This window comes from Janthinobacterium sp. 1_2014MBL_MicDiv (assembly GCF_001865675.1).
Taxonomy (GTDB): Bacteria; Pseudomonadota; Gammaproteobacteria; order Burkholderiales; family Burkholderiaceae_D; genus Janthinobacterium.
Window position 1 is genome coordinate 4,159,574 of the sequence record NZ_CP011319.1, and the last position, 226,249, is coordinate 4,385,822.

The following is a 226,249-nucleotide window of genomic DNA, read 5'->3' on the forward strand; positions in this document are numbered from 1 at the left end:
CCGTCGATCTTGACCCATTTGCCTTTTTCCAGGTCTTTGTAATGCTCGAAGAAGTGCTGGATCTGGCGCAGGCGCAGTTCGTTCAGATCTTCCGGCTTTTGCCAGTGGCTGTAGATCGACAGCACTTTATCGACTGGCACGGCCAGCACTTTCGCGTCTTCGCCCGACTCGTCGGTCATTTTCAGCACGCCGATAGGACGGCAGCGCACGACCACGCCCGGGATCAGCGGGAATGGGGTGATGACCAGCACGTCGACCGGGTCGCCGTCCGGCGACAGGGTGTTCGGCACGTAGCCGTAGTTGCACGGGTAGTGCATGGCGGTACCCATGAAGCGATCGACGAAGATCGCGCCGCTTTCCTTGTCGACTTCGTACTTGATCGGATCGGCGTTCATCGGGATTTCGATGACGACGTTGAAATCGTTCGGCAGGTCGCGGCCGGAAGAGACGTTATTCAAACTCATGGATTTTCCTTATAGCGGATTGTGTTTTAACCGCGTAATTATAGCGAAGTACAGGCAGCTTGTGCGATGCAGCAGCGGCCCATCAGCGTTTTGCGCCTCCCGCAAGCAACAGCCGCGGGAGGCGCCCGCCGGTGCGCGCGGCCTGTCCCGTTCTTGCCATTCCTGTCCGCCGCAGCTGTTCAGCCAGCGAATAAACGGACTGCGGGAAATAATAAGTAAAAACACTTAAGTAATACTACCGCCGCCGATAATTAATACCAGAACCACTTTTTAAATTTTCATTTCAATATCACCATGCCGAACCAATGGTTATTATCATCGGCATTGCATTTCTTGCAGCCACTTATAACAACAGTTCCACCATCATCAGTCCCGCAATGCCTCCGCATTATTACACCGATGCTGCAATACCCCTTTAACTCCGCGGCCAGCCGGGCTTCCTGCCCAGCGCAGCTCCTCTTCCAGCATAATATTTGTTCTTATTTGAAGAGTTATTTGATTCAAATGACGACCCGCAAAAAAAATAGCGCCAGCAAAAGAAAATCATCAGTTCTGATAAACTGTCACATTCTGGTGATTCCAAACTTTGTATATTCTGCAATCGACGCCTTCCCTGAATCCACTATGGCGCCATCAGCGCGCCACCGATAAATCCTTGCAAAAAGGAATATGATGATTCCCTCTTCCCGGCCCGGGCCTTTATTAAAGGTCACCGGCGTTATTTTCATTCTGTTTGGCCTCGCCCTGCTGGGCGGCGGCATCTGGCTGGCCAGTCTCGGCGGCTCCTGGTACTACCTGCTGGCCGGCATCGGCATGCTGGTTGCGGGCGTGCTCGTCTTCAAGGGCAAGCGCAGCGCACAGCCCTTCCTCGCATTCTTGCTGACCGCCACCCTGATCTGGTCCCTGATTGAAGTGAAGTTCGACTGGTGGCAATTGCTGCCGCGCCTGGACATCTGGTTTGCCGCCGCCGTCTGGCTGCTGCTGCCCTTCGTCAGCCGCCGCCTGAACCCGCCCGCCGAGGGCGCGGCACAACAGGGACATGCCGGCAAGACCGCGCTCAGCGCCGCCGTGGCGCTGACCGTCATCGCCGGCGTCATCGCCCTGTTCCAGGATTACCACGACCTGCATGGCGAAGTGCCCGCCGACAGCATGGCAGCCAGCGCCGCCGGCGATTTCGCCCCCGGCGTCGCGCACAATGACTGGTCCGCGTATGGCCGTTCCGGCTATGGCGACCGCTATGCGCCGGCGGCACAGATCACGCCCGCCAATATTTCTGGCCTGAAAGAAGCCTGGACCTATCACACGGGCGACTTCAAGGGACCGAACGACCCGGGCGAGATCGCCAACGAAGTGACGCCGCTGAAGGTCAATGACATGCTGTACCTGTGCACGCCGCACAACATCGTCATCGCCTTGAACCCGGACACGGGCAAGGAGCTCTGGCGCCACGATCCGAAGATCAACCGCGATGCGGCCAGCTACCAGCACATGATCTGCCGCGGCGTCGCCTACTGGGACGTGAACGCGGGCCGCGCCAAAGACAATCCGGCGCCGCAGGCTTCCACCATGGAATGCCCACGCCGCATCCTGGCACCGACCATGGACGGCACCATGATCGCCGTGAATGCCGATACGGGCGAGTCGTGCAAGAGCTTTGGCGACAATGGCGTCATCAACCTGTACAAGAACATGGCCATGATCAAGCGGGGCTTCCTGATGCCGACCTCGCCGCCGGCCGTGGCGCAGAACGTGGCCGTCATCGCCGCCAGCGTGACGGACAACCATTCGACGGAAGAACCGTCGGGCGTGGTCCGCGGCTACGATCCCGTCACCGGCAAGCTGCTGTGGAACTGGGACCCGGCCACGCCGGAAGATACGCAACCCTTCCCTGAAGGCAAGAACTACACCAACAACTCGCCCAATTCGTGGGGCGTGGCCAGCATCGATGAAAAGCTGGGCATGGTGTACATCCCGATGGGCAACGAAACACCCGATACCTGGGGCGGCAACCGCAACAAGAACGGCGAGAAATACAACAGCGCCATCGTCGCGCTGGACCTGGCGACGGGCAAGGTGCGCTGGGCTTACCAGACCGTGCACCACGATATCTGGGACATGGATATCGGCGGCCAGCCGACCCTGGTCGACATCGACACGCCGAAAGGCAAGGTCCCTTCCGTCGTCGCCACGACGAAACGCGGCGACATCTATGTGATCGACCGCCGCGACGGCAGCCTGGTCGTGCCGGCGCCGGAAAAACCCGTGCCGACGAGCCATCCGGCCGCCGGCGACACCCTGTCGCCCACGCAGCCGTTCTCGGCCCTCACCTTCCTGCCTGAGCGCAACATCAGCGAAGCGGACATGTGGGGCACCACGCCGTTCGACCAGCTGGCGTGCCGCATCATCTTCAAGGAACGCCGCTATGAAGGCCCGTTCACGCCGCAAACGGCCGGCAAGGGCGCCGTCATTTCCCCTGGTCCCCTGGGCATCTTCGAATGGGGCGGCGCGGCCATCGACCCCGTGCGCCAGTTGTTGATCGTCAATCCCGACTACATGGGCTTCCTGGAAAAACTCGTGCCGCGCGCGGAAACGACGGCCAAGGGCGGCACCGGCGGCGAAATGGGCTTGCAGCCGCAGACGGGCGTGCCGTTCGCCGTGGAAATCAAGGCCTTCCTCTCGCCGCTGGGCTTCCCATGCCAGGCGCCACCATGGGGCTATGTGGCCGCCGTCGACCTGCGCACCATGAAGAAAGTATGGATGCACAAGAACGGCACCACGCGCGACAGCGGTCCCGTGCCGATCCCGCTGCCGCTGGGCGTGCCCAGCCTGGGCGGCATGGTCACCACCGGTGGCGGCGTGACCTTCCTCAGCAGCACGCTCGACTACTACATCCGCGGCTATGACGTGCGCAACGGCAAGGTCATCTGGAAAGCGCGCCTGCCGGCAGGCGGCCAGGCCACGCCGATGAGCTATGTGTCGAACAAGTCGGGACGCCAGTTCGTCGTCGTCATGGCCGGCGGCCACGGTTCGCTGGGCACAAAGATGAGCGACACCCTGATCGCCTATGCCTTGCCGGAAGGTACGGCCGCACCGGCAGCGGGACAGAAGAAGTAAGGTAGTAGCGCACTCCGCCATGGAGTGCGCATAAAAAAAGCCGTTCAGTCTGCACTGAACGGCTTTTTGACGTCTGACACCTGCGCTTACAGGATGGTGGCCAGCGCGCACTGGCGGTAATGGGCGGCGGCTTGCTCCGTCTGCTGCAAGGCGTCGTGCATCTGCGCCAGCTTCAGGTGGGCGTCGCGCACCATCTGCGGCTCGTTCGCATCCGACAGCGCCTGCTCCAGGTGGCGCTGGGCCTTGCCCCAGAGTTTTTGCTTGAGGCACAGGGAGCCGAGGGTCAGCGCCAGTTCCGCGTCCAGCGGACGCTGTTTCAGCCACTGTTCGCAATGCTCGATCTGCAGCAGCAGGGCCGGCGTGCCGGCCGGCGCGGCCGCTTCGCGGTAGGCGCGCACGACGCGGTCGTCCCAGTCGGCGGCCAGCGATTCTTCGCACACGAGGCGCGCTTCGTCGTGCAGGCCGCGCGCATTCAGGGCCGTGGCGGCGCGGCAGGCGATGTAGGGCTTGACGCGGTCCGCGTTCGGCACCGTGGACCAGACGCGCAGCAGCGACTCGGCGTCATGCGACGGGTCGGACAGCAAATGGTCGTAGGCCAGCTCGCGCAGGCGCGAGGACAGGGCCGGATGCAGGGCGCGGTGCTTGTCGAGCGAACGCACGAGGCGCAGCACTTCGGGCCAGTTCTTCGCCTGCTGCTCGGCCTTGAGCGACCATTGCAGCGCGTGGATATGGCGCGTGCCGCTGGCGTTCAGTTCGCGCACGGCGGCCAGCGCCGCTTCCGGCTGGTGGTCGTCGACCAGCAATTCCGTCACCGTCATCAGGCGCGCCGTCTTCAGGCTGGCATCGCCTTCGACGCGGGCCAGCCAGCTGTCGCGGCGTTCGGACTGGCGCATGCGGTGCGCGGCGCGCGCGCCGATCAGCGCGGCCAGGCCGGCGTTTTCATCGAGTTCGGCGGCGCGCAAGGCGGCTTTTTCCGCATGGCCGAAACGGCCTTCGAACAGGGCTTTCAAGGCTTCGCGCAAGCCCTTGTTGCCATCGCGTTCACGCTTGCGCTGGCGGTAGGCCGCCACTTGCGCCGGCATGCGCACGGTGGCGCGCACGGCGCGCACCAGCAGGTACAGCAGCACGAACAGCAGCACCTGCAGCAGCAGGAAGAAGTTCAGCGACAGGTCGATGCGGTACGGCGGATAGAACAGCACCACGTTGCCGGGGTTGAAACGGGCCGTCACGGCGATACCGATCGCCGCGGCCATCAGGGCGAGTAACCAGAGAAATAGACGCATGGGCTCAGGACTTCGCTTTGTAGTTGCGCACAGCCGTCAGGCTGTCGGACAAGGTCGGCATTTCGATGGCCAGGTTGCTGGCCTGCACCTGGCGCAGCAGGGCTTGCGCCGTCTGCGTGCTCTTGGCGCGCGTATCGAAATACTTGGCCAGCGCATCCTGGGCGGCGATCAAGTCGTTGCGGAAGGCCGTTTCATTGCGCGACAACAAGGCCATGCGCGCATTCAGCAGGCGCAGCTTGACGTTTTCGCGCAAGAAGTACGATTGCGTCGGCGACAGCATCAGCGCTTCCGGCGTATCGACTCTGCGGATGCGGATCAGCTGGCGCACGTCGTTCCACATGTCGCCGCTCCACGTATTCCAGCCGTCGCGCACTTTTTGCAGCAGCGGTTCCGGCGCCGGCGGTCCCACCAGCTTGCCGGCGGCATCGCGCACGGGCTTGGCCTTGCCCGGCTTTTCCGGCGCGGCCGGCAGGGCCGGCGTTTCGTCGGACAGCATCGGCAGGGAGTCGATCTGGGCGATCACGGCATCGAGGCGCAGGGCCACGCCCGTCGAATCGACGCTGGGCAGGGCCTTGAGTTTTTCCATGTCGCGGCCGATGGCGCGGCGGATGGTGATGAATTGCGGCTTGTCGGAACGCGACAGGCTGCGGTCCGCGTTCTGCAGGGCGATCAGCGCGCCCGGCACGTTGCCGGCCAGCTGCAGCTGCTGACTGGCCGTCGACAGCACTTGCTCGATTTCCGTCAGCGCCCACTCGTCGCGGTTCTTCGACAGGTCGTTATACAGTTGTTCCAGCGCCAGCTGCTGGCTCTGGGTTTCGCTCTGGCGGTTTTCCAGCGCGCCCACCTTGATTTGCAGCTCTTTATTACCTTCTTGCACGTTGCGCGCCAGCACGCCCGTTTCGGCATTGCTGACATCGCCCTTTTGCAGGCGCTTGGCCACTTCTTCGCGCAGGTTGCGGATCTGCTTGCTGGTCGACCAGCTTTGCGCAGCCAGCAGCACCGCCAGTACGATGACGGCGATGCTCATGGGCTTTTGCAGCTGCTCGATCAAGCTCGGCGCGCGGCCGGCAGGTTGGTCGGCCGCCTGCGGCGCCGTCTTCACGGTGCTGCCAGGCGTGGCATTTGGTTCGGAGAGTGTAGGCATTTCGTTCATGGTCGTGATTGTAACGCGGCGAGCACTCCTGCGTCGCCTGATCCTGTCAAGGTGACCCGGGCAAAACCCAGGGTGGCCGCCGTTTGTGCAATGCGGGCATGTGGCACGATCAGATGCTGTTGTTGCATTTTCACAACAGCCGTCTTTTCACCGCCCAATTCATCGAGCAGCGCCAGCAAGCCGCGCAGCGCTTCCGAGCTGGTGATGATCCAGTCGTTATTATGCTGCAACAAGTTTTCCAGGGTCGCCCGCAAGGCCGGCGTCAGCTTGGGCACCTTGCGGCGGTAGGCCGTGACGAACTCGACGGTGGCACCGGCCGCGCGCAAGCCGTCGGCCAGGTAATCGCGTCCGCCGTCGCCGCGCACGATCAGCACGCGCTTGCCGCGCAGGGCCGGCAAGTCCAGCGCCAGCAGCAGGTGCTCGGAATCGCTGCGCGCCGCGTCGAGCGGGCTGGTGATCGTGGCGTTGGCGTCCGTGACGCCATGCGCGGCCAGCGCCAGGCGGCTGCCCTCGCCCACCACGGCCAGCGGCAAGCCGGCCGGCCAGGCGCGCAAGTGCGCAAAGACGCAGTCGATGGCGTTCGGCGAGACGAATGCCACCAGGTCATAGTCGGCCAGGCGGGCCAGCACGGCCAGCAGGTGCGCGCATTCCCGCTCGCCATCGAGCGCATGGATTTCCAGCAGCGGCAATCGCGTCACCGGCAAGCCCAGCGCCGCGACCTTGGCGGCCAGCGGCCCCGCCTGCGCCGCGGGCCGCGTGATCACCACGCTGTCAGGCATGCGGCGCCAGGCCTTCATGGTTGTCGGGAGTGATGGCGCACGAAGCGAGGATGCCGGCGGCGTCCTGCCCGCGCAGCAGCTCGGCCACCTGCTCGCCCAGCAGTTCCGGCGCGGCAGCGGCGCCAGTCACGTCGGCGCTGGCCATGCGCGCGCCATCGGGCGTGGCGACCATGGCGCGCAGGCGCATGCTGTCGCCGTCGACGGTGGCAAACGCGGCCAGCGGAATCTGGCAGCTGCCGCCGAAAATCTTCGACACCTTGCGCTCGGCCGTGACGGCTTGCGCCGTGGCCGCGTGGTTCAGCGGCGCCAGCAGGGCCGCCAGGTCGACGCCGTCGGCGCGCTGGCCGCGGATCTCGATCGCCATGGCGCCCTGGCCGGCGGCCGGCAGGCTGTCTTCCGGCGCCAGCACGGCGCGGATGCGCGACGCCAGGCCCAGGCGCTTCAGGCCGGCGGCGGCCAGGATGATGGCCGCGTAATCGCCACGGTCGAGCTTGCCCAAACGCGTGTCGAGGTTGCCGCGCAGCGGCAGGATGGTCAGGTGCGGGTAGCGCGCGGCGATCAGCGACTGGCGGCGCAGGCTGCTCGTGCCCACGACGGCGCCGTGCGGCAGCTCGGCCAGGCTGGCGTAATCGTTGGAGACAAAGGCGTCGCGCGGATCTTCACGCTCGAGGATGGCGGCCAGCGCAAAGCCTTCGGGCAACTCCATCGGCACGTCTTTCAGCGAATGCACGGCCAGGTCGGCGCGCCCTTCCTCCATCGCCACTTCCAGTTCCTTGACGAACAGGCCCTTGCCGCCTACCTTGGACAAGGCGCGGTCGAGAATCTGGTCGCCGCGTGTGGTCATGCCGAGAATTTCGACGCTACACTGCGGATACAGTGCGGCCAGGCGCGCACGCACATGCTCGGCTTGCCACATGGCAAGACGGCTCTCGCGCGACGCGATCACCAGGCGGGCGGGAATGGTCGGCTTCAATTCGTTCGGGGTCAATTCGGATGCTTTCAAAACAAGTTCTTTCGCGGTCATTGTCATTGTCGTTGCGATTGTCGCTGCGATTGTCGTTGCCAGATATCAATTCGTATCGAAATGGGCTCTGGCGTCGCTATAATCGTTATCCCTTTGCCTAGAAGGCCAAGTCAGGCTAGCGTCCATGTTGAAGACCACAAATTTTATCATGCGCCCCCTCCCCCCTGCGGCTAAACGCCCGGTGCGATCCTCATTCCCTTGCTTTTACACCTACTTTGGTTCTTTATTATGCTCAATGACGCCGTAGCACCCGAAACCGCCGCCCCGGTCCCTGCCGACAAGGACGCGCCGCTGAAAGAAGATATCCGCCTGCTGGGCCGCCTGCTGGGCGACGTGCTGCGCGAACAGGAAGGCGACGCCGTCTTCAACGTGGTGGAAACCATCCGCCAGACCTCGGTGCGCTTCCGCCGCGAAGCGGACGCGGACGCGGCGCTGGAACTGGACGCCATGCTGAAGGAACTGAGCCGCGAACAGACGATTTCCGTCGTGCGCGCCTTTTCCTACTTTTCGCACCTGGCCAACATTGCGGAAGACCAGCACCACATCCGCCGCCGCCGCGCGCACCTGCTGGCCGGTTCGCCCGCGCAAAAGGGCAGCGTCAGCTTCGCGCTGAAAAAACTGCGCGCCGCCGGCGTGCCGCGCAAGACGGTCGACACCTTCTTCCAGGACGCGCTGATCGCGCCCGTGCTGACGGCCCACCCGACGGAAGTGCAGCGCAAGAGCATCCTCGACGCCGAGCACGACATCGCCCGCCTGCTGGCCGAGCGCGACCTGCCGCTGACGCCGAAGGAGCGGCACGCCAACATGCAGCTGCTGCGCTCGCGCGTATCCACGCTGTGGCAGACGCGCATGCTGCGCTATTCGAAGCTGACGGTGGCCGACGAGATCGAAAACGCCCTGTCCTATTACCGCATCACCTTCCTGCGCGAGCTGCCGGGCCTGTACGACGACATCGAGGACGACATCGCCGCCGAATATCCGAACGGCGACGGCACGATCGAGCCCATCAATGCCGCCTACGTGCAGATGGGCAGCTGGATCGGCGGCGACCGCGACGGCAATCCGAACGTCAACGCGGGCACCATGCAGCACGCGCTGGCGCGCCACGCCACCACCATCCTCGACTTTTACCTCGACGAAGTGCACACGCTGGGCGCGGAACTGTCCGTCTCGACCCTGATGGTGGGCGTCAGCGGCGAACTGCAGGCGCTGGCCGACCAGTCGCCGGACGCCTCGCCGCACCGCAGCGACGAACCGTACCGCCGCGCCCTGATCGGCATCTATGCGCGCCTGGCCGCCACCGCGCGCGCCCTGGGCGCCACCAACATCCTGCGCAAGGAAGTGGGGCCGGCCGCCGCCTACCCGGACGCGGCCGCGTTTGTCGCCGACCTGCGCACCATCGTCGCCTCGCTCGAAGCGCACCATGGCGCGGCCCTCGTGCGCCCGCGCCTGGCCACGCTGGCGCGCGCGGCCGACATCTTCGGCTTCCACCTGGCGTCGCTCGACATGCGCCAGACCTCCGACGTGCACGAGCGCGTGCTGGCCGACCTGTTCGCCAAGAGCGGCGTGGCGCCCGACTATGCGGCCCTGGCGGAAGACGCCAAGGAAGCGCTGCTGCTGAATGAACTGGCGCAGCCGCGCCTGCTGTATTCGCCCTACATCGCCTACGACGCGGAAACGGATTCCGAGCTGGCGATCCTGCGCGCGGCGCGCGACATCCGCCAGCGCTACGGCGCGCGGGCGATCCGCAACTACATCATCTCGCACACGGAAACCGTGTCCGACTTGCTGGAGGTGTTGCTGCTGCAAAAAGAAACGGGCTTGCTGCGCACCGACTGGCATGCTGGCGAGAGCACGTGCGAGCTGATGGTCATCCCCCTGTTCGAAACCATCCCCGACCTGCAGCGCGCGGCCGGCATCATGGGCCGCGTGATGGCCTTGCCCCTGGTCCGGCAATTGATCGCCAAACAGGGACAGTTGCAGGAAGTCATGCTCGGCTATTCCGATTCGAACAAGGATGGCGGCTTCCTCACGTCGAACTGGGAACTGTACAAGGCGGAACTGGCGCTGGTGGCCGACTTCCGGAAGGCTGGCGTCAAGCTGCGCCTGTTCCATGGCCGCGGCGGCACGGTGGGCCGTGGCGGCGGCCCCAGCTACGAAGCCATCCTGGCCCAGCCGCCGGGCACCGTCAACGGGCAGATCCGCCTGACGGAACAGGGCGAGATCATCGCCTCGAAGTTTTCCAACGCGGAAATCGGCCGGCGCAACCTGGAATTGCTGGTTGCCGCCACGCTGGAAGCGAGCCTGGCGCCGCAAGAGGTCAACCCGGCCCGCAACAACCAGCTGGCGCGCTTCGAGGGCGTGATGGCGGAACTGTCGAACCTGGCCTACAAGGCCTATCGCGACCTCGTGTATGAAACGCCGGGGTTTACCGAGTATTTCTTCTCGGCCACGCCAATCGCCGAAATTGCCGAGCTGAACCTTGGTTCGCGCCCCGCCTCGCGCAAGGCCAACCAGCGCATCGAAGACTTGCGCGCCATTCCCTGGGGCTTTTCCTGGGGTCAGTGCCGTTTACTGCTGCCGGGCTGGTTCGGCTTTGGCAGCGCCATCCACGCCTGGATCAATGACGGCGAGACAGCGTCGAAGGACGACAAGATCGCCACCCTGCGCACCATGTACGCGCAGTGGCCGTTCTTCGCCACCCTGCTGTCGAACATGGACATGGTGCTGGCCAAGACGGACCTGGCGATTGCCTCGCGCTACGCGGAACTGGTGGCCGACCAGGGCTTGCGCGAGCGCATCTACAAGCGCATCACGGACGAGCATGGCACTACCCTGCAATGCCTGGAGCTGATCACGGGCAACACGGAACGCCTGGCCGGCAACCCGCTGCTGGCCCGCTCCATCCAGAACCGCTTCGCCTACCTGGACCCGCTCAACCACTTGCAGGTGGAGTTAATCAAACGCAACCGCGCACTGTCGGCGGAAAGCAAGATCGATGAACGCGTGCACCGCGGCATCCAGCTGTCGATCAACGGCGTGGCGGCCGGCCTGCGCAACACGGGCTAGGACAGCCAGACGGGCAAGAAAATGGGGCCGGCGCAGCCAGGGCCGGCCCCTTGATTTCCTGTTGGAAAAATATTCTCAATAAAACAACAATTGGTATTACACTAGCGTCGAATACTTTTCCCACTCCGGCGCCACGCGCACCGCAGCGGCCAACCATGACGCCAGGAGCGCGGATGAGTAAATGGTCGATTGAAACGCTGAGTGCCGCATGTGCCGCGCTGATCCTCATCATGCTGGGCTGGCTTGCCGGCGCGGCCTGGCAAGCCCTCGACTTCTGGGAACACGTATGGCTGGCCTTGCTGCTGCTGGCCGCCGCCAGCATCGCCCTGTGGCTGCTGCGCCGGCTGCGCACCCATCTCGTCAGCACGCGCCAGCAGCTCGACGCCAGCGCCATGCGCTACCGCGACCTGGCCGAGACGGCCCAGGACGGCATGTGGCAAACGGATGCGCAAGGCCAGATCCTGCACGTCAACCAGCGCCTGGGCCACATGCTGGGCGTCCCCCTCGACCAACTGCTGGGCCACTCCATGGACGAGTTCTATGACGAGGCCACCTTGCAACGGCTGTGCCCGCTACGCCAGACGGCGGGGCAGAGTTGCATGGGAGAACTCCACTACTGGCATACGGACGGCACGGAGCGCTGGGCCATACTCAGCGGGCGCCGCCTGTACGACCGGCACGGCACCCTGACGGGCGCCCTCGTGCTGGCCAGCGACATCACCGAACAAAAACGCGCCGAACACGCGCTGAGCATCGCCCATGCGGAACTGGAAAGCCGCGTGGCCCTGCGCACGGCCCAGCTGCAGGACGTGAATGCCCGCCTGTCCGCCGAGATCGCCATGCGCGCGCAGACGGAAGCGGCGCTGGCGCGCAGCGAGGAACGGCTGCAGGACATCATCTCGATGATGCCGCTGTCGCTGTTCCTCAAGGATGCCGAGTCGCGCATCGTGCTGATGAACCAAGCCTGCGAACAGCAATGGGGCGTGTGCTTCCAGGACATCGCCGAAGGGCGCGACATACAGCACTTTCCCAGCGACCAGAGTGCGGGCTTCCACACGGCGGACCGGGAAGCGTTTGCCAGCCGTAGCGTGGTGATCCGCGAAGAGCTGGTGTGGAACGCCCAGCTGCAGGAAAACCGCCTGGTGCAGACGCACAAGAAACCCGTGTTCGACGCCGAAGGCCGGCCGCAGATGATCATCGCCATGGCCATCGACATCACCGACAGCAAGCGCAACGAGGAAAACCTGCAGCGCTCGCTGGCCCAGCTGCGCGAACTGTCCGACCACCAGCAGACCATCAAGGAAGAGGAGCGCCGGCGCATCGCGCTCGACATCCACGACGACCTGGGGCAGAACCTGATGGTGCTGCGCATCGACGTGTCGCTGCTGCATGCGCGCACGGCGGGCACCCATCCGCGCCTGCACAGCCATGCGCAGCGCGTGCTCGACACCATCGACGCCACCATCCGCTCCGTGCGCACCATCATCAACGACTTGCATCCGAGTACCCTGGAGCTGGGCCTGGGCCCGGCCGCCGAATGGCTGATACGCCAGATGGAAGGCCGCGGCGCCATCCGCTACCGGCTGCACATCGCCAGCGACGCGCCCCACCTGGGCCTGGACCAGCGCCAGACGTCGGCCATCTTCCGCGTCCTGCAGGAATCGCTGTCGAACATCGTGCGCCACGCGCAAGCGAGCGAAGTGGAAGTGGCGCTGGCGCAGGAACACGACGCGATTCTGCTGCGCATCAGCGACAACGGCATCGGCATGCAGCCGGGCGACGACGGCAAGCGGGCCGCCTTCGGCCTGAAAAGCATACGCGAACGCGTGCACGCGCTGGGCGGCGAGCTGCGCATCGACAGCCAGGCGGGCCAGGGCACGGCGCTGGCCATCCACCTGCCGCAAAGCAGGGAGCGCGTGGCGGACGTATCGTGATGAAACGCGAAATATTACCAAAAATAGTAGCAAATTAGGTATGCAATGGCGGCGTAAAAAAGTATAGTGAGTTTTTTCTTTGAGGAAACTATCATGCCGCCACGCCACTCCCGCGCTTGCGCCCCGCTCCTCGGCCTGTTCCTGCTGGCGGCCATTCCCGCCGCCAGCGCCGCCATCCATGCCGAACACGGCTTTGGCGAAAAAGACGGCAATGGCAGCATCGCGTCCGACTTGAACCCGGCGGGACTAGTGGCCGGCATCATCATGGAAGAAGCGGGACGGCGCCGCGCCGTCACCTACCAGCATGGCCAGATCCGCGAACTGGGCACCCTGGGCGGCGATGAAGGCTTTACCAAGGCCATCAATGCCCATGGCGTGGTGGTGGGGTCCTCGCAAACGGCCAGCGGCGCCTGGCACGCCTTCCGTTATGACGCGGCGGGTGGCATGCGCGACCTCGGCACCCTGGGCGGCAGCAGCAGTTACGCCACGGCCATCGCGCGCGACGGCACGGTGGCCGGCTATGCCGATACGAGCGGCGGCGATTTCCACGCCTATGTGACGAAAGCCGACCACAGCCTGCAAGACCTGGGCACCCTGGGCGGCGCCAGCAGCTATGCGAGCGGCCTGAACAATCATGGCGTGGTGGTGGGCACGGCGCAGCGCGGCGATGGCTACCGGCGCGCCTTCATCTACCGCCCCGGCACGGGCATGCAGGAAATCGGCACCCTGCCGGGCGGGCGTATCAGCTCGGCCACCGCCATCAATGACGCGGGCCTCGTCGTGGGCGCCGCGGAAACGGACAAGCGCCGCTGGCATGCGTTTGCCTGGGATGGCCGGCGCATGGTCGACCTCGGCGCCATGATCGGCCAGGGCGACAGCTACGCCACGGCCGTGAATGCGGCGGGACACGTCGTCGGCAGCGTCAGCATCAATGGCTTCGAACCGATGACCTTTGTGTACAAGGACGGCGTGATGACGGTGCGCCGCCGCGACGACGGCCTGTACCTGACCAACAAGATCACGGACGCCGGCCTGGTGGTGGGCGCCGTCTACACGGGACACAAATTCCAGGCCTTCGCCGTGCCATCGCAGGCGGCGCCGGCGCCGCCGCGCCGCAACCCGCTGGACTGGTTCTTCATGACCGTCCTCGCCGCCGCCAGCGGCGCGGTCCTGTACCGCGCACGGCGCCACTTCCGCGCCGGCCTGCTGGGTCAGCGCCGGCACCTGCTGTAACGCGGCATAGCTACAGACGAAAAAAAAGAGGCTTGCGCCTCTTTTTTTGTACCTGCTTAGTTTTGCGTCAAAAACGTTTTGAGCTTGTCCGAACGCGAAGGCTGGCGCAGCTTGCTCATGGCTTTCGCTTCGATCTGGCGGATACGCTCGCGCGTCACGTCGAACTGCTTGCCCACTTCTTCCAAGGTGTGGTCGTTCGACATTTCCACGCCATAACGCATGCGCAGCACTTTCGCTTCGCGCGGCGTCAGGGAGTCCAGCACTTCCTTGATCACGTTGCGCATCGACGCGTGCAGCGCGGCGTCCAGCGGCGCCAGGGTGGTGTTGTCTTCGATGAAGTCGCCCAGTTGCGAATCGCCATCTTCGCCCATCGGCGTTTCCATGGAAATCGGCTCTTTCGCGATCTTCATGATCTCGCGCACCTTGTTTTCCGGCATTTCCATCTTGACGGCCAGGGTCGCCAGGTCCGGCTCGCTGCCCGTTTCCTGCATGATCTGGCGCGAGATGCGGTTCATCTTGTTGATCGTTTCGATCATGTGCACTGGCACGCGGATGGTGCGGGCCATGTCGGCGATCGAACGCGTGATGGCCTGGCGGATCCACCATGTGGCGTAGGTCGAGAACTTGTAGCCGCGGCGGTATTCGAATTTATCGACCGCCTTCAGCAAGCCGATGTTGCCTTCCTGGATCAGGTCGAGGAATTGCAAGCCGCGGTTGATGTATTTCTTGGCAATCGAAATCACCAGGCGCAAGTTGGCCACCGTCATTTCGCGTTTCGCGTGACGGGCGCGCTTCTCGCCGGCCGCCATCTGCTTGTTGATCTTGCGCAAGTCAGCCAGCGGCAGGGCCACGCGCGCCTGCAGGTCGATCATCTTCTTTTGCAGTTCCTTGACGGCAGGCACGTTGCGGCTGAGGATGGCGCTGTACGGATACTTGCAGTCGACTTCGCGGTCGACCCATTCCAGGTCGCATTCGTTGCCCGGGAAGACCTTGATGAAGTGGGCGCGCGGCATGCCGCATTTGTTCACGCACAGCTCCAGCACGGCGCGCTCGATGTGGCGCACTTCTTCCATCTGGCCGCGCAGGGTGTCGCACAGCTTTTCCACGACCTTGGCCGTGAAGCGGATGCCCAGCAGTTCCTGCGAAATGGCTTCCTGCGCCTTGATGTAGGCTTTCGAGTTGTAACCCTCGGGCGCCTTGCGCATCTTGTCGTACTGCGTCGAAATGACGTTGAATTTCTCCAACGCATTCTTTTTCAGCTGGGCCAGCTGTTCGCTGGAGAAACCGGCCGCGCCGCCATTGGCGTCGCCGTCCTCTTCCTCGGCTTCTTCTTCCTCTTCCTCGTCGTCACCGCTGGCGGCGGCGGGCGCGGCGGCAGCGGCCGGCGCCGGGGCATTGCTTTCGTTCAGGTCGACAAAGCCGTCGACCACTTCATCGACCTTGATTTCGTCGCGCGCGATTTTTTGCGACAGCGCAACGATCTCGCCGATCGTCGTCGGGCAGGCGGAAATGGCCTGGATCATGTCCTTCAAGCCGCCTTCGATGCGCTTGGCGATCTCGATCTCGCCTTCGCGCGTCAGCAGCGCCACGGCGCCCATTTCACGCATGTACATGCGCACGGGGTCGGTGGTGCGGCCAAAGTCGGAATCGACCGTCGACAGCGCCGTGGCGGCAGCCGCTTCCACTTCATCGTCGCTGGTGACGGTGGCGACGTTGTCTGTCAGCAACAAGCTTTCCGCGTCAGGGGCGCGCTCGTAGACGGCGATGCCCATGTCGTTGAACGTGGCGATGATGCCTTCGATCGCTTCCGGATCGATGATGTTTTCCGGCAATTGGTCATTGATCTCGGCATAGGTGAGGAAACCGCGTTCCTTGCCCATGTTGATCAAGCCCGTGATCTGCTTGCGGCGGCGTTCCAGGTCCGCTGCCGAGGCTTCCGGATCGCCCAGCGCATCGGCCAGGCCACCCTTGGCCTTGCGGTCGCGCGCTTTCGACACGGCCTTCAGCTCGGCCCGTTCGACGGCGTTCAGTGCCGCCACTTCATCGTTTTCCGGCGTGAATTCGCTGGGTTTACGGCCACGGCGGCCCGGTACCTTGACGGTCGGCAGGAAGTAATTCGACGTGTCGATGGCGGCCAGGGCGTCGGCGTCCGTGGTCTTGCTGACCACTTGCGCGCCGGTGATGATGGTCACGGGCGCCGCTTCCGGCTTGGCGCGCACGACTTTCGAGCGGGCGGCCGTCACCACCTTGTTCGTGGCGGCGCTTTCGCTGACCTTGCGCGGCGCGGGCGCGGCCTTGGCGCTCGGGGCGACCTTCACGCTAGGCGCCTTGGCGGGCGCCGCTTCTACGGCCTCGGCAGCATCGGTAACGGGCGCGGCAGGCGGTGCTTCCGCAGCCGCGTCGGCCGGCGGCACGGCAGCCAGGCGCGAGCGGCTTTTCTTCACCACGGTGACGACGGTCGGCGCCGTCGTGACGGTAGCTTCCGGATTCGCTTGCGCATTATCGATGAAGTAAGATAAAGTCGTTTTCGGTACGGCAAGTGGCGCCGCGGCTGGGCGAGGCGCCTTGGCGGACAACGTTAAAGTTTTTGGCGTATTCTTCATGAGATATCTCTTAATGCGAGACCAGATGGTGTCGGCGCGAAGTGAATGATTCCACCTAAGCCTGCGAAACCGGACTCGATGGAGCGTGTTGTTGCGGCTGCCGTCAAAGGCAGCGGCGCCTGTCTATCGGAGCGTTCAAAGCCCGCGCATCCCGTAACGGGAGCGGCGGGGCCGAAGCCGGGTCAGATAAATAAGCGATGTACATTGCGGAATGAAAAAAAGCCCGTACCAGAACGGGCTTGAATCTATTGTTGTTCAGTGAAGACACAGCGGAGAGCAAGATTATGCACGAAGGCCAGTTATCTGGATAATTGATAAGCGAAATATCCGATATCAAAAATATCAATAATGATGGCCCTGCACCGCACTGCTCCTATCCCCTGCACACCTGAGCCAGACCGTTAAAACAGGGTCCAGTCATCAGCGCAAGCCGACATTATACACATTTCCCGTCTTTCGCGCTGTGTGCGAGCAGGCGTGCCCATGCATATCGCGGGGCAAGTTGCCAAAAAAGACAATGCACTTGCCTGTGGCGCGTGCTATGCTCCCCTTTTATAGCCCAACCAATGATGTCGATGACCAGCTCCACGCCAGACCAGCAAGCCACCACTCCTGACACGCCAGTCGATGCAGCCCCAGCGGCGGCACCGGCCGCCACGGCCACTGCGGCGCCCGCCGGTTTGACCGCGCGCGCCCTGCTGAAGCAGTTCCAGGAGCAATTCCCGCCTTTCCGCGATTGCCTGCCCTTGTCGATCGGTATCGACAAGCAGATCCTGGCGCGCCTGCCGGAGCTGGACCGCAAGCTGATGCGCACGGCGCTGGGCATCCACACGGGTTCGCTGCGCTACCTGCGCGTGATGGAAAAAGCCAAGGTACGCTACGACCTCGACGGCACCGCCGGCGCGGAAGTGACGCAAACCCACCGCGACCACGCCACGCAAGTGTTGCAGCAGCGCTTCAAGAAGGAAGCCGAGCGCAAGAAAGCCGAGCGCGACGCGGCCGCCGCCGAAGAGGCGAACCGTTTGCGCCTGGAAAAACTGAATCAGCTGACCGCGAAATTCTCGCGCAAAGGCTGATCCGGTTTCATGGACACAGCTGCCGCGCCGCCACTGCCGCCCTACCAGGGAATCGAACTCGACCATGTCAAGCTGGTACGCACCAGCGATGACGCACAGGCGGCCATGGCCGCCCTGCTGGCAGCCGATGCCATCGGCTTCGACACGGAATCGAAGCCGACCTTCGTCAAGGGCGAGTCGTCCACGGGGCCGCATCTGATCCAGCTGGCCACCGACGACATCGCCTACCTGTTCCAGGTGGGCAGCACGCCGGCACCAGCCCTGGCCGAACTGAAAGCCATCCTCGAATCGACCACGACCCTGAAGGTGGGCTTCGGCCTGTCCGACGACGTCAAGCGCCTGCGCACCAAGCTGGGCATTGCTCCGGCACAAGTGCTCGACCTGTCCGTCGCCCTGCGCGGCGGCCAGCGCAACGACCTGGGCGCGAAGACGGCCGTGGCCAAGTTCTTCGGCCTGCACCTGCAGAAATCGAAAAAAATCTCCACCACCAACTGGGCCACCTCGCGCCTGACGGAAAAGCAGATCCTGTACGCGGCCGACGATGCGCAAGTAGCCTTGCGCGTGTACCGCCGCTGGATCGCCGACGGCGGCAAGGTCGCGCCGCAAAAAGCGGCGCGCGCCAGCACGCCGCCATCCGCGCCGCCCGCACCGGCCTGAGCCAACCTCGCTGGCTGCTACAGCCGCACTGTATCATGCGCAAAAACACCTCCATCGGCACCACCCCGGCAGCGATCGCCGCCGCCGAACAGGCGCTGGGCCGGACGCTGCCCGCGTCCTACGTGCAATGGCTGCTGGCGAACAATGGCCGCGCGCTGGGCGCCTTGTGCGTGTTTCCCGTCTACGACGCGGCCAATGCGCGCAAGACGTGGGAATCGATCGAGCGCCATTACCGCGCGGACTGGCGGGAATGGCTGGAGATGGTGGGCGGGAATGCCAGCGATGCCGATAGCCTGCTGCCTTTCGCCCAGTTCGGCACCGGCGATTACTATTGCTTTGACTATGCGCAAACGGGTTCGGCAGGCGAACCCGTGGTCGTGCTGTGGTCGCACGAGACAGGCGCCGCCACGACGGTGGCGCCCGACTTCGCGGCATTCCTCGCGCTGCCCGGCCGCCCCGGCTGAAGCGGGGCGGCGCGGCACGGTTTTACTTGACCGGGCGCCAGGTCAGCGGATAGCGGTAGACGACGCCGTTGCTGGCCTTGACGGCGGCAATGATGGAAAACACCAGATTGCCCAGCGCCACCAGCCAGAACAGGAAGATGCCGATGATGACGAAGGTCAGGATGAAGCACAGGATGTACCAGAGGATCAGGGTGATCTGGAAATTCAGCGCTTCCTTGGCATTCTCGGCCGAGAACTTGTCCGCATCGTCCTTCTTGATCAGGTAAATGATCAGCGGCGCCACCCAGCTGGTGAACAGGCCGCCAATATGGGACAGGATGGCGATCGTCGTATCCTGCGTACGACCCACTTCCGGCTGCGAGTTATCCATTATCTTTCCCATCATTAGTTATAGATACATCAATATAACAGTAATATTTCTTTTTGGAATGAAACACGTGCTGACGGAAGGGATTTTTTATTCCCCGCCAGGCTGCGTCCGCGCCAGCCGTCCCAGGGTGGCGATGGCCTCTTCCAGCCGTGGCGTCCATGGGTGGCCGTAATTGAGGCGGATGCAGTGGCGAAATGCGCGCGTGGCGGAAAAGATGGGACCGGGCGCGATGCTGATGCCGGCCGCCAGCGCGCTGCGGTGCATGGCCAGCGCGTCGACGCTGGCCGGCATCTCGACCCAGACGAAATAGCCGCCCTGCGGGCGCGTGACGCGGGTGCCCGGCGGAAAATGCACGGCGATGGCTTGCAGCATGGTGTTTTGCTGCGCCGCCAGGGTCAGGCGCAGCTGGCGCAAATGGCGGTCGTAGCCGCCCTGCGCCAGGTAATCGGCCAGCGCCATCTGCAGCGGGATCGGCGCCGACAGGCTGGTGGTCAGCTTCAATCGCTCGACCCGGCGCGCATGGCGTCCCGCCACGGCCCAGCCCAGGCGGAAACCGGGCGCCAGGGTCTTGGAAAACGAGCTGCAATGCATGACCATGCCCGCGCTGTCGTAGCTTTTCGTCAAGCCCGGACGCTGCTTGCCGAAATACAGCTCGCCATACACATCATCCTCGATCAGCGGCACGCCGTGGCGCGCCAGCAACGCCACCAGTGCGCGCTTCTTTTCCGGCGGCATCAAACTGCCGAGGGGATTCTGGAAATTCGTCATCAGCCAGCACGCCTTGGGCTGGTGGCGCTGCAGCAACTCTTCCAGCGCCGCCAGGTCGACGCCGTCGCGCGGGCTGGTGGCGATCTCGACGGCCTTGAGTTCCAGCCGCTCCAGCGCCTGCAGGCAGGCATAGAAGCTGGGCGATTCGATCAGCACCGTGTCGCCAGGCCGCGTGACGGCTTGCAGGCACAGGTTCAGCGCTTCCAGCGCGCCATTCGTGATGACGATATCGTCGCTGGAAACGAGCACGCCGTCGAGCTGGTAGCGCAGCGCGATCTGGCGCCGCAGTTCCGCATTGCCCAGCGATAAATCCGTGACCGTGCTCCACGGGTCGAGGCGGCGCATGCTGGCCGAGACGGCCCGCGCCAACTTCTCCATTGGAAACAAATCGGGGCTGGGAAACGCCGAGCCGAACGGCACGATGTCGCGCGCGCCGACGGCGCCCAGCACTTCAAACACGAGGTCGCTGACATCGACCGTGGTGCTGGCGTCGAGCGGACGGGAACTGTCCGGCTCGGGCGCCAGCGCGGCGCGCTGCGGCGCCACGTAATAGCCGGAGCGGGGCCGCGAGACGATCATGCCGCGCGCTTCCAGTAAATAATATGCCTGGAACACGGTCGACGGGCTGACGCCGCGCCGCGCATGTTGCTGGCGCACGGATGGCAACTTGTCACCAGGCAGCAACAGCTGCGTGCTGATCATGGCGGCGACTTCCTCCGCCAACTCTTCATAGCGTTTCAACCGTGCTCCCTCAAACTGATCCGTAGTTTTATTGCAAAACTGATCCTGTCCCAATCACAGCGCCCAGTATATGCTAGGGTAACAACATCCGGGCAGCAACACCGGCACGCGCCATCGACCGACGAGACAGCTTATCTTCCCATGCCACTTTCCATGCGACTTTCCCTGCCACGGCACACCCTCTGCATGCTGGCCTTGGCCATCGCGCTGCCCACCCTGGCGCTGGCCGCGCCCGCCACCATTTCCGCCAGCCACGACAGCCTGGAACAGCGCATCAAGGCATGCACGGCTTGCCATGCGCAACAGGAAAAGCACGACGCCTTCTTTCCCCGCATCGCCGGCAAGCCGGCCGGCTACCTGTACAACCAGCTGCTCAATTTCCGCGAAGGACGGCGCCAGTATCCGATGATGAACTATATGGTGGAGCACTTGCCGGACGCCTACTTGCGCGAAATCGCCGACTACTTTGCGGCACACCACCCTGCCCCGCCGCCGGCCCAGCCCAGCAATGCCGGTGCGGCCGCCCTGGCGCGGGGCCGCCAGCTGGTGCTGCAAGGCGACAGCGGCAAGAAGATTCCCGCCTGCATCGCCTGCCATGGCGAAAAGCTGGCCGGCGTGGCGCCCGCCATCCCCGGCTTGCTGGGCTTGCCGCGCGACTATATCAACGCCCAGTTCGGCGCGTGGAAGAACGGCAAGCGCCGCGCCCACGCGCCCGACTGCATGGCGCAAGTCGCCGAACGCCTGTCGGACGCGGACGTGGGCGCCGTCTCGGCCTGGCTGGGCACGCAAGTGGCCAGCGCCGACGCCCGCCCCGCGGAAAACATCGCCGTGCCGCTGCCGCTGCACTGCGGCGGCGTGCCGGGCTCCGGCGCGCAGGTGGCGCCATGAAGAAATGGCTGATCGCGATTGCCGGCGTCGCCATCGTCGCGGCCGGCGCCAGATTCCTGCTGTGGCCTGCGGACGACGTCGGGCCGCCGGCCGCCGCCAGTACATTGGGAAAAGAGCAGCTGGTCGCGCGCGGCGCCTACCTGGCCAAGGCGGGCGACTGCATGGCTTGCCACACGACGCGCGGCGGCGTGCCGTACGCCGGCGGACGCGCCTTGCAAACGCCATTCGGCAAGGTGATGTCGCCCAACATCACGGCCGACAGGGAAACGGGCATCGGCAGCTGGACGGCCGACGACTTCTGGCGCGCCATCCATAACGGCAAATCGAAGGATGGCCGCCTGCTGTATCCGGCCTTTCCGTACACCAACTACACGAAGGTGCAGCGCGAAGACAGCGACGCCCTGTACGCGTATTTCCAGAGCGTGCCGCCGCACAGGCAGGCCAGCCTGCCGCACGAACTGCGCTTCCCCTACAACCAGCAGATCGCGCTGGCCGCCTGGCGCGCGCTGTACTTCAAGCCGGGCGTGTACCAGCCGCTCACGACGCACAGCATGGAGTGGAACCGCGGCGCCTACCTGGTGCAGGGCCTGGGCCACTGCAGCGCCTGCCATAGCAGCCGCACCACCTTGGGCGGCAGCGACGACGGCCTGTCGGGCGGCCTGATCCCCATGCTGGGCTGGTATGCGCCTTCGCTGACGTCGGATGCGGAAGCGGGCCTGGGCGACTGGGACACGGCGCATATCGTGGAATTGCTGCAAACGGGCGTCTCGCCGCGCGCCACCGTCTTCGGCCCCATGGCCGAAGTGGTGCGGCAAAGCCTGCAGCACATGAGCGGCGCCGACGTGCAGGCGATGGCCGTGTACCTGAAAAGCCTGCCCGGCCCGGCCCGGCCGGCGCCGCGCACGCCGCGCGACACGTCGGCGCAGGCGCGGGAACAGCTGGCGCTGGGCGCGAAACTGTATGAGGCGCAATGCGCGAGCTGCCACCAGGCCGACGGCAAGGGCGTGCCGCCCGGCTATCCGCCGCTGGCCGGCAACCGCGCGCTGACGACTATCTCGGCCGTGAACGCCATCCGCCTCGTGCTCAACGGCGGCTTCGCGCCTGGAACCAGCGGCAATCCGCGCCCCTACGGCATGCCGCCGTTCGGCCCCGTGATGGACGACCGCGAAGTGGCGGCCGTGGTGAGCTACCTGCGCGCCTCGTGGGGCAATGATGCGCCGGCGGTGTCGGCCCTGGAAGTCAATAAATACCGCAGCGTGCCGCTCGAGTAGCAGATGTCAAAAAAGCCGGCTCGCGCCGGCTTTTTTTGTCTACCGCCATTCTCAGCGGAACTTGCTCTTGTGTCCCGTCTTCAGGTCCAGCGCATAGCGCACGCCGTTGTCCGTCAGCATGACTTCATCGGGCGGTTCCTCGCCGGCCAGCGCGCCGTCGATCAGTGGCAAGCCTTCGCCCTTGCGCATCAGCTCGTCGCAACGCTCGTACACGTTCACGCAGCCCGTGGAAGCCATCAGCGATTGCACGATGGCCACTTTCCACGCATCGACGCCGCCGGCGTTGAATTCGCAGATCAGATAGCCCTGCACGCCGCCAAACAGCTGCACCACCAGGCCCGGCAAGCCCTCGTCCTCGCCCTTGATCAAGGTCAACAACTGGTTCTCGCCCGCCTTCTTGATGGCTGGCAGCTTTTTCTCGATGGCGGCCTTGACCCGGCGCTTGATCAGCGCGTGGTCGACGGGCTCGTCTTCCTTGAAGCTCCAGATGCGCGCGCGGATCTGCGACTTCGAATTGTAGGCGGCGCGGGCGATGAACTGCTTTGACGAGCTCTGCACGATGGCCGTCGAGCCAGGCTTCATTTTTTCCTGCGGCTTGCCTTCGACTTTTTCAATCGCGGATGCGTAAATCCACGATTGGCCCAGCAAGCTCTTTTCCTTGCCCTGTTTGATGGTGATGATCAGCATGTAATTCCAGTAGTGTGAGCGGCGCGTGCCGGTCGTCGTATGTCCAATACCGGCATGATACCTCATGCCATCCTGTCGCATCCTCCTGCATTCTGTGCCGCCAGCATTGCCGTCTGTCGCAGCGCGGTACGCAAACGCGGCGCGCTGGCATACCATGCACGCATACAAATTCTAAACAGGGAGCAAGAATGACACACGCAATTTTCCATCCCCGCCATGCCCGCACCGCAACCGCCCTGCTGCTGGCCGCCTGCGCCCTGGCGCTTCCCGCCGCGCCGGCGCTGGCGTCGCCGTTGGACTGGATCTCCGGCAGCAGCATCCAGGGCAGCGGCAAGCTGCAGAAACAGACGCGCGACGTGGGCAGTTTCCACGGCGTGGCGCTGAATGTGCCGGGTACGGTCGAACTGCGTATCGGCAACACGGACAGCGTCACCATCGAGGCCGACGACAATATCCTGCCGCTGATCGACACGGCCGTGGAAAACGGCACCCTGCGCATCCGTCCCGGCAAGCGCAACGCCAACTTCCGCCAGAGCAGCCTGACCATCGTCATCCAGGCGCGCCAGGTGGAGCGCATCAGCGTGGGCGGTTCGGGCAACATCACGGCAACGGGCTTGCGCGCCGAAAAGCTGCGCTTCGACGTGGGCGGCTCCGGCTCCATCAACGCGCGCGACCTCGACAGCCGCATGACCTCCATTTCCATCGGCGGCAGCGGCAGCTTCAAGGCCAGCGGCAAGACGGAGCAACTGACCGCATCGATCGGCGGCTCCGGCAATATCCAGGCGGGCCGCCTGGCCGCGAACGACGTGCAGGTGAGCATCGGCGGCTCGGGCGAGGCGGAAGTGTGGGCCAAGGATGACTTGACCATCAGCATCGGCGGTTCGGGCGAAGTCAGCTACTACGGCGACCCGCGCATCAGCCGCAGCATGCAGCGTTCGAGCAGCATCAAGCGCCTGGGCAGCAGCCCGAACTGAGCATGGTCAACGACAAAAGCCCGGAACGCTCCGGGCTTTTTCATGGGTAACGACCGAACATCAGCGCGCCGGCTTCACCGGTTCGCGGTCGATCTGCACCGTATTGACGCTATCGGTCAGCCAGATCTGGCCATCCTGGATCGTGCATTGCAGCTGCATGGTGCGCTGCGCCAGCTTGCTCATGTCTTGCGCCGCCTCGGATGGCAGGTTGATCACGGTCAAGTTCTTCGCCCGTTCCAGTTTATTGGCGATCTGCTTCCACCAGATGTGGCTGGTGGAGCCATAGCTGTAGACGATCACTTGCTCGGAACGTCCGCACGCCTTCAGGATGCGCTTTTCGTCGGGCTGGCCCACTTCGATCCACAGCTGGATGGCGCCCGTCAAGTCCTTCTGCCACAGGTCCGGCTCTTCCGTGTCGAACAGGCCCTTGGTGAAGGTGAGCGCCTCGTTGGCGTGGATGGCGAACGCCAGCAGGCGCACCATCATGCGTTCGTCCGTCTCGGACGGGTGGCGCGCCAGGGTCAGCGCGTGATCCTGGTAGTAATTGCGGTCCATGTCGGCGATCTGCAGATCGGCTTTGAAGATTGTTGCTTTAAGGGCCATCGTGTTTCTGTCTCGGTAATCAATAAGGTAAGTAAATGCTGCCCGCCAATTTAGCGGAAGACGACCGTCTTGTCGCCATTTTTCAGGATGCGGTGCTCGACGAACCATTTCACGGCGCGCGCCAGCACCACGCATTCGACGTCGCGGCCGATGGCCGTCAGCGTGTCGGCATCCATCGCGTGGTCGACCCGTTCGACATCCTGCTCGATGATCGGGCCTTCGTCCAGGTCGCCCGTGACGAAGTGCGCCGTTGCGCCGATCAGCTTGACGCCGCGGTGATGCGCCTGCGCATACGGCTTGGCGCCCTTGAAGCTGGGCAGGAAGGAATGGTGGATATTGATGGCGCGCCCGTCGAGCGCCTGGCACAGGCCCGGCGACAGGATCTGCATGTAGCGCGCCAGCACCACCAGGTCGATGCGGTGGGTCTCCATCAGCTCGATGATCTTCGCTTCCTGCGCCAGCTTGGCCGCCTCCGGCGCGCCGGTCGCCAGCGGCAGGTGGTGGAACGGAATATTGTAGCTGGCCGCCAGCTGGTAGAACTCCATGTGGTTCGAGACGATGGCGGGGATTTCCACGTTCAGCAGGCCGCTCTTGTAGCGGAACAGCAAATCGTTCAGGCAATGGCCGATCTTCGACACCATCAGCATGACGCGCGGCTTGACGCGCGCATCGTGCAACTGACCGTGGAATTGACCGTTGAGCTGCATGGTTTGCGACAGGGCGGCAAAGTCGGCGCGCAGCTGGGCGTCGCTGACGGCGCCGTCTTCCAGCGCGAAATGCACGCGCATGAAGAACAGCTGGGACTCCTGGTCGCCGAACTGGGCGGAATCGAGGATGTTGCAGCCGTGTTCGGCAAGGAAGCCGGACACGCGGTGCACGATGCCGCGCTGGTCCAGGCAGGACAGGGTCAGGATGTATTCGGGATGCGTCATGGTCGCGAAAGTAGGCAAAAAGTAGGGCAATGCTCGGCTCAGCCACGCGCGCCGGCCATCGGCTGCGCTGCCGCGAGCCGGCTATTGTCGCACGGCTGGGCTTATAAACCGGCATTTTCCGCGCAGCCGGCATGGGAGCGCCCGGCAGGCGTGCCATTTCACCGCCATTTGATCTAGCGCAAAGTCCCCGCATTTTTCTATCTGCCAGCGACCATCCCCCCCATAAACCGGCATCTGGCGTGGAACCTGGCGCGCCGTCCGGCGTCTATCCCTTTGCTTGTTGCAGCATACGTCGCATCCGGTGCACCGGGTGTTTCTCGGACCAGATTTTCATTGAGGTAGAACATGTTCACAGACAGTATCACTCCCAGTCTCAGCCCCGCCCTGAAGTCCCACCTGGAAGCTCAGCTCAACTTCGCCACCGAACTGTCGCGCAAGCTGTTCGACACGACGCAGAAAATGAGCGAGCTCAATCTGCGGCTGGCACATGACCTGCTCCAGGAATGGAGCCATGCCAGCCAGCAGCTGCTGTGCGCACGCGACACTGGCGAGTTCATGTCGGTGGTTTCCCGGCTGCAACCGGGCAGCGACAAGCTGCGCCAGTACCAGCAGCAATTGGGCAATCTCGTCGCCAACGCCAATGTCGAGATGAACCGCACGGCGGAAACCCACATACCCGAGGCCAGCCGCACGGCCGTGGCCTTCGCCGATGAACTGGTGCGCAAGACGGCCGAAGAAACGGAGAAAGCCACGCAGCGCCAGCGCGAATTGATCGAAAAAATGCAGGTCAGCGGTCACCGCGACGGCGCTGGCCACAGCCGCGACACCAGCAGGCAATCCGACCAGGCACATTGACTACCTGATTTCCACTCGATAGCAAGGAGAGCAACATGGCTAGCAATCAAGGTAATGAACAAGGCAAGGGGGCTGGCAGCAGCCAGAAGGCGGGCGAATCCGGCAAAGGCACGAGCAAGCGTGGCTTTGCCGCCATGAATGAAGAGCAGCAGCGCGAAATCGCCAGCAAGGGCGGCCAGGCGGCGCACCAGAAAGGCACCGCTCATGAGTTCGATTCGGAAGAAGCGCGGCGGGCCGGGCAAAAAGGCGGCGAAGCCGTCAGCCGCAACCGCGAACACATGGCGGAAATCGGCCGCAAAGGTGGCGAGAGCCGGCAATCGGCCCAGCGCGCCAATGAAAGCCGCGGCGGCACGGCGGCACGCGGCGGTAGCGCCGAGCAGCCATCCCGGGCGGGCAGGCCCGGCAGCAAGGACGAGGACGACAAGGGCTGAGTTGCCCCGAGGCTTGAGGCGTCCTTGCCGCACGGCTCGGTAATACGGGCCGTGCCGTACGCAGGTACGGGAGCGGGAATGGCGGCGGCGCGCAATGGTGTGTCAGCGTCGCCGCGCGCCGCCGTGCGCCCAGGAAGGCCGGGATGCCCACGGTAAGCCTTGACGGGATGCCGGGAACGTCTGGACGTTCCTTGACACGATGGAGTAGCGTGATTTCCTGGACATGACGGGGGAACATGAATGACGGGGGAGCATGACGGTGGCACAGTGGCACGCCTGGCGGGGGTGACATTCTGCGGATAAGGTTGCATCCAGGCAGAGTTATATTTCAGCAAGGTTGCAGATGGCTGCGGCGAAGGAAGACTGATACGGATGAGCTCGACCAAGAGGCCGGCCCGATGGGAGCAGGATGGGCAGGAGCGTGCCTAGCAGTAGCCAGGCCCAGCGCCAGGCGCCACGCTGTGGTACATTCTCGCCTCGACCGACCGACCCGCCCTTCCCCGCATGCAGCCATCCCTGAAATACCTGAGCGCCTATTCCGAGCAGACGCTATCGCAAGTGCAACAGCTGATCGCACAGGACAAGCTGGGTGAAGTGCTGCTGAAACGCTATCCGAGCGCGCATGACGTGCGCAACGACAAGGCGCTGTACCAGTACGTGCAGGATTTGAAAAATGAATTCCTGCGCAACGCCGAACCCATCAACAAAGTGGCGTTCGACAGCAAGATCCATGTGATCCAGCATGCGCTGGGCTTGCATACGTCCATTTCACGCGTGCAGGGCGGCAAGCTCAAGGCCAAGCATGAAATCCGCGTGGCCACCATGTTCAAGGAAGTGCCGCTGGAATTCCTGCGCATGATCGCCGTGCACGAACTGGCGCATGTGAAGGAAAAACAGCATGACAAGGCTTTCTACAAGCTGTGCACGTATATGGAGCCGCAATACCACCAGTACGAATTCGATGTGCGGCTGTATCTGACCCAGCTCGACCTGTCCGGCCAGCGCCTGTGGTCATGATGGCCGGCGCCTGTCCGCATAAAAAAAGCCGCCCGGTCAAACGGGCGGCTTTTTAATTGCTGTGCCGGCCTGGCCGGCACGGCGCTCAAGCTCAGGCAGCGTTCTTGCGGCGGCGCAGGAAAGCCAGCACGCCCAGGCCGCCCAGCAGCATGCCGTAGGTTGCCGGTTCCGGCACGGGGCTCACGGTAGCCGTGATATTGTCGACCTGGAAGGTGTGCAAGGCGCCTTCGCGCCACGTTGCCGACAGCAGATTGTTGAAACCGGTGAACGAATAGTCGCTGAAGCTGTGGCTGCCATCGAGGCTGAACGTCTGGGTCACCGTGCCGCCGCCCACTTGATGGCCGACAAAGGTCACGTCAAAGGAACCGGGCAAGCTGACGAAGTCGGCCAGGCTGATCGAGCTCAGCGAGAAGGCGGCGCCGTCGGCGCGGCTCAGCGTCGTCGTCGACAGGGCCGTCGCACCGAGGCCGGCCGAACCGGCATAGGCGAAGCTGCTCTGGTGTGCCGAGCTCAACAGACCCAGGAAGCTGCTGTCGAAATTGTAGCCGCCTTCGGAGTAGGAGTTGAAGACGGAACCGAAGATGCCAGGATGTTCCAGCGAATCGAAGCCGATGGTGGTCGTTTGTGCCTGGGCACCGCCGGCGGCGGCGAGAATGGCGGCGACAGCGGTCGCGCGCAAGAGGGTCATGGGTTTCAAAATAGCATCCTTTCGAGATGATGAAGTAGCGTGGCTGTGGCAACTTGAAACGGATCGGCACCTTTTTTTGGGAGTCTGTACAACGCTCGTCGGTGTCCGATATTCCTAACTTTTGAACAATACCAGTAGACCACACTCATGCTTAAAAAGCATCTTCATTTTCAAAAAAACATGCCACGAGAGAAATATTATGGACATATTTTTATTAATTAATTCATTGAGCCCGATCAATTTTCCCGTGCGGAAATAAAAAAGCCATGCACTGCGCAGTGCATGGCCTTTGTCAAATGGCAGGAAAAACAGTCAGCGACGGCGCCGCGCCGGGCACCAGACGGCGCCCGCACGGCCAGCCCGCAAGCTTTACGGCGCGCACTCCTTCAGCCGCTGCACCAGCGCGGCCGGATCGGCATCGCTGTTCAGGAAGGCCGCATGGTGCGGGCGGATGAAGCCCTGCTCCTTGCCGTTCTGCACGAAGGCGATCAAGCCATCGTAGAACCGGTCGACATTGAGCAGGCCGATCGGCTTGGCGTGCAGGCCGAGCTGGGCCCAGGTCAGCATCTCGAACAGCTCTTCCAGCGTGCCGTAGCCGCCAGGCATGGCGATGAAGGCGTCGGCCAGGCTGGCCATCATGGCCTTGCGTTCATGCATGTCTTTCACGATGAACTGGCGCGTCAAGCCCGTGTGGCCCACTTCGCGCTCGACCAGCTGGGTCGGGATCACGCCCGTCACCTCGCCGCCCAGACGCAACACTTCATCGGCGATGACGCCCATCAGGCCGACATTGCCACCGCCATATACGAGTGAAATATTTTCCGCCACCAGCACGCGCGCCAGTTCACGCGCCGCTACCGCATAGTCCGGGGTCACGCCCGCATTGGCGCCACAGTAGACACATAAAGCCTTGATCACAGCATTCCCTTACTCTTTCAGTTCATCAATCGCAGCCTCGACTTCGAGGCGCTCCTTGGCGTCGACCGCCACGCAGTCGGCCGCCAGTTCATACAGGGCCAGCGCTTCCGCCAGCTTTTTCTTTCCATCGAGCATATTCAAGGCGCGCGCATATTCGCTGTGGGCCAGCGCCGAATGGGGCGTCAGCGCCAGCGCCGTCTTGAAATGCTGGTAGCCGTCGTCCTTGTTGGCGCCGTACGTCAGGCTGCCGATCATGGCGCCGACCTTGTCGATAATTTCCGTATGATAAATCCCAAACGCGATATGCGCTTCGGCATGCATGGGCGCCAGGGTCATCGTGCGGTCCAGGCTGTTGCGCACGCGCGCGCCCATGCCCTGCGCCAGGGCCTTGACGACGGAGGTGCCCAGCGCATAGCGGCCCAGGCTGTAGGCATGCCAGTAATAGCCGGCCGGATTATCGGGCTGCTCGCTTTGCTGGCGCTCGCACCGCTCCGCCACCTCCTCGTACAAGTCCAGCTTGTGGCTGTCGCTCAACTCCAGATGCGTGGCGTAGATGCAGGTGGCCTTGTGCGCCACCGCATAGCCGGGCACGCCGATGGCCAGGCCCAGCTTCGCGGCCTTTTCGAAGTCGCCCGCATGGAAGGCCAGCCAGGCCTGCAGCAAGCCGGCGTGCCGGGGAAACGGCTCGACATCGCCCGCATGCAGGCGCGGCCAGGCCGCTTCCAGGCTGTGTTCCGTGTACACATAGGCTGCGTCAGGATAAGGGAATTGTTTCCAGGCCATACCATGTCTCCCGTGAATAACGTCCGGACCGCGCTACCGGCAACGCTGGCGCGCCGGCAACGCCCGTCAGTCGTTTTTAAGTTTGGTCACATACTCTTCCGACAACTTGCGAAACAACAGATGCGTTTCATTGCGCAGGTACGGCCCGATCAGCGACAGCACCTGGTAGCAGCCGCGCGCCAGCGCATCGGACATCGATTGCTGCTCGCTGTACTTGCGCGGGTTGCGCACGTATTCGTACGATAGCCAGTAGGTGGCGACGACCACCATATTCGTCGCCATCGCGCCGATTTCCATGTCCGACGCCTCGAGCGACTGTTCGCTGCGCAAGTCTTCGCACAGCTGCGTGGCCACCTTGATCTTGTGCGCCAGGATCAGCTTGAAATGCAGTTCCAGCTTGCGGTTGCGCGACAGCAAATCGTTGAGGTCGCGGTAGAAAAAGCGGTAGCGCCAGATCAGCTCGAACATCAGGTGCAGGTACAGCCAGACGTCCTCGATATTCGAGCGGCGCCCGTCGGGCACGGTCAGGATGCGTTCGATCTCCGCCTCGAACTGGACGAAGATCGAGTTGACGATATCGTCCTTGTTGCGAAAGTGGTAGTACAGGTTTCCCGGCGAAATATTCATCTCTTCCGCGATCACGGTGGTCGTGATATTCGGCTCACCAAACTCGTTGAACAGGCGCAGCGACAACTCCAGGATGCGTTCGCGGGTACGACGTGGTGCTTTTTGTAGCATGGCGGGCAATCTCTCTGTGTTCTGCCTCAAGCATACCACCTAAGATAGCCAGAATGAAACACTCGGCCCGCCGGCGCCGGTGTAAACGGAGCGGCAAAAAAAAAGCCTGCGCGAGCAGGCTGGACGGGATACGGCGCACGCTCAGGCCGGCGGCGCCTTTTTCTTCGCCGCCGGCCTGGCAGCGGCGCCCGCTGCGGCCTTGACCACAGGCTTGGCGGCGGGTTTCGCTGCCGCCCTGGCCGCCGGTTTCGCCGGCGCCTTGACGGCGGCCGCCGGCGCCACGGCCTTGGGCGCCGCCTTCACGACCGGTTTGGCGACCGGCTTGGCGGCCGGCCTGGATACCACTTTCACGGCCGGCTTCGCCACGGCCTTCGCCTTCGGCGCGGCCTTGGCCGCGGACCTGGCCGCCGCCTTCGCCGCTGGTGGCGCCTTGCCGGACAGCGCCAGCACCTGCTGGCTCAGGGCATCGATCTTCGCATGCAGCGCGGCGATGTCATGCTGCATGGGCACGCCGATGGTGGCCAGGGCGCGCGCGACGCGCTCCTCGAACACCTGCTCGAGCTTGTCCCAGGAACCGCTGGCCTGCTTGCCCACGCCATCGGCCAGCTTGCTCACGCTGTCGCTGACGCCGGAAACCTTGTCTTCGGCCCGTTTCTGGAATTGCGTGCCTTCCTGGACCAGCTTGGAAAAGACGCGGCCGCCCTCTTCCTGCGCCTTGGCGAAGGCGCCGAGGCCGGCTTGCCAGATCTGCTGCGCGGACGAGCGCACGGCGCTTGCCAGCTCCTTGTCTTCCGCCAGCTCCTTCAATTTCTTCACCATCGTCAGCTCCCGTCATAAAAGACCATGCCACTTCATCGATGCTTTTTATTCTAGTGAGCAAAACTAGAGACGGGAGTCTAATTCGATAGAGATGCACTTCTAAACGTGCGCCAGCGCACGCCGGTGCCCTGCCTCAGGCGGCCGCTTTCACGGAGCCGTGCAGCAAGCCATGCAGGCGGAAGCCTTCGCGGATATTCTCGCGCAGGACGGCGCCCTTCCACGGCTTGGTGTAGAAGCGGTCGACGGCGCCGCGGTTGATGGCCGCCATGATGGGAGTGAGGTCGGCAAACGCCGACAGCATGATGCGGAAGGTGTCGGGGCACAGGTGCTTGACGCGCTCCATGAATTCGGTGCCGCTCATGAGCGGCATGCACTGGTCGCACAGGATCACCTGCACCTTGTGGCGCGCCAGGATGTCGAAGCCCTCGGCCGCCGTCTGCGCCGTCAGGATGCGGTAGCCGTCCTGCGCCAGGAAGTCGCTGAGCACATCGAGCATGAAGACATCGTCGTCGACGATCAGCAGGGTTTGCTGCTCTTCGCTGCCGGCGTCCTGCGGCGCCTGCAACAGCTTGCCGCCCATCAGCATCTGTTCGAATTCTTCCTGCGGCACGGGGCGGCTGAAATAATAGCCCTGCATCTCGTCGCAGCCGTGGCGGCGCAGGTAGGCCAGCTGCGCATCGCTTTCCACGCCTTCGGCGATCACCTGCAGCTTCATGCTGTGCGCCATGCTGATGATGGCCAGCACGATGGCCGCGTCGTCCGGGTTGCTCGTCACTTCGCGCACGAAGGCGATGTCGATCTTCAGCTTGTCGATGGGGAAACGCTTCAGGTAGGCCAGGCTGGAATAGCCGGTGCCGAAATCGTCGATGGAAATCTGGATGCCCAGCGCCTTCAGGTTGCGCAGCACGGCGATGGTTTCCTCGGCATTCGACATCAGCGAGCTTTCCGTCAGCTCCAGTTCCAGCAGGTCGGGCGCGATGTCGTGCTTGCGGATCGCCTTGAGCACCTCTTCCTCCAGCCCGCCGACGAAGAACTGGATGCCCGACACGTTCACCGACAGGTGCACGGGGCCGATGCTGCTGGCGCCCCACTCGCTGATCTTCTTGCATGCCTCGTCGAGCACCCAGTTGCCGACCCGCACGATGAGGCCCGTCTCTTCCAGCAGGGGGATGAACAGGGCCGGCGAGACCATGCCGTGGCCCGGCCGGCGCCAGCGTATCAGCGCCTCGGCGCCGCTGATGCGGCCCGAGATGATATGCACCTTGGGCTGGAAGAAGAGCACGAATTCCTCGTTGTCGATGGCGCGCCGCAGGGCGTTTTCCATGTCCAGGCGGGCCATCGACTGCGCATTCATTTCCGCCGTGAAGAAGCGGAAGGCATTGCGCCCCGCTTCCTTGGCGCGGTACATGGCCGTGTCGGCATACTGGATCAGGGTGTCGGCGTCGACGCCATCGTCGGGATACACGGAAATGCCGATGCTGACCGTGACCGTCACCTCGTGGCCCTGCAAGTCGAAGGGCTTGCGCATCGCTTCGCGGATCTTGTCGACCACGCCCACGGAGTGTTGGGCGCCTTCGGGCAGCACCAGGATGGCGGCGAATTCATCGCCGCCGAAGCGCCCGATGGTGTCGCGCACGCGCAGGCAATCGACCAGGCGGCTGGAAAACTGGCGCAGCAGGTCGTCGCCGATGGTGTGGCCGAGGGTGTCGTTCACATTCTTGAAGCGGTCCACGTCCATGAACAGCACGGCCACGGCCCACTGGTGTTCGGCCGCCTGCACCAGCGAATGCGTGAGCGAGGCGTAGAACTGGCTGCGGTTCGGCAAGCCCGTCAGGGTATCGAAATGGGCCAGCTTCATCAGGCGCTGTTCGGCGTCCTTGCGCTCGGTGATGTCGCGCGCCACGGCCACCAGGATCCAGCTCTGGCCCGAGCGCAGGGTGCGCCGCTGCACTTCCACCGACAGCGGCGAGCCATCCTTGCGCTGCAGCTGCAGTTCCGTCATCGGGCCGCCCTGGTCGCCGGCCAGCAGCTTGTTGTACAGTTCTTCCAGCTGCGCCTCTCCCTCGTGTGCGCGGCCCGGTCCCACGCGCAGGAAATCCTCGCGCTCGAAGCCGAGCATGCGGCACGCCGTCTGGTTGACGTCGACAAAGCACATGCCGGCGCGGTCGACGAGGAAAATCGCGTCCGCCGTGGCATCCATCGCCAGGCGGAAGCGGCGCAGGTCTTCATCGAGGCGGATGCGCGCCGCCATGTCCAGGGTCAGCTGTTCATGGTGACGCTTGATTTCGTCATACAGCAGCAGGTTGTCGTAGGCGACGGCGATCTGCGCCGCCACCGTGGCGGCCACGCGCTCGTCGACTTCGGAAAATTCATTCGCGCCCAGCTTGTCGACCAGGTACAGCCAGCCGTGGCTGCGCTCGCGCGAGGCGATGGCCACGCCCAGGAAGGAGTGCACGGGCGGGTGCGTGTCGGGCAGGCCCAGCGCCGTGGGATCGCCCTTCAAGCCATTCACCCGGTAGGGCTGGCGCTGCTCCAGCAAGCGGTTCAGGATGCCCGTGCGCGGCGCGCTGGCGATGCGCTCGAGGTTTTTCTCCGTGCCGCACGAGGAAAAATAGCTGAGCTTCTCGGCGCCCGGCTCCAGCACGCCGATGCATGCGTATTTCGAGACGCAGATATTCTGCGCCACCTTGCAGCCCGCTTCGATCAGCGCGCGCGGATCGCGCTCGGCGCCCAGTTCGATACCCAGCTCGATCAGCGCCGTCAGGCGCAGGCTCACGGCTTGCAGGCTGGCCAGCGAGCGCGACAGGCGCTCCGTCATGATGGCCAGGTCTTCCGGCATGGCCGCCTGGCCTTCGCCCTGGCTGGCCAGCTGCGAAATCTGCTGGCTGCTCGATTCCAGCTCGTCGAGGTAGCCGCTGACCTGGTTGTCGATGCCGGCCAGCTTGCCCGCAGCGGCCGGCGCGCGGGCCAGCTGGCCGGCATCGGCGGCGGGCGGCGCGGTCGCGGCCGGCGCGACCAGTCCCAGCGCCTCGTTCACGGTGCGCACGATGACATCGGGATCGGACGGCTTGGGCAGCACCCAGCGCACGCCGCACGCCTGCGCCAGCAGTATCGCTTCCTGTTCGCGGTAGGTGGCCGTATAAAAGATGATGGGCACGTCGGCCAGCGCCGGGTCTTCATGCACGCGCGTGACGAATTCGTAGCCGTCCATGTTCGGCATGAGGATGTCGGAAATGATCAGGTCCGGCCGCTCGGTACGCATGATTTCCAGGCCTTCCGTGCCATTCCCCGCTTCCAGCAGGCGGTGGCCGCCATAGCCCAGCAATGCGGTGAGGAACTCGCGGTTCAGCACATGATCGTCAACGATCAGGATAGTGGCAATGTCGTTTTTAACTGGCGTCGACGGCGCCCCGGGTAAAAAAGATTCGAGTTCCGCAACGAACAGGTCGGGCTCGATCGGTTTGCCGATATAGCCATTGAAACCGGCTTCGAGCAGGCGCTCGCGGTCGCCCACCATGGCCAGCGCCGTCACGGCCAGGGCCGGAATCTTGCGCAGCAGCGGGTCTTTCTTCAGCTCGGCCACCACGCCATAGCCGTCGAGCTTGGGCAAATGCACGTCGCAGATGATCAAATCCGGCAACTCGCTGCGCGCCATGCGCACGCCCTCTTCGCCGTCATAGGCGGCCAGCGGCGTGTACCCGAAGGCGCGCAGCAGGTACACCATCAATTCCATGTTGGTGGCGTTATCTTCGATGATCAGGATACGTGCGGACAATTAGCACCCCCCATAAAAACTGCGTTGATCCATTTTTTGCTTGCGCCCATTTTCCGCTTGCGCGCGTAACATAACAATCCTACAACATCTTGCCATAGATTCCGGTAAAAATCTTGTCCGTGGATTTCAGCGGGACGGCGCAGGCAGACGCGACAATCAATTTCCCGGCGGCTACTTCCTGACGTTAGCTTAATACAGTACGTCTGTGGAAAACAGTAATTTCTGGCCCCGATATCGTTAAATACAGACAACAGCAGAGTTAAAAGCGACAGTCTTGCCATGCAGACAAAACGCCACGTTGCTCAGCCAAAATGGGGGGTACAAGGGGCCTTGACGACTTCGCACTTGATAGTGATTTCAGCCAGCACCCGGCGCAGCACGCGCGCGTCGCTGGCCAACGCCACGTGGCCGATGCCGCCCAGGGCGATATTGCGCGCACCAGGCAGGTGCGCGGACGATTGCGGCGCGACGATATTGTCGTGGTGCGAGTAGATCGACGTGAACAGCGCGCGCACCGCGGGCGGCTCGCCGGCGGCCAGCTGCGCCAGCCAGCTGTCCGGCTCATCGTTGATACGGCGCATCTGGCGCGCATTGGCGCCCGCCGCCAGGTTGGCCAGCCGCGTGCCGTGGTGCGGCGTGCCGATGGTGATGACGCGGGCCACGCGGGCCACGCCATGACGGCGCAGCCAGGCGCGCGCCACCAGGCCGCCCATGCTGTGCGCCACCACGACGACTTGCGCGCTGCCAGTGCGCGCGCACAGCGCCTCGACGGCCGCCTCCACCTGGGGCACGAAGGCCTCGATATCGGCGCCGATCGGTTCCAGGTCGACGGCGTCGTGCGCGATGCCGGCGCGCGCCAGCATGCCGCTCAGCCGCGTCCAGTAACCGCGGTTGCACACATAGCCGTGGATCAGCAGCACGGGCAAGCCCCCGGATGGCGCGGCGGCGTCCAGCACAGCCAGGCGCGGACGCAGCATGCCCCAGGACGACGTCCACAGGGTGGCGCGCAGCTCGCCGAAAAACAGGCGCGCCGCGCCCAGGGCGCCCAGCTGGTACTCCGGCGGCACGGGACTGCCGAAGCGCCGGCTTTGCCGGAAATTGCGCAGCACGATCAGCGCCCGCACGGCCAGCAGCAGGGCCAGCGCCAGCAGCACGGCCACGGCGGGCGACGCGACGCCCCAGGCCCGCATGGCTAGGCAGGCCACCCCCAGCACGGCCAGCACTTGCAGCAGCATCAGCCAGCGGAGGATGCGCGCGATCATGCGGCGGCGGATGCGGGCATGGGCACGGGCGCCGGCTTGCCCGTCAGTTCCTGCGCCAGGCCGCTGGCCAGGCGCGCCGCCAGCGCATAGATGGTCAGCTGCGGATTGGCGCCGATCGAGGTGGGAAACAGCGAGCCGTCGTGCACGGACAGGTTGCGCACGCCGTGATAGCGGCCATCGGCGCCCGTCACGCCCAGGCGCGCATCGTCGGACATGGCGCAGCCGCCCATCACGTGGGCCGACACGACGCGCGCCAGCAAGGCCTTGAGCGGCAAATCGCCGATGGCCTGCTTCGCCTGCGTCCAGCTGGTGTAATGGCTGGCCATTTCATGCACCGGATACACGCTCTGCGCGCCGGCAGCGAACTGGATTTCCGCCATCGACAGCAGCGCGCGCCGCACGCCATCCCAGAGGAAGGGCGTGAGCGGATAGTCGAGCACGGGCGCGCCGAAGCTGTCGACCGACACGCTGCCGCCGGCCGAGTCATGGTGAAAGCCGTCGCGCAGCAGCGCCAGCAAGGCATGCGCATGGGGGAATTCGCGCATGATGCGCGCGTGCTCGTCGCCGAAGCCGCCCATGGTGGTGGCCATCAGCAGCGGGTGCAGCGGCGGCGCCTCGAGCTTGTAGCCGATGGCGCCGTCGATGGGCGCCACATGCAGGAAATGGTCGGAATAAATCGTCTGCGGCGCACCCGCATAGGCGTCGACGCGCTGCGCGAACAGGCCCGCCGAAATCACCGTCGGATGCAGGAAGGTGCGCCGGCCCAGCAAACCGTGCGGGTCGGGCGCCTGCGAGCGCAGCAGCAGCGCCGGCGAATTGATGGCGCCGCCGGCCAGCACGAAGTGTTTGGCGCGCACCGTGATGCGCACGCCCGTCGGCGCCTGCCCGGCAACGTCGAGCGCCGTCACCTGCAGGCTGTCGATGCGCTCGCCCTTGAAGAGGAAGCGCTCGGCGCGCGCATGCACGAGCAGGGACGCCCCCAGCGCCAGCGCCGCGGGGATCGTCGTCACCAGCATCGACTGCTTGGCGTTCGTCGGACAGCCCATGCCGCAGTAGCCGAGGTTCCAGCAGCCGTTCACATTGCGCCGGATGGCGGCCGTGGGGATGCCCAGCGCCGTCGCGCCACGGCGCAATAAATCGTTGTTTTCATTCGGCGGCGCGGCCCAGTCGCTCACGTGCAGGCGCCGCTCCATCATGGCGAACCACGGCGCCATCGCGTCCACCGAATAGCCGGCCAGGCCGAAATGGCGCTGCCAGTATTCGAGCGTGCCGGGCGGCGTGCGGAAGCTCGAAGTCCAGTTGACGGTGGTCGAGCCGCCGACGGTGCGCCCCTGCAGGATATTGATCGCCTTGTCGCGCGTCTTGCGCGCGGCCGATTCCTGGTACAGCGCTGGATAGGCGTCGGCCTCGCGCATCTTGAAGTCTTGCGAGGATTTCAGGCCGCCCTCCTCCACGATCAGGACGCTCAAGCCGGCCAGCGCGAGGATTTCCGCCGTCACGCCGCCGCCGGCGCCGCTGCCGATGACGACCACGTCGGCTTCCAGCGTGCGGTCGGCGGCCACGGTGCTGGCGTCGATGACTTTCCAGCCGGCGGCAATGCCGGCGGCGACGGGATCGGGTATGGGGGATGTGCTCATGGTGGCCTTGTCAGCTCAGTTCGGGCAGCGGGCCCGGATAGCCGATGGCGGCCCAGTGGGCGGCATCGGCATACCAGGCGCCGAGGATCAGGTCATGCAGGGCCAGGTACGCCGTCTGCAGGGTGGCCAGGCGGTGCGTGCGCCACGACTGCAAAAAGGCGCTGACCTGGGCCGGGTCGGCTTCGCGCCAGCCGCCTTTCACGCCGGCGACGAAGCGCCGCGCCGGCGCCAGCGCCAGCAAGCCGAACAGGTCCTGCACTTCCTGCTGCGCCGCCAGCGGCAAGCCGAGGATGGCCGTGCGCACGCCGACGATGGCGCCGTCGAGCGCCGCGGCCCGCGCGCCAGCGTCCTGCGGCAGCGCGCCGCCCAGCATGGCCGGCACGATGGCGGCCAGCGCCGCGCGCGCCTCGCCGTCGAGCATGAAACGCCCGGGCGGCGCAGGCCCGCGCACCGCGCGGTACGCGGCGCCGCCGGCCGCCAGCGTACAGGCGCCGATGAGGCCCAGCTTCAGAAACGATCTGCGTCGCATGCCCATGTCTCCCCTTGTTTTATCCTGCCTTTTGCAAGCCAGTGTACGCCAAAGAACGCAGGCTTCCGCGCGCAAAAACTAGAGCGGCGCGTCTAGTTTCCGGCACTGCAGCCACAGCACCAGCATGGCCAGCAGCGCCGCCAGCGCGCCGCCCAGGGCGATGCTGGCCAGGCCGAAGGCGACGATCAGCATGCCGCCCAGCGCCCCGCCGGCGGCCGTGCCCAGGTTGAAGGCGGCGATGTTCAAGCCGGCCGCCACGGCGTCGCTGCCCGGGCAATGCTGCTGCGCCAGGCGCAGCAGGCGCATGGTGGACAGGGTCACGAGGGCGAAGAACAGCATGCCCAGGCTGCCGCACAGGACCAGCAAGGCGACGGGCTGGCCGCGCAGCAGATAGAAGAGCGATAAATTGAGCGCCAGCGCGGCCAGGGCCAGCACGGCGGAACGCTGCGCGTCGGCGCGATCCGCGCACCAGCCGCCCAGCAGGTTGCCGCCGATGGCGCACACGCCAAAGCACAGCATGGCGGCGCCCAGCCAGCCCGCACCGAGCCCGCCCAGCTGCAGCAGAAATGGCGAGACATACGTGAAAAAGCTGAAGGTGGCCACGCTGACCAGCGCCGCCACGCCGGCCGCCAGCAGCAGCGGCGGGCGCAGGATGGCGCGCAGACTGGCCAGGGCCGACACGGCCGGCGCCTGCTGGCGCGCGCGCGGCATGGCCCACAGCAGACCGGCGCCGCCGCACAGGGCCAGCGCGCCGATGGCGGCAAACACCGAACGCCACGACGACACGGCGCCCAGCCAGGTTCCCAGCGGCACGCCGCCGGCCAGCGCCAGGGTCAGGCCCAGCCAGACGATGGATAGCGCCCTTCCGGCGCGGCCCGGATCGACCAGGCTGGTGGCCGCGTGCGACGCGACGGCCATGAACACCCCGTGCGCGAGGCCGACGGCAAAGCGCACGCCCAGCAGCACGCCCAGGCCCGGCGCCATCGCCATGGCCACGCTGCCCAGCGCCAGCACGATCATCGTGGCCGCCAGCACCTGGCGGGTGGGCCGGCGCGCCAGCAAGGCCGTCAGGATGGGCGCGCCGATGGCCGCCCCCAGCGCATACGCGGCGATCGCGCCGCCGGCCGCCGCCACGCTGGCGTGCAGGTCGCGCGCCATGCCCGACAGCAGGCCGGCGGCGATGAATTCGGACAGGCCAAAGGCAAAGCTGCACAGGGACAGCAGGTAAATAGCGGGCGGCAGCGCCGCCGCGGCGCGCGCGGCGGCAGGCGCAGGAACAGGGGGGGAAGCAAGGGACATGGCGGTTCCAGTACAGACAAAGCGCCATGCTGACCCCTGGGCCATCATCTGTAAAATATCTTATTTATCTTGAAATGAGACTTCATGCGTCTCACTGGGTAACGGACCGCCGCAGCTGCGCCAGCAGCCGTTCGCGCACGGGAGAAATGCGCTGCGGGTCCCACGCCATGTACAGGTCGAGCTGGCGCAGCGCCTCGGGCGCGTCGCTCTCCAGCGGCAGCATGTTCACGCCGGCTGGCGCGCACGCGGCCAGGCTGGCCGGCAGCAGGGCCACGCCGAAGCCGGCCGCCACCAATCCCAGCACCGTTTGCAGGCGGCGCGCCTGCTGCACCACGCGGGGCACGAAACCCGCATGCAGGCACAGGCTGGCCAGCTGGTCGTGGAAACCCTGGCCCAGCTCGCGCGGCGAGGCGACGAAATCGTCGCCGGCCAGGTCGGCCAGATCCACGCGCGCCTGCCCCGCGCAGCGGTGCGCAGATGGCAGCGCAATCACGATCTCTTCGCCGGACAGGCGCTCGAAACGCAAGCCCGGCGTGCTGCGGCCGGGCGCGCGCAGCAGGGCGATATCCACGTCGCCCCGCTCCAGCCACTCGACCTGCTGCTGCGTCGACGCTTCGCGCAAGGTGAATTGCACGGCCGGCGAGGCGGCGCGGAAGGCGCGCAAGGCCTCGAGCACGCGGGCGTACGGCGTGATGTGGATAAAACTCAGGCGCAAGTGCCCCTCGATGCCCTGCGCCACGCGGCGCGTGGCGGCCACGCCCTCTTCCAGTGTCAGCAGCACCTGGCGCGCCGTGGCCAGGAAGGCCGTGCCGGCCGGCGTCAAACTGACCTTGCGGTTCGTGCGCTCGAACACGGGATAGCCGAGCGCCTCTTCCAGGCGCAGGATGGCCTGCGACAGGGGCGGCTGCGCCATGTGCAGCCGTTCGGCCGCGCGGCGGAAATTCAGTTCCTCGGCGACGGCGATGAACTGGCGCAGCAGCCGGGTTTCTATCATGGGCCTTTTTTCGCCATCGCCAGGATATGCCGCGCGATGCCGCGCAGGATATTGACTTCTTCCGTCTCCAGCCCCGTGCGCGAAAACAGGCGTTTCAACCTTGGCATGAGCTTTTTCGGATTCTCGGCGTCGAGGAAATCGATGGCGACCAGCGCCTCCTGCAAATGCGCGTACATGCCGTCGACCTGGGCCAGGCTGGCCGCGTCGCCATGGAAACCGACCGCGCTGGCCGCTGGCGCCTCGCCCGATGCATCGAGCGCCGCCACGCGGCACTCATAGGCGACGACCTGCGCCGCCTGCGACAGGTTCAGCGAGGAATACTCGGGATTGGCGGGAATGTTGATCAGCACGTTGCACTGCTCGACGATCTCGTTGGGCAAGCCGAAGCGCTCGTTGCCGAAGATGACGGCCGCGTGCAGGTCCGTGCCGGCCGCCAGCTGGGCCGCGATGGCGCGCGGCGCCGTGACGGGCGGCGAGAATTCGCGCAGGCGGGCCGAGACGGCCGCCGCGTAATTGCAGCCTTCGAGCGCCTCGGCGATGGAGCCGACGATGCGCGCGCCGGCCAGGATGTCCTGCGCGCCGCTGGCGAAAGCCACCGCTTCCGCATCCGTCAAGGCATCGGGAAAGCGCGGGTTGACCAGCACCAGATCGGAAAAACCCATCGTTTTCATGGCGCGCGCGACGCCGCCAATGTTGCCAGGACGACTAGTTTCGACAAGAATAAATCGCAGGCGTTTGAAAAGAGACGTGTTGATTTCGGGCAGATTCATTTAAAATAGCGCTATTGCGCGGTATCGATACAGGAAATTTCGGAAAACGGAGTCACAAAACGCTGACTCCAGGCCGGGATTTTAACCACTTCGGCACCGCTCCGCTCTTTAATTCATTCTTGCACTCCATCGTACCGGCGCCGAAAGGCGACGCTGGGCGGTCGCGTGCTTTTAACGGAAGCTCACATGCACCCAATGCTCAATACGGCGATCAAAGCCGCCCGCCGCGGCGCCGCCGTCATCAATCGCGCCTCTTTTGACCTCGACCGCGTCGTCGTCACGGAAAAACAACATAACGATTTCGTCACCGACGTCGACCAGGCGGCCGAACAAGCCATCATCGAGGTGCTGTCCAAAGCCTACCCGGATCACGCGATCCTGGGCGAGGAATCGGGCGCTTCCGCCAACACGCACGACGAGAATGAATATCAGTGGATCATCGATCCGCTGGACGGCACCACCAACTTTATCCACGGCTTCCCGCAATACTGCGTCTCGATCGCGCTCGCGCATCGCGGCGTCGTCACGCAAGCCGTCATCTACGACCCGGTACGCAACGACCTGTTCACGGCCACCAAGGGCGCCGGCGCCTACCTGAACGAAAAACGCATCCGCGTCACCAAGCTCGACCGCATCTCGAACGCCCTGCTGGGCACCGGCTACGTGGCCGGCAGCGCCCGCGCGCTCGACGAATACCTGAAGATGTACCAGATCATGGGCGAACGCAGCCAGGGCGTGCGCCGCGCCGGCTCGGCCGCGCTGGACCTGGCCTACGTCGCCTGCGGCCGCCTGGACGGTTTCTACGAAAAAGGCTTGAAGCCCTGGGATATCGCCGCTGGCGCCCTGATGATCACGGAATCGGGCGGCATCGTCGGTGAATTCAACGGCGAATCGGAATATCTGTACAAGGGCGACGTCATCGCCGCCAGCCCGAAGATCTTTGGCCAGATGATTACGCTGCTCACGCCTTTCGCCTGATACGCCTTTCGCCTGATAACACCCGACAAAACCTGCTGCGCGGCGCGCCTTGCGGCCGGCGATGCCCACTGTACTGAAGTACAGTTGCGCTGCCCGGCCACAATTCATCGCCGCTCGCGACAGTTTTGCAGCTGTGCTGTAACGCCTGTGCAGGCAGTCAGAAAAAAACCGGCCTTGGCCGGTTTTTTTGCATTCACAGGCTGATTTGCCCCGCCACGACAAAGCCCAGGGTCATGGCCACCACCATCGCCGCGCCCGTCGGCGTGGGCGGCGTGGGCGACGGCAGGTCGAACCAGCGGCACACGGCGCCCACCAGCAAGCCCAGTACCGATCCGGCCAGCATGACGTTCATGGCGCACCCCGCTGCTCTCGCTGCGCTTCTTCTGCGCGGCGCTGCAGGTACAAACCCGTCAGCCAGTAGCCGCAGCTGGTCAGGAACACCAGCAGCGCGGCGCCCAGCACTGGCGGCGCCGGCACGGGGATATGCGCCAGCTGGCAGACGAAACCCACGACAAAGGCCAGCAGCAGGCCCAGCATCACTTTCCGGTAGCGCATGTCACTCTCCTAGAAGGCGAAGCAGCTGCAGCCGAGCGTGCCCCAGAAGCCGGAAAAGTCGGAAATCGGCACGGCCGACTTGCGCGCCCGGTCGTGGGCATGCGCATGCACGCCGCAGGCGCCCGCGCACTGGTGCGGCATGGCGGCCTGCGCCGGCCTGGCCGCGGGCCGGTAATGGCCCGGCACCGTGCGCACGGGCGACCACTCGGGCAGCACGGGAATCGCCGGCGGCGCCAGGGACGTGAATTCCGCCTGGCCGTAGACGACCTTGCCGCCCACCATGGTCAGCACGGACTCGATGGACTTGATCGCTTCTTCCGGCACGGCGAAGTAATCGGCCGACAGCACGGACAGGTCGGCCAGCATGCCGACACGGATGCGCCCCTTCTTGCCTTGCTCGCTAGAGAACCAGGCGCTGCCCGCCGTCCACAGCTCCAGCGCCGTGTCGCGCGATAATCTCCCCGCCGCATCCGTCAGGGCCAGGCCGCCCACGGTGCGCCCGGACACCAGCCAGTACAGCGCCGTCCACGGGTTGTAGCTGGCGACCCGCGTGGCGTCCGTGCCGCCGCCGACGGGCACGCCGGCATCGAGCATGCGCTGCACGGGCGGCGTCGCCTTCGCCGCGTCGGCGCCATAGCGCTCGACGAAATACTCGCCCTGGAAAGCCATGCGGTGCTGGATGGCGAGGCCGCCGCCCAGCGCCTTGACGCGGTCGATATTCTTCGGGCTGATGGTTTCCGCATGGTCGAACAGCCAGTGCAGGCCGCCGAACGGCGTATCGCGGTTGACCTTTTCAAAGACGTCGAGCATGCGGCTGATCGATTCGTCGTAGGTGGCGTGCAGGCGGAACGGCCAGCGCTGCTCGACCAGATGGCGCACGACCTTTTCCAGCTCGTCTTCCATGCCGGCCGCCAGCTCGGGGCGCGGCTCGAGGAAATCCTCGAAATCGGCGGCGGAAAAGACCAGCATTTCGCCGGCGCCGTTGTGGCGGTAAAAATCCGTGCCGTCGCCGGGCTTGATCATGCCCGTCCACTTCTGGAAGTCCTGCAGTTCGGCGCCCTTGTTCTGCGTGAACAGGTTGTAGGCGATGCGGATGGTCAGCTGCTCTTTCTGCGCCAGTTCGTCGACGACGGCGTAGTCCTCGGGATAATTCTGGAAGCCGCCGCCCGCGTCGATGGCGCTGGTCAGCCCCAAGCGGTTCAATTCGCGCATGAACTGGCGCGTGGAATTGACTTGCAATTCGAGCGGCAGCTTCGGGCCTTTCGCCAGGGTCGCATACAGGATCATGGCGTTCGGGCGGGCGATCAGCAGGCCGGTGGGATTGCCGGCCGCATCGCGCACGATTTCGCCGCCCGGCGGATTCGGCGTATTTTTGTCGTAGCCGACGGCGCGCAGGGCGGCGCGGTTCAGCAGGGCGCGGTCGTACAGGTGCAGGATGAAGACGGGCGTGTCCGGCGCGGCCGCGTTGATTTCATCGAGCGTCGGCATGCGCTTTTCCGCGAACTGGAATTCCGTCCAGCCGCCCACCACGCGCACCCATTGCGGGTTCGGCGTGCGCAGCGCCTGCTCCTTGAGCATGCGCAAGGCGTCGGCCAGCGAGGGCACGCCTTCCCAGCGCAGCTCCAGGTTGTAGTTCAAGCCGCCGCGTATCAGGTGCAGGTGCGAGTCGTTCAGGCCGGGAATCACCGTGCGGCCATCGAGGTCGATCACCTGCGTGGCGGGACCGCGATGGCGCATCACCTCCTCTGCATCGCCGACGGCGAGGAATTTGCCATCGGCGATGGCGACGGCGGACGCCAGCGGCTGCGTCCTGTCGACCGTGTGGAAGCGGCCATTGAGTAAAATCGTGTTTGCGTGCATGGGAACTCCCGAATCAGGTGAAAGACACGGCCCCGCCCATGGGCGGCAGGCCGTTCGATATCAATGAAAGATCAATGGCCTTCGCTGGCGTTGAACATGGATTTGGCGTAGATCAGGCCCAGGCCATAGCCGCCGCCGTGCGCCACGGCCGTCGCCACCGTCTCGTTGTAGGTCTCGCCACGGGCCCAGTCGCGCTGCAGTTCCAGCAAGTATTGCACGGACGTCATCGGCTGCGCGCCCGCCTGTATCATGCGCTGCATGGCCATCGCATGCGCTTCGTCCGAGACGTCGCCGCTGGCGTCGGCGATCACGTAGACTTCGAAGCCCTGCTCCAGCGCCGACAGCGCGGGGCCGACGATGCAGACGGAAGTCCACAGGCCGGCCAGCACGATCTTGCCCTTGCCATAGCCGTTCACCTTGTCGGCGATGCGCGCATCTTCCCAGGTGTTCATGGTGGTGCGGTCGATCGGTGCCTGCGCGGGGAAGACGGACTGGATTTCATCGAAGATGGGGCCGGAGAACGATTTGGCCGCCACCGTCGTCAGGATCGTCGGCACCTTGAATTCGTCCGCCGCCTTGGCCACCAGCGCCGCATTGTTGCGCAGCAGGGCCAGGTCGATCGAGCGCGTGGCAAACGCCATCTGCGACTGGTGGTCGATCATGATCAGGGTGTGGTCGTCGGCGGTCAGCAGTTTTTGTGCGGCTTGGGCGGTAGCGATAGGCATGATGTTTTCCTCAGTGAAAATAATTGAACATGAAAAAAGAGTTGTCGTTGTACGGCGATCCTGCTCCTGCCCTTGCGTGAGGCTGTGTGTGCCGGGCCAGTGCTATGCAGTATGGACGAGATACTTTGAAAACAAAAACGGAAAGAATACCAAGCTATGTTCGATTTTTTCGATGATATAAAATAGCCGCAATACAAAGGGAAGAACATGGGATTTGAATTCAGGATCGCGGCCCGCCTGACACCGGGCCAGCGCCAGCACATCGCGCAGCTGCTCGACACGCTGCCGCAGGCGCGGCGCAGGCACGATGGCGGCCCGGCGTGGGAACTGCGCATGGCTGGCAATACGGGCGCCATGCCGAACGTCGATGTCGCGCTGGACGCCGGCGGCCTGTCTGTCTGCCAGTACGGCGCGGCGGACGCGTGGCATGGCCTGCCCGCCCTGCGCGGCTACCTCGATGCGCAGGACGTGGCATATGCCGTCGAAGAGGTGGACGACTAGGCCTACAACGCCCCTTCCAGCATCACGCGCAGGGTGCGGTAGCTGCCCGTGTCGACCGTGCGCAGCATGCTGCCCGCGCCATCGGCATACCAGCTGCGCGTGCGGTAGCGCTGCCCCAGCAAATTGGCGCCCGACAGGCGCAAGCGCAGCCTGTCGCTGAACCGCCACAGCGCGTACGCATCGAGTTCGCGCTTGGCGCCCTGGCAGGCCAGCAGCGCGCTGGACGTGCGCGAGCGCCCGCCTGCCTGGTAATGCAGGTTGCCGCCCACGGTCAGCGGCATGCCGGCCAGGCGGTAGTCCGCACCGAAATTGGCGCTCCACGGCAGCTGGCTGTCGAGACGGTTGTCCGGGCCGGCGATGGCGTCCACCCGCGACCAGTTGCGCGCCACATCAGCCCGCAGGTCGAGCGCGGGCGCGCCGGCAAGCAGCGCCGCCAGGGGCAGCTTCGCTTCGAGTTCGATGCCGCGCACCAGCGCCCTGCCATGGTTGACGGGCGTGGCCACCCAGCGCCCGTCGTTCCGGTACAGGCGGTCCAGCATCACGCCATCGATGCGCCGCACGCTGGCGCTGGCGCCCAGCATGGCGCCCTCGCCCAGGTAGTATTCGTAGGCGGCGTCGAGCCCCCATGCCAGCTCGGGGCGCAGGGCCGGATTGCCCTGGTTGTCGGGATTGGTGGCGCTGTTGCCACTGTCGACCGTGTAGCGGCGCGGCATCAGCTCGAAAATCTCGGGCGCCTTGTAGGTGCGCGTGACGGCCAGGCGCAGCTGGTCCTGGCCGCGCAGCTTCCACAGGCTTTGCAGCAAGGGGCTCCACACTTGCGAGCCCACGTCGACGGACGCGCCGCCGCCCGTGGCGCTGGCCGTGCGCAAGGCTTCCCAGCGCAAGCCCAGATACAGCGACCAGCGCGGCGAGAGTTCCCACTCGTCCTGCGCGAACAGGGCCAGGCGACGCACGCTGGATGTGTAATCCTCGTCCGAGAACTCGGGCGGCGCGCCGGGCGCGAACTGCTGCTCGCGGCGAAAATCCTGGCGCCGGCGCCAGCCCGTATCCCAGCCCGCCGCCAGCGTGTGTTGCGCACCCAGCGGCCGGCGATAGCTGCCGCTCGCCTGCAGGCCCACCTCATCGACGCCCGAATCGACCAGGTGCGTCGAACGCAGCGCGCCGTCAAGGCCGCGCCCCAGGAAGACGAAATCGTTGGCGCGGTGGTGGTAGCTGGCGCCCAGCTTGACGTCGAGGCTGGCGCCGCGCGCGAGCTTGCGCAGCCATTGCACGTCGCTGCGCGCGGTGCCGCTGTCCTGTGCGAAATCGTTGTCATTGTCCGGATACGCGCTGGGGCCGCCCAGGTACGCCACCTCGCCCGCATGGCGACGGCTGGACAGGCGCCTGATATTCAACAGGCTTTGCCAGGCCAGGCTGCCCTCGCCTTCCAGCGCCCACTGCAGGCGCGGCGCCAGTTCGATGCTGTCGACGCTGACGCGCTCCCGCTGCGGCGTGCGGCGCAGCACGCCGGGCGCGCCATCGGCGTCAAACTCGCCGCTCCACTCATCGATGGCCGCACGGCGTCCCGTGTGGCTGACGGTGCCGGCCAGCACGTACGACAGCTCCTCCGCCTTGTCCGCCAGCTGCATGGTGGCGCTGCCGGCCGGCATGCCGTGGCTGGCCGATGCGCCCAGCTTGAACGTGCGTTCGCGCCGCGCGGCCGCCTTCTTCAGCACGATGTTGATGGCCCCGGCGATCGCCTGCGTGGAAAACTCGGCCGTGGCGGCGCGCATGATTTCCACGCGCTCGACCAGCTCCGGGTCCAGCGCATCGAGCGAAAAGCCGGCCGGCACGGGCACGCCGTTGAGCATGATCAAGGTATAGCCCTGGCCCAGCCCGCGCATCTGGACTTGGCCGCCAGTGGCGCCTGCGGCGCCGCCGGGCGCGCCGCCGATGGACAGGCCGGGCAGGCGCTTCAACGCATCGGCCAGGCTGCGCTCGCCCTGGCGTATCAATTCATCGTGGCCGACGACGATGCGCGCCACCGTGTCGTCGCGGCGCTGGCCCGCCGCGTCGGCCTTGACGCTGACGGACGGCACGACGGGAAGGGCAACGCCATCATCGGCACGCGCGTGCGCCGTCAACGGCAGCGCGAGGCTGCACAGCAATATACTGAATCGCATGGGGGGTTCCGGAAAGGTGATGGGGTGCCGGGCGGCGCGCATGGCGCCGGCCCGGCGGGAGCATGCGGCCTGGCCGCGCCGGCTAGCGTCCGAACTGCTCCTTGCGCATGCGCAAGGCGCGCGCCGAGGCATTCGCGTCGAGACCGTCCAGCCACTGCTGCGGATCCTGCAAGCGCCCGTTGCGGGTGACCTGGAAATGCAGATGCGGCCCCGTCGCCAGGCCTGTAGCGCCCACCGTGCCGATGGCCTGCCCTGCCGTGACGGCCATGCCGGTCGTGAGCGCGACCCGGTCAAGATGGGCATACAGGGACTCGACGCCACCGCCATGGTCGATGCGGACGGCCTTGCCAAGGCGCGCATCTTCGCTGACGCTGGCGATGCCGTCGCTTGCCGCGTGCACGGGCGTGCCGCGCCTGGCGCCCAGATCGATGCCGCTATGGCCGTGTGGCGTCAGCTGGCGAACCACGCCAAAGAAGCCGGTCACGCGCATGACGTCCAGGGGATTGCGCCACGCCGTGGACGCCGTGGACGGCGCGGCAAGCATGGCTGCCGGCGTGGCGGCCACGGTCCACGCCAGCGCCGGTTGCAGCGCCAGGCTGGCCGCGCCGATAGCGCACAGCAGCAGCGCCGTCAGTGCCCGCAGGGCCGGAGGCAGGCGATCCTGCCCGTTACGCATCAGCACCAGGCGCTCGGCCATGCGGCCGCCGCCAAACGCCAGTCCCGGCAGCGGCTGCGTCTGCAGGCCCAGCTGCCTGACCAGCGCCGCCGCATATTGCTGGCGCTGATGCGGGGGCCGGCCGGCCAGTACCTGGCGGTCGCAACCGAGCTCCTGTGCCCAGGCCAGCTTGCCTGCCAGCCAGCGCGCGGCCGGATTGAACCACAGCAACGCCTGCAGCATGGTGGCCAGCAGCAGGAGCAAGGGGTCGTGGCGGCGTGCATGGGTCAGCTCATGGGCGATCACCAGCTGCTGCTGTTCCGGCGTAAATTGCGCCAGGTGCGCCGGCAACAGCAGACGGGGACGCCATACGCCCACCAGCATCGGCGAGATCGGCGCGTCCACTTCCAGCACGTCCATGCCATGCAGCCGGCGCCGCTGCGCCAGCTCGAGCAGCGTGCGCAACATGGCGCGGCCACGCTGCCAGCGCCAGGCCGTGCAGGCGACGCCCAGCAGATAGATCAGCCCCCAGGCGGCCGGCACCAGGGTCAGCCAGGCAGTGCCGGATGGCAGCCCGGCAGCTGGCGCATCCATGGCCAGCGCCACGCCGGGCGCCGCGCCAGCCAGGGAAACGGGCACACTCAGTTCGGGCACCACGCTCAGCTGCCGCGCGTCTGGCAGCAGCGGCAGCACAAACGCGGCGGCCAGCACCAGCTGGGCGCCCAGCCACACGCTGCGCTGCGCCGCCAGCACGGGCCAGCGCCGTTGCGCCAGGTGCAGCAAGCCTTGCAGCAGCCAGCCGGCGAGCAGGCTGGCGACCGTTGCCTGCAACACAGTCAGGGTAAACAAGCTCATCGCTTACTCCTTGGGGTCGGCCGGCCAGTCGTGCAGCATCTGTTCCAGCGCGGCCAGTTCCTGCTGGTCCACCAGCTTGCTGCCCGTAAACATACTCACCGGCAAAGGACTGTCGATCTCCATCACGCGGCGGCCAAAGTCGTGGGCAAAGGCGGCCAGCGTAGCCACCTTGTCCACGTTCGCTTCATACACGAGCACGCCATGCACGCTGCGCTGCACCAGCATGGCCTTTTCCAGCATGCGCTCGAGCGTCTTGCGCGTCGATGAAAACGACCAGCCCAGCGCTTCTTCCACCCGGGCATGCAGTTCGCGTGCCGACAAGGGCTGTTCCTTCCATAAAGCTTTTAATAACGACAGTTCGGTAACGGATGGCGTGGCCATGGAATTCCCCTCATGTGACGAATGAGACAATTATGCGACACACGTCGCATGCATGCAAGCGAAACTTGCGACACGTGTCGCACAAGCGGCCCGCCGCCACGTCAGCGACTTGCAAACTTGAAACAGTTGGAACGCTTTTTTGCAAGGCTGTTATACTTCGCGTGTGCGGCACATATGACCAGTCCCCTTGCCGCTGTCTTTCGACCCCTAATCTGATTGCCTGCGACTGGCGCCCCACGATGGCGACAGGCCGATCTCACAATAAAGTTACCATGTCCTTTTCCTCCCTCGGATTGTCCGACGCTATCGTACGTGCCGTTACCGAACACGGCTACACCGTGCCGACCCCGATCCAGTCGCAGGCGATTCCCGCCGTGCTCGCTGGCGGCGACTTGCTGGCCGGCGCACAGACCGGTACCGGCAAGACGGCCGGCTTTACCCTGCCCGTGCTGCACCGCCTGTCGACCGACGCCAATGGCGCTGCCATCACCAGCAACACCTCGACGCGCCCGATCCGCGCCCTGATCCTGGCCCCGACGCGCGAACTCGCCGCGCAGGTCGAGGAAAGCGTGCGCGCCTACAGCAAGTACACCAAGCTGAACTCGGCCGTGATCTTCGGCGGCGTCGGCATCAACCCGCAGATCAAGCAGCTCAAGCATGGCGTCGACATCCTCGTCGCCACGCCGGGCCGCCTGCTCGACCACATGGGCCAGGGCACCGTCGACCTGTCGAAAGTGGAAATCCTGATCCTCGACGAAGCCGACCGCATGCTCGACATGGGCTTCATCCGCGACATCAAGAAAGTGCTGGCCGTGCTGCCGCCGAAACGCCAGAACCTGCTGTTCTCGGCCACCTTCTCGGAAGAGATCAAGGCCCTGGCCGACGGCTTGCTGAACAAGCCAGCCATGATCGAAGTGGCGCGCCGCAATTCGACCGTGGAAGTGATCAAGCAAAAGATCCATCCGGTCGACCGCGACAAGAAACACCCGATGCTGTCCTACCTGATCAAGTCGAACAACTGGACGCAGGTGCTGGTGTTTACGCGCACCAAGCACGGCGCCAACAAACTGGTCGAGCAGCTGGGCGCGGACGGCATCGGCGCCCTGGCCATCCACGGCAACAAGAGCCAGTCGGCGCGCACGCGCGCGCTGTCCGAGTTCAAGGATGGCACCTTGCAAGTGCTGGTCGCCACCGACATCGCCGCGCGCGGCATCGACATCGACCAGTTGCCGCACGTCGTCAACTACGACTTGCCGAACATTCCGGAAGACTATGTGCACCGCATCGGTCGCACGGGCCGTGCCGGCGCCAAGGGCGAAGCCGTGTCGCTGGTCTGCGTGGATGAGCACGAAATGTTGAAAGACATCGAAAAGCTGATCAAGCAAACCCTGCCGCGCGAAGTCATCGCCGGTTTTGAACCGGACCCGACGGCACGTGCCCAGCCTGTGCAATTGCGCAGCGGCACCGGCGGTCACCGCAACAACAGCCGCGCCCCAGCGGGCGCCGTCGTGCGCGTGAAAACCGGTGGCGGCGGCGCCAAGCCACGCAGCGCCGGCCCATCGGGTGGCGGTGGCGGCGGCAACCGCAGCGGCAATGCGCCACGCTCGGCGGCCAATCACCGCTCCGGCGGCCGGGGCCGTTAAAACGCGGCCTGCAAGCCGCTGCGCGGGGCGCCATGGCGCTTGCGTTGCTTGCCGTACCTGAGTACGGCTGCGCGTCGCGACGCCATGTCACTCCCGCCCGCTACGCTTTCAGGCGGCGTCTGTCTTTCTCAAAAAGACGACAAAAGCCGTTCCAGGACTTGCTTCTGGAACGGTTTTTTCATGCACGCCACCATTTGGCGATTTGGGCTAGGATAGTGTTCATCGTCCTCTTCGCGCCCAGACCATGCCGAACTTCGCCGCCAACCTCAGCCTGCTGTTTACCGAACTGCCCTTCCTCGAGCGCTTTGCCGCCGCGCGCAAGGCGGGCTTCGATGCCGTGGAATTCCTGTTTCCGTATGCCGTCGAGGCGCGCCAGATCGCGGCGCGGCTGGAGCAGCACCGCCTGCAGCTGGCCCTGTTCAACCTGCCGCCCGGCGACTGGGAGCGGGGCGAACGGGGCGTCGCCTGCGATCCGCGCCGAGGCGAGGAATTCCGCGCCGGCGTGCAGCTGGCGCTCGAGTATGCGCTGGCGCTGGGGGCGAAGCAGTTGCACTGCATGTCCGGCATCGTGCCGGCCGGCATGAGCCTGGAACGGGCGCGGCAAAGCCTGATCGGCAACCTGCAATATGCGGCCGACGCCTGCCGCCCGCATGGCATCAATATTCTGATCGAGCCGATCAACCGCTACGACATGCCCGGCTACTTCCTCAACCATAGCCAGCAGGCGGCCGACATCATCGCCGACTGCCAGCGCGGCAACATCTTCCTGCAATATGACATTTATCACATGCAGCGCATGGAAGGCGAACTGAGCAACACCATCCGCGCCCTGCTGCCCCTGATCCGCCACATCCAGATCGCCGACACGCCGGGCCGCCACGAGCCTGGCACGGGCGAGATCAACTACCGCCACCTGTTCCGGCTGCTGGACCAGGTCGGCTACGCGGGCTGGGTCGGCTGCGAATACCGTCCCGGCGCCGATACCGTGGCCGGCCTGGGCTGGCGCGAGCAGTTGACGGCCGGCTGATCGCCGCGAGCTTGCGCCCGCACAAGGCGCGCGGGGCCGGCCCGAACCACAATACCTTTCCATACAGTATTCCCTGTCGAGAGGTGCCGTGTCCGCCCTGCCCGTCCGCCTTGGCGCCATCGCCATCCTGCCACTGCTGCTGATGTTGCTGTCCGGCTGCGCCACGCACACGCCACTGGCGCAGGTGCGCGCCCTGGCCGCCGGCGACGCCGCCCTGACGACCTTCAATGAACTGTCGCAGCGCCACGTGGACAGCTACCAGCGCGCCCGTCCCTACCTGTCGCCCGCCGAGGATGCGCGCGAGCGCCTGCTCGACGCCCAGCGCCGCGCCGCGCAAGCCGATGTGGCGCGCCTGGCGCAGGCCGTGCGGCTGTACCTGCAGGCGCTGGGCCGCCTGGCCCATGCCGATGCCTACGACGTGCAGCCCGAACTGGCTGGCGCCGGCGCCGCCATCCGCGCCTGGCCCGGCAGCGGCATCGACGACCGCCATGTCAGCGCCTACACCTTGCTGCTGCAGCAATTGTCCCGCCTGGGCGGCACGGCCAGCCAGCAGGCGCGCCTGGCGCAGGTGCTGCACGACGGCGATGCGCCGCTGCAAGCGCTGCTGGCGGCGCTCGACAGCCTGCTGGTGCTGTACGACAAGAGCGGCGACAACGAGCGCGACGTGGTGCTCGGCTTGCTGGACGTGGAAATCGCGTATGCGGACACGCCGCAGCAGCGCCTGCTCGCCGTGCTGGCGAAAAGCATGCAACAAAGCAAGAGCGAAGAATACCGGCAGGCCGGCCTGCGCCATACCGTGGCGCGCCGCCAACTGGCGGCACTGGCGCGCGAACATGCGCGCCTTGCCATGATGGCCACGACAGCCACGGAGACGACATGGATGGATCGGTAGGCAGCGAACGCCGCGAGGCGGCACTCAGCAGCGCCATGCGCGTCGAGCAGCTGGCCGACAGCCTGTCGCAGGCGGCCGTCACCCTGCATGGCGCCGTCATGCGCGCCATCCGCAAGCGCGCCAGCCAGGGAGACAAGGCCATCAGCCACAGCCAGGCGCAAGCCGTCTTCGCGCTGGAAGTGGCCTTGCGCCAGCAAGCCAACGAGCTGTATGCCGATGCCGCCGGACACACCGTCGCGGGCCTGGACACGGCGCAGCGCCAGCTCAGCGGCCTGCTCGATACGGTACGCCTGAGCATTGCCCGCAACGACGACGTGCGGCACTGGATCAGCCTGGCCACGAGTTTGTTGCACATGGGCAGCGCCGTCCTGGCCGGCAATCCCGAGCGCATCCTCGGCGCCTTGGTCAAGGTGCGTGAGCGGCTGCAAGAGATGGCGCCGGACTGATTGAAATCGGCCGGACAGCGCCTATACTGTGACGTCCCCGCATGGCAATCCTGTCAACGGGGCGACCAGAGGAGACCAACATGCGTATCGAACCGTATTTGCAATTCAATGGCAATTGCGCGCAAGCGCTGGACTACTACCGCCAGCACCTGGGCGGCGACAACCTGTGCCTGATGCCGTATCGCGGCTCGCCGGCCCAGGACCAGGTCAAGGAAGACTGGTACGACAAGATCATGCACGGCTCCGTGCAGCTGGGTTCCACCATGCTGATGGGCTCGGATGGCGGCTGTACCGAGGATGGCGCCAAGGGCATGCACGGCTGCTCGATCTGCCTGAGCGTGGACACGCCGGCGGAAGCGGAACGCGTCTTCTCCGCGCTGGCGCGTGACGGCACCATCCAGATGGCGCTGGAGGAAACCTTCTGGGCACAGCGCTTCGGCATGCTGAAAGACCAGTTCGGCGTCGCCTGGATGATCAACTGCGAAAAAAAACCAGCATAGAATGCGCCGCCGCCACCTGCGCCGCCTCAAACGCGGCGCGGGTGCTGGCGCAAGCAGACCGGCCAATCTTGGACTACCATAACAGGAGAGACTCCTACCGGGTGACGGTCATGAATGGATTGCCGCAAGACCAGCTACAGCGCCTGCGCGGCGCGCTGGAGCAGCGCAAGCTGGCGCTGCTGGAACAAATCGAGAACGAAACGGCGGAAGCGGACGCGCGCGCCTCGCTGCTCAATGAAATCGAAGCGTCGCCCGCCGACAATGCCAGCGTGCGCACCCTGAACGCCCTCGTCAGCGAGGCGGCCGAACACAATCTGGCGCAGCTGGCCATCATCAAGCACGCGCTGGCCAAGTTTGCCGACGGCAGCTATGGCCTGTGCGACAACTGCGGCGAAGCCATCGGCCTGTCGCGCCTGAACGCCCGCCCGGAAGCCCGCCTGTGCATCGATTGCCAGACGCGGCTGGAAAAAGCGCAGCGCTGAACCGCGCCCGCAGCGCGCCTTCATGTCTCCTGGCGTCACCTTGCAACAACGCAACAGGGCAAGGCATCGCTGCCCTGCCCCGTTGTTTTCCTGCCCAGAACCCCTTCCTGTGGAGAGCGTTTCCTGCCGACTTTCCTGCTGACATCAGCGGCCGATGTACTCCTCTACGGGAACAGGCTCTTGCTGCCATCGGCCACCCGCCAGCGTCTGCGCGCCGGCCTGGGCGGCCGCGTCTCCTCCACTGCCATTACCCTGCTGCAAGCATGTTGCCGATCAGCTCATGTGCTGGCCGCCATTGATGGCGATATTCGCGCCCGTCACGAACGCCGCCTCGTCCGACGCCAGATAGGCCACCAGCGCGGCCACCTCGTCCGGCTCGCCCAGGCGGCCCAGCGGGATCTGCGGCAGGATCTTCGTTTCCATGATGTCGGCGGGCACGGCCGTCACCATCTGCGTGCGCAGGTAGCCGGGCGAGACCGTATTGACGGTGATGCCGTGACGCGCCACTTCCAGCGCCAGCGCCTTGCTGAAACCATGCACGCCCGCCTTGGCGGCCGCATAATTGCACTGGCCAAACGCCCCCTTCTGGCCATTCACGGATGAAATGTTGATGATGCGGCCCCAGCGGTTGGCCAGCATCGGCTCGAGCACCTGCTTGCTCATGTTGAACAGGCTGTCGAGATTGGTGCGCATGACGTCGGCCCAGTGCGGCAATTCCATCTTGCGCATGCTCTGGTCGCGCGTGATGCCGGCATTGTTGACCAGCACATCCACTCGGCCGAACTGCGTCACGACCTGGCCGACGGCGTCGCTGCAGGCGGCGAAATCGGTGACGTCGACGGGCAGCGCCTGGAAATGATAGTGCTGCGCATGCTGCCCCGCCAGCCAGTCCTTCACGCGCGGGTTGTCCGGCGTATGCGCGGCCACGACGGCAAAACCCGCATCATGCAGGCGCCGGCACAGGGCCGTGCCCAGGCCACCCATGCCCCCCGTGACCAGCGCTACCTTTTGTTCTGTCATTGCTGTCTCTCCCCGCTTGTTATGGTTGTTCTGCGTGGGGTCAAGTGTAGGTGGCCCTTTTGAAAGCGGCATTGCGCCAGATCAAAGGCTCAGCCTGCATATTGCAGCGTTCGTCTGCGCTGTCTCCATACGCAGGAAATTGCCAAAATCATACTACACCGTGAGGTGATGGCACCTCGACAGGCGGGTCTTGCAGACCTTGCTTGACGGCAGGAATCACAGGGAGAACGCGATGGAAATCCAGGACGACACTGAAGCATTGAGGGACTTGTTCAACGACATCAATCCCGGCATGAGCGACGTGGAATCGGTGCATCAGGCAGAACTCGATCCGCAGCATGCGCTGGCCCTGATGGCCAACCCCAAGGCGGCGCTGAAGGCCATGGGCATCCCCGTCAGCGATGCCTCGCAAGTGCAGGTGACCATGAAGAACCGCGCCAGCCGCGCCATGCTCGAGGTGGCGCAAAAAGCGGCGCAACTGCGGCGCATCATCGTCATCGTGATTCATTACCGCAACTGCGACGCCGACATCATCATCATCGCCATGAGCTGAGCGCCACCGGCCGGCCGCAGTCGTGCGCGGCCGGTGCCCCGGACTGTGCCAGAATGGGTGTCACTCCACAGCGAGAGGCTACGTCATGACCTACAAAACCGTGCTGCTGCACATCGACGACAGTGCCGGGCGCGGCGCCCGCATCGAAGCGGCCGCCAGCATTGCCCAGGCTTGCGGCGGCCACCTGACGGGCGTGGCCCTGACGGGCGTGTCGCGCCTGCTGTACCAGAACCAGCCCGACCTCGACGCCGACCCGAACCTGGCGCTGCACTTGAATTTCCTGCGCGAACGGGCCACGCGCGCCCTCGACGGTTTCGAGCAACAGGTGCGCACGGCCGGCGTCGCCTCGTTCGAACAGCGCGTGGTCGACGACGAGGCGGCAGGCGGCATCAGCCTGCTGGCCCGCTATGCGGACCTGGTGGTGATCAGCCAATACAATGCCAAGGATAAATCGCCATCCGTGATGCGCGACTTTCCCGCCTACGTGCTGCTGCACTCGGGGCGGCCCGTGCTGATCGTGCCGTACGCGCCGCCACTGCCCCTGCTGGCGCCGCCGGCGGCCGCGCGCAATGTGCTCATTTCCTGGAATGCCAGCAAAGAAGCGAGCCGTGCCGTGAGCGCCGCCCTGCCCCTGCTGCAGCGCGCCGGCCAGGTCCACGTGGCCATCTTCGACGCCCAGGTGCATGCGGCCGAGCACGGCGAACGGCCGGGTGCGGAACTGACGCAGTACCTGGCGCGCCATGGCGTGGAAGCGCGCGTGCACCTGCTCGACGGGGGCGGCGTGCGGCGCGGCGATATCGGCGAAGCCCTGCTGTCGCAGGCGGCCGACCTGTCGGCCGATTTGCTGGTGATGGGGGCGTACGGGCATTCGCGCCTGCGCGAAACCATCCTCGGCGGCGTCACGCGCACGATATTGCACAGCATGACCATCCCCGTGCTGATGGCGCACTAGGGTCCGTTGCGAGGCAGGCGGCTAGCCACCTTGCCAGGGCAGGCTGCGGATCTTCGCCACCTGGCGCTGCGCCAGCCACTGCCACAGCTGCAGCGCGTCGCCCTGCGGCAGGGCCGACATGTGGCGCGGACTGGCCAGGGCGATCTCGCAATCGCGGTCCGACCATTCCTCGAAAGTGACTTCTCCTCCGCTAGCGACCTCGACTTGATACATCAAGCCATCGTCGTAGCCAAAGCGCAACAAGACGGCGGCCGGGCTGCCGTCCGGCGTGGCGGCGCCGCCACGGTAGACCTCGGCCAGCGCATCGGCCAGCTGTGCCGGCGAGGGCGCGCAGATGTCGCGCCCATCGGCCCGTGTCAGAATGAACCATGCCTGTGTCATGACGCGCCCTCCTATCCATACTCGTTAGCATGCGAGGCAAGTATTACGGGCAGTCACCCTGGTCCACGCCACGTCAGGCGCACGGAAACTATCCCTGTCGGCATTGATTACCAATACTAACAAGAATAATACCTAAAATTCGTGCAGCGCGGCATTTATGCATTTTCCGCGGCAGACACGCCGATTCACGCCACCAGCACGGGAATGCTGAGCGGATCGAAGTCGTGCCAGTCGCCATTCGCGATCGTGCCTTCGGCCTCCTCGATATGCTCGGCGCCGAGCCGGTGCAACGCCTCGAGCGCCCGCTCGCGTTCGTCCAGGCCGCCCAGCGCCACGGCGATCAGCATGCCCGGATGCCGGGGCTGGCGGCCATTCTCGCCATTGCCTTCCGGCTCGCCCGCCTCTTTCATCTTGTTAAAACTGTACAGCGAACCCACGTGGGCGCCCACCAGCGCGCCCACCACCGGACCCAGCGGTCCCGTCGCCAGGGTGGTGGCGGCGCCGATGCCGGCGCCCACGGCGGCACCCACGGCCACGCCTTCCACCACGCCTGCGGGCGTCTCCCTGGCGCCCGGCGAGATGTCGCGGTCGCCGCCGAGCGCATGCAGATCATGCTGGCCCGGCTGGTTGACAAAGAAGGCGCTGATGCGGCTGTCGGGAAAGCCCGCCTGGTTCAGGGCGGCGCGCGCGGCGTCGATCTGCTCCTGCAACTGAAAATGACCTGCGATGATGCGTGACATGATACGGCCCTCCTGGTCGGCTGCGGGCGCACCACGCGCCACCTGCCTAGCGTGCGCCTGCCGGCCGCGCAATACCGTTCGCTTACGCACACAGCCGCTCAATCATCCCGGCACGCCAAACGGCGTGCGGATATCGGACAGGAATTGCCGCGTACGCGCATGCTGCGGACGCGCAAAGAACTCCCCGGGCGCGCCCCGCTCCAGCACTTGCCCGTGATCCATGAACCAGACCCGGTCCGCCACCTCGCGCGCAAAACCCATCTCGTGCGTGACGCAGACCATGGTCATGCCATCGCGCGCCAGGTCGCGCATCACTTGCAGCACTTCGCCCACCATTTCCGGGTCCAGCGCGCTGGTCGGTTCGTCGAACAGCATCAGCGGCGGCTGCATGGCCAGCGCGCGGGCGATCGCCACCCGCTGCTGCTGGCCGCCGGACAGGGCGGCCGGCATGGCCTGCGCCTTGTGCGCCAGGCCCACCCTGTCGAGCAGGCCCAGCGCCCGCTCCTCCGCTTCCTTGCGCGTCAGGCCACGCAGGCGCTGCGGCGCCAGCGCGCAGTTGTCCAGCACGGATAAATGGGGAAACAGGTTGAATTGCTGGAAGACAAAGCCGATCTGCGCCCGCAAGGCATTCACGTCCAGGCCAGGCGCATGGATATCCTGGCCGGCCAGCGTGATGCGGCCCGAGGCGATGGCTTCGAGCCGGTTGATGGTGCGGATCAGCGTCGACTTGCCCGAGCCGGACGGGCCGCACACGACCAGCACCTCGCCCTTCGCCACATGCTCGCTGATGCCGTTCAGGGCGTGATAACTGCCATAGTATTTGTTGACATTGTCAAAGGTAATCATGCAGCCGCTTTCAAGACACGGGCCTGGCGCCGCTCGAGCCAGAAGGCGGCACGCGACAGGCTGAAACACAAAACAAAGTACGTCATGCCCAGCAGGAAATACACTTGCACGGGCTTCGTCAGCACCAGGCCATTGACTTGCGAGGCGATGAACGACACCTCGGCCAGGCCGATGATGTAGCCGAGCGAGGTTTCCTTGATGGTCGAGACGAACTGGTTCACCAGCGACGGCAGCATGTGGCGCAGCGCCTGCGGCAGCACCACCGTGCGCATGCTGTCGACGTAACCCAGGCCCAGCGAGCGCGCCGCTTCCACCTGGCCCGCGGGCACGGCTTGCACGCCGGCGCGCACGATTTCGGCCAGGTAGATGCCGTCGAAGATGACGAGGGCGGCCAGCATGGTGCCGAATTGCCCGCTTTCATGCCCCGTGATGCTGGGCAAGAAAAAGTACGCCCAGAAGATGACGAGCAGCAAGGGAATGCCGCGCACCACATGGATCAGCGCGGCCACGGGCCAGCGCAGCGCCCGCCACGGGCTGATGCGGGCCAGGCCCAGCAGCAAGCCCACGGGCAGGCTGAGCACCAGCGCCAGGCTGGCCAGCAGCACCGTCAGCGCCAGGCCGCCCAGCGGCCCCTCCGGATAGCGTCCGACGAGAAAATACAGCCAGTAATCATGCAGCAATTCCAGCATCAGGCCACCTTTTTCTGCAGCAGGGCCGCCACGCCGGCGAGCAGCAGCGAGACGGCCAGGTAGGCCGCGCTGGCAAAGACAAACGCTTCCACGCTGCGGAACGAGGCCGCTTCCACGCGCTGCGTCTGGTACATCAGTTCGGCCACGCCGATGACGGTGGCGATGCTGGTGTTTTGCCACAGGTTCAGGGTTTGCGACAGCAGCGGCGGCGCGGCCAGGCGCAGCGCCTGCGGCAGGATGCACAGGCGCATGGTGGCAAGGAAACTGAAACCCAGCGCCCGCCCCGCCTCGAATTGCTGGACGGGGATGGCGCGCAAGCCGCTGCGCAAGTCTTCCGCCATGTAGGCGGCCGTGTACAGGGTCAGCGCCGTGATGGCGCTGACGGCTTCGATATTGCCGGCATACAAGCGTTCCTTCCATGCATCGGGCAACAGCTCGGGCGCGCCGAAATACCAGAACAGCAGGTGCGCGAGCAGCGGCACATTACGCATCAGCTCGACATACGCGGCGCCCACGGCGTTCAGCAGCCGCGACGGCGCCAGCCGCAGCACGGCCACGCCGCAGGCCAGCGGCAGGGCCAGCAGCAAGGTAATGGCCATCAGTTGCAAGGACAGCAGCAAGCCGGACACCAGCCAGTCGCGGTAGTCGCCGGACAGCAAAAAATTCAGATCAAATTGGAGCATGATGGTGAAATATCATTGATGCCTGAGAAAACCGTAACGAGCGGCAGTGATTGGTGGCCGGGAAGCGCCACCGGGCCGCGGCACGGGGCACGGCGCGCCGCATGGCGAGTTTGCTCAGGCGTCGATCTTGTCCGAGTCAATCTTGAAGCTGCGTTTCTGGAACTTCACATTGCTCGTCGGCCCATACCATTTGAAAAACAGCTGCTCCGCCTCGCCCGACTTTTCCAGTCCGCGCAGCACCTTGTCGACGGCCGTCTTCAGGCCTGCCTCGCCCTTGCGTATGCCGAAGGCAAACACTTCCTGGCTGATGTTTTGCGGCAGCACCAGGTAATCCTTTTGCGCGGCGCCCAGCTTGGCGTAATTGTTGAGCAGGGACACTTCATCGTCGACATAGCCGACGCCCTTGCCCTGCTGCAAACCCAGGTAAGCCTGGCCCGCCGTCTCGAACGTCACCACGTCCACGCCGGGCACGGCCTTGCGCAGATTCGGTTCCTGCGTGCCGCCCTTGACGGTCAGCACTTTCTTGCCGGCCAGGCCCGCGATGGTCGTGATATTGCTGCTCTTTTTCACCAGCACGCGCTGGCCCGTGTAAAACGTCGACAGCGAAAAATCGATCAGCGCCTCGCGCTCCTTGTTGTGCGTCAACGATGCCGTCAGGATATCGATGCGGCCCTGCTGCAGTTCGGGGATGCGGGCGGCCACGGCCAGTTGCTTGATCACCGGCTTGACGCCCAGGCTCTTGGCGATGGCGCGGCACAGATCCACTTCATAGCCGACCAGCTGGCGCGACTTGGCGTCGATGAAGCTGTTCGGCTCGTCCGTGCCCAGGGTGCCGCAGACCAGCTCGCCCTTCGCCTTGATGGTGGCCAGCTGGTCCGCTTGCGCCACCTGCGTAAAGGCGATGCTGGTGAATAACAGGGCGGCGAAGTGAAGACGGGTCTGCATGGAATTCCTCTGGTGGCGTAATGAATGCCGCCATTAGACCGCAGCGCCCTTATTTCCAAAAAGGAATCTTTTCACCCTTGCTTATGAGTAAATCATCTAAGCGCCATCCATCAGGGTGCGGCCGCGGGCGGCGCTTCCAGGCGGGCGATGGCGGCCGTGGCGCCGACGGCGCCCGGATAACGGGGATCGAGCCGCAATGCCTGGCGGTATGCCTCGACGGCCTGCGCGCGCAGGCCTTGCTCGACATAAAACTCGCCCAGGCTGTCCTGCAGATTCGCGTCGCGCGGATGCAAGGTCGTCGCCGCCTGCAGCACGGCCATGCCCTGCGTGACGGCACCGCCGCTCTTCAGGCGGTAGGCTTCCAGGTTCAGCGCCGCGGGGCCGGCCGCGCCCAGCGGATCGCGGGCCAGCGCCACGCGCAGCGCGGCAAGGGCCGGTTCCGTGTTGCCGCTACGCAGCAAGGTCAAGCCCAGCAGCGCGTGCGCGCGGTCGCTGAGCGGATACAGGGCCACGGCCAGGCGGCTGGCCGCCAGCGCCGCCTGCGCTTCGCCGCGCGCGGCCGATGTTTGCGCCAGGTCAAGCAGCTCGGGCACGAAGTCGGGATAGGCGCGCTGGCCGCGGAAGGCCGTCTGCAGCTTGCCGTCCAGTTCGGCGATGGAAGCGGGCGCTGCCGGCCAGGCGATGGCGGCAGTGCGGTCCCAGCTGCCGGCCAGGCTGGCGATGGATTGCTCGAAGGCGGGCGCGAAGCGGGGCATGGCGCCGGCAGGCGCGCCCTGCGACAGCACGATGTAGTCGCGCACAAACGCCAGCGCGCCGCCGTGGGCGTACTTGTCCAGGTCAACACCGGACTGCCGCAGCGTTTCAGCCATGGCGGCGCCGGCCGCCAGGAACACGCGTCCCCCCGCGGGATGGCGGGCCGCGTCGATGAAGGCGCGCGCCGCCTGGGCGTCCGGCGCCAGGGCCTGGCCGTTGATTTGCATGAATGCCTCGCGCGTGGCGGCCGCATCCGCGTAAGGCTGGCGCGTGCGCTCGGCATGCGCCCGTCCCTCCTCGAACAGGCCCTGTGCCACCTGGTAATCGCGCTGCGCGCCGGCCTCGGCGATATACGTCTTCAGCTGCCACGGCTCGCCCGTGACCACCTCGAACAGGCGCTGCACGAACGCTTCCGGATTGATGCGCTCGAGATTGGCGGCGACGGCGATGGTCAGCTGGCGCGAAGGAAAGCTGAACAGGTAGGTGACGGTTTCCGGCTGCTGGCCGCCGTGCGCGATGGCGTAACGGCCGCCCGTGGGGAGCATTTCCCAGCCCATGCCATAGTGCGTCAAGCGGCCCGCGCGCGTGGCCATCGGCTGCAGCATGGTGGCCACGCTGGCCGCCGACAGGATCCTGCCTTCATGGATGCCCTTGCCGAAGGCCAGCATATCGGGCACGCTGGCGCGCGTGCCGCCGGCCGAAAAGCGGCTGCTGATGTCGACGAATTCCGAATTTTTCCACTCCTTGCCGGCCAGCCGGTAGCCGCGCACGCGGTGCGCGATCACGGCGTCGGGGTCGTCCATCACGGTGGCGTCCATGCCCAGCGGCCCCCACACGTGGCGCCGCATGTAGCCGCCATAGCTTTCGCCCGAGGCGCCCTCGATGACGGCGCCCAGCAGGTTGTAGCCATAGCTGGTGTAGCGGAAGCGCGTGCCCGGTTCGGCGATCAGGTCGAACTGCTCGAAGACGGCGATGGACTGGCGCGTATCCTTGTGCTCCTTGAAATGCTGCTCTACCCGGCTGTCGCGGTAGGCATCGATGCCGCCCAGGTGGCCCAGCAACTGGCGCACCGTCACGGGAAATGGCTTCACGGGGAAATACGGCACATAGGTTTGCACGGGCGCATCGAGGTCGACCTTGCCCTGTTCCACCAGCTGCAGGATGGCCACCGCCGTCATCGGCTTGGTGACGGACGCCAGGCGATAGCTGGACTGGGCCGTCGCCGGCACCCGGTTTTCCAGGTCGGCATAGCCATAGCCCTTCACCCATTCCACCTGGCCCTGGGTAAAACCGACGGTCACGCCGGGGATGCGCTCCACGTCCATGCGCTGGGCCACCCAGCCATCGAAGGCGGCCAGGCGCGCGGCCAGCGCGGGGGCGGGAGCGGAGGCGGCCTGGGCCACGCCGCACACCAGCGCCAGCGCGCCGGCGACACAGCTATATTTTTTGTTTTGCATAGTCATGCTTCCATGGTGAGGGCCGCGTCCATAGCGCGGCGCTGCTTCATGGTAAGTGCCTTTTACGCACCGTTCACCCAGCTTTTTCCGGGCCGTGCACGAAATGCACGTGGCCCGCATGAACGGCACCGGATTATCAAAAAACGTCGCGAAATAGTTGCAAATAAGCAGCTACAATGCCCGCCATGCTCCCTTTCCTACACGCCCTGCTGCGCTGCTGCCTCGCCTGCTGTCTGGCCCTGCCCTCCTGTGCCCTGGCCACGGAGCTGCTATCGCTCGACGGGGGCTGGCGCGCCTGCGGCACCAGTCCGGCGGCGCCCGCCGCCTCGCTGCAGCAGCTGGTCAAGCCGGGGCTGCTGCTGTGCGCGGAACGCGAGCTGGTTCTGGCCGCCACGCCGCCAGCGACGCAGCTGCTGGTGCTGTCGGCGCTGGCCGCCAGCGAGCTCTGGCTAGATGATATCCGGATCGGCCGCAATGGCCAGCCCGCGCGGCAGGCCGCCGGGGAAAGCGCGGGCGACATCGATTTCGCCATTCCCCTGAGACCACAGCAGCTGGCCGTGGGCAAGCACCATCTGCGCCTGCTGCTGTCGACGCAGCACGTGCCGGCGCGCCTGACGTCGCCCTTCTACGGGCTGTACCTGGTGGACCGGCAGGATTACCGCGCGGCCCAGACATGGTACAGGCTGCCGCCGCTGCTGCTGGCCGGCGCGCTGGGCGCCGCCGCCCTGCTTTTCCTCGCCTTGAGCGTGCTGTACCAGCGGCACCGGCACTGGGCCATGTTTGCCGCGCTGTGCCTGGTGGCGGCGCTGCTGCTGGTGGCGGAAATCTGGCGCAGCTTTGCCGGCTACGCCTATCCCCTGCACCTGCCGCGCCTGTATGCCGTCACCGGGCTGACCTGGCTGTTTTCCACCCTGCTGCCGCTGTATTTTCATGCGGCCTACCGCCTGCCGCACTGGCCGCTGGCCGCCGCCCTGCTGCTGGCGTGCGTCGCGCTGGCCGGCGCGCTGCCCGCCCATTTCGACAGCCGCTGCTGGCTGATGTTCCTCGTCGGCCTGGTCGCCAGCCTGGGATGTAACTTGGCCGCCCTGTGGCGCCGCCTGCCGGGCAGCCGCGGCGGCACGCTCATCGCGCTGGCCTCGTGCGGCCTGTTCGCCCTGACCGGCAGCCAATTCGCCGAAGGCGGCTTCGCCCTGGTCGTCTGCTTCCTGCTGCTTTCCCTGTGCGCCCAATTGCTGGCGCAGCTGCTGCGCGAACGCGACGCAGCCGCGCGCGCGCAGCAGCTGGAAAACCAGCTCTTGCGCAAGAGCATGCAGCCGCACTTCCTGATGAATTCCCTGAGCCTGATCAGCGAACTCAACGCGCAATCGCCGCAGGCGGCGGAAGCGTTCATCGAGGCGCTCGGCGCCGAGTTGCGCATGCTCAACGAGTACGCGCAACAGCCCAGCATCGCCCTGACGCAGGAACTGGCCCTGTGCCACAATTACCTGAACATCATGAGTACCCGCCTGCAGCAGCCGTGCAGCCTGCAGCTGGCAGGCGATCCGACTTCGATCACCGTGCCGCCCGCCACCTTGCTGACGGCGCTGGAAAATGCGTTCAGCCACAACCGCTACCGCCACGGCGCCATCTTCGAGCTGCACCTGGAAAACCGGGCGAAAGCGCACATCCTCACGCTGACCCTGCCTGCGGGCGAACCGCGCCAGCATGCGGGCGGCGGCATGGGCGAACAGTACATCCGCACCAGCCTGCATGCCGTGTTTGGCGACAGCGCCCGCTATGCCCGCGAGCAAGATCAACAGGGCTGGCGCCTCACGTTCACCGTGCCGGCGGCGCCATGAAGGTCTTGATACTGGAAGATGAACCGCTGATCGCGCAAGGCCTGGCACGCGAGGTACGCGCGCATTTCGGCGCCCGCCTGGCGGCGCTGGCGCTGCATGACACGGTGGAGCAGGCGCTGGCCGCCTTGCGGCACGGCGATTATGATTTGCTGCTGCTGGACTTGCACCTGCACGGCGCCGACGGCTATGACTTGCTGCGCCTGGCCGGCAGTGCCGCGTTCCAGACCATCGTCGTCTCGGCCCACGCGGAACGCTCGATCACGGCGTTCGACTTCGGCGTGCTCGACTTTGTTGCCAAGCCCTTCAGCCGCGAGCGCCTGCACAAGGCCTTGCAGCGCTACACGGACCGGGCCGATCCGGCGGCGCCGCGCCCCGCCTCGCTGGCGGTGAAGAAACGGGGAGGGCTGGAATGGATCGCCGTGGCCGAGATCGACCATGTGCAGGCCGATGGGCACTACAGCAACATCGTGCTGCGCAGCGGCGAACAGTGCTTCCACGATTTGGCGATCGACAAGCTGATGGCCCTGCTGCCGCCCCACTTCCTGCGCGTGCACCGCTCCTACATCGTCAACAGCCTGGGCTTCAAACGGCTGCAGATCGGAGCCGGCGGCAAATATGCGCTCGACACGCAAACGAGCACGGGCATTCCCGTCTCGCGCAGCAGCTATCCCCTGCTGAAGCGGCGGCTGCTGGGCTGACGCTCCGCGTCGCCCCTACCAGTGCGGCGCGTAGTTGGGAAATGGCGAGGCCATGTGCTCGGGCTCCACCGGCGGCGCCATCCAGTCGCGCGGGTCGACCTTGTAGTACTGGAGGAATTGCGCGTACAGCTCTTCATGGTGCTCAGCCATCTGGTATGGCTTTTCAAAGAAGGTTTCCGTGGCCACGGCAAAGAATTCGGCCGGATTCGTGGCGCCGTAATGGTCCATCACGCTTTGCTGCTGGTACATGGCGTCGTGGCGCAGGTTGTCGAAGTCGCGCGACAGCACCGTGGCCCAGCTGCGGTAGCTCGACACATTCGGCAGGTAGGGCGCGCCATTCGCGGCACCCGATTCGCTGTCGAGCTGATGCGCAAACTCATGCAGCACGACATTGTGGCCATCGGTCCAGTCCGCCGCGCCGCGCTGCACGTGATCCCAGGCCAGCACCACGCGGCCATCGCCCCACGATTCGCCCAGTAAACCATTGGCCGATGGCGTGACGACGCCACCCGGCCCCACTTCATTGCGCGTGACGATGAATTCGTTGGGATAGACGAGGATGGTGTCGAGTTCGGGATACACCTGGGTCTGGCGATTGAGCAGCAACAGACAGGCCTGGCCGGCGATGGTGTAGCGCATCTCGTCCGTGATATCCAGGCCGCCGCAACCGACGAATTTCTTCTGGTACAGGAACTGCACGACGAGACGGCGCAACTGCTCCTGCAGCGGGGCCGGCATGCGCGTATACACGGGAATATTCTGTTCCAGCACGGCCAGGCCTTCCGGCGGCAAGGGCTTCGCCAGCGCCCGCTTCAAGCGCCAGCGGGGAAACCACAGCGAAAAGACGATGGCGGCCGTGACGAGGGCAATCCACAGCAGCGGGTTCATGCGGACACCCGTTCCAGGCAGTGCACTGGGGAAATCAATAACAAGGCGGCGTAGGCAGACAAGGACAAGCTCCTTCGAATGAACCCCGCATCGGGACGGGCGGGTAGTCCAGCCCACATGGGGTTGATTAACATCTTTTCAATCCACCAAGATCAACGGGCCGGCTCCAACGCCAAAAGCCGGGTTGCAACCCGGCTTTCATTCTTTCATTATAACGTTCCAACGCCTGACAAAACCGTAGCGAGCGGCGATGATTTGTGGCTAAGAAGCGCAACCGTACTCTAGTACGGTGAGCATCGCAGGCCGCAAAGCGCGCCGCGCAGTAGGTTTGGTCAGGCCTTATTCTGCAGCTTTCTGCTGCGGCGCACCAAACAGGGCCGCCACCAGCGGATCGCGCGTCACGGGACCACGGTTGACGCGGATCGCGTAATGCGTGTCATCGGCCAGGATGTGGAAGTGACGGCCGCTGCCTGCCATGCTTTGCTCGCGCAGGCCGGGACGGTCCTTGCGCGGTGGCGCGCCTTCGCGTTTTGGCTGGACGATGGCGGCCAGGAAGGCGCGCACGCGCTCAGGGTCCGGCGTCAACTGGTACACTGCCTTGCCCAGATAGGTGGCCGTGCCTTCGATGTAGCGTGCCAGCTCGATCACGCCCGCTTCGCGCAGGTCGCGGATGTATTTGCGGGCGCCCGATGGCGAAAACTTGAGGAACCAGGCGATTTCATCAGCCAGCATCTCGTGCAGCGACAGTTCGCCGATCAGCTTTTGCATGTTTTCGATACGGCGCAGGGTGGCCGACGTCGAACGCACGCGTTCGATCGGTGCCATGGAAATGGGATTCATGCGCTCCGGGGGGATAGGGGCCGCACGTTCGACCATTTGCGAGCCTTTTTCGGGGCTACGAAGTTCCTGGTGCGCTGCCTTTAATTCGCTCTTCACGTGAGACTGAGTCATTGCATGCATTTGAATACTCCTTTTAAACGATTGCCGGTAGCCCGGATTGTTAAATTCTTGGCAATTTTTATGCCAGAAAGCCACAAATCCTGGGCGTCTGACCACAGAATGCCAGCCTGATCTCCCTCGGTCTGTGCGTTAACGAACATTAGAAGCAAGAAAGTGAAAAATATTTCCTCAGTGAATTATTTCTCTTGCGCATCTTCAATCCCGCGCTCTCGCCCGCCGCACCTGAATTCGGCGCAAAGGTGCGCTGAAGGTGAAGTGGCGAACAGAAGCGTCGGCACTCTTGCAATAAATTCAAGGCTCACGCATGGCGTCGCCATCTGGCTTGCCGCCTGCATCGCGATACTCTTGATACTTGCAAAGGAAACCATCATGAAAATAGCTGCTCTGCTGGCCGCCGCCGCCCTGCTCTCCCTGTCCGCGTGCAAGAAACCCGCCGAGGCGCCGCTGCCTGAAACGGCACCCATGCCCAGTTCCGCGCCACAAGTGCTGCCGGCCCCGCTTCCTGCCACGCCGGAAGCGGGGCCCGGCAACGTCACGCCGCCCGCGCCCCTGACCGACCCCGCCACAGCACCGGCGTTGCCGCCAGCCACGGCGCCGAAATAAGGGCCCTGGCGCCAGGGCGCCGGCACGGCTAGCCGCCGACAGGCTACCCGTGCCGCGCGCCCCCCCTACTCCACGGGGGAGTTACGCGTTGCCAGCTGGTTCTGCAACGCGTTTTTTTACGATTGGAGTCGGCCGCGCCATTTAGGTTCACCCGCATTTGCCCGCGTTTATCCCCTGCTTGCCGCCCCCCGTCCTCGCCCAAGCGCCCCGTCCCGCCCGGCCAGCCATGCGGAAATCCGCACGCCATTTCCCGCCACCGTGCGGAAAAGCGGAATCTGGATATTTCCTCATTTCAATAGATCCAAATTAAGCCTTTATAAACAATCACTTGCAATAAACGCCAAAATGCGCTCCACTGGCACGGAAGATGCTTCTATATTTTCATAACCGCCGCCAGAGCGGCAGCCTCATCGAATATAAAAACCATCTACCTTTTTTGGAGACAACAGCATGGCAAGCACCTTCCGCATCTCATCCTTCCTGAACACCAAGGCCCTGGCCGTCGCCGTCGCGCTGGCCGCGCAATTCCCGCTGGCCGTCCACGCGGCCGACGTCGTACGCCTGGGCAACCTGAAATTCGCCCATTACGGCGCCGTCGCCTATATGAAGGAAATCGCGCCGAAATACGACCTGAAAATCGAAGAGCGCATCTTCGCCAAGGGTCTCGATATCGTTCCCGCCATGATCGCCGGCGAAGTCGACGTCTCGGCCAGCGCGCTGGAAGCGGCCATCACGGGCCGCGCCACGGGCTTGCCCGTCTACCTGGTCGGCGGTTTCGCCAAGGGCGGCGTGCAGATCGTCGGCCGTCCCGACCTGAACATCAAGGGCATCGCCGACTTGAAAGGCAAGAAAGTCGGCGTCACGCGCGGCGGCCCGCAGGAAATCCTGCTGTTTGCCGAATTGTCGAAAGCCAAGCTGACCTGGTCCGACAAGCCGGGCAAGGATGTGCAGATCCTGTACATGGGCTATCCCGACCTGAACCAGGCCCTGCTGACCAAGGATATCGACGCCATGAGCCAGTCCGAGCCGTACTCGACGCAGGCCATCCACAAGAAATACGGTTCGGCCATCATGAAGCCGTATGACACCCCGCTGGGCGAGCCCGTGCGCGCCCTCGTGATGACGGAAAAAATGTACAAGGAAAAACCGGCCGTGGCGCAACGCTTCATGGATTGTTTCGTCGCCGCCACCCGTGCCTTCCTGGCCGACCCGAAACTGGCGGAAAAATACGTGCGCGAATCGATGTTCAAGAACCAGATCACGACCGAGGATTACCGCGACGCCATCGACAACGCCATCTTCACGGAAGACATCACGCAGAGCCACGTGCAGCTGACCACCGATTACATGGTGAAATTCGGCGTGGGCCGCATGGCCAAACCGCCTGCCGCCAAGGATTGGGTCAAGCTGGACCTGCTGGAAAAAGCCAAGAAATCCTACGCCCCACGCTGATCGGAAAGTCTCACCATGAATATGCAAATGATGAAACGCTTCGCGCACGGCGCCATCGTGCCCGTGGCCGTGCTGCTGCTGTGGCAGGCGCTGTCCACGTTCGGCTGGATCAATCCGCAAATCCTGCCCTCGCCCGTGGCCGTGCTCGTGAAGTGGTATGAATACCTGATCCCGATGGAAGCATACACGCCGGAAGCGGGCAATTACCTGGTGTGGATGTTCTCCGGCGAACTGCCGCACGACGCCTGGGCCAGCCTGTCGCGCGTGCTGGGCGGCTTCGCCATCGGCGCCGGCCTGGCCTTGCCGCTGGGCTTGCTGATGGGCACCAACAAGACCATCTATAAACTGTTCGACCCGCTGGTGCAGGTGCTGCGCCCGATTCCGCCGATCGCCTACATCCCGCTGGCCATCCTGTGGTTCGGCCTGGGCAATCCGCCAGCGTTCTTCCTGATCAGCATTGGTTCCTTCTTCCCCGTGCTGATGAATACCATCGCCGGCGTGCGCCAGGTCGACGGCATCTACATCCGCGCCGCGCGCAACCTGGGCGCCAGCCAGATGACCATGTTCCGCCGCGTCATCCTGCCGGCCGCCACGCCCTACATCCTGGCCGGCGCGCGCATCGGCATGGGCACGGCCTTCATCGTCGTGATCGTGGCAGAAATGATCGCCGTCAACAGCGGCCTCGGTTTCCGCATCCTCGAAGCGCGCGAATATTTCTGGTCTGACAAGATTATCGCCGGCATGTTTACCATCGGCCTGTTCGGCCTGGCCATCGATATCGCCATGAATGCCCTGAATAATCATTTGCTGCAGTGGCACCGCGGCCTGGAACACTGAGAGGAACGGCCATGACCACGATCAATATCAATGCAGTCAACAAGATCTTCACCACGGGCGGCAGCGACGTCATCGCGCTGAAAGACATCAATCTGGAAATCGCCAGCGGCGAGTTCATCTGCCTGCTGGGACCGTCCGGCTGCGGCAAGTCGACCCTGCTCAACGCCATCGCCGGCTTTTCGCAGCCGACCTCGGGCCAGATCCTGGCCGGCGGCAAGCTGATCACCGAGCCCGGCCCCGACCGCGGCATGGTATTCCAGGAATACGCGCTGTTCCCCTGGATGACCATCGAGAGCAATATCGCCTTCGGCCTGGAAATCGCCGGCAAGACGCCAGCCGAGATCAAGGAGCGGGTCGACATGCTGCTGAGCATGCTGGGCTTGACGGAATTCCGTGCCCGCTATCCGAAAGACTTGTCGGGCGGCATGCGCCAGCGCGTGGCGATTGCCCGCGTGCTGGCCCTCGATTCGCCCATCATGCTGATGGATGAACCGTTTGGCGCGCTGGACGCCTTGACGCGGCGCAACCTGCAAGATGAATTGCTGAAAATCTGGAAAGTCTTCGGCACCACCATCGTGTTTGTCACGCACTCGATCGAGGAATCGATCTACCTGGCCGACCGCACCATCGTCATGACCTACCGTCCCGGCACCATCAAGCGCGACGTGGCCATCGAACTGCCGCGTCCGCGCGATCCGAGCGACCCGGAGTTCAACCGCCTGAAGCGCATGCTGGGCGAGATGGTGATGGAAGAGCAGCAGCGCCATCACAATGCGGAAACCATGGCCAGCACCGCCGATTAGTGGCTGCTTGCGTCTGATCAAACCTGCTGCGCACCGGTCCAGGCGGCCTGCGATGCTCACCGTACTTGATTGGTACGGTTGCGCTTTTCGGCCGCCTCGCCCTTCTGCCCGCTACGGTCTGGTCGGACGCCGCAAGTTTGCATGTCAGTCATGCATCGGGATGCATCCATTCGGGCGAATCCCGCCGTACACTACAATACCGCCTTAGCCGCACCCCGCGCTTAACCCGACACACGGAGCACCATGGCATTCGGCAAATGGACCCTGAGACCAGCGCTCGGCCCCCTGCTGGCCGCAGGCTCGCTGGCCGTGCTGACGTGGGCGTCGTATGCCTGGGTCAAGCAGCGCCAGCTCGATGAATTGCACCGCACCCTCGATTCGCGCGCGGAACTGTATGCGGCGTCCATTGGCGGCGCCCTCAACAAATACGAATTCCTGCCCCTGGCCGTGGCGCAAAGCGATGCCGTGGCGCAACTGCTGGAGCAGCCCGACGCCGCCAGGGTGGCGCAGATCAATGCCTACCTGATCGACATGAACCGCCGCGCGGGTGCCTTTGCCGTCTACGTGCTGGACGGCAAGGGCACGACCCTGGCGTCGAGCAACTGGCAGGAAGCCAGCTCGTATGTGGGCGTCAACTACGGCTTCCGTCCCTATTTCAAGAACGCCATCGCGGGCGGCATCGGCCGCTTCTACGGCATCGGCGCCTCCACCTTCGAGGCCGGCTACTTCATTTCGCAGCCCGTGCAGCGCAACGGACGCATCCTCGGCATCGTCGCCGCCAAGGTCAACCTGGACTGGATCGAACAATCGTGGCGCACGCCGGGCGCGGGCGAGCAGATCTGGGTCAAGGATGCGAATGGCGTGATCATCCTGGCCACCACGCCCGCCTTCAAGTTCAAGACGCTGGCGCCGCTGGCGCCGGCCGCGAAGAACGATATCAGCGCACAGCGCCAATTCCTGCAGGAAAACCTGCCCATCCTGCCGCACCGGGTGCAGCGCCAGTTTGCCGATGGCGCCAGCGTCATGACGCTCGAGCGGCCACAGGCGGGCGATACGCCGGCCCTGTCCGGCAGCGCCGACTACCTGGCCGTCAACCGCGCGCTCGGTCCGCTGCAATGGCAGATCACCGTGCTGGCCGAACTCGACCAGGTCAACGCCGCGGCCCGCAATGCGGCCATCGCCGCCGCGCTGGGCTGGGCCCTGCTGCTGCTGGCCCTGATGTATGCGCGCCAGCGCCGGCGCCGCATCGCCGAGCGCCTGAACGCGCAGCAGACGCTGGCGCGCGCCTATGAACAGCTGGAAATCAAGGTCGAACAGCGCACGGCCGACCTCGTGCACGCGAATGGCCGCCTGCAAGCGGAGGTGAGCGAGCGTGAACGGGCTGAGCAGACCCTGCGCTACGCCCAGGCGGAACTGGTGCAAAGCGGCAAGCTGGCCGCCATCGGGCAGATGGCGGCCGGCGTCACGCATGAGCTGAACCAGCCGCTGGCCGCCCTGCAAACGTTTTCCGACAATGCCAAGGTGTTTCTGGCGCGGGGCCGCATCGACGATGCGCTCGACAACCTGTCGACCATTTCCGACCTCGTCAAGCGCCTCGGCTACGTGACGTCGCAGCTGAAGGGCTTTGCCCGGCGCAGCGACGATGCGCGCAAGCCCGTCAGCGTGCGCCAGGCGTTTGCGCAAACCATGCTGCAAATCCGCACGCGCAAGAATTCGCAGCGCCTGACCCTGCATGAAAGCTGGCTTGAGGACGACATCATCGTGCTGTGCAACGCCATCGGCCTGGAACAGGTGTTCAGCAACCTGATCACCAACGCCATGGATGCCGTACCGGAAAGCGCGCCCGTGCAGATCTGGTTCCAGGTGCGCCGCGAAGGCGCACTGGCCATCATCCATATCACCGATAATGGCCCCGGTATCCCGCTGGCGTCGCTGGACAAGATCTTCGACCCCTTCTATACCACCAAGGAACACGGCCTGGGACTGGGCCTGTCGATCAGCGCCGGCATCCTGCGCGCGGCCGGCAGCGCGCTGGCCGTGCGCAACCGCAGCGCCGCGGAAGGGGGCGGCGCGCAATTTACCATCACCCTGAGCTGCGACCCGGGGGAGAACAAGATAGAGACGAAGGAAACAGGGAATGCACGAGAATAATTTTGAGGGCATGCAAGTGCTGCTGGTGGAAGACGATGCCGTCGTGCGCAAGGGCGCCCGGCAATCGCTGGAACTGGCGGGACTGCAAGTGACGGCCGTCGCCACGGCCGAGGAAGCGCTGCCCTACCTGGTGCCCGAATTTGCCGGCATTTTATTGAGCGATATCAAGCTGCCCGGCATGGATGGCCTGAAACTGCTCGATATCGCCGTGGCGCAGGATGCCAGCCTGCCCGTCATCCTCGTCACGGGCCACGGCGACGTGTCAATGGCCGTGGGCGCCATGCGCCGTGGCGCGTATGACTTCATCGAAAAACCGTTTTCCGCCGACCTGCTGGTGGAAGTGTGCCGCCGCGCGCTCGATAAACGCCACCTGGTGCTGGAAAACATGAACCTGCGCCGCCAGCTCGAGCAGCGCGTCGGCATCGAGGCGCGCATCGTGGGGCGCAGCGCAGCCATGGCCAAGGTGCGCCAGCTGGTGCTGAACCTGGCGCCGAAATCGGCCGACATCATCATCCTCGGCGAAACGGGGACGGGAAAAGAGCTGATCGCGCGCTGCCTGCACGACTTCAGCGAGCGGCGCGACCACCCGTTCGTGGCGATTAACTGCGGCGCCCTGCCCGAATCGATCTTCGAATCGGAACTGTTCGGCCACGAGGAAGGGGCGTTCACGGGCGCCCAGCGCCAGCGCATCGGCAAGATCGAATACGCGAACGGCGGCACCCTGTTTCTCGATGAAATCGAAAGCATGCCGCTGGCCCTGCAAGTGAAGCTGCTGCGCGTGCTGCAGGAGCGCCAGGTCGAGCGCCTCGGTTCCAACAAATTAATTTCCGTCAATTTCCGCGTGATCGCCGCCGCCAAGGAAGACTTGAATGTGCTGGCCGAGCAGGGCAAGTTCCGCCCCGACCTGTATTACCGCCTGAACGTGGCCAGCCTGACCCTGCCCGCCCTGCGCAACCGGCGCGAGGATATCCCGCTGCTGTTCGAATTCTTCGTGCTGCAGGCGGCGCTGCGCTATGGCCAGCCGGCAGCCCTCGTCAGCGGCGAGCTGATCGCGTCCCTGATGGCGCAGCGCTGGGCCGGCAATGTACGCGAACTGCACAATGTGGCCGACCGTTTCGTGCTGGGCTTGCTCGACGATACCCTGAGTCCGGCCGGCTGCCGCGAAGCATCGCTGGCCGAACAGGTCGACACTTTCGAGATTTCCATCATCGAGGAAGCCTTGCGCCGCCACAATGGCAACGTCATCGACGCGGCCGCCAGCTTGAATATTCCGAAGAAAACCCTGTACGACAAGCTCAAGCGCTTCGATATCTCGACGGAGCAGTTCCGTTGAACTGAAGCTAATAGCCGACACCGGCATGAGGCGGCGTCCTACCCGTGCAGGCGGACAGATGTGTAAGAATGCAAGCTCATACTCTTATTTGCACAGGATACCGCCATGAAAACCGCCGCTCTCTTGCTGGCCGCCACCCTGATGACGGTCGGCGGCGCCTGGGTGCAAGCCCAGTCGACGACGAATCTGAACCAGACGGGCAACCACACCAACAACCGTAACGATCCGGGCCAGCAATCGGACGCATCCGACAAGCTCGACAACAAAGGCAAGCTGGTTCACGACGCCAAGCCCGGCAAAACGCGCACGGACAAGCGCAGCCGGCGCGGCAAGCCCGTGGCCACGCCGGACACTCCGGCAGCCAGCGGACCCGCCACCACGCCCCCAGCGACGCCGACCGTACCGGCCCGCTAAGCCCCGCCTCCAGCGCTGCGCCACATTGCTCCACGGCACGCTATCATCACGCCTTTTCAAGATAGCCAGGATGACAATGAAAGCAGCATGGTGTGGAATGGTGGCGGCCAGCGTATTCGCGGCCGCCAGCGTACAGGCGGCGCCCACGGTGGGCGAATGCATGGAACTGACGACGGGCGTCAAGTTCAGCAAGAACAATGGCGACGCGCAAGTCAACGTCGAAGAAATGTTCGAGGGCAAGAAACTCAAGGGCACGCAGCTGATCCTCGACGGCGGCGCCTTGCTGGCGACGTCCTACCAGGATATCCGCGATGGCCAGGTATTCCTGACGGGCACGATCCATTACAACGAAGACGGCACCGTGCGCAGCAAGAACGTCTACGCGCCGCAGTCCGCCATCCCCGCCAACATGCGTCGCGGACAGGAAGTGCGCGTGCAGTTCACGGACACGCAAACGAACACCCACTATCCGCTGGCCGGCCTGTCCGACAAGATCACGACCTCGACGCGCACGGATCAACGCGATTTCTCGATCACCTTCCTGGGCTGGGAACGCCTGGAACTGGGCGGGCGCCGCTTCCCCGACGCCTGCAAGTTCGAACTGCGCGACGTGGGCGGCAAGAGTAAGGGCAAGAGCGGCGAATACGTCTGGTATGCGCAGGGTTTCGGCGTCATCATGATGGACAAGCTGGACAAGGATGGCGACGTGCAGCCGGCCTACCGCATTGCATTGACGAACATCATCAGCGCGCCATAAGTATTTTTTGACAACACTTCGCCGGAATCGGCACATACCCTTCTAGTCAGGAAAGCATGTGCCGATGGAACGCGGTGGTGGTCCATGCGGCCCGTCATGGCGGTCGCCGCCGCTACCACCCTGTTTCTGCTCGACGGCGCACAAGTACCGCACACGAATCCGCGCGCGCGGCCGGTCGTTCTGCATCTGGATGGGCTTGTTATGGGGTGCCCGCCAGTGGCGGACAATAAACTGGCCAACAGCACAAGCCACGGTGCCTAATTCAGCTGCGCCAGCGCATTGCCCCGCACCTGGAACGCGACCTTCACCACCGTCTTGCCGTCGCCGTCGACAAGGGCCAGCGCATGCTTGCCCGGCACGGGGCGCCAGCTGACGCTGTCAAGAGCCGCACCCAAATCCTTGCCGTCAAGCACCCAGCGCAAGCCCTGGCTGCCCTGCGCCTGGAAGAACACGCGCTGCAAGGCGGGCGGGATGTCGGGGTCGATGGCGAGGATGCTGTCCTCGGCCGGATACACGATGGCGGGCGGTCTCAGCGTGTCGCCCACGACGGCGATGACGGCGCTTTCCGTTCCCGCGATAAACCATTCGCGGCGCGGCGCTTCCAGCGCGGGCTGGTAGGACACCATCTGCTGCAGCACGCCGGACGGCGCCTTCGGCGCATGGCTGGGCACGTTCTTGTGCAGATAATCCATGACGTCGCGCCACACGGGCGCGGCGCCCGTCACGCCGGACACGTCCCACATGGGCTTGCCATCAAAATTGCCCACCCAGACGCCCACCGTGTAGCGCTCCGAGTAACCCATGCACCAGTTGTCGCGCATGTCCTTGCTGGTGCCCGTCTTGACGGCGCTCCAGAAATTCGTCCCCAGCTCGTTGCGCAAGCCGAAGGTCATGCTGCGCGCGGCGCGGTCGGCGAGGATGTCGCTGACGATGAAGGCGGCGCCCGGCTCCATCACGCGGCGCCTGTCCCTGCCCGCCTGGCCCGGCTGCAGGCTGGCCGTGCTGTAGCTGCCGCCATTGGCCAGCGCGCGGTAGGCGTTGGCCAGTTCCAGCAGGGTCACCTCGGACGAGCCCAGCGCCAGCGAGGGACCATAGTATTCAGCCGGCTCCGTCAGGCTGGACAGGCCCACGTCCTTGAGGCGGTTGTAAAAGCCGTCCTGCCCCGTCAGCAGCACCGTGCGCACGGCGGGAATGTTCAGGGAACTGGCCAGGCTGGTGCGGGCGCTGACATGGCCCTTGAAATTGCGGTCGTAGTTTTGCGGCGCATACATGCCGGACGCCGTGGCGACGTCGAGCGGCGTGTCGTCCATGACGGACGCCGCCGTCATCAGGCGGCGTTCGATGGCCAGTTCATACAGGAACGGTTTCAGGGTGGAACCGGCCTGGCGCAGGGCCGTCACGCCATCGACGTGGCTGCCGCCCGCATTGCCCACATAGGCGAGGATCTCGCCGCTGCGGTTGTCCAGCACGACGATGGCGCCATCGTTGACATTGCGCTCGCGCAAAGATGCCAGCTGCTGGCGCAGATTATCCTGGGCAAAACGCTGCAGCGGACCGTCGAGCGTACTGCGCACGGAGACGCCCGACTGCTTGAGCAGCTGCTGCGCCACCTGCGGCGCCGGCGCCAGGTCGGCATACAGGGCCGTGCGCTGCAAGGCCGTCTGCACGCGCTGGCCGATCAGCTGGCAGCTGCTGTCCATGCGCGCTTCCTTGGCCAGCGCGCAGGCACGGCGCGTGACGGTGGCCAGCGGTGCGTTCGGCGCGCGCACGAGGCTGGCCAGGATGATGCCGTCCGTCTGGTTCAGGCCCGACGGCGCCTTGCCGAACAGGCTGTACGAAGCGGAGGCGATGCCCTGCAGCTCGCCGCGGAACGACACGAGGTTCAGATACGCCTCGAAAATCTGCGCCTTGCTCCAGCTATCCTCGATGGCTTGCGCCGCGCGCATCTGCTCCCATTTCTGGCGCAGGCTGCGCCCGCCCGCCTGCGCCTGCAGGTCCGCGTCGAGCTGGCCCGCCAGCTGCATGGTGATAGTCGAGGCGCCCCGGGGCTTTTTCGCAAACAGATTGTCCCAGGCGGCCGTGGCCAGCGCCGACAGATCCACGCCGCCATGGCGCATGAAGCGCTGGTCTTCGGCCAGCAGCACGGCCTGCTGCACGGCGGGAGAGATGTCGGCCAGCGGCACCCACGGCAGGCGGCGCGCCTTCATGTCCACGCGCAAGGATTGCAGCGGCGCGCCGCTGCGGTCGAGCAACTGCGCTTCCGAGCTGCGGTAGGCGGCCTGCACCTGGCCCGGCGTCAGCACCGCTTGCGCGAAGAGCGGACCGGACAGCATGCAGCCCATAACAAAAATCAACTTCTTCACTGCCCCACCTGCACATTCGCATTTGGCGACTCGCCAAACATCTCGGGCGAATACATGGCTTCGATGCGCGTGGCCGGCAGGCTGAAGTCGCCCGCATTGTTCAGGCGCACCGTGTATTCCACGCTCCAGTTGCCCTTCGGCACGAAGGCGTAGTACGCGCGGAAGGCGTCAAAAGCCCGTTCCTCGAACGTGGGCCAGACCCAGCCCGTGGATTTTTCGCCGGCCGTCAGCAGCTGCGAATCGCGGCCCAGGCCATTGCCCAGCACCGTGGCGCTGGCCGGGATCGGGTCGTCGACCACCACCCAGCTCATGTCCGCCTGCGCCGACAAGTCGAGGCGCACGCGGTAGACGTCGCCGCGCGACCATGCGCCCGCCGTCTTCTGTTCCACGGGCGTAATGGTTTTCCTGATCGTGTAGCCGCTGGAGACGGGCGCCTTGAGCGGGATGGCGGCCAGGCTTTGCACGGTGGCCCACGGTTTGCCCGTGCCGCTGTGCGCCAGGCCCAGGGTATCCATGCCTTTCGGCCACGCCTGCAGCACGGGGCCCACTTTCGCCGCGCCATTCCACACGAGCGCTTGCGTATCGCCGCCCAGCTTCACGGCGCTGGCGCCCGTCACGGGCGTCGCTTCGAACTTGGCGGAGAACTTGGCGATGGCCAGCGTGCCCCAGGCATTCGCCACCGTCGTATCCCAGCGGCCCTTCTTCTGGCGGCCCATGCTGCCGCGCACGAGGCGGCCGATGTCGTCCTTCCACGCCGGGTCGTCCAGCACGGCCAGCAGCAGGCGGTTGGCGTTGACGTCGCCGGACACCATCAGCCACCACCAGTTATCCTTGCGTTCGGTGGAAAAGCCCATGGTCGTGCCCTGGAAATTCAGGCGCGAGCGCAGGATCTGCTGCGCCTCGGCCAGTTGCGCATCGCGGCGCGCCAGGCCTGGCGTGCGTTGCAGCAGCAAGCTCCAGTCGATGACGGCAGACGTCGGCCACAGGTTCGGGTTGATGCTGATGCTTTCCAGCGCATCGGGCGGCACCTTGTTCGAACGCGACAGCGCTTCCAGCGCCGCCAGCTTGCGCACGGCCAGGTCGGTCGTGGCCAGCGCCGAACGGCGCACGATGCGGCCCTGCACGAAGGCCGTCAAGGCTTCTTCCATGCGGTTCTTCGTCTGTTCGGGAATCGCATAGCCGGCTTCCGCAGTTGCCGACAGCACATACGCCGTCAGGCTGTCGCTGCCCTGCTCCATGATGGGGAAGTATTTCAGCATGCCGTCGCCATCGAGGTAGGCGGGCAGACTGGCGGCCAGCCTGTTCCACGCCTCCTGGTCTTGCAGGGCGATGGCTTTCGACGTGTTTTGCTCGAAGCAGGTGTATGGATACGCGGCCATGTACTCGCGCACGCCGGGCAGCTCGCCGCCCAGCCTGGCCGCAAAGCTGGTCTGGATGCCGCCACGGCCCGGCAAGGCACCGGCCGGCATCTGCACGGACATATTGATGGGCTTCTCGATCTGCAGCAAGGTGGCCTGGTAGGTGCGCACGGGCGTGGCCTGGCCCACCTTTTGCGTGATTTTCAGCTTGTCCGTGTGCTTGCCCGCCTTGGCATTGATATCCCACACGACCGTTTGCGCGCCGAGCGGCACCTGGTAATCCCAGCCTGTCTCGCGCGCTTCGCCTGCCGCCAGGGTCAGGTTCTGGCGCGGCAGCGCCTTGCCCGCCGCCGTGGCATTCAATTCCACGCTCAGCGAGGCAGCCGAGGTGTTGCGGACCGTAAAGCCGGCACGCAGCTGGTCGCCTTCGCGCACGAGGGTCGGCAAGCCCGACATCAGGATCAGGTCTTGCGAACTGCGGATGTCCGTGCTGCCCGTGCCAAACAATTCCTTGCCGGCGCTGGCGACGGCGACGATGCGAAACGCCGTCAGCGAGTCGTTCAGCGGTACTTGCACGGTGGCTTCGCCCTTGGCGTCGAGCTTGACGGTACCCTTCCAGAACAGCAGGGTATCGAACAGTTCGCGGCTGGCGCCCTTGCCGCCGCCGCCGCCGGCCGGAAATGCCTTGCGGCCGAAGTGGCGCTTGCCGATCACCTGCATCTGCGCCGTCGCCGTTTCCACCTGCAGGCTGCGCTGCGCCATCATGGTATCGAGCAGCTTCCAGCTATCGTTGGGCATCAGTTCCAGCAAGCCCGTATCGACGGCCGCCAGCGCCACTTCGGCGCCGGCCGGCAACGGCTTGCCATCGGCGCGGCGCACGCGCACGGACACTTCCGCCTTGTCGCGCGTCTGGTAGACCTCCTTGTCGGATACCACCATCACGTTCAGTTCATGCGCCTGCCACCCCACGTTGAGCGGCGCGATACCCATCTTGTAGGCCGGCTTGCCCAGGTCGACCAGGGCCGTCGGCTGCACGCCATCGACACGCCCGCGCACGACAAACACGGACACGTATACATTCGGCGCGTAATTGGGTTTGACCGGGATAGCCACCACCGGTTCCCTGCCATTGAGCTGGCGCACATAGGTGTCGAGGATGCCTTCGCGCTCGACCGTGATCAGGGCCGTGCCCGAGCGGAACGGCATGCGCACCTGCAAGCTCGCTTCCTGGCCCGGCTCATAGCGTTTTTTTTCAGGCAAGACGTCGATGCGGTCATTGTCGCTGGCGTTGAACCACCAGTCGCCGCTGCCGGCCACCCAGGTTTCGCGGTTGGCGACGGCCGTGTTGCCGGCGCCATCCTGCGTGCTGGCGCGCAGAATCAGGTTGCCGCTGGCGGGCGCCCTGACGTCGCAGATCAGCAGACCCTTGCCATCCGTCCTGCCATTGCAGGCCGGGCCCAGCTTGACCACTTCACTGCTGTTTTCATACGCATAGAAGCCGCCGATCAAACGCCGGCGGTGCGAATAGCTATGGCGCTGGAAGAAATCGACGGCGACGGCCGCATTCGCCACGGGCTTGCCCGCGGTCGACAGCACGGCCACCGTGAACTTGAATTTGTCCTTGCTCAAGGCCCACGCGTCGGGCTTGATGCCGATCACATAGTTTGACGGCCACAGCGGCACGCGCGTGGCGACGGACGCCGTCTCGCCATTCGCATCCTGGAAAGCCATTTCCGCCACCAGGTCGCGCGGCGTGGACAGCTGCGGCAGCTGGTCGATGACGATGCGCGCGCCGCCCGCCTTGTCCAGGCTCAGGCTTTGCGTGCGCGCGGCGGCCGCACCGGCGCCGGCACGCCCGCCATTGCCTTCATCCTGCCATTCGCCTTCGTCGTCGTCATAACCGGTGCCCTGCTTGACGAGGCCTTCCTTCACGTCGCCATTGCTGAAGCTGTAGTCGGGATAGTCGGCAAAGGAAACGCTCTTGTCCTGCAGTACCGTGCGCAGCTTGACGGGCGCGTTGGTGGCGCCGCCGCCGGCCAGATACGTGATTTGCGCATCGAGGGCCAGCTGCTTCGCCTGCACGGCCGGCGCCTTCGGCCCCTGCAGCACGGCTTTCATGGTCGGCACGCGGAATGCCTCGACGCGGAAACTGCCGGAGGGCCGGCCCGCCATCGTCACGCTGTATTCGCCCTGCTTGGCGTCGGCGGGAATCACCCAGTCGCTTTCCGCCGTGCCGCTGGCGGACCAGCGCAACGGCAGCTGGTAGTTCTGGTCGCTGCCCTGGTGCGTGATGACGACGGAGGTGGCGCTGCCGGGACCGTTGTTCTTGTCGACCAGGCCGATGCCCTGGCCCGTGTGCTTGCGGATGAAATGCTTCATGTGAACGGTTTCGCCGGCACGCAGCAGGGTGCGGTCGAATACGGTTGCCAGCAGAGTGTTGTCGGCGCGCGTATCGTCCGTCGGCAAATTGAAACGCCAGGCTTCGATGCCGCCCACCCAGTCCGACAGGGTAAACGTCATGTCGCCGCCGCTGCGCGCACTGATAAAGTAGCGGCCATTATTCTTGCAGCTGGAATTGGCCAGCTCGCCGGCTATCTGCGCCACGCCGTCCGCCCCCGTGGCGCCTTGCCACAGCAGCTTGCCGGCGCAGTCGCGCACGGCCACTTGCGCCTTGGCAACGGGGGCGCCCTTGTCGAGCGACGTCACCCACACCAGCGACGATTGCGCGCCATGCTTGAAGTGGGCCGCCAGATTCGTCACCAGCGCGGCCGTGCGGATATACGCGGTGGTCGGCTTGCCCAGCAGCACTTTGCCGAGGATGGGGCTGGCCAGCTCGACCACGTAAAAACCGGGCTTCTGCAAGGGGATGCCGATCACTTCAAACGTCTTCTTGCCATCGGGACGCGGCAGGCTGAGGGGCCGCGTGCCGGCCGCGTCCGCCAGCACGGATTTGCTCATGTTGCCCGCATATTGCGCGTACGGCTGCCAGTATTCGCCCGCGTCGCCATTGCCGGCCAGGCGCTGCATCCACTCGATGATGAACTTGTCGTCATTGTCGGGCACGCGCAAGGTGGCGCCCGTGGCAGCCTGCGCCGATGCCGATTCCCTGGCGATTTCCTTGCCAGTGAGCACAGGCTCGATATTGCGCACCGTCACGGGCAGCAAGCCGTCGCCCTTGGCTTCGATGATGCCGAACGGGGCCGGGAATTTCAGCAGCGGCGGCTGTTCGCCCGTGCGCACCGTCATGGGAAAGCGCGCGCGGTTGAGCAAGGCTCGGCCGGCGTCATCCGTCAGCTTCGGCGGCAAGCTCAGGATGAAGCTCGCTTGCACGGGAAATGGCCCGTTGAAGGTGGCGCCGTTCAGGAATTCCGCCTTTTCTTCCTCTTTCGCGAGCGTCGGCGCATACGTCTTGCCGCCTCCCGTCAAGGTCATGGCGCGCACCAGCGACGCTTTCACGGGCGCGGAAAACTGCACGCGCATGGGCAGGAACGGGATGCACTGCTCCTTCGGGTTGCTGCGTTCGCAGCTGAACTTGGCCGTGAAGTCGGGCCGCGTGCGGAAGTTCAGGCTTTGCGCCTTCTCCGTGGCGATGCCGCTGGCGCTGGCGATGCCCTCGCCCCACACCAGCGACACCTTGGCGCTGGCGGGGAAGCTGCGCTTGCATTGCAGCACGGTGACGGGCAGCGGCGGCGCGCCCTTGCTGGCCACGGGCATGCCCACTTTCCACACCGTCCCCCGCTTCTTGAAATACACGGTCAGGTAGCGATCGAGGAAGCTTTTGCGCAGGGTCAATACCTGTTCCAGTTCCTTGCCCTTGAGCAGCCGCACGGGAATCTTTTCATTGATGCCATCGGCGCGGCAATATGCGTTCGCGGCGACGCTGGCCTCGTCCGGCGCGGCGTCCAGGCCCAGCACGAAGATCTGGTTTTCATCGATATACGGCTGGCCGTCATACGGTACGGCCTCGACGATGGCTGGCCCGCCCGTGGAAAAGCGGTAGGCCGCCGTTCCCTGCACGGGCTTGCCCTGCAAATCCTGCAGACCTGGTTTCAAGGTAAACCGGCAAGCCACGCCGGCTGGCAAGTCGCGCTCGAAATCGTAATTCCAGTTGCGCTCGTCAGCCCAGCGTCCCGCGCCCGCCACGACGGCAGGCTCGGCCTTGCCGCAATCGATGGCGAACGGCGCGGGCAAGCCCATGTCGCCGAACGGCACCATCGGCGTGGCGAACTGGGCCCGCACCTGGCGCACGGCCTTGACCGTGCCGCTCGGTGAAAACAGCGTCACGCCGCCATCGGCCCAGGCCGGCATAGGCGTGCCCAGCGAGAGCAACAGACAGAGGGCGGCGATATTGCCAGGCAAGCGGAACGAAAGCGGGGGAATGGCCTTAGGCACGAGTGACTCCTTGATGAAAAGTGGCGGAGCTGGCTGCGGCACGCAAAAGTTGCCCAAGAGAAGCCCAGGAAAACAACAGAACGCGGCAGGAATACAACATCAATGTAATATTAGTTATCAAGCTCATCATTGTTGCTAATATACAGTGGCATGCTGGTAACAAGTCGTACGATTGCCTCTTGTGCCAAGGTCAGGGATTGACGATTTGTTACGACAATCCCCCGAGGCAAATTAGTTTTTTTCAACATCAGAGTATTTGTCGTGAATCTGCAACACCATTGATATACAACAATGCTTTGTGCGCCAACGCACCGACCGCTTGAACCTGGAACCGTATTCTCTAGTCCAACAGCAGTGCATTTATCGCAAGAAGGACGCACCTGGAATTGTTGTCCGTTAGCAATAGCATGTCTAGCATGATGTCGTATTGATGCCGTAGAGAAAATCTCTTATCAACGTTGGGAGTTACTTGTGAATAATCTAAAAAAAATCGCCGTTGCCGCCGCAGTACTGTGCTCCGCCCTCGGCGCACAGGCCCAGGAAATCAATCCCTCCTGGTATATTCAACCTAGTCTCAACGCACTCAAGCCAGATTCCGACTTTGCCACCGACAAAACAGGTTATGGCGCAGGCTTGCGCTTTGGTAAGCCTGTTTCCCAGGACTGGGATATCCAGCTGGGCACCACGTATGCCCGTTCCAAGGATGGCAGCCAGCGCTACCAGCAAAACACGCTGGGCGTAGACGGCCTGTACCTGTTCTCGCGCAAGGCCTTCCGCCCCTTCCTGCTGGTCGGTGCCGGTATGCAACGCGACAAGGACACCAGCCTCGCCTTCGGTGAACGCACCAAGAGCTCGCCGTACGCCAGCGTGGGCCTGGGCTTCCAGTCCAGCATCACCGAGCAGCTGTCGCTCCAGGCTGACGTGCGCAATGTGCACGGTTTCCTGCGCGGCAATACCTTCGACCCGAGCAGCAAGTCCAACAACTACTACGTCACCGTGGGCCTGAACTACGCGTTCGACAAACCGCCTGCACCGCCAGCACCGCCGCCACCGCCGCCAGTGCGTGAAGAAGTCGTCGTCGTCGTGCCGCCACCACCGCCGCCACCGCCGCCACGCTTTGAAAAAGTGACGATGTCGGCCACGGAACTGTTCGCGTTCGACAGCGCCAAGCTCGGCCCGACACAGACCAAGCTCGACGAAATCGCCCGCGTGCTGAACGCGTCGCCGGACGTCAACAACGTCGTCATCAGTGGTTATGCCGACCGCATCGGTTCGCCCAAGTACAACCTGAAACTGTCGCAGCAACGTGCTGATGCAGTCAAAGAATACCTGGTCGCCCACGGCGTGGCCGCCAACCGCCTGACGGCCGAAGGCAAGGGCTCGACCAATCCGGTCGTCACGTGCGATAACAAGAAACGTGCCGACCTGATCAAGTGCCTGGAACCTAACCGCCGCGTTGAAGTGGAACAAATCACCATCGAACGCCGCGTACAGTAAGCATTACCAGTGGCACGCCACTAGTTACTAGTTAAAAAAAAGGGGCTGCGGCCCCTTTTTTTCATTGAAAGCCACCATGAATTTCACTACCCGCTATCCGAAACTGGCCAGCCTGGCGCCACTCAGCAAGCAGATGCGCAGCGTCATCGTCTGTTCCGTCACCGAATGGCTGGAACATCGCGCCTCGAGCAAGGGCGCCGCCCTCGCCTACTACACGCTGTTTTCCATCGCCCCCATCCTCGTGCTGGTGATCGCCATCGCCGGCTTCTTCTATGGCCCGGCCGCCGCGCGCGGCGAACTGATGGGACAATTGCAGGGCTTGCTGGGCACGCAGGGCGCCGAAGCCATCCAGCTGGTGCTGGCCGGCGCGAAGAACCATGAACAGGGCCGCATCGCCACCCTCATCGCCAGCGCCCTGCTGCTGTTTGGCGCCACCAGCGTGTTTGCCGAACTGAAGGCGAGCCTCGATGAAATCTGGCAAGTACCGCCTCTGAAGGAAGCGGGCGCCTGGGACATGGTGCGCACGCGCCTGCTGTCGTTCGGCCTCGTGCTGGTGCTGGCCTTCCTGCTGATGGTGTCGCTGGTGGTGAACGCCGCCATGGCCATCCTCGCCAATTTCTGGGAAGGCGTGTGGAAGGACACGGCCGTGCTGTTTACCATCCTGTCGAACCTGATCGGCTTTGCCGTCATCGCCAGCCTGTTTGCCGTCATCTACAAGATGCTGCCGCGCGTGCGCCTGTCCTGGCGCGACGTGCTGATCGGCGCCATCGGCACAGCTTTCATGTTTTCTTTGGGAAAATACGCGATCGGCGTGTATATCGGCAATAGCGGCGTGGCCAGCAGCTATGGCGCGGCCGGTTCGCTGGTGGCCCTGCTGCTGTGGGTATATTACTCGGCGCAAATCTTCTTCCTCGGCGCCGAATTCACGCGCCAGTTCGCCCTGCAGCTGGGCAGCATGAAGGACATGCCGAAGACGGCGGACGGCGATGTGCAAGTGAAGATATTGAAACGCCACCAGTCCTGAGCTCCTGCTCCGCATGCAACAACGGCGCCCGCGGGCGCCGTTTTCTTTGCGTTGCCGCAAGCTACTCGCCCAGCAGCTCGGCCACCACTTCCATGCCCTGCACGCGCTCGGCGACGACTTTCACGATGACAATGATGGGCACGCCCAGCAGCAAGCCCCAGACGCCCCACAGCCAGCCCCAGAACAGCAGGCTGATGAAGACGGCCGTGGGATTCATGCGCGCGATGCGGCCCGTCATCCAGGTGGTGACGAAGGTGCCGACGAGGGTGGCGATGGCCATGGAAGTGCCCGTCACCAGTAAGACCATTTCCAGCGATTCGAACTGCAGGAAAGCCACCAGTCCCGTGGCGATGGTGATCAGGAGCGGGCCGAAATACGGCATGATGTGCAGCAAGCCGGCCACGATGGCCCAGGCACCCGCGTTTTCCAGGCCGATCATGCGCAGGGCGATCCACATCAGCAGCGCCAGCAAGCCGTTGGTGACCAGCAACATGAACATATAGTTCTGGATCGAGGTATTGATGTCTTCCAGGATATGCACGGTGACCTTCTTGCGGCTCAGCGACGGCCCCGTCAGCTTGACGAGCTTGCGCTTGAAGGTATCGCCCGACAGCAGCAGGAAGAAGACGAGGAAGATGACCATGGTGGCCTGGCTGAGGAAACCCACGAGGCCCAGCGAACCGGCCCAGACCCAGTCCATGATCTTGAAGTTCGGTGCCTCGGCGGCGGCCGCGCGGCGGTTGTTGCGGCGCGTCTCGGCGCCGGCGGCCACCTGTTCGATTTCATTGGCCACGGCCTGCATCTTCTGGAAGGTGCTGTTCTTGCCGCCCGTACTGGCGGCGATCAGGCGCGACAGCTTGTGCGTGGCGGCGGGCAACTCTTCGACGATGGACTCGAATTCGCCCTGCACCCGCTCGACGACGACGAGCGAGCCGAACAGGATCAGGGCCGTCACGGCCGTGGCGCCGATGGCGCGCGGCACGCGCAGTTTTTCCAGCCAGGCGACGACGGGGTTGAGGGTATAGGCAATGAAGATGCCAAAAATGACGGGAATGAGGAATTTCTGCGCCCATTGCAGCGCATAGATGAAGCTGACGGTGGCGATGATGCCCAGCGCCAGGCCGCGCGCATTGACATGCAGCGGCAGGCGCAAGGTGGGATCCGCCTCCGCGGGCGCACTCGGTGAGGGCGCCACGGCGTCGCTCGATGCCAGCTCTACCGGCTCGGGCGGGATATCTGAAGGCTGGGTATGCATGAGAATCCCGCTACGGTCGGTGGAGGGCCACAGCGCCAGCCCATGGGCCGGACGCTGCGGCAGGTCGTGCCATTACTTGACGCGGATATCGTTTTTCACCGATTTCACGCCTTTGACGCCGCGGGCGACTTCGCCAGCCTTGGCGGCATCCGACGGCTGGGCCACGAAGCCGCTCAGCTGAACCACGCCCTTGAAGGTTTCAACGTTGATTTCCGTCGATTTCAGGGTCGGCTCATTGAAGATGCTGGCCTTGACTTTGGTGGTGATCGCAGCGTCGTCGATGTATTCGCCCGTGCCTTCTTTGGTCGGGGTCGAGGCGCAACCTGCCACAGCGAACAGGGAAGCGACGAAGAGGCCAGTAGCGATAGATTTAGTGAATTTCATGGTTTTTTCCTTAGGAGTGGTCAATCAACGTGCTCACAATGAGCTTCTTATACCAGTCTGGTGACAGCGCGCCGATGCGGCGTTCAGTAGCCAAACTGGGTTTTTGCAGCCTTGACACAGTCGTCTTTGGCTGCGCCGGCTAATGCATCGCATTTTTCTGCTGCGACCTTGTACTCGGCTTTTCTTTTTGCTTCACGCGCATCGCTGCGCGCTTCGATGACTTTCTTGTCCGCCTTGGCATCGGCCAGGGCCGCCACCTTGGTGGACTTGGCCAGCTTGACGCAGACATCCTTGTCGTTGCCCGTCAGCGCATTGCAGCGCGCCAGGTCGACGTCGTAGTTGGCATCGGCAATCTTGATGCGCGCCTTGGTGTAGGCACGCAGGGTATTCGTGTATTGCGCCTGGGCCACCGCTTCATCGTAGGCGCGCACGGCCTTCGCTTCGGCGATGCAGACATCCTTCGGGTTGCCCGTGATCTTGTCGCATTCGGCGTGCGCCTGCTTGTAGTTCAGAGCTGCCTGTTCATTGGCCGCCTTGTAGGCCGCCTTCGCTTCCGGGGTGGCCGCCATGGCCTGGCCGCCCCATGCCGCACAAGCCAGACCGATGACGATGGCGGCGTAGCGTTTATGGTTCTGCATCTTCTTGTTCATCTGCTGCTCCCTGGTGGTGACAAGCATGTCTGCTTGGCATGACTACCGTTTTACGTGGATAGTCGCCACTCTTCTGTACGCTGCCGTACACAAGCAATTTATTTTGAAACAAGCAGGCCAGTAAGGAGAAATAACAACGTTTCTGCGGAAATCGGGCGCCGGCGTGACCGTCCACACGCCAATAAGTGCGTGCGGCAGCGTACAGACCGGGCATGGGGCCGTGGCTAAGATGGCGCTACACCCTCACCACGTCAGGAGAATAAAATGAAAACCAACGCCACCTTGGCTGCACTGATGCTCGCCGCCACCGCTGTCCTCAGCGGTTGCGCCAACACCGGACCATCGCAGTCGCAGTATTACCCGGCCAATCAGCCTGAGTCCGCCAGTTACGGCACCGTCGATTCCATCCAGCTGGTGCAGGGCGGTGGACAAACCAGCGGCGCCGGCGCCGTGGTCGGCGGCATCGCCGGCGCCCTGCTGGGCAACACCATCGGTTCGGGCGGCGGCCGCACGGCCGCCACCGTGGCGGGCGCCGTTGCCGGCGGCGTCGTCGGCAACCAGGTGGAGGGGCGCCGCCAGCAAGCGCAGAACTACCAGATCAGCGTGCGCCTGGACAACGGCGAATACCGCACGGTAGTGCAGGACAGCGCCCAGGACTTGCGCCCAGGCAGCCGCGTGCGCGTCGTCGACGGCCGCGTCTACCGCTATTGATCATTCGGCGCGGCGGGTACGCCAGCCCGCGCCCCAGTTGCACCACATGCAAGACTACAAGGAGATACCATGGGCACCATCATTCTGGTCATTTTGATCCTGGCCCTGGTCGGCGTCCTGCCCACCTGGCCGCACAGCCGCAACTGGGGCTACGGCCCCAGCGGAATCGCCGGCCTCGTCGTTGTGATACTGATCCTGCTGCTACTCACGGGCAGGCTGTAAAAAGAGGCGCTACGGCGCCTTTTTTATTTCAAGGAGGAAATATCATGACTATCCACACCACATTCCTGGCCACCGTGCTGGCCTGCAGCCTGTCGCCATTCGCGCTGGCACAGACGGCCAGCCCGCAACCGGGCGACCCGGCCCGCTGGTACCAGGAAGACAGCACGGCCCAGGCCCAGCTGCGCACCTTGCGCAAGGAAATCGCCGCCGCCCTGGCCGAAGCCAAAAAAGCCTGTCGCCTGGAACCGTCCGCCACGCGCGCCGCCTGCCTGAAGGACGCACAGGACACTTACCGGCAAGACATGGCCAACGCGGAAAAACTGCGCGTAGCGGCCCATCCGCAGTGAGGGGCTGTTGCGACGCCGGACAAGATTGCAACGCCGGACAAAACCGTCGCGGGCGGAAGGTTGAGGTGGCCAAGTAGCACCTCTCCGTACTCAGTGCGGGCGCCGAGCCGGTGAGCATCGCAGGCCGCCCATACCGACGCGCGACAGGGGTGGACGGGTGTCGCTAGGCGACGTCGCGCTCGTAGGGCGGCAACTCGTGCACCACGAGCGGCGTGTCTTCCGTGACAAACGCCAGCCAGCCGGCCGCCTTGATCGCGCGCAAGGCATCCTGGTAGCCCTGTTCCCAGCGCCACTCGATGGAGCCCTTGGAGAAATTGATGTCCTTGGCGGCCATGTGCCAGTCGCGGCCCGCGTACGGCAGGCGCACGATGTGCATGGTGCTGTCGCAGCCGAGCGCCACCAGCTCTTCCGCCTGCCGGTGGCTGTGCGCGTCGTCGGGCAGCCGGGCATACAGCTCACGCAATTTATGCTGCAGGGTATGCGTGTTGACGTAGTCTTCGATATGGCGCTTCGAACGCGAGGCGAACGTGACGTCCTTTTGCCGCGTCTGCACTTCATCGAGCGTGGTCGGCTCCGGCCCTTCCGAGCTCCACAAATCGACCATGAAGACCAGCGTGTCGACGTGGGGAGTATCGTCGAGCACGGTTTCCAGCGGCGTATTCGAATACAGGCCGCCATCCCAGTACAGGTCGCCATCGACGCGCACGCCGGCAAAGCCGGGCGGCAAGGCGCCGCTGGCGCGGATGTGGTCGGCCGTCAGGCGCTGCTTCTGGCTGTCAAAGCTGGTCAGGCTGCCGCATTTCACGCGCAGGGCATTGACGGTCAGGCGCATGCCGCCGGGCTGGTTCAGGTAATCGAAGTCGACCAGGTCCTCGAGCGTCCCGGCCAGCTCGCTCGTGTCGTAGAAACTCGCTTCCTCCGGCTTGACGGCGATTCCGGCAGGAAACAGGCTGAACGCGCGTGGCTTGAAGAAGCCGGGCACGCCGCGCATGATGGTGTCGAGGGTGGCCAGCCAGATGTTCGAGCGGCGCTGCTGGTCGGACACGAGGTTCATGTCGATGCTGTCGCGGTGCGCGATGCGCTGCCAGAACTGTTTCAGGCGCACGAGGCGGTCTTCCTGTTTGTTGCCAGCCAGAATGGCCGCATTGATGGCGCCGATCGACGTGCCCACCACCCAGTCGGGCGCCAGCCCATGTTCGTGCAGCGCATGGTAGACGCCGGCCTGGTAGGCGCCCAGCGCGCCGCCGCCCTGCAGCACCAGCACGATGCGCAGGCGCGAAGGATTCAAGGAATTGACCGGTGTCTTCGAATGCATCATCAAGATAGCCCCTGTGTCCGCCGCGCGGAATGCGGCGTGAATCATTGTAAGGGATTGTGGCCCGCACTTGTGCGCGCGCTGGCGCCCGCGCGCGCAAGATGCCGGATGCTGGCGAAAAAAAAGGCTCTGTCCTCGGTAAATAGGGGAAATGATGGAATCATTCCCCGGCTGCGCTGTCTGACTCTGCAGACTCACCATGCAGGGAGCAGATCATGCAGCCAGCCGAATGGATCAGCTTTATCGCGCAGTTTGCTCATCTGAGCAGACGCCAGCGGCAGGCTGGAATCGCCTTGTTGCAGGGCAATACGCCCCACGACGCGACCGTGGCGCTGCTTGAAAAAGTCGCGCAGACGCGCTTGGCCTGTCCCGCCTGCCACTCGGCTCACCTGCACCGACATGGCCATGCGCACGGCCTGCAGCGCTACCGCTGCGTGCCCTGCGGCCGCACCTTCAATGCCTTGACGAGCACGCCGCTTGCCCGCTTGCGCCACAAGGCGCTATGGCTCGAGTATGCCGATTGCCTGCTCGACTCCGCCTCGGTGCGCCAGGCCGCTCTACAGCTGGGATTGCACCGCAACACGACGTTTCGCTGGCGCCACCGCTTTCTCAGCATAGCGAAGACGGACCGGCCGCATGGCTTGCATGGCATCGCCGAAGCTGACGAGCTCTACGTGCTGGAGTCGGAAAAAGGGGCGCGACAGATGACGCGTCCGGCCCGCCACCGGGGTGGCCGTGCGCACAAACGCGGCATATCCAATGAACAAGTCTGCATCCTGGTGGCGCGCGACCGCACCGGGCAAACCCTGGATTTCGTCACGGGCAAAGGGGCGTTGACGAAGGCACAGCTGCACCGCTGCCTATCGCCCGTGATCGACAAGGATATCCTGCTGGTCACCGATGAGCATGCGGCCTACCGGGCTTTTGCCAGCGAAGCGGGCATCAGCCACCAGACTGTCAACTTGCGCGCCGGCATCCGCGTGCAAGGCGCCGCCCACGTGCAGAACGTCAACGCCTATCACAGCCGCTTGCGGCAATGGCTACGGCCATTTCACGGCGTGGCGACGCGCTACCTGCCGAATTATCTGGGATGGCGCTGGATACTCGACGCCAGGCGCATCCGTTCACCCGAAACGTTATTGAAAGCAACGTTGGGAGCATTCCCACACTTGACAATGACATAGCCAAAAAAAACGCCGTCGATGACGGCGTTCCTGCGCAACGGAGGCTGGCGATCAGCGCTTGCGGCGCAGCCAGCCCGTGGCTATGGCGGCCACGGCCACCAGTATCAGGGCCGGCTTGACCAGCTTCTTGCGGCCGATGAAGGACAGCGCCGTCAGCACATACGGCATCGCGCCTTGCAGGCGCATGCCTCCCGGCGCCAGCAGGGATTCGACGCGGTGGCCGGCAAAGCCGACAGCCGTCTCGACCACGCCCTGCAACAGCGAATCGGGGCGCAGCGCGTAGCCCACATTGGCGCGCGCATGCACGATGCCCACGCGATACATCTCGCCCTGGGCAATGAGCAGGCGCTTGCGGGCGGCTTGCGCCGCCAGTTTGTCGTTATCCGACATGAATTCTCCTCGTAAGGCAGTGCGGAGCGGGCGGGCGCGGCGCCGGAACGCATCCGCGCGCTGCCCGCCAGCCGCCTACATCAGCATGTCGCGGTCAGCCTTCAATTCCGCCATGGTGGCCGGCATGGACAACTTTCCTTGACGCAGCATGGCGCGCGCATACATGACCAGACCGATGGCCAGCAGCACGAACACGACCGTCATGATCGCCAGGATCTTCCAGCCCAGGCTATCCCAGGCGAGGAAAACGACCAGCACGCTGCCGTAAGCGATGGCAAACAAGCCTGCCACCGTCGCCAGCGCGAAAATGACAATCAGCTGTAACACGTGATTGCGCACTTCCGACAGTTCGATGGTGGCCAGTTCCAGCCGCGACAACATCAGTCCGACGGCGTTTTTGGCCAGGCCGGTAACCGAGCCGATCAATCCCGGCCCCTGGTGAGACGTAGCAGACTTGTCCATATCGCTCCTGACAGTGGATTACTTGCGGCCCAGGATGAAGCCGACCAGCACGCCGACGCCAGCGGCGACGGCCACCGTGCGCCATGGGTTTTCCTTGACATAACCATCCGCCTGGGCAGCGATCTGCTTGGTGGCAACGATAGCCGATGCTTGCGCTTCATGCGCCTTGGCCAGCGCGGCATCCAGGGTCTTCATGCCCTTGACGCGGACTTCATCGGCTTTTTCGCCCGTCAGCGCGGCAGCGGCGCTGAACAGGGCTTGCGCATCCTTGACCAAGGTTTTGACATCGTTATTAACGGTGGTGATATTGTTTTCCAACATGGTTTAGCTCCTTAGCTGTGGATGAATGTGGTTACTATACCTACTTTACTCAAAAACACTATTCCATTAGATCGCGCATATCATCGGCGTGCTCTTCCTCGACAGCCATGATCTTGATCAACAAATGGCGTGTCGTCGGGTCGCTGTCGCCAATTTTCACGATCATCTGGCGGTATGACTCGATCGCCACTCGTTCCGCGATCAGGTTGGCACGCACCATGCTTTGCACGTCCTCGGAGTCATCATACTCGGCATGGCTACGCGCGAGCAATGTTGCCGGATTAAAATCTGGCTTGCCATTCAATTGCACGATGCGCTCGGCCAGCCAGTCCGCATGCTCCTGTTCCTGCTGCGCATGCTCGAGGAACTCGGCCTTGATGGTGCCATTGTCGCGTCCGCTCACGGTGTAGTAATGGCGTTTATAGCGCGCAATACACACGAGTTCCGTGGCCAGCGCCCCATTCAACAGGGTAATCAATTCCTGCCGGTTGCCCTGATAGCCGGCCGTCACGGCGCCGTCATCGAGGTTTTTGGCGGCGGCGCGGATGGCCGCCGTGTCGATGCCCGACGGAATCTCAACAGATGTTTGGGTCATGATGCTTCCTTTCAAGTCTTACGTGGGTATCCACCGGCCAGGAAGCGGCCGGTGCTGCCTTTCTATGCCGCGCCAGGCGGCGCAGCTCAACGGCGGGCGGGAATCGCCGTGTTATCTTCCGACAAGACGATTTCCACCCGGCGATTCAACTGGCGGTTGGCCGCGCTGTCATTACCGGCTGCCGGATACGCGGCGCCATAGCCCTTGGTGGCGATGCGGTCGCGGCTGATGCCCTGCTCCAGCAGCGCATTGCGCACGGATTCGGCGCGGCGTTGCGACAGTTCCAGGTTGTGCGCGGAGCCGCCCGTACTATCCGTGAAACCTTCGATCAGCACGGTACGCTGCGGATTGTTTTTCAGCACGTCGGCCAGCTTGCGCGCCGTGTTCGCGCCATCGGCCGTCAAGTTCGCCTTGTCCGTGCCAAACAGCACGTCGCCCAGCGTTATCACCATGCCGCGTTCGGTTTTCTTGGCGGCCAGGTCGGCCAGCTGCACTTCCAGCGCGGCGGCGCGCGCCTGCGCATCGCGGGCCGACGCTTCCGCCGTCTGCGCCTGGGCCTTGGCCGCTTCCGCATCCGCCTGCGCCGCCTGGGCCCGTGCCGTCGCCTGGTCAGCCTGCTGCGTGCGCGCATCGAGGCGCAGCTGGTCGCGCTGCTTGCCTGCATTGGCGATGTCCGCCTCGGCCGCCTTTTGCTTGGCTACCTCTTGTGCGGTCGCAATTTTTTGCTTGGCCAGGTAGGCCAGCTTGTCGACTTTCTCGCTATCGTCCTGGCGCGTGGCGGCCGCGTTGGCCGCATCGAGCGCGGCGCTCGCTTCGCGGAATTCGCGTGGCGCATAGGTCGACACCATCGGATTCGACTGCGCCGCCATGTAGTCGCCGCGCGTCTGGTCGAGCAGGCTGGTGGTGGTCGGCGCGGAGCTGCAGGCGGCAACGAGGGCGGCCATGGCCAGCAGGCCGGGGATGGTGGTGTAGGTAGCTTTTTTCATGATGGAATCCTGTTCTTATTGTTTCGGGGCTTGCTGGTTGGCACGGTCGAGCTCTTCGCGCATGACGCGGATGTTCTCGTTGATTTCATCGGCGGCCGTGGTGGCCTTGGCCGAATTGGCCTTGCTTTGCGCCAGCTTGGCATCCGCCTGCGCCTGGTCAGCCAGGTCGCGCGCCGTCTTGTAGTCGCGGTCCTTCAAGGCCTGGTTGGCCATGCGCATCTTTTCGCGGGCCGAACGCATTTCATCGGGTGCCAGGTCGGCGGCGCCGGCGCTGGCGGCATTGTCGACGGCGGCGCGCGAAACGGCCACATCGGCCGTGGCCGGCGTTTTCAGGCTGGAGCAGCCCGTCATGAAGACGAGGGCGGCGGCGCAGGCGGCCAGTGCGGCCAAGGGGGTTTTCAAGGAATCTCGGTTTGTCATTTTTCTTCTCCTGGAGAATGTATAAGCGGTGGGTACCATGTGCATCTGAAATCAGGAACTGCGTTTGATGTATGACGTTATAGGCCCCGCCTCTGCGCATATCCGTTCGGTGCCGCACATAGGGTAGGAAATCGACAATACTCTCCGCGGCAACGTGCGCCAGCGCACGTGCCCGCCAGCAATACATGAAACGAACCCGGCTTTGGAGCGATTCCTGTAGCATCGCAAATACTTGTCCAGAAAGAATCGCCCGATGCCACGCACTATCTCGCTCTCCCGCCGCCAGAAAATCGCCCTCGCCAGCGCCGCCGTACTTGTCGCCCTGCCCGTCGCTGCCGCCGTCACTCTCCTGAACATGGATTGGAACCGCGCCAAGCCGTGGCTCAATGCGCGCGCCAGCGAAGCGCTGGGTAGGCCGTTCGCCATCGCGGGCGACCTGTCGCTGACGTGGCGGCAGCCGGCCCGCAACGTGGCAGAACGCACGTGGCGCGATTCCCTGCCGTGGCCCCATCTGCAGGCACAGGATGTGCGCCTGGGTAACCCGAGCACCCTGGCGGACGCGGACGGCGGGGAGCCGCTGGCCAGCGTCGGCCAGCTGGCGTTCTCGCTCAATCCCCTGGCCCTGCTCGACAAGAAAATCGTCATTCCCGAATTACGCTTCGACACGCCGCAGGTGCGCTTGCTGCGCAGCAAGGACGGCAAGAACAACTGGACCTTCGACCCGCAGGACCAGCCGTCGCCATGGAAGCTCGACTTGCAAAGCGTGGTCTTCAGCAAGGGCACCGTGGTCCTGACGGATGGCCTCACGCACACGGCGATGCGCGCCGATGTCGATACGCTCGCGGACGACAAACGCTATGGCATCGCCTGGAAGCTGTCGGGCACCTACCGTAGTGAAACCGTCCAGGGCGGCGGCAAGGCGGGCGGCGTGCTGTCGCTGCAACAGCAAGGCACGCCCTTCCCCATCCAGGCCGACATGCGCGCGGGCGGCAGCAGCGTGGCCATCGAAGGCACGCTGACGCGCCCGGCCAGCCTGGCCGCGCTCGACGTGCGCCTGAAATTGTCCGGCCCCAGCATGGCGCGTTTGTATCCATTGACGGGCGTGCTGCTGCCGGAGACGCCGCGCTTCAGCACGGAAGGCCATCTGACGGGCACCCTGGCGCCCGGCGGCGGCGAATGGGTGTACGAGCAGTTCAGCGGCAAGGTCGGCTCGAGCGACATCAGCGGCAAGCTGGCCTTTTCCGCCAGCAAGCCGCGCAAGCGCCTGACGGGCGACGTCCACTCGCGCCTGCTGCAGTTTTCCGACCTGGGACCGCTCGTGGGCGCCGATTCCAGCGCCAGCAAGAAGGAGCGCGGCGTGCCCTCGACGCAGCCGGCCGGCCGCGTGCTGCCGGTGGAAACCTTCAAGACGGAGCGCTGGACCAGCCTGGACGCGGACGTGCGCTACACGGCCGACAAGATCACGCGCGACGCCGAATTGCCGATCAGCAAACTCGACACGCATGTGGTGCTGACGGACGGCGTGCTGTCGCTGACGCCGCTCAACTTCAATGTGGCGGGCGGCACCCTGACGTCGCAGATCAAGCTCGACGGCAGCGGCAAGGTCATCGCCAATGGCATCGCCGCCGAGCTCAAGGCCAGCGCGCGCCACCTGCACATCAAGCAGCTGTTCCCCCGCCTGCCGGCGCTGCAGGCCAGCGTGGGCGAGATCAATGGCGACGCCTCGCTGTCGGCCACGGGCAATTCCGTCGCCACCTTGCTGGGCACGTCGAATGGCGAAGTGCGCGCGCTGATCAACCGGGGCAGCATCAGCAAGCTGTTGCTCGAGGAAATGGGCTTGAATATCGGCAGCATCGTGCTCACCAAGCTGGCAGGCGACAAGCAGGTCAAGCTCAATTGCATGGCCGCCGATTTTGTCGTCAACAAGGGGCTGATGCGCACGCGCCAGTTCATCGTCGACACCGATGACGCCATCCTGCATGTCGACGGCACGGTGAACCTGGCCGATGAACGGCTGGACCTGACCTTGCAGCCGGACAGCAAGGGGCTGCGCATCTTTTCGCTGCGCTCGCCCCTGTATGTGCACGGCACCTTCAGCAAGCCGGACGTGAGCGTCGACAAGGGCGTGCTGGCCCTGCGCGCGGGCGGCGCGCTGGCCTTGGCCGTGGTGGCGCCCGTGGCGGCCCTGCTGCCGCTCGTCAATGCTGGCCCCGGCGAGGACAGCGAATGCGCGGCGCTGCTGGCGCAGGCGCGCGTCAAGCCGGTGGCGCCGAAGCCGGGCAAGAGCGTGCGCAAAGGCCGCCAATAAGCTGCGCCTGGGTGCATTTACAATTGTTACACACCTATGTGCGTTGCCGAACAGACCCTATCTTGTCGCAATCCTATCCTGTGATCGTGCCTGAAACACCCAAGACGTGGCGTCACGAACTACCTTCCGGCCCCTACCTTGCCGGCGCCACGAGGTCCGAATTCACAGGAGATTTATCATGCAAACCATCAAAAAACTCGCCGCTACCACTTCCGTCGCTGCTCTGCTGCTGAGCCTTACCGCCTGCGCCAACATGTCGGGCCAGGATAAAAACACAGCCATCGGCGCCGGTGTCGGCGCCGTCGCCGGTTCCGTGCTGACGGGCGGCAGCGCCGTCGGCGCCGTCGGCGGCGCCGCCGTCGGTGGCGTGATCGGCAATCAGGTCAAGCCGAAGTAATCGGCAGGCAAAAAGCGGGGTGGGTGCGCAGGCGCCCGCCCCGCTTTTTTGCGTCCAGGTCCTGTCGGGAAAGTTTCGAATGGCTTGCCGAAGGCAGCGATTAAACGAAGACGTTGGCCATGCCGATGGCGCCCGTATCCTTGACCAGCTCGTAGCAGCGGCAAGACACGGCTTCCAGGCCGGCCGAATCGAGGATCTCGATATTGCCGCGGCTGTAGGTGATCAGTTTTTGCTGTTGCAGCGCGCTGGCCGCCTTGGTCACGCCGACGCGCCGCACGCCCAGGGTATGGGCGAGGAATTCATGCGTCAGGTGGAATTTTTCGGACTGCAGGCGGTCGCGCGTGATCAGCAGCGAACGCGCCAGGCGCGCCTCGAGCACGTGGAAACGGCTGCACACGGCGATCTGGATGGCTTGCGCCAGCAAGGTGTCGGTGTAGCGGTACAGCAGGCGCTGCAGGGAGTCGAGCTGGGCGAATTCGGCGCAAAAGTCGCTGCGCGCGATGCGGCTGGCCGTGCCGGAACGTTGCACCACGGCACGCACTTGCGCCAGGTCATGCCCCAGCGCGACGGATGCGCCCAGCACGCCTTCGCGGCCGACGGAACCCACTTCCAGGGTCATGCGGCCTTCCGCCACGGCCAGCAGCGAGATCAGGCAATCGCCGGGAAAATAAATGTAGCCGATGGGCTGGCCCGGCTCGTACAGCACGTCGCCCACGTCGACCGTGACGGTGTCGAACAGCGCCGTCAGGTGCCGAAGGTCGGACTCGGGCAGGCTGGCCAGCAAGCGGTTGCTTGCGGCGGGCGTGCTCAAGCCGGAACGGCCTGTGTCGCGGGACAGGTTCATGCTGGCGGTCATGGGTGGCATTGCCTTTTCCTGGGTGTCGTTACAACTCGACATAATTTTTACCTAGCCTACGGTGCGCCACCGGTCCTGTATGTACGGTGACGCACGGAAGCGAAGGAGACAGCACCGCACACTGGCCTGACTGGCCTGCGGCAGCGCATGCGGACGGCCTGCATCACTGATTTGCATCACTTATTTATATGCAGCACCCATTATTAAAAACCAAGGAGCACTCCATGACTACCACCACCAAATCCCTCCATCCGCTGGTACTTGCCGCCGCCGTCGCGGTCCTGCTGTTCTGCGGCGTCGGCACGGCCGCCCTGATGGGCTGGCTGCCCTCGTCGCAGGGCGATGCCCAGCCCCTGAGCGGCAATGCCTCGGCGGAACAGCTGGCCAGCCTGCAGGCGAACCAGCCGGCAGCGGGCATGCAGCCGCTGGCCGCCCTGCCGCCGCAGCAACAGCAGCCACAGCCGCAAATGCAGCAGCAGCAGCAGCAGCAGCAGCAGCAGCCACAGCCACAGCCACAATATGTGGCGGCAGCGCCGGCGCCGCAGGTGTGCGGCAATTGCGGCGTGATCGAAGCCATCCATGAAGTCAATACGCGCGCCGAAGGCAGCGGCGTGGGCGCGGCCGGCGGCGCCGTCGTCGGCGGCTTGCTGGGCAACCAGGTTGGCGGCGGCCACGGCAGGCAGCTGGCCACCGTGCTGGGCGCCGTGGGCGGCGCCGTCGCCGGCAACCAGATCGAAGGCAGCGTGCGCGCCACGCGCAGCTACAACATCGTCGTACGCCTCGACAACGGCAAGACGCGCACCGTGCACCAGAGCGCCGCGCCGAACTGGCGCCAGGGCGACCGCGTGCGCGTCGTCAACGGCGGCTTGCGCGCCATCGGCTAAGCCCGCCACGGCGACAGCGCGGCGCCGCCACGCAACTGAATGTTGCCAATTCAACACACGCCCGGCCTGTCCGGGCGTTTTCTTTTTGATAATGTTCGTTGGCGTACAGATGAGCTACCCGTGGCGCGAGATGATGCATTCAGGAAAGTTCAACGGATGTCCCATCACCACAGGAGAAGCTATGGATAGCGACAAGACAGGCGGCAACAGGATCTGGCTGGGCTTTATCGGTGGCGGCATGCTGGCCACCGCGCTCGGCTTCTGCGCGCTGGACCTGGCGCCCGCGTCCGCCAGCGCGCCCGTGTTCGGCGTCATGCTGCTGCTTACCGGCGGCCTGCTCAGCTGCCTGGCCGGCGCCGTCGGCATGGCCGGCATGCTGGCCTGGATACCGGGCATGGCCAGCGAGCCGGAACGGGCCGCGCGCCGCGCGCCGGCCGGGCACCGGACTAAATAGGTGTTGTGTACGGCAGCGTACAGATCATTTCAGAAATAAACTAGACAATAAGTCATGGCATCAACGTTGCGCGATCAACATGGCAACGTGAATGGCAAACATATGATGGCAGCGCCCGCAGCTACCGGCTTGCAAGCCGGAATCAGGCCGGCGCCGCCATCCACACACTACTCTCGGAGGACGCATCATGCTCTATACAATCGCAGTAGTACTCATCATTCTCTGGCTGCTGGGCCTGGTTACTTCCTATACCATCGGCGGCTTCATCCACATCCTGCTGGTCGTCGCCGTGATCATGGTTCTGTTGCGCCTGATCAGCGGACGCGGACTATAGACATGCCGGCTGATGCAGGCTGACGGTGGCGGCGCGCGTGCAAACGGGCGCCGCCCTTTTGCGTGCCGCTTGTGCCTGCCTCGCGCGCGATTTTCCGCGCGCTGGCAAACCGGCCCATTTTGCAGTAACGTGTGCAGGTAGTTTGCAGATAGTTCCTGGGTATGTCCCAATAACAAAACAAGGAGAAAATCCATGAAAGCATACAAAAACGGCCCTGGCGCCAAATCCCTGATCGGCATGCTGGTCCTCGCGCTGGCCGCCACGGGCTGTGCTGATATGTCCTCCACACAACGTGGCACGGCTACCGGCGCCGGCGTTGGCGCCGGCCTGGGCGCGCTGATCGGCGGCACCACGGGCGGTGGCGGCGGCGGACGTACGGCCGGCGGCGCCCTGCTCGGTGCCGCAGCCGGTGCCGTGGTCGGCAATATCTGGTCGAACCGCATGGAAAACCAAAAGCGCGCGATGGAGCAAGCCACGCAAGGCACGGGCGTGCAAGTGACGCAGACGGCCGATAACCGCCTGAAAATGGAAATCCCCAGCGATATCTCGTTCGACACCAACCGCGCCGACATCAAGGGCAACTTCCGCCCGATTCTCGACCGCTTTGCCGCGACCCTGAATGAAAACCCGAACACCACGGTCAGCATCATCGGCCACACGGACAGCACGGGCAGCGATTCGATCAACGAACCGCTGTCGGTGGAACGCGCCGCCCACACGCGCGACTACCTGTCCATGCGCGGCGTCTCGCCGACCCGCATCGTCACCGAAGGCCGCGGCGCGCGCGAGCCGATCGCCTCGAACGCCGATGCGTCGGGCCGGGCGCGCAATCGCCGCGTCGAGATCTACGTCGCCGAAATGGCTCCACGGGGGTAACACCTGACCAAACCTGCTGCGCGTAGCGACTTGCGGCCTGCGATGCTCACCGTACCTCCGTACGGTTGCGCTTCTCGGCCACAATTCGCAGACGCTCGCGAGGTTTTGTCAGGCGGTGTAACGTTCAGGCCAAAATCAACATCGCAGAATAAGAAAAGCCCGCTGGCAAGGTGACTTGCCAGCGGGCTTTTCTATGTACGGCTAAGGTTTACTTCGACGTCGTCGCCTTGGCGCCGCTCTCGCCCTCTTTCGCCACCTTGGCGAAGTCGCCGGCCGTCACGATCGAGACGGCAGCGGGTTTCAGGTGCTCGCGCAAGCCCTGGTTCACTTGCGCCAGGGTCAGGGCGGCCACCTTGGCTTCCAGGTCCTTGTCGTAGGCCATGGTGCGGTCCTGCGCCAGGTAGCCGGCCAGTTCGCGCGCCAGGCCCGCATCCTGCGTGCGGCCCACTTCTTCCGATTGCAGCCAGCCCTTCTTCGCTTCGGCCAGTTCCTCTTGCGTGAAGCCGTCGGCCAGCACCTTGGCGATTTCCTCGCGCAGGGCCGCTTCCACCTTGCCCGTGTTTTGCGGCGCGCTGATGGCGTAGGCCATCCAGTAGCCGGCCGGCTCGCGCGACGGCACGGCCACTTGCGAACCGACGCCGTACGACAGGCCTTCCTTCTGGCGGATGCGGTCGGCCAGGCGGCTGCGCAAGGCGCCGCCGCCGAGCATGTGGTTGGCTATCAGCAAGGCCGGATAGCTGGCGGCGTCATCCTTGAGGGGAATCGGCTGGATGGCGAACAGCACGCTGTTGGCCTTGTCCGGGGTTTCCAGCGTCACTTTCTCGCCGCTGACGGATTTGACGGCGTCGGGAATGCGCACATACGGCTGCTGCGCCTTCCAGCTGCCGTACAGGCTGGCCACTTGCGCCTTCAGCGCGGCCGCATCGAAATCGCCCACGGCGGCAAACGTGGCGTTGGCGGCGCCATAATAAGCCGCGTGGAAAGCCTTCACATCGGCAACCTTGATGGCCTTCCATTGCGCCAGTTCGGCCGGCAAGGTGGCCACGTGGCGCACATGGCCTTCCGGCGTGGCGTCGAGCAGGCGGCGGAAGGCGTTCACGGCCAGCGGTTGCGGCTCGGGCAATTCCTGCTCGGCGCGGCCGACGCGCTCGCGCTGCAACTCGAGGAATTCCGTTTCGCTCAGGGCCGGCTGTTGCAGCACTTGCGCCAGCAGGTCCATGGCGGCCGGCAAGTTCTCGCGCTTGCCCGTGAGCATTGCCGTCACGCCCTCGGCGCCGCCCGCGATCGCCACCTGCATGCCCAGCTGGTCGAACTTGTCCTTCACTTCCTGGCGCGACAGCTTGTCCGTGCCGCGCGACAGCAGGTTGGCCGTGTAGCTGCCGACGGCCGCCTTGCCGCGCAGGCTGTCCTCGCTGCCGATCTGCAGTTTCAACACGACGCTGACCGTGCTGCCCTTGGTTTTCTTCGGCAGCAAGGCGCCCTTCAAGCCGTTCGGCAAGGTGAAGCGCGTCGTGCGCGCCTCGATATTATCGGGGCTGGGGTCGAACGCCTCGCCCTGCGCCACGACGGCGCGGCCCGTGTAGCCGGCCAGCTGCGGCGCCACGTCGGCATAGGCCGGCACCACCGTGCGGTCCGGCGCGTCGGTGGGGATGAAGCGTCCCAGCGTGCGGTTCGACGTCTTCAGGTATTTCTCGGCCGCCGCCTGCACCTGCGCCGCCGTCAGCTTGTCGAGCTGATCGCGCTGCAGGAAGAACAGGCGCCAGTCGCCGGCCGCCAGCGATTCCGTCAGGGCGATCGTCAGGCTCGCCGTGTTCGAGGTGGCCAGTTCGATCTGCTTGTTCAGCTGCTGCTTGACGCGCGCCACTTCCGCTTCCGTGACGGGCTGCGACTTCAAGTCTTCCAGCACTTTCAGCATGGCGTCTTGCGCCGCATCGAGGTTGCCATCGACGGGGACGAGCGCGCCAAACAGGTTGTAGCCCGGCTCCAGGTTGCTCACGGAGTTGTATTCGATCTTGCTGGCCAGCTTGGTTTCCACCAGCGCCTTGTGCAGGCGGCCGGCCGGCGCGTCCGTCAGCACGTGGCCCAGCACTTCGATGGCGACGGCGTCCGGATTGCCGGACGGCGCCACGTGGTAGCCGGCGCCGACGAATTGCGTGCCGCCGCTGCGGCGCACCGTCACGGCGCGCTCGCCATCCTGCACGGGTTCGGCCGTGTAGGTCGGTTCGATCACGCGCGTCGGTTTCGGGATCTTGCCGAACAGTTCATTGATCTGCTTCAAGACCTTCGCTTCATCGAAGCGGCCCGCCACCATCAGCACGGCGTTATCTGGCTGGTAATATTTATGATAGAACGCGCGCAGGCGGGGAATGTTGACCTGCTCGATATCGGAACGGGCGCCGATGGTCGACTTGCCATAGTTGTGCCAATCGTAGGCGATGGCCTGGATGCGTTCGCTGGTGACGCCGATCGGGTCGCTCTCGCCCATCTCGAACTCGTTGCGCACCACCGTCATCTCGCCCTTCTGCGTCTTCGGATTCCACAGGTCGTTCTGGTCGATGGCCGCGTTGACCATGCGATCCGCTTCCATGGCCAGCATCTGGCGCAGATTGTCGTCGTTGGCGGGGAAGGTGGCGTAGTAATTGGTGCGGTCATACCAGGTGGTGCCGTTGAACTGGGCGCCCGTCGAGTTCAGGATCTCGACCGGGGTCTTGCTGCCCTTCTTCACGCCGAAGTTGGCGCTGGGCTTGAACAGCAAGTGCTCGAGCAAATGGGCCATGCCCGTTTCGCCATAGTTTTCATGGCGCGAACCGACCAAATAGACGATATTCGTCGTCAGCGTGGGTTTGCTGGCATCGGGAAACAGCAGCACGCGCAAGCCATTGGCCAGCCGGTATTCGGTGATGCCTTCGACGGACGTGACTTTGACGGCGGCGGCGCGGGCGGAGGCAGGCTGGGCGGTTTTCTGGGTCGGCGCGGCTTGCACCGGGGTGGCGGCAAAGGCCAGCGAAGGCGACAGGATGCCGGCGGCAAGCAGGAGGGCGGGAATGGGTTTCAAGGCGGAGTCCTGGTAACACTACGTTATAGACGCGCGCAAGCTGGAAGTGCCAGCGCGATGCAATACGAACGCAAGAATGCTCACGGGGCCCGCGCTGCGTCTTCGCCGCCACGTGAAATAATTGCTCTCATAATTTACGACATGCTTGTCACTTGCGCAAGCCCCTGTCATCAAGCTGCCATACGGGCGTGTTATACTCGACCGTTCCAGAACTATCTGCCTGTATATGAGACGAGCTCTCGTCCTGCTCTGCCTTTTTGTTTTCATCGCTTTACCCCAGGCGTTTGCCAGCATGGCTTACGCCAGCCCTTCCCCATTCCAGCATGCAATCGCGGCCGGCGCTACCGCCACGCCCGCCTTCGGCATCGATTGTCCGGACGCCAGCATCCATGCGGGACTGCCCGCCGACAGCTGCGATACCGAAGAATGCGACAACGACCCCATCACGCTGTACCCGAGCTCGCGCCAGGCCGTGCCGTTTTACGCCATCATTTGGCAAGCGGGACCGGGCGCACTTGCCGAAGCGGACGTGCGGCTGGCCACCCGGCCGCCGCGCGTCCGCCACTGAATACATGCATGCAGCACCCACGCGCCCGGGGCAATTAGCCACCGGGCACGCTTTACACTGATCGACTTTACAAGGTTACACACATGGAATGGTTATTTGACCCGACAATCTGGGTCGGCCTGCTGACGCTGGTCGTACTGGAAATCGTACTGGGTATCGACAACCTGATTTTCATCGCCATCCTGGCCGAGAAACTGCCGCCGCACCAGCGCGACAAGGCGCGCGTGCTGGGCCTGACCCTGGCCCTCGTCATGCGCCTGGGCCTGCTCTCGCTGATTTCCTGGCTGGTCACGCTGACCACGCCGCTGTTTTTTGTCTGGCAATTCTCGTTCTCGGGGCGCGACCTGATCCTGCTCGTGGGCGGCCTGTTCCTGCTGTTCAAGGCCACCACCGAGCTGCATGAACGGCTCGAGGGCGTCACGCACGCGCAGACGGGTCCCAAGGTGTATGCCGGTTTCGGCCTGGTGGTGGCGCAGATCGTCGTGCTCGACGCCGTCTTCTCGCTCGACGCCGTCATCACGGCCGTCGGCATGGTGGAAAACCTGTACGTGATGATGGCCGCCGTCGTCATTTCCATCGTCGTCATGATGCTGGCCTCGAAGGTGCTGACGCGTTTCGTCAACGCCCACCCGACCGTCGTCGTGCTGTGCCTGAGCTTCTTGCTGATGATCGGCCTGTCGCTGGTGGCCGAAGGCCTGGGCTTCCACATTCCGAAAGGCTATCTGTACGCCGCTATCGGTTTCTCGATTGTCATCGAGTTCTTCAATCAGCTGGCGCGCCGCAACTTCCTCAAGCTGCAATCGAACGCGCCGCTGCGCGACCGTACGGCGCAAGCCGTGCTGAGCCTGCTGGGCGGGCGCAAGGGCCGCGAAGCCGTCGAAGAGCACGAAGTCAAGGAACTGCCGGACGTCTCGGCCTTCGGCGTGGAAGAGCGCAACATGGTCAGCGGCGTGCTGACCCTGGCCGAACGCTCGATCCGCTCCGTGATGACGCCGCGCGGCGACGTGTCGTGGGTCAACCTGAACGACAGCAGCGACAAGATGCTGCGCCTGCTGCGCGACACGCCGCACAGCATGATTCCCGTCTGCAATGACGACCTCGACAATGTGGTCGGCATCGCGCGCAGCAAGGACCTCATCGAGGACCTCGTCTCGCGCGGCAAGATCGATCCGGCGAATATGCGCGAAGCCATCGTCGTGCCGGAAGCGGCCGGCGTGCTGAAGGCCATGGACACCCTGAAGCGCTCGCGCGGCCAGCTGGTGCTGGTGGTCGACGAGTTCGGCACCGTGCAAGGCGTGCTCACGCCGATCGACATCCTCGAAGCCATCGCCGGCGAATTCCCCGACGAGGACGAGCAGCCCGACGTGGAAGTGCTGGGCCCCGGCCACTGGCGCATCGACGGCGCGACGGACTTGCATTACCTGGAGCAGGTATTCGAGACGGAATCGCTGGTCAGCGAAGACGGCGAGTACAACTCGCTGGCCGGCTTCCTGCTGGCGCATTTCGAGAACATGCCGGCCGTGGGCGAAGTGCTGGAACTGGACGGTTTGCGCTATGAAATCGTCGAGGCGGACGAGCGCCGCATCGCCTGCGTGGACGTGCGCCGCATCGAGCCCGATCACAGTTTGTAACACAATGGCAAGCGTGCCGCGCTTGCCATGCCGTATGCTGGGGTCTGCCTATACGGAGACCCTGCAATGAAACTATCCCTGCTACGCCTGACCCTGCTCGCCTGCGCCGCCATCGGTGCCCAGGCCAGCGCACAGCCCCCCACCATCAAGCCGGGGCTGTGGCAAGTCGACAGCAAGATGGCGTCCCCTGACGCCGCCACCGACAACGCCATGTCGTTGGTGCTGCAGCAACTGGGCAACCTCCCTCCCGATCAGCGCAAACAGCTCGAAAGCATGGCCGCCAGCCGCGGCATGGCCATGCCCACCGTCGCCGCCGATGGCGCCGTGCGCGTCACGGCGTGCGTGACGCCGGAGATGGCGGCGCGCAAGCAGATTCCCACGGGCCAGCCCGGCGACTGCAAGTCGAAGAATACCGACATCGCGGGCGGCATGCAGGTGGCGTTCACTTGCGCGAACCCGAAATCGAGCGGCGAAGGCAAGGTACTGTTCAGCGGCGACCAGGCCTTCAGCATGCAGCTTGCCGTGACCACCAGCGCGCGCGGCGCGCCGGAACAGGTGAATGTGACGAGCAACGGCAAGTGGCTGGGCGCCAGCTGCCCGGCCCCATCGGCCAGCGCCGCTCAGAAACCGTGATGAAGCCCGCATCGAAGGCGCACCCTCCTCCTGCAGCGGCCGCCTGGCGGGCGCGGCCGCTCAGAAGCCGTGACGGAAGCCCAGATTAAAGGCTGCGTCGCCGCGTCCGCTGTCGCTGGCGTTGCCCACCGTGTAGCGGGCGCCGTTCTTGTTGTGGATCTTCGCGTAGGACGCGTAGAAATCGCTGCGTTTGGATAAGGAATACGTGAGGCCGACGGCCACCTGGCTGGCGTCGCGGTTGGCCAGGTCGCGGTCGTCCTTGTGCACCCAGGACGCCAGCAGCTTGAAGCCGCCCACGGGCACGGACACGCCGAGCAAGGTGTCGCGGCTGTCCGAGGACGACATCGACAGGGCCAGCGAGCTGTAGTCATTGCTGGGATCCCACGGCGAACTGCCATAGCCCTTGTTGATGCCGATGGCGGCAAAGGCCGTCGCCACTTTCAGGTCGATATTCGCCGCGATCAGGGTATTGCGGGCCGACATGTCGATGGCGGGCGACGTGCCGGCCGCCAGGATGAAGTTTTTCTTGCGCTGGTGCGACACGCTGAGATTCACGGCGCCGTGCGAATAGCCGAGCGTGGCGCCATACGCGCGGTTGTTGGCGCTGCTGTACGGCGACTCGCCAAAGCTGTAGATGGCGCTGGCCGACACGCCGCGCAAGGCGGGCGTCACGTACTTGACGGTATTGTCGTAGCGTTTCACGCCGTAGCCGGCCAGATTGCTGGCGCTGCCGGCCATGCCGCCCTTGAACGGGTCGGCCACGTCGGTCAGGGCCTGGTATTGCAGGTTGTACTGGCGTCCCAGGGTCAGCGCGCCGAGGCGGCCATCGAGGCCCACATAGGCCTGGCGGCCGAACAAGCGGCCCTCTTCAGACTGCCCCGTATCGTTTTCAATGCCCGTTTCCAGCGTGTAGACGGCGGCCACATCGTTGCCCAGCGCTTCGCGGCCCTGCACGCCCAGGCGCGAGCCGGAAGCGACGCCGCCCGATACCTTGGTGCTGGCGCAATTGGCCTGGCAGCCGCGCTCGGCCACGATGCCCGCGTCGAGTACGCCGTACACGACAACATTACTGGATGCCGCACTGCCGGCGCCGTCGGCAGCCTGGGCCTGTCCGCAGAACGGCCACGGTGCCAGCCCTATCACAGCAAGCGCAAAATACGAGGTCTTCATGATAAATATCTCGGTAACGTGAAATGAAACTTCCCGGTATTGATCAGGCCATGCGCTGTGTGTCACGTCCTAGTGTTACCTTATCCACGCTTTTTGGCAAGCAATCTGTGCGTTGTACAACAGAAACCCCAGCTTAGCGCCGGGAAAGCCGTCGCGCACTGACAACACGCAAGAGTGACCATGATTCCCGTTTTTGTCGCAAAATAAGGACGGAAGCGGGCCCTGCTTTAAGGCAATGTTCGGTGGCGAACGTTGCGCGATTTGACGCAGGCAGTACACTATTGGTTTTACCGACAGCGGCTCGCCCGTTTTTTCTGCATGCTAGCTATCCTCGAACGCATTGATCCCAACTCCAGCAATATCGACTTGCTGGTGGAATTGTTTAACTCTCTGCGTCCCAAGCGCCCCCACGACAGCGCTACCGCGATCGCCAACGTGCGCACCCTGCGCCAGCTACTCAAAGGCAACCCCGCCCAGGCCCGCGCCCTGCATGAATACGTGCTGCGCGTGCTGGCCGCGCGCCGCCACGCCAGCCTGTACACGGACATCGGCGTGCTGTCGAACAGCGGTTTCTTCACAGAATTGAAACGCCGCATCGCCTACCGCATGCTGCCGCCCGCCCTCGGCGACGAATACCTGAACGACGCGCTCGACCAGGTGCTGTACCTGAATACCGATTACCTGTGGATCAGCAACGTGCCGGCCACGGACTGGCTGGAACTGTTCGACGTGCTCACCAGCGACGACATCGAACTGGCCGTCGGCGACGGCAATATCATGCTGCCCGGCATGCTCGATGCCATCCGCACCCTGTCCTACCGCGTCTGCGCCATGGGCCTGGAGCCGGAGCTGACGCGCTTCCACAGCGAAATCGAAGTCTTCCATTCGCCCTTCATGGTGCAGAACACGGAAGTGAACGCCTACCTCGATGCCTACACGAATCTGCTGCACGGCGAGATCGAACACATCGAGGACGCGCGCCACCTGCTGGTGATGCTCGACCAGTGCGACGCCGTCATCGCCAAGATCCGCAAGAAGGCCCTGTACCAGGGCACCAGCATTCCCCTCACGTATTTGCTGGTGGCGCTGGCGCAAAGCATCGAGCGCCTGCGCAAGCTGCTGTTCCTCGTCGACACGAGCGGCGAACTGCCGGCGTCAAGCAGCGTGGACATCGACGCCATCACGGTGGACGCCACGCAAGACTTGCTGCACCCGCAGCCGGTCAGCCGCCGCCGCGCGGGCGCCGTCGGCCTGGCGCTGGAACTGATCCAGGCGCACAACAACAAGTACAAGGTCAGCGACCTGTTTTCCGACAATATCAACTTACTCGCGCGCAATGTGACGGAAAACGCCAGCCGCACGGGCGAGCACTACATCGCGGAAAACCGCCGCGAGATGGGCGCCATGTTCCTCTCCTCGGCGGGCGCCGGCATCATCATCGGCTTCATGGCCCTGTTCAAGATACTGATGTCCTACCTGCGCTCGGCGCCGCTGGTCGAAGCGTTCATGTTCAGCATGAATTACTCGATCGGCTTCATGTTCATCCATTTGCTGCACTTCACGGTGGCCACCAAGCAGCCGGCCATGACGGCCTCGCGCATCGCGGCCGGCCTGCACAGCAAGGATGGGCGCAATATCGACCTCGACAGCATGGCGGAACTGATCAACAAGGTCTTCCGCACGCAAAACATGGCCGTGCTGGGCAACCTGGCGACGGCCATTCCCACGGCGTGGCTGATCGCGCTTGGCTACAAGGCAATTACCGGGCACAACCTGGTGACACCGGAAAAGGCCATGCACCTGCTGCACGATATCGACCCCATCGGCAGCCCCGCCATCTTCTACGCCATGATCGCCGGCGTGTGCCTGTTCGTCGCCGGCCTGATTTCGGGCTACTACGACAACCAGGCGCTGTACACGCGCTGGGCGCAGCGCATCGCGCAATTGCGCGGCCTGGGCCGTGTCATCGGCCAGGAACGGCTGCAGCGGCTGGGCCTGTACCTGGAAAACAACCTGGGCGGCCTGATGGGTAACTTCTATTTCGGTATCCTGCTCGGCTCCATCGGCACCCTGGGTTTCCTCATCGGCCTGCCGATCGATATCCGCCACATCACCTTCTCGGCAGCCAACTTCGCCACGGCGCTGGTGGGACTCGACCACAACATGAGCTGGCAACTGGCCGTCAAGTCGCTGTCGGGCATCTTCGCCATCGGCACGGCCAACCTGCTGGTCAGCTTCGGCCTGGCCCTGTGGGTAGCCCTGCGTTCGCGCCAGGTACGTTTCAAGCACGGCATGCAATTGTTGAAGATCCTCGGCAAGCGATTCCTGAAAGCGCCCATCGTCTTCTTCTTCGGCTCGAAAAACCCGCCGCCCCTGGCATTGGCCGATGACTCGGCAAACCTGTCACCCACGACCAAGGCTCAAAAATGACCGCAAGGCGCATGCAACCCTGCCTCACCGCCCTCCTGCTGTGCTGGACCCTGGCTGCATGCGCCTCGCTGCCCAATGTCAAGAATCTCAATACCACGCTGGAACCGGTGGCCAAGCCCAAGGTGATCACGGGCAAGGGCGCCGTGCTGAACGTCAACAGCCGCGCCGCCCTGCTCAACAAGCGCTGGGCCAGGTCCGGCATGGACTTGAAGACCCAGGCCGCGCTGGAAGAGGCGGCCACGGGCGTGCCTTTGATCAAGGGCAACAAGGTGACCCTGCTGTTTGACGGCCCGCAAACGATGGACGCCATGTTCAAGGCCATCAGCGAAGCGAAGGACAGCATCAACCTGGAAACGTATATCTTCGACCAGGACCCGCTGGGCCTGAAGTTTGCCGACATGCTGATCGAAAAGCAGCAATCGGGCGTGACGGTCAACGTCATCTACGACAGCGTGGGCACGCTCGGCGTGCCGCAGGCGTTTTTCGACCGCATGCGCGCGGCCGGCATCCACCTGGTGGCCTTCAACCCCGTCAATCCGGCCAAGCTGAAGGGCGACGACTGGAAGATCAACAACCGCGACCACCGCAAGGTGCTGATCGTCGACGGCAAGACGGCATTTACGGGCGGCATCAATATCAGCGATACCTATGCCAAGAGCTCGCTGTTCCGCTCGAAATCGAAAGCCACCGACAAGAAAGACGTGGGCTGGCGCGATACCCACGTGAAAGTGGAAGGCCCGGCCGTGGCCGCCTTCCAATGGCTGTTCATCCGCACCTGGGCCCAGCAAGACCAGGCCGACTTGCCGGATGCCAATTACTTCCCCACCCTGTCCGAAGTGGGCGACAAGCTGGTGCGCGTCGTGGCCAGCGAGCCGGACGGCGGCTTCGAAATCTACAAGGCGTATATCCTGGCCATCCAGGAAGCGAAGAAATCCATCCACATCACGTCCGCCTATTTCGTGCCCGACCAGCAGACGGTCGACGCCCTGATCGCGGCCGCCAAGCGGGGCGTGGACGTCACCGTGGTGCTGCCCGGCGTCTCCGACAGCGGCCTGGTGTTCCATGCGGGACACGCGCTGTACGACCAGCTGCTGGCCGGCGGCATCCGCATTTTTCATCTGAAACTGGCCGTGCTGCACGCCAAGACGGCCGTCATCGACGGCGCCTGGTCGACCGTGGGCTCGACCAACATCGACATGCGCAGCTTCCTGCATAACAGCGAACTGAACGTGATCGTGCTGGGCGACAGCTTCGGCCGCGAAATGGAAAACGCCTTCCAGGAAGACTTGCGCGACTCGGAAGAGATCACCAGGGCAAAATGGGAAACCCGGCCCATCTCCGACCGCATGAAGGAGTGGGCGGCCCGCTTCATGAACTACTGGCTATAACGGCGTAGCCATCAAAAAGTCCAGGGCGTTGTTGCATTGCCTCGCCGTACTGTTCGCACGGTCTTCGGCAACGCGCCTAGCTCTGGCCATTTTGCCGGCCACTCCTGATGCCGCTTGCCGCCTGCCCCATTAATTCTGACTACAGCGGCCGCAAGCTGGCCCACACGCCGCCCTCGCGCGCGAACGCCTCCGTGCTGACTTTTTCAAAGTCGGCCTGCTCTTCATTCCAGCTGTAGCGCTCGACGCGGATGCAGCTGTTTTCCACGCGCAGCACATTGAACGAATTGGATTCGCCGCGGCCCCGCGTGGACGTGGCCGTGCCCGCCTGCACCATCAGCGCGGCGTAGCCGGCGATCTTGTAGCGCTCGGCCGTGTTGGCCGCCACGCTGGCATGCAAATGGCCTGCCAGCAATAAATCCACGCCGCATTCGGAAAACATCTGCAGCGCCTGCGGCGCGCGGTCGACCAGGTCATCGTCATCGAAATGCTCGGGCAAGTCAAACGGATGATGCGTGACGATGATGCGCGTCAAACCGGGCGGCAAGCTGCCCAGGCGCCGGCGCAGGAAATCGATCTGTTCGTGGCTGATGCGGCCATCCTTGAACGTCAGCGAGCGGGCCGTGTTGATGCCCAGCACGGCGATTTCCTCGTCGATATATTCAGGCGTCAAGTCGTCCGTCACATGGCGCCGGTACTTGACCAGCGGGGTGAGGAAACGGGAAAAGACGTTGTAGAGCGGCACGTCATGGTTGCCCGGCACCACGATCTGCGGCCCCGGCAAGCTGTCGAGAAATTGCCGTGCTTCCTGGAACTGGGCGCTGCGCGCGCGCTGCGTCAGGTCGCCCGAGACCACCACCACGTCCGGTTCCAGGCGCTCGACCAGCGCGCGCAAGGGCGCCAGCAAGGCCGCATCGACCCTGCCGAAATGCAAATCCGATAAGTGCACGAGGGTGCGCATGGGCTACTCCCTGGCCGGGGCCGTGACAGGCGTGGGTGCCGGCACCAGCACCTGCAGCGCGGCGGGACGGATACGGTAATGCAGCGGCGTGTTCATGATGGTCACCTCGCCATCGGTGGCCACGCGCAGGCGCCTGTGCCTGGTCGCAATTTCCAGGTCGGTGGCCGTCAGCACGTCAAAATCCTTGGCCTGCGACAACTTGCCGAACAGCGCATGCAAGGCCAGCTTCAGCAAGCCCAGGCGGCCGGGACGCTGCGCCACGTACAGGCTCAGCTGCCCGCCATCAAGCCGCTCGCGCTCGCCGATATTCAAGCCTTCCATCAGGTATTCATTATTGCCGATGAAGACGAAGGGCGTGCGCCGCGCATGCACGGCATCGTTGAGTTTCAATTGCACGCTGAGAAACGGATAGCGGCGCAAGGCCGCCACCAGGGCCCAGCTGAAGGCCAGCCACTTGCCGCGGCCCAGCCGGCGCTGCTGCTTTTCGCGGTCGCGCACGATGTCGGGATACAGGCCGAGGCTGGAATTGTTCAGGAAGATGCGGCCATTGACCTCGCCCACGTCGACCTTGTGCGGCACGCCCTGCGCCACGTTGGCGATGGCCGCATCGAGGTCCAAGGGAATGTTCAAGTCCTTGGCAAAATGGTTCAAGGTCCCCAGCGGCAAGACGCCGAACGGCGTGCCGCTGCCGGTGACGACGGAGGCGACGGCATTGATGGTGCCGTCGCCTCCGCCGGCCACGACGACAGGCGCGCCATCGCGCAAGGCTTGCCCGGCCGTGGCGATCATCTCGGCGCCGCTGGCGGCCAGCGTGATGGCGGCATCGAGCCCCACGGCCGCAAATTTCGCTTCGAGCTGCTGCGCCCAGTCGGGCGCGTAGCCGCAACCGGCTCCCGCATTGATGATGACGGCAATCTTGGACAGGACAATTCCCCTTATTTGGTGAGCCGGATATGCCGGCGGCGGCGCAGGGTCGACACGCCGGCGATGCAGATGGCCAGCCAGCCATAGCTTTCCGCCATCGCCGCCAGCACGTCGCTCAGGTAATGCGCGCCCAGATAAATGCGGCTGAAACCCACCAGCGCCGCCATGAAAAAGGCGCCCAGCGCAATGGCGATGCGCTTGCCCCACGCACCCGGCGCCGTCTGGCAAATCAGGTAGGCGCCCAGCAAGCCGTACAGCGCCGTCGAGGTCGCCGTGTGGCCGCTGGGGAAGCTGTACGTGCTGAGGGCCGTCTGCAGCAGGGGCTCGTCAAAGCTGGGCCGCGCGCGGACAAAAATGTACTTTAGCAGCAGGTTCAAAAACATGACGCCCGGCATGGTAATCACCAGGGTAAACAGCCAGTAGGTGGCGCCCTTGCGGTACAGATACCAGCCCAGCAAGGTGGCCAGGGTGATGGCGCCGATCACGCCATGCAGGTGCGTGACGACCAGCAGGCCAGCGGTGATCCACGGCACCGCGTGCTGGTTGAACCATTGCGCCACGTGCAGGTCGATCACCGTGATCTGCTGCATGCCCATGACGGCTTCGGCGATCTCGTGGAAGACCACGATGGCCACCAGCATCAGGGCCACGCCCACCGTCATATGCAGGCCCAGCTCGCCTTCGGGCGACAGTCTGGCCTCGACGAAGCGGCGCAGTTTCGTGGTCACGCCCATGTCATTTTTCTCTTGCAAACTGCTTACTCCTCAAATCAGGCGCGGTGATCAAAAAAACCACACCAGTAAAAAAATACTGTTTATTCATACAGTAGCTGTGTATTCATACAGTAGTTATGCTATTCTGATGACTCGTTCAACACATCTCCCTCAAAGGAATTGTCATGGCAACATTGAATAGCGGTTTTGGCTCACGGTTCGGCCTGGAATACGCCCCAAGCTCTTTCCTCGTCCGCATGGGCAAGCGCGAAATCCTCGTCTGCCGCGACTTCCGCAAGCGCTACTACACCGTCAATCCCTTGATCGAGTGCGGTACGGGCATCGAGCCGGGCTATGTTGAAGTGCTGCTGATGCGCCGCTGGTTGTTGATCTTATCTAAAGCGCATTAAATACGCCTTAAAATCGACTGCGCGGCGCGATGCGCGGCCTGCGATGCCCGCTGTCTGCAAGTACAGCTGCGTTTCCTAGCCGCTACAGGCTGCCGCCCTCCACGATTTTTTCGGCGTATTCCGGGGCTTTCAACGACCTTTTGAAAGCCCCGCCCGGCCACGCCAGGAACGCCCCGGTACCGGCCAGCGGCAACGCTGGCCGACCCCTCATTACTGTGTGCGTTCCGGTGCGGCCGGGCTGGCAGGTGTATCAGCAAGTGCGCTGGCAGGTACGCTGGCAGGTGCGCTGCCAGCAGGCGCCTCGCCGAACACATTCGCTTCATACCACAGGGTGACGAACAGCACCATCACGACGGGGCCGATGAACAGGCCCACGAGGCCCAGGGTTTCCACGCCGCCCAGGATGCCGAACAGCACGGCCAGGAAGGGCAAGCGGGTAGCGTTGCCGATCATGCCAGGCCGCACGAAATGGTCGGCCACGAACAGCACGATGGTGCCCCATGCGGCCACGCCGATGGCGGCGCCCACATTGCCCTGAAACACCAGCACGGCGGCGGCGCACAGGTAAGCCAGCGGCGCGCCAAACGGGATGATGGCCAGGATGCCGGTGGCGAACGCCCACAGGGCCGGCGACGGCAAGCCGGCGATGGCGTAGGCAATGCCGATCAGCACGCCTTCGGCCAGCCCCACCAGCACCAGGCCGTTGACGGTGGCGCGTATGGCCGTGGGAATCTTTTGCGCATAGCGGCCCCACCGTTCAGGACGCAGGAAATGGCTGCCGACGGCCGTGATCTGGCGCGTCAGCGCTTCGCCATCCTTGTAAAAGAAAAACAGGCACAGGAAGGCCAGGCCAAAGTCGACGAGGCGGTGGAACACGTCCGCGCCGAGGATTTTCAGCATGTCGCGCGCGGAATGAAAACCGCCCACGGCGCTGCCAGCAAAGAAGTGGCTGAGGCCGTGCGGCTGGCTCAGGGTGGCTTGCCACCAGTCGCCGATGGCGCCGCCGGCCAGCGGAATATGCGCTACCCAGTCCGGCACGGGCAAGCCGTCGGCATTCGCATGGACGATGAAATTGGCCAGCACGGGCACTTCGCGCGCGGCCTGCGCCACGCCGAACAGCACGGGGATGATGAAGATGCAGGCAAACGCCAGGGTCAGCGCCGCGGCCGCGATAATGGTGCGCTGCCCCAGCGCCGCGCGCACGCGCAGGTATAGGGGCCAGGTGGCCACGCACAGGATGCCGGCCCACACGAGCGGCAAAAAGAAACGCTGCATGACGAACGCCGTCACGGCGATCAGTGCCAGGGAAAAGCCTGCGCTGAGCATATCGCGCTGGGTATCGGTCATACCACTCCATTCGTGCCGCGCACCGGGAACGGTGACGGGGCTTGGCTACGCGCCAGTTGCGCAGGCGTAGCGTAACACGGAGATTCGCTGAGTCACACGAGTCCCAGCTCCGCCGGCTTGACGCCGGCAAACACGTGCTCGAGTTGCGCCGGCGTCAAGCCGAAGGTGCGGCGCAGCAAGCCGCCCAGCACGGCGCGGTATTCGTTCAGCACGGGCATGTCGCGGTTCTGGAACAGCGTCGCCTGCGAAATGGCCACTTGTTCGCCCGCCACCTGCCTGCCGTTGATGCCGCCGCCCAGCACCCAGAACACGCTGCCGTGGCCGTGGTCCGTGCCACGGTTGCCATTTTCGCGGAAGGTGCGGCCAAATTCGCTGACGACGACGACCACGGTCTTGCGCCAGGCGCCGCCCATTTCCTGCGCAAATGCGGCCAGGCCACGCCCCAGCTCGTCGAAGCGCCCCGCCAGGTAGCCATTCGCGCCCCCCTGCCCCACGTGCGTATCCCAGCCGCCCACGTCGACGAAGCCGAGGTTGTATTTGTCCTTCATCAAGCGGGCGATGCGCTGCGCTTCGAGCTCAAAACCCTTGGTGCTGATGGCGTTGCGGTTGGCCGCCTGCATCTCTCCCGTCAATTCCTTCGTCACGTCGTCGCGCACGACAAAGCCCGCGCTGACCGGTTGCTGCAAGGGCGTGCCCCGGTACATGGCGGCGATGATCTGGCTTTGACGCGCATCAATGCCGGACTTGCCCACGGAGCGCAGCGCCATGTTCGGCACTTGCACGCCGCCCTGGAAAATCAGCGGCAGCTGGTCCGTGAAAGCGATGGCATGGCTGGCCTTGTCGCCGTTCAGACTTTGCGCCAGCCGGTTCAAAAAGCCCGAGCGGAAGTCGCGGCGCTGATTGATTTCTTGCCCCAGCTCTATCGTATCCTGCGTCTCGAAATGGCTGCGCGTTAAATCCGTCGTGCCGGCAAACGGGATGAAGGCCGCCTCGCCGCCTTGAAACAGCGGATAGACGGTCTCGCGCAGCGATGGATGCAGGGCCCAGTCCCCGTTCAGGGGCAGCGCGCCATTTTCCGCGCCAGGCTTCGCGATGGCGATATTCGGCCGCGCCGCATAGTAAAAATCGCTGCCGACCGGCACCAGCAAGTTGTTCGCGTCATAGCCGCCGCGCAGGAACACGAACAGCAGCTTCGCATCCGTGGCGGGCGCGGCCAGTAGGCTGCCCGCATGGGACAGCAGGGGCGCGGCGGCCAGGGCTTTCAACAGGTCACGACGGTTCATGGCGACTCCTTTCAGTAGTTAACGCCTGAACAAAACCGCAGCGAGTGGCAGTGCCTTGTGGCCAGGAAGCGCAGCTGTGCTTTGGCGCAGTGAGCATCGCAGGCCGCAAGTCGCGACGCGCAGCGGGTTTTGGCAGGCGTTTTCAACGGTGCATCATCTCTGGCGAGGACAAGAGGAAAGTATTCCACTCCTGCGGCGAGGCGGCCTGTTCCAGGGCCTGGCGCGTGGCGGGGCTCAGGGTCGCTTGCAGCGACTGGTAATACAGGGCGCTGGCCAGTTGCGGAAACGCGACTTTTTCCTGCGGCTGCGGACCATCCGTCTTGAACAGGCCGGCGCTGCCCGAACCGATGGTGCGGGCGATATCGAAGCGCGTCGTCATCTGGCCGGGGCTGGCCCAGGACGCATCGGCCAGCGGATAGCCGTCCGGCGTCTGGCGCCCGTACAGGGGCTGGCCCATGCGCGACAGCCAGTTCAGCATCGGTCCCGCATTCAGGATGGGCTTGTCGTCATAGCTGAGGCGCACGGCCGACACCACATAATGCATGGGGTCCTTGAATTTCTTTCCCAGCGACAGCCTGAATTCGGGACTGGCAAACAAGGTCTGCAGCACGTCGGCGATCATGCCGTCGCTGTGCTCGAACGTGGCCGCCATGCGCGCCACCAGCGCGTCAGGCGGATTGTCGCCGACGAAATACTGGGCCAGCTTGCCGCTGATAAAGCGCGCCGTGGCGGGGCTGCGGCTCAGGCGGTCCAGCGCTTCATCGAGCTCGGCCAGCCCCCTGCCCTTCACGGTTTGCCCCAGGAATTGCTTGTCGCCGTAATCGTGGCGGTTCGGATTGAACTCGAACAAGCCGCGGCGCACGTACTGCGATTGCAGCGCCGGCTTCACTTTCGGCGCCTCCGTGCCCAGGTTCACGCCCACCCCGGTCAGGATGCGCGCCAGTTCCTGGACATCGGCCTGGCTGTAACCGCCATTCACGCCCAGGGTATGCAGCTCCATCAGCTCGCGCGCATAATTTTCATTGATGCGCTTGACGGCATTGGCTTCATTGTCCAGATAGCGCAGCATGGCCGGATGGTGGACGGTGGCGCCCAGCAAGTCGCGGAATTTCCCCAGAGCATGCGGCGCGATGGCGTTCGCTTCGTAATCGCCGACCATGGCGCGCAAGTTGTGCTTGCCCTGGTGCACGCTGAAATGGTTGAGCCAGAACCAGCTCAGCTGCTGCAGCAACTGGTTAGTCGAATACACGTCGAGCAGCAGCGAGCGCGTGGCCGCCTCGCGCGCCAGGCGGTTCAGTTCCTGCTGATAATCCTTTTGCGCCTGCTGCTTCGCCGCGTCGTCCGGCACGGCGGCCGCATCCCTGCGCTTCTGCTCCATGGCCATGACCAGTTGGTCGAGCGGCACCTGGCTGATGCTCATGGCGTCGATCTGCGCCTGGATGGCGGGCGGCAGGCTGGCCTTGCCTGGATGCAATTGTCCCTGCAGGTAGCGCGGCCACCCCTCCTTTTGCAGCTGGCGCACGCTGCCCGCATTCACGCCCCAGCTGGCACGCTCGAGCATGGCGATGCCTTGCGCGGCATGCTCGGGCGGGGCGACAGGCGCGGTCGCGGCGCAGCCGGCCAGCAAGAGCAGGGAAATGACGGTCGTTGGCAGCAGTCGATGGTGGAACATGGCGATCCTTCAAGCGATGTCAAGCAGAATGCATGAGGGTACGCCCAGGTTGACCTGCGCATGATTGCCATTTGCAACGAGTTGTAATGAAGCATGTATTTATGCCAAGGCTGCGCACTGTTCCCGCAAGAAATCGCGCAACTGCAGCACCAGCGGCGTCGCCTGCGCCCGGTGCATGCAGACGAGGTGCAGGGGCGTGGCTTCGCCCGCCACTTCGGGCAACAGCACCTGCAGGCGGCCGGCGGCCAGGTCGGCGGACAGGTCCAGCCGCGATTTATAGGCAATGCCGAGGCCCGCCACGGCCCAGCGGCGCACCAGGTCGGCATCGTCGGCGCTGCGGTTGCCGCGCACCTGTACCGTCACCTGCTCGCGCTGCGGCAGGCGGTAAAACGTCCAGCGGTCGTGCAAGCCATCCTCGAGCGCAAAACACAGGCAATTGTGCTGCGACAAGTCTTCCAGCGCCAGCAGGGGGCCATGCGCGCGCAGGTAATCGGGCGAGGCGACCAGCACGCGGTCGTTGGCCGGCGCGATGGGCATGGCGATCCTCGTCGAATCGTCCTGCTGGCCATAGCGCAAGGCAATATCGACTTGCTGGCGCACCATGTCGGCCACCCGGTCGCTGACGCTGAGCTGGTACTGCAGCTTCGGATGGCGCGACTGGAACTCATCCAGCCAACCCAGCATCAGGTTGCGGCCGAGATCGGATGGCATGGCAATTTTCAAGGTTCCGCCGAAACTGTCCTTGCCGGCCAGCAGTGCGTCATGGCCCGCGCGCAGCAGGCGCAAGGCTTCCCGCGCATGTTCGAGGTATTGCGCGCCTTCGGCCGTCAGGCTCAGCGAACGCGTCGTGCGGGCCAGCAGGCGCAGGCCCAATTCCCCTTCCAGGCGCTTGACGGCGGCGCTGGCCAGCGCGGGCGAGATGCCGAGCTCGCGCGCGGCGGCCGACAGGCTGCCCCGGTCGGCCGTGCGCACAAACACCTGCAAGTCATCGAGTCGCAGCAATTTTCAGCATTCCTTTGAAAGTGTTTCGGTACGCGCCCTCTTTTTCTCGGGCGGGAAAGCCACCATCATACGTCATCCCCTGTTCACTCTTAGTCAAGGACACCCATGAAAGCCATCGCCTACCGTCACAGCCTGCCCATCGCGGATGCCGAGGCCCTGCTCGACATCGAGCTGCCCACGCCCGTCGCCACGGGCCGCGACCTGCTCGTCGCCGTGCACGCCATTTCCGTCAATCCCGTCGACACCAAGGTGCGCAAGAATCGCCAGCCGAAAGAGGGCCAGGCCGAAGTGCTGGGCTGGGATGCGGCCGGCGTCGTCACGGCCGTGGGCCCGGACGTCACCCTGTTCCAGGTCGGCGACAAGGTCTGGTATGCGGGCGCCATCAACCGCCCCGGCAGCAACAGCCAGTTCCAGCTGGTCGATGAGCGCATCGTGGGCCACATGCCGGCCAGCCTCGATTTCGCCCCCGCCGCCGCCCTGCCGCTGACGGCGATCACGGCCTGGGAATTGCTGTTCGACCGCCTGCAGATCAGCCGCGACAGGAATCTCGGCGGCAAGTCGCTGCTGGTGATCGGCGCGGCCGGCGGCGTCGGTTCCGTGCTGGTGCAGCTGGCGCGGCAGCTGACGGGCGTGACCATCATCGGCACGGCGTCGCGCCCGGAAACGGCGGACTGGGTCAGGGAACTGGGCGCCCACCACGTGATCGACCACAGCCTGCCGCTGGCCGCCGAAATCACGCGCCTCGGCTTGCCGCCCGTCGACTATGTGATCAGCCTGAACCAGACCGACAAGCACTTCGAGCAGATCGTCGAGCTGATCGCGCCCCAAGGCAATTTTGCCCTGATCGACGACCCCGAACACATCGACGTGCGCAAATTCAAGGGCAAGAGCGTGTCCCTGCACTGGGAGCTGATGTTTACCCGTTCCCTGTTCCAGACGGCCGACATGATCCAGCAGCATGAATTGCTCGAGGAACTGGCGCAGCTGGTGGACGCGGGCGTCATCAAGACCACCCTGGCCGAGCGCTTCGGCACCATCAACGCGGCCAACCTGAAGCGCGCGCATGCCCTGCTCGAAAGCAACACGGCAAAAGGCAAGATTGTGCTGGAAAATTTCCAGTAATCAGGTAATCAGGATGGCCCGGAAATCGTTGACATTCGTCAAGGTCGGGCCCGTGATCACGGAGTCTCCCAGCGCCTGGAAGAAGCCGTGGCCATCGTTGTTGTCCAGGCTGTCGCGGGGATGGATGCCCAGCGCCCAGGCGCGCCGCAGGGTATCGGGGGCGAGATAAGCGCCGGCGATGTCTTCCTGGCCGTCGACGCCATCGGTGTCGCCGGCCAGCGCATGGATTCCCTCCTGCCCTTCCAGCGCGATGCCCAGCGCCAGCAAAAATTCCACGTTGCGCCCGCCGCGGCCGTTGCCGCGCACGGTCACCGTCGTTTCACCGCCCGACAGCAAGACGCAGGGGGCGGGAAACGGCTGGCCCCGCAGGGCCGTCTGGCGCGCGATGCCGGCCATCACCGTACCCACGTCGCGCGCCTCGCCTTCCAGGCTGTCGCCCAGTATATACGGCGTGACGCCGGCCGCGCGCGCCACGCTAGCTGCCGCTTCGAGCGCCAGCTGCGGCGTGGCGATCAGGGTCGTTCGCGTGCGCGCCAGGCGCGGATCAGCGGGTTTCACGGATTCGCCACGTCCGCTCTCCAGCGCTTCTTGTATGCTGTCCGGCAAGACCAGGCCATAGCGGCGCACGATGGCCAGCGCGTCCGCGCAGCTCGTGGCGTCGCCCACCGTGGGACCGGACGCGATATCGCCAAGCTTGTCGCCGGGCACGTCCGAAATCGCCAAAGTGATGACTTGCGCCGGGTGGCAGGCGGCAGCGAGGCGCCCGCCCTTGATGGCCGACAAGTGGCGGCGCACGCAATTCATTTCGCCGATGGTGGCGCCGGATGCCAGCAGCGCGCGGTTCAGGGCTTGCTTGTCGGCCAAAGTGATGCCGTCCAGCGGCAGGGCCAGCAGGGACGAGCCGCCGCCCGAGATCAGGCACAGCACCGTGTCATCAGGCTGCAAGTTGGCCACCAGATCGAGCATGCGCCGCGCGGCCGCCATGCCGGCCGCATCCGGCACGGGATGCGACGCTTCCACGATGTCGATGCGCGCGCACGGCACGGCATAGCCGTAGCGCGTGACGACGAGGCCCGACAGCGGCCCCGGCCAGTGCTGCTCGACGGCCTGGGCCATGGCGGCAGACGCCTTGCCGGCGCCGATGACGATCAGGCGTCCCTTCGGGACGGGCGGCAGATGGGGCGGCACGCAGTGCGACGGCTGCGCCGCCTCGACGGCGGCATGGAACATGGCTTGCAGCAAGGCGCGCGGCGCTGGGGTCGTCGTCATTTTGTCTCCTCGGGATGCGAACCCGATCATAGCAGTGCCGGCGCCGTCCGCGCCAGCGGCTGCCAGATTGCCTGGCAGCTACAATGACGGCTTGACCACATCACAGGAATACCATGAACGACGCCATCGAATGGACCAGCCTGGCCCGCACCTTCGGCCTGTTTACCGTCACGGCCGTGGCGGAACTGCTGGGCTGCTACCTGCCCATGCTGTGGCTAAGCAACAAGGGCAGCGCCTGGCTGCTGTTGCCGGCCGCCATCAGCCTGCTGATCTTCGTGTGGCTGCTGACCCTGCATCCAGCCGCCAGCGGCAGAGTCTACGCCACGTATGGCGCCATCTATATCGCCACGGCCCTGGGCTGGCTGTGGCTGGTGGACGGCATCACGCCGGCCTGGACCGACATCGCCGGCGTGGGCCTGGCCCTGGCCGGCGCCGCCGTCATTGCCATGGGGCACAAGACGGCGTAAGACCCATCAGGCGGCATGGCGGCGGAAGTTCGTTTCCGCCGACCAGGCCGCACCGGCGCGCGACAGCAGCACGGCTTCGCCATCGGCCAGCCAGTCGTCGGCGTCGGCGATCTTCCACATGGCGTGCAGCAGCTTGCGGCGCAGGTCCGGGTCGCTGATTTCTTCCAGCAGGCTGTCGATCACGCCATGGCCCAGCTGGATGGCGCCATGCACGGTCGAGGTCAGCATGTCGTCGCACAGGTCTTGCAGCAGCTGCTGGAAGGCGGCAGGCTCCAGGTCGATATGCTCGAGGATCTTGCTGCTGTGCAGGGCCTGCAATTCCGAGCTGTCGAGGTTGCCATCGACGATCATCATCAGGGCCAGGATGCGTCCCGCTGCCTGGGGACTGTTTACCGAATACGTACGCATGATTCCATTCTTTCATTGTGAGTTAAGAGGCGCGCCACCGCCATGCGGGGCGCGCGGTACTGCGGTTTACTTTTTATCGCCAGGCTTGATGAACACGCTGGCCACGCAGCTGGCGACGATCAGCACGGCCACCACCAGCAACGATGCTTCGACGGGCACGTGGTACCACGGCATGATCAGCATTTTCGAGCCGATGAACACCAGCACCATCGCCAGGCCATACTTGAGCATATGGAAGCGGTCAGCCACGTCCACCAGCAGGAAGTACAGGGCCCGCAAGCCCATGATGGCGAACAGGTTCGACGTGAACACGATGAACGGGTCCGTCGTGATGGCAAAGATGGCCGGGATCGAATCGACGGCGAAGATCAGGTCCGTCACCTCGATCAGGATCAGCACGAGGAACAGCGGCGTGACATAGCGCAAACCGCCCTTGGCCACGAAGAAACGTTCGCCGTGGTCGCCGTCGGCCACCCGCAAGTGGCGGCGGGCAAAGCGCAGCACCGGGTTGTTCGCCACGTCCGGCTCGGCATCGGCCGCCACCAGCATGCGCATGCCGGTAATCAACAGGAAGGCGCCAAACAGGTACAGCACCCAGCTGAACTCGCTCACCACCCATGCGCCGGCCAGTATCATCACGGCACGCATGACGATGGCGCCCAGCACGCCGTAGATCAGGACCCGGCGCTGGTACTGGAGCGGCACCTGGAAGGCGCTGAAGATCAGCAGGAAGACGAAGACGTTATCGACGGACAGCGCTTTCTCGATCAGGTAGCCGGAAAAGAATTCCAGCGCCTTCTGGTTCGCCACCTCGGCGCCGGCCGTGCCGTTCAGATACCACCACAGGCCGCCGTTGAACAGCATGGCCAGGCTGACCCATACCAGCGACCACGTGGCCGCTTCCTTGACGCCGACCTTGTGCGCCTTGTTGCCGCCGAAGACGAACAGGTCCAGCGCCAGCATCAGCAGCACGAAGACGATGAAACCGGCCCACATGGGGGCCGTGGCAATGCTCTCCAGGCCGTTCATCGTTGGCCTCCGCTACAGTCTCTGCCTGTATTCCAGCACATGGTGTTCTCCTTGCATGAATGAAGCAGTCATCATATGCCGAATCAAAACATCGAACAAATCGAATATAATTTACGAATACATCGAAAAATTCGATGTATCAACACAAGGATCCGCGATGTCCGCACTCAACTTCAAGCATTTGCGTTACTTCTGGATGGTGGCCAAGACGGGCAGCATCGCCCGCGCGGCCGAGCAGCTGCACCTGACGCCGCAGTCGATTTCCGGCCAGCTCGGCGACTTCGCCGACAGCCTGGGCGTGGAACTGTTCCGCCGCAGCGGGCGCAAGCTGGAATTGACGGACACGGGCAGGCGCATCCTCAGCCATGCGGAAGAAATCTTCAGCGCCGGCGATGAATTGCTCGAGATCGTGCGTGACCAGTCGCGCACGGCGACGACCACGTTCCGCGTCGGCTGCGCCGATTCCGTGTCGAAGCTGATCGCCTGCCGCCTCGTCGAACCGGCGCTGGGCCTGGCCGAGCCGCTGCGCATGATTTGCCGCGAGGGCCGGCTGGCCAGCCTGCTGGCGGACCTGGCCGTGCACCGGCTGGACCTGATCATCGCCGACCGCCCCATGCCGTCCCACCTGAGCGTGCGCGGCTTCAATCACCTGCTTGGCGAAAGCGGCATGACCGTGTTCGGCACGCCGGCCCTGGCCGCCACCCTGGAAGGCGGCTTTCCCCAGTGCCTGAACCGCGCCCCGCTGCTGCTGCCGGGCGAGGACTTCGCCATCTACGGCCGCCTGCTGCAGTGGCTCGGCGAAAACAATCTGCACCCGCGCATCGTCGGCGAGTTCGACGACAGCGCCATGATGCAGGCCTTCGGCCAGTCCGGCGCCGGCCTGTTCTTCGCCCCCACCGTGATCGCGCCCCAGGTGTGCGAACAGCATGGCGTGGTGGCGCTGGGCCGGGTCGACAGCCTCGTCGAGCAAGTGTATGCGATCACCACGGAGCGGCGCCTGAGCCACCCGGCCACCATCGCCATCAGCCAGAGCGCGCGGCACGAACTGTTCGTGTGAGCCCTACTCGTCGCTGAGCACCACCTTGCCCGCCTGCCCGCCCCGCTCCAGCAGCGCATGGGCCTGGCGCAAGGTGGCCGCATCGATGGGCGAGAAGCGCCGCCTCACGGTGTGGCGCAGCACGCCCTCGTCGATCAGCCCCGCCACGCGGTGCAGGATGCGCTGCTGCTCCAGCAGGTCGGCCGTGCCGTACAGGGGCCGCGTGAACACCATTTCCCAGTGCAGCGACACGCTCTTGCCCTTCAGCGGCGCCGCATCGAACATAGCGTGGTCGTCGATGACGGCCAGCTTGCCGTGCGGCGCGATGAGTTCCACCAGTGCCGCGCAGTGCCGTGCCGTGTGCGACAGGGCGGCAACGTGCGCGACCGGCGCCACGTTCAATGCCGCCACCTGCGCCGGCAAGGGCAGCGTGTGGTCGATCACGTGGTGCGCCCCCATGGCGCGGCACCACTCCATGCTGTCGCCGCGCGACGCCGTGGCGATCACCGTCAGGCCCGTCAGCTGGCGCGCCAGCTGGATCAGCATGGAACCGACGCCGCCCGCACCACCGAGCACGAGCAGGCTGCCGCGCGGCTGCCTGTCGCCAGGCGCGATGGCAAAGCGCTCGAACAGCAGCTGCCACGCCGTCAGCGCCGCCAGCGGCACGCCGGCCGCCTGGGCAAAATCCAGGGTCGCCGGCATGCGCCCCGCGATGCGCTCGTCGACCAGGTGGTATGCGGCGTTCGCGCCCGCGCGGTCGAACGAGCCCGCGTAATACACGGCCTGCCCGGGCGCGAACAGGGTCACGGCGCTGCCCACCGCATGCACGACGCCGGCCGCATCCCAGCCCAGGGTGACGACGCCGTCCGGCACCGGCACCAGCCCGGCGCGCACCTTGACATCGAGCGGGTTGACGCCGACGGCGCGCACGCGCACCAGCACGTCGCGCGGGCCGGGCACGGGCATTGCCCCCGTCGTGTCGAACAGGCCATGCTCGTCGTCCACGCCGCTGCCCTTGCTGAAACCGATCATCTTCATTGCATGCTCCTGCAAATTAAAACCGCATGGTAGGCAATCGCGTCACAAAGAAAAATATGCTTCAATACGTTTCACTACTGACCAAACTGTCATGAATCATGAAGATTGAACCCAACGACAAGCTGTCCGGCGTGGCCCTGTTCGTGCAACTGGCGCAGGCGGGCAGCTTTGTTGCCGCCGCGCGCCAGGCCGGCGTCTCGCCATCGGCCGTCAGCAAGAGCCTGGCCCGCCTCGAACACCGGCTGGGCGCGCGCCTGTTCCAGCGCAGCACGCGCCAGCTGAGCCTGACGGCCGAGGGCAAGCTGTTCCTCGCGCGCAGCGAGACCATCCTGGCGGAAATGCAGGCCGCCCAAGAGGAACTGACGGGCAATCTGGCACCACAGGGAAGGCTGCGGCTGGGCTTGCCGGAACTGGGCGGCCTGTTCCTGCCCGCGCTGGCCGATTTCGCCGCGCGCTATCCGGCCATCGCGCTTGAGCTGGATTTTTCCGACGCGCTGGCCGATGTCGTCGGCGACGGCTTCGACGCCGTCATCCGCATCGGCGCGCCGCGCGATTCGCGCCTGGCCGCGCGCAAGCTGGGCCAGTTCCGCTCCTGCCTGGTGGCCTCCCCCGCCTACCTGGCGCGCCACGGCACGCCGCAGCACCCCCTTGAGCTGCAACAGCATGCTTGTCTGCACTACCGCTTCCGCCACAGCGGCAAGGTCGAACCATGGCAGCTGCGTCAGGACGATGGCGAGGCAGCGCCGGACTTGCCGCAGTCCATGATCTGCAACAACGTCGAAACGCGCCTGCACTTCGCCCGGCAAGGCCTGGGCATCGCGTGGCTGCCCGACTTTTATGTGCGCAGCGCCATCGATGACGGCAGCCTGGCCGAGGTGCTGGCCGGGTACGCCATCGTCGGCCATCCGGCCCACAGTTGCTGGCTGCTGTGGCCATCCGGGCCGCACCTGGCGCCGAAGGTGCGGGCGCTCGTCGATTTCCTGGCCGCAGCGGCCATTCTGTCGCCTGCTGCCCACACATAAGGCACGCGAAATACATTTGAACAAATACATCTATATAATGGGAGGTCTCCCCGACGCCCTGCGCGCCCCTTCCTGGACTTGCCGCAATGAAGCACTTGCACGACATCCCCTCTGCCTTCAAGCATGAATTTGCCAACCCGCGCCTGTGGTGGTCGCGCGCCGTCGTCGTCGGCATGGCCGCCATCGCGGGCCTCGTCGTCGTCGGCTTTACGTGGCTGGCGGAGGAAGCGCTCGAGCTGTTCCTGTTCTTGAATGGCAAGGCCTGGTGGTTCGCCCTGCTGTGGACGCCGGCCTGCGCCGCCCTGCTCGTCTGGCTGACGCGCCGCTATGCGATGGGCGCGGCCGGCTCCGGCATTCCGCAAGTGATGGCCACGCTGGACCCGGCCGTGGCAGCGGAGCAGCGTTCGCTGTTTGTGTCACTGAAACTCAGCGCCGCGAAGATAGGCCTGACGGCGGGCGGCTTGCTGGGCGGACTGTCGCTGGGGCGCGAAGGGCCTTCCGTGCAGATCGCCGCCGGCGTGATGCTGGCCGCGCGCCGCTGGCTGCCGCGCCATTCCCAGGTGAGCGCCCATTCGCTGCTGGTGGCCGGCGGCGCGGCCGGCATCGCGGCCGCCTTCAATACGCCGCTGGCCGGCGTCATGTTCGCCATCGAGGAACTGTCGCGCTCGCCGGAGCAGCGCAACAGCGGCCTGATCGTGGCAGGCATCGTACTGGCCGGCATGATGGCCGTTTCCATCCACGGCAACGCCACCCATTTCGGCATCATTCATCCTGGCCCCATCGGCCTGGCGCTGGCCCTGCCCGGCTTGCTGGTGACCCTGGTGGCGGGCGTGGCCGGCGGCCTGTTCGCGCGGCTGCTGCTGGCGTCCGCCCGCGGCAACCCGCTGGGCAGGCTGTCCGCCTGGCGCACGAGCCGGCCCGTGCTGTTCGCCGCCGTCTGCGGCCTGGCTGTGGCGGCCATCGGCATCGCCAGCCACGGCGCCACGTTCGGCAGCGGCACCGTGGCCACGCGCGCCATGCTCGACGGCGCCAGCGAGGCCACGCCCGCCTTTGTTGCCTTCAAGTACGTGGCCACGTGGCTGACCGTCTGGTCGGGCGTGCCGGCCGGCATCTTCGCCCCCTCGCTGGCCATCGGCGCCGGTATCGGGCATGACATCGCGCAACTGCTGCACTACCCGCACGCGCCGGCCCTGATCGCGCTGGGCATGGTGGGTTTCCTGGCCGCCGCCACGCAGGCGCCGCTGACGGCCTTCATCATTGTCATGGAAATGGTCGATGGCCACGGCATGGTGCTGAGCCTGATGGCTTGCGCCGTCGTGGCCAGCACGGTGTCGCGCGTGCTCAGCGAGCCGCTGTACGGCGCGCTGGCGCAGCTGCAGCTGCAACGGCTGCCGCAGGCCAGCCGGGACGCTACATCGTAAACGGAAACGGCTGCAGTCCCGCCTTGCGGTCGTCGGGGGCGACCACGGCCAGCAAGGCGTTCAAGCCCTGGTTCAGGTGCGCCAGGCTGTCGGCGTCGAGCTGGCCCAGCGCGCTGGGCAGCAAGCCCCGCGCCGGCTGCGGCGCGCCGGCGATGACGGCCTGGCCCTCGGCCGTCAGGGTCAGGGTCACGACGCGCTGGTCGGGCTGGTCGCGCGCCTTGCGCACATAGCTTTTCTTCACCAGCGCGTCGACGAGGTTGCTGGCCGTCGTCTGGTGGATGGACATCTTGACGGCCAGTTCGCCCATGCGCAGGCCTGGCCGCTCCAGCAGTTCCTGCATCACCCATAATTGCGCGCCCGACACGCCGCACTGCTTCTCGATCTGCGCCGAATGCCGCTGCGCCGCGCGCATGACGACGCGCATGTTTTGCAAGGCCAGGCTTTGCGCCTTGGCCAGCGCCGATACTTCCGCTTCCACCACCATTGCCTCCAGTTATCAGATCCGGCATCGCGCCTGCTGGCGGACCGGAATCCCTACATGATACCTGCATCGGCTAGCGCGCTCCCACTTCCGCCTGGCCGGCAGGCAGTAACTGCCCAGCCTGCCAAGCCTGCTCCTGCACCAGCCTGCCATTCCTGTCCCAGTGGCGCTCGATGCCGTGCTTCTTGCCGTACGCGTACGGCACGAGCTGCTGCAGGCTGCCGTCGTCGTACCATGTCTGCAGCAAGCCGTGGCGCTGGCCGTCGCGCATGGGGGTCACGCTGGCGCGCACGCCGTTGTCATGCCACTGCGTCACGTCGCCCTGCTCGCGCCCCTGCGCATCCTGCCGCCAGGCGACCGATGGCTTGCCGTTGCTGCCCCACTTTTGCATGCTCAAGAGCCTGCCCTTGCGGTACAGGGCCTTTTGCGCCAGCTGGCCATTGTCATGGCTGTCAAACGACCAGCCATCGGGTTCGCCGTCCACCCAGACCTTGCGCGCGCGCAAGCTGCCGTCCTGCGCATAGGTGAAGAACTCGCCATCCTGCTTGTCATGGATAAAATGACTGCGCTGGAACAGCGTGCCATCGGCGTAAAACACGTCTTGCCGCCCATGCATCCTGCCGCCCTTCAGGAAGGCGCGGCTGCTCACCTTGCCATTCGGCCCGTACGACACATATTCGCCATCGGCCATCTGCCTGCCGTGGTAGCGAATGCGGTGCATCAGCTGGCCATTTTCATGGTACGTCTCGGCGATGCTGTCGCGCCCGTTCGGCAGCCGGGTCACCTTCTGCCTGACCTGCCCATTTTCATACAATGACGTGCCGCCGGCCAGCGCATCCGGAACCTGCGCCTGCGCCGCCAGCGGCACGGCCGTCATCAGCGCCGCCATCAGCGCCGCCATCAGCGCCAGGCGCATGGTCCGCATAGTCTGTCCATACCGCATGCTGATCCCTGTCATGAAATTGAGCGCTATCTGACGGCCACCGGCTGTCCATCCTGCCACGCCTGCTCCAGCACCAGCTTGCCGGCCTTGTCCCAGTGGCGCTCGATGCCGTGCTTCTTGCCGTGTTCATAGGGCACGATCTGCTGCAGGCTGCCATCGGTGTGCCAGATTTGCAGCAGGCCGTGGCGCTGGCCTGCGACAAACGGGGTCACGCTGGCGCGCACGCCGTTTGCATGCCAATCGGTCGTATCGCCGTGGTCGCGCCCCTGCGCGTCTTTCTGCCACGCAAAATTGGGCCGGCCATTCGGGGCCCATGTTTGCAAGCTGAGCACGGCGCCCTTCCGGTACAGCGTTTTGTTCGACACGACGCCATTGTCATGGCTTTCAAACGACCAGCCGTCGGGCTGGTCGTGCACCCAGACGGTCATGGCCAGCACGCTGCCGTCCTGGGCATACCGGACAAACTCGCCCTCGCGCTTGCCATCGACGAAGCGTCCGCGCCGGTGCAGCTTGCCGTCCGCATAAAACAATTCCTGCACGCCATGCATCTTGCCATTGCGTTGATACGAGCGGCTGCTGACGGCCCCATTCGCGCCATACGACACATGCTCGCCATCGGCCATCTCGTCGCCGTGATACAGCGTGCGGTTCATCAGCTGGCCATTCTCGTGATACGTTTCCGAGATGCTGTCGCGCCCGTTCGGCAGCGCGGTCACCTTCTGCTGCACCTGGCCATTCTCGAAGTACACGCAGCCGCCGAGCAGCTCCTCGCCCTGGGCATTGAAGTAGGTCTCGCGCAGCAGCTGGCCACTCTCGTAGTAATACTTGCGAAAACGCACGAACTTGATCTGGCTCAGGTCCAGGTCGGTGGCATAGGTTTCAAAGGCCGGCACGCCCGGCGTGTCGGGAAATTCGAGCCGCACATGCCAGGCGCCCAGCGCCTCGTCGCGCACGGGCGGCGTGCGCAGCGCGTACGCGGCGCGGCGCTGATTGCTCGGTACGAAATTTTCATCCAGATACATGGTCTGTTCTTCCTCTTGCGCCTGATCGGACGCCGTCGCCGGCAATGCTGTCTGCGCCTGCCCCATCAACGGCAAGGCCGTGCTCATGCCCAGCGCAGCGGCCAGCAGCCAGCGCATCGTCTGTCGGTTCTTCATGTTGCTCCATTGCTCATATTGCCTTGCGGCTGCCATCATAAAGGCAAGCGCCGTTCGCCACGGGCACGATTGCCGCTCCCGACAAAAAAAAGCCGGAACCGGACCTGCTGGTCCGGTTCCGGCCTCGTGGCTGGCTGGCGCGGCAGGCGCGCCGCACGTCAAGCCACGCCGTCCTTGACGGGCGACAACTGGCTCGCATGCAGGCGCGCATACGCGCCGCCCTGCTGCAGCAAGGCCGCATGACTGCCCGATTCCACCAGCCGCCCGCCCTGCATGACGACGATGCGGTCGGCGCTTTCGATGGTCGACAATCGGTGGGCGATGACGATGGTGGTGCGGTTGCGCATCAGCACTTCCAGCGCCGCCTGCACCGAACGTTCCGACTCCGTGTCCAGCGCGCTGGTGGCCTCGTCGAGCAGCAGGATGGGCGCATCCTTGTACAGCGCGCGCGCGATCGCCAGGCGCTGGCGCTGTCCGCCCGACAGGCGCGAACCGTTCTGGCCCGCCTGCGTGGCGTAGCCTTGCGGCAGCTGCATGATGAAGTCGTGCGCATAGGCGGCGCGCGCCGACGCTTCGATCCTGTCCTGGTCCGGCGCCGGGTCGCCATAGGCGATATTCGCCGCCATCGTGTCATTGAACAGGATCACGTCCTGGCTGACGAGGGCGAACTGGCGCCGCAGGGCCAGCAAGGCGTAGTCGCGCAAGTCGACGCCGTCGAGCAGGATCTGGCCGCCGCTGACGTCATAGAAGCGCGGCAGCAGGCCCAGCAAGGTAGTCTTGCCGCCGCCCGAGCCGCCCACCAGGGCCACCGTTTCGCCGGCGCGGATGTCGAGCGAGATATTGCTCAGGGCCGTGGGCGCATCGGGATCATCGCTGTTGTAGCGGAAATCCACGTTCCGCAGCGACAGGTTGCCCTGCACCGTGGCCGGCGCGATGGCGCCCGGGTCCGGTTCCAGCGGCGTGTCGATCAGGCTGAACACGGATTCGGCCGCCGCCAGGCCACGCTGCAGCGGCTCATTGATCTTGGTCAAGTTCTTGATCGGCGACTGCATCGCCATCAGCGCGCCCATGAAGGCGACGAAGGCGCCCGGCGTGATGGCGCCGCTTTGCGCGCGCAGCATGGCGAAATAAATCACGGAGGACAGGGTAATGCCGACCAGCATCATGATGAAGCCGGAATTCATGGCCGAGGTGGCCGCGTGCTTGACGGCCAGCTGGCGGTTGCGCTTGACCACGTCGACGAAGCGCGCCTGCTCATAATCCTGCCCGCCGAATATTTTCACGACGCGCTGGCCGCCGATGCTTTCGTCGAGCACGGAAGTCAGCTCGCCCACGGCTTGCTGCGAACTCTTGCTCAGGTGGCGCATGCGCCGTCCCGCCAGGGTCACCACCAGGGCCACGATGGGCATCGACGCCATGCAGAACAGGGCCAGCTTGACGTCTATGCTGAACAGCAAGATCAGGTAGCCGATGGTGGCGACGGAATCGCGCACCATCACGTTGAGCACATTCAAGCCCGCCTGCGACACCTGGCTGGCGTCGAAGGCCACGCGCGACTGCGTCAGGCTGGTGGTGGTGGTGTCGAAAAAGCGGCTGGGCAGGCGCATGATGGTGGCGAACATCTTTTCGCGCAGGTCGGCCTGCACCCGGCTCGATAGCCATACGGAACCATAATCGCCGGCAAAGCTCGACACCATGCGCAGCACGGCCAGGCCCAGGATGGTGGCGGGTATCACCCAGATATCCACCTGCCCCGCCTGTGCCGGCAGGAAGCGGTCGACCCAGCCCTGCAACATGCCCATCACGCCGGACACGGGCGCCACCTGTGCGCTGGCCGTGTCGCGCATGGCGTCGACGACGTTTTGCAATTGCCGGATCAATAACACATCGGTGGCGGACGCCACGCCCACGGCCAGCAGGGTGCCGGCTACGATGGCGCCATAGCGGCGGAACTGGCTGGCCAGGCGGAAAAACAGGAGGCGACTTTGCTGCATGCGGGGGAAAGATGAAGGTAAAACGTGATTCTAACCGCTGTGTAGCTTGCCTATGAGAAAGTCGCCGCCCTGCCGGGAAAATACACGGCAGGGTGTGGCGCAATCAAAACAGGGGCATCAGACCTTCGCCACTTTCCACGCTTCGGCGCCGCTCTTGCACACTTTCAGCTTCAAGGTCTGTTCCTGGCCCTTGGCGCTCAAGGCCACCTGCACCTTGCGGCATACCTGGGCATCGGTCTTTTCCGTGTCGCTGGCCGTGATGTCGGCGTGGATGCGCACGGAATTGCGCAAGCCTTCATTGCTCCATGGCGTCGTTTCGCCATCCTTTTTCTCGTTCAGCACGGCCGTCACGGCCTTGACGAACACGGGCTTGTCATTCTTGTTCAGATACGCCATGGGCGTGTCGGCGAGAAAGCCCAGGCCGACGGCCGAGGCGCCGGCGCTGACGACGACGCTGCCGACGATCAGGGCGGACAGCAGTTTTTTGGTAGGGATACGCATCGGAAGACTCCTGTGGGGTGACTGGTCAATAATTGGCGATTGTACCGGCAACGGCAGCTTAACCGGGATCCGCAGGCGAAACACCCATCTTCAACAGGGCGTCGATGCCGGGCACGAAATAGATGGCCGACGACAGCGCCGTGGAAAAATCGAGCAGCCGGTCCGTCCTGGCGACGCCGTCGTCGCCGACGCCATACATTTGCCGCAACATGCCCATGGTCACCGTGATGTCCTTGCAAAAACCGACAAACATGATGCCCGCTTCCGTGGCATTGCCGTAATTGGCATTGCGGCGCACGATATCGACTTCCTCGCCGTTGCGCCGGAACTGGTTGCGCCCCACATGGCTATCCTCGGGCTGCGGCGACAATTCGTGGCTGCCGGCCTTGGTGCGGCCCCACACCTGCTCGGCCGCGTGCACGGGCAAGGCGCGCAGGCGCTCCACGTCCATCCGCCATTTCTGGAGCAGCACGGTGGAACCGCCCGCCCCCTGGTCGCCGTCGGCAATGATGGCCACGCCATTGGCGCGAAACGGATTCGGATTGGCGACGCCGTCGGCAAAGCCGTCGAACGTCACATTGTTATGGTACGGGAAACACACCTGCTCGCTGGCCAGGTCGGCGTAAGGACCGAGCAATGTCACGGCCGCGCGCATGCTGTCATACAGGGTGGCCGCGTTCGATTGCGTGATCCACACCCACAGGTCGTGCTGGGTGGCGGGCGCGCGCATGCCGTTGATGCCGACGAGATCGTCGGCAAACGAGTGCAGATTGTCCGGCAGGCCGGCCGCGGACGCGGCGCGCCACAGCTCGGGCTTGAATCCCAGCACGATATTGGCCGTGCCGCCCGTCAATTGGTGATGGCGGTTGAGGGTGGGGTCGCCGATGCCCGTCGTGCCCGCGTCCCACAAGGCGCCCAGGGCCTTGAACAAGGATCCCATGGCGACGCCCGCCTTCAGCGTGAACTGCAAATGCACTTCGTCGCGCGCGACGATGGACAACATGCTCTGTGGAATAGCCATGGCCAGTGTTTCCCTTTCATTCTGTCTATCGATCTTAAACCAGGAAGCGGCAAATGCCCGTTTCATTCCGGCAACATGCGATGCCACGCAGCCGCCTCACCCCCGCCGGCGCCGACAAAAAGCCATTCCCGCCCACGATTTGACAGATAATGCAATGACGTAGAGCAAGAATACAAACACGGATACCACTGCATGAAACTGTATGAAAAGCTCGTTGGCGACATCGAACAACTGGTGGCCAAGGGCGTGCTGCTGCCCGGCGAACGCATTCCCTCGGTGCGCCAGACCAGCCAGCAGCACAAGCTGAGCATCACCACCGTGCTGCGCGCCTACGTCAAGCTGGAGAGCATGGGCGTGATTGAAAGCCGGCCCCAGTCCGGCTACTTCGTGCGCCAGCGCGCCAGCGACGCGGCCACGCCGGCCATGTGCATGCAGGCGTCGCATCCGAGCCCCGTGCCGGCCGAAGTGCACGTCAGCCGCCTGGTGCTGTCGACGCTGCGCTCGATCGGCCTGAACGACGCCATCCCGCTCGGTTCGCCCTACCCCGACCCGTCGCTGTTTCCCTGGGAACGCATCAACCAGTATGCGGGCAGCGTGGCGCGCCGCAACCGCGCCTGGAGCGTGACGGACGACCTGCCGCCGGGCAACCCGCAACTGATACGCGAAATCGCCCGCCGCTACCTGGAAAACGGCCTGGCCGTCGATCCGGATGAAATCATCGTCACCGTGGGCGCCACGGAAGCGATCAACCTGTGCCTGCAAGCCGTGGCCAGGCCGGGCGACACCATCGCCGTCGAATCGCCCACCTTCTATGCCATGCTGATGGCCGTCGAACGGCTGGGCATGAAGGTGGTGGAAGTGTCCACCGACCCGTATGAAGGCATCAGCATCGAGGCGCTGGCCGACATCATGGCCCAGCAGCCGATCGCCGCCGTCATGGTGATGCCGAACTTCCAGAACCCGCTCGGCTTCCAGATGTCCGACCAGCGCAAGCTGGCCCTGTACCAGCTGCTGGAGCAGCACGACGTGCCCGCCATCGAGAACGGCGTCTACAACGAACTGTACTTCGGCGACGCCCATCCCTCGTCGCTGAAATCGTTCGACCGCAAGGGCCTGGTGCTGCACTGCGCCTCGTTTTCCAAGAGCCTGAGCGCGGCGCACCGCGTGGGCTGGGCGCTGGCCGGACGCTACCGCGGCAAGGTCGAGGAGCTGAAATTCCTCAACACGCTGACCACCTCGTCGTTTCCGCAGCTGGCCATCGCCGAATACCTGCAAAACGATGGCTATGAACAGCACCTGCGCCGCGTGCGCAAGGCCTATGCCCAGCAGGCGCGCATCATGGCGGCCGCCGTGCAGCGCTTCTTTCCTGCCGGTACCAAGATCTCGCACCCGCAGGGCGGCTACGTGCTGTGGGTGGAATTGCCCGGTAATGTGGATTCCATGCAACTGTACCGGCGCGCGCTGGAATGCCGGATCACGGTGGGGCCGGGCCGCATGTTTTCCGTCAGTCATGCCTACAAGCATTGCATCCGCCTCAATTACAGCTATCCGTGGAGCGTGGGCGTCGAGCAAGCGATCATCCTGCTGGGCAAGCTCATCACCGAATTCCTGTAGCCGTTCCCGCGCCGTCAGCCGCCCACCAGCGACATGCGCACGGTGCGATACTGCTTGCGCTCGCCGAGCTGGGCCAGGGCGCCGCGCACTTCCGAATAGCGGTCGCCGCGGCGCTGCCAGTGCTGGCGCAGCACGGCTTCCAGCCCTGGTGCGGAGTCAAGCTGGGGCCGCAGGTCGACGCCATCGTGGGCGAACAGGCACAGGAACATCTTGCCGTCCGACGATACGCGCACCCTGCTGCAATCGCCGCAGAACGGCTGCGACACGCTGGAAATGAAACCCACTTCGCCGCCGCCGTCGCGGTAGTGAAAGCGGCTGGCCGTCTCGTGCGACACGGGTTTGCCATCCGCCTGCGCGAGCAGCGGGAACTCGGCTTCGATCAGCGCGCGCGCCTCGTCCGAAGTGACGACATGCGTGCGCGACCAGGCACCGATGCCGCCCACATCCATGAATTCGATCAGGCGCAGCACCACGCCCGTATGGCGGAAATGGCGCGCCAGCTGCAGGATCTGGCTGTCGTTGACGCCTTTTTGCACGACCATGTTGACCTTCACGGGGTTCAGGCCCACGGCCTGCGCTACCTCAATACCGTGCAACACTTTCTCGACGGGAAAATCGACGCCGTTCATGCGCTGGAAAATGCCATTGTCCAGGCTATCGAGGCTGACCGTGACGCGCGCCAGGCCCGCATCCTTCAGCGCGCGCGCCTTGGCCGCCAGCAAGCTGCCATTCGTCGTCAGCGCCACCGTCACGGCGCGGCCATCCGGCGTGGCCAGGCGCGCCAGGCGTTCGATCAGCTGCTCGAGGTTCTTGCGCAGCAACGGCTCGCCGCCCGTGATACGGATCTTGTCCACGCCGAGGCGCACGAAGGCGCGCGCCATGGTCTCGATCTGTGCGAAGGACAGGCGTTCGCTTGATGGCAGGAAGGGATAGTCGCTGGGATACAGCTCGGCCGGCATGCAATAGGTGCAGCGAAAATTGCACTGGTCGATCACGGAAATGCGCAAGTCCGTCAATGGGCGGCCCAGCATGTCGACGCACGGTTCAAACGGTGCATGGACCGGCCCTGCGGCAAACTCGTCGGCGGCCAGCGGCATGCCGGGCTGCCAGATCGCCTGTTGCGGATACAGTATGGTGTTCATTTGCGCCCCCTGCTTATTCAATCGTCAGCGTCCAGCATAAGGCCGATGGCGATTCTTCTAGAGGTACAGTCCGGCCTCCGGCGATAGAGTACAGACGCGCGTCGTGGCCGCTATGGCGCGGGCGGCGCGGCAAATATGCTGGCGCACAGCTCGGCCCCCGCCGCGCTGAGCAACGCGCTGCCGCCGCCATTCTCGGCCGTGGCCACGACCGCCAGTCCCGCGCTGGACAGTGCATTGAGCTGGCGCAACAATGTGCTCATCTGTACTCCCGCCCGCTTGGCCAGCTTGGCCAGCGACCACGGCTTTTCCGGCGCGTCCTGGCGCGCTTGCCACAACAGCGCCAGCAACGCCACCAGCGCCTCGTCGATTCCCGCATTTTCCTGTTGCATCTTCTTCCTCGCGCAAGACCGGGCGCGCACGCTGCACTGCCCTCGCCTGCATCATAAATCAGGGACAGTGCCGGCGCGACGCAAATCGCCCGCGCCCCATCTGTACTCTGTTTTTTTGCCCGGAACTGTGCGCCTACGGGGCAGCGCGCCGCCCCTACCATGTGACTGTCCCATCGCATATCACCAGGAGAGTCATCATGAGCAAGCCAAAGTCCGACGCGCGCATCGCGCCCTATACCCATGCCGCGGCCGGCTGGGGTGCCCTCAAGTACGTGGCCATCAACCTGTTCAAGGAAAAAGTCAGCGCGGGCAACTACCGCTCGCTGTTCGAGCAAAACCAGCCCGATGGTTTCGACTGTCCCGGCTGCGCCTGGCCCGACCGCGAACACGCGTCGACGTTCGAATTCTGCGAAAACGGCGTCAAGGCCGTGGCCGCCGAATCGACGAGCAAGCGCGTGCGCCCGGAGTTCTTCCAGGAGCACACCGTCACGCAGCTGATGGAACAGTCGGACTATGCGCTGGAACAACATGGCCGCCTGACGGACCCCATGGTGTACGACGCCGCCAGCGACAAATACCAGGCCATTGCCTGGGACGATGCCTTTGCCCTGGTGGCGCACCACCTGCACGCGCTGGACGACCCCAACCAGGCTGCCTTCTACACATCGGGCCGCGCCAGCAACGAGGCGGCCTTTTTGTATCAGCTGTTCGTGCGCGCCTACGGCACGAATAACTTCCCCGATTGCTCCAACCTGTGCCACGAAGCGACGAGCCGCGGCTTGCCGGAAACGGTGGGCATCGGCAAGGGCACGGTGCTGCTCGACGATTTCGAGCATGCGGACACCCTGCTGCTGTTCGGCCAGAACCCGGCCACCAACCACCCGCGCATGCTGGGCGAGCTGCGCGAAGCGTCGCGCCGCGGCGCCGTCATCGTCTCGATCAATCCGCTGCACGAGCGGGGCCTGGAGCGCTTCACGAGCCCGCAGCATCCGCTGGAAATGCTGACGGGCGGCAGCACGAACATTTGCTCGCTGTTCATCTGCCCCACCCTGGGCGGCGACTTCGCGCTGATCAAGGCCATGGCCAAGCGCGTGATCGAGCTCGATGACGCCGCCGTCGCCCACGGCCAGGAGCGCGTGCTCGACTGCGCTTTCATCGCCGAGCACACGAGCGGCTTCGACGCCTTTGCCGCCGACCTGCGCGCCGAAAGCTGGGACTTGCTGCTGGCCGAATCGGGCGTGGCGCGCGACAAGATCGAGGAATTGACGCAGATCTATGTGAAGGGCAAGGCCGTCATCGCCACCTGGGGCATGGGCGTGACGCAGCACAAGAATTCGCTGGCCACCGTGCAAATCCTGTCGAACTTGATGATGATGCGCGGCAATATCGGCAAGCGCGGCGCGGGACTGTGCCCCGTGCGCGGCCATTCGAACGTGCAGGGCAACCGCACCATGGGCATCGAGGAACAGCCGACCAAGGAATTCCTCGACCGCCTGGGCCTCGTCTTCAACTTCGAGCCGCCGCGCCACCACGGCTACGACGCTGTCGGCACCATCGAGGCCATGCTGGAGAAAAAGGTGAAAGTGTTCGTCGCCCTGGGCGGCAATTTCTCGATGGCCACACCGGACACGCCGCGCACCTGGGATGCGCTGCGCTCGTGCGACCTGACCGTGCACATCGCCACCAAGCTCAACCGCAGCCACCTCGTGCACGGCAAGGATGCGCTGATCCTGCCCACCCTGGGCCGCACGGAAATCGACGTGCAGGCGGGCGTGGCGCAGGGCGTGACGGTGGAAGATTCGATGAGCATGGTGCACATCTCGTTCGGCATGAACCAGCCCGCCTCGCCCAATTTGCGCTCGGAAATCGCCATCGTGGCCGGCATGGCGCAAGCGACCCTGGGCAGCGCGAAGATCGACTGGCTGCGCTACTCGGGCAACTATGCGCTGCTGCGCGATTCCATCGAACAGGTCTTCGACGACTTTTTCGACTACAACTTGCGCGTGGCCAAGCCCGGTGGCTTCCACCTGGAAATCGCCTCGCGCGAACGCGTGTGGAAGACGGCCAGCGGCAAGGCGCAATTCCTCGTCAACGCCGTGGAACAGGACACGCCGATCCACCGTGCGCGCCAGCAATATGGCGAGCGCCTGATGGTGCTGATGACCACGCGCTCGCACGACCAGTACAACACGACGATCTACGCCATGGACGACCGCTACCGCGGCGTGTTCGGCCAGCGCCGCGTGGTCTTCATCAACAAGGACGACCTGGCCATGCTGGGCTTTGCGGCCGGCGACTGGGTCGACCTGATCGGCGTGTGGCATGACGGCATAGCACGCCGGGCCGACCGTTTCCTGCTGGTCGAGTACGACATCCCGCGCGGCTGCATCGGCGCCTACTACCCGGAAACCAATCCGCTGGTGCCGCTCGACAGCGTGGGCCACGGCTCGCGCACGCCGACCTTCAAATCCATCCCCGTGCTGCTGGCGCCTTCGGCCGCCATCAGCTGAACAGGAGATCGCCATGTTCGGTTTCGATACGCTGGACCTGTCGCGCGCGCAATTCGCGATGACGGCCATCTTCCACATCCTGTGGCCCATATTGACGATCAGCCTGTCGCTGTTCCTGTTCGTCGTCGAGGCGCTGTGGCTGCGCACCAGCGACCCTGTGTACTACCGCCACGCGCGCTTCTGGGGCAAGCTGCTGGTGCTGAACTTTGCCGTCGGCGTCGTCAGCGGCATCCCCCTGGAATTCCAGTTCGGCACCAACTGGGCGCCGTTTTCGCACCACTCGGGCCAGTTCATCGGCAACATCCTCGGCTTCGAGGGTGCCATGGCCTTCATGCTGGAAGCGGGCTTCATCGGCATCATGATGTTCGGCTGGGGCCGCGTACCGAAGGGTGTGCACCTGTTTGCCACCGGCATGGTGGCGCTCGGTTCCAGCATTTCCTCGTTCTGGATCATGGTCGCCAATTCCTGGATGCAGACGCCGGCCGGCGTGCGCGTGGTTGACGGCAAGATCATCGTCACCGATTACGTGGCCGCCATCTTCAACCCGGACATGGCCTGGGCCGTGGGCCACATGTGGGTGGCCGCCGTGGAAACGGGCTTGTTCGTCATCGCCGGCATTTCCGCCTGATATATGTTCAAGCGCCGCGAACCGGCCTTCTTCGCCCGCTCGTTCAAGCTGGCCCTGATGTTGCTGCTCGTCATCGCGCCGCTGCAGGTGTGGCTGGGCGACTCCAGCGGCGTCGACGTCTTCCAGACCCAGCCTGCCAAGGGCGCGGCCATCGAAGGCCACTGGCACACGAACCGCGATGGCGAGGGCGCGGCCTGGTCGCTGCTGGCCTGGCCCAACCAGGTGGAGCAAAAGAACGACTGGTCGCTGGAAGTGCCCGGCATGCTCAGCGTGATCGCCACGCATAGCGCCACGGGCAAGATCACGGGCCTGGCCGACATCGCCCGCGCAGACCAGCCGCCCATGCTGCCGCTGCTGTACTACGCGTTCCGCGCCATGGCCGGCATCGGCATGTGGTTCGTGCTGCTGGCGTTCTGGACGGTAGTGGTGTTGCGCAAGGCGGGCGGACGGGTGGAAGCATTTTTGCGCAACCGCAAGCTGCTGCTGGCCTGGGTACTGACCATCCCGCTGCCCTACATCGCCGTCGAATGCGGCTGGATCGTGCGCGAAGTGGGACGCCAGCCGTGGGTCGTCTACGGCCTGCTGCGCACGCGCGACGCCGTCTCGGACGTGGCGGCCCCCGCCGTGGCCGGCAGCATGCTGATGTTCTGCGTGTTTTACCTGGTGCTGTTCGTCACCTTCTTTGTGTTCGCCAAGAAATGGCTGCGCAAGGGCCCCGACGTGACGCCGCCGCCGCCGGAGGCCGCCCATGCCGTCGGCGCCCTGCTGAAGACCACGCACTGAGATGCGCCCCCATCAACCAAGGAGTGTGTAATGGATATGAATTCTCAAGCCATGCTGGGCAACGCCTGGTTCGGCCTCATCGGCCTGATGCTGGTGTTTTACGTCGTCACGGACGGCTTCGACCTGGGCGTGGGCATCCTCAGCCTGTTCACGCGCCGCGAGCAGGAACGCAACCTGATCTTCCAGTCGATCGAACACGTGTGGGACGCCAACGAAACCTGGCTGGTGGTGGTGGGCGGCGCCCTGTTCGGCGCCTTTCCCGGCGCCTACGCCACCTTGCTCGAGGCACTGTACATCCCCATCATGCTGCTGGTCGCCAGCCTGATCCTGCGCGGCGCCTCAATCGAATTTCGCCATGCGGCCGGCAACAAGCGGCTGTGGGACCTCGCCTTTGGCGTGGGCAGCCTGCTGGCGGCCGTGGCGCAGGGCGTGGTGCTGGGCGAGGTCATCACGGGCTTGCAGCCGGGCTGGCTGAGCGGCGTCTTCACGGCGTGCACGGCGGCGGGCGTGGTGGCCGGCTATTGCCTGCTGGGCAGCACGTATCTGATCAAGAAGACGGGCGGCCAGCTGGAAGCGGCGGCGCGCCGCTACGCGACGGCCAGCGTGCTGGCCACGGTGGCGGCGGCCATCGTGCTGTCGGCCGGCACCATGGTCTTCAGCGCCATCGGCCATGAACGCTGGGCGCAGCCGGGCGTGTTCGGCGTGCTGCTGTCGCTGGCCGCCGTCGCCGCCAGCGCCTTTATTTACATCCTGTGGGCCGTGCACGTGAATGGCGTGCGCGGGCCGTTCCGCGGCGCCATCGTGCTGTTCCTGTCTTCGTTCGCGGGCCTGGCCATCAGCTTCTTCCCCGACCTGGTGCCGGGCAAGCTGACGATTGCCGCGGCCGCGTCCGATGAACCGACCCTGATCTTCATGCTGATCGGCATGGGTTCCATGTTGCCGATCATGATCGGCTACAACCTGTTCCAATACTACGTCTTCGAGGGCAAAGTCGTGCCCCGCAAGCATTGAGCGATATCACATCATGATCATCCGGCCCACCACCAACTGGTTCCGCATGCTGTTCGTCTGGGATGGCTCGGTGCTGCAAACCATCATTCCGCAGTTGCTGCTGATGCTGGTGATCAGTTCGCTTGCCCTGCTGACGGACGGCCGCATCTTCGGCGTCAAGATTCCGCTCGACACGGCGCCCTTTCCCATGGTCGGCATCAGCCTGGCGATCTTCCTCGGCTTTCGCAACAACGCCAGCTATGCGCGCTTCGCCGAGGCGCGGCATATCTGGGGGCAATTGCTGATCGCCGCGCGGGCCCTCGCTTCGCAGGCGATCACGTATCTGCCACGGCAAACGAGCGGTCTCGACCACGAGTTGCTGCTGAACCGGATGATCGCCTTCGTCTACGCGCTCAAGCACCAGCTGCGCCAGACGGACCCGCAGCACGACCTGGCGCGCTACCTGCCGGCCGAGGAAGTACTGCGCCTGCAAGGCATGCAATACCAGCCCGTCGCCGTGCTGCATGCGGTGCGCGCCATGCTGCACGAGGCCGTGCAGCGCCAGCCGGGCCAACCGCAGCTGCTGTGGATGCTCGACACCCAGCTCAACGACCTGGCCGCCACCGTGGCCGGCTGCGAGCGCATCAAGAACACGCCGATACCGTATCCGTATGGCGTGCTGGTGCACCGCACCGTGTACATGTATTGTTTCTTGCTGCCGCTGGGCCTGGTGGACGCCATCGGCGTGGCCACGCCCCTCATTTCCGTCTTTGTCGCCTACACCCTGTTTGCGCTGGAAGCCATCGCGCAGCAGATCGCCGAACCGTTCGGCCTGGCGCCCAACTGCCTGGCCCTCAACGCCATGACGCGCGAAACGGAACGCTCCTTGCGGGAACTCAACGGCGACGCCCTGCCGCCGCCGCTGCGGCCCTGCCCACGCTATCAGATCGATTAACGGGAGAACAGCATGGAATGCGACATCAGCACCACCGAGCGCGACGGTTACCTGGAAGTGCCCATCGTGCGCCATCAGGGCGGCGCGGCCACGGCCGGCCGCGACGTGGTGGCCGAGGAATATCCCGTGGCCCTCGTCTACAACGGCATCGCCCACGCGGTGATGATGGCGACGCCGCGCGACCTCGAGGAATTCGCCGTCGGTTTTACTTTGACCGAAGGCATCGTCGGCAGCGTGCGCGACATCTACGACCTCGATGTGTGTTGCGGCGAGGACAGCGCGGAAGTGCGGCTGACCATCGCGCAGCCGGATTTGATCAAGCTCAAGGGACGCCGCCGCGCACTGGCCGGGCGCACCGGTTGCGGCGTGTGCGGCATCGAAAGCCTGGCCCTGCTGGACCTGGTGCCGGAAAAGATCACGCGGCCCCTGCCGCCGCTGGTCGCCAGCAGCGCCATCATCGGGCGCGCCGCGCGCGAGCTGCTGCCCTGCCAGGAGCTGATGCACAAGACGGGCGGCGTGCATGCGGCCGCCTGGTGCACGGCCGAGGGCGCCATCGTGAAGGTGTTCGAGGACGTGGGCCGGCATAACGGCCTGGACAAGCTGATCGGTTACCTGGCCCTGCACCGCATCGCCATGCATGACGGCTTCGTTTTCCTGTCGAGCCGCGCCAGCTATGAACTGGTGCGCAAGTCGGCGCGCATGCATATCCCGCTCGTCGCCACCATCTCGGCGCCCACCTCGCTGGCCATCCGCATCGCGCGCCAGGCCGGCATGCAGCTGGCCAGTTTTTGCCGCCGCGACGGCTTTGTCGAGTACACGGCGGGCGACGGGGAAAATAGCGGCCAGCATGCACCTTGAGTGGCCCATGCTACATTCTTTGCCGTAAAGCAAGTGCACGCTTGACTTGATGCCGCCAGCCGCTTCCAATGGTCATGGTTTCCACATTAACCTTGCCCGTGCCAGCGCACGGCGCGGCAGCGATGAAAGGATGGCGCGATGGCCCAGGCACAGCAACAGCATCTGGCGGACACCTGGCACACGGGCGGCATGAAACCGCGCGCCTGCGACTGCGGCGGCACCGTGTTTACCATCCTGCACCAGCGGGTGATGGCGGACATGCGGCGCCGGCAATTTCTCGGCGGCGCGGCCGCCATGCTGGCGCCGTTCATCGGCCTGTCCGCCGGCCATGCCAGCGCCCAGCAGCCGCAAGTGCAGGATCGTCCCTTGCTGCTGACCAATCTGCGCCTGTTCGACGGCACGGGCAAGGCGCCCCGCTCCGGCATCCACGTGCTGGTGACGGGGCCAACCATTACCGCCCTGCTGCCGGCCGGCGAAAAGGTCGAGGGCGCGCGAGTGATCGATTGCCAGGGCAAGCTGGTGATGCCGGGCCTGATCGACGCCCACTGGCACACCATGCTCGCCGCCATCAACCAGGTGACGGCCATGACGTCCGATGTCGGCTATCTGTACCTGGTGGCGGCACAGGAAGCGCGGCGCACCCTGCTGCGCGGCTTTACTGCCGTGCGCGATCCGGGCGGCCCCGCGTTTGCATTACAGCGCGCCATCGATGAAGGCATCGTCGACGGCCCGCGCATCTTCCCGTCCGGCGCCATGATTTCGCAAACCTCGGGCCACGGCGACTTCCGCCTGCGCTCGGACATCCCGCGCGCGGCGAATGCGCCGCTGGGCATGGCGGAAACGGCGGGCATGGCCATGATCGCCGATGGCGAGGCGGAAGTGCTGCGCCGCGTGCGCGAACAGCTGATGCTGGGCGCGACGCAGATCAAGATGATGGCGGGCGGCGGCGTCGCGTCCATGTACGACCCGCTCGACAGCACGCAGTATTCGGAGCGCGAACTGCGCGCCGGCGTGGAAGCGGCCGCCGACTGGGGCACCTACGTGATGACCCACGTCTACACGCCGAAAGGCATACAGCGCGCCATCCGCGCTGGCGTGCGCAGCATCGAGCACGGCCAGCTGGCCGACGAGGAATCCGCCCGCATGATGCGCGACACGGGCACATGGTGGAGCTTGCAGCCCTTCCTGCAAGACGCGGACGCGAATGTGTATCCCGATGCGGCGCGCAAGGCCAGCCAGAGGATCGTATCCGAAGGCACGGTGAAGGCGTATGCGCTGGCGCAAAAGTACGGCATCAAGACGGGCTGGGGCACGGACATCCTGTTCAACGCGAAAAACACGCCCACGCAGGGGCGCCAGCTGGCCAAGCTCACGCGCTTTTACGATCCGCTCACCCTGCTGGCCCAGGCGACGGGACAGAATGGCGAATTGCTGGCCCTGTCCGGACAGCGCTCGCCCTACCCCGGCACCTTGGGCCGTCTGGCCGCGGGCGCCCTGGCCGACTTGCTGGTGGCCGATGGCGATCCGACGAAAAACCTCGATTTCCTCGCGCAGCCGGAAGAAAACCTGCTGCTGATCATGAAAAACGGACGCATCTACAAGGATAGGCTCAGCGCCCCACTGGCGGGCTGAGGGGCTGGCGCACCGGCAAGTACGTTGGCAAGCACGGCTGCTTGCCGCATAATGCGCCCATGTTCAAACTGACCTTTCTCGGCACGTCTTCCGGCGTGCCCACGCGCTATCGCAACGTCACGTCGCTGGCCCTGCAAACGACGCACAACCGCGACTGGTGGATGATCGATTGCGGCGAAGCGACGCAGCACCGGCTGCAGCGCATCCCCCTGTCCGTGCACGACCTGGTGGGCATCTGCATCACCCATGTGCATGGCGACCACAGCTATGGGCTGCCGGGCCTGCTGGCCAGCGCCTCGATGACGGGGCGCACCAAGCCGCTGCTGCTGATCGCCCCGGCCGCCATCAAGACGTGGATCGACGCCACCCTGCTGCATACGGAACTGTTCCTGACGTATCCGCTGATCCACATCGACGTGGACAGCGCGCCAGTCGTGCATGAAGAAGCAGGCTTGCGCATCGAGCGCCACGCGCTGTCGCACCGCGCACCCAGCGTCGCTTATCGTTTTGCGCTGGAAACGAGCAAATGGAAACTGGACAAGGCCGCCCTGCAGGCGGCGGGCGTGGCACCCGGTCCGGCCTGGGGCCTGCTGCAAACGGGCCACGATGCGCGGCTCGACGACGGCACGCTAGTGTCGGCGGCAACGTTCCGCCAGCTGGAAACGCAGCGCGCCACGGTGGTGATCGGCGGCGACAACGACACGCCAGCGTTGCTGGCGGAGGCTTGCACGGGCGCACAATTGCTCGTGCATGAAGCCACCTACACGGAAGCGATGCTGCAGAAAGTGGGGCCCGGCCCCACGCATAGTTCCGTGCAGCGCGTGGCGCAGTTTGCCGAGTCGAACGGCTTGCCGAACCTGATCCTCACGCACTTCAGCGCCCGCTACCATAACCCGGCCGGCATGGCCGAGCTGGAAGCGGAAGCGCGGCTCCATTATTCCGGCCAGCTGTTTTTGGCGCGCGACTTCGACAGCTATGAACTCGATGCGGCGGGCGTACTCGGCAAGCTGGATACGCCGCACGGCAAATAAGCGGCGCGGGCCATGGAGATTACTCCGCGTCCGTGCGTTCGGCCGCCTTCCCCGCCGCCGCATTGACGGCCACCGCCGTGGCATTCACGGAGGTCGTGGCGGTGGTCACGCTTTTTGTCACCATGCGCGTGTAATCGGCCACATTCACGCCCGCCTGCGTGGTATAGCCGCTCACATGCTGGCCGACTCTCACCTTGTTCACCGAGAAACCCGATTTGAGCATCCGGCCCAGCGAGGCGATCACGATGGCCAGCAGGGGCAGCGATGCGAACAGCAGCAGCAATTCGCTGAATGGATCGCTTTTGCGCGACAGCCACGCCGTCAGGAAAAGACAGAACACGCCATATGCGAGCGGGCTATACAGGGGATGGTGGATTTCCGGCGCCAGCGCGGCGATAAACACGACGAGTATCAAGGCCGCCTTGAATGCGATGGGCAGCAATACCTGCAATGCCGCCAATACGCTGGTCAATGCATACAGTATCAGCAAGACGTCGGCGATCCAGCCGACGACGGGAATGAAAGCGCACAGCATCAATATCCCGATCAGCAGCAATGATCCCGCGATGCCTTCCAGGATGGCGACCCGATTCCGGTACAAATGCGCCACCAGCGATAGCAGACAGGTTGCGGCGGCCGTAATGGCGGCCAATGGCAGCCGGTCTTCCTTGCCCGCCGCGTAATACAGCAAGGCATAGGGAAAAACCAGCAGCATTAATATCGAGAGCCGGAAACCGCCCGCTTTCTTCAGCACAGTCATATGATCCATCTTATATATAGTGAGCGGCACGGTAGCAATGCGCGAAGCCGGCCTTGCCGGCTTGTTGTTCGTGACCAGGCAATTCCTATATTGTAATTCTAAAAATTTCTCAAAGGAAATATTTATTGGATAATAAGTGGGTTTCCGGGGAATTGAATAACCTTGCGGCAATAATGAATTAATGCGGATCGGTGCCGTATTGCGCCGCATAGTCGGCGGCCAGCGCGCGCGCCGCCTGCTGCTGCGATGGCGTGAGTATTTCCAGCAACTGGTCGCGGTTCTTAATCGATTGCGCGCTGCCCGCCTCGGCCGGCATGGCGATCCACGCGTACGCCTGCACATAGTCGAGTTCCACGCCCTGTCCTTGCGCATACAGCAAGCCATATTCATTCTGCGCCGACAGTGAACCGGCCTCGGCCGCCTGCTTGTACCAGAAGGCCGCCTCGGCATAGTCCTGTGGCACGTCGACGCCCTTGCGGTATGCCTGCGCCAGGTTGAATTGCGACTGGCCATCGCCCGCCTCCGCCGCCTGGCGTCCATACGCGAGCGACTGCGCCATGTCTTGCGGCACGCCATCGCCGCTCGCATACATCAGGGCCAGGTTGGCCAGCGATGGCGGAAAGCCCGCCTGCGCGGCAGCCGTAAACAGTTCCACGGCTTTCCCCAGGTCCTGTTCCACGCCATGGCCCTGGTAATACAGGCTGGCCAGCAAATGCTGGCCGGCTGGATCGCCGGTTTTTGCCGCGGCGTCGAATTGGCGGAACGCTTCCGCATGATTGCCATCGTTATAAGCGAGGATGCCCGCTTCATTAAAGGATGCAGCAGAGACGATCATAAAGACTCCTGGAATGGGGAATGTCGGGCATTGTACACAGCAGCGTGGCAGCGGAATGCACGATAGGGTATGGTGTGGCGCCGGGCCGGAATCATGCAGTATGATCTTTCACCGCCCGATGCAATCCGGCGTTTTATCGAATCACCCTGCCATGAATCCTGTCCATGAAACTGATCGCCCTGCTTTTATCCTTGATTGCCACGTCGGCTTACTGCGAAACGCTGCATCTGGAGAAAGCCGCGACGGGCAAGGTGCGTCAAAGCGTGCAGATTCGCTATGCGGACCACGATGAAGTGCAGCGTTATCGCGTCAATATCCAAGGCGCGTGGATAAAGGGCAGTTGCAGCAGCGCCGGCATGGGCAATTTGCAGGCCTTGCTGCTGGATATGAATTTTGACGGCAATGCCGACCTGTGGGTCACTGGCTACACGGATAGCCAGGGGCGCATACGCTGCTCCGATGTGTGGCTATGGGATACGAAAGCGGGGAAATACCGCTTCGACAAACCATTATCGGCCATACCGAATCTGGAAATCAGCATACCCGCACGGCAAATTGAAGGCGGCATTGGCAATTGCGGCTGCGCGGCGCAATGCTTTTATGAAGACAGGTATGCGTGGCGGGAAAATATATTAACGACCATCGCCCGGCGCGAACAGGATTGCGAACGCTATCGGGAATATCGCTTGAATGAAAACAATGACCTGGTACTCATCAAGGATGAAATCATCGATACCGGCAAGCCAGATCGACGGGAAAGTGAAAACAATACCTTGTATGACTGGCGAAACCATGCGCAGACCATGCGGAAATCCGGGGAATGAATTTACCGGACCCTCTTCACCAATTAAACCAGACATGACGACACATCGAACATCCATTACCTTTCATGCCGCCAATGCGGACGACACGGCCGCGTTCACCGAATTGCGCGGCAAGACCCGGCAAAACGCCGTTTCCCAGGAACGCCTGGCGGAAGTGGGCATTACGGCCGACTCCTGGGCGGAGATGATGCGCTCGGGGAACTTGCCCGGCCACGTCTGCCATCGCGACGGCCAGCTGGCCGGTTATTGCTTTGGCGACCGCGACACGGGCGAAATCGTCGTCCTGGCGCTGCTGCCGGACTGCGAGGGCCTGGGAATAGGCAAGACCTTGCTGGCACGGGTCATGGCGGAGCTGCGCGCGCAAGGCCACGCACGGCTGTTCCTCGGCTGCTCCAACGATCCATCCTCGCGCTCGTACGGCTTTTACCGCTACCTGGGCTGGACGGCGACGGGGGAAACGGACAAGTATGGCGACGACGTGCTGGAATTCCGCTTTGCCGCCTAGCGTCTAGCCAGGTACGCGGTTGGCATCCCACAGCCGCATCAGCTGGCTGATCGCCACATCGAACACGGGGTAGCCGATGCCGTCGCGCGCCTGGATGGACAGGCCCGACAGGAAAGCATCGAAGACGGCCGCGAACGAGGCCGCGTCCATCTCCGCCGGCAATTCGCCGCGGGCGATAGCGCGCCCGACGCAGCGCACGAAACCGGCGCGCGTGCGCGCGCGCGACTGCGTAAGCGGCGCGGCCACGGCCGCATGTTCGGCCGTCGGCGCGCTCATGCAGCCGAGCGCCACCATGCAGCCGGGCGGATGCCCCGGCTCCGACTGCATGCTTGCCGACTGGCGCAAGGCCAGCTCGACCGCCTGCCGTGGCGCCAGGCCATCGTCCCACAAACATTCCGTCACGCGCGCGTACGTGTCCAGGTAGCACTGCGCCGCCTCGCGGAACAGCGCTTCCTTCGAGCCGAACGCCGCATAAAAGCTGGGCGCGGAAATGCCGCCGCCCAGACCCGCCTTGAGCTGGTTCAAGGAAGTCGATTCGTAGCCCTGCTGCCAGAATAAAAACATCGCCTGTTCGATCGCCTGCTGCCGGTCAAACGTGCGCGGCCGTCCCATTTGCGCCATTCCCCACTCCTTTTCCTTAGCCACATACATACTACTCGATACAGAAGTCGTTGACAACGCGCCCCCGCTTCGCCTATATTTGTACCGAACGATACATATGTACCGCCATCACGGTCATGGGCATGCCTGCGCCCGGCCGCCTCGTAAAATCTCTAAGGATATTTGCCTTGAATCACGCCACTCTCACCGCCGGAGCCAGCCATGCGCCGGCCGACCGCCTTCCCGTCTCGGGCCTGCTGGCCCTGGCCATGACAGGTTTTATCTGCATCGTCACGGAAACCTTGCCCGCCGGCCTGTTACCGCACATCAGCGCCGGGCTGGACATCAGTGCCGCGCTGGCCGGGCAGATGGTCACGGCCTACGCGCTCGGCTCGCTGCTGGCGGCCATTCCCCTGACCATCGCCACGCGCGGCTGGCGCCGCCGCAACGTGCTGCTGCTGACCATCATCGGCTTTCTCGTGTTCAATACCGTCACGGCACTGTCGTCGCACTACTGGCTGACACTGGCGGCGCGCTTCTTTGCCGGCATGGCGGCCGGGCTGGCCTGGAGCTTGCTGGCCGGCTACGCGCGGCGCATGGTGGCGCCGCAGCAGCAAGGCCGCGCCCTGGCGCTGGCCATGGTGGGCGCACCCGTCGCCCTCTCGCTGGGCGTACCGCTGGGCACCCTGCTCGGCTCGCTCGTCGGCTGGCGCGCCGCATTCTGGATCATTTCCGCACTGACCCTGGCCCTGATCGCCTGGGTGCTGGCGAAGGTACCGGACTATCCGGGCCAGTCCGCGCATGAACGCATGCCCTTGCGCCGCGTCTTCACGACGCCGGGCGTGCGCCCCGTGCTGGCCGTCGTCATCGCCTGGATGCTCGCGCACAACATTCTCTACACCTATATCGCTCCGTTCGTGGCGCCAGCCGGATTGACGGCGCGCATCGATCTGGTGCTGCTCGTCTTCGGCGCCGCGGCCATGGCCGGCATCTGGATCACGGGCAAGCTGGTCGAGCGCCACCTGCGTGCCACCGTGCTGGCCAGCCTGGCCACCTTTGCCGCGACGGCCCTCGTGCTGGGTGTCGCGTCGCACTTGCCTGCCGTCATCTATGTCGGCATGACCGTCTGGGGCTTGAGCTTTGGCGGCGCGGCCACCCTGCTGCAAACGGCGCTGGCCGATACGGCTGGCAGCGGCGCCGACGTGGCGCTGTCGATGAACGTGGTGGCGTGGAATGGCGCCATCGCGGCAGCCGGCGTCGTCGGTGGCGCCTTGCTGGAAACGTGGGGGGCGAGCGCCTTTCCCTGGGCCATGGCGAGCTTGCTGGCGTTGGCCTTCCTGATCGCCTGGTCGGCCCGCGCGCACGGCTTCCGGCCGGGACGGCGCAGCGGCGGCGCGCCCGTGGCCGGGCATTGAGGCGGCGCCTTTAATTAGTCGCCGGCACCGTCACGATGCGGGGGAGATGTCCCGTATGCGCGAGGAAACGGCGCAGGGCGGCATGCGACAGCGCCACCGTGGCCGTGTTACGCAGCGGATGGGCTTGCATGTATGCGGCATCCCACACGGCCTGGTCGAGCACCAGCTCCACCGCATGCGCGCTATCGTGCAGCAATGCGAACAGGCTGACGGCACCGGGCGCGATGCCCAGGTGCTGCAGCAGGCGCTCGGGCGAGGCCATGCTGAGCTTACTGGCCGGCAACAACTTTCCCAGCGCCGCCAGGTCGATGCGCTTGTCGAAGGGCACGATGACGAGAAAATGCCGGCGGCCCTTGTCGTCGCGCACGAACAGGTTTTTCACCATCAGGCCGGGCATGGCCGGCACATGGATGAGCGCTTCGTCTATCGTATGCACGGCCGGATGCTCGACGATTCGATAGTCGCCGGCGCTGCTTGCCAGCCAGCGGGACAGGGATTCTTGCATTGCCATTTCAATCAACTCGAACAAGTGCGCGATGGACGATTGTAGCGGGTCGCTGCACCGTTCGCCTGCCATCATCGTTCTGGCTTGATCTCCGCTTCCTCCTTGTCGGCCGCCGCCAGCCCCCAGTCATTCCAGCCTTCGCCAAACAGCTCGACCGGATGCTGCGTGCGCTCGGAACCATTCCCGCAGCGCATGGCGTCCGGCGGGCAATACTTGTCGCAACCCCAGCAGATGCGCTCGGGGTTCTTCGGATGCAAGGGGAACGGTTTGGCCATGGGGAGGGGCGACGAGGTCGATGAAAGTATCTCGACAACTGTAGGCCGGGCGCCGGGGGCGGTCAAACGAATTTCGACGGAGAATTTTTCCGGGATCAATTCCAGGCAAATCGGTGGCATGCAAATGGTATGGCGACCGATCTCACTCCCTGCCCCGGCTGCCGGAAATGGCCACGTCCAGCACGGTTCGCGCATAGTGAATGCCGCCATCGGCAGCCGGCTGCGCCTTCAACTCGTCCAGCACGTAGCGAATCGCCACCGTGGCGCCGGCGATGAACAGCTTGCTATCCCGCTTGTGGTTCGTGTAGATGCTTTCCTCGACCGTCGAGCCATCGTCGAGGCGCAAGGTAATGCTGTTGACTTCATCGCCGCGGCGGCTGTCCTGGCCGGCGAAGTAGCTTCGTTCGATGATGCCCGTCACCGTTTGCGTCTGGATGCGCCCGGTGCGGATGCTTTCCCACCATGCGTCGGAGGCGAACAGGCCATGGCTGCCTTTCAGGCCGAAACGGGGCTTGCCAGGGTCGAGGGTGAGGGCTTGGGTCTTGGCGATGCGGGTCGGGTCTTTTGCCAGCGCATCGGTGAGGGTATAGACAGTTTGCATGAAGGTGCAGGATCTCTTGAAAGCGGTCAGCATAGCGTATGCGACGACGATGCCGGGTTTGAAGGCGCCGCCTGCGCCCCGCATCCTCATCGTATTCCACCCGGATTTTCAAGGCCGGGATCGCGTGCACATCCCTTCCTCTCAACGCTTGCGCCTGACGACGTAGGCATTGCCAGCCAGTTCAAAATCGAGCGTCGGATAGTAGGACATGGCATCGGGGGCGGCAAGCAGTATCAAGGATACTTCGTCGCCGATGATTGCCTGGGTGCGTTTGACCAGCTCCTTGCCTATGCCCAAACCCTGGTATTGCCTGTTGACGGCCAGGTCCGAGAGATAGCAGCAATACGCATAGTCGGTCAGCGAGCGCGACAACCCTACCAGCTCATTATCCACCCATGCCGACAGCAAGAGGCAAGGCGCGGCGAACATGCGCGCAATTCTCGGGAGATTGTCGGTCGGCCGCTTGATTCCAGATTGATCGAAGACCCGGACGACATCCACGGGATCAAGAGGAAAGTTATGACGATATTCGACAGTGATATTTTTCATTGGTTCAAAGGTGTAAGGCCGCGCGCATGGCGTTTTGCGTTGAGGATCTGAGCGCAGGGGATTTCTCCGGACATTGCTCGTTTCCGCATATTCATAGTATTTAGTATCGCCGTTACGAGGATAAGGGAATATCCCCCGATGCGATAGTATAAGCAGCGGTGCGCTCAGCATGGGGACGCATGCGACATGCGCGAGAGTTCCGCACCTTTCAATACCAACAAGCTGTTTTTACTTCAATTTGTATCCGAGTAGCAGGCCTGTAACCGCCACGCATCTGACGCTCATTCAACCGCCAGGAACTTCAGGAAGCGCTGGCCTTCATACTCCAACTCGCCATCAAATGCGAAGCCGATTCTTGCAAAACCACGCCTGCGAGTGCGGCTGGGCGGCAACAGGATACTGACCGGGCCAATGCCCAGCTCTTTCCGGCGATGCATGAAATGGCGCACCAGCGCGGGGCCATGTCCCCAGAATCGAGGGAGCAATACGAGTGCGAGATCAGCTTCGCCCCCTTCCTTCTGGAAACCGCCCCAGCCAGCAAAAGCGCCATCAATCCGGATCGACCACGGCCCATAGCCATTCGCGTGCCACTGCGCATCCTTGCCTTTCGCCCATTCCATCACAGCGTGCTCCGTCCAGCTGTCGCTAGCGAGCGGCATGTGGCGGATGACATCCCGGTGGTTTAATAGCGCGCGCCATTCTTCGCCGGGAATATCGGAGAGCGCGTGGAAGGTGAAGGTCATGGCCGTCTTGTCAGTTTAAGGAGCATGGGATGAACTGCGGCTCAACGCCATTAGAGCACGTAGCGCCCTTATTATCGTGCCACGAAAAGTACTTCATCACCAGTGAAGAGCAAGGGCGGTGGACTCGGGATTGCTGACCGTAGACGGGATTGGCGCAGACGGGACAGTTCCTCCCTCGCGGCGTTCGCAAGAGTATGGCGGGAAAGTCAGATGGGGAGCGATAATCCTGCCAGCAAACGATCAAGCTGTCGGCAGGCTGTGTGAGAATGTACGAACTGGAAATGTGGAACCCGCCATATTTCCATCTGATATGGAATAAACTTGGCAAGGATGGCAAATATGTTGCTACCGTTACGATGGAATGAACGTGTGTACGCCTCCCTTATTGCCTCCCTTTTTCTTGTTGCCGGTATCTCATCGGCATTAGCGAGCACGCTACACGAGGATCGGACGCGAGGTGACATACATGGCTTGTTTGAGATCAGGGATGCTGCTGTGAAATTTATTGCAGCAGAAAACCTCAAGAATGGAACAGGGTGGCAGGCTCTGGAGCCGAACCGGAAAATTCTGGTTGCCAAATGCGCGCTACCTTTACGTGTGAAATGGGTTCCGAAGAGCCATGGCCTGTCCGGACCTCATGTTGCCGTGATCTGTTCCAGGACCGTCAAGCCCGCGCCACTAGATAAATGGGAAGTATTCGTGCCAATCGCCGAGGGACCGCTCGCGCATACATGATGGCATCGCGACCATGATGGAGTGCACGCGATTTCCACGCTTCCTCATCCGGTACTGGCCGTCGGTGCCCTGTCGAATGGCGATGCAAGACAAGAAACGCCAAGCCACTTGCGCCTGGTTGTCGCGCGAAGCGGTTCAGCTGCAGCCTGCAGGCTTTTTGCTGGGACAAATCCTGTTCGCTCACAAGGGAAGTATCGGGCCAGCCGAGATACTGGTCCGGGTCGAGTATCATCATTCTCCGCTTTCGTCATCGGGCTAGGGGCAACGCCGCATGAACGGAGGTCCATCGGCATGTATCGCCAGCATCGAAGTCGACAGCAGCAAACTTGCTGCCGGAATTCCCCTCTCCCGGCGATGGCGGCCGGCATCCCATCGGCACGCCCGATGCGCCAGGGAAACGCTCGTCCAGTCTCATGGCGAGGTCCACAGAAATGGTCTGCGTGAGCAATGCAGAACTGCTTGCGCTCAGCAAAATGCTGTTCGATTTGATCGCCACGAAGCGCGGCGTAGCGCGAAAACAAAGTCCGCCGCACGTCGCCGAACCGACCGCACAAAAAATCGTTCAAGGCATGTCAAATTGCAGAAAAATATACTTCATTTCATAAAAGCAATAAAGTAAAATTATTATTTATGAAATTTATTGGAATATAGGGATTATGAAATTTTCCTCGAAACTATCTAAAATAAGCATTTGTCTGCTTTTCTCCATGTTGAGCGGCAGCGCATTAGCTGGCTGGACCACGGCCAAGATATCATCCATCGTGGTCTATGAAGATGGCGATGTCGTTTATATCATTCCCGAAGGAGGCGTAAAGAATGCCCCTGCATGTCACGGTTCCAACGGCGACTACCTCTCATTTTCCTTAAAGCGTCCGCGTGCAAAAGAATATTACGCCGGCTTGCTTGCTGCCTATCTTGCCGGAAAAACTGTCAAGTTAAGAGGCGCAGATGTCTGCAAGGATCAATCGTTTTCTGAAACTCTCATGTATTTCGAGCTCACTTAAATTCAGTTGCGGCGGCCACGTCCGACACGGCCCTTCGCATCTCACACGCAGGGCCTGCAGGCGCCCTGCTCGCTTCCGCCAGGCAATAAAAACCGCCCGAAGGCGGTTTCATTATTTCTTGGCGTAGCGGTGCAATGCGAATAGCTAAGCCATATGCGGCTTTAACGAACTTTCAAGAGCCGTAGCTACTAAACTACCTATCTACGGACAAGCTTGCCGATGCATCGCTTGTCAGACCCATATGCGGTATAACCAATAGCTCTCATCCGACTGTGCAAGTGTAATCAACTCGCGCGGGCTTGCGCCCACCAATTCGCGTGCATCACGCGACAGATGAGCCTGATCCGCATAGCCCGAACGGGCCGCCACGTCGGACAGCGACGTTTTCCCCTGCTGCTGCTCGCGCGTCGCAGCCACTAACGATTCCTCGGCCCGCGCCAGGCGGCGCAGCATACGCAAGGGATGCCCAGTCCACGTCCGTACACGACGCTCCACCATTCGTGCGCTGCGTCCCGCGCCTGCCGTGGCGGCCCGCAGGGCGAGCGCTTGCAGCCAGTCGTGGATCGGCGCCCACAATGCGCCCTCGGAGCCTCGCTCCAGGCGCCATCGCGGCTCCAGCCAGTCTTCCAGCACGGCGATGCGAGCCTCATCGTCCGCAGCCATCAGCAAGGGCGCCGACAATGCCCGCCATTCTTCACCGAGCGCAGCGCCAAGTTCGGCCATATTGTTGATCTGGGCGGACATGTCCATCCCGGTCAGCCTATGCAGCGCATCAGCAAAGAACAGCACCGTAATCGTGTGCACGGGGCCGGGATTGGCAGTAACGCACGGCTGCGTGCGCGGGCCGGAAAAGACCGCGTCACCGGGGCCTGCCTCCTCGCCGGTGGCCGGCTCCACCAATGTGGCGCTTCCCTCGATCATCCATGTAATGGCGCAGAACGGCGTCGCTGGAAAGCGATTAAGACGCTGTGCTGGCGGCAACGGAGCAGAGCCGATGGTGCTGCGTACCAGCCAGGCCCGTACGCAGGAAGCCAGCGCCACGCGGGGGGCAACGAGGCGTGCAACAGTCGGCGGATAGATGGCATCAGGTGGCGTCATGAAAGCATTGTAGCGTGTCGCAAACGTTCAAGACTTGCTTGAGTGGCCAAACGATACTGCCTGCATCACATGCCAACCGAGGGAGCTTCATGAATACCGCTGCCATGCCCATTTCACGCGAGATCGCCGATTTGCCTGCTCCACCCACGCTGCCGTTCCTCGGCAATGCGCACCAGCTCAACCCACGGAATATCCACCAGACCATGGAAAAATGGAGCGGAAGCTACGGTCCGATATTCCGGGCAAGGATAGGGAGCCGGCAGGTGGTGGTGCTGTCTGACAGCGCAGCAATCAGCCAAGTACTGCGTGCGCGGCCCGACACCTTCCGCCGCCCCGCCGTGACGGCCGACATCTCGGCCGAACTGGGCGGCGCGCCCGGTCTGCTGCTGGCCGAGGGCGATGAATGGCTAACGCAGCGCCGCATGGTGATGCACAGCTTTTCGCCATCCATGGTCAAAGCGTATTTTGTGCGTCTGCGTCAAGTGGGCCTGCGACTGGCGCAGCGCTGGAGCACTGCGGCACAAGCGCAGCAGGAGATGGATCTTTCTGGTGACCTCAAACGCTACACGGTCGATGTGATTGCAGGTCTCGCCTTTGGTGAAGACGTCAATACGCTGCTCAACGGCGACGACAAGCTGCAGGAAGACGTCAGCGAAGTGATGGCCGGGGTGGCCCGCCGCTCGCTGATGCCCTTCCCTTACTGGCGCTGGCTGCGGCTTCCCGCAGACCGGCGCCTGGAACGCAGCGTACGCGCACTGCAGGCGGCGACGGACGGTTTCATCGCCCAGGCACGCAAGGCGCTTGCGGCAGATTCTGCTCTGCGCGCCCAGCCCGTCAACATGCTGCAGGCCATGCTGTTGGCGGCCGAGAAACCAGGCAGCGGCGTCAATCATGCCGTCATTTCTGGCAATGTCTCCACCATGCTGCTGGGCGGCCAGGAAACGACTGCAAGCGCGCTGGCATGGCTGATATGGCTGCTGTGGCGGAATCCGACGGCATTGAAACAGGCGCAACAGGAAGTGCTGAACAAGGTATCCGATACCCGCACGATGACGCCCGAACAGATGGATAGCCTCGACTATGTGGAAGCATGTGCGCTTGAAGCCATGCGCCTGAAGCCGCCCGCGCCATTCTTGCCGCTGCAGGCGCTGTGCGAGACCACCGTATTGGATGTGCGCCTGCCGGCGGACACCCTGCTGTGGTGCGTATTGCGGCACGACAGCGTGGCCGAGGCTTTCATGCCCGCCGCACAGCGTTTCAACCCGGAGCGTTGGCTTGGTGACGATGGCGCTGCCCGCCGATTGTCTCTACCGTTTGGCGCCGGGCCAAGAATGTGCCCAGGGCGCTACCTGGCACTGATGGAAATCAAAGTAGCGATGGTAACGCTGCTGGCCAACTTCGATGTGAGTCAAGTTCGGCCACTGACTGGTGCCGCCCCCAATGAAGTGATGGGTTTCACGATGATGCCCACGCCGCTGGCGATCACCTTGCGCCAGCGCGAATCGGCGGCCCTGGACTGACCGCGCTTGGACGGGGCTATTTTTTGTGGAGTACGTTATCTCTAGCGTGGCGGTAAACCGCCTCACCGCCACACCGCTTCAACGCCATGGGGCAGGTACAGGCAGCTAACGTGACGGTAGGCAAGCACGGCAGGCTCGATTCCCGCCGTCTCCACCAATCAATTCTTTAGAATCAAGCAGTAGCAAGAAGAAGGCTGTCATTATTGGGGTTGTTTTTGGGCTGTTTTAGCCTGGGAATGACAACAAAATGACAGCTTTTTTTTCGCCCGAAAACTAATCCTTCTCGCCATCACTCGGTGCCCCGGCTCGCCGCTCAGCCTCTAATCTTTGTGGTTCACCCATATCCACCTTCATGCTTTCGTTCATCGTCTCAGAGTCAACGATACGAAAACTATAACCATTTGCCAAGTCGCCCTGGTAATAAATCACTGCTGATATGTATTTACCACCAATAATTTCTCTATCTTTGTAAGGGAAACGGCTAGGACGATAGATTCCTACGGGAGTTCGCAGCCCGCCCCAAAGAAACGAAATAAATTTCGACTCAGGATTCATATAAGATGCAGGAACGGCATCTCCAGAAGTTACTCTAGGCTGTCCATACTTGGCCACAAGCATAACAATAAGACTATCTCGATTAATTGGGGGACTAAAACCCTGGTCAACAAAAACACTGGCCAGAAGGTCTCCTTGTGCTTTTCCAGAAAAAATAAAACGCGCTGAAATACAATTTTGTTGCAAATCACTGGTATCAGCGGAGCGACATGAATTATCTATAATTCCTTGATCATCCCCAGCCATGATCGCAAGAATATCAAATGAATTTTCTCTAGACTCCAACTTAACGTGAGGAAATTCATTTTCAGACAATTGCAACACTTTATCCGACGCATCGCCGAGAGAAATATTGCGATACTGCAGCATCGCTTCAGCTCCAACACTTAGAGGAAGACCCAATAAATAGATCGGCAAAAATCGCCGCACACACCGAGAAAGGTTTATCATTTTCACAGCTATAAAATATTCAATTATTGCTTCACGCATATAGTTTTATCGATCCGCCAACATAAAAATGCCTTCAAATCAAAGCGGACACTTAGCGAAGCTATGCATATTACGCGCACGGCCATGCTCTACCCGACCTGTTCGAATGGCATGCGGTGAGCACGAAATTGAGCCATGGCACGAATACGCCGCAAGCTGCCGCTCCGCTCGCCAACCTCGAATAAATGTGGACCGCAGGACCGCAATTCAGCCCCGCCAGGAATTGAAAACAGCCACTCCCGCGCCACCCACCACCCGCACAAAAAACCGCTCAAAGTGCGTCAAACTGCATCATAACGCACGCCCCCTCTTCGCCCTGCCACACCAGTCCTCATGCGCCCTCTGCCATGGCGCACATTTGAGTCAAAAGGCCCCTATTTAGCGGGCAGGTGTGGAGGGGGACAACTGCGCGCGCCGGGCCGAAACGGGCTTTTTCCTTGCCTTTGCGGCAACATCATGCGCTTGGACGAGAAAAAGCCGCCTCATGGGCGGCCTGTGGGGTGGCTGCAGGTCCGCGCACAGCAGCACGACACGGTAGACGCCCTGGTGTACCGCTACCTGGGCGGCGGCACGGGCTATGTCGAGCAAACACTGGAATTCAACCACGGATTGGCGCGCCACGGCGCCGTGCTTCCGGCCGGGCTGATCGTCACCCTGCCCGAGCCGGCACCCAGCACGGGCCAGGTGGCCGCAGCCGATCTTGTACAGCTATGGGACTGATCCTGGCATTTACCCTTTATCCATCATGAAAAATCTCTTCCCCCTTACCCCGGAGTATCAAGCAATGTCCGCAGAATCGTTTGGTGGTTTCGCCACCCTGGTCAAACTGTACGGCTTCAAGGCGGCGCTGGGCATGGTCGGCGCGGCCATGCTGTACATCGTGCTGCCGCCGTTGAATAGCGACGGCACCTTCAACAAGGGCGAATTCGTCGCCCGCCTGGCCTGCGCCGGTGTGTTCTCGTGCCTGCTGGGCGGCACTGTGTATCAACTGCTGTGCGCCCAGCTCCCGGCCATCGGCGCCATGGTCAACGCTTCCGCCATCGACCTCATCGTCGGCGCGCCCGGCTGGTGGGTATCGCGCGCCGTGGCCCTGTGGTTCCAGCGCCGCAGCGACAAGGACATCGCCGAGCTGGTCAAAGACGCGAAGGAGCATTGATGGTCACCACCGACAACCCGCTCATCGCGCGCGTCATCGACGCCATCCTGCGCGCCGATGGCGGCTATGTGAATGACCAGCACGACAAGGGCGGCGAAACTAACTTCGGCATCACCATGGCCGTGGGGCGCGCCAACGGTTACATGGAGCCGATGCGCGAACTGCCTGTGGCGGTGGCGCGCGCCATCTACACGGCCCGCTACATCACGGAACCCAAGTTCGACCAGGTGCTGGCCCTTCATGCCGGCATCGGCGCCGAAGTGATCGACACGGGCGTGAACATGGGGCCGCACCGCGCGGCCGAGTTCCTGCAGCGCTGGCTGAACGGTTTCAACGACACGGGCGCCCGCTACCCGGCCCTGTTCGTCGACGGCCGCCTAGGCGCGCAGTCGCTGGGCGCCCTTGCATCCTTCCTGACATGGCGCGGCCAGGATGGCGCCACCGTGCTGCTGCGCGCCTTGAACGGCTTGCAGGCGGCGCACTACCTGGACATCACCGAAGCCAACAAGAGCCAGCGCCGTTTTTTGTTCGGCTGGATCAAGGAACGGGTGGCCATGTGACGGCGACCACCTGGCGCCCGCTGGCCGCTGTTCTCGTGTGCGGCGCCATCGCGGGCTGGACGGCGCAGGGCTGGCGCAAGGACGCCAGCATCGCCACGCTGCAGCGGACGGCGGCTATCCAAACATCCATCGACACCAACGCGCTGGCCCAGGCCACCGCCCGCGTGCTCACGCTGGAGCGCGCCGCCGGCGCCGCCTTGGCGCAGCGCGCCGACCACCTCACCCAGGAGCAAACCCATGCGAAAACTGAACGCGACCGTTTCAGCCTTGATGTGCGCAGCGGTGCTGTGCGCCTGTCAATCCCCGTCACCAGCGGTCAGTGCGCCGCAACTGCAGATACCGCCGCTGCCGCAGGCCATCGCCATGAAACGCGCGCCGAACTTGACCCAGCGACTGCGGCAGCTCTTGACGCCATTGCCGGCGACGGCGACGACGCCACCCGCCAGCTGAACGCCTGCATCGAAGCCTACAACCTAGTACGAGACACCTACCGTGTACAAACCGAATAGCCTGCGCCAGCACCTGGCCGCCGCCATCCCTGACCTGCAGCGCGACCCCGACCGCCTGCTAGTCTTCGCCGACGAGGGCAACGTGGTGGCATCAGCCACCGTCTCGCTCTCCTTCGAATACCGCTTCAAGCTCAACCTGATCGTCACCGATTACGCAGGCGACGCGGACACCATCATGGTGGCCCTGATCGCCTGGCTCAAAGTCCACCAGCTCGACCTGATGGCCAACGAGGAAACCCGCAAGCATGGCATCGCCTTCGAGGTGGATTTTAATAACCATGAAACGGTCGACATTTCCATCAAGCTGGACCTGACAGAGCGCGTCGCCGTCAAGACCGGCGAAGCGGGCCGCCTGGACATCAAGCACCTGGCCGAGATACAGCACATGCCGACCTACGCGGACGAGTTCTGGAAGCTGTACGACGGCGACACCCTGCTGGCCGAATGGCGCACGCCCGAGGCAACGCCATGAACGACGACCTGCATGCCCTGGAAGCCTGGGCCGGCGCCCTGCTGGCCAAGCTGCAGCCGCCCCAGCGCCGCACCATCAATCACAAGGTGGCCATCGACCTGCGCCGCAGCCAGGCGCAGCGCATCAAGGCGCAGCAGGGGCCGGATGGCGCCGCGTATCCCGCGCACAAGCGGCGTAAGGAATTCAAGGGAAAAAATGGACGGATCAAGCGGGAGAAGGCGGCCATGTTCGCCAAGATTCGCACAGCAAAACATCTGAAGGTGGAAGCGACCGGTGACCAGATCGAGGTCGGCTTCTTTGGCTGGGTGGCACGCGTGGCGCATGTGCATCAGTTTGGCCAGCAAGACCGCGTTACAAAAAAAGGGGCCGCCTACAAGTACCCGGAGCGGCAGCTCTTGGGCTTGAGCGAGCCGGATCGGACACTGATACGCGAATCGCTGCTGCGTCACATGGGAAACAATTAAAACGCATCAATGCAATCTTCAACTGACATTAGTTATCAAATGAGTTAAAGTCGCACGATTCTGAGCGCTATCGGCCAACAGCGGACCGTGGTTCTTCCCTAAGCAACGGTCAGGTGCTTCTAACAGTCGCAATGCTGTGCCTACACGTTGATTGCTCATCAGATTTAAAAGGGGACAGTATCGAAAAATATCCGGGGAAATATCATCACCTGCATTCGGTGCAGTAATTTTCTGTTGCAATATTAACCACCATCAAGCATGAGTTGAATGCAGTATTGGCGCCCAGCGGCGCGCTTGTTGTTGGATGACTGAGGAGATGTACATGGACACGATCAAGATCTGGACGGAAGATGCACAGGCATCTGGAACAAAGTCTGCGCTGCCGAGTTTAGCGCGCGCGGCAGTTGCAAAGACTGTAGAAGTCAGTGGTGATGTACTGCGCGAGGGTATCAAAGGATTCGCCGCACAGTTTGCAGCTTTGCTCGATGGGACACCGATAGGAGAAGGCGGCGTTCTGATCGATGAAATCGAGCTGTCGCTTACTGTTACCGCCAGTGGTGGCGTTGAATTGCTAGGAAAAGTCTCGCTGGGCACGCAAGCTGCCATCAAAGTCAAACTGAAGCGCCAACCGGTTGTGGTACAGCCTTGATGCCAACGCCAGCGCAAGCGTACCTCGCCAACTTAATCGCGCAATATCCCTTGCCGATGCCGCAGGAAGTACGCCTGCAAGAGTTATTGAAAGAATGGGACATTGAGCGTGACGAAGTCGATACTGCATTGCACAATCGTGTGACCTATCTGCTCGAACAGTTGCAGCCAGCCCTGCCGCCGCCCGTTCAGGCGCTCATTGCCTCTGGTCATCTCGTCGCTGGAGAAATTGGCAACACGGTCCCGAATGCTCATATGACTCCACTTGGGGATGACCAATTCGTCGTCGTCCTGCATAGCGGCTTGTTCGAGTTCCTTTATCAGATTGCCAGACCCCTCGCAAGCGCGGTTTTTCGCATGCAAGATGCAGCGGGCCCTGGAATCGACGATCCGGAGTTTGCACGAGTTGTCGCTGAAATATTTTGGTGGCGCGAAGTGGCGGGGGAGATGTTCGGGCCAGAATACGCAGTCACGGACCATCAAAAGACTCTAGCGAATCTGCTTGCCATGCGAGCCGAGAGATTCCTTCTCGCGCACGAACTTGGCCACGTATCTGTTGTACTCAGCAGTCCCGGCATTCTTGACGAGGCGGAAGAAGAAAGCGTCGCCGATATCGCCGCGCTTACGTGGAGTATGCTCGCCAGTAATTTGTCGAGTAATGAAGCGAAGGATCCGATGTGGGCAATGTTGACGTATGCCGGCGCGGAATTGGCTCTTCAAATCTGGAATGTCATGTCGCGCCTCAATCTGGAATTTCTTCACGGTGTCCATCCGCCAGCGATGGCGAGAATCGACGTTTTACGCAAGACGCTTCGAACCTTTTGCGATTCTGATGCAATGTATGACACCATCACAATGGCTGCAATTGTCATTGAGCGTGCGTTCACTCAGGTGCACCAGATTATCGATCAGCCCGAGGGTCATGCCGAAATGTTTGAACGCCAGGCGAAGTTGCTGGTGTCCGATTTGCGTAGACTATTGGAGGACTGCTCGGCCGACGTAACGCCGGATTACTACCGTTTCTATGAAGCGGCCCCCCGATTATTCGCTCGTGGTTATCCGGAACAGGTTATAGAAGAAGTCCTGATGCAGGCAGTTGATGGCATGCGGGATACCCTGGCAAAAGCTCGGGAGGGGGGGACGTTTATTGATATCAACTCGCGCGCGTTCAAACAATACAAATTGTTATTCGGCCTTACTGAACATATGCCGGAGCCCGCCCGATTGATTTTCGCGCATTACCTGTCACTCGACTGATTACAAACTTATCGTTTTGTGTCGATGGCGTTGCGGGCTGGACATTCATTGCAGTGGGCACGAATGGGTCGCGGGGTCAGGTCTGCCATTCGGACAAGATCTCAGCCTTGGCATCGAGACCCACTGTCAATACGGCACGACTAACTATGCTGCGTATGCATATTGACGTTGAGCTTACGCAGAGACTTCAGCTTTGGGATTCGCATAGCTGGGCCTGTGTCTGAATTGCAGACCTGACCCTCAAACGCTGTCAACCTGCGCCGCAGCCAGGCGCAGCGCATCAAGGCACAGCAGGGGCCGGACGGCACGCCCTACGCGGCGCGCAAGAAGCGCAAAGAATTAAAGGCAAAGAAGGGGCGCATCAAACACCAGAAGGCCGCCATGTTCGCCAAGATTCGCACCACAAAGTACCTCAAGGTACATGCCGATCCTGACCAGTTGATTGTCGGCGTCGTGGGTAAAGTGATGCATATAGCGCGTGTGCATCATAAGGGTTTGACGGATAGCGTCTCCAAGAATGGCCCAAAATACAGCTACCCGGCCCGGACGTTATTAGGATTCAGTGAAGCAGATCGGACGTCAATACGGGATTCTTTTCTGCGCCACCTAGATTATCTTGAAGATTAGCGAAAGCACCCCTCAAGTGACAGCAGATTTTATTTGAGTTAGAGTCATGCAATCACAATCAACAAGCCGCATGCGTCAATTTCAAAAATTGAATCAACATAATCCAGCCGAATCCGAATAAGCACTCACAAGAAAATATTTTGAAAAATAATTATCGCTTCGATCTTTCCGACTATTTGATCCATTTTTTTCGAGATATCGACCTTGAGGGGCCAAATTCCATCTCGATGCCGGAGCATATGGGATGGCATAGCCTCTACGAAGATACCTACCTACCAGCCATCTTCATGCTACGCGCCGCATTGAAGAATGGCAGACTGTGGGCCACTTGGTCCTATCGTAACAATGTTCGAACTATTTATGGGCCGAATCCCGCCGTTTGCTTCACAGAAATGCCCATCGCAGCATTTGTCGAGTCGAGCCAATTACGGCATGCTCGCGGCGAGGCAATGGGCGAGGTAGCATTAGTTTTCCCAAAGAAAGAGATGCGCAACGTGGGAGTTCGTCAAGTTGTTTACGGTCTAAGTGAGGAACCGGCGACCTGGCCTAAAACTGCTCGCGATGGTTCGCGCACATTTTTAGAGCAGGAAATGCCACTAGCTGAACAGTACAGATATGTTCCCGATGTATCCTCAAGAACTCGCCAAATAGATTGGACTCACGAACGTGAATGGAGATGGCCATTTAAAGGAGAAGTACCGGTGCCCGAGATAGAAGGGTGCGTTAGCGATTGGTCGGAGATTCCTGGTCTAAATTTTTACTTAGAAAAAATTTCAGGAATTAGTGCTATTGTAAAGACTGCCAAGCAAGGGAAACTAGTCGCCGGTGATATGTTGGCTCTTGTGGATGCTGGGATCGCGCATGAACATACATTTAGTTTTGTTCTGGTCTCCGACGAACTACCTTCAACAACCAACATTCAAGATAGACAACAGCTGAGTTTAGCTATCCAATCGGCAACCATTGATTTGGATCAATACTTTTCTATTGACGCGAATTCCGTAAGAACAATGAATACATGGTTCAGAAATGAAGTTTCAAAGATAGAGAACTTGGCCGGCCCAGATGAGTATGGAGAGTTTGGTGGATGTTGGCTGTGGCTGCACGACGGAACAAGTCTCCTTGTTCGGTCTCTTATTAAGAAAAAACGTATTTTCGTTACAAAGGACGGTCGATATTTAGCGCATCTCTATGGGTATTCCGACGGCAGAAGTTTACGCCAGCGACAAAACATGACAGAACAATTGGCGCAACGTGTTAAGGCACAATTTAACGTCGACTGCTGTTACTTTTCGGTTCTCAATTCCGACGATCCGGACGAAGTCCCGTTTCATGCAGGAATAGAGGACGATGACATCCCATTTTTCAACAACACTTGGAACTACCTTTGACCAGTGATTTTGGTCGCTTGAAGACTACTAGAGTGATTATTTAATTAACCCTGGCAATACAGCAAAAAGCGGACGATTATCGACGTTCGAACTAATCTCATCAAGTATCACTAGTCATTAATCCGCATATCAACCCGCCCCCGCGTGCATCCGCACGCGGACTTCGGCAACATGCACTGCATGAATGCCGACCTGTCCGACCTCCTCCGCTTGCTGCAAAACCTGATCCGCCTGGGCACCATTGCCGAGGTCAAAGGGGCCAAGGCGCGCGTGCGGCTCGGGCCGACACTCACCACCGAATGGCTGAAATGGGCCACCCGGCGCGCCGGTAGCACGCGCACCTGGTCGGCGCCCACCGTGGGCGAACAAGTGATCGTCTTTTCCCCTGGAGGCGACCTGACGCGCGGCATCATCGTACCGGCGCTGTATTCGCAAGAATTTGACGCGCCCGACACCAGCCCCACTGTCCACACCACGCATTACCCCGACGGCGCCGTGGTGCAGTACGACCATGCGGCCCACGCCCTGACGGCCCTACTCCCCGGCGGCACGGCCACCGTCACGGCCGACACGGTCACATCGAACGCACCGAGCACCATCTGCACGGGCGACCTGACAGTCATGGGCAATCTGCTTGTCGAGCAATCCGCCACCGTCAACGGCGCCACCACCCTCAACGGCGGCGTCAACGCCAAAGCCGGCGCCGCTGGCGGCGTAGCCCTGGCCGTGCAAGGGACGATCAGGGCCAGCGAGGACGTGCTGGCCGGCGCCATCAGCCTGGCCAAGCATCCGCACGGCGGCGTCAAGGCCGGCGGCGACCAGTCGGGCGGGCCGCAAGCATGATGGGCATGCACGCCGACACCGGGCGCAGCCTGACTGGCCTGGGCCACCTGCGCCAGTCCGTGACCGACATTCTCACCACGCCCATGGGTTCGCGCATCCGGCGCCGCCGCTATGGCTCCGAAGTACCTGAACTGATCGACCAGCCCCTGAACAGCGCGACGCAATTGCGCATCTACGCGACCACCGCCTTTGCCTTGCGCCGCTGGGAGCCGCGCTTGCAACTGTCCAGCGTACAGCTCACGCGCGACACTGACGGCGCCATCGCCCTGCTGCTCGATGGCACGGCCAACGGCCAGGGCATCACGCTGGCCGTGCCCATCAAGCAAGGGGGCGTCGTATGAGCACGCCCATCGACCTGACCCAGTTACCCGCGCCCAGCGTGGTCGAAGTACTGGACTTCGAAACCATCCTGGCCGGCCGCAAGCGACACCTGGTTAGTCTGCTGCCGGAAGCCGAGCGCGCGGCCGTCACGGCCCTGCTGGAGCTGGAATCGGAACCGGCCACCAAGCTGCTGGAAGAAAACGCATATCAGGAAACCATCCTGCGCAACCGCGTCAACGAGGCCGGCAAGGCCGTCATGCTGGCCTTTGCCCTCGATGGCGATCTGGACCAGCTGGGCGCCAACGTCAACGTGGCGCGCCTGGTCATCACGCCGGCCAATCCCAACGCCCTGCCGCCCGTGGCCGCTGTCATGGAAGATAACGACGCCTACCGCCTGCGCATCCAGGAAGCGCCGGACGGCCTGTCCGTAGCCGGCCCGAAAGCATCCTATGAATTCCACGCGCGCAGCGCCGACGGCCAGGTCAAGGACGCAAGCGCCATCAGCCCCGCGCCGGCGCACGTCATCGTCACCGTGTTGGCCAACAACGCCACCGGCATCGCCGACGCCGCGCTGCTGGCCACAGTGGCGCGCGCGCTCAACGCCGAGGAAGTGCGCCCCCTGGGCGACCGTCTGACGGTACAACCCGCCCAGGTCATCGACTACCAGATCGAGGCCACCCTGTTTATCGGCGTCGGCCCAGAAGTGCCGATCCTGCTGGCCACCGCACAAGCCAACGCCGCGCGCGTGTCGCAGCCGCGCCGCCCGCTGGGCCACAACATCTACCGATCCGCCTGCAGCGCCGCCGTGCATGTCGAAGGCGTGCGCAAGGTCGTGCTCACCGGCCCGGCGGTGGACATCGAATTGAACGCCACCCAGGCCGCGCGCTGCACCGCCATCCATTTAAACGTGGTCGTGCTCGATGAATAAGATCGTGCCGGCCCTGCCGCCCAACACCACGGCGCTCGAGCGCGCCATTGCCGTGGCCTGCGCCGAGCTGGTCAACGTGCCCGTGCCGCTGCGCGACCTGTGGAACGCCGACCGCTGCCCTGTCCATCTGCTGCCGTTCCTGGCCTGGGCCTGTTCCGTCGACCGTTGGGACGATGCCTGGCCCGAGTCCATCAAGCGCGGCACGATCAAGGCGTCCTACTTCATCCACAAGCACAAGGGCACGATTGCCGCCGTGCGCCGCGTGGTGGAATCGCTGGGCTATTTGATCCGCATCACCGAATGGTGGCAGACCACGCCACCCGGCGTGCCGGGCACCTTCCGCCTCGACGTGGGCGTGCTGGACACAGGCATCACGGACGCCATGTTTCAGGAAATGGAACGCCTGATCGCCGACGCCAAGCCCGTCAGCCGGCATTTAACGGGCCTGGCACTGTATCTGGAAACCCGTGGCCAGGTACGTGTTTGTGCAGTACATCCGCGATATCCTGCCTGGAAAAGCGATCGCTACGCAAAAAGAGAACGCCAGCTCGCTAAGCCAGCTACGCCCGGTCTTCGACAGCGCACCCATCGACGCCATCACGCCGCAGGATATTGCCCGCTACCGCGACGCCCGCAGCGCCAAGGTGCGCGCCAACCGCGAAATTGCGCTGCTGTCTCATGTGTTCAATATGGCAAGAGAATGGGGCTACACCAAACGCGAAAATCCTTGTCGGGGCGTACGCAAGAACAAAGAGACGCCGCGCGACTTCTATGCCGACAAGGCAGTGTGGGATGCGGTGCGAAACGCTGGCTGTGAAGAACTGCAGGACGCCACTTGAACTACCTGACCGGGCAGCGGCCTGCTGACGTGCTCAAGATGCGCGACGGCGATTTGAAGGATGGAGCGTTGCAGGTGCGCCAGGGCAAGAGCAACAAGCTGCTGCGCATCGTCCTTGAACATGACGGCATCAAGTCCGAGCTGGCGAAGGTCATCGAACGCATCCACGCGCGCCCACACCAGCCGCACACCACATTCATCATCGCGCTGCCAAATGGTTGCCAGGTCAAGAAGTGGCATTTGCGCCTGCGCTTCGATAGCGCCAAGAAAACTGCAGCAGAACTGGCGATAAAGGCTGGCGACGAAGAGCTGGCCAGCCGTGTCAAAGCATTCCAGTTCCGCGATATCCGAGCGCGCTCTGCCAGCGATATAGTTGATTTAGCTGCTGCCAGCTCTTTACTTGGGCATAGCGAAAAGGTGATAACAGAAAAAGTATATCGTCGCATTGGCCAGCAGTACGACCGACAAAATAAACAGGCTTGGCAAAAGATCACGATACTAAAAGAAAGGTTTTGCCTTACCAAAGAAAATAAAATCACACAGGGATTTTTACTGCGCGGCTAGAAATAACGGTGGAGATCCCCTCTTCAGTTAACACCCAAATAGCATCACCTTCACTATCCGAAAAATAAACCTCAATTAACTTTAAAGCCCTAAATTGGCTCTTCAAAACTTGAAAATCACTCTCATCAATTTGGAAAAACTGAAGCAAACCAAAACTCAAATCTATATCCTTCCTGAAAAAATCCGTAATTCTTTTTCGAACATCAGTTTCCTTTGGTTCACGCTCCAAAAATAAACTTAAGTTTAGAAATATATCCTCAAATGACTTCGTTACAGAAATATACTCTGGATCGTCACCTATTGTCTTAAAACCTAAACAATTAAAAGTGTAAACATGATCAAGTCCTGCGATTTTACCCATAGGTTTTTCCGATTCTTGATCACTTTCCAAAAAGTCAATCCTACCCCGAAGTTCCGCATTTTCCTTACGAAGTTCATTCATTTCTGCAAGAATCGTAGAAGATACAGCTTCACTACCCCGAATCCAACCTACAGCCGGATAGGTTCGTATCGTCTTCGCAAGACTTAGGGCCACAAGTCCAGGTAACTGATCAACGGAATTCCAAGATTTTACTAATCTAACTGCCTTAACCTTATTTCGAAAATCAGCCAATTTTTTAGTAAGCTCATTATCCCTATCTACTTTCCCAGATGGAATATCTTCTGGTGAATCATGAATAAATGCAACAACTTTTAGTCCCTTTTCTACCGCATAGTCAAATTCCTTTTCAGTATAACTAATCCCTTCAGATGTCAACGACCCATACCTACCACCAATAATCAATAAATAGTAATCACTATCATCAATTACTCTCTTTATAAAATTAAACTGTTCATCATCCATTGCCGGAAACAATTCCATTCCTGCCGGAATACAATCCATTTCCATTAATGCCTGCATTACGCTCTGCCTCTCCTTTACCAAATCAGTATAAGTCGAGCTAACAAAAACTTGATATCTTTTATCCATTTAAAAAACGATCGAAATGAAAGGTTATAGTAAAAATATAACGTGGCAGATGACAAAATTCTCGGGCGACGTATGTTGTGAATAATATACTAAATGATGGAGTTGCGGAAACTACTTCCGCAACAAGAGAGTGAACAACATGCGTTATGAGTTCAAGATGGGGAAGGTATCGAAAAGACAAAAAAAATAAGCCCTTGATAATCAAGGGCTTATTTCATTTTTCTGGCGGAAGCGGTGAGATTCGAACTCACGAACAGTGTAACCCGTCGCTAGTTTTCAAGACTAGTGCCTTCAACCACTCGGCCACGCTTCCAGATGGCAGCATTATACATAAAGGTCAGTGGCTTACCAATGGCTAGCACTCTCGGGGGCTTATTTCCCCCAGCGGCAAGGACTGGGGGCGTACCGGCGGGGATGAGCCCGGCTCTTCAGCCAAGGATTCAATACCTGTGCAGGCATGCAGAGCAGCAGCCTTACACGCCCCAGTTTTCCCGCAGCGCCGCCTCGAACTCCCGCGCCGGCAGCGGGCGCGAGAACAAATAGCCCTGCACTTCATCGCAACCCGAACTCTTCAAAAATTCCAGCTGCTCCGCCGTTTCCACGCCTTCCGCGATCACCTTGTGGTGCAGCTGCTGGGCGATGCTGATGATGGTGCTGGCGATGGCGCAGTCGCTGGCGTCGGTGGGGATGCCGGTGGTGAACGAGCGGTCGATCTTTAACGTGTCGATGGGGAAACGCTTGAGGTAGGACAAGCTCGAGTAGCCGGTGCCGAAGTCATCCAGCGACAGGGCCACACCCAGCGCCGTGATGCGGTCCATGATGCCGATCACGCGCTCGATGTTATGCATCAGCGTGCTTTCCGTGATTTCCAGTTCCAGCCAGGCCGCTTCCAGGCCGTAGCGGGCCAGGGTCGCGGCCACCCTGGCCGGCAGGGCCGCCGTGAATTCGCGGGCGGAAACGTTGACGGCCAGGCGGATCGGCGGCAGGCCGGCCAGTTTCCACGCTTGCGCCTGGGCGCAAGCCGCTTCCAGCACCCATTCGCCCACTTGCACCACCAGGCCCGTCGATTCGGCCAGGGGGATGAATTCGGCAGGCGGGATCATGCCGTGCTGCGGGTGATGCCAGCGCACCAGCGCTTCGGCGCCGATGATGCGGCCGCTGGCCAGCGCGTATTTCGGCTGGTAGTGCAGCAGCAGTTGCTGTTCCGACAGGGCCTGGCGCAAGCCCGTTTCCAGGCGCATGCGCGCCTGCATGCCCAGATTCATGTCCTGGCTGTAGAAAGCCACGCTTTCCGCTTCGCCGCCACTGTCCTGCTTGGCGCGGTACATGGCGATGTCGGCCAGGCGCAGCAGGGTTTCCGCATCCTGCCCGTCCTGCGGATACACGCTGATGCCGATGCTGGCGCCCACGCGCAAGTCGTGGCCCTCGATCAGGAACGGCTCCACCAGCGACGCCAGCAGCTTTTGCGACACCATGCTCGCTTCAAAGTGCTGGCCGATGTCGAACAGGCCGACGGCGAATTCGTCGCCGCCCAGGCGCGCCACCAGGTCCTGGTCGCGCAGTGCCTGCCGGAAACGCAGCGAGACTTGCCGCAGCAATTCATCGCCGATGCGCCGGCCCAGGGTGTCGTTGATCAGTTTAAAACGGTTCAGGTCGATGAACAGCACGCAGCCGAGCATCTTGCTGCGCTGCGCCACGCTCAGGGCCTGGTCGACCAGCTTGGCCAGCAGGGTGCGGTTAGGCAGGCTCGTCAGCGGGTCGTAATACGCGAGGTGGTGCAAGCGCTCTTCGGCCAGCTTGCGCTCGGTGATGTCCGTCAGGTAGGCGATCAATCCGATGCGCTTGTCGTCCATGTCGTGCAGCGGCGACAGGGACAGGCTGGCCCAGAAGATCTCGCCCGACTTCTTTCGGCGGCGCACCTCCATCAGGCGCCCTCCCTGCTCCAGGAAGGCGTCGTGGAAACCCGTGTCTTCCTCGTCATACAGGAACAGGATGTTGCGCCCCACGGCTTCCACCGAGGAATAGCCGAACAGGCGCTCGGCGCCCTTGTTCCAGCTGGTGATGTAGCCCGTCAAGTCCATCGTCAGCACAGATTCGTGCAACTGGTCGAGGATTTGCGTCTGCTGCGCCAGCAAGGCTTCGACTTGCGCGTAGGCATGGGTCGAGCGTTGCGCCAGCGTATGTACTTGCAGCACGCCCGCCGTCAGGGATGCCAGGCTGGCCAGGTGGCGGCGGTCGGCGTCGTTGTACAGGCTGCGCCCGGCCACGGTGAAATGGCCGAAGCAATGGCCGTCAAAACTGATTTCCTGCAGCAAGGCGGGCGTATCGCGCGCAAAAGGCGCTGGCGGCGGGCCGCCATCGGCGCTGGCCGAAGGCAGGAACTGGCAATACGGGCTGGCCATCACGGCGCTGGCAATGCGCCCCAGTTCGGCCACCAGCGCCTGGCCACGCAAACGCACGACGGCGTCGCACAGGGCGGCGCTGTCACTGAGGTAATCCGACACCGGAAGCACGGTCATGCTAGAGGTTCCGGCTGACCTGGATGGCCCACTGGTACGCCTGTAGCAGGCTGCGCCAATAAGTTTCTCCATCGATGCCGGCGCGGTGCAAGCCCTCGGGCGGCGGCGCCGGACATTCGACCAGCGCCAGCAAGGTGCCCAGTTCGCCATTGCGCTCAAGCAAGGCGGCACTGACTTCGGGTGCCAGGTTCAGGGTGGCGATGATGTCCGGCATCGGCATGCCCAGCAGGATGTCGAGCAGCGAAAATACGCCAGCCATGAAGGCCAGGTCCTGCGCGTCGCGGTCGCCGCCGCGCAACTGGCACAGCGCTTCCATCTGCGCCGCGCGCACGGCCGCCAGCGGCAACAGCGCATGGATCTTGCCATCGTCCTGCTGGCGCGCATACAGCAGCAGTTGCAGCCAGCGCTGCAGCTGGCGCCGGCCCAGCAGGGTGATGGCCTGGCTGAAGCTGGTAATCGGCGCCGTGAAGCCGAAAGCGGCCGAGTTGACCAGTTTCAACAAATGATAGCTGAGCGATGGATCTTGCTTGAGCGGCACTTCCAACTCATGCGCGTCAGCGTCGCGGGCCAGCAAGCCCAGCAGCGCCAGCAGGCGCTTGCGCGAGGTGGCGTCCTCCGGCTCGCTTTGCTGGCGCGCATGGTGCAAGGCATAGTCGCCGGCAAACCAGCTGACGCCGAGATCTTGCAATGCAGCAAGCTTCTGCGCATCGCCGATGTTGTAGGCCAGGTGCGGCCCCGGCAGCGACAGCAATTGATGCAGGCCCGGCAGTTCGCCGGCCGCGTCGATGCTCAGCGCGCGCGCTTCGACCTGCGCCGCCGTCACGGGACCGGCGCTGGCGCCGTCGAGGATGATACGGTAGCCGGCATCGCGCCATTGCTGGCATTTCTTCTGGATTTGCTTGTCGCCGGCAAACGTGGCCGGCAAGCGGAAGATGGTGCGTTGCGGCGCCAGTTGCGCCAGCACGGCCTCGTCCACACCATGCGGGTCGGCCAGGGGAATGATGCAGTCGAGCGGCGCCAGGAAGGCATACGCATCGGCAGTGGCCAGCGCCGCGGTCAGCGCCGTCATTAGCGGCGCCGTCGATGGCTGCGGTACATGCAAGGTGACAGCGACCCACTCATTATGAGCATTGGCAACTGCTTGTAATCCCACCAATGGAAACAGGTTTGATTCAGATGCTGACATCGGTATCTCAGTGTGGGTAGGGCGCCATAGTAAATAAACTGACCAGCATTGGCAACCCTGGCCCGGCAGGGATGCCATTTCGACAGCAAGAATCATTCTATCCGAATCTCACCCACGAAACAGTTTAATATTGGCAATAAATGTTCAAAAAAAACATTCCCCCGCGAGACCCGCCTGTCATGCGGGTTTGAAAAAAATACACTGCTACGCGCAGGCAGCAATCAAGCGCCGCCGCCATCGAACTGCGCGTGCTCGACCGCGTATTTGATCAGTTCAGCCTGGCCTTCGATACCGAGCTTGCGCTTGATGTTCAGCCGGTGCGTCTCCACCGTGCGCACGCTCAGGTCGAGGTCGCGGGCGATCTGCTTGTTCGACTGGCCCGCCGCGATGTGCTGCAGCACCTGCTGCTCGCGCGTGGTGAGAAAGGAGTCGTGCACTTGCGGGCGCGACAGCTGGCGCGCCAGGGCCGCGCTGTAATAAATGCCGCCGGACATCACCGTCTCGATGGCGAACACAATATCTTTCCCTGGAGCATCTTTGAGCACATAGCCGCGCGCGCCCGCCTGCAGCGCCTGCGACACGTATTCGAGCTTGTCGTGCATGGACAGGATCAGCACGGCGATCTGCGGAAACGCCTGCTTGAACAGCGCGGTCGCCTCGATGCCATTCGTGCCGCGCATGTTGATATCCATCAATACCAGGTCCACCTGGTGCGCGCGCGCCTGGGCCAGCGCCTCGTCGGCGCCGCCCGCCTCGGCCACCACGTCGAAATGCGCCACCGCTTCCAGGCGCGCGCGCAAGCCGTCGCGCACGAGGGGGTGGTCGTCCACCAGCAGGATCTTGATCGTTTCGGTCATGGTATGTATCAGTGTGTTGGGGGAAGGTCCAGCCGCGCCAGCACCAGGGTGCCGGCCGGCGAGGACGTGATGTGCAGGCTGCCGCCGATGGCTTCCATGCGTTCCGTCATGTTGCGCAAGCCGATGCCGCGCTGCGGATGCAGGGCGATGCCGTCGAAGTCGAAGCCGCCGCCATTGTCGCGGATGCGCAGCTCCACCCCCGTGCCCGCTTCGTGCAGGCTCACTTCCACGCCGCTGGCGTGGGCATGGCGCTCGCAATTGGTCAGCGCTTCCTGGGCAATGCGGAACAGCACGGTATTGACCATGTCGGGCAAGCCCTCGCCCGCGGTCGGCGGACTGGCCGCGAAACTGGCCTGGGCACTGCTGCTGTCGTTAAATTCGTGCACCAGGTGGTCGAGCGCGGCGGCCAGGCCCAGGTCGTCGAGGATGGCCGGGCGCAGGTTGTGCGAAATGCGCCGCACCTCGCCCAGCACCTTGTTGAGTTGCTCGGCGGCACGCTCGAACGTGGCGGGCGCTTTTTCCTTCTGTTCATGATTGCCGGCCAGGCGCGCGATGCCGGCCTCGATCTGCAGCTTGATCGACACCAGCCACTGGCTGATGCCGTCATGCAAGTCGCGCGACAGCCGCGCCCGCTCCTCTTCCTGCGACTCCACCACGCGCTGCGCCAGCACTTTCAGCTTGGCATCGGCCACGCGCAGCTCGCGCAAGTTCAGCGCCAGGCCGGAACCGGCCACCAGCAAGGCGCCGAGGATGGCGATGGCGGCGATCAGTTCCATGGTCGAGCGGATATTGCGCGACTGCTGGGCGTCCACCTTGGCCAGCGCCTGGTCCACATCGTCCATATAGATGCCGGTGCCCATCATCCAGCCCCATTCCGGCATCAAAATCACATAGCCGAGCTTGGGCGCGGACTTGTTCGTCGACGGCTTGATCCAGTTGTAGCGTTCGAAACCGCCGCCGCTGTTCGCCCGCTGCATCAGGCGCTGAATGGTCAGGTTGCCCTCGGCGTCGCGCAATTCCCACAGGTTCTGTCCCACCAGCTCAGGCTGGCGCGGGTGCATCAGCGACTTGCCCTGCAAATCGTAGATGAAGAAATAGCCGTCGTCGCCATAGCTGAGCGAGGCGAGGATGCGCTTGGCTTCCTCTTGCGTGGCGGCATCCTTGCGCCCCGACTGGTACAGCGAGGCGATGGAATGGCTGGCCAGCGTCACGTAATGCTTGAGTTCGGCCTCCTTGCTGGCCAGGTAGGCTTGCTGGATGGTGGCGCGCTGCTGCTCGGCCAGCGTGATGGCCTGGTGCCGCACGGCAAACGCGATCGCGCACATGGCCAGGATCAGCGGCGTGATGGCCAGGAAGATGACTTTCTGTCTGAGTTTCATGGCCTGGCGCGCTCCGGCGTCGTCGATGCTGGTGGAAATCCGTGATTTTACGTCGCGGCGCCGTGTTTGATCTGCGTAGTAATACTGAGCGTTACTGCGTAGTGCTGCGCTTGCGGCAATTATACGATTCCTGAATACTCGCCATAAGCTGCCGATACAGCAAAAGCAACATCAACCTGGCGACGACCAGGAGCGGCGGCACACCATCATCGCACGGCACAGCGCCCGTCAAATCTCTGGAGGAAGCATGAACCGCATTTTCAAACAGCTCGGCTGGGCAGCGCTTGCGCTGGCAGGCGCCGGGTCCCTGGGCGTCGTCGCCCTGCAACGTGGCGAGCCGATCAGTGCGATCTGGATCGTCGTCGCCGCCATCTGCGTCTACCTGATCGCCTACCGCTTCTACAGCCTGTTCATTGCCGACAAGGTGCTGGGCCTGGATGCCCGCCGCATGACGCCCGCCTTCAAGCACAACGATGGCCTCGACCACGTGCCGACGAATAAATATGTGCTGTTCGGCCACCACTTCGCGGCGATTGCCGGCGCCGGCCCCCTGGTCGGCCCCGTGCTGGCCGCGCAGATGGGCTATCTGCCCGGCATGCTGTGGATTTTGGCCGGCGTCGTGTTTGCCGGTGCCGTGCAGGATTTCATCGTGCTGTTCATTTCCATGCGCCGCGACGGCCGCTCGCTGGGCGACCTGATCAAGGCTGAACTGGGCGAGATTCCCGGCATGATCGCCCTGCTGGGCTGCTTCATGATCATGGTCATCATCCTGGCCGTGCTGGCCTTGATCGTCGTCAAGGCGCTGACCGGCTCCCCATGGGGCAGCTTCACCGTCATGGCGACGATTCCCATCGCCCTGTTCATGGGCGTGTATTCGCGCTTCATCCGCGTCGGCCGCATCGGCGAAATTTCCATCATCGGCTTCGTGCTGCTGATGCTGGCCATCATCGGCGGCCAGTACGTGCAGGAACACGCCGTGCTCGGCCCGATGTTCACCTTCACGGGCACGGAACTGACGTGGATGCTGATCGGCTACGGTTTCATCGCTTCCGTGCTGCCCGTGTGGCTGCTGCTGGCGCCGCGCGACTACCTGTCGACCTTCCTGAAGATCGGCACCATCCTCGGCCTGGCCATCGGCATCATCGTCGTCGCGCCTTACCTGAAAATGCCGGCCATGACCAAGTTCATCGACGGCTCCGGCCCTGTCTGGTCAGGCAATCTGTTCCCCTTCCTGTTCATTACCATCGCCTGCGGCGCCGTCTCCGGCTTCCACGCGCTGATTTCCTCGGGCACCACGCCGAAGATGATCGAAAACGAAAGCCATGCCCGCTTCATCGGCTATGGCGCCATGCTGATGGAATCGTTTGTCGCCATCATGGCCCTGGTGGCCGCCTCGACCATCGAGCCCGGCATCTATTTCGCCATGAACAGCCCGGCCGCCCTGATCGGCACCACGGCAGAGTCCGCTGCACAGGCGATCTCGCAATGGGGCTTCTATGTGACGCCGGAAATGCTGACGCAGACGGCGAAGGATGTTGGCGAGCACAGCATCATCTCGCGCGCCGGCGGCGCGCCGACCCTGGCCGTCGGCATGGCGCAGATCCTCTCCGGCGCCATCGGCGGCAAGGCCATGATGGCCTTCTGGTACCACTTCGCGATTCTGTTCGAAGCGCTGTTCATCCTGACGGCCGTCGATGCGGGCACGCGTGCCGGCCGCTTCATGCTGCAGGATTTGCTGGGCAGCTTCGTGCCTAGTCTGAAACAGACGGAAAACGTCATCGCCAACCTGCTGGCCACGGGCCTGTGCGTGGCGGCCTGGGGCTACTTCCTGTACCAGGGCGTGGTCGATCCGCTGGGCGGCATCAATACCCTGTGGCCGCTGTTCGGCATCGCCAACCAGATGCTGGCCGCCATCGCGCTGATCCTCGGCACCTGCGTGCTGTTCAAGATGAAACGGGGCCAGTACGCGTGGGTGACGATCCTGCCGACCATCTGGCTGCTGCTGTGCACGCTGACGGCGGGCTGGCAAAAGATTTTCGACGCCAATCCGCGCGTCGGCTTCCTCGCGCATGCCAAGAAATACTCGGCGGCATTGGATGAAGGCACCCTGCTGGCGCCGGCCAAGTCGGTGGCGCAGATGCAGCAGATCATCTTCAACGATTACCTGGATGCCGGCCTGGCCGCCTTCTTCGTCATCGTCGTCGTCAGCGTGCTGTTCTTCGGCATCCGCACGATTCTGAAGGCGCGCGCCGACAGCAAGCCAAGCACCAAGGAAACGCCGTTCCAGGCCATGCCCACGGTGCAATGATGATCGACGAAATCATCAAGGCTGGACGTTACCTGGGACAAAGCATGCGGCTGATGTGCGGCTTGCCCGAGTACGACACCTATGTGGCGCACCGGGAAGTAAGCCATCCCGGCGAGCCGATGATGACGTATGAAGAGTTCTTCCGCGAACGCCAGGAAGCCCGCTATGGCGGGGCTGGCAAGCGCGGCGGCTGCTGCTAAGACACCGGACCCAGCCTGCTGCGCGTCGGTATAGGCGGCTTGCGATGCTCGCCGTACTTGAGTACGGTTGCGCTTCTCGGCCACCTCTCCCTTCCGCTCGCGACGGCTGGCTCAGGTGTTGTTACTCAGCAATAATTTGAGGGCGGTCTTGTGAGACCGCCCTATCCATTCTCTCTCGTATAAGTTCCCCTCCCCCTTTCTTCCATTAGACCCACATCAACATCGGGGTGTGTCTTCGCGTCTATATTTTTCCAATAGGAATTAAAAAACAGTCAACGGATCGAACGGAGAGCGCCGCAGCCATGTTCAATTTCCAACGCTCCAGCATCAGCCAGAAGCTGACCATGATCTCGGTGCTGTCGTCGGGCTGCGCGCTGCTGCTGGTATTCGTCGCGTTTGCCCTGACGTCCGTGCTCAGCCACAAAGACGATGAAGGCAAGCAATTGTTGTCGCTGGCGGGCGTCATCGGCGCGGCCGGGGCGGCACCCTTGCTGGCGGGCAGGCCGGCGCAGGCGGAGCAAGTGCTGGCGGCGCTGGCGGCGCGCGACGAGATCGCCCAGGCAGCCCTGTTCGACGCCGGCGGCCGCCTGCTGGCCCAGTACCGCGCGCCCCAGCATGCGCAGGGATTGGCGCCGCTGCAGAACCTGGAGCCGGCCCTGCTGGCCGGCCTGGCCACGGAAAGCATGGCGCAAGCGACAGGTCGCACCCTGGCGCCCGCCATGCGCCTGTACCGCCCCATCTATTGGACACAGGACAAGGCGCCCAAGTTCATCGGCGTCGTGCTGATCGAGGCTGACCTGAACCACATGTGGCGCGACATCGGCCGCCACGTGGGCGCCATCGGCGGCGCCACCGTGCTGTCCTTCCTGATCGCCGTGTTCCTGGCGCGGCGCTTCAAGAGCGTGATCGCCGAACCGATCACCAAGCTCATTGATACAGCGCAAAAAGTCTCGAGCAGCCAGACCTACAGCCACCGCATCGCGCACCAGCGCAGCGACGAGCTGGGCGTGCTGATCGACAGCTTCAACGACATGCTGGCGCAGATCGACAGCCGCGACAGCACCCTGGCCAATTACCGCGACCAGCTCGAACGCCAGGTGGGCGTGCGCACGGCGCAGCTGGAGAAGGCCAAGGATGCGGCCGAGGCGGCCAGCCAGGCGAAAAGCGCCTTCCTCGCCACCATGAGCCATGAAATCCGCACGCCCATGAACGGCGTGCTGGGCATGACGGAGCTGCTGCTGGCCAGCCCGCTGACGGCGCAGCAGCGCCACTACACGAGCATGGTGCAGCGTTCGGGGCAGAATTTGCTGGTGATCATCAACGACATCCTCGACTTTTCCAAGATCGAGGCGGGCAAGCTCAGCGTCGAATACATCCGCTTCAATTTCCGCGAGCTGCTCGACGATATCGAGCACGTGTTCGCGCCGCAGGCGGAAGCGAAGAATATCTGCCTGGAATTCGACATCGCCAACGATATCCCGATCGCCATCTGCGGCGACCCGAACCGCCTGCGCCAGATCATCGTCAATCTGCTGGGCAACGCCATCAAGTTCACGGAAACGGGCAAGGTCACGGTGAAGGTGGAAGTGTGCTGCGAGGACGCGCCCAGCGTGGGCTTGCGCTTCGAGGTGCACGACACGGGCATCGGCGTGTCGAACGAGGCGCAGAGCCGCATCTTCGAATCGTTCTCGCAGGCCGACGGCTCGACCACGCGCAAGCATGGCGGCACGGGCCTGGGCCTGACGATCTCGAAACAGCTGGTGGAGCTGATGGGCGGAAAAATCGGCGTCGACAATGCTTTAACGCAAGGCTCGATCTTCTGGTTCGAAGTAAATTTCGATAAGCGCCGGGTCGACAGCGATGACCCGTCCTTCAATCTGAAAACCACGCGAGGGTTACGCGCCTTGATCGTCGACCACACACCCGCCACGCGCGCCGTGCTGGAGCGGCAACTGGCCAGCTGGCACATCGTCAGCGACAGCGCCGGCACGGCCAGCGACTGCCTGGCGCGCCTGCGTGCGGCCGCGCAGGCCGGCACGCCGTATGCCGTGGCCCTGCTCGACATGGAATTGCCGCGCACCAGCGGCCTGGCCCTGGCCGCCACCATCAAGAGCGACCCGCTGCTGGCCGACCTGAAACTCTTGTTGCTGAGCACGGAACAGGGTGCGGCCGATCCCGTCCAGCGGCGCGAGGCGGGCGTGGCCTTCCAGCTGATCAAGCCGGCCCGCGAATGCGACCTGTTCGACTGCATCGTCACGCCGCCGCGTGCCAGCGACAGCCTGCGCATCCATCCGCCGCACGCTTCGCGCCAGGTGGGCCGGCGCCAGCGCCGCCGCGTGCTGCTGGCCGAGGACAATGCCGTCAATGTGGAAGTGGCGCTGGCCATGCTCGACAGCCTGGGCCTGGACGTGGTGTGCGCGCACAACGGCGAGGAAGCGCTGCAGGCGGCGCAGGCCGAGGATTTCGACCTGATCCTGATGGATTGCCAGATGCCCGTGATGGACGGTTTTGCCGCCACGGCGGAAATCCGCCGCCACGAACAGCAGTGCGGCCACGCGCGCGTGCTGCCCATCGTCGCCATCACGGCCAACGCGCTGCAGGGCGACCGCGAAGCGTGCCTGGCGGCCGGCATGGACGACTACCTGAGCAAGCCGTTCACGCAGCAAGACCTCGGCCACACGATCGCGCGCTGGATCACCCTGCCGCGCGCGGCCACCGTGCACCACAGCGAGACGCCAGAGCCGGCGATGCAGGTGCAGCCCCAGGCACAGCAGGCGCCGCCACCGATGCCGGCACCCGCGGCCGCGGCCCAGCCGGCGGGCCAGCCGCTGAACCGGCAGGCGCTGGAAAACATCCGCGCCCTGTCCGGCACGGATGGCGATGCGCTGCTCGAGCGCGTCATCCTCGCCTTCACGGGCGAGACGCCGCGCCAGCTGGCCGCCATGCGCGACGCCATCGCCGGCGCCGATGCGGAAGCGCTGCGCAAGGTGGCGCACAGCCTGAAGTCCGGCAGCGCCAACGTGGGCGCCGACGGCCTGGCGCAACTGTGCAAGGAGATGGAGAAACTGGGCCGCGCCGGCAGCACGGAAGGCGCAGCCAGCCTGCTGCAGCAGATGCAGCAGGCATTCCTGGCGGTGCGCGAATCGCTGAGCGCCATCCTCGTGAAGGAACACTGACATGACAGCGCCCCTCTCTCCTCCCCGCGGCCTGGTGCTGGTGGCCGACGACGATCCCGTGATGCGCTTGCTGATGCGGCAGATGCTCACGCAGGTGGGCCTGGACGTGATCGAGGCCGAGGATGGCGTGCAGGCGCTGGCCAGCTACAAGCACAGCGGGCCGGACCTGGTCATGCTCGACGTCGACATGCCGGCCCTGGACGGCTTTGCCGTGTGCCGCGAAATCCGCCGCCAGGAAGTGGGCGGCACGGTGCCCATCATCATGGTCACGGGCGGCGACGAACTGGAAGCCGTCACGCGCGCCTACGAGGTGGGCGCCACCGACTTCATTTCCAAGCCCATCAACTGGCCCATCCTCGGCCACCGCGTGCTGTACGTGCTGCGCGCCAGCGACGCCATCGCCCGCCTGCGCATCGCCGACGCGCACAACCGCGCCGTACTGGCCGCCATCCCCGACACCTTCTTTCGCCTGAACCGCGAGGGCTATTATCTCGACTACGAACAGGGCCACGACGCCAGCGCCGGCTTTTCCATCGAAAACTGCGTGGGCAGCCATATCCGCGACGTGCTGCCGCCGGAGATCGCCGCGCGCCTGCTGGACCAGGCGCACGCCGTGCTGGCCACGCAGCACATCCGCTCGGTCGACTACACGCTCACGCATGGCGACAGCACGCGCCACTTCGAGGCGCGCCTGGTGGCAACGGGCGCCGACGAGGTGCTGGGCCTCGTGCGCGACATCAGCGAACGCAAACGCACCGAGGAACAGATCCGCCGCCTCGCCTATTGCGACAGCCTGACGGGCATCCCGAACCGCCAGGCCTTCCTGGAAACGCTGGAGCGCGAACTGTCCCGCTCGAAAGAGCACGACAAGAAATTCGCCGTGCTGTTCATGGACCTCGATGCCTTCAAGCGCATCAACGACACCTTGGGCCACGACGTGGGCGACCACTTGCTCAAGGTGGTGTCCGAGCGCCTGCGCGAAACCATCCGTCCCAGCGACCTGGTGCTGCGCGCCGAACACGAATTTGAGCCCACCTCCGGCGGCAGCAACCTGGCGCGCCTGGGCGGCGATGAATTCACCATATTGATACCCGACCTGGAGCGGGTGGAAGACGCGCTGAACGTGGCGCACCGCGTCAAGGAAGCCATGCGCCGGCCCTTCATGATCGAATCGCACGAGATTTTCGTCACGGCCAGCATCGGCATCTCGCTGTATCCGGAAGATGGCGAGGATTGCAACTCGCTGCTCAAATATGCGGACACGGCCATGTACCACGCGAAGAACTGCGGCAAGAACAACGCCAAGCTGTACAGCTCCTCGCTGACGATGGAAATCATGAGCCACGTCAAGATGGAAGTGGGCCTGAGGAAGGCCTTGCAGAACAACGAGCTGTATCTGCTGTACCAGCCGCAGATCGACGTGCCCAGCACGCAGATCGTCGGCGTCGAAGCGCTCGTGCGCTGGCGCCATCCGGAACGAGGGATCATTTCGCCCACGGAATTCATCCCGCTGGCCGAAGAGACGGGCCTCATCGTGCCGATCGGCGAATGGGTGCTGCGCACGGCCTGCAACCAGGCCAAGGCGTGGCAAAGCGATGGCGGGCGCGCCATCCGCATGGCCGTCAACCTGTCGGCCAAGCAGTTCAAGGATGAAAACCTGATGCAGATCGTGCTCTCGGTGCTGGCCGACACGGGCCTGGACGCGCGCCTGCTGGAGCTGGAATTGACGGAAGGCACCTTGATGGACGACGCGCGCGCCACCATGGTGACCTTGGAGCAGTTGCGCGGCATCGGCGTGTACCTGTCCATCGACGACTTCGGCACGGGATATTCGTCGATGAATTACTTAAAACGCTTCGACGTGCGGGCCTTGAAGATCGACAAGAGCTTTATCGCCGGCCTGCCGCAGGACGCGGAAAACGCGGCCATCACGCGCGCCATCATCGCCATGGCGCATGGCTTGAAGATGGTGGTGGTGGCCGAGGGCGTGGAAACGGACGAGCAATTGCTGATGCTGGAAGAATATGGCTGCGACATGGCCCAGGGCTATTTCCTCGGCCACCCGTCGCCGCACGACGCCATCACGGCCATGCTGCTCAAGCAGGCGGGCCAGATGGCCAGCCTGGAAGCTAGAGCACTTCGAAGGCAAGGATTTGCGTGACTTGCTGCGCGTTGAAGTTATCGTCGGAAATCATCACCAGGCTGCGCCGGCCGTTCGCCAGGCGCGGTCCCCAGCTGATGCCTTCGATATTGTCGACCCGCGGCAGGCCAGTCTTTTCCAGGTCCAGCAGCAGGCGCTTGCGCGCCGGCACGTAGGCCGCGCCCGCCAGCGCCGGGATGGACTGGATGTCGGTGGCGCCCTGCGTATCCATTTCGTACACGCGCACGTGGTTGGCGTAGACGCCGTCCGCGTTTTCCACGCCGGCCCGCTCCACCACCAGCAATTGATGGTCGTTGACGGCGAGGATTTCCGATACGCCATTGTCCGCTTCGCGTCCCGGCGCGGGCCGCGACGCCACCGGCTCGATAGCATACGCATACTGGCCCAGCACGGCGCCGGCGCGGTCCAGCCGCGTGATGCGCACGACGGAACCGCGATCGGGCGTGGCCAGCGGGCCATCCTGGTACAGGGCCGCTTCCATGCCCAGCCACAGGCTCTTGCCATCGCTGGCAAACGACAGCGCCTCGAAGCTCATGTTGTTGCGCGAGCCGGTTTCGTCCTTCGACACGCGGAACATGGCGGGAGTCGGCAAGGTGGCCAGGTAACGCCCGTCGCGGTCCGCGTGGCGCACGAACGGGTGCAAGCCCACCTTGCGGTTGCCTTCGCTGCCATACCACAGGCTGCCGTCGCGGGGATCGACGCGGATGGTTTCGATGTCGGCCACCGCGTCACCCTGCTCCAGCCTGGCATGCGCCAGGTTCGGATAGCGGCTGCCGTCGGGCTGCGTGAAGAAATGCACGCTGTTGAAGGTCACGCCGGTGAATGCCGCGCTGTCGTAGGCGAGCGTGGCGCGGTAGAAACGGGCCGGATTGATTTCCGAGCGGTCATCGCTTTCCATCACCCAGGTGCCACTGGCCGCATCGTAGTCGATGCCGGACAGGCCGCCCACCGTGGTGCCCTGGAACGGCTGCTTCAAGGCGATGCGCTGCTCGCCGATCAGGCGCAGGCCCGCAATCGGCGCATCGTGGGGAAAGCTGGCGCAGGCGGACAGGAGGATGGCGGCACTGGCCAGGGCAAGCGCGGCGGGCACGCGGTGAAAAAATCGATGCATGATAAGTATCAGGTAATTTGCGTAGGTCGGATTAGCGGGGCAAAGCCCAGTGTAATCCGACAACATGGTTGGCCCGGCTGGTGTGTGGACGAAAGATACAGGAGCGGCCTGTGGCGATGGCGGATTACGCGGCGTACCGCCGCCAATCCGACCGACACCTTATTACAGCACGCCGTCGGCCTTCAGGCGCGCGATGGCGGCGGCGTCATAACCGAGCGACGCCAGCACCTCGTCGTTATGCTGGCCCAGGGTCGGTCCCAGCCACTGCGTCCTGCCCGGCGTGGCCGACAGTTTCGGGCTGATGGCCGGCAATTTGACGGGCGTGCCGTCGGCGAAATGGTGCTGTTCAAACATGTCGCGGGAGAGAAACTGCGGATCGCTCAGCATGTCGCGCACCGAGTAGATTTTGCCGGCGGGCACGTCGGCCGCCTGCAGCACGGCCAGCGCGCTGTCTATCGTGTGCGTGGCGCACCAGGCGCCGATGGCGTCGTCGATCTCCTGCGTGCGCGCCACCCTGCCGTCGTTGCGCGCCAGCTGCGGGTCGCCCGCCATGTCGATGCGGCCCATGGCCAGCATCAGGCGCTTGAAGATGGCGTCGCCATTGCCGGCGATGACGATGTTTTCGCCATCGCCCGTCGTGTAGGTATTCGAGGGCACGATGCCGGGCAGCGAGCCGCCCGTGCGCTCGCGCACGACGCCCGCCTGGTCGTATTCGGGCACCAGCGATTCCATCAGGTTGAACACGGATTCGTACAGGGCCACGTCGACCATCTGCCCTTCGCCGTGCTCGCGCCCGCCCGTCACGTCGCGGTGGCGCAGCGCCATCATGGCGCCGATCACGCCGTGCAGGGCCGCCACCGAGTCGCCGATGGACACGCCCACGCGCACGGGCGGACGGTCGGCAAAGCCGGATACATAGCGCAAGCCGCCCATGGCTTCGCCGATGGCGCCGAAACCGGGCAAATCCTTCATGGGACCCGTCTGGCCAAAGCCGGACAGGCGCACCATGATGAGGGAAGGCTTGACCTGCTTGAGCTGCGCATAGCCGAGATCCCACTTCTCCAGCACGCCGGGGCGGTAATTCTCGATGATGATGTCCGCTTCCAGGGCCAGCTGGCGCGCGATGGCGCGGCCTTCCGGCGACTTCAGGTTCAGCGTGAGACTTTTCTTGTTGCGCGCCTGCACCGACCACCACAGTGAAGTGCCATCCTTCAGCACGCGCCAGGTACGGATGGGGTCGCCGCCATCGGGCGACTCGATCTTGATCACGTCGGCGCCGAATTCGGCCAGCATGCGGGCGCAGAACGGTCCCGCGATCAGGGTGCCCAGTTCCAGGACTTTGATGCCTTTGAGGGGGCCGGAAGATGCGGAAGCGTCTGTCATGTCGTGTTCAGGTTGCCCTGCGGTCGAGCATCGCGCGGGCGATGGTGCCCGCGTCGACGTATTCCAGTTCGCCCCCCACGGGCACGCCGCGGGCCAGGCGGCTCACGCGCAAGCCCCGCGCCTTCAGCATTTCGCTGATGTAATGGGCCGTCGCTTCGCCTTCATTCGTGAAGTTGGTGGCCAGCACCACTTCGCCGACCACGCCATCGTTGGCGCGGTTCAGCAATTTTTCGAGGTGGATATCTTTCGGGCCGATGCCGTCGAGCGGAGACAATCGCCCCATGAGCACGAAATACAGGCCCTTGTAGGTGAGCGTCTGCTCGATCATCAGCTGGTCGGCCGGCGTTTCCACCACGCACAGCAAGCGCTTGTCGCGCTCTTCGTCGAGACAGGTCTCGCACACTTCATGTTCGGTAAAGGTATTGCACAGGCCGCAGTGATGCACGGCATCGACGGCCTGGAACAGGGCGCGCGACAGCATGGCCGCGCCTTCCCTATCGTGCTGCAACAAATGAAATGCCATCCGCTGCGCCGACTTGGGGCCGACGCCGGGCAGGCGCCGCAGCGCCTCGGTCAAAAATTCAAGCGACTTGGACATGGATCAACCTTGCCCCCTGCCGCAGATCGAGCGCATGCGGTGTGTCATCAGAATGGCATTTTGAAGCCGGCTGGCAAGTTCATGCCGCCGGTCAAGCCTGCCATTTTTTCAGCGGACGTCGCTTCCGCCTTGCGCACGGCGTCGTTGAAGGCGGCGGCGACCAGGTCTTCCAGCATATCCTTGTCGTCGGCCAGCAGCGACGGGTCGATCGATACGCGCTTGACGTCGTTCTTGCAGGTCATGACGATTTTCACGAGGCCGGCGCCCGACTGGCCTTCCACTTCCACCAGCGCCAGTTGTTCCTGGGCCTTTTTCATGTTGTCTTGCATTGCTTGCGCCTGCTTCATCAGGCCAGCCAGTTGATTTTTCATCATGAGAATGCTCCGTTCAATTCAGTTTGTGAGTGTGTTAATCATCAATGCAGGGTCGGCGCGGCGGAGCCGGCCGGTGCAGGGGTAATCGTTCCCGGCACGACAAAAGCGTCGAATGCACGCTTCATGTCGAGCACGAAGGGGTCGCTGGCAATGGTTGCTTCCGCTTGCAGCTGGCACGCCTCGCGGTGCGCCTGCGCTTCCGCGCTGGCCGTGTACCAGACGGCGCCCAGTTCCGTATCGACATTCACCTTGCGCCCGAAGCGCTCGGTCAGCGCGGCCGCCAGTTTTTCCACGTTGGCGGGACTGCGCCACGTGTCGATCGGCACGCGCAGGCGGAACGTGGTGCTGTGGCCGTCGTGCAGGCATTCGATCAGCTCGGCCTGCACGGCCAGCTGCTGGGCCACGCCGCGCAAGGGCAGCACGGCGGCGACGGCCGGCCAGTTGCCGTCCCAGTCCAGGCCGGGCACGGGCGTGATCACATACGGTGCGCTGGGCGCGGCTTGCTTGGCGGCACGCTGCGGCATGATGACGGCCGGCTGCTCGTTGCCTTGCATGGCTGGCGCGCCAGCCGGCGCCGAGACGGCGGCCGAGGCGCTGTCGTCGGAGAATTCGGTGACCCATGGCGGCAAGTCGTCGTCGGCCGGCGCCTGCTGTGGCGCCGCCGCAGGACGCGCCTGCTGCACGGGCGCGGGCGCGACTACCGGCGCGTCCATCACGGCCACCGGTGGCGCGTCGTCCCACGGCGCCGGCGCTTTCGCGGCGGCAGGCGGTGGCGGCGCAGCCTGGACAGGCACGGCCGGGGCGGTGGCTGGCGCGGCTACGGCGGCGGCCGGTGCCGGCGCGGCGGGCTTGGGCGCCGAGGAAGGCGCCGACGGCGCGCTGCCGGGACGGCCTTTCGAGGCGGCGCGGGCCGCTTCCAGCGCCGCATTGATGGCGGCGCGGGCGGAACTGAGCGGTGCAGCGGGCGCTGCCGACGCAGCTGCGGCTGGCGCGGCAGCCGGGGCGGCGGCGGGCGGCGCCGCCGCTGGTGCTGGTGCTGGTGCTGGTGCCGATACGGCTGCCGGCGCGCGCGGCGGCGGCGCTTCGCTGCGCGCCAGGCTGGCGGCGGCAGCGGCCACGACGGCAGGTGGCGTCACGGCAGCATGGCTGGCCACGCTGTTCGTGGCGGCGCGGGCGGCCGGTGCGGACGCGCCTGCTGCCGCGCGCGCGGCGGCCACGGCAGCGGGACGATTGCCCGGAGCCGACGCAGGTGCGGCAGCCGGCACGCCATCGGCGCCGCCTATGCCGGGCCGAAAGGCCAGCATGCGCAGCAAGGTCATGGTAAAGCCCGCATATTCGTCGGGCGCCAGGCCCAGTTCATTGCGGCCATGCACGGCGATCTGGTAAAACAGCTGCACTTCTTCCGCATCGAAGGCGGCGGCCAGGCGCACGATGTCCGCGTATTCGGGCAGATCCTGCGGCAAGGCGGCCGGCACGCTTTGCGCCAGCGCAATGCGGTGCAATAAAGTACCGAGATCCTGCAGCGCGCCGTTGTACGACAGGCTGCGCGAGGCCATCTCGTCGGCCACGGCCAGGAGATCGGCGCCATCCTGCTGCGCCAGCGCGTCGAGCAGACGCACCAGGTAGGACTGGTCGAGCGCCCCCAGCATGCCTTGCACGGCATCGAGGGTCACTTCGCCGGCCGCATACGCGATGGCCTGGTCCGTCAGCGACAGCGCATCGCGCATGGAACCGTGGGCGCCCTGGGCCAGCAGGCGCAAGGCCGGCTGTTCGAAGGCGATGCCCTCCTGCCCCAGGATATTGTCCAGGTGGCTGATGATGTGGCCGGGCGGCATCTGCTTGAGGTTGAACTGCAGGCAGCGCGACAGCACGGTGACGGGTATTTTTTGCGGGTCCGTCGTGGCCAGGATGAATTTGACATGCTCGGGCGGCTCTTCCAGCGTCTTCAGCATGGAATTGAACGCGTGGTTCGTCAGCATGTGCACCTCATCGATCATATAGACCTTGAAGCGCGCATTGCTTGGCGCATATACGGCTTGCTCGAGCAGCTGCGCCATTTCATCGACGCCGCGGTTCGACGCCGCATCCATCTCGATATAGTCGACAAAGCGTCCCGCGTCGATCGCCGTGCACGCTTCGCACTGGCCGCACGGCTGGGCCGTGATGCCGCCCGTGCCGTCAGGGCCGATGCAATTGAGCGATTTGGCCAGGATGCGCGACAGGGTCGTCTTGCCGACGCCGCGCGTGCCCGTGAACAGGTAGGCGTGATGCAATCGGCCACTGTGCAAGGCATGCGTGAGCGCGCGCACGACGTGCTCCTGGCCGACGAGCGTCTCGAAATTCTTGGGGCGGTATTTACGGGCGAGGACTTGATAGGACATGCTGAGATTTTACCATGCGATTTTGCGGGTGATCCTGCGCGGCGGGCGCAAGCCTCATGGCCGGGCCATTCAAATCTGGCAGACGCGGCAAAGCAGCAATTGTATAACATGCCCCGCGACTATTTATGCAAAAAGGGACAAGCCCGGCAATGCCGCGGCCTGGCAAGAAAAAGAGGCCATAAAACAAAAAAGCTGCCCATGGCAGCTTGATTGTCGATCCTGATAAAACATTCCCGAAGGAGGCGAGCCTGATCTGCGGCACTCATGGTTAATAGCCGTGGCTGCTTCGTTCCCGACCTGACCAGGTTAGCCATGCCACGATGCGCAGGGGCCCGCCGGGGACAATTATAACCGACCTGCGCAAGATTGGGGAAGTTGCCGTATCGGGCGCAATCATTTCCTGCGCAGGTCGGCGTAGGTCGGCGTAGGTCGGCTTAGGCCGCAGGCCGTAAGCCGACACTGCTGAGTATGCCCACCATGAGCATGCGAGCCATGCCCACCATGAGCATGCAAGCGCCGCAACGTCGGCTTACGCGCAAGCGCTAACCCGACCTACGTAGTCCCTACAAACCCAGCTCCTGCCAGATCCCATCCACCTTCGCCTTCACTTCCGGCGTCATGGCGATCGTCGTGCCCCACTCGCGCGTCGTTTCGCCCGGCCACTTATTCGTCGCGTCGATGCCCATCTTGCTGCCCAGGCCGCTGATCGGCGAGGCGAAGTCCAGGTAGTCGATCGGCGTGTTGTCGACCAGGGTCGTGTCGCGGATCGGGTCGACGCGCGTGGTGATGGCCCAGATGACCTCTTTCCAGTCGCGGATATCGACGTCCTCGTCGACGACGACGATGAACTTGGTATACATGAACTGGCGCAAGAAGCTCCACACCCCGAACATCACGCGCTTGGCGTGACCCGCGTACTGTTTCTTGATCTGCACCACGGCCATGCGGTAGCTGCAGCCTTCGGGCGGCAGGTAAAAGTCGGTGATCTCGCTGAACTGCTTTTGCAGCAGCGGCACGAACACTTCGTTCAGCGCCAGGCCCAGCACGGCCGGCTCGTCCGGCGGCTTGCCCGTATACGTGGAGTGGTAAATCGGGTCACGGCGCATGGTGATGCGGTCGATGGTAAACACGGGGAAACTGTCCTGCTCATTATAGTAGCCCGTGTGGTCGCCATACGGCCCTTCCAGCGCATGCTCGTAGCCGCTCGGATGGTTTTCGTCCGGATAGATATGGCCTTCCAGCACGATCTCGGCCGACGCGGGCACGCGCAGCTCACTGCCGATGGCCTTCACCAGCTCCGTGCGGCTGCCGCGCAGCAAGCCGGCGAACTGGTATTCGGACAGGCTGTCCGGCACCGGCGTCACGGCACCTAATATAGTAGCGGGATCGGCGCCCAGCGCGACGGCGATCGGATATGGCTTGCCCTTGCTCTGGATGGCGTGCTCGCGGAAGTCCAGCGCGCCGCCCCGGTGCGCCAGCCAGCGCATGATGACCTTATTGCGCCCCAGCACTTGCTGGCGGTAAATACCCAGGTTCTGGCGCTTCTTGTTCGGGCCCTTGGTAATCACCAGGCCCCACGTGATCAGGGGGGCGATGTCGCCGGGCCAGCAATGCTGGATCGGCAGGCGCGCCAGGTCGACGTCATTGCCTTCCCAGACGATTTCCTGGCATTTCGCGCCGCGCAACTCTTTCGGCGACATGTCCCACACGGATTTCACCAGCGAGCCCAGGCCCAGCAAATCCTTGAAATCCTTCGGCGGCTCCGGTTCCTTCAGGCGCGCCAGCACATGGCCGATCTTGCGCAGTTCGCTGACGTCCTCGGCGCCCATGCCCAGCGCCACCCTACGCGGCGTGCCGAACAGGTTGCCCAGCACCGGCATCGTGTGCCCCGTCGGATGGTTGAACAGCAAGGCCGGTCCGCCGGCGCGCAGGGTGCGGTCGCAAACCTCCGTCATCTCCAAAATCGGTGAAATGGGCGTTGAAATGGGCTTAAGTTCACCCATTTGTTGCAGTTGAGAAATAAAATCTCGCAAATCTGAATATTTCATGTGTTTTTAATTTTTTTTGACGTCGGACGCCGTTGCTGAAGGATCTATGCCAAGTAATTGATTTTATTGGCTTTTGGCACAATGCAAGTCAAAAAGTAAGACATAAAAGTAATAAAGAAACGATTCGTTAGTATTGACTTGATATAAAACGGCTTCTACAATTCGCCCAACTTGAAAGAGGACGCCGGCCCAGAGCTTGATTTTAGCGTCTCTCCTTCATTCACGGAGTCGGGGCTCCACATGACATTTTAAGGAGTGTTTTCAAAAGGCGTCTGCCTTACCCCCGGTAAAAGTTGTATTGCGACTGATCCAATACCAAAAGGGACCGATCAGCTCAGGCAAGCAATGACGGCGTTTCTCGCACGCATCCATACGCGGCGGAAACGATGATATTTCTGATGCACGGCATTGGCAGTACCCACAACACCGCGAGACCGCGGAGGGACTGCCTGTTGACGCGACATTTCGGGGAACTCTATGACTCATCGTAGCACTGAAGCAGCTTTGCCTGCTTCAACCGTGGCTGGCCAGCCAGCGTTGGCGCGTTTGCGCGCCCGCGCAACGGCCATTTCAGCTCGTGGCGTTTTGACCACGGCGCAACACACACTGACAGTCTTTGGCATTTCCGCACTTGCACTGATCGCCCTGCTGATGTTCCGCCCGGACCTGGGCAAGCAGCTGACGCACAGCCTGTTCCCGCTGCCGATGGCAGAAGCACAAGCCGTGGAAGCACCGGCCCTGTCGGCACTGATGGAAGCGCCTGCTTCCGTGCAAACGGCCGCCGTCAACGATGCACCGCTGACGAAGGAAGAAAAAGCCCTGCTGGGCACGCAAAAGCAGCAGCAATGGGTCACCAACTGGCTCTCCAAGCGCTACCGCGTGGCCAACGATGCGACCAATATGCTCGTCTCGACGGCCTACCTGACGGCGCGTGAAATCAAGCTCGACCCGCTGCTGATCCTGGCCGTGATGGCCATCGAATCGGGCCTGAACCCGTTCGCTGAAAGCCCAGTGGGCGCGCAGGGCTTGATGCAGGTCATGTCGAAGATCCACCACGAGCGCTTCCAGGAAATGGGCGGCGTGCAAGCGGCCTTGAATCCGGTGGCCAACATCCGTGTCGGCTCGCTGATCCTGAAAGACTACGTCACGCGTGGCGGTTCCGTCGAAGCGGGCTTGAAAACCTACGTCGGCGCCGCCAACTTCGCCACCGACTCGGGCTACGGCTCGCGCGTGCTGGCCGAATACCGGCGCCTGAAGCAAGTGTCCGCCGGCCAGCGCGTGCCGACGACGACGCCGGTGATGGCATCGAACACGCCGGCGCCAGCCCAGGCGCCTGCCCTGCCGAAGGAAAGCGGCAGCATTACCATCAAGATTGCACCGCATAACGAGATCGCCGGCCTGTGACCCTTTAAAAGCCCTCACAGGGGCATCCAGCAAAAAAGCCACCGCACGCACGTGCCGGTGGCTTTTTTCTTGCCCTGCGGCGTACGGCTTGCTGGGCGCACGCTCTTCGGACCAGCTGCGCGGCCCGCTCACGAGCGATGGCGGGCGCAGTGCACCACCTTCGCCGTACCGACAGAGCCGGTGCCTGGCTTGCCCGCCACGGTCGAAAGAGGCCGCCAAGGCCCGCGAAGAGGCGCGAGGCCATATGTTGACAGCGCTTCACAAACAAAAAGGGCAGACTTTGCAGTCTGCCCTTTTTGCATCCGTGCGGCCCAGCCGCAGGATGTATACATATATTACTTGCGCTTGTTGGCGTTGACTTCTTCCTCGCGGAATTTCACTGCCAGCTTGTCCAGCACGCCGTTCACATACTTGTGGCCGTCGATACCGCCAAACGACTTGGCCAGCTCGACCGCTTCGTTGATGACGACGCGGTACGGGATTTCCATGTTGTTCTTCAGCTCGAACGCGCCGATCAGCAGGATGCCGTGTTCGATTGGCGACAGTTCCGCGATATTGCGGTCGATCAATGGGGCCATGCTGTCGCGCAGCGCCAGCGAATCCTTGATCGTGCCGTACAGCAGCACCGTGAAGTGATCGCCGTCCGCCTTGTCGAAGCCATGCGCGGCGCGAATATTGTTCACGACGGTGGTCGCATCTTCATTATTCAACAGCCACTGGTACAAGCCCTGCAGCGCAAACTCGCGCGCGCGGTGACGCGGCGTGCGGTTTTTGCTGGGATTGGCGAGCAAATTTTTCTCAGTCATGATTGTTACCTGTTCTTAAGTACTTGTTCACTACAAATTCCGGCGAGACACTATGGTGCGCCTTTAGGCAGCGCAGCCACAGCTCAAGCGTGCGTGAGAAGGATGTCAGGGCAAGGCGCGAGGCCGAACACAGTACGAAAGTACGGCTAGGCCTCGCAACGCCGCCATGGCATTCTTGTCACATGCGCTCAGTCTTCGTCGGCGTCCTGCAACTCTTCCAGCGCTTGCGCCAGATTAGCCATTTCCACTGCCACGCGTGCCGCTTCCGCTCCCTTGACCAGCATGCGCACTTCCGCCTGCTCGTCGTTTTCGGTCGTCAACACTGCGTTGGCGATGGGGATGCCGTAATCGAGACCGACGCGCGTGATGCCCGCGCCCGATTCGTTCGATACCAGCTCGAAGTGGTAGGTTTCACCGCGAATCACGGCGCCCAGTGCGATCAGGGCGTCGAATTGCTCGGTTTCTGCCATTTTTTGCAGAATCAGTGGGATTTCCAGGGCGCCCGGCACGGTCACGTGCAGGATATCTTCATCGGCCACGCCCAGCTTGCTCAACTCTTCCAGGCATGCCGACAGCAAGCCACCACCGACGATTTCATTGAATCGTGCCTGGACGATACCGACGCGCAAACCTTCGCCGGCAAAATTGGTTTCATATGTTCCTACGGTCATCATAAGCCTCTTTAATCTGGTGGTTCAGGGCGACACGCACATGTCGCCTTCATTTAGTATCACATCGACGCCTGACAAAATCGTAGCGAGCGGCAGTGATTGGTGGCCGAGAAGCGCAACTGCACGGCAGTACAGAGCGCATCGCAGGCCGCAAACCACGACGCGCAGTAGATTTGCTTAGGCGTCCTGGCCAGGATGGCACTGAAAACCCGTTACCTCCAGGTCGAAACCGACCATCGACGGCATCTTGCGCGGGCTGGCCAGCAATTGCATCTTGCTCACACCCAAGTCGCGCAGGATTTGCGCGCCGATGCCATAGCTGCGCAGATCCATGCTGGCGGCGCGGCCTTTCGGCTTGGCTTGCGGCGTATCGAGCGCGGCAAACTGGGCAAACAGCTCGCCCGACGTCTCGCCGCAGTTCAGCAAGACCATCACGCCCCGCTCGGAGCGCTTGATGGCGGCCATCGAGGCGGCCACCGTCCACGAATGGGTGGTCGCCTCGCTTTCCAGCACATCGAGCAGGGAAACGGGCTGGTGCACGCGCACCAGCGCTTCCAGGCCCGGGGCCAGGTCGCCGTGCACGAGGGCCAGGTGGGCCGATGCGCTCGGCTTGTCGCGGAAGGCGATCAGGCGGAATTCGCCATGCGCCGTATGCAGGGTGCGCTCGGCAACGCGCTCGACCAGCGACTCCGTCTGGCTGCGGTAATGGATCAGGTCAGCAATCGTGCCGATCTTCAGGCCATGTTGCTCGGCAAACACCAGCAAGTCCGGCAGGCGCGCCATGGTGCCGTCGTCCTTCATGATTTCGCAAATCACGGAGGCGGGCGTCAGGCCGGCCATGGCCGTCAAGTCGCAGCCGGCTTCCGTATGGCCAGCGCGCATCAGCACGCCGCCTTTTTGCGCTTTCAGCGGGAAGATATGGCCAGGCTGGACGATATCGCTGGGCTGCGTGCCCTTGGCCACGGCCACCTGGATGGTCTTGGCGCGGTCGGCGGCGGAAATGCCCGTGGTCACGCCTTCTGCCGCCTCGATGGAAACGGTGAAGTTGGTGCCGTAGGCCGTGCCATTGCGCGAGGTCATCATCGACAGGTTCAGCTCGTCGCAACGCTCTTCCGTCAAGGTCAGGCAAACGAGGCCACGCGCATGCGTGATCATGAAATTGATTGCTTCAGGCGTCACGAAATCGGCGGCAAGCACCAGATCGCCTTCATTTTCCCGGTCTTCTTCATCGACCAGTATCACCATGCGGCCGGCGCGCAATTCAGCGACGATCTCTTCGGTGCTGGATATAGACATTATTCATCCTCGTATGACGCCTGGCATAACCTGCTGCGCGTCGGTCCAGGCGGCCTGCGATGCGCACCGTACCTTCGTACGGTTGCGCTTCTCAGCCACCTGTCCCTTCCGCTCGCTACGGTTTTGCCGGGCGTTGTTAATGTAACTAAAAACTGAACCTGAACCTGAAACATCAAGCGCAAAAATTCCGCAGATTTCCGGGAATTTTCTTATAACCTGCTATTTTAAAGGATTTAGCGTCGACAGACCTGAAATAAGACAGTGTAGCCACAGCAACACCGCAGCCGCAGCCCGGCCTGCCCGGCAAAGCGCCGATTCTTCGATCCAGCGCAAACAGCGCGGCCAAAACGCGCGCCGCCAGCCTTGCAAAGAGCATAAGATCAGCCAGTCATCGCCACGGCGCTGATTCCCCTTGCGCCCGGCCGCGCCAGCCGCCGCCGGCGCTTTCCCGTCATTGCAGGTACACCCCATACAGGAGCGGCAGCATGAAAACCAACGGATCGGCCATCTGGTCAGGCGGCATCAAGGATGGCAAGGGCGCCATCAGCACCCGCAGCGGCGCGCTGCAGGAATATCCCTACGGCTTTGCCAGCCGCTTCGAAGGCAAGCCCGGCACCAACCCGGAAGAACTGATCGGCGCCGCCCACGCGGGCTGCTTCACCATGGCCCTGTCGCTGATACTCGGCGAAGCAGGCTTGACGGCGGAAAAGATGGAAACGACGGCCGAAGTGACCCTGGACAAGGTCGATGACGGTTTTGCCATCACGGCCGTGCACCTGGTGCTGAAAGCGAAGATACCGGGCGCCGACCAGGCCAGGTTCGAGGAATTGACGGGCAAGGCCAAGGCTGGCTGCCCCGTGTCGAAGTTACTTAAGGCCAACATTACCCTGGATGCCACGCTACTGCCTTGAGTCGTGGCATTGACTGCTGCGCAAGCTGCATCCTGGGCTGAAATCTTGCCTGTATCAAACCTTGCTTGACATTCGATCTGGCCGATATCAAACCTTGTTCACTGGTTTGACCGGTTCCACGGGGGCAACCGGCGCCACCAGCGGCAGACGCGAGTCGCTGGCGGGCAAGGGCCGGTTCATCAGGCCGGGATTCAGGGCGGCGTTATTCAAATTGTAAGCGGCAATGGCCGCCGCCACGGACGGGTCTTGCGACGACGGCGGCGGCACGGCCTGGCCCGCGTTTTGCGCGGCCAGCTGCTGCGCCTGTGCATTTTGCTGGGCCAGCTGGGCTTGCGCCGTCGCCGCCGCCAGGCCCGCATCGGTATCGGCCTGCGCCTCGCGCGCCAGCGACTGCGCCCGTTCGCCGGCCGCCCGCGCCGCCATCTGCGCGTCGTCGGCCGCCAGCTGTGTGCGTACCGCCTCGTCGGCGGCCAAGCGCACCTGTTCCTGGCGCTGGTCTTGTTGCAATTGCGTCTGCTGGACTTGCTCCTGGCGCAACTGTTCCACTCCCGCCGAGACTTGCTGGCGCACCTGGCGCTCCCCGTCGATACGCTGGGCATCGATGCGCTCGCTATCTGTCCGCTGCGTCTGCAAGCGCTCCTGCACGCCATCGCTCTGCAACGCTTGCTGCCGCTGCACATCGGCGCTGCGTTGTTGTGCTTGTTGGGCTGGCAACTCGCCTGCCTGCGCCAGCTGGGCGCGGGCGGCCGTGGCGGACGGCAATTGCGCGGCATCTGGCGCCGACTGCTGTTGCACCTCTTGCAAGTCCTGCTGCAACTCCTCCGTTTCCATCTGCTGCCGCACTTCCAGCTGCCGCTGCCCCAAGGCATCCAGCGGAGCCATGGCCGGTTCGTCCGCGGGGGTCTGGGCCAGCACGGCAGCCTGTGCCACCGGCGTTTGGCCCGCAACAACAGCACTGGCCGCCACTCCTTCACCGTTCAGATCGGCTTCCACGGCAGTAGCAACGACGGCGCCCTGCCGCTGGGCCAGTACGGCCCCCACCTGCGCCAGCACGTCCGTTCCCTGCTGCAAGGCGTTCAGAGTGGCATTGCTGTCGGCCGCATACGCCGCCTGCAGGGTGGTCGCATCCACCTCTTCATTGCGCAAGTCGATGCCGATGCGGGCCAGCCCCGCCTGCGTGAGCAAGCTGCCGTCCTGCGCCAGCGCAGCCGCGGCGCCCGTCGTGCCATCGCCCGACAGCAAATCGTAGCGCTGCGCCAGGCTGCCCGGCGTATCGCCGGCCGTCGCCAGCTGGCTGGCATCGATGCCGCTCGTTTGCAGCTGGGCGAACGATTCCGTCAACTGGCGCACCAGCGCCAGCAAGTCGTCGTTGACATGCACGGGCGTATTTGCCGCCCGGGCCTCGTCCGTGGCGCCCTGCAAGGCCAGCAATTGGCGGCGCGACAAGGCCACGCCGGACAAAAACTGGCCCAGCGGGGAAATGTCGACCTGGGTCGACGACAGGATGGAGATGGCTGCCGCCGCGCCTGCAGCGGGCACGGGCACGGCCGGCGCCAGCGGCGCCGTTTCGCCGACACGGGGTGTTGCCGGTATGATATTGGGCAAGGTGGCGCGCGAGATCGGATCCATGACTGGCCTCCACAGGGGAAAGCCCTATTATGCGCGCCTGCAGGAAAAGCAACACACGCTTGGCGGCCAAGCGTCTATCCCGGCAGATGAATGCATCCCCCGCTGGCGCCGCCCCGAAGCGGGAAGTCGCCGCGTGGCTCGCCACGCGTCTTCCTCAAGCCTCGTCCGCGCTCCCGATGCGCAACCGGCACGGGATGCGCCCGACGGGCATAGGCCCCAAGCGACTGCCAGGCCGGGAGCACCCTCCCTGCGCGGTGCATGCGGAGGGGCAAGCTGCTTATGCTTGTTTATCCAGCGACAACATACGCTCGACATAGCGGGCGATCAGGTCAATCTCCAGGTTGACCTTGCCATCGACTTGCAGGTGCTTCAGGGTCGTCATGGCGATCGTGTGCGGGATCAGGTTGATCGAGAAGCGGCAGCCGTTGACGGCGCCCGCACCCAGGTCTTCCACGCGGTTGACGGTCAGCGACACGCCATTGACGACGACGGAACCCTTGAAGGCCAGGTATTTCGCCAGCTCATGCGGCGCTTCGATGACCAGTTCCCACGACTCGCCCACGGCTTCGAACTTGCGCACGATGCCCAGGCCGTCGACGTGGCCGGAAACCAGGTGGCCACCGAGGCGTTCTGCCAGGGTCAGGGCTTTTTCCAGGTTCACTTCCGTGGTGGTATCGAGGCCCACCGTGCAATTGAGGCTTTCGCGCGAGACATCGACGGCAAAGCCCGTGTCCGATTTTTGCACCACCGTCATGCAGGCGCCATTGATGGCGATCGAATCGCCGAGGGCCACGTCGGCCAGCGGCAAGCCGCCCGCGTGGATGTTCAGGCGCACGCCTGCGTCGAGGCCGCCTTCGAGCGGCAGCACGGTTTCAATCTTGCCAATGGCTGCAACAATTCCTGTAAACATGGTCAACCTATATTGAAGTAATTAAAAAGGTAATAATAAGAAGGTAATAAATACGGTGGCGGGAACATCTGTACAACGTGCGGGGCCGGCGCCTTGCCGAAGAGCGTGGATAGGACGCCATGGCAGGCAGCCCCTTGCCCCGCCTTGATCAGGTGCTCGCGCCGAACCTGGCAAGGATACGCACATCTGCGCCGACTTGCTGAACCTGGTGAAACTGCAAGCGATATTGACCGTCGAGGTCGCTGAGCGCGGGCAAGGAAAACATGCCTTGCGCATCGCCCAGCAAGGTGGGCGCCAGGTACACGAGCAGCTCGTCGACGCAGCCTTCGCGTATCAGCGAGCCGTTCAGCTTGGAACCGGCCTCGACGTGAACTTCATTGATTTGCCGGCGTCCCAGTTCCCGCATCAGGGCGGCCAGGTCGACCTTGCCGGCCGCGTTCGGCAGCACGATGACTTCCGCGCCCAGCGCCCGCAGCTGCGCTTCCTTTGCCGGATCGGCGACGGCGGCCACGATCCACGTGCCGCCCCCTTGCAGGATGCGCGCGTCGAGGCTGATGTCGAGGCGGCTGTCGACAACGATGCGGCGCGGCTGGCGCGGCGTCGCGACGGCGCGCACGCTCAGCTGCGGATCGTCGGCCTTGACCGTGCCGATGCCCGTCAGGATGGCGCAGGCGCGCGCGCGCCAGGCGTGGCCGTCGGTGCGCGCCTCCGGCCCCGTGATCCATTGGCTCTTGCCATTGTGCAAAGCCGTCATGCCGTCCAGGCTGGCCGCCGTTTTCATGCGCACCCACGGCTTGCCGCGCTGCATGCGCGAAAAGAAGCCGATATTCATCTCATACGCCTCGTCCGCCAGCACGCCCGTGGTGACGGCGATGCCGGCCGCCTCCAGCTTGGCCAGCCCCTGGCCCGCCACCAGCGGATTCGGGTCCGTCATGGCGGCCACGACACGCCCCAGTCCGGCGCGTACCAGCGCATCGGAGCATGGCGGCGTGCGGCCATGGTGGTTGCACGGCTCCAGGGTGACATAGGCCGTGGCGCCGCGCACATCGTTGCCGCGCGCGCTGGCATTGGCCAAGGCTTGCACCTCGGCATGATCCTGCCCGGCCGCCTGCGTCACGCCGGCGCCGATCACCTGGCCATCCTTGACGATCACGCAGCCGATGCGGGGGTTCGGCGAGGTCGTGTACAAACCGCGCGCCGCCCATTCCAGCGCCAGGCGCATGCCATCTATATCGTTGAGTATTTCCACAGGCTTCTTTGTTTGACAGTGAGTGTAAAGGTAATCAAGGGACGCAACTATATGCTGCAGCTATGGCACAACTCAAGGCGGTAACTCAGGGATGCAAGCAATAGTGTCCATCAAAATAGCGCAACTGCCGCTGCGGTTTGATCCTCATCAATATCGAGCTACTGGCTGTCGGCCACGCCGCTGCAATTGACCGCCTGCTGCTGCGGATCGCACACCCTTACCCTGCCCAGCATATTGATTTTAATATGGCGTACCTGTTTTCCCAAAATCAGGGACAAGGTGCCCCAGCGTGCCGCCAGGCTATTGGTGGCGCTGCAACTGCGTCCCGCACCATTGTAGGCGATATAAAACGGCGGCGTGGCCGATGAAAACGCGAACTGGGCGCTGATGCCGGCCGCCAGCGGCCCCTGGCGGAACAACAACTCATCGCCGTCATCGAAAGCCAGGTTGCTATTGCTGTCGATAAATACCAGCCAGCCCGTGCGCCAATCCATGCCGCCGGACCCCGCGGGCATCAGCAGCACGCGCTGGCCGCGCGCCATCGCTTGCGCCCGCGTCAACTCGATGGCGGAAAACAGGTCCGTGGCGGCCACGCGCACCTGCTGGCGTTCCAGCAAGTGCCGCAGGCTGGGCAAGGCCGCTGCCGCCAGCAGCGCCGCGATCGACAACACGGCCAGCAATTCCAGCAAGGTATGTCCTGCCCTGCGTGGCTGGCCGCACGCACGGAAAGATAAAGCGCTTGCACATAACTGCCATGCGTACCTCAGCCGTGTACCCATGAGCGGCGCCCTCTCCGGCACGGCCATGGCTAGGGCCAGCAATGGCTGGCGGGGCCGCTGCTGCCGCGCTGCCCCATGCTGGTCAAGGACAATACGCCGCAATCGGGATCGTGAAACTGCGGATCCACCTTCGCCGTGCCCGGCAAGGCGCGCAGCAGCACGCATTGGCCGATGCTCATGTCCGGACAGGCGACCGCCTCGATTTCATACGCGCTGCCCACCGGTCCCTCGCCGGACCACCACTGGAATTGCTGCGCCTGCGGTGCCAGCGATGCCGAACTAAAGGCCAGATACTGATTGTTCTGCGTGTAATAGCGTTCCTGCTGCTGCATCAGCCGCAACAGGGCCGATTGTCCCTGCACGCGCTTGGCCCGCACGACATGAGCATGATAGGCAGGCAAGGCCAGCGTCAGCAGCATGGCGACGATCGCCAGCACGGCCAGCAACTCGATCAGGCTGAAACCGGGCATAGCAGCACGGCACCGGGAACGCGGCGCGCACACCGGACGCCAGGCCCGATCCTCGCGGCAAGCGCCACTGCCTGCGCCGGTCATTGTCGCTCGCGTTCCGCCTTGCCACCTTGTCCATCTCCATGCCCCTGCCCCGGCCATTTCCCGCCCTCCTTCTCGCCGCGCCCACGCGTGCGCCGCCACCGCGCCAGCGGCGCCCTGACTTCGCCAACGGCCCTTGCCTTGTCAATGTTCGCCAACGTTCCTCATTGCACCTTTGGCAATTTCACATTCTTTACAGCGCTCGCCACGCTATTTCTTTTTTGCCGCCTCGTGCAATTCACGCCAGTTCGCCACCTCGCGCCAGCTGATGCGCCCAGCGGGCAGCGGCGCACTGACCACCTTGAGCGCCTTGAGCCCGGCCGCGCCAGACAAGCCCGGCTGCAGTACGGCGAGTTCCTTGCGCCCCTCGGCACGCCCCGTCGCGTTGGCGGCAGCCACCGTACTGTTGAGCTCCATCACCAATGGCGGCCCGCGCGCCAGGCCATCGTGCAACTGCCCCGTCTGTGCACCCGCCTGTACCACGCCGGCGGCGTCGGCGGCAAAACCGCTGAGCACGTCGAGCACGTATACGCGCGTAGCCGGCCGCGCACACGGGTCTCGCCCCGGCAAGACGGTATTGAACACCACCTTGCCTGCCGCCAGTACCGGGTTGTGGATGCTGCGCTCGCCCGTCTGCGCGGTTTCGAGAAAATCGAGATACCAGCCGCGCATGGCATCGCTGCCCGTGTAGCGCAACTCGGCGCCATCGACGCGCACGCCGCCCGCCGCCTCGCCCAGGCTGCGCCGCTCCAGCTCGGCACGGGTGCGCGTGGGAGACTGCTCGCGCAAGTCGTCATGGACGGCATAAAACGCCTGCGACAGGAAGGCCGCCGGCCAGGTGTCGGCCGCCTCGACCAGCTTGCCCGTGCCAAACAGCAGCAGATAGCCGCCGCCGGTCGCATACGCCACTTTCAGCTGCTGCGTCACGGGCTGGCGCCGGCCCTGCGCATCGTGCGCGACAAAGATGCGTTTGCGCCCCACGCCATCCTTCCACGGCGGCCCCATGGACAGGTCGAGGCGCCAGATATTACCCTGCAAATCGCCCGCATACAGGTAGGCCAGCGCCCCGTCGCTGCCCGGCACCAGGGCGGGCGGCCCCAGCGCGTGGGCGGTGGCGGTGGCGGTGGCTGCCGCGCCAAGGCCGGCACCGGCACCAGCAACCGGGCCCTCCTCTCCATCGCCATCGCTGTCCACCGGTACTTTCAGCCGGTAGTAATTGCTGCCCAACAGCCACGGCGTGCCGGGCGGCTTGTCCAGCGCCAGCAGGAAGATGGCGGCCGCAGAGGCTGGCGCCGTCGTATCCTTGCCATCGTCCACGCTATTGTTGTAGCCGCTGGCCACCACGGCAAAATCGCGGTAAGCCGGCGCGCCATCCTTGCCGCCCATGTTGACGCGGGCAAAGTCTGGCGGTGCGCGCACGTTGCCGATGAGCTTATCGTCGCGGTCCGTAAATTCCCACAGCGCCCCGTCTTGCGCGAAGCGCGCCGGGTCGGTGATGTCGAGCGCAAACACACCCTGCGCGCCGCCCCCCATGCCGGACACCAGCACTGTCTTCCAGTGTCCCAGCACCAGCACTTCCGCCGTGGCCGCGGCGCCGTCCAGCATGGGGCCCGGACTGTAGTGAGTGCTCGCCATGGCCACGGCGGGGCGTAGCAGCGCACGCGGCAGATAGGCGTACAGCTCGCTGCCGGTGCGCGCGTCGAACGCATGCAGCAAGCCATCGTTTGCGCCCAGGTACAGCATCCTTTTCCGCTGCAGCAGCAGCTTGCGATGCAAGGCGTAATCCGTGCCCGGCATGCCCGGCGCCGGTGCGCCCACGTACGCGAGGTTGCCATAAGGCGCCGTACCCAGGCTGCCTGATCGCCGGCGCAGGAAGCCGCCCGGCCGCCCCACCTCGTGCAGCATTCCGCCCAGCAGATAGGCGAGCCGCGCCTCTCCCTGGCCATCGTCCTGCCCATCCGCGCCACCGCCGCCAGCGAAGGCGGCGCGCTGCTGCGCGTCGAGCTTGTCCCAGGTCAATGGCATCAGGGCGCCCTGGCCATCGAGCGTGTAGACGGGGCGCCAGGTCGCTGGCGTAGCATCCGCCATGGCCTTGTCGCGCTCGCCGGTGCGCCACACTGGCTTGCCAGCAAGCATGCCGCCATCGGCGCCCACGCCAAACGCGGTGCGCGACAAGGTCATGCCGCCATCGGCCAGGCGCATCCGCGTGTGAAACCAGTACGCCTCCTCCGTGCCGCTGGCCAGCGCCATCAGCGAGGGGCCGGCCAGTGCCGCCGTGCCTGTCCCCTTGTCGGCGGCCACGAAGGCGGCGCGCACGCCGGCGATCAGGGCAGCAGGGTCGCTGCCCGCCAGGTAATGGCTGGGCCAGCGGCCATCCACGCTCCACTCATCCATCGCGCTGCCCGCCGCGCTGTGGAAGGGATTGGCGTCGCCGTCCGCGTCAAGAAAGCCGCCATACTTGGCCGCCAGCAACAAGGGAGTGACGGGCGGCGCGCCGGACGGGTCGCCCGGCCGTAAGTCGCCCGCATGGTGTTCGACCGCGCTGCCGCCCTTGCCCCCTGCGCCGGGTCGCAGCGCCTGCACATGCGACCAGTACGCCAGGCCGGCCGCATGGTAGCTGGCGCCACCGGCCCCATCGGCCACCAACTCCAGTCCGGCCAGTTCAGGCCGTGGCGCCGGGTTGCCTTGTCCGCCCTCGCTTTCCAGCTTGCCCACCGCGCGCGTCCACGCCATGACATCGAGCGCGGGCGGCGCATAGCCATCGGCCGCTCGGGCGCGGTCGCTGGCATGCATGGGCGGACTGGCTGTCGGCACATTGCCCGGCACGTAACGATCGCCCGCCATGCCCGCGTCGGCCACGCTGACGACGACCTGGCGCTGGCAACTGGCCGCCAGCGGGTCGCTCCACTGGGTGATGACAGGCAAACCTTCGTCGACGGCAGGCGGCGCCGTGGCGGGCGGCACCACGGCGCTCGCTTGCCGCCCCTGCAGGTAGCGCAGCGATTCGTACAGCAGTTCGGCCGTCGGTGCCGCCCTGGCGTAGGCGCCGGGATGCAGGACATTGCTGCGCCCCAGGCCGTTGATGTAAGCGGTCACCCCGCCGCCATGGCCCGCGCCATGGGGAACATACACGCCATTGGCGGCATTCCACTCGGACTCGGGATTGTCTTGCGGTAAAAAATCGGGCGCCGCCCAGCGCTGGCTGCCCGCATGGGCCAGCGGCGCGCGCAATACGCCGCCGTAGACATAGCCAGCGCCCGGCGGCGCGGCGTTCAGGTGCCCGAACACGCCCACGCGCACCCTGCCGCCATGGCGCTGCACGGCGCCCACCGGCTTGTAGTACTTGCCATACGCGAGGCACAGGTCAGCGCGCAGCGGCCCCTCGGTAACATCGCACACCTGCACCCGCGCCAGGAACACGCCGTGAGTACCCGCTACGCCGGGAACGTCGCAATTGCCGCCCGCCGGCAGCGTACCGTCGCCAAACAGCAGGCGGTTGCGGCAGGAAACGATGGCCAGTTGCGCCAGCGCAAACGGTGTCGCGGCCGCCACGCCCTCGCGCAAAACCTTGCGCGGGAAAAAGGCGGGATGGGCGAAAAAGTCGATGGCATCGTTGCCGTTCAGGCTGTCAGGCAGATAAGCGCGCTGCAGCACCGTCTTGCGCGCCTCGTCGATGACGCGGTCGCCGCCCGTCAGGGCATAGCGGACGATATCGAGCATGCTGGCGCTAGCCCAGTTGAGGAAGTTGCCGCTGAAACTATCGCCGCCACAGCCATGCTGCGCGTCGGCCGGCTTCAGGACAGAGAAGTAAGCGGTCGCTACGCGCAAGTCCGGCACGCTCACGCCATCCTTGCTGCGATACGGATAGCGGTAGCACATGCGCGCATGGAAGTAGCCGGCGTAGTCGCGCTGCGGCGCGTAGTCGCCTGCATGCGCGGCAGCGGCGGCAGCGTGCGTGAACGACAGGTTGAGCAGCAGATTCGGCGGCACGCGGGCACCGTACAAGCCGACGTCGGCCCGCTCCAGCGTCACCGTGGGCGTGGTGGCGCCAACGGCAACGCTGCAACATAGCCAGCACAGCGCCGCCAGCCAGGCCCGGCCAGCGCGCCGCAGCGCCAGCCAATGCCGATGCCGATGCGCGATCATGGCCCCGCTCCGGCTACCTGCTTGCGGTAATAGCTTTGCAGCACCACCTGCGTGCTGTCCTGCGCGCCAAAACCGATGGCCGTCACGCGGTACAAATAATTGCCGGTGGCGAGGCTGCCGATCACGGCCCCCGCCTCTTCGCCGGGCAGGTGAAACGGCAGCAACTCGATGATGTAGCGGGGCCGGCGAAATGGCAAAAAGCCCTGTCCCGTCTGCATGGCCGCGCCCGTAAACCGGCCATAGGGTACGGCGCGGTTCCCGTCGCTCCCGCTGGCCGCCTCGGCACCGCCCAGCTCCATGCTCAGCCACAGCGCCGGCGCGCCCTTTTCCGCCGGCAGGCACAAGCCCAGCTCGCCACCATCGCCGCAGCCGACAGTGAATCCCGCCGCGCTGCCCGGCGCGAACAGGCTGCTGCGTCCTGGCGCGCCGGGCAAGCCTTCGATATCGTTCTGCGCATCCATCAATGCCTCCTCCGCGGCCTGGAACGCGATATGCCGGTCGCGCTCGCCGCGAGCCGCCTTTTCGCCCAGCAATGCCATCTGCGCCGCCGATATGCCCAGCAACAGGATCACGACCAGCAGGCACAGCACGTACACCAGGATCGCCCCCCGCTGGAGGCAAACCGGTGAGCCGCAGCTGGCGCCAGCGCTGGCCATCGTGCCGCCTATGCCGGCCCGTTGCGCAGCAGGATGCTGGTCTGCAGCATGTGCCGCAGCCGGCCACGCAAGGCGGCAGGCAGGGCTGAACGTGCGATGCGCACGCCCGTGTCGCTGGCGCCATGCGCCTCCGCATACGCGGCACCAAACAGGTCGAACTGCGCTGGCCCGGTCTTTTCCGCTTCGCCCGCCTCGCCATGCAGCAGCAACGCCACGCGCACGCTGGCCACGCGCTTCCAGTGCGTGCGGCGGGCAAAGTCGCGCTGGCGTTCGGCCGCGCTGGCGCCCACCAGCAGCAGCGCCGCATCGTAAGCGTCGAGCGCGCTGGCCTTGACGTACTGGTTCGCCACGCCATCGGGCGGCGTATCCGTATCGAGGCCATACAGGACCTGGAAGGTGTCGACGCCACGGATGATGGCGTCGGCGCCCCAGCCGTTCGCGCCACGGTACTTGCAGCGCAATTCTCCCTCGCCGTCGGCGCCCTGCGCCACATAAAAAATGCTCCAGCCCCGCTGCGCCTCCGTCTGCGCGGCGCCGACGCCAAAGCCGGCGCAATTGAGGACGGAGCCATCGCCGTTCTCTCCCATGCCGGCGCCGTAATAGCGCAAGGCCAGCACGTCGCTGCCGTGCACGGCGGCCGGCAGCGGCTGGCTGATGCCCTCGCTGTTCTTGCCCAGGCTGTGCGCGTCAAGCCCGGCGATATTGGCGCTGTCATGCGCCGCGTGGGCGACCGGCGCGGCGCTGCTGTCCCAATTCACGTACGCCGTCTGGCGCACGGCCCTGGCGATGGCATCGAGCGCATAGCGGCCGTTGTCATCCAGGCGCGCGCTGGCGGACTGGTCGAAGTAACTGCCGCTGGCCGCCAGCAGCACGGTGCTGGCGGCCAGCATCAGCAGGGCACCCAGGAACAGGGCCACCAGCAATTCAACCAGGCTCATGCCGCCACGCCGGCGTCGTGCGGCACTCATGCGCCGCCTCCGCCCAGTTGCAATGCCAGCTTGGGCAGCGACTCGCCGGCCCCATTCACGGCAGGCTTACCGTCGGGACGGCGGCCGCGCCAGCCCAGCTTGATGACGATGGGCGCGCCCTTGCCGCCGCTGCAAGCCCAGTGCAAGCCTTGCGCGGCGCTGTCCCATGCCTGGGCATCGCGGCAGATCAGCAGGCGCGCGCCGGGCAAGGCGGCATGCAGCTGCTGTTTCCACTCGGCGATGTCGAATTGCGCCAGCTGTGCCGCGCCGCAGGCGGCGGCGCCAAAGCAGTCGGGCGCGCCGCCAGGCGGTTCGGCACCATCCGGCGCCGCTTCGTAAGCCAGGTTCAAATAGGGATTGTTGGCGTCGGGACCATGCAGGAGGCCGCCATTGGCGCGCATGCGCTCGGCCATGCCAGAAGCCAGCTGGGCGCCGGCCAACAGCAGCGCCGACTCATGGCGCGCGCGCAGGGAAGTCAGCTGCAATATGCTGGCGCCGAGCAAGCCCAGCGCCAGTAGCAGCAGCGACACCAGCACCTCGACCAGGCTGCTGCCGTCCATCGTCGCCCTGCGGCGGCCTCCGTTGCCCATGAAGTGCTCCCTCGCGCAAAACGGACCGCAGGAACGGGCGGCCCAGCTACACGATAGGCGCGGTCAAAGACTCTGGTATGCGGCAGCGCAAACGATGTGGCAAAAAGGCGCGGCGCGAGGAAAAAAAGCTGCTGTAATTGATCAGACCGCTTGCCGGAAACGCCAGGCAAGCAGCAGCCTCGCGCGCGGCATGGCCAGGTGGCGCCTACACGCGGCCGTGACGATGCGGCCATAGGGCGGCCAGCCCTGCAGGGTGCATCGAGTCTGGACGATGGACGATGGACGAATGAGATGGTGCGACAGTGAGGCGACGAATCGCCGGGACGGCAAGGCGCCGAAACGTCCGCGGCACGCCAGCCGCCAGCGCGCCGCGATCAGACGCAAGTCAGGGCTTGCGCGCCTGTCCCACTTCGGCGATCGCATCCTGGAACTCGGCCAGGTCTTCGAAATTCTTGTAGACGGAAGCGAAGCGGATGTAGGCGATCTTGTCGAGACGCTTCAATTCCTGCATGACGAGTTCGCCGATATAGCCGGAATCGACTTCGCGCAAGCCGCTGGTCAGCAGTTTTTCCTGGATGGACGCGATGGCCGTGTCCACTGAGGCGGCCGCGACGGGGCGCTTGCGCAAGGCCAGCATCAAACTGCCGCGCAACTTATCCGCAGCGAACTCCGTCCGGCTGCCATTCTTTTTGACGACGGCCGGCATGATAAGTTCAATGCGCTCATAGGTGGTGAAGCGCTTGTCGCATTTGCTGCAGCGGCGCCGCCGCCGTATGGCATCCCCTTCCTCCGATACGCGCGTATCGAGAACCTGGGTGTCGCCGTGCTGGCAAAATGGACATTTCATGTGGCGGATACAACTTTATAGTAGTGAATGACGGAAAATCGCCGCTCTTAAATTAAAGGGCGCCCGAATCACTCCGGGCGCCCATGGGCACAACGGAATGTGTCAGACAGAATCTTACTCTGTATGACACATTCTGGACAAATAATTATGCGGCGTAGACCGGGTGCGCGTCGGCCAGCACTTTCACGGCCGCTTTCACGCGCTCGATGGTGGCGGCGTCATGCGGATTGTCCAGCACGTCGGCGATCAGGTTGCCCACTTCTTCCGCTTGCGCTTCCTTGAAGCCGCGCGTCGTCATCGCCGGGCTGCCCAGGCGGATGCCCGAGGTGACGAATGGCTTTTGCGGGTCGTTCGGGATGCCGTTCTTGTTGCAGGTGATGTGCGCGGAACCGAGGATGGCTTCGGCTTCCTTGCCCGTCAGGTTCTTGGCGCGCAGGTCGACCAGCATGACGTGCGACTCGGTGCCGCCGGAAACGATGCGCAGGCCGCGCTTGATCAGGGTTTTCGCCAGCACGTCGGCGTTCTTGATCACTTGCTTCTGGTAGTCGACGAATTCAGGGCTCAGCGCTTCCTTGAAGGCGACGGCCTTGCCGGCGATCACGTGCATCAGCGGGCCGCCCTGGATGCCGGGGAAGATGGCCGAGTTGATGGCTTTTTCGTGCTCGGCCTTCATCAGGATGATGCCGCCGCGCGGGCCGCGCAGCGATTTGTGCGTGGTCGAGGTGACGAAGTCGGCGAATGGCACCGGGTTCGGGTACAGGCCGGCGGCGATCAGGCCGGCGTAGTGGGCCATGTCGACCATGAAGTAGGCGCCCACTTCCTTGGCGATCTTGCTGAAACGCTCGAAGTCGATCTTTTTCGAGAATGCGGACGCGCCGGCGATGATCAGCTTGGGCTTGCGTTCGCGCGCCAGGCGCTCCATGGCCTCGTAGTCGATGTCTTCTTCCGCCGTCAAGCCGTAGGACACGACGTCGAACCATTTGCCGGACATGTTCAGCGGCATGCCGTGCGTCAGGTGGCCGCCTTCGGCCAGCGACATACCCATGATCAGGTCGCCTGGTTTCAGCATGGCGAAGAACACGCCCTGGTTCGCTTGCGAGCCCGAGTTCGGCTGCACGTTCGCGCATTCGGCGCCGAACAGCTGTTTCACGCGGTCGATCGCCAGTTGCTCGGCCACGTCGACGTATTCGCAGCCGCCGTAGTAGCGCTTGCCTGGATAGCCTTCGGCATACTTGTTCGTCAGTTGCGAACCTTGCGCTTCCATCACGGCTGGCGAGGTGTAGTTTTCCGACGCGATCAACTCGATGTGATCGTGCTGGCGCACATTTTCTTTTTGAATGACGGCGAACAATTCAGGATCGACGTTGGCGAGGGTGTGATCTTTTGCAAACATGTAAAAACTCCAAGTATGAGGGTGCTTGTACTGGCAGGTTGGATCGAATGAGGGGAGCCGGCGTTAAGTGAATAACAACATTGGACAGGCAGCCTCTTCGTGCTTTTCCATAGTGGCTACCCAGGCGAACGGCTGATGAAAAATCTCACGTTTCCCGGTGGGTGTCCACCTTTCGCCGGTAAGCGGACCGCCACACTGTGGAGATCGCTTCGACTTTTCGCCAGTCACGTGAGACGTAATGGAAATCAAATTGTAAGTTAAGTGCTCAAATTGAGCAAGGAATGCAACGGTGCGGCTATAATCGCCGCGCGCCATGCAAGCCCGGGCACGCCGCAGCATCAACGGGGCCGCTACGCCAGTTCTTAAGCTGAACTTAAACCTGGCTGCGGCATGTAAGCGTATGTTACGAAGCTTGCCATTGGACACCCCAGACTTACAATGCTGCGGTGCAACTTGCATGCTGCTTTTGCATGGCATTCAGGCAAGCGCCTCAAGTCACAAGAAGAAAAATCGCGTAAAATGTTGCTCAATCTCACTACTGGCGCAATAAACATGCCTTCAGTCTTTACCTGGAACGTACGTGTCTACTATGAAGACACCGACGCCGGTGGCATCGTTTACTACGCAAACTACCTGAAGTTCTTTGAGCGCGCGCGCACAGAATGGCTGCGCGCCATCGAGGTAGGCCAGCAGGAATTGCTACAACAGCACGACGCGATGTTCGTTGTCAAAAGCGTCAACGCCGACTATCATGCGCCGGCCAGACTCGATGACACGATAAGATTAACCTTAAGCATAGAGAAAATGGGGCGCGCCTCCATCGTTTTCCTGCAACAAGCCTGGTGCGGCGACAGCCTGCTCAATACGGCACGCGTCAAGATCGGCTGCGTCGACTCGGCACTGCGCCCGCGCGCCGTGCCTGATGCAGTGGCGGCCCGCATGCGCGCCGCCTGAGCCCTACCCGCCACCCCCGGATAATTCACCAACAGACTGCCAGCCAATGAACGTTACACAAGATCTTTCTTTCCTCGCGCTCATCTCCAATGCCCACCTGATCGTGCAATTGATCATGGCCCTGCTGTTGCTGATCTCCCTCACCAGCTGGACCTACATTTTCCGCAAGATGTTTGCGGTACGTCAGGCCCGCAAGCAAACCATCGAATTTGAACGCAGCTTCTGGGCCGGCGGCAACCTGCATGCGCTGCACCAGAGCGCCAACGGCAACCGCGACCAGAGCGGCGCGCTGGCCCGCATCTTCGATGCCGGCATGGGCGAATTCATCAAGGGCAAGGCCTCGTACGGTTCGCGCGAAGCGCTCGACGTCGGCGCCGTGCTCGACGGCGCCCGCCGCGCCATGCGCGCCGCCTTCCAGCGCGAAATGGACGTGCTCGAATCGCACCTGGCCTTCCTCGCGTCCGTCGGCTCCGTCTCGCCGTACATCGGCCTGCTCGGCACCGTGTGGGGCATCATGAACGCCTTCCGCGGCCTGGCCAACGTGCAGCAAGCCACGCTGGCCGCCGTCGCGCCCGGCATTGCCGAAGCGCTGATCGCCACCGCCATCGGCCTGTTCGCGGCCATTCCCGCCGTCGTGGCCTACAACCGTTTCTCGCATGATATCGACCGCCTGGCGATCCGCTTCGAAAGCTTCGTCGAGGAATTCTCCAACATCCTGCAGCGCCAGTCGCGCTAAGAGGGGGCAGCGTCCATGGGCTCTTCATTCAATAGCGGCGGCATGCGCGGCGGCCGAGGCCGCAAGTTCAAGTCGGAAATCAACGTCGTGCCATATATCGACGTGATGCTGGTACTGCTGATCATTTTCATGGTGATGCCGTCGTCGAACAATCCCAGCGTGGTGAACCTGCCCAACGCGGAAAAGACGGCGAAACCGCCCGATGACTATATCCAGATCGTGCTCAAGCCGAACGGCTCGCTGTCGATCGGCGTGATCGGCAAGGAACAGCTGGCGCCGGAAACGGAACCGAACCGCGACGCCCTGCTGCGCAAGCTGCGTGGCTTGCACGAGACCAATCCCGACTATCCCGTGCTGATCGCGGGCGACAAGGAAAGCAAGTACGACGATGTGATCCAGCTGATTTCGGAAGCGAAAAAGATGGGCATCACCCGGGTTGGCCTGGCCACCAAGTAAGCGCACTCTCACGTATCCAGACTTGACTGTTTTTAGATAGACTTGACTTTGCAGACCAAACAAATCGACCATGTACTCGGCAAGCCCTACAGCGTGCCGCGCGAACGCAGCCGCTGGCCCTCACTGGGCCTGGCGCTGGCGATGCATCTTGGCCTGCTGTTTTTCCTGTGGGTGGGCGTACACTGGCAAAATACGGAACCTGTGGCCGTGGAAGCGGAAGTGTGGGACCTGAAGGTGCAGACGGCCGCGCCGCCGCCCGAGGTGGCGACGGAACCGGAGCCGACGCCTGCCCCGCCGCCGGAACCGGAAGTCGAACGGCCCGCCCCGCCGCCACCGCCGCCGGTGGCAGCGCCCGAGCCTAGGGTCGACCTGCGCGAGGCGGAAATCGCCCTCGAGCGCAAGAAGGCCAAGCTGAAGGAAGAAAAGGACAAAGCGGCCGCGGAAGAGCGCCGCAAGCAGGAACAGAAGGAACGCGAGGAAGAAAAACGCGAGCTGGAAAAACAGAAGCAGAAGGAAAAAGACAAGGCTGAGAAGCTCGAGAAGGAAAAGGCCGACAAGCTGGAGAAGGCCAAGCTCGAGAAAGAGAAAGCCCAGGAAAAAGCCGAGAAGGAATTGGCGGACAAGAAAGCCGCGGCGGAAAAAGCCGCCAAGGCCAAGAAAGCGGCAGAAGAGAAAAAAGCCGCCGACAAGGCACGTGCCGCCGAAATGAGCCGCATCACGGGCGCGGCAGGTGCCGGCACGACGGGCACGGCCGAGAAATCGACCGCGCCACGCAAGGACAGCGGCTATGTCGCTGCCCTGACGAGCAAGATCAAGAGCAATATCGCGTACAGCGGTAGCACGGACGTGCCGGGCAACCCGCGCGCCGTGTTCAAGATCGAGCAACTGCCAACTGGGGAAATTATTTCGGTCCGGAAGATCAAAAGTAGCGGCCTGCCGGCGTATGACAGCTCGGTGGAAAACGCCATTAATAAATCGTCGCCACTGCCGAAGAAAAAAGACGGCACGGTGGAACGCGAGATTGAACTCATATTCGAGATGAAGGATTTGCCTAAATGATGATCATGAAAAAAATGAGCTATGTCGTGCTCTGCGCCAGCCTGGTGCTGGGCGCCACGGCTGCCCAGGCGCAACTGCGCGTGGAAATTACCGGGATCGGCAGCAACCAGATCCCCGTTACCATCGCCCCGTTCGTCAATGAAGCGGCGGCGCCGCAATCGCTGTCGGGCATCATCAAGGCCGACCTGGCGCGCAGCGGCGTGTTCAAGCTGATCGACACCGATGCACCGATCGCCGAAACGGCCCCCGTCAGCTACGATCAGTGGAAGTCGCGCGGCGCCGATGCGCTGGCGGCCGGCAGCGTGCAAAGCATGGCCGATGGCCGCCTGGACGTGCGCTACAAGCTGTTCGACACCATCAAGGGCGCCCAGCTGTCGAGCATGAACAATGCGGCCGCACCGCAGTTCAACCGCTTGCTGGCGCACAAGATCGCCGATGACATCTATGAAAAGCTGACGGGCACCAAGGGCGCGTTCGCCACGCGCATCGCCTATGTCACGCAGTCGGGCCGCGAATACCGCCTGGAAATCGCCGACGCCGACGGCGAAGGCATCCAGGTCGCCCTGCGCTCGCACGAGCCGATCATTTCGCCGGCCTGGTCGCCGGACGGCACCAAGGTGGCGTATGTCTCGTTTGAAAAACGCAAGCCCATCGTCTACGTGCAAAACCTGGTGACGCGCCAGCGCACCATCGTGTCGAACGAAAAAGGCAGCAATTCGGCGCCGAGCTGGAGCCCGGACGGCTCGCGCCTGGCCGTGGCCCTGTCGCGCGACGGACATACCCAGGTCTACATCATGAACGCCGATGGCGGTGGCTTGCGCCGCCTGACCACCAGCAGCGGCATCGATACGGAACCCCAATTCTCGGCCGATGGCCAAAGCATCTACTTCACCAGTGATCGCAGCGGCGGACCACAAATCTACCGCATGCCCGTCAGTGGCGGCGAAGCCAAGCGCGTGACGTTTGGCGGCTCCTACAACACCAGCCCGCGGATTTCGTCCGACGGGAAGACACTCGCTTATATTTCCCGTCGCGACGGCAATTTCCAGCTCTACGCGCTTGACCTGGCTAGTGGCCAGGACTTGCGCCTGTCGGACACCGCCAACGACGAATCACCGAGCTTTTCGCCCAACGGGAAATATATTATGTACGCGACCGAATCCGGGCGACGCAAGTCGCTGGCGGTAGTTTCGGTGGATGGCCGCGTCAAGCAGCGTCTGACCACGCAAGCTGGCAATATCAAGGAGCCCACCTGGGGTCCTTTCATGAAGTAATGCAGTACGTTTTACCTTAACCACGACCCGGAGAATAAAAATGAGTAACTTTAAAAGTTTAGCTTTCATCGCAGCTACTGCAGCCCTGTTGTCGGCTTGCAGCACCCCTGTCAAACTGGCAGAAACCCCAGTCGTCGAGCGCGCTCCTGAAAAAACCGCGCCACCAGCAGACGTACGCGAAGTCAACACCGTTGTTGCTGAAACCGTTGACCCGCTGAACGATCCAAAAGGCGTGCTGGCTAACCGCAGCGTGTACTTCGACTTCGACAAATACGTCGTGCGTGAATCGGAAACGCCAGTGGTGCAAAACCACGCGGCTTACCTGGTGAAGACCCCAGCACGCAAAGTCATCATCCAAGGCAACACCGATGATCGCGGCGGCGCCGAGTACAACCTGGCCCTGGGTCAGAAACGTGCTGAAGCAGTGCGCAAGTCGATGGCCGCCCTGGGCGTGTCCGACAGCCAGATGGAAGCAGTGTCCTTCGGCAAAGAAAAGCCTAAGGCTCAAGGTAACAACGAAGCAGCATGGGCAGAAAACCGCCGCGCTGACATCGCTTATTGATATCCCGGGTGAGCGCGGCAGGATTGGCGCTTACCTAACTGGCCAGTCATAGGCATAATAATGGGGCGCTGTGCGGATTTTCACCGCCCAGCGCCCCGTTTGCATGTTTGCGTAACTTTTGAAAGCCCGACTCATGATGACATTCTCGAAAGCCGGCGTCGCCGCCGCCCTGCTGGCCGCCTTTGCCGCCCTGCCCCTGCACGCCAACGCGGCCCTGTTCGACGACGACGAAGCACGCAAGGCCATCCTGGAGCTGCGCTCCAAGGTCGACGCGCTGGCGCGGGACATGAATAGCCGCATCGACACGAAAGCGGACAAGACCAGCACCTTGAGCCTGATCAACCAGCACGACCAGACCATGCAGGAGATCGCCCGCCTGCGCGGCCAGATCGAAGTGCTGGGCAATGACCTGGCCAACGCGCAAAAGCGCCAGAAGGATTTCTACACCGACCTCGACGCGCGCCTGCGCAAGCTCGAACCGCGCCAGGTCACCATCGACGGCCAGGAAGCGGCCGTGGGCGTCTCCGAGCAAGGCGCGTATGACGCCGCCCTGGGCCTGTTCAAGTCGGGCGACTACAAGGCGGCGGCCACTTCGCTGGACGCCTTCGTCAAGCGCTACCCGGAGTCCGCCTACGCGGCCAACGCGCAATACTGGCTGGGCAACGCCCACTACGCCCAGCGCGACTGCAAGAGCGCCATCAGCGCCCAGCAAGTGGTCGTGAAGAACTACCCGGACAGCCCGAAGGCAGCCGACGCCATGCTCAACATCGCCAGCTGCTACACGGAACTGAAAGACAAGGCCAACGCCACCAAGACTTACAACGCGCTGATCTCGCGCTATCCGGACTCCAGCGCCGCCCAGACGGCCAAGGAACGCGCAGGTAAAAAGTAAAACCGGGGAAAAAGTTGCCCGTTAGGTTTGACAGAATCCCGGGCACCCCCTATAATCTTCCTTCTTCGGGTCGTTAGCTCAGCTGGTAGAGCAGCGGACTTTTAATCCGTTGGTCGCAGGTTCGAATCCCGCACGGCCTACCACGAATACGCAGTACTGATCTGCTTGCGAGTTGTTATAGCAAGCATTTTTTACCGCACAGTGTTACCGAAGTTGTTGTAAAAGTTTTTGGGTCGTTAGCTCAGCTGGTAGAGCAGCGGACTTTTAATCCGTTGGTCGCAGGTTCGAATCCCGCACGGCCTACCAAATACTATGAAGAAGCCAACCGTTCGCGGTTGGCTTTTTTGTTTTGCTCTTCCGCTTTCGAAAAACCATCGAGGCGTAAAAGTTAGCAACTGGCACACTCCCCAAATGCCCGCCTTACTCCCTACCAGAAACATTTCGCTCAACAACTGCCGAAAAACTATCGCAACTTTGAAGCCTCTCTTGCGAACGAGCAATTGATTCAAGGGAGAAGCATTCTGGATGCCGAAGAACTACGGCCTCGAATGCCAAGTCAAAAAGACCCATTTCTACCAAAGCCGTATAGCCAACGGACTCCACCCTCTTGGTAACAATACGCTCAACAGCAGGAAGAATTCCATGGCGGTGAATCATTTGCCACGTTCGACTCGCAGACTGTCGCTTTCCCCGCTTGGCAGAAAGAACTTCCTCATAAGCGTAAACCGCCGCCAAACACTCTCGCTCAACCTCACTTACTGAGACGTGCGACTCCGTACGAAGCTGCACGGCCCGTCTTCGCGCCTGATCCGCAAGTTCAGGCTCGCCACGTGCACGCGCATTTTGCGCGAAAGTTTCGCACTCAGCCGGTGATTTCAGCCTTGCAACGCGAGTATCCATGATATGGCCACCAACAGTTATATTGATCGGCACTACGCAACTATATTGCATGGCCTACGTGCAGATTACAGGAAATAGCCCCACAGGGTGACCTTCGTTAGAATAAGCGCCCGCCAATCGCGACTGCAGAACATCAGCACTCATCCACACCTTTTCCCCATATCTACTGCCTACGCCGACACCGTCCGCACGCCAGCCTTCGCCACCCAGGCCTGCACCACGCGTCCCAGCGGCACCTCCACCCAACGATAGAACGCGGCACCGGCCGCCAGGCTGGCGCCCCAGGCCGTCAGCATGCCCAGCGCCTGCCATTCCGGCTCGAGCGGGACGTAACTGGTAAATAATGCATTGACCAGCAGGCTGACGGGAAAGTGGACGAGGAAGACGGCGTACGAGATGCGGCCCAGGGCGTTGATGACGTTCCAGGCGCGTCCACGGGAAGGCGTGCGGGCGCGGCCGAACAGGAACAGCGCGCAGGCGACGATCAGGGCCAGCGCGATGCGGCTGCGATAGTCGATGGCCAGGGCCAGCAGGACGGGCACGGCGGCCAGGGCCATGAGCACGGTCATGGCGCCAGGCTTGCGTTTGGGGTCGCTGGCCCACCAGGCCAGCATGCCCAGGCCATAGCTGCCGAAGAAGTACGGCGCCCAGTTATCCCAGCCGGCATCGAGATTGAAGTACAGCAAGGAAAGAATGATGCCCACGGTGACGGCCAGCGGCATCAGCCAGCCCGGCCGCCGCTGACCCGCCAGGCGGCCACTCAGCCACAGCAGCAACACCGTCAGCAGGTATAGCTGGAAATCGATGGCCACATACCAGGCGCCAGCCGACAGCGATTCATAGCCGAGCACGCCATGCAGCAGCAAGGCATGGGCACTGAGCTGGCCCAGGGTGACGGCGGCCGACATGGAATCGTGCATCATCCAGATGCCGGCCACGGGGGTCGCGACGGCGGCAAGCAGGGTGGCGGCCAGGAATGGCGGCGCCAGCTTGGCATAGCGGCGCCAGATGGCTTGCAAGGGGGAATCGATACCAGGAAGAGCCGCAGGAGCAAGGGACTTGGCGACGAGAAAGCCACCGATGACGAGGAACACTTGCACGGCGATGCGCGCGCTGCCGCCCAGCCAGTCCAGCAAGTCGGGCCACAGCGGTTGCACGTAATCGGACATGGGGCCGTAAAACGCCAGATGGTGCAGCACGATCAATTGCGCCGCGCCCGCCTTCAACAGATTAATCCAGCCAAACTGCGCGCGCAGCACCTTGTCCGCGTCGATTCCTGCCACTGCCTTCATCCACAACCCTTGCCATACAGCCACTTTTCAACAACACAATCCCAGACAAGCGCGTTGCCGATGATTTTGCCGACCGGCCGACATCATAGCCGAGGTTGACAGGTTGCGTCGCCGCGCATCGCCGCACGGCAAGCCGCAGGTGCTACGCGCCGCCCTGCCCGCCAAACTCCTGCAGCAGCGGCTGCTGTGCGAGGATGGCATCGAGCAAGCCGGGAAAACGGCTCTCGATATCGGCGCGGCGCAGGGTATTCATGTGCGTGGTGCCTGCGTTTTCCGTGTAGACGAGGCCCGCTTCGCGCAAGACCTTGAAGTGGTGCGAGACGGTCGATTTCGGCCGTCCACCGTCCAGGTCGCCGCACGCGGCCGCGTCGACGCGGGCCAGGTGGCGCACGATGTCGAGGCGGATGGAATCGCTCAAGGCGTAGAGCACGCGCTCGAGGACGAATTCGCTGGCGGGAGGATGTTTGTGTGGACGCATGAGCAGAATCATACAGCATCGGCTATACTAATTCCATTATTCGAATATTTACGAACTACCGAATCAACATACGCACGCCACCCGCACCTTACTCATCAACAAACCATAAAGGCCACCATGTCCGCCCTCTTCCAGCCCTACACCCTCAAAGACATCACCGTGCGCAACCGCATCGCCGTGCCGCCCATGTGCCAGTACATGGCCGTCGATGGCCAGGCCAACGACTGGCACCTGTCGCATTACGCAGGCATGGCGCGCGGCGGCGCCGGCCTGGTGATCGTCGAAGCAACCGCCGTGGCGCCGGAAGGCCGCATCACGCCCGGCTGCACCGGCATCTGGAACGATGATCTGGCGCAAGCCTTTGTACCCGTCGTGAAAGCCATCAAGGCGGCCGGCGCCGTGCCCGGCATCCAGATCGCCCACGCGGGCCGCAAGGCCAGCGCCAACCGCCCATGGGAAGGCGACGACCATATTGTTGACGGCGACGCGCGCGGCTGGCAAACCATCGCCCCTTCCGCCATCGCCTTTGGCGGCGGCTTGCCGAAGGTGCCGCGCGCCATGGATCTCGACGATATCGCCCGCGTGCGCCAGAATTTCGTCGACGCCGCCGTGCGGGCCCGTGAAGTGGGCTTCGAATGGCTGGAACTGCACTTCGCCCATGGTTACCTGGCGCAAAGCTTCTTTTCCGCCCACTCGAACCAGCGCGACGATATCTACGGCGGCAGCCTGGAAAACCGCAGCCGCTTCTTGCTGGAAACATTGAAAGCCGTGCGTGAAGTGTGGCCCGAGCACCTGCCGCTGACGATCCGCTTCGGCGTGCTGGAATTCGACGGCCGCGACGAGCAAACCCTGCTCGAATCGATCGGCCTGGTACGCCAGTTCAAGGATGCCGGCATGGACATGATCAGCGTCAGCATGGGCTTTACCATTCCCGACGTGACCATCCCGTGGGGCCCGGCCTTCATGGGCCCGATCGCCGAGCGCGTGCGCCGCGAAGCGGGCGTGCCCGTCTCGTCGGCCTGGGGCTTCGGCACGCCGGCCATTGCCGAACGCGTCGTCAAGGAAGAGCAGCTGGACCTGGTGATGGTCGGCAAGGCACACCTGGCCAATCCGCACTGGGCCTACTTTGCCGCCAAGGAATTGAAAGTCGAGCGCGCCTCGTGGACCCTGCCGGCGCCCTACGCGCACTGGCTGGAACGCTACTGATCGTCCTTCACCGTTGCCGGATGCCCTTCCAAGGGCAGTTCCGGCAAGAACAGCAGGAAGACCAGCCCCACTAGCAGCAGCACGGCGCCGGCGCCAAACACGCTGGCGATCGCATGGCGGTAGACTTCCACCGTCTGTACCGCCGCGTGCGCGCCCAGCGCCGAGACGGCTTCCACGCCGTGCCGGTGCAGCTGGTGCGCAAGGATGGCGCCCGACGCCGTCACGCCCAGCAAGCCGCCCAGCGAGCGGAAGAAGGCCAGCATGGCCGTGCCCACGCCGCGCCGCGCCAATGGCAGGGCATTCTGCACGGCGATCGTCATGTTCGGCATCACCAGGCCCAGGCCCGTGCCGAGGAAGAAGATGGCCGGCTCGATGATCGAGTAGCCCTGCGACGTTTCCATGGCCCAGGCCAGCACGGCAAACGCCACGACCGCCACGGCCAGCCCCATCACCTGCACCATCTTGTACTTGCCCGAACGCGACAGCACCCTGCCGTTGAACATCGACGAGGCCACCAGTCCCACCATCATGGCCACCGTCATCACGCCCGACTCCGCGGGCGTCGTGCCCATCACCAGCTGGAAGAACAGCGGGAAGAAGACGCTGGCGCCCATCAGGCCCATGAACGTCACGGCCATCACCAGGCTGGCGATATTGAAGGTGCGGTTCTCGAACAGGTCGGGCGGCAGCACGGGTTCATCCACCCTGCCCACGTGGAATGCCAGCCAGATCCCCAGCAGCACGGCGACGCCGCCGCACACCTTG

211 protein-coding genes, 3 tRNA genes, 1 other RNA gene, 2 pseudogenes and 1 riboswitch (2 of these 218 cut by a window edge) are annotated in these 226,249 nt (G+C 63.8%); of the genes and pseudogenes, 102 read left to right on the top strand and 115 right to left on the bottom strand.

From position 1 onward, the window contains the following. Positions 1-464, bottom strand: partial view of an inorganic diphosphatase gene (gene ppa / locus YQ44_RS17955; RefSeq protein ID WP_071324543.1) — the 5' portion only. The gene continues 85 nt to the left of window position 1, outside the view; only the first 464 of its 549 coding nucleotides appear in the window; its start codon is at positions 462-464; the stop codon falls past the left edge of the window. Positions 465-1,133: 669 nt separating this feature from the next. Here ppa and YQ44_RS17960 point away from each other — a divergent pair. Then, positions 1,134-3,578 carry a membrane-bound PQQ-dependent dehydrogenase, glucose/quinate/shikimate family gene (locus tag YQ44_RS17960; RefSeq protein WP_071324544.1) on the top strand — a complete coding sequence of 815 codons (2,445 nt, stop codon included), beginning with the start codon at positions 1,134-1,136 and terminating at the stop codon, positions 3,576-3,578. Positions 3,579-3,664: 86 nt separating this feature from the next. On the opposite strand, the gene YQ44_RS17965 is transcribed toward YQ44_RS17960, so the two are convergent. Genes YQ44_RS17965 through hemC form a run of 4 tightly spaced genes read right to left on the bottom strand, consistent with a single transcriptional unit; the run spans position 3,665 to position 7,796 of the window. Then, a complete protein-coding gene (locus YQ44_RS17965; RefSeq protein WP_071324545.1) occupies positions 3,665-4,831 on the bottom strand; it encodes a heme biosynthesis protein HemY in 1,167 nt (388 codons plus the stop codon). A 34-nt stretch (positions 4,832-4,865) separates the two neighbouring features. After that, positions 4,866-6,014, bottom strand: coding sequence for a uroporphyrinogen-III C-methyltransferase (locus YQ44_RS17970; RefSeq protein WP_071324546.1), 1,149 nt, complete (start codon positions 6,012-6,014; stop codon positions 4,866-4,868). Then, entirely contained in the window at positions 6,011-6,793 is a 783-nt protein-coding gene (locus tag YQ44_RS17975; protein WP_071326594.1) for a uroporphyrinogen-III synthase, read from the bottom strand. The genes YQ44_RS17970 and YQ44_RS17975 overlap by 4 nt, the downstream gene beginning before the upstream one ends. After that, the gene (hemC, locus tag YQ44_RS17980) at positions 6,786-7,796 is read right to left on the bottom strand and encodes a hydroxymethylbilane synthase (RefSeq protein ID WP_442905832.1); all 1,011 of its coding nucleotides are present in this window, start codon (positions 7,794-7,796) and stop codon (positions 6,786-6,788) included. Before hemC ends, YQ44_RS17975 begins: the two co-directional genes overlap by 8 nt. Before the next feature lie 249 nt (positions 7,797-8,045). Here hemC and ppc point away from each other — a divergent pair, with 249 nt between their 5' ends. The 3 genes from ppc (at position 8,046) to YQ44_RS17995 (ending at position 14,053) form a co-directional block, all read left to right on the top strand. Further along, positions 8,046-10,886 carry a phosphoenolpyruvate carboxylase gene (ppc, locus tag YQ44_RS17985; protein WP_071324547.1) on the top strand — a complete coding sequence of 947 codons (2,841 nt, stop codon included), beginning with the start codon at positions 8,046-8,048 and terminating at the stop codon, positions 10,884-10,886. 173 nt (positions 10,887-11,059) lie between these two features. Beyond that, complete coding sequence (locus YQ44_RS17990; protein ID WP_198043749.1) at positions 11,060-12,820, top strand: PAS domain-containing sensor histidine kinase; 1,761 nt, start codon at positions 11,060-11,062, stop codon at positions 12,818-12,820. 93 nt (positions 12,821-12,913) lie between these two features. After that, complete coding sequence (locus YQ44_RS17995; RefSeq protein ID WP_071324548.1) at positions 12,914-14,053, top strand: HAF repeat-containing protein; 1,140 nt, start codon at positions 12,914-12,916, stop codon at positions 14,051-14,053. Between the two features lie 56 nt (positions 14,054-14,109). Here YQ44_RS17995 and rpoD read toward each other — a convergent pair whose 3' ends face one another. Next, on the bottom strand, positions 14,110-16,656 hold the full coding sequence (gene rpoD / locus YQ44_RS18000) for an RNA polymerase sigma factor RpoD (RefSeq protein ID WP_071324549.1): 2,547 nt from the start codon (positions 16,654-16,656) through the stop codon (positions 14,110-14,112). A 575-nt stretch (positions 16,657-17,231) separates the two neighbouring features. Between rpoD and YQ44_RS18005 the strand changes: the two genes are divergently transcribed. Genes YQ44_RS18005 through YQ44_RS18015 form a run of 3 tightly spaced genes read left to right on the top strand, consistent with a single transcriptional unit; the run spans position 17,232 to position 18,853 of the window. Then, complete coding sequence (locus YQ44_RS18005; protein WP_071326597.1) at positions 17,232-17,732, top strand: ProQ/FINO family protein; 501 nt, start codon at positions 17,232-17,234, stop codon at positions 17,730-17,732. 9 nt (positions 17,733-17,741) lie between these two features. Beyond that, positions 17,742-18,389: a 3'-5' exonuclease gene (locus tag YQ44_RS18010; RefSeq protein ID WP_071324550.1), complete on the top strand. Its 648-nt coding sequence runs from the start codon at positions 17,742-17,744 to the stop codon at positions 18,387-18,389. A 35-nt stretch (positions 18,390-18,424) separates the two neighbouring features. Continuing rightward, positions 18,425-18,853, top strand: coding sequence for an SMI1/KNR4 family protein (locus YQ44_RS18015; protein ID WP_071324551.1), 429 nt, complete (start codon positions 18,425-18,427; stop codon positions 18,851-18,853). A 22-nt stretch (positions 18,854-18,875) separates the two neighbouring features. Here the strand turns inward: YQ44_RS18015 and YQ44_RS18020 are convergent, their stop codons facing one another. Continuing rightward, entirely contained in the window at positions 18,876-19,223 is a 348-nt protein-coding gene (locus tag YQ44_RS18020; RefSeq protein ID WP_071324552.1) for a DUF4870 domain-containing protein, read from the bottom strand. Positions 19,224-19,310: 87 nt separating this feature from the next. Beyond that, positions 19,311-20,732: an aminotransferase-like domain-containing protein gene (locus tag YQ44_RS18025; RefSeq protein ID WP_071324553.1), complete on the bottom strand. Its 1,422-nt coding sequence runs from the start codon at positions 20,730-20,732 to the stop codon at positions 19,311-19,313. Positions 20,733-20,885: 153 nt separating this feature from the next. Between YQ44_RS18025 and YQ44_RS18030 the strand changes: the two genes are divergently transcribed. Further along, the gene (locus tag YQ44_RS18030) at positions 20,886-21,620 is read left to right on the top strand and encodes a c-type cytochrome (protein ID WP_232250935.1); all 735 of its coding nucleotides are present in this window, start codon (positions 20,886-20,888) and stop codon (positions 21,618-21,620) included. After that, positions 21,617-22,891, top strand: a complete 1,275-nt coding sequence (locus YQ44_RS18035; RefSeq protein WP_071324555.1) for a cytochrome c — start codon at positions 21,617-21,619, stop codon at positions 22,889-22,891. The genes YQ44_RS18030 and YQ44_RS18035 overlap by 4 nt, the downstream gene beginning before the upstream one ends. A 51-nt stretch (positions 22,892-22,942) precedes the next feature. Here YQ44_RS18035 and YQ44_RS18040 read toward each other — a convergent pair whose 3' ends face one another. Next, entirely contained in the window at positions 22,943-23,578 is a 636-nt protein-coding gene (locus YQ44_RS18040; RefSeq protein ID WP_071324556.1) for an SAM-dependent methyltransferase, read from the bottom strand. A gap of 188 nt (positions 23,579-23,766) precedes the next feature. On the opposite strand from YQ44_RS18040, the gene YQ44_RS18045 reads away from it, so the two are divergent. Continuing rightward, positions 23,767-24,552 carry a head GIN domain-containing protein gene (locus tag YQ44_RS18045; protein ID WP_071324557.1) on the top strand — a complete coding sequence of 262 codons (786 nt, stop codon included), beginning with the start codon at positions 23,767-23,769 and terminating at the stop codon, positions 24,550-24,552. A gap of 60 nt (positions 24,553-24,612) precedes the next feature. Here YQ44_RS18045 and YQ44_RS18050 read toward each other — a convergent pair whose 3' ends face one another. Then, positions 24,613-25,155 (bottom strand): YaeQ family protein, encoded by a 543-nt coding sequence (locus tag YQ44_RS18050; RefSeq protein ID WP_071324558.1) that lies wholly within the window; start codon positions 25,153-25,155, stop codon positions 24,613-24,615. 50 nt (positions 25,156-25,205) lie between these two features. Continuing rightward, a complete protein-coding gene (gene purU, locus YQ44_RS18055) occupies positions 25,206-26,087 on the bottom strand; it encodes a formyltetrahydrofolate deformylase (protein ID WP_071324559.1) in 882 nt (293 codons plus the stop codon). Between the two features lie 345 nt (positions 26,088-26,432). On the opposite strand from purU, the gene YQ44_RS18060 reads away from it, so the two are divergent. From YQ44_RS18060 to YQ44_RS18070, 3 genes are all read left to right on the top strand, one after another. Next, the gene (locus tag YQ44_RS18060) at positions 26,433-26,942 is read left to right on the top strand and encodes a phasin family protein (protein WP_071324560.1); all 510 of its coding nucleotides are present in this window, start codon (positions 26,433-26,435) and stop codon (positions 26,940-26,942) included. Positions 26,943-26,977: 35 nt separating this feature from the next. Beyond that, positions 26,978-27,373, top strand: a complete 396-nt coding sequence (locus YQ44_RS18065) for a KGG domain-containing protein (protein WP_071324561.1) — start codon at positions 26,978-26,980, stop codon at positions 27,371-27,373. A 504-nt stretch (positions 27,374-27,877) separates the two neighbouring features. Further along, positions 27,878-28,390 (top strand): YgjP-like metallopeptidase domain-containing protein, encoded by a 513-nt coding sequence (locus YQ44_RS18070; RefSeq protein WP_071324562.1) that lies wholly within the window; start codon positions 27,878-27,880, stop codon positions 28,388-28,390. A 91-nt stretch (positions 28,391-28,481) separates the two neighbouring features. On the opposite strand, the gene YQ44_RS18075 is transcribed toward YQ44_RS18070, so the two are convergent. From YQ44_RS18075 to YQ44_RS18130, 12 genes are all read right to left on the bottom strand, one after another. Further along, entirely contained in the window at positions 28,482-29,078 is a 597-nt protein-coding gene (locus YQ44_RS18075) for a PEP-CTERM sorting domain-containing protein (RefSeq protein WP_071324563.1), read from the bottom strand. Between the two features lie 369 nt (positions 29,079-29,447). Then, the gene (locus YQ44_RS18080; RefSeq protein ID WP_071326598.1) at positions 29,448-29,993 is read right to left on the bottom strand and encodes a TIGR00730 family Rossman fold protein; all 546 of its coding nucleotides are present in this window, start codon (positions 29,991-29,993) and stop codon (positions 29,448-29,450) included. 12 nt (positions 29,994-30,005) lie between these two features. After that, on the bottom strand, positions 30,006-30,779 hold the full coding sequence (locus YQ44_RS18085; protein ID WP_071324564.1) for a hypothetical protein: 774 nt from the start codon (positions 30,777-30,779) through the stop codon (positions 30,006-30,008). Positions 30,780-30,845: 66 nt separating this feature from the next. Further along, positions 30,846-31,517 carry a TetR/AcrR family transcriptional regulator gene (locus tag YQ44_RS18090; protein ID WP_071324565.1) on the bottom strand — a complete coding sequence of 224 codons (672 nt, stop codon included), beginning with the start codon at positions 31,515-31,517 and terminating at the stop codon, positions 30,846-30,848. A 141-nt stretch (positions 31,518-31,658) separates the two neighbouring features. Then, the gene (locus YQ44_RS18095) at positions 31,659-32,336 is read right to left on the bottom strand and encodes a phasin family protein (protein WP_071324566.1); all 678 of its coding nucleotides are present in this window, start codon (positions 32,334-32,336) and stop codon (positions 31,659-31,661) included. Between the two features lie 133 nt (positions 32,337-32,469). Next, complete coding sequence (locus tag YQ44_RS18100) at positions 32,470-36,111, bottom strand: EAL domain-containing protein (protein WP_071324567.1); 3,642 nt, start codon at positions 36,109-36,111, stop codon at positions 32,470-32,472. A gap of 302 nt (positions 36,112-36,413) precedes the next feature. Continuing rightward, positions 36,414-37,373, bottom strand: a complete 960-nt coding sequence (locus tag YQ44_RS18105; RefSeq protein ID WP_071324568.1) for an alpha/beta fold hydrolase — start codon at positions 37,371-37,373, stop codon at positions 36,414-36,416. Next, a complete protein-coding gene (locus tag YQ44_RS18110) occupies positions 37,370-39,010 on the bottom strand; it encodes a GMC family oxidoreductase (RefSeq protein ID WP_071324569.1) in 1,641 nt (546 codons plus the stop codon). Before YQ44_RS18110 ends, YQ44_RS18105 begins: the two co-directional genes overlap by 4 nt. A gap of 10 nt (positions 39,011-39,020) precedes the next feature. Then, on the bottom strand, positions 39,021-39,545 hold the full coding sequence (locus tag YQ44_RS18115; protein WP_071324570.1) for a hypothetical protein: 525 nt from the start codon (positions 39,543-39,545) through the stop codon (positions 39,021-39,023). A gap of 72 nt (positions 39,546-39,617) precedes the next feature. Beyond that, positions 39,618-40,838 carry an MFS transporter gene (locus YQ44_RS18120; RefSeq protein WP_071324571.1) on the bottom strand — a complete coding sequence of 407 codons (1,221 nt, stop codon included), beginning with the start codon at positions 40,836-40,838 and terminating at the stop codon, positions 39,618-39,620. Positions 40,839-40,929: 91 nt separating this feature from the next. Then, entirely contained in the window at positions 40,930-41,832 is a 903-nt protein-coding gene (locus YQ44_RS18125) for a LysR substrate-binding domain-containing protein (RefSeq protein WP_071324572.1), read from the bottom strand. Then, positions 41,829-42,602 (bottom strand): RNA methyltransferase, encoded by a 774-nt coding sequence (locus YQ44_RS18130; protein WP_071324573.1) that lies wholly within the window; start codon positions 42,600-42,602, stop codon positions 41,829-41,831. Before YQ44_RS18130 ends, YQ44_RS18125 begins: the two co-directional genes overlap by 4 nt. A gap of 195 nt (positions 42,603-42,797) precedes the next feature. On the opposite strand from YQ44_RS18130, the gene YQ44_RS18135 reads away from it, so the two are divergent. Continuing rightward, entirely contained in the window at positions 42,798-43,580 is a 783-nt protein-coding gene (locus tag YQ44_RS18135) for an inositol monophosphatase family protein (RefSeq protein ID WP_071324574.1), read from the top strand. Positions 43,581-43,773: 193 nt separating this feature from the next. Here the strand turns inward: YQ44_RS18135 and YQ44_RS18140 are convergent, their stop codons facing one another. From YQ44_RS18140 to YQ44_RS18155, 4 genes are all read right to left on the bottom strand, one after another. Beyond that, positions 43,774-43,932 (bottom strand): XapX domain-containing protein, encoded by a 159-nt coding sequence (locus YQ44_RS18140; RefSeq protein ID WP_071324575.1) that lies wholly within the window; start codon positions 43,930-43,932, stop codon positions 43,774-43,776. After that, complete coding sequence (locus YQ44_RS18145; RefSeq protein WP_071324576.1) at positions 43,929-44,135, bottom strand: DUF1427 family protein; 207 nt, start codon at positions 44,133-44,135, stop codon at positions 43,929-43,931. Before YQ44_RS18145 ends, YQ44_RS18140 begins: the two co-directional genes overlap by 4 nt. A 9-nt stretch (positions 44,136-44,144) precedes the next feature. Further along, positions 44,145-45,995 (bottom strand): amidohydrolase, encoded by a 1,851-nt coding sequence (locus YQ44_RS18150; RefSeq protein WP_071324577.1) that lies wholly within the window; start codon positions 45,993-45,995, stop codon positions 44,145-44,147. Positions 45,996-46,066: 71 nt separating this feature from the next. After that, positions 46,067-46,720 (bottom strand): hydrolase, encoded by a 654-nt coding sequence (locus YQ44_RS18155; protein WP_071324578.1) that lies wholly within the window; start codon positions 46,718-46,720, stop codon positions 46,067-46,069. Between the two features lie 207 nt (positions 46,721-46,927). Between YQ44_RS18155 and YQ44_RS18160 the strand changes: the two genes are divergently transcribed. After that, positions 46,928-47,221 (top strand): hypothetical protein, encoded by a 294-nt coding sequence (locus tag YQ44_RS18160; protein ID WP_071324579.1) that lies wholly within the window; start codon positions 46,928-46,930, stop codon positions 47,219-47,221. 2 nt (positions 47,222-47,223) lie between these two features. Here the strand turns inward: YQ44_RS18160 and YQ44_RS18165 are convergent, their stop codons facing one another. The 3 genes from YQ44_RS18165 to YQ44_RS18175 form a co-directional block, all read right to left on the bottom strand. Beyond that, complete coding sequence (locus YQ44_RS18165) at positions 47,224-49,383, bottom strand: TonB-dependent receptor plug domain-containing protein (protein ID WP_071324580.1); 2,160 nt, start codon at positions 49,381-49,383, stop codon at positions 47,224-47,226. Positions 49,384-49,465: 82 nt separating this feature from the next. Then, positions 49,466-50,893, bottom strand: coding sequence for a M23/M56 family metallopeptidase (locus YQ44_RS18170; RefSeq protein ID WP_071324581.1), 1,428 nt, complete (start codon positions 50,891-50,893; stop codon positions 49,466-49,468). Positions 50,894-50,896: 3 nt separating this feature from the next. Beyond that, positions 50,897-51,274, bottom strand: coding sequence for a BlaI/MecI/CopY family transcriptional regulator (locus tag YQ44_RS18175; protein ID WP_071324582.1), 378 nt, complete (start codon positions 51,272-51,274; stop codon positions 50,897-50,899). A gap of 272 nt (positions 51,275-51,546) precedes the next feature. On the opposite strand from YQ44_RS18175, the gene YQ44_RS18180 reads away from it, so the two are divergent. From YQ44_RS18180 to YQ44_RS18205, 6 genes are all read left to right on the top strand, one after another. Then, the gene (locus YQ44_RS18180) at positions 51,547-52,917 is read left to right on the top strand and encodes a DEAD/DEAH box helicase (protein WP_071324583.1); all 1,371 of its coding nucleotides are present in this window, start codon (positions 51,547-51,549) and stop codon (positions 52,915-52,917) included. 244 nt (positions 52,918-53,161) lie between these two features. Further along, entirely contained in the window at positions 53,162-53,944 is a 783-nt protein-coding gene (otnI, locus tag YQ44_RS18185; protein WP_071324584.1) for a 2-oxo-tetronate isomerase, read from the top strand. An 88-nt stretch (positions 53,945-54,032) separates the two neighbouring features. Then, on the top strand, positions 54,033-54,836 hold the full coding sequence (locus YQ44_RS18190) for a hypothetical protein (RefSeq protein ID WP_083411934.1): 804 nt from the start codon (positions 54,033-54,035) through the stop codon (positions 54,834-54,836). Next, positions 54,821-55,282, top strand: a complete 462-nt coding sequence (locus tag YQ44_RS18195) for a hypothetical protein (protein WP_083411935.1) — start codon at positions 54,821-54,823, stop codon at positions 55,280-55,282. Before YQ44_RS18190 ends, YQ44_RS18195 begins: the two co-directional genes overlap by 16 nt. An 80-nt stretch (positions 55,283-55,362) precedes the next feature. Continuing rightward, positions 55,363-55,782, top strand: a complete 420-nt coding sequence (locus YQ44_RS18200; RefSeq protein WP_071324585.1) for a VOC family protein — start codon at positions 55,363-55,365, stop codon at positions 55,780-55,782. A 110-nt stretch (positions 55,783-55,892) separates the two neighbouring features. Continuing rightward, positions 55,893-56,264: a TraR/DksA family transcriptional regulator gene (locus YQ44_RS18205; protein WP_071324586.1), complete on the top strand. Its 372-nt coding sequence runs from the start codon at positions 55,893-55,895 to the stop codon at positions 56,262-56,264. A 273-nt stretch (positions 56,265-56,537) separates the two neighbouring features. Here the strand turns inward: YQ44_RS18205 and phbB are convergent, their stop codons facing one another. Further along, entirely contained in the window at positions 56,538-57,284 is a 747-nt protein-coding gene (gene phbB / locus YQ44_RS18210) for an acetoacetyl-CoA reductase (RefSeq protein ID WP_083411936.1), read from the bottom strand. A 232-nt stretch (positions 57,285-57,516) separates the two neighbouring features. Here phbB and YQ44_RS18215 point away from each other — a divergent pair, with 232 nt between their 5' ends. Together YQ44_RS18215 and YQ44_RS18220 are read left to right on the top strand one after the other, a co-directional pair. Further along, entirely contained in the window at positions 57,517-57,837 is a 321-nt protein-coding gene (locus YQ44_RS18215) for a hypothetical protein (RefSeq protein WP_071324588.1), read from the top strand. An 85-nt stretch (positions 57,838-57,922) separates the two neighbouring features. Continuing rightward, positions 57,923-58,789, top strand: a complete 867-nt coding sequence (locus YQ44_RS18220) for a universal stress protein (RefSeq protein WP_071324589.1) — start codon at positions 57,923-57,925, stop codon at positions 58,787-58,789. Between the two features lie 21 nt (positions 58,790-58,810). Here the strand turns inward: YQ44_RS18220 and YQ44_RS18225 are convergent, their stop codons facing one another. The 7 genes from YQ44_RS18225 to YQ44_RS18255 form a co-directional block, all read right to left on the bottom strand. Continuing rightward, a complete protein-coding gene (locus YQ44_RS18225) occupies positions 58,811-59,170 on the bottom strand; it encodes a hypothetical protein (RefSeq protein ID WP_071324590.1) in 360 nt (119 codons plus the stop codon). Positions 59,171-59,355: 185 nt separating this feature from the next. Further along, positions 59,356-59,910 (bottom strand): glycine zipper domain-containing protein, encoded by a 555-nt coding sequence (locus YQ44_RS18230; protein ID WP_071324591.1) that lies wholly within the window; start codon positions 59,908-59,910, stop codon positions 59,356-59,358. 102 nt (positions 59,911-60,012) lie between these two features. Next, the gene (locus YQ44_RS18235; RefSeq protein WP_071324592.1) at positions 60,013-60,756 is read right to left on the bottom strand and encodes an amino acid ABC transporter ATP-binding protein; all 744 of its coding nucleotides are present in this window, start codon (positions 60,754-60,756) and stop codon (positions 60,013-60,015) included. Continuing rightward, entirely contained in the window at positions 60,753-61,445 is a 693-nt protein-coding gene (locus tag YQ44_RS18240) for an amino acid ABC transporter permease (RefSeq protein WP_071324593.1), read from the bottom strand. Before YQ44_RS18240 ends, YQ44_RS18235 begins: the two co-directional genes overlap by 4 nt. Further along, positions 61,445-62,128, bottom strand: a complete 684-nt coding sequence (locus tag YQ44_RS18245) for an amino acid ABC transporter permease (RefSeq protein WP_071324594.1) — start codon at positions 62,126-62,128, stop codon at positions 61,445-61,447. Before YQ44_RS18245 ends, YQ44_RS18240 begins: the two co-directional genes overlap by 1 nt. A gap of 114 nt (positions 62,129-62,242) precedes the next feature. After that, on the bottom strand, positions 62,243-63,073 hold the full coding sequence (locus tag YQ44_RS18250; RefSeq protein WP_071324595.1) for an ABC transporter substrate-binding protein: 831 nt from the start codon (positions 63,071-63,073) through the stop codon (positions 62,243-62,245). 110 nt (positions 63,074-63,183) lie between these two features. Continuing rightward, positions 63,184-65,283, bottom strand: a complete 2,100-nt coding sequence (locus YQ44_RS18255) for a serine hydrolase domain-containing protein (RefSeq protein ID WP_071324596.1) — start codon at positions 65,281-65,283, stop codon at positions 63,184-63,186. A gap of 185 nt (positions 65,284-65,468) precedes the next feature. Here YQ44_RS18255 and YQ44_RS18260 point away from each other — a divergent pair, with 185 nt between their 5' ends. Both YQ44_RS18260 and YQ44_RS18265 read left to right on the top strand, forming a co-directional pair. Then, entirely contained in the window at positions 65,469-67,121 is a 1,653-nt protein-coding gene (locus tag YQ44_RS18260; RefSeq protein WP_156894900.1) for a histidine kinase, read from the top strand. Next, positions 67,118-67,819 carry a LytR/AlgR family response regulator transcription factor gene (locus YQ44_RS18265; protein WP_071324598.1) on the top strand — a complete coding sequence of 234 codons (702 nt, stop codon included), beginning with the start codon at positions 67,118-67,120 and terminating at the stop codon, positions 67,817-67,819. The genes YQ44_RS18260 and YQ44_RS18265 overlap by 4 nt, the downstream gene beginning before the upstream one ends. A gap of 15 nt (positions 67,820-67,834) precedes the next feature. Here the strand turns inward: YQ44_RS18265 and YQ44_RS18270 are convergent, their stop codons facing one another. The 3 genes from YQ44_RS18270 to YQ44_RS29070 all read right to left on the bottom strand — a co-directional run bounded on the left by YQ44_RS18270 (position 67,835) and on the right by YQ44_RS29070 (position 70,038). Further along, positions 67,835-68,707 (bottom strand): zinc-dependent peptidase, encoded by an 873-nt coding sequence (locus YQ44_RS18270; protein WP_071324599.1) that lies wholly within the window; start codon positions 68,705-68,707, stop codon positions 67,835-67,837. Positions 68,708-69,046: 339 nt separating this feature from the next. Further along, on the bottom strand, positions 69,047-69,547 hold the full coding sequence (locus YQ44_RS18275) for a winged helix-turn-helix domain-containing protein (protein ID WP_010396453.1): 501 nt from the start codon (positions 69,545-69,547) through the stop codon (positions 69,047-69,049). A gap of 296 nt (positions 69,548-69,843) precedes the next feature. Further along, positions 69,844-70,038, bottom strand: coding sequence for a hypothetical protein (locus YQ44_RS29070; RefSeq protein ID WP_156894901.1), 195 nt, complete (start codon positions 70,036-70,038; stop codon positions 69,844-69,846). On the opposite strand from YQ44_RS29070, the gene YQ44_RS18280 reads away from it, so the two are divergent. From YQ44_RS18280 to YQ44_RS18315, 8 genes are all read left to right on the top strand, one after another. Beyond that, positions 70,037-70,270 (top strand): hypothetical protein, encoded by a 234-nt coding sequence (locus YQ44_RS18280; RefSeq protein WP_071324600.1) that lies wholly within the window; start codon positions 70,037-70,039, stop codon positions 70,268-70,270. The genes YQ44_RS29070 and YQ44_RS18280 overlap by 2 nt on opposite strands. A 450-nt stretch (positions 70,271-70,720) precedes the next feature. Further along, a complete protein-coding gene (locus tag YQ44_RS18285) occupies positions 70,721-71,722 on the top strand; it encodes an ABC transporter substrate-binding protein (protein WP_071324601.1) in 1,002 nt (333 codons plus the stop codon). A gap of 15 nt (positions 71,723-71,737) precedes the next feature. Further along, positions 71,738-72,559: an ABC transporter permease gene (locus YQ44_RS18290; protein ID WP_071324602.1), complete on the top strand. Its 822-nt coding sequence runs from the start codon at positions 71,738-71,740 to the stop codon at positions 72,557-72,559. Between the two features lie 11 nt (positions 72,560-72,570). After that, positions 72,571-73,362, top strand: coding sequence for an ABC transporter ATP-binding protein (locus tag YQ44_RS18295; RefSeq protein ID WP_071324603.1), 792 nt, complete (start codon positions 72,571-72,573; stop codon positions 73,360-73,362). 243 nt (positions 73,363-73,605) lie between these two features. Continuing rightward, positions 73,606-75,513, top strand: coding sequence for a sensor histidine kinase (locus YQ44_RS18300; RefSeq protein WP_071324604.1), 1,908 nt, complete (start codon positions 73,606-73,608; stop codon positions 75,511-75,513). Further along, entirely contained in the window at positions 75,500-76,846 is a 1,347-nt protein-coding gene (locus YQ44_RS18305; protein ID WP_034758888.1) for a sigma-54-dependent transcriptional regulator, read from the top strand. The genes YQ44_RS18300 and YQ44_RS18305 overlap by 14 nt, the downstream gene beginning before the upstream one ends. 105 nt (positions 76,847-76,951) lie before the next feature. Next, positions 76,952-77,260, top strand: a complete 309-nt coding sequence (locus tag YQ44_RS18310) for a hypothetical protein (RefSeq protein ID WP_156894902.1) — start codon at positions 76,952-76,954, stop codon at positions 77,258-77,260. 76 nt (positions 77,261-77,336) lie between these two features. Beyond that, complete coding sequence (locus YQ44_RS18315) at positions 77,337-78,017, top strand: hypothetical protein (RefSeq protein ID WP_156894903.1); 681 nt, start codon at positions 77,337-77,339, stop codon at positions 78,015-78,017. Between the two features lie 257 nt (positions 78,018-78,274). Here the strand turns inward: YQ44_RS18315 and pbpC are convergent, their stop codons facing one another. Both pbpC and YQ44_RS18325 read right to left on the bottom strand, forming a co-directional pair. Continuing rightward, on the bottom strand, positions 78,275-80,359 hold the full coding sequence (gene pbpC / locus YQ44_RS18320; RefSeq protein ID WP_071324607.1) for a penicillin-binding protein 1C: 2,085 nt from the start codon (positions 80,357-80,359) through the stop codon (positions 78,275-78,277). 17 nt (positions 80,360-80,376) lie between these two features. Continuing rightward, positions 80,377-86,130, bottom strand: a complete 5,754-nt coding sequence (locus tag YQ44_RS18325) for an alpha-2-macroglobulin family protein (RefSeq protein WP_232250936.1) — start codon at positions 86,128-86,130, stop codon at positions 80,377-80,379. Between the two features lie 471 nt (positions 86,131-86,601). Here YQ44_RS18325 and YQ44_RS18330 point away from each other — a divergent pair, with 471 nt between their 5' ends. Both YQ44_RS18330 and YQ44_RS18335 read left to right on the top strand, forming a co-directional pair. Beyond that, positions 86,602-87,627, top strand: a complete 1,026-nt coding sequence (locus tag YQ44_RS18330) for an OmpA family protein (RefSeq protein WP_071324608.1) — start codon at positions 86,602-86,604, stop codon at positions 87,625-87,627. A gap of 76 nt (positions 87,628-87,703) precedes the next feature. Further along, positions 87,704-88,651, top strand: a complete 948-nt coding sequence (locus YQ44_RS18335) for a YihY/virulence factor BrkB family protein (protein ID WP_071324609.1) — start codon at positions 87,704-87,706, stop codon at positions 88,649-88,651. 61 nt (positions 88,652-88,712) lie between these two features. Here YQ44_RS18335 and YQ44_RS18340 read toward each other — a convergent pair whose 3' ends face one another. The 3 genes from YQ44_RS18340 to YQ44_RS18350 all read right to left on the bottom strand — a co-directional run bounded on the left by YQ44_RS18340 (position 88,713) and on the right by YQ44_RS18350 (position 90,967). Then, positions 88,713-89,804: an AI-2E family transporter gene (locus YQ44_RS18340; RefSeq protein WP_071324610.1), complete on the bottom strand. Its 1,092-nt coding sequence runs from the start codon at positions 89,802-89,804 to the stop codon at positions 88,713-88,715. 174 nt (positions 89,805-89,978) lie between these two features. Further along, positions 89,979-90,290 carry a BON domain-containing protein gene (locus YQ44_RS18345; protein WP_046682432.1) on the bottom strand — a complete coding sequence of 104 codons (312 nt, stop codon included), beginning with the start codon at positions 90,288-90,290 and terminating at the stop codon, positions 89,979-89,981. 83 nt (positions 90,291-90,373) lie between these two features. After that, entirely contained in the window at positions 90,374-90,967 is a 594-nt protein-coding gene (locus YQ44_RS18350) for a hypothetical protein (protein ID WP_232250937.1), read from the bottom strand. Positions 90,968-91,204: 237 nt separating this feature from the next. Here YQ44_RS18350 and YQ44_RS18355 point away from each other — a divergent pair, with 237 nt between their 5' ends. The 3 genes from YQ44_RS18355 (at position 91,205) to YQ44_RS18365 (ending at position 92,220) form a co-directional block, all read left to right on the top strand. After that, positions 91,205-91,651, top strand: coding sequence for a glycine zipper 2TM domain-containing protein (locus tag YQ44_RS18355; RefSeq protein ID WP_071324611.1), 447 nt, complete (start codon positions 91,205-91,207; stop codon positions 91,649-91,651). 69 nt (positions 91,652-91,720) lie between these two features. Further along, on the top strand, positions 91,721-91,873 hold the full coding sequence (locus YQ44_RS18360) for a DUF3309 family protein (RefSeq protein ID WP_071324612.1): 153 nt from the start codon (positions 91,721-91,723) through the stop codon (positions 91,871-91,873). Positions 91,874-91,917: 44 nt separating this feature from the next. Next, entirely contained in the window at positions 91,918-92,220 is a 303-nt protein-coding gene (locus YQ44_RS18365) for a hypothetical protein (protein ID WP_071324613.1), read from the top strand. Between the two features lie 163 nt (positions 92,221-92,383). Here YQ44_RS18365 and YQ44_RS18370 read toward each other — a convergent pair whose 3' ends face one another. Continuing rightward, positions 92,384-93,538, bottom strand: coding sequence for a patatin-like phospholipase family protein (locus tag YQ44_RS18370; RefSeq protein WP_232250938.1), 1,155 nt, complete (start codon positions 93,536-93,538; stop codon positions 92,384-92,386). A 212-nt stretch (positions 93,539-93,750) separates the two neighbouring features. Between YQ44_RS18370 and YQ44_RS18375 the strand changes: the two genes are divergently transcribed. Next, on the top strand, positions 93,751-94,719 hold the full coding sequence (locus tag YQ44_RS18375; protein WP_071324614.1) for an IS1595 family transposase: 969 nt from the start codon (positions 93,751-93,753) through the stop codon (positions 94,717-94,719). 51 nt (positions 94,720-94,770) lie between these two features. Here YQ44_RS18375 and YQ44_RS18380 read toward each other — a convergent pair whose 3' ends face one another. From YQ44_RS18380 to YQ44_RS18405, 6 genes are all read right to left on the bottom strand, one after another. Beyond that, positions 94,771-95,109 (bottom strand): hypothetical protein, encoded by a 339-nt coding sequence (locus YQ44_RS18380; RefSeq protein WP_071324615.1) that lies wholly within the window; start codon positions 95,107-95,109, stop codon positions 94,771-94,773. A gap of 75 nt (positions 95,110-95,184) precedes the next feature. Beyond that, positions 95,185-95,571: a phage holin family protein gene (locus tag YQ44_RS18385; RefSeq protein WP_071324616.1), complete on the bottom strand. Its 387-nt coding sequence runs from the start codon at positions 95,569-95,571 to the stop codon at positions 95,185-95,187. 18 nt (positions 95,572-95,589) lie between these two features. After that, positions 95,590-95,892, bottom strand: a complete 303-nt coding sequence (locus YQ44_RS18390) for a DUF883 family protein (protein WP_071324617.1) — start codon at positions 95,890-95,892, stop codon at positions 95,590-95,592. A gap of 58 nt (positions 95,893-95,950) precedes the next feature. Then, complete coding sequence (locus YQ44_RS18395) at positions 95,951-96,487, bottom strand: ferritin-like domain-containing protein (RefSeq protein WP_071324618.1); 537 nt, start codon at positions 96,485-96,487, stop codon at positions 95,951-95,953. Between the two features lie 86 nt (positions 96,488-96,573). After that, complete coding sequence (locus tag YQ44_RS18400) at positions 96,574-97,473, bottom strand: OmpA family protein (RefSeq protein ID WP_071324619.1); 900 nt, start codon at positions 97,471-97,473, stop codon at positions 96,574-96,576. Between the two features lie 15 nt (positions 97,474-97,488). Further along, positions 97,489-97,893, bottom strand: a complete 405-nt coding sequence (locus tag YQ44_RS18405) for a DUF4398 domain-containing protein (RefSeq protein WP_071324620.1) — start codon at positions 97,891-97,893, stop codon at positions 97,489-97,491. A 253-nt stretch (positions 97,894-98,146) separates the two neighbouring features. Between YQ44_RS18405 and YQ44_RS18410 the strand changes: the two genes are divergently transcribed. Both YQ44_RS18410 and YQ44_RS18415 read left to right on the top strand, forming a co-directional pair. Next, positions 98,147-100,201: an AsmA family protein gene (locus tag YQ44_RS18410; protein ID WP_071324621.1), complete on the top strand. Its 2,055-nt coding sequence runs from the start codon at positions 98,147-98,149 to the stop codon at positions 100,199-100,201. 178 nt (positions 100,202-100,379) lie between these two features. Further along, positions 100,380-100,598, top strand: a complete 219-nt coding sequence (locus YQ44_RS18415; RefSeq protein ID WP_071324622.1) for a glycine zipper 2TM domain-containing protein — start codon at positions 100,380-100,382, stop codon at positions 100,596-100,598. 100 nt (positions 100,599-100,698) lie between these two features. Here YQ44_RS18415 and YQ44_RS18420 read toward each other — a convergent pair whose 3' ends face one another. Then, entirely contained in the window at positions 100,699-101,442 is a 744-nt protein-coding gene (locus YQ44_RS18420) for a Crp/Fnr family transcriptional regulator (protein ID WP_071326605.1), read from the bottom strand. Between the two features lie 236 nt (positions 101,443-101,678). On the opposite strand from YQ44_RS18420, the gene YQ44_RS18425 reads away from it, so the two are divergent. The 4 genes from YQ44_RS18425 (at position 101,679) to YQ44_RS18435 (ending at position 104,002) form a co-directional block, all read left to right on the top strand. Next, on the top strand, positions 101,679-102,338 hold the full coding sequence (locus tag YQ44_RS18425; protein WP_071324623.1) for a glycine zipper 2TM domain-containing protein: 660 nt from the start codon (positions 101,679-101,681) through the stop codon (positions 102,336-102,338). A 181-nt stretch (positions 102,339-102,519) separates the two neighbouring features. Further along, entirely contained in the window at positions 102,520-102,792 is a 273-nt protein-coding gene (locus YQ44_RS18430) for a hypothetical protein (protein WP_071324624.1), read from the top strand. Between the two features lie 187 nt (positions 102,793-102,979). Beyond that, positions 102,980-103,126, top strand: coding sequence for a lmo0937 family membrane protein (locus YQ44_RS29075; RefSeq protein ID WP_010396376.1), 147 nt, complete (start codon positions 102,980-102,982; stop codon positions 103,124-103,126). Between the two features lie 192 nt (positions 103,127-103,318). After that, on the top strand, positions 103,319-104,002 hold the full coding sequence (locus YQ44_RS18435; RefSeq protein ID WP_071324625.1) for an OmpA family protein: 684 nt from the start codon (positions 103,319-103,321) through the stop codon (positions 104,000-104,002). A 208-nt stretch (positions 104,003-104,210) separates the two neighbouring features. Here the strand turns inward: YQ44_RS18435 and YQ44_RS18440 are convergent, their stop codons facing one another. Further along, positions 104,211-107,057 carry a M16 family metallopeptidase gene (locus tag YQ44_RS18440; protein ID WP_071324626.1) on the bottom strand — a complete coding sequence of 949 codons (2,847 nt, stop codon included), beginning with the start codon at positions 107,055-107,057 and terminating at the stop codon, positions 104,211-104,213. Positions 107,058-107,349: 292 nt separating this feature from the next. Between YQ44_RS18440 and YQ44_RS18445 the strand changes: the two genes are divergently transcribed. From YQ44_RS18445 to YQ44_RS18455, 3 genes are all read left to right on the top strand, one after another. Next, the gene (locus YQ44_RS18445; protein WP_071324627.1) at positions 107,350-107,625 is read left to right on the top strand and encodes a hypothetical protein; all 276 of its coding nucleotides are present in this window, start codon (positions 107,350-107,352) and stop codon (positions 107,623-107,625) included. A gap of 83 nt (positions 107,626-107,708) precedes the next feature. Further along, positions 107,709-109,256 carry a TerC family protein gene (locus tag YQ44_RS18450; RefSeq protein ID WP_071324628.1) on the top strand — a complete coding sequence of 516 codons (1,548 nt, stop codon included), beginning with the start codon at positions 107,709-107,711 and terminating at the stop codon, positions 109,254-109,256. A 66-nt stretch (positions 109,257-109,322) separates the two neighbouring features. Then, a complete protein-coding gene (locus YQ44_RS18455) occupies positions 109,323-109,889 on the top strand; it encodes a DUF3617 domain-containing protein (RefSeq protein WP_071324629.1) in 567 nt (188 codons plus the stop codon). A 60-nt stretch (positions 109,890-109,949) separates the two neighbouring features. Here the strand turns inward: YQ44_RS18455 and YQ44_RS18460 are convergent, their stop codons facing one another. After that, a complete protein-coding gene (locus YQ44_RS18460) occupies positions 109,950-111,059 on the bottom strand; it encodes a porin (RefSeq protein ID WP_071324630.1) in 1,110 nt (369 codons plus the stop codon). Between the two features lie 318 nt (positions 111,060-111,377). Between YQ44_RS18460 and YQ44_RS18465 the strand changes: the two genes are divergently transcribed. Both YQ44_RS18465 and cls read left to right on the top strand, forming a co-directional pair. Then, entirely contained in the window at positions 111,378-113,489 is a 2,112-nt protein-coding gene (locus tag YQ44_RS18465; protein WP_071326606.1) for a site-specific recombinase, read from the top strand. Positions 113,490-113,500: 11 nt separating this feature from the next. Further along, entirely contained in the window at positions 113,501-114,877 is a 1,377-nt protein-coding gene (cls, locus tag YQ44_RS18470; RefSeq protein WP_442905833.1) for a cardiolipin synthase, read from the top strand. A gap of 139 nt (positions 114,878-115,016) precedes the next feature. On the opposite strand, the gene YQ44_RS18475 is transcribed toward cls, so the two are convergent. Genes YQ44_RS18475 through YQ44_RS18485 form a run of 3 tightly spaced genes read right to left on the bottom strand, consistent with a single transcriptional unit; the run spans position 115,017 to position 117,511 of the window. After that, positions 115,017-115,835, bottom strand: coding sequence for a metallophosphoesterase family protein (locus YQ44_RS18475; RefSeq protein WP_071324632.1), 819 nt, complete (start codon positions 115,833-115,835; stop codon positions 115,017-115,019). Positions 115,836-115,838: 3 nt separating this feature from the next. Then, the gene (locus YQ44_RS18480; RefSeq protein ID WP_071326607.1) at positions 115,839-116,765 is read right to left on the bottom strand and encodes a diacylglycerol/lipid kinase family protein; all 927 of its coding nucleotides are present in this window, start codon (positions 116,763-116,765) and stop codon (positions 115,839-115,841) included. A gap of 5 nt (positions 116,766-116,770) precedes the next feature. Beyond that, a complete protein-coding gene (locus YQ44_RS18485; RefSeq protein WP_335589228.1) occupies positions 116,771-117,511 on the bottom strand; it encodes a phosphatase PAP2 family protein in 741 nt (246 codons plus the stop codon). A gap of 146 nt (positions 117,512-117,657) precedes the next feature. Here YQ44_RS18485 and YQ44_RS18490 point away from each other — a divergent pair, with 146 nt between their 5' ends. After that, the gene (locus YQ44_RS18490) at positions 117,658-117,882 is read left to right on the top strand and encodes a hypothetical protein (RefSeq protein ID WP_010396348.1); all 225 of its coding nucleotides are present in this window, start codon (positions 117,658-117,660) and stop codon (positions 117,880-117,882) included. Between the two features lie 210 nt (positions 117,883-118,092). Here the strand turns inward: YQ44_RS18490 and YQ44_RS18495 are convergent, their stop codons facing one another. From YQ44_RS18495 to YQ44_RS18510, 4 genes are all read right to left on the bottom strand, one after another. After that, positions 118,093-119,229 (bottom strand): AI-2E family transporter, encoded by a 1,137-nt coding sequence (locus YQ44_RS18495; protein ID WP_083411940.1) that lies wholly within the window; start codon positions 119,227-119,229, stop codon positions 118,093-118,095. Between the two features lie 92 nt (positions 119,230-119,321). After that, the gene (locus YQ44_RS18500) at positions 119,322-120,512 is read right to left on the bottom strand and encodes a DUF1501 domain-containing protein (RefSeq protein ID WP_071324633.1); all 1,191 of its coding nucleotides are present in this window, start codon (positions 120,510-120,512) and stop codon (positions 119,322-119,324) included. A 142-nt stretch (positions 120,513-120,654) separates the two neighbouring features. Next, the gene (locus tag YQ44_RS18505) at positions 120,655-122,184 is read right to left on the bottom strand and encodes a DUF1800 domain-containing protein (protein ID WP_071324634.1); all 1,530 of its coding nucleotides are present in this window, start codon (positions 122,182-122,184) and stop codon (positions 120,655-120,657) included. 99 nt (positions 122,185-122,283) lie between these two features. Beyond that, a complete protein-coding gene (locus tag YQ44_RS18510; RefSeq protein ID WP_071324635.1) occupies positions 122,284-123,186 on the bottom strand; it encodes a LysR family transcriptional regulator in 903 nt (300 codons plus the stop codon). 105 nt (positions 123,187-123,291) lie between these two features. Here YQ44_RS18510 and YQ44_RS18515 point away from each other — a divergent pair, with 105 nt between their 5' ends. After that, positions 123,292-124,308, top strand: coding sequence for a zinc-binding alcohol dehydrogenase family protein (locus tag YQ44_RS18515; RefSeq protein WP_071324636.1), 1,017 nt, complete (start codon positions 123,292-123,294; stop codon positions 124,306-124,308). Here the strand turns inward: YQ44_RS18515 and YQ44_RS18520 are convergent, their stop codons facing one another. After that, positions 124,309-125,577, bottom strand: coding sequence for a glycerate kinase type-2 family protein (locus YQ44_RS18520; protein WP_071324637.1), 1,269 nt, complete (start codon positions 125,575-125,577; stop codon positions 124,309-124,311). Positions 125,578-125,690: 113 nt separating this feature from the next. Between YQ44_RS18520 and YQ44_RS18525 the strand changes: the two genes are divergently transcribed. Continuing rightward, positions 125,691-126,044 (top strand): YnfA family protein, encoded by a 354-nt coding sequence (locus YQ44_RS18525; protein WP_071324638.1) that lies wholly within the window; start codon positions 125,691-125,693, stop codon positions 126,042-126,044. A gap of 6 nt (positions 126,045-126,050) precedes the next feature. On the opposite strand, the gene YQ44_RS18530 is transcribed toward YQ44_RS18525, so the two are convergent. Both YQ44_RS18530 and YQ44_RS18535 read right to left on the bottom strand, forming a co-directional pair. Beyond that, on the bottom strand, positions 126,051-126,452 hold the full coding sequence (locus YQ44_RS18530; protein WP_071324639.1) for a tellurite resistance TerB family protein: 402 nt from the start codon (positions 126,450-126,452) through the stop codon (positions 126,051-126,053). Between the two features lie 66 nt (positions 126,453-126,518). Continuing rightward, positions 126,519-127,481 (bottom strand): TerC family protein, encoded by a 963-nt coding sequence (locus tag YQ44_RS18535; protein ID WP_071324640.1) that lies wholly within the window; start codon positions 127,479-127,481, stop codon positions 126,519-126,521. 157 nt (positions 127,482-127,638) lie between these two features. On the opposite strand from YQ44_RS18535, the gene nhaR reads away from it, so the two are divergent. After that, entirely contained in the window at positions 127,639-128,538 is a 900-nt protein-coding gene (nhaR, locus tag YQ44_RS18540) for a transcriptional activator NhaR (protein ID WP_071324641.1), read from the top strand. Positions 128,539-128,541: 3 nt separating this feature from the next. Here nhaR and YQ44_RS18545 read toward each other — a convergent pair whose 3' ends face one another. Further along, the gene (locus tag YQ44_RS18545; RefSeq protein ID WP_071324642.1) at positions 128,542-129,555 is read right to left on the bottom strand and encodes a zinc-binding alcohol dehydrogenase family protein; all 1,014 of its coding nucleotides are present in this window, start codon (positions 129,553-129,555) and stop codon (positions 128,542-128,544) included. 98 nt (positions 129,556-129,653) lie between these two features. On the opposite strand from YQ44_RS18545, the gene YQ44_RS18550 reads away from it, so the two are divergent. Together YQ44_RS18550 and YQ44_RS18555 are read left to right on the top strand one after the other, a co-directional pair. Beyond that, positions 129,654-130,577 (top strand): LysR family transcriptional regulator, encoded by a 924-nt coding sequence (locus YQ44_RS18550; protein ID WP_071324643.1) that lies wholly within the window; start codon positions 129,654-129,656, stop codon positions 130,575-130,577. An 86-nt stretch (positions 130,578-130,663) separates the two neighbouring features. Then, positions 130,664-131,998, top strand: a complete 1,335-nt coding sequence (locus YQ44_RS18555) for a chloride channel protein (RefSeq protein WP_071324644.1) — start codon at positions 130,664-130,666, stop codon at positions 131,996-131,998. Here YQ44_RS18555 and YQ44_RS18560 read toward each other — a convergent pair. The 6 genes from YQ44_RS18560 to YQ44_RS18585 all read right to left on the bottom strand — a co-directional run bounded on the left by YQ44_RS18560 (position 131,988) and on the right by YQ44_RS18585 (position 138,095). Then, positions 131,988-132,482: a MarR family winged helix-turn-helix transcriptional regulator gene (locus YQ44_RS18560; protein ID WP_071324645.1), complete on the bottom strand. Its 495-nt coding sequence runs from the start codon at positions 132,480-132,482 to the stop codon at positions 131,988-131,990. The genes YQ44_RS18555 and YQ44_RS18560 overlap by 11 nt on opposite strands. Before the next feature lie 70 nt (positions 132,483-132,552). Beyond that, positions 132,553-133,404: a toxin-antitoxin system YwqK family antitoxin gene (locus YQ44_RS18565; RefSeq protein ID WP_071324646.1), complete on the bottom strand. Its 852-nt coding sequence runs from the start codon at positions 133,402-133,404 to the stop codon at positions 132,553-132,555. Positions 133,405-133,448: 44 nt separating this feature from the next. After that, entirely contained in the window at positions 133,449-134,579 is a 1,131-nt protein-coding gene (locus YQ44_RS18570) for a toxin-antitoxin system YwqK family antitoxin (protein WP_071324647.1), read from the bottom strand. Between the two features lie 158 nt (positions 134,580-134,737). Beyond that, positions 134,738-136,573 carry a lipid A export permease/ATP-binding protein MsbA gene (gene msbA, locus YQ44_RS18575; RefSeq protein ID WP_071324648.1) on the bottom strand — a complete coding sequence of 612 codons (1,836 nt, stop codon included), beginning with the start codon at positions 136,571-136,573 and terminating at the stop codon, positions 134,738-134,740. A gap of 117 nt (positions 136,574-136,690) precedes the next feature. Next, positions 136,691-137,074: a hypothetical protein gene (locus YQ44_RS18580; protein WP_071324649.1), complete on the bottom strand. Its 384-nt coding sequence runs from the start codon at positions 137,072-137,074 to the stop codon at positions 136,691-136,693. A gap of 58 nt (positions 137,075-137,132) precedes the next feature. Then, a complete protein-coding gene (locus YQ44_RS18585) occupies positions 137,133-138,095 on the bottom strand; it encodes a Dyp-type peroxidase (protein WP_198043752.1) in 963 nt (320 codons plus the stop codon). Between the two features lie 192 nt (positions 138,096-138,287). Between YQ44_RS18585 and YQ44_RS18590 the strand changes: the two genes are divergently transcribed. Next, positions 138,288-139,709 (top strand): aminotransferase-like domain-containing protein, encoded by a 1,422-nt coding sequence (locus YQ44_RS18590; RefSeq protein WP_071324651.1) that lies wholly within the window; start codon positions 138,288-138,290, stop codon positions 139,707-139,709. Between the two features lie 14 nt (positions 139,710-139,723). Here the strand turns inward: YQ44_RS18590 and moaA are convergent, their stop codons facing one another. Beyond that, entirely contained in the window at positions 139,724-140,806 is a 1,083-nt protein-coding gene (gene moaA, locus YQ44_RS18595; RefSeq protein ID WP_071326609.1) for a GTP 3',8-cyclase MoaA, read from the bottom strand. A gap of 155 nt (positions 140,807-140,961) precedes the next feature. Continuing rightward, positions 140,962-141,240 carry a helix-turn-helix domain-containing protein gene (locus YQ44_RS18600; protein WP_071324652.1) on the bottom strand — a complete coding sequence of 93 codons (279 nt, stop codon included), beginning with the start codon at positions 141,238-141,240 and terminating at the stop codon, positions 140,962-140,964. Positions 141,241-141,437: 197 nt separating this feature from the next. Between YQ44_RS18600 and YQ44_RS18605 the strand changes: the two genes are divergently transcribed. The 7 genes and pseudogenes from YQ44_RS18605 (at position 141,438) to YQ44_RS18635 (ending at position 150,627) form a co-directional block, all read left to right on the top strand. Continuing rightward, positions 141,438-143,750: an FdhF/YdeP family oxidoreductase gene (locus tag YQ44_RS18605; RefSeq protein ID WP_071324653.1), complete on the top strand. Its 2,313-nt coding sequence runs from the start codon at positions 141,438-141,440 to the stop codon at positions 143,748-143,750. A 13-nt stretch (positions 143,751-143,763) separates the two neighbouring features. Then, positions 143,764-145,161, top strand: a pseudogene (locus tag YQ44_RS18610) (cytochrome ubiquinol oxidase subunit I). 30 nt (positions 145,162-145,191) lie between these two features. After that, a complete protein-coding gene (locus tag YQ44_RS18615) occupies positions 145,192-146,172 on the top strand; it encodes a cytochrome d ubiquinol oxidase subunit II (protein ID WP_071324654.1) in 981 nt (326 codons plus the stop codon). A gap of 13 nt (positions 146,173-146,185) precedes the next feature. Next, complete coding sequence (locus YQ44_RS18620) at positions 146,186-147,106, top strand: bestrophin family protein (RefSeq protein ID WP_071324655.1); 921 nt, start codon at positions 146,186-146,188, stop codon at positions 147,104-147,106. A gap of 12 nt (positions 147,107-147,118) precedes the next feature. Beyond that, positions 147,119-147,964: a formate dehydrogenase accessory sulfurtransferase FdhD gene (gene fdhD, locus YQ44_RS18625; protein ID WP_071324656.1), complete on the top strand. Its 846-nt coding sequence runs from the start codon at positions 147,119-147,121 to the stop codon at positions 147,962-147,964. Between the two features lie 138 nt (positions 147,965-148,102). Beyond that, positions 148,103-149,596: a metal-dependent hydrolase family protein gene (locus tag YQ44_RS18630; RefSeq protein ID WP_071324657.1), complete on the top strand. Its 1,494-nt coding sequence runs from the start codon at positions 148,103-148,105 to the stop codon at positions 149,594-149,596. Between the two features lie 59 nt (positions 149,597-149,655). Beyond that, on the top strand, positions 149,656-150,627 hold the full coding sequence (locus YQ44_RS18635; RefSeq protein ID WP_071324658.1) for a ribonuclease Z: 972 nt from the start codon (positions 149,656-149,658) through the stop codon (positions 150,625-150,627). A gap of 19 nt (positions 150,628-150,646) precedes the next feature. On the opposite strand, the gene YQ44_RS18640 is transcribed toward YQ44_RS18635, so the two are convergent. Further along, the gene (locus YQ44_RS18640) at positions 150,647-151,387 is read right to left on the bottom strand and encodes a hypothetical protein (protein ID WP_198043754.1); all 741 of its coding nucleotides are present in this window, start codon (positions 151,385-151,387) and stop codon (positions 150,647-150,649) included. A 178-nt stretch (positions 151,388-151,565) separates the two neighbouring features. Then, positions 151,566-152,222 (bottom strand): tetratricopeptide repeat protein, encoded by a 657-nt coding sequence (locus YQ44_RS18645; RefSeq protein WP_071324660.1) that lies wholly within the window; start codon positions 152,220-152,222, stop codon positions 151,566-151,568. 164 nt (positions 152,223-152,386) lie between these two features. On the opposite strand from YQ44_RS18645, the gene YQ44_RS18650 reads away from it, so the two are divergent. Beyond that, positions 152,387-153,046, top strand: a complete 660-nt coding sequence (locus YQ44_RS18650; protein WP_071324661.1) for an XAC2610-related protein — start codon at positions 152,387-152,389, stop codon at positions 153,044-153,046. A 34-nt stretch (positions 153,047-153,080) separates the two neighbouring features. Next, the gene (locus tag YQ44_RS18655; protein ID WP_071324662.1) at positions 153,081-153,551 is read left to right on the top strand and encodes a GNAT family N-acetyltransferase; all 471 of its coding nucleotides are present in this window, start codon (positions 153,081-153,083) and stop codon (positions 153,549-153,551) included. Positions 153,552-153,554: 3 nt separating this feature from the next. On the opposite strand, the gene YQ44_RS18660 is transcribed toward YQ44_RS18655, so the two are convergent. Next, positions 153,555-154,172: a TetR/AcrR family transcriptional regulator gene (locus YQ44_RS18660; protein ID WP_071324663.1), complete on the bottom strand. Its 618-nt coding sequence runs from the start codon at positions 154,170-154,172 to the stop codon at positions 153,555-153,557. A gap of 248 nt (positions 154,173-154,420) precedes the next feature. Between YQ44_RS18660 and YQ44_RS18665 the strand changes: the two genes are divergently transcribed. Next, complete coding sequence (locus YQ44_RS18665; protein ID WP_198043991.1) at positions 154,421-155,566, top strand: MFS transporter; 1,146 nt, start codon at positions 154,421-154,423, stop codon at positions 155,564-155,566. Between the two features lie 10 nt (positions 155,567-155,576). On the opposite strand, the gene YQ44_RS18670 is transcribed toward YQ44_RS18665, so the two are convergent. The 5 genes from YQ44_RS18670 to YQ44_RS18690 all read right to left on the bottom strand — a co-directional run bounded on the left by YQ44_RS18670 (position 155,577) and on the right by YQ44_RS18690 (position 158,239). Beyond that, positions 155,577-156,071 (bottom strand): prolyl-tRNA synthetase associated domain-containing protein, encoded by a 495-nt coding sequence (locus tag YQ44_RS18670; protein ID WP_198043756.1) that lies wholly within the window; start codon positions 156,069-156,071, stop codon positions 155,577-155,579. Positions 156,072-156,142: 71 nt separating this feature from the next. After that, the gene (locus tag YQ44_RS18675) at positions 156,143-156,346 is read right to left on the bottom strand and encodes a DUF3079 domain-containing protein (protein ID WP_071324665.1); all 204 of its coding nucleotides are present in this window, start codon (positions 156,344-156,346) and stop codon (positions 156,143-156,145) included. Between the two features lie 142 nt (positions 156,347-156,488). Continuing rightward, positions 156,489-156,947, bottom strand: a complete 459-nt coding sequence (locus YQ44_RS18680) for a hypothetical protein (protein ID WP_232250939.1) — start codon at positions 156,945-156,947, stop codon at positions 156,489-156,491. A 141-nt stretch (positions 156,948-157,088) separates the two neighbouring features. Then, positions 157,089-157,667 (bottom strand): GNAT family N-acetyltransferase, encoded by a 579-nt coding sequence (locus tag YQ44_RS18685; protein ID WP_232250940.1) that lies wholly within the window; start codon positions 157,665-157,667, stop codon positions 157,089-157,091. A gap of 110 nt (positions 157,668-157,777) precedes the next feature. Then, the gene (locus YQ44_RS18690; protein ID WP_071324667.1) at positions 157,778-158,239 is read right to left on the bottom strand and encodes a GNAT family N-acetyltransferase; all 462 of its coding nucleotides are present in this window, start codon (positions 158,237-158,239) and stop codon (positions 157,778-157,780) included. Between the two features lie 1,061 nt (positions 158,240-159,300). Between YQ44_RS18690 and YQ44_RS29080 the strand changes: the two genes are divergently transcribed. Beyond that, entirely contained in the window at positions 159,301-159,579 is a 279-nt protein-coding gene (locus YQ44_RS29080; RefSeq protein WP_156894907.1) for a hypothetical protein, read from the top strand. 51 nt (positions 159,580-159,630) lie between these two features. Further along, positions 159,631-159,978: a hypothetical protein gene (locus YQ44_RS28345; protein ID WP_198043759.1), complete on the top strand. Its 348-nt coding sequence runs from the start codon at positions 159,631-159,633 to the stop codon at positions 159,976-159,978. 231 nt (positions 159,979-160,209) lie between these two features. Here the strand turns inward: YQ44_RS28345 and YQ44_RS18695 are convergent, their stop codons facing one another. After that, complete coding sequence (locus YQ44_RS18695) at positions 160,210-161,076, bottom strand: AraC family transcriptional regulator (RefSeq protein WP_071324668.1); 867 nt, start codon at positions 161,074-161,076, stop codon at positions 160,210-160,212. Between the two features lie 89 nt (positions 161,077-161,165). Between YQ44_RS18695 and YQ44_RS18700 the strand changes: the two genes are divergently transcribed. Beyond that, positions 161,166-162,596, top strand: coding sequence for a cytochrome P450 (locus tag YQ44_RS18700; RefSeq protein WP_232250941.1), 1,431 nt, complete (start codon positions 161,166-161,168; stop codon positions 162,594-162,596). 273 nt (positions 162,597-162,869) lie between these two features. On the opposite strand, the gene YQ44_RS29085 is transcribed toward YQ44_RS18700, so the two are convergent. Next, a complete protein-coding gene (locus tag YQ44_RS29085; RefSeq protein WP_156894908.1) occupies positions 162,870-163,640 on the bottom strand; it encodes a hypothetical protein in 771 nt (256 codons plus the stop codon). Positions 163,641-164,135: 495 nt separating this feature from the next. Here YQ44_RS29085 and YQ44_RS18705 point away from each other — a divergent pair, with 495 nt between their 5' ends. The 16 genes and pseudogenes from YQ44_RS18705 to YQ44_RS18770 all read left to right on the top strand — a co-directional run bounded on the left by YQ44_RS18705 (position 164,136) and on the right by YQ44_RS18770 (position 174,218). After that, the gene (locus YQ44_RS18705; RefSeq protein WP_442905834.1) at positions 164,136-164,360 is read left to right on the top strand and encodes a tail protein X; all 225 of its coding nucleotides are present in this window, start codon (positions 164,136-164,138) and stop codon (positions 164,358-164,360) included. A 64-nt stretch (positions 164,361-164,424) separates the two neighbouring features. Continuing rightward, entirely contained in the window at positions 164,425-164,796 is a 372-nt protein-coding gene (locus tag YQ44_RS18710; RefSeq protein ID WP_035820867.1) for a hypothetical protein, read from the top strand. Then, the gene (locus YQ44_RS18715) at positions 164,796-165,356 is read left to right on the top strand and encodes a glycoside hydrolase family 108 protein (RefSeq protein WP_071324670.1); all 561 of its coding nucleotides are present in this window, start codon (positions 164,796-164,798) and stop codon (positions 165,354-165,356) included. The genes YQ44_RS18710 and YQ44_RS18715 overlap by 1 nt, the downstream gene beginning before the upstream one ends. Then, on the top strand, positions 165,353-165,865 hold the full coding sequence (locus YQ44_RS18720) for a lysis system i-spanin subunit Rz (RefSeq protein ID WP_071324671.1): 513 nt from the start codon (positions 165,353-165,355) through the stop codon (positions 165,863-165,865). Before YQ44_RS18715 ends, YQ44_RS18720 begins: the two co-directional genes overlap by 4 nt. Further along, positions 165,849-166,337, top strand: a complete 489-nt coding sequence (locus tag YQ44_RS18725; protein ID WP_071324672.1) for a phage tail protein — start codon at positions 165,849-165,851, stop codon at positions 166,335-166,337. The genes YQ44_RS18720 and YQ44_RS18725 overlap by 17 nt, the downstream gene beginning before the upstream one ends. Next, positions 166,334-166,801: a phage virion morphogenesis protein gene (locus YQ44_RS18730; RefSeq protein ID WP_071324673.1), complete on the top strand. Its 468-nt coding sequence runs from the start codon at positions 166,334-166,336 to the stop codon at positions 166,799-166,801. The genes YQ44_RS18725 and YQ44_RS18730 overlap by 4 nt, the downstream gene beginning before the upstream one ends. A 322-nt stretch (positions 166,802-167,123) precedes the next feature. Next, positions 167,124-167,450 (top strand): Pepco domain-containing protein, encoded by a 327-nt coding sequence (locus YQ44_RS18735; protein ID WP_156894910.1) that lies wholly within the window; start codon positions 167,124-167,126, stop codon positions 167,448-167,450. Beyond that, positions 167,447-168,706 carry a hypothetical protein gene (locus YQ44_RS18740; protein ID WP_156894911.1) on the top strand — a complete coding sequence of 420 codons (1,260 nt, stop codon included), beginning with the start codon at positions 167,447-167,449 and terminating at the stop codon, positions 168,704-168,706. Before YQ44_RS18735 ends, YQ44_RS18740 begins: the two co-directional genes overlap by 4 nt. 279 nt (positions 168,707-168,985) lie before the next feature. Beyond that, positions 168,986-169,333: a phage virion morphogenesis protein gene (locus tag YQ44_RS28350; protein WP_232251316.1), complete on the top strand. Its 348-nt coding sequence runs from the start codon at positions 168,986-168,988 to the stop codon at positions 169,331-169,333. Between the two features lie 140 nt (positions 169,334-169,473). Further along, a complete protein-coding gene (locus YQ44_RS29090) occupies positions 169,474-170,724 on the top strand; it encodes a DUF4427 domain-containing protein (RefSeq protein WP_156894912.1) in 1,251 nt (416 codons plus the stop codon). Between the two features lie 171 nt (positions 170,725-170,895). Next, positions 170,896-171,567, top strand: a complete 672-nt coding sequence (locus tag YQ44_RS18745; protein ID WP_232250942.1) for a phage baseplate assembly protein V — start codon at positions 170,896-170,898, stop codon at positions 171,565-171,567. A gap of 5 nt (positions 171,568-171,572) precedes the next feature. After that, the gene (locus YQ44_RS18750; protein ID WP_335589229.1) at positions 171,573-171,908 is read left to right on the top strand and encodes a GPW/gp25 family protein; all 336 of its coding nucleotides are present in this window, start codon (positions 171,573-171,575) and stop codon (positions 171,906-171,908) included. Further along, a complete protein-coding gene (locus YQ44_RS18755) occupies positions 171,905-172,816 on the top strand; it encodes a baseplate assembly protein (protein ID WP_071324677.1) in 912 nt (303 codons plus the stop codon). The genes YQ44_RS18750 and YQ44_RS18755 overlap by 4 nt, the downstream gene beginning before the upstream one ends. Continuing rightward, positions 172,809-173,186: pseudogene (locus YQ44_RS29785) on the top strand (phage tail protein I); the annotation flags it as partial. The gene YQ44_RS18755 and the pseudogene YQ44_RS29785, both read left to right, overlap by 8 nt. A gap of 115 nt (positions 173,187-173,301) precedes the next feature. Beyond that, the gene (locus YQ44_RS29790; RefSeq protein WP_442905941.1) at positions 173,302-173,655 is read left to right on the top strand and encodes a phage integrase; all 354 of its coding nucleotides are present in this window, start codon (positions 173,302-173,304) and stop codon (positions 173,653-173,655) included. Further along, positions 173,652-174,218 carry a tyrosine-type recombinase/integrase gene (locus YQ44_RS18770; protein WP_071324680.1) on the top strand — a complete coding sequence of 189 codons (567 nt, stop codon included), beginning with the start codon at positions 173,652-173,654 and terminating at the stop codon, positions 174,216-174,218. Before YQ44_RS29790 ends, YQ44_RS18770 begins: the two co-directional genes overlap by 4 nt. On the opposite strand, the gene YQ44_RS28360 is transcribed toward YQ44_RS18770, so the two are convergent. From YQ44_RS28360 to YQ44_RS18795, 6 genes are all read right to left on the bottom strand, one after another. Next, positions 174,190-175,119, bottom strand: coding sequence for a DUF4062 domain-containing protein (locus YQ44_RS28360; protein WP_232250943.1), 930 nt, complete (start codon positions 175,117-175,119; stop codon positions 174,190-174,192). The two genes, YQ44_RS18770 and YQ44_RS28360, sit on opposite strands and share 29 nt — an antisense overlap. Positions 175,120-175,411: 292 nt before the next feature. Continuing rightward, a tRNA-Ser gene (locus YQ44_RS18775) sits at positions 175,412-175,501 on the bottom strand. Between the two features lie 160 nt (positions 175,502-175,661). Beyond that, a complete protein-coding gene (locus tag YQ44_RS18780) occupies positions 175,662-177,707 on the bottom strand; it encodes a putative bifunctional diguanylate cyclase/phosphodiesterase (RefSeq protein ID WP_071324681.1) in 2,046 nt (681 codons plus the stop codon). Position 177,708: 1 nt separating this feature from the next. Next, a complete protein-coding gene (locus YQ44_RS18785; protein ID WP_335589230.1) occupies positions 177,709-178,776 on the bottom strand; it encodes an EAL and HDOD domain-containing protein in 1,068 nt (355 codons plus the stop codon). Between the two features lie 338 nt (positions 178,777-179,114). Next, entirely contained in the window at positions 179,115-179,750 is a 636-nt protein-coding gene (locus tag YQ44_RS18790) for a response regulator transcription factor (RefSeq protein WP_071324683.1), read from the bottom strand. Positions 179,751-179,758: 8 nt separating this feature from the next. Next, positions 179,759-181,129 (bottom strand): cache domain-containing protein, encoded by a 1,371-nt coding sequence (locus tag YQ44_RS18795; protein WP_071324684.1) that lies wholly within the window; start codon positions 181,127-181,129, stop codon positions 179,759-179,761. Positions 181,130-181,376: 247 nt separating this feature from the next. Between YQ44_RS18795 and YQ44_RS18800 the strand changes: the two genes are divergently transcribed. From YQ44_RS18800 to YQ44_RS18815, 4 genes are all read left to right on the top strand, one after another. Beyond that, complete coding sequence (locus tag YQ44_RS18800) at positions 181,377-183,437, top strand: carbon starvation CstA family protein (protein WP_071324685.1); 2,061 nt, start codon at positions 181,377-181,379, stop codon at positions 183,435-183,437. Then, positions 183,437-183,637: a YbdD/YjiX family protein gene (locus YQ44_RS18805; protein ID WP_071326614.1), complete on the top strand. Its 201-nt coding sequence runs from the start codon at positions 183,437-183,439 to the stop codon at positions 183,635-183,637. The genes YQ44_RS18800 and YQ44_RS18805 overlap by 1 nt, the downstream gene beginning before the upstream one ends. A 302-nt stretch (positions 183,638-183,939) precedes the next feature. Beyond that, positions 183,940-186,813, top strand: a complete 2,874-nt coding sequence (locus tag YQ44_RS18810) for a hybrid sensor histidine kinase/response regulator (RefSeq protein WP_071324686.1) — start codon at positions 183,940-183,942, stop codon at positions 186,811-186,813. Position 186,814: 1 nt separating this feature from the next. Then, positions 186,815-188,974, top strand: a complete 2,160-nt coding sequence (locus tag YQ44_RS18815) for a putative bifunctional diguanylate cyclase/phosphodiesterase (protein WP_071324687.1) — start codon at positions 186,815-186,817, stop codon at positions 188,972-188,974. Here the strand turns inward: YQ44_RS18815 and YQ44_RS18820 are convergent. The 7 genes from YQ44_RS18820 to ubiD form a co-directional block, all read right to left on the bottom strand. Further along, on the bottom strand, positions 188,943-190,085 hold the full coding sequence (locus YQ44_RS18820; protein WP_071324688.1) for an esterase-like activity of phytase family protein: 1,143 nt from the start codon (positions 190,083-190,085) through the stop codon (positions 188,943-188,945). The two genes, YQ44_RS18815 and YQ44_RS18820, sit on opposite strands and share 32 nt — an antisense overlap. Before the next feature lie 162 nt (positions 190,086-190,247). Further along, positions 190,248-191,468 (bottom strand): CaiB/BaiF CoA transferase family protein, encoded by a 1,221-nt coding sequence (locus YQ44_RS18825; RefSeq protein WP_071324689.1) that lies wholly within the window; start codon positions 191,466-191,468, stop codon positions 190,248-190,250. Between the two features lie 7 nt (positions 191,469-191,475). Beyond that, positions 191,476-192,066, bottom strand: a complete 591-nt coding sequence (gene recR / locus YQ44_RS18830; protein ID WP_034786598.1) for a recombination mediator RecR — start codon at positions 192,064-192,066, stop codon at positions 191,476-191,478. Between the two features lie 47 nt (positions 192,067-192,113). Then, the gene (locus tag YQ44_RS18835; protein ID WP_034759121.1) at positions 192,114-192,440 is read right to left on the bottom strand and encodes a YbaB/EbfC family nucleoid-associated protein; all 327 of its coding nucleotides are present in this window, start codon (positions 192,438-192,440) and stop codon (positions 192,114-192,116) included. 41 nt (positions 192,441-192,481) lie between these two features. After that, complete coding sequence (dnaX, locus tag YQ44_RS18840) at positions 192,482-194,821, bottom strand: DNA polymerase III subunit gamma/tau (RefSeq protein ID WP_071324690.1); 2,340 nt, start codon at positions 194,819-194,821, stop codon at positions 192,482-192,484. A 238-nt stretch (positions 194,822-195,059) separates the two neighbouring features. Continuing rightward, positions 195,060-195,158, bottom strand: an RNA gene (gene ffs, locus YQ44_RS18845) — signal recognition particle sRNA small type. Positions 195,159-195,384: 226 nt separating this feature from the next. Beyond that, positions 195,385-196,869: a 4-hydroxy-3-polyprenylbenzoate decarboxylase gene (gene ubiD / locus YQ44_RS18850; protein WP_083411947.1), complete on the bottom strand. Its 1,485-nt coding sequence runs from the start codon at positions 196,867-196,869 to the stop codon at positions 195,385-195,387. A 477-nt stretch (positions 196,870-197,346) separates the two neighbouring features. Here ubiD and YQ44_RS18855 point away from each other — a divergent pair, with 477 nt between their 5' ends. After that, positions 197,347-198,273 (top strand): lytic transglycosylase domain-containing protein, encoded by a 927-nt coding sequence (locus YQ44_RS18855; RefSeq protein WP_071324692.1) that lies wholly within the window; start codon positions 197,347-197,349, stop codon positions 198,271-198,273. Between the two features lie 335 nt (positions 198,274-198,608). Here the strand turns inward: YQ44_RS18855 and nusB are convergent, their stop codons facing one another. From nusB to ribBA, 3 genes are all read right to left on the bottom strand, one after another. Then, on the bottom strand, positions 198,609-199,079 hold the full coding sequence (gene nusB / locus YQ44_RS18860) for a transcription antitermination factor NusB (RefSeq protein WP_071324693.1): 471 nt from the start codon (positions 199,077-199,079) through the stop codon (positions 198,609-198,611). Between the two features lie 188 nt (positions 199,080-199,267). Then, entirely contained in the window at positions 199,268-199,750 is a 483-nt protein-coding gene (gene ribH / locus YQ44_RS18865) for a 6,7-dimethyl-8-ribityllumazine synthase (protein ID WP_071326615.1), read from the bottom strand. A gap of 177 nt (positions 199,751-199,927) precedes the next feature. Next, positions 199,928-201,046 carry a bifunctional 3,4-dihydroxy-2-butanone-4-phosphate synthase/GTP cyclohydrolase II gene (gene ribBA / locus YQ44_RS18870; RefSeq protein WP_071324694.1) on the bottom strand — a complete coding sequence of 373 codons (1,119 nt, stop codon included), beginning with the start codon at positions 201,044-201,046 and terminating at the stop codon, positions 199,928-199,930. A 485-nt stretch (positions 201,047-201,531) separates the two neighbouring features. On the opposite strand from ribBA, the gene YQ44_RS18875 reads away from it, so the two are divergent. After that, positions 201,532-201,957, top strand: a complete 426-nt coding sequence (locus YQ44_RS18875) for an OsmC family protein (protein WP_071324695.1) — start codon at positions 201,532-201,534, stop codon at positions 201,955-201,957. 87 nt (positions 201,958-202,044) lie between these two features. Here YQ44_RS18875 and YQ44_RS18880 read toward each other — a convergent pair whose 3' ends face one another. From YQ44_RS18880 to glyA, 11 genes are all read right to left on the bottom strand, one after another. After that, positions 202,045-203,586, bottom strand: a complete 1,542-nt coding sequence (locus YQ44_RS18880) for a hypothetical protein (protein WP_071324696.1) — start codon at positions 203,584-203,586, stop codon at positions 202,045-202,047. A 277-nt stretch (positions 203,587-203,863) separates the two neighbouring features. Next, positions 203,864-204,496 (bottom strand): riboflavin synthase, encoded by a 633-nt coding sequence (locus tag YQ44_RS18885; protein WP_071326616.1) that lies wholly within the window; start codon positions 204,494-204,496, stop codon positions 203,864-203,866. A gap of 148 nt (positions 204,497-204,644) precedes the next feature. Further along, positions 204,645-205,745 (bottom strand): bifunctional diaminohydroxyphosphoribosylaminopyrimidine deaminase/5-amino-6-(5-phosphoribosylamino)uracil reductase RibD, encoded by a 1,101-nt coding sequence (gene ribD / locus YQ44_RS18890; protein WP_071324697.1) that lies wholly within the window; start codon positions 205,743-205,745, stop codon positions 204,645-204,647. A gap of 158 nt (positions 205,746-205,903) precedes the next feature. Next, positions 205,904-206,434 carry a GspH/FimT family protein gene (locus YQ44_RS18895; protein ID WP_071324698.1) on the bottom strand — a complete coding sequence of 177 codons (531 nt, stop codon included), beginning with the start codon at positions 206,432-206,434 and terminating at the stop codon, positions 205,904-205,906. Between the two features lie 119 nt (positions 206,435-206,553). Continuing rightward, complete coding sequence (locus YQ44_RS18900; protein ID WP_071324699.1) at positions 206,554-206,994, bottom strand: type IV pilin protein; 441 nt, start codon at positions 206,992-206,994, stop codon at positions 206,554-206,556. Positions 206,995-207,285: 291 nt separating this feature from the next. After that, the gene (locus tag YQ44_RS18905) at positions 207,286-211,221 is read right to left on the bottom strand and encodes a pilus assembly protein (protein WP_071324700.1); all 3,936 of its coding nucleotides are present in this window, start codon (positions 211,219-211,221) and stop codon (positions 207,286-207,288) included. Further along, a complete protein-coding gene (locus tag YQ44_RS18910) occupies positions 211,218-211,877 on the bottom strand; it encodes a pilus assembly PilX family protein (RefSeq protein ID WP_071324701.1) in 660 nt (219 codons plus the stop codon). The genes YQ44_RS18905 and YQ44_RS18910 overlap by 4 nt, the downstream gene beginning before the upstream one ends. Positions 211,878-211,885: 8 nt before the next feature. Further along, a complete protein-coding gene (locus tag YQ44_RS18915; protein WP_071324702.1) occupies positions 211,886-212,845 on the bottom strand; it encodes a PilW family protein in 960 nt (319 codons plus the stop codon). Continuing rightward, a complete protein-coding gene (pilV, locus tag YQ44_RS18920) occupies positions 212,842-213,435 on the bottom strand; it encodes a type IV pilus modification protein PilV (RefSeq protein WP_071324703.1) in 594 nt (197 codons plus the stop codon). Before pilV ends, YQ44_RS18915 begins: the two co-directional genes overlap by 4 nt. Positions 213,436-213,820: 385 nt before the next feature. Beyond that, positions 213,821-214,282: a transcriptional regulator NrdR gene (gene nrdR / locus YQ44_RS18925; protein ID WP_071324704.1), complete on the bottom strand. Its 462-nt coding sequence runs from the start codon at positions 214,280-214,282 to the stop codon at positions 213,821-213,823. A gap of 145 nt (positions 214,283-214,427) precedes the next feature. Next, the gene (gene glyA, locus YQ44_RS18930) at positions 214,428-215,675 is read right to left on the bottom strand and encodes a serine hydroxymethyltransferase (protein WP_071324705.1); all 1,248 of its coding nucleotides are present in this window, start codon (positions 215,673-215,675) and stop codon (positions 214,428-214,430) included. Between the two features lie 111 nt (positions 215,676-215,786). Continuing rightward, positions 215,787-215,913, bottom strand: a riboswitch (ZMP/ZTP riboswitch). 314 nt (positions 215,914-216,227) lie between these two features. On the opposite strand from glyA, the gene ybgC reads away from it, so the two are divergent. The 9 genes from ybgC to YQ44_RS18975 all read left to right on the top strand — a co-directional run bounded on the left by ybgC (position 216,228) and on the right by YQ44_RS18975 (position 221,914). Continuing rightward, a complete protein-coding gene (gene ybgC / locus YQ44_RS18935) occupies positions 216,228-216,629 on the top strand; it encodes a tol-pal system-associated acyl-CoA thioesterase (protein ID WP_071326617.1) in 402 nt (133 codons plus the stop codon). A 46-nt stretch (positions 216,630-216,675) separates the two neighbouring features. Next, complete coding sequence (gene tolQ / locus YQ44_RS18940; RefSeq protein ID WP_071324706.1) at positions 216,676-217,365, top strand: protein TolQ; 690 nt, start codon at positions 216,676-216,678, stop codon at positions 217,363-217,365. Between the two features lie 15 nt (positions 217,366-217,380). After that, positions 217,381-217,821 (top strand): ExbD/TolR family protein, encoded by a 441-nt coding sequence (locus YQ44_RS18945; RefSeq protein ID WP_083411949.1) that lies wholly within the window; start codon positions 217,381-217,383, stop codon positions 217,819-217,821. A gap of 48 nt (positions 217,822-217,869) precedes the next feature. After that, positions 217,870-218,880 carry a cell envelope integrity protein TolA gene (gene tolA, locus YQ44_RS18950; RefSeq protein ID WP_083411950.1) on the top strand — a complete coding sequence of 337 codons (1,011 nt, stop codon included), beginning with the start codon at positions 217,870-217,872 and terminating at the stop codon, positions 218,878-218,880. Beyond that, positions 218,877-220,154 carry a Tol-Pal system beta propeller repeat protein TolB gene (gene tolB, locus YQ44_RS18955; protein WP_083411951.1) on the top strand — a complete coding sequence of 426 codons (1,278 nt, stop codon included), beginning with the start codon at positions 218,877-218,879 and terminating at the stop codon, positions 220,152-220,154. The genes tolA and tolB overlap by 4 nt, the downstream gene beginning before the upstream one ends. Positions 220,155-220,194: 40 nt before the next feature. Then, a complete protein-coding gene (pal, locus tag YQ44_RS18960; RefSeq protein ID WP_071324708.1) occupies positions 220,195-220,716 on the top strand; it encodes a peptidoglycan-associated lipoprotein Pal in 522 nt (173 codons plus the stop codon). A gap of 133 nt (positions 220,717-220,849) precedes the next feature. Then, positions 220,850-221,608: a tol-pal system protein YbgF gene (gene ybgF, locus YQ44_RS18965; protein WP_071324709.1), complete on the top strand. Its 759-nt coding sequence runs from the start codon at positions 220,850-220,852 to the stop codon at positions 221,606-221,608. Between the two features lie 67 nt (positions 221,609-221,675). Next, positions 221,676-221,751, top strand: a tRNA-Lys gene (locus YQ44_RS18970). A gap of 87 nt (positions 221,752-221,838) precedes the next feature. Continuing rightward, positions 221,839-221,914: transfer RNA gene (locus YQ44_RS18975), tRNA-Lys, on the top strand. 764 nt (positions 221,915-222,678) lie between these two features. Here YQ44_RS18975 and YQ44_RS18980 read toward each other — a convergent pair. Next, on the bottom strand, positions 222,679-223,800 hold the full coding sequence (locus YQ44_RS18980; RefSeq protein ID WP_071324710.1) for an acyltransferase family protein: 1,122 nt from the start codon (positions 223,798-223,800) through the stop codon (positions 222,679-222,681). A gap of 142 nt (positions 223,801-223,942) precedes the next feature. After that, positions 223,943-224,278, bottom strand: a complete 336-nt coding sequence (locus tag YQ44_RS18985) for an ArsR/SmtB family transcription factor (protein ID WP_071326620.1) — start codon at positions 224,276-224,278, stop codon at positions 223,943-223,945. 117 nt (positions 224,279-224,395) lie between these two features. Here YQ44_RS18985 and YQ44_RS18990 point away from each other — a divergent pair, with 117 nt between their 5' ends. Continuing rightward, the gene (locus YQ44_RS18990) at positions 224,396-225,484 is read left to right on the top strand and encodes an NADH:flavin oxidoreductase/NADH oxidase (protein WP_071324711.1); all 1,089 of its coding nucleotides are present in this window, start codon (positions 224,396-224,398) and stop codon (positions 225,482-225,484) included. Here YQ44_RS18990 and YQ44_RS18995 read toward each other — a convergent pair. Then, on the bottom strand, positions 225,478-226,249 hold the 3' portion of the coding sequence (locus YQ44_RS18995; RefSeq protein ID WP_232250945.1) for an MDR family MFS transporter. 716 nt of this gene lie beyond the right edge of the window; only the last 772 of its 1,488 coding nucleotides appear in the window; its start codon lies beyond the right edge, outside the window — the gene reads right to left on this strand; its stop codon occupies positions 225,478-225,480. The genes YQ44_RS18990 and YQ44_RS18995 overlap by 7 nt on opposite strands.

Bases quoted from the DNA above. Each gene is read 5' to 3' on its own strand.
- YQ44_RS17975 (WP_071326594.1), bottom strand. From the start codon at position 6,793: ATGCCTGACAGCGTGGTGATCACGCGGCCCGCGGCGCAGGCGGGGCCG.
- YQ44_RS18515 (WP_071324636.1), top strand. From the start codon at position 123,292: ATGAAAGCCATCGCCTACCGTCACAGCCTGCCCATCGCGGATGCCGAG.
- YQ44_RS18280 (WP_071324600.1), top strand. From the start codon at position 70,037: ATGAAAATAGCTGCTCTGCTGGCCGCCGCCGCCCTGCTCTCCCTGTCC.
- YQ44_RS18375 (WP_071324614.1), top strand. From the start codon at position 93,751: ATGCAGCCAGCCGAATGGATCAGCTTTATCGCGCAGTTTGCTCATCTG.
- YQ44_RS18605 (WP_071324653.1), top strand. From the start codon at position 141,438: ATGAGCAAGCCAAAGTCCGACGCGCGCATCGCGCCCTATACCCATGCC.
- YQ44_RS18120 (WP_071324571.1), bottom strand. From the start codon at position 40,838: ATGTCCCTTGCTTCCCCCCCTGTTCCTGCGCCTGCCGCCGCGCGCGCC.
- nusB (WP_071324693.1), bottom strand. From the start codon at position 199,079: ATGACTGAGAAAAATTTGCTCGCCAATCCCAGCAAAAACCGCACGCCG.
- YQ44_RS18500 (WP_071324633.1), bottom strand. From the start codon at position 120,512: ATGAACCGTCGTGACCTGTTGAAAGCCCTGGCCGCCGCGCCCCTGCTG.
- rpoD (WP_071324549.1), bottom strand. From the start codon at position 16,656: ATGAAGAATACGCCAAAAACTTTAACGTTGTCCGCCAAGGCGCCTCGC.
- nhaR (WP_071324641.1), top strand. From the start codon at position 127,639: ATGTCCGCACTCAACTTCAAGCATTTGCGTTACTTCTGGATGGTGGCC.
- YQ44_RS18630 (WP_071324657.1), top strand. From the start codon at position 148,103: ATGGCCCAGGCACAGCAACAGCATCTGGCGGACACCTGGCACACGGGC.
- YQ44_RS18525 (WP_071324638.1), top strand. From the start codon at position 125,691: ATGAACGACGCCATCGAATGGACCAGCCTGGCCCGCACCTTCGGCCTG.
- YQ44_RS17995 (WP_071324548.1), top strand. From the start codon at position 12,914: ATGCCGCCACGCCACTCCCGCGCTTGCGCCCCGCTCCTCGGCCTGTTC.
- tolQ (WP_071324706.1), top strand. From the start codon at position 216,676: ATGAACGTTACACAAGATCTTTCTTTCCTCGCGCTCATCTCCAATGCC.
- pal (WP_071324708.1), top strand. From the start codon at position 220,195: ATGAGTAACTTTAAAAGTTTAGCTTTCATCGCAGCTACTGCAGCCCTG.
- YQ44_RS18445 (WP_071324627.1), top strand. From the start codon at position 107,350: ATGGCTTACGCCAGCCCTTCCCCATTCCAGCATGCAATCGCGGCCGGC.
- moaA (WP_071326609.1), bottom strand. From the start codon at position 140,806: ATGCCGCTGGCCGCCGACGAGTTTGCCGCAGGGCCGGTCCATGCACCG.
- YQ44_RS18335 (WP_071324609.1), top strand. From the start codon at position 87,704: ATGAATTTCACTACCCGCTATCCGAAACTGGCCAGCCTGGCGCCACTC.
- YQ44_RS18620 (WP_071324655.1), top strand. From the start codon at position 146,186: ATGATCATCCGGCCCACCACCAACTGGTTCCGCATGCTGTTCGTCTGG.
- YQ44_RS18160 (WP_071324579.1), top strand. From the start codon at position 46,928: ATGGGATTTGAATTCAGGATCGCGGCCCGCCTGACACCGGGCCAGCGC.
- YQ44_RS29085 (WP_156894908.1), bottom strand. From the start codon at position 163,640: ATGCGTGAAGCAATAATTGAATATTTTATAGCTGTGAAAATGATAAAC.
- YQ44_RS18570 (WP_071324647.1), bottom strand. From the start codon at position 134,579: ATGAAGAACCGACAGACGATGCGCTGGCTGCTGGCCGCTGCGCTGGGC.
- YQ44_RS18875 (WP_071324695.1), top strand. From the start codon at position 201,532: ATGAAAACCAACGGATCGGCCATCTGGTCAGGCGGCATCAAGGATGGC.
- ribH (WP_071326615.1), bottom strand. From the start codon at position 199,750: ATGACCGTAGGAACATATGAAACCAATTTTGCCGGCGAAGGTTTGCGC.
- YQ44_RS18305 (WP_034758888.1), top strand. From the start codon at position 75,500: ATGCACGAGAATAATTTTGAGGGCATGCAAGTGCTGCTGGTGGAAGAC.
- YQ44_RS18070 (WP_071324562.1), top strand. From the start codon at position 27,878: ATGCAGCCATCCCTGAAATACCTGAGCGCCTATTCCGAGCAGACGCTA.
- YQ44_RS18420 (WP_071326605.1), bottom strand. From the start codon at position 101,442: ATGAACCTGTCCCGCGACACAGGCCGTTCCGGCTTGAGCACGCCCGCC.
- YQ44_RS18505 (WP_071324634.1), bottom strand. From the start codon at position 122,184: ATGTTCCACCATCGACTGCTGCCAACGACCGTCATTTCCCTGCTCTTG.
- YQ44_RS18495 (WP_083411940.1), bottom strand. From the start codon at position 119,229: ATGACCGATACCCAGCGCGATATGCTCAGCGCAGGCTTTTCCCTGGCA.
- YQ44_RS18900 (WP_071324699.1), bottom strand. From the start codon at position 206,994: ATGCCCGGTTTCAGCCTGATCGAGTTGCTGGCCGTGCTGGCGATCGTC.
- YQ44_RS18385 (WP_071324616.1), bottom strand. From the start codon at position 95,571: ATGGACAAGTCTGCTACGTCTCACCAGGGGCCGGGATTGATCGGCTCG.
- YQ44_RS18075 (WP_071324563.1), bottom strand. From the start codon at position 29,078: ATGACCCTCTTGCGCGCGACCGCTGTCGCCGCCATTCTCGCCGCCGCC.
- YQ44_RS18020 (WP_071324552.1), bottom strand. From the start codon at position 19,223: ATGGATAACTCGCAGCCGGAAGTGGGTCGTACGCAGGATACGACGATC.
- YQ44_RS18290 (WP_071324602.1), top strand. From the start codon at position 71,738: ATGAATATGCAAATGATGAAACGCTTCGCGCACGGCGCCATCGTGCCC.
- ppc (WP_071324547.1), top strand. From the start codon at position 8,046: ATGCTCAATGACGCCGTAGCACCCGAAACCGCCGCCCCGGTCCCTGCC.
- YQ44_RS18810 (WP_071324686.1), top strand. From the start codon at position 183,940: ATGTTCAATTTCCAACGCTCCAGCATCAGCCAGAAGCTGACCATGATC.
- YQ44_RS18410 (WP_071324621.1), top strand. From the start codon at position 98,147: ATGCCACGCACTATCTCGCTCTCCCGCCGCCAGAAAATCGCCCTCGCC.
- YQ44_RS18745 (WP_232250942.1), top strand. From the start codon at position 170,896: ATGCACTGCATGAATGCCGACCTGTCCGACCTCCTCCGCTTGCTGCAA.
- YQ44_RS18915 (WP_071324702.1), bottom strand. From the start codon at position 212,845: ATGAGTGCCGCACGACGCCGGCGTGGCGGCATGAGCCTGGTTGAATTG.
- YQ44_RS18240 (WP_071324593.1), bottom strand. From the start codon at position 61,445: ATGCTGGAATTGCTGCATGATTACTGGCTGTATTTTCTCGTCGGACGC.
- ribBA (WP_071324694.1), bottom strand. From the start codon at position 201,046: ATGTCTATATCCAGCACCGAAGAGATCGTCGCTGAATTGCGCGCCGGC.
- YQ44_RS18660 (WP_071324663.1), bottom strand. From the start codon at position 154,172: ATGGCGCAAATGGGACGGCCGCGCACGTTTGACCGGCAGCAGGCGATC.
- YQ44_RS18145 (WP_071324576.1), bottom strand. From the start codon at position 44,135: ATGCGCTACCGGAAAGTGATGCTGGGCCTGCTGCTGGCCTTTGTCGTG.
- YQ44_RS18590 (WP_071324651.1), top strand. From the start codon at position 138,288: ATGAAACTGTATGAAAAGCTCGTTGGCGACATCGAACAACTGGTGGCC.
- YQ44_RS18110 (WP_071324569.1), bottom strand. From the start codon at position 39,010: ATGAGCACATCCCCCATACCCGATCCCGTCGCCGCCGGCATTGCCGCC.
- YQ44_RS18560 (WP_071324645.1), bottom strand. From the start codon at position 132,482: ATGGTGGTGGAAGCGGAAGTATCGGCGCTGGCCAAGGCGCAAAGCCTG.
- YQ44_RS17990 (WP_198043749.1), top strand. From the start codon at position 11,060: ATGAGTAAATGGTCGATTGAAACGCTGAGTGCCGCATGTGCCGCGCTG.
- YQ44_RS18430 (WP_071324624.1), top strand. From the start codon at position 102,520: ATGGATAGCGACAAGACAGGCGGCAACAGGATCTGGCTGGGCTTTATC.
- YQ44_RS18545 (WP_071324642.1), bottom strand. From the start codon at position 129,555: ATGAAGATGATCGGTTTCAGCAAGGGCAGCGGCGTGGACGACGAGCAT.
- YQ44_RS28360 (WP_232250943.1), bottom strand. From the start codon at position 175,119: ATGCAGGCATTAATGGAAATGGATTGTATTCCGGCAGGAATGGAATTG.
- YQ44_RS28345 (WP_198043759.1), top strand. From the start codon at position 159,631: ATGAAATTTTCCTCGAAACTATCTAAAATAAGCATTTGTCTGCTTTTC.
- YQ44_RS18735 (WP_156894910.1), top strand. From the start codon at position 167,124: ATGGACACGATCAAGATCTGGACGGAAGATGCACAGGCATCTGGAACA.
- YQ44_RS18905 (WP_071324700.1), bottom strand. From the start codon at position 211,221: ATGATCGCGCATCGGCATCGGCATTGGCTGGCGCTGCGGCGCGCTGGC.
- YQ44_RS18580 (WP_071324649.1), bottom strand. From the start codon at position 137,074: ATGCGTATCCCTACCAAAAAACTGCTGTCCGCCCTGATCGTCGGCAGC.
- YQ44_RS18435 (WP_071324625.1), top strand. From the start codon at position 103,319: ATGAAAGCATACAAAAACGGCCCTGGCGCCAAATCCCTGATCGGCATG.
- YQ44_RS18785 (WP_335589230.1), bottom strand. From the start codon at position 178,776: ATGACGGCGCTGACCGCGGCGCTGGCCACTGCCGATGCGTATGCCTTC.
- YQ44_RS18805 (WP_071326614.1), top strand. From the start codon at position 183,437: ATGATCGACGAAATCATCAAGGCTGGACGTTACCTGGGACAAAGCATG.
- YQ44_RS18680 (WP_232250939.1), bottom strand. From the start codon at position 156,947: ATGCAAACTGTCTATACCCTCACCGATGCGCTGGCAAAAGACCCGACC.
- YQ44_RS18035 (WP_071324555.1), top strand. From the start codon at position 21,617: ATGAAGAAATGGCTGATCGCGATTGCCGGCGTCGCCATCGTCGCGGCC.
- YQ44_RS18010 (WP_071324550.1), top strand. From the start codon at position 17,742: ATGGACACAGCTGCCGCGCCGCCACTGCCGCCCTACCAGGGAATCGAA.
- YQ44_RS18635 (WP_071324658.1), top strand. From the start codon at position 149,656: ATGTTCAAACTGACCTTTCTCGGCACGTCTTCCGGCGTGCCCACGCGC.
- YQ44_RS18030 (WP_232250935.1), top strand. From the start codon at position 20,886: ATGCGACTTTCCCTGCCACGGCACACCCTCTGCATGCTGGCCTTGGCC.
- phbB (WP_083411936.1), bottom strand. From the start codon at position 57,284: ATGACAGAACAAAAGGTAGCGCTGGTCACGGGGGGCATGGGTGGCCTG.
- YQ44_RS18655 (WP_071324662.1), top strand. From the start codon at position 153,081: ATGACGACACATCGAACATCCATTACCTTTCATGCCGCCAATGCGGAC.
- YQ44_RS29070 (WP_156894901.1), bottom strand. From the start codon at position 70,038: ATGATGGTTTCCTTTGCAAGTATCAAGAGTATCGCGATGCAGGCGGCA.
- YQ44_RS18250 (WP_071324595.1), bottom strand. From the start codon at position 63,073: ATGCAGACCCGTCTTCACTTCGCCGCCCTGTTATTCACCAGCATCGCC.
- ybgF (WP_071324709.1), top strand. From the start codon at position 220,850: ATGATGACATTCTCGAAAGCCGGCGTCGCCGCCGCCCTGCTGGCCGCC.
- YQ44_RS18130 (WP_071324573.1), bottom strand. From the start codon at position 42,602: ATGAATCTGCCCGAAATCAACACGTCTCTTTTCAAACGCCTGCGATTT.
- pilV (WP_071324703.1), bottom strand. From the start codon at position 213,435: ATGGGCAACGGAGGCCGCCGCAGGGCGACGATGGACGGCAGCAGCCTG.
- YQ44_RS18425 (WP_071324623.1), top strand. From the start codon at position 101,679: ATGACTACCACCACCAAATCCCTCCATCCGCTGGTACTTGCCGCCGCC.
- YQ44_RS18650 (WP_071324661.1), top strand. From the start codon at position 152,387: ATGAAACTGATCGCCCTGCTTTTATCCTTGATTGCCACGTCGGCTTAC.
- YQ44_RS18295 (WP_071324603.1), top strand. From the start codon at position 72,571: ATGACCACGATCAATATCAATGCAGTCAACAAGATCTTCACCACGGGC.
- YQ44_RS18315 (WP_156894903.1), top strand. From the start codon at position 77,337: ATGAAAGCAGCATGGTGTGGAATGGTGGCGGCCAGCGTATTCGCGGCC.
- YQ44_RS18670 (WP_198043756.1), bottom strand. From the start codon at position 156,071: ATGCAAGAATCCCTGTCCCGCTGGCTGGCAAGCAGCGCCGGCGACTAT.
- YQ44_RS18815 (WP_071324687.1), top strand. From the start codon at position 186,815: ATGACAGCGCCCCTCTCTCCTCCCCGCGGCCTGGTGCTGGTGGCCGAC.
- YQ44_RS18565 (WP_071324646.1), bottom strand. From the start codon at position 133,404: ATGCGGACCATGCGCCTGGCGCTGATGGCGGCGCTGATGGCGGCGCTG.
- YQ44_RS18665 (WP_198043991.1), top strand. From the start codon at position 154,421: ATGACAGGTTTTATCTGCATCGTCACGGAAACCTTGCCCGCCGGCCTG.
- YQ44_RS18125 (WP_071324572.1), bottom strand. From the start codon at position 41,832: ATGATAGAAACCCGGCTGCTGCGCCAGTTCATCGCCGTCGCCGAGGAA.
- cls (WP_442905833.1), top strand. From the start codon at position 113,501: ATGCAACCCTGCCTCACCGCCCTCCTGCTGTGCTGGACCCTGGCTGCA.
- YQ44_RS18270 (WP_071324599.1), bottom strand. From the start codon at position 68,707: ATGAACCCGCTGCTGTGGATTGCCCTCGTCACGGCCGCCATCGTCTTT.
- YQ44_RS18750 (WP_335589229.1), top strand. From the start codon at position 171,573: ATGCACGCCGACACCGGGCGCAGCCTGACTGGCCTGGGCCACCTGCGC.
- YQ44_RS18175 (WP_071324582.1), bottom strand. From the start codon at position 51,274: ATGGCCACGCCATCCGTTACCGAACTGTCGTTATTAAAAGCTTTATGG.
- YQ44_RS18675 (WP_071324665.1), bottom strand. From the start codon at position 156,346: ATGGCCAAACCGTTCCCCTTGCATCCGAAGAACCCCGAGCGCATCTGC.
- YQ44_RS18225 (WP_071324590.1), bottom strand. From the start codon at position 59,170: ATGACACAGGCATGGTTCATTCTGACACGGGCCGATGGGCGCGACATC.
- YQ44_RS18355 (WP_071324611.1), top strand. From the start codon at position 91,205: ATGAAAACCAACGCCACCTTGGCTGCACTGATGCTCGCCGCCACCGCT.
- ybgC (WP_071326617.1), top strand. From the start codon at position 216,228: ATGCCTTCAGTCTTTACCTGGAACGTACGTGTCTACTATGAAGACACC.
- fdhD (WP_071324656.1), top strand. From the start codon at position 147,119: ATGGAATGCGACATCAGCACCACCGAGCGCGACGGTTACCTGGAAGTG.
- YQ44_RS18395 (WP_071324618.1), bottom strand. From the start codon at position 96,487: ATGACCCAAACATCTGTTGAGATTCCGTCGGGCATCGACACGGCGGCC.
- YQ44_RS18265 (WP_071324598.1), top strand. From the start codon at position 67,118: ATGAAGGTCTTGATACTGGAAGATGAACCGCTGATCGCGCAAGGCCTG.
- YQ44_RS18005 (WP_071326597.1), top strand. From the start codon at position 17,232: ATGACCAGCTCCACGCCAGACCAGCAAGCCACCACTCCTGACACGCCA.
- YQ44_RS18155 (WP_071324578.1), bottom strand. From the start codon at position 46,720: ATGCCTATCGCTACCGCCCAAGCCGCACAAAAACTGCTGACCGCCGAC.
- YQ44_RS18555 (WP_071324644.1), top strand. From the start codon at position 130,664: ATGAAGCACTTGCACGACATCCCCTCTGCCTTCAAGCATGAATTTGCC.
- YQ44_RS18640 (WP_198043754.1), bottom strand. From the start codon at position 151,387: ATGACTGTGCTGAAGAAAGCGGGCGGTTTCCGGCTCTCGATATTAATG.
- YQ44_RS18285 (WP_071324601.1), top strand. From the start codon at position 70,721: ATGGCAAGCACCTTCCGCATCTCATCCTTCCTGAACACCAAGGCCCTG.
- YQ44_RS18135 (WP_071324574.1), top strand. From the start codon at position 42,798: ATGCTCAATACGGCGATCAAAGCCGCCCGCCGCGGCGCCGCCGTCATC.
- YQ44_RS18390 (WP_071324617.1), bottom strand. From the start codon at position 95,892: ATGTTGGAAAACAATATCACCACCGTTAATAACGATGTCAAAACCTTG.
- YQ44_RS18300 (WP_071324604.1), top strand. From the start codon at position 73,606: ATGGCATTCGGCAAATGGACCCTGAGACCAGCGCTCGGCCCCCTGCTG.
- YQ44_RS18645 (WP_071324660.1), bottom strand. From the start codon at position 152,222: ATGATCGTCTCTGCTGCATCCTTTAATGAAGCGGGCATCCTCGCTTAT.
- YQ44_RS18245 (WP_071324594.1), bottom strand. From the start codon at position 62,128: ATGCTCCAATTTGATCTGAATTTTTTGCTGTCCGGCGACTACCGCGAC.
- YQ44_RS18490 (WP_010396348.1), top strand. From the start codon at position 117,658: ATGGCAACATTGAATAGCGGTTTTGGCTCACGGTTCGGCCTGGAATAC.
- YQ44_RS18880 (WP_071324696.1), bottom strand. From the start codon at position 203,586: ATGGATCCGATCTCGCGCGCCACCTTGCCCAATATCATACCGGCAACA.
- YQ44_RS18085 (WP_071324564.1), bottom strand. From the start codon at position 30,779: ATGGCCTGGAAACAATTCCCTTATCCTGACGCAGCCTATGTGTACACG.
- YQ44_RS18820 (WP_071324688.1), bottom strand. From the start codon at position 190,085: ATGCATCGATTTTTTCACCGCGTGCCCGCCGCGCTTGCCCTGGCCAGT.
- purU (WP_071324559.1), bottom strand. From the start codon at position 26,087: ATGACGCATCCCGAATACATCCTGACCCTGTCCTGCCTGGACCAGCGC.
- YQ44_RS18195 (WP_083411935.1), top strand. From the start codon at position 54,821: ATGGATGGATCGGTAGGCAGCGAACGCCGCGAGGCGGCACTCAGCAGC.
- YQ44_RS18405 (WP_071324620.1), bottom strand. From the start codon at position 97,893: ATGACAAACCGAGATTCCTTGAAAACCCCCTTGGCCGCACTGGCCGCC.
- nrdR (WP_071324704.1), bottom strand. From the start codon at position 214,282: ATGAAATGTCCATTTTGCCAGCACGGCGACACCCAGGTTCTCGATACG.
- YQ44_RS18530 (WP_071324639.1), bottom strand. From the start codon at position 126,452: ATGCGTACGTATTCGGTAAACAGTCCCCAGGCAGCGGGACGCATCCTG.
- tolB (WP_083411951.1), top strand. From the start codon at position 218,877: ATGATGATCATGAAAAAAATGAGCTATGTCGTGCTCTGCGCCAGCCTG.
- YQ44_RS18825 (WP_071324689.1), bottom strand. From the start codon at position 191,468: ATGACAGACGCTTCCGCATCTTCCGGCCCCCTCAAAGGCATCAAAGTC.
- YQ44_RS18945 (WP_083411949.1), top strand. From the start codon at position 217,381: ATGGGCTCTTCATTCAATAGCGGCGGCATGCGCGGCGGCCGAGGCCGC.
- msbA (WP_071324648.1), bottom strand. From the start codon at position 136,573: ATGCAGCAAAGTCGCCTCCTGTTTTTCCGCCTGGCCAGCCAGTTCCGC.
- YQ44_RS18015 (WP_071324551.1), top strand. From the start codon at position 18,425: ATGCGCAAAAACACCTCCATCGGCACCACCCCGGCAGCGATCGCCGCC.
- otnI (WP_071324584.1), top strand. From the start codon at position 53,162: ATGCCGAACTTCGCCGCCAACCTCAGCCTGCTGTTTACCGAACTGCCC.
- YQ44_RS18360 (WP_071324612.1), top strand. From the start codon at position 91,721: ATGGGCACCATCATTCTGGTCATTTTGATCCTGGCCCTGGTCGGCGTC.
- YQ44_RS18700 (WP_232250941.1), top strand. From the start codon at position 161,166: ATGAATACCGCTGCCATGCCCATTTCACGCGAGATCGCCGATTTGCCT.
- YQ44_RS18550 (WP_071324643.1), top strand. From the start codon at position 129,654: ATGAAGATTGAACCCAACGACAAGCTGTCCGGCGTGGCCCTGTTCGTG.
- YQ44_RS18910 (WP_071324701.1), bottom strand. From the start codon at position 211,877: ATGGCCAGCGCTGGCGCCAGCTGCGGCTCACCGGTTTGCCTCCAGCGG.
- YQ44_RS18060 (WP_071324560.1), top strand. From the start codon at position 26,433: ATGTTCACAGACAGTATCACTCCCAGTCTCAGCCCCGCCCTGAAGTCC.
- YQ44_RS18755 (WP_071324677.1), top strand. From the start codon at position 171,905: ATGAGCACGCCCATCGACCTGACCCAGTTACCCGCGCCCAGCGTGGTC.
- YQ44_RS18230 (WP_071324591.1), bottom strand. From the start codon at position 59,910: ATGTCACGCATCATCGCAGGTCATTTTCAGTTGCAGGAGCAGATCGAC.
- YQ44_RS18350 (WP_232250937.1), bottom strand. From the start codon at position 90,967: ATGCTTGTCACCACCAGGGAGCAGCAGATGAACAAGAAGATGCAGAAC.
- YQ44_RS17965 (WP_071324545.1), bottom strand. From the start codon at position 4,831: ATGGCCGCGGCGATCGGTATCGCCGTGACGGCCCGTTTCAACCCCGGC.
- YQ44_RS18165 (WP_071324580.1), bottom strand. From the start codon at position 49,383: ATGCGATTCAGTATATTGCTGTGCAGCCTCGCGCTGCCGTTGACGGCG.
- YQ44_RS18710 (WP_035820867.1), top strand. From the start codon at position 164,425: ATGTCCGCAGAATCGTTTGGTGGTTTCGCCACCCTGGTCAAACTGTAC.
- dnaX (WP_071324690.1), bottom strand. From the start codon at position 194,821: ATGTCCTATCAAGTCCTCGCCCGTAAATACCGCCCCAAGAATTTCGAG.
- YQ44_RS18180 (WP_071324583.1), top strand. From the start codon at position 51,547: ATGTCCTTTTCCTCCCTCGGATTGTCCGACGCTATCGTACGTGCCGTT.
- YQ44_RS18450 (WP_071324628.1), top strand. From the start codon at position 107,709: ATGGAATGGTTATTTGACCCGACAATCTGGGTCGGCCTGCTGACGCTG.
- YQ44_RS29075 (WP_010396376.1), top strand. From the start codon at position 102,980: ATGCTCTATACAATCGCAGTAGTACTCATCATTCTCTGGCTGCTGGGC.
- YQ44_RS18615 (WP_071324654.1), top strand. From the start codon at position 145,192: ATGGATATGAATTCTCAAGCCATGCTGGGCAACGCCTGGTTCGGCCTC.
- YQ44_RS18585 (WP_198043752.1), bottom strand. From the start codon at position 138,095: ATGGCTATTCCACAGAGCATGTTGTCCATCGTCGCGCGCGACGAAGTG.
- YQ44_RS18690 (WP_071324667.1), bottom strand. From the start codon at position 158,239: ATGACCTTCACCTTCCACGCGCTCTCCGATATTCCCGGCGAAGAATGG.
- YQ44_RS18105 (WP_071324568.1), bottom strand. From the start codon at position 37,373: ATGATCGCGCGCATCCTCCGCTGGCTGATGCTGCTGCAAGTGCTGGCC.
- recR (WP_034786598.1), bottom strand. From the start codon at position 192,066: ATGTCCAAGTCGCTTGAATTTTTGACCGAGGCGCTGCGGCGCCTGCCC.
- YQ44_RS18310 (WP_156894902.1), top strand. From the start codon at position 76,952: ATGAAAACCGCCGCTCTCTTGCTGGCCGCCACCCTGATGACGGTCGGC.
- YQ44_RS18115 (WP_071324570.1), bottom strand. From the start codon at position 39,545: ATGGGCATGCGACGCAGATCGTTTCTGAAGCTGGGCCTCATCGGCGCC.
- YQ44_RS18365 (WP_071324613.1), top strand. From the start codon at position 91,918: ATGACTATCCACACCACATTCCTGGCCACCGTGCTGGCCTGCAGCCTG.
- YQ44_RS18220 (WP_071324589.1), top strand. From the start codon at position 57,923: ATGACCTACAAAACCGTGCTGCTGCACATCGACGACAGTGCCGGGCGC.
- YQ44_RS18730 (WP_071324673.1), top strand. From the start codon at position 166,334: ATGAACGACGACCTGCATGCCCTGGAAGCCTGGGCCGGCGCCCTGCTG.
- YQ44_RS18200 (WP_071324585.1), top strand. From the start codon at position 55,363: ATGCGTATCGAACCGTATTTGCAATTCAATGGCAATTGCGCGCAAGCG.
- YQ44_RS18260 (WP_156894900.1), top strand. From the start codon at position 65,469: ATGCTCCCTTTCCTACACGCCCTGCTGCGCTGCTGCCTCGCCTGCTGT.
- YQ44_RS18455 (WP_071324629.1), top strand. From the start codon at position 109,323: ATGAAACTATCCCTGCTACGCCTGACCCTGCTCGCCTGCGCCGCCATC.
- YQ44_RS18990 (WP_071324711.1), top strand. From the start codon at position 224,396: ATGTCCGCCCTCTTCCAGCCCTACACCCTCAAAGACATCACCGTGCGC.
- YQ44_RS18040 (WP_071324556.1), bottom strand. From the start codon at position 23,578: ATGCTGATCATCACCATCAAACAGGGCAAGGAAAAGAGCTTGCTGGGC.
- YQ44_RS18380 (WP_071324615.1), bottom strand. From the start codon at position 95,109: ATGTCGGATAACGACAAACTGGCGGCGCAAGCCGCCCGCAAGCGCCTG.
- glyA (WP_071324705.1), bottom strand. From the start codon at position 215,675: ATGTTTGCAAAAGATCACACCCTCGCCAACGTCGATCCTGAATTGTTC.
- YQ44_RS18275 (WP_010396453.1), bottom strand. From the start codon at position 69,547: ATGAATCCCATTTCCATGGCACCGATCGAACGCGTGCGTTCGACGTCG.
- YQ44_RS17970 (WP_071324546.1), bottom strand. From the start codon at position 6,014: ATGAACGAAATGCCTACACTCTCCGAACCAAATGCCACGCCTGGCAGC.
- YQ44_RS18400 (WP_071324619.1), bottom strand. From the start codon at position 97,473: ATGAAAAAAGCTACCTACACCACCATCCCCGGCCTGCTGGCCATGGCC.
- YQ44_RS18095 (WP_071324566.1), bottom strand. From the start codon at position 32,336: ATGGTGAAGAAATTGAAGGAGCTGGCGGAAGACAAGGAGCTGGCAAGC.
- YQ44_RS18695 (WP_071324668.1), bottom strand. From the start codon at position 161,076: ATGACGCCACCTGATGCCATCTATCCGCCGACTGTTGCACGCCTCGTT.
- YQ44_RS18985 (WP_071326620.1), bottom strand. From the start codon at position 224,278: ATGCGTCCACACAAACATCCTCCCGCCAGCGAATTCGTCCTCGAGCGC.
- YQ44_RS17960 (WP_071324544.1), top strand. From the start codon at position 1,134: ATGATGATTCCCTCTTCCCGGCCCGGGCCTTTATTAAAGGTCACCGGC.
- YQ44_RS18215 (WP_071324588.1), top strand. From the start codon at position 57,517: ATGGAAATCCAGGACGACACTGAAGCATTGAGGGACTTGTTCAACGAC.
- YQ44_RS18685 (WP_232250940.1), bottom strand. From the start codon at position 157,667: ATGCTGAGCGCACCGCTGCTTATACTATCGCATCGGGGGATATTCCCT.
- YQ44_RS18835 (WP_034759121.1), bottom strand. From the start codon at position 192,440: ATGATGAAAAATCAACTGGCTGGCCTGATGAAGCAGGCGCAAGCAATG.
- pbpC (WP_071324607.1), bottom strand. From the start codon at position 80,359: ATGGGCTGCATGCTGTCCGGTCCGCTCTTCGCGCAAGCGGTGCTGACG.
- YQ44_RS18465 (WP_071326606.1), top strand. From the start codon at position 111,378: ATGCTAGCTATCCTCGAACGCATTGATCCCAACTCCAGCAATATCGAC.
- YQ44_RS18885 (WP_071326616.1), bottom strand. From the start codon at position 204,496: ATGTTTACAGGAATTGTTGCAGCCATTGGCAAGATTGAAACCGTGCTG.
- YQ44_RS18205 (WP_071324586.1), top strand. From the start codon at position 55,893: ATGAATGGATTGCCGCAAGACCAGCTACAGCGCCTGCGCGGCGCGCTG.
- YQ44_RS18790 (WP_071324683.1), bottom strand. From the start codon at position 179,750: ATGACCGAAACGATCAAGATCCTGCTGGTGGACGACCACCCCCTCGTG.
- YQ44_RS18980 (WP_071324710.1), bottom strand. From the start codon at position 223,800: ATGAAGGCAGTGGCAGGAATCGACGCGGACAAGGTGCTGCGCGCGCAG.
- ubiD (WP_083411947.1), bottom strand. From the start codon at position 196,869: ATGAAATATTCAGATTTGCGAGATTTTATTTCTCAACTGCAACAAATG.
- YQ44_RS18800 (WP_071324685.1), top strand. From the start codon at position 181,377: ATGAACCGCATTTTCAAACAGCTCGGCTGGGCAGCGCTTGCGCTGGCA.
- YQ44_RS18345 (WP_046682432.1), bottom strand. From the start codon at position 90,290: ATGAAATTCACTAAATCTATCGCTACTGGCCTCTTCGTCGCTTCCCTG.
- YQ44_RS18795 (WP_071324684.1), bottom strand. From the start codon at position 181,129: ATGAAACTCAGACAGAAAGTCATCTTCCTGGCCATCACGCCGCTGATC.
- YQ44_RS18415 (WP_071324622.1), top strand. From the start codon at position 100,380: ATGCAAACCATCAAAAAACTCGCCGCTACCACTTCCGTCGCTGCTCTG.
- YQ44_RS18255 (WP_071324596.1), bottom strand. From the start codon at position 65,283: ATGCAAAACAAAAAATATAGCTGTGTCGCCGGCGCGCTGGCGCTGGTG.
- YQ44_RS18370 (WP_232250938.1), bottom strand. From the start codon at position 93,538: ATGATGCATTCGAAGACACCGGTCAATTCCTTGAATCCTTCGCGCCTG.
- YQ44_RS18140 (WP_071324575.1), bottom strand. From the start codon at position 43,932: ATGAACGTCATGCTGGCCGGATCGGTACTGGGCTTGCTGGTGGGCGCC.
- YQ44_RS18460 (WP_071324630.1), bottom strand. From the start codon at position 111,059: ATGAAGACCTCGTATTTTGCGCTTGCTGTGATAGGGCTGGCACCGTGG.
- YQ44_RS18855 (WP_071324692.1), top strand. From the start codon at position 197,347: ATGACTCATCGTAGCACTGAAGCAGCTTTGCCTGCTTCAACCGTGGCT.
- YQ44_RS18475 (WP_071324632.1), bottom strand. From the start codon at position 115,835: ATGCGCACCCTCGTGCACTTATCGGATTTGCATTTCGGCAGGGTCGAT.
- YQ44_RS18090 (WP_071324565.1), bottom strand. From the start codon at position 31,517: ATGCTACAAAAAGCACCACGTCGTACCCGCGAACGCATCCTGGAGTTG.
- YQ44_RS18780 (WP_071324681.1), bottom strand. From the start codon at position 177,707: ATGACCGTGCTTCCGGTGTCGGATTACCTCAGTGACAGCGCCGCCCTG.
- YQ44_RS18520 (WP_071324637.1), bottom strand. From the start codon at position 125,577: ATGACGACGACCCCAGCGCCGCGCGCCTTGCTGCAAGCCATGTTCCAT.
- YQ44_RS18150 (WP_071324577.1), bottom strand. From the start codon at position 45,995: ATGCACGCAAACACGATTTTACTCAATGGCCGCTTCCACACGGTCGAC.
- YQ44_RS18170 (WP_071324581.1), bottom strand. From the start codon at position 50,893: ATGAGCTTGTTTACCCTGACTGTGTTGCAGGCAACGGTCGCCAGCCTG.
- YQ44_RS18235 (WP_071324592.1), bottom strand. From the start codon at position 60,756: ATGATTACCTTTGACAATGTCAACAAATACTATGGCAGTTATCACGCC.
- YQ44_RS18065 (WP_071324561.1), top strand. From the start codon at position 26,978: ATGGCTAGCAATCAAGGTAATGAACAAGGCAAGGGGGCTGGCAGCAGC.
- YQ44_RS18535 (WP_071324640.1), bottom strand. From the start codon at position 127,481: ATGAACGGCCTGGAGAGCATTGCCACGGCCCCCATGTGGGCCGGTTTC.
- YQ44_RS18715 (WP_071324670.1), top strand. From the start codon at position 164,796: ATGGTCACCACCGACAACCCGCTCATCGCGCGCGTCATCGACGCCATC.
- YQ44_RS18045 (WP_071324557.1), top strand. From the start codon at position 23,767: ATGACACACGCAATTTTCCATCCCCGCCATGCCCGCACCGCAACCGCC.
- YQ44_RS18050 (WP_071324558.1), bottom strand. From the start codon at position 25,155: ATGGCCCTTAAAGCAACAATCTTCAAAGCCGATCTGCAGATCGCCGAC.
- YQ44_RS18600 (WP_071324652.1), bottom strand. From the start codon at position 141,240: ATGCAACAGGAAAATGCGGGAATCGACGAGGCGCTGGTGGCGTTGCTG.